The following is a 186,900-nucleotide window of genomic DNA, read 5'->3' on the forward strand; positions in this document are numbered from 1 at the left end:
AACACAAGGAATTTATTCACTTTGGGTTAACCTCACAAGATATTAACAATACAGCGATTCCTTTAAGTATCAAGGAAGCAATGAACGAGGTTTATGTTCCCGAATATTTTACCGTACTTCAAAAACTAAAGGAATTGGTTGAGGAGTGGAAAGATGTTCCTATGTTGGCAAGAACACATGGGCAACCAGCCTCTCCAAGCCGTTTGGGTAAAGAACTAGCGGTATTTGTTACCCGTTTAGAAGAGCAGTTTAATTTATTGAACGATATACCAAGTGCTGCTAAATTTGGTGGTGCTACAGGAAATTTTAACGCACATCATGTAGCATATCCTGATATTGATTGGAAAGCTTTTGGAAAGACTTTTGTTCAAGAAAAGTTAGGGCTTCACCACTCGTTTCCAACAACGCAAATTGAGCACTATGACCATATGGCTGCTTTATTTGATTGTTTAAAACGAATCAACACCATTCTAATTGATTTAGACCGTGATGTTTGGACTTATGTTTCTATGGATTACTTCAAACAAAAAATAAAAAAGGGGGAAGTTGGGAGTTCGGCAATGCCTCATAAAGTGAATCCAATTGATTTTGAAAATAGTGAAGGAAACTTAGGAATTGCCAACGCCATTTTTGAACATCTATCGGCTAAATTACCCATTTCAAGACTACAGCGTGATTTAACAGATAGTACGGTTTTACGTAATGTTGGCGTTCCGTTTGGACATACCATTATAGGATTTAAAGCCACTTTGAAAGGATTAAATAAATTACTTCTGAACGAAACCAAATTTGCTCAAGATTTAGAAAATAATTGGGCCGTTGTGGCTGAAGCCATTCAAACTATTTTACGACGAGAAGGCTACCCTAACCCCTATGAGGCTCTAAAAGGACTAACAAGAACCAATGAAGCTATAAACAAAAATTCCATTTCAAATTTTATTGATACTTTAGAGGTATCTAATACAATAAAAGACGAACTGAAACGTATTACACCTAGTAACTATACAGGAGTTTAATTTATATGCTAACAGACAAACAATCTTTAATACTTTGTGGGTTTATGGTCGTTGGTATTTTTGTTGCTGGAGTACTTGATATCCTAGACAACTTTATAATCTTGACGCTTCTCACCATTACATTTTTAGCAATTATAATAAATTTGGTTGTAGCAAAATCATTTTTTAATAAAGAAGAAGAATTAGAACAATAAAAAAGCTTGTCTGTGATTTAGACAAGCTTCTCCAAATTAATTATTCTTAAAAGTTTCTACTTAAAAAAACTCATAATATCTTGTAATTGGTTTTCATTAACGTTAGCATTTTGTAAACTGTGTATCAAAACTCCCATTTTTTCAGGGTTCATACCATCTCCCAATACTCTAACAATAGCAAATCCCATTTCTTTTGCACTTCCAAATACAATAATTTCTTCGGCCGCTTCATCGGTACCTACATACTTTACGGTCATCTTTCTTCCTCTATCGCTAACATCTATTAAATCATTGTACTTCTCATTACTTAAAATGGTTTTAACTTTAGCTAATTCAGAATTATAAGTTTCCAAATCGTTTTCTGAAGTTTTATAGCCCAAAAAATTTAGCCTTTTCACAGAATTGTAAGCCTCTTCTTGTTCTTTTGTGAAATTAGATTTATCTATTTCTACCATCGATATGGGAATATCTTGAGTTATGAAGTTTTTTGTTTCCTGATTATCTACATAATACCGTTGTAAACTAACACCATCACCACAGCTTACAAATAAAACTGTGGTTAAAATGGTGTATAATATATATTGAATTGTTCGTTGCATGATTGATGATATAAATTTTATTTGTTTTTATCTAGGTGTTCTCCTGCAGGAATGTTCATTTTTTCTGTAAGCTTCGAGATTTCATTCAAATCAATGTCACCAGTAAACGATACAACTACCGTTTCTATTTTTCGTTCTTTCCCATTTATCTGAATTTTGTCATCTATATGTTTATCAATACCATTTACAAAGATCAAAAGTTCCTCTACATGATCAGCATCTCTACCTTCTTTAACATAGAATTTCACTTCACTTCCATCATCTCTAACTTCCATTAATTCTTCTAAAGAACTAGATCGAGATTTTACCCATTTAGAGATATCCGAAGAAATATCTTTATTATCAGTTACTATAGTTTTAAAACTGGTGATACTTTTCACCATATCCATAAATGCCTTAGCTTCAGGATCAGAAGTATCAACACCTACTTTGGCTATCATTTGAAACATTTTAGGCTTAATGTTTACATACGTTACATTAGGATCATCACTATATTTATCAAAAATATTTTTCTGAGCCATTCCCGTAAATGGCACTAACATTATGGCCATTACAAATACTATTAATCTTGCTTTCATTTTTTCTGTATTTAATTTTATTGTATTCATTTTGTTTGTTTTTTGATTGTTACTTTTTGAAAATAATTTTTGTAGTATTCTCAATTTCGTTTAAATATCCCAATGTTGCTGTCCCTTTATCAACTTCATTTAAATATCCAACGGCTTGAGCACCTTTATTAAAATGATTTGAAATCATTGCTAGCTGCTTTGAAACTTCCTCTAAAGCCTCTTCTGGTTCACAGTACGTACCTAAATCATTACAATTGTTATCAATAATAGAGGTAGTAAAATAAAACCCTATCATAAGAACCGCTACTGCTGCAACCGATAACCATTTATAATTAAATCGCTTCTTAGGTTTTAATGGTAGGTCTTTAGTAAACTGTTCTTGTTGATTTCCCAAAAAATACTGAAACATGGGTTTATACATTTCTAAATGTGGCGCTACAATTTTCTGAGAAAAATAGTTTTTTAACTGTGCCTCTTCCTTTAGTGTAGTTTCACCGTTCTCGTACTTTTCAAGTAATTTTTCTATATTATCTAAAACCATAATTATGTGTTTTAATTAATTTTTCTCTTATTGTTTTTCTAGCCCTTGATAAGGTTACACGTACAGCTGTATTATTCATATTAAGCATTTTAGCAATCTCATCATAGTCATACGCTTCTATATCTCTAAGTTGAATTATCATACGCTGTTGTTCTGGCAATTCTTCTATTATTTTCCCCACCCAACTTACACTATCATTTAATTCAACCTGCTTCTGTAAAGGTGTATTCTTTTCTTCGTAATTACTATGAACAATCTTTAAGTTTTGTGCTTGTTTAGATTTTAACTTATCATAACAAAAATTCTTAGTCATAGTCATAGAAAAAGCCTCTACATTTTTGTACTCATGAATTTTGGATTTATTATTCCATAATTTTAACAGAACCTCTTGAGTTGCATCTTCAGCCTCTTCGGTAGATACTAGTAATCGTTTAGCTAAGCGATACACTTTATCTTTAAAAGGCATTACAATATTTAAAAACTCTGTTTGAGTCATTCTTGGTTTGGTTTAGTTAATAGCTTTTTTGGGCTATTTGATATTACGACGAACCACTTTCTAATTTGTTACAAAAATTTTTTATTGTGCAATAATGTAAGTAAATTTAGAGTTTGTTAGACTATCTATAGTACTAAAAATTGCCTTATGAAAAAATTCAAGTACCTTATCCTGTACCTTACAACCTTTTGCTTAACAGGTTGTTTTACTGATAATGATGATAATATTGTCCAAGCTAGTGAGATAAATGACTTCATATATAAGGGTATGAGTATTTTTTACCTATATAAAGATAATGTGGAGGTACTGTCAAATGATAGGTTTTCGAGCGATGCAGAATACGCCGATTACTTGAATGGGTTTTCTGATCCGTTTGATTTATTTGAAAGCCTCATATATGATAGGCAAAATGTAGATAGGTTTAGCTGGTTGGTTGATGACTATTTTGAACTTGAAAGGCAATTTCAAGGAATAACTGGCACCAATGGAATGGAATTCACACTGTTTCCAGAGCCTAACACTACAAATGGTGTTTTTGGAGTGGTTAGATTAGTTTTACCAAATTCTGATGCCGATTTACAGGGTATAAAACGTGGTGATATTTTTTATGCAATTAATGGAGAAGAATTATTCTTTGATGCTGCTTCAGGAAACAACAATTTTAATTTATTTGATTCCCAATCTTACACAATAAACCTAGGTACTTACGATGATAAAGGCACTCCGGATGATAGTGATGACACCGTAGAATCTCTCAATCAAAATGTCTTACTTACAAAATCTGATTACACTGAAAATCCTATTTATGAAACTGGAATTTTTGATGTTGGTGGTGAAAAGGTTGGTTATTTAATGTTTAACGGATTCACACCTGGTTATGATGACGAACTTAATGAGGTATTTGGTAGTTTTAAATCCAATAATGTACAGCATTTAGTTTTAGATTTAAGGTACAACCCTGGCGGACGCGTTTCTATAGAGACTTCTTTAGCCAGTATGATTACAGGACAGTTTACTGGTCAATTATTTACTAGACTTATACGCAACAGTATTCTTGAGAATACCGATTACAATTTTGAAAATAAAATTAGTGATGGTTCTACTATAAATAGTTTAGGTCTTAATAAAGTTTACGTATTAACAACTCAAAGATCTGCATCTGCCAGTGAAGGACTCATAAACGGTTTAAACCCATATATTGATGTTATTCAAATAGGTACAACTACCACAGGTAAAACACAAGCCTCTATCACGCTCTATGATTCCCCTGATTTTTCTCGAGAAGGAGTTAACCCCAATCATACGTATGCTATGCAACCACTTATAGCAGATGGTGTCAATAAAGATGGTATTAAAGTGCCAAATACAGGTTTAATACCAGATATTGAATTTAGAGAAAATGGATTAAACTATGGTGTTATTGGTGATGAAAACGAACCATTTTTAGCAGTAGCACTAGCTGAAATAGCCAATGGCATCACCAAATTTGATTTTACAAAATTTGAATCTCTACCAAGATTAAAACAACCTATTAAAGATAGTAACGATTTCATTACTCATAAAGGTGGTATGATAATGGACTAAATGAACTTTCTTTGAAAAAACACAAAACCTACTTTAACTGGAGTACAGGCAAAGACTCTGCTTTAGCTTTATATTACTTATTGCAAAATCAAGATTATGTAGTTAATGAACTAATTACAACCGTAAATGGTCATTATAATAGGGTTTCTATGCATGGACTTAGAAACGAACTTTTATATGCTCAAACCAAGTCTATAGGTATTACCGCAAGTTTAATTGAATTACCTGAAATGCCAGATATGGAAACTTATGAGCAAGAAATGAATGCAACTGCTTTTAGGTTAAAACACGATGGCTTTACACATGCCGCCTTTGGCGATATTTTTTTAGAAGAATTAAGACAATACAGAGAAAACCAATTAGCAAAACAAGGTTTTGAAGCTGTATTTCCCATTTGGAAACGTGACACCAAAGCATTATTAAATGAATTTTTGGACTTAGGTTTTAAAACCATAATTGTATGTGCCCGTTCACAATACTTTGATAAAGATTTTGTAGGTACCATAATCGACAAAAATTTTATTGACCACCTACCCGAAGGAGTAGATCCCTGTGGAGAAAATGGTGAATTTCACACCTTTTGTTTTGATGGGCCTATCTTCAAGAAGCCCATAGAATTTATTATTGGAGAAAAGATATACAGAGAGTACAACAACCCAAATGCCGATGATTCAGTTTGCAATAATGATACAAACAACTATGGTATTTGGTACTGTGATTTATTTCCTAAATAAAAGTCGCTAGAATTCAAAATTATAGCGACTTTATAATGTGTATAATTCTTTCCCTATAGCTATCGGGTTAGTTTCAGAATTTTATGAGAAACTAAAATAAATTCTGGTTGACAAAAGATATTTTTTACAAATTCAAATTCATACCCAAACTTACATTTCTACCTCTGGTAGTATATCCTAAAATTTCGAAAAAATCTTCATTAAATACATTGGTGACATTAGCAAACACCTTTACTTTATTCTTTAAAAATTTATGACTGAAATACAAATCTACCAAAGAAAAAGCACTTAAATCTTCATTTGTAAAGGTCGAAAAATTAGTATCTGTTCGCTCACCAACATATTGATAGTTTAAAGAAGCAAACGTATTTTCACAAATATCATAACCTACACTCGCATTTGCTTTATGTTTTGGTATTCTTAATCGCACACCATCTTTTAATTCTGTATATGTATAGTTAGTACCTAATGTTAAGTCTTCAACTAAATTTACCTGAGCTTCAATTTCAAAACCATGTACTGTGGCATCGGTTGTGGCATTTTCATAACCTGTGTTGTAGATAATAGTGTTTTCTTCACTTCTATTAAAATACAGTGCATTAACTCGTAAACCTTTTTTGGTATTGAATTCTAAACCACCTTCAACGGTAATATTTTCTTCTGGCTCTAAATCTGGATTAGCTCCAAAAAAGCCAAAAAGCTGTGATAAATTGGGTGCTATAAAAGACGTAGCGTAAGATCCCAAAATCTTGAAATAACCCTCATTTAAATTAAAAATATAGGATGGGTTTAAACTATAAACAAAATGAGAGCCGTATTCGCTATGATTATTTAATCTGCCACCAACATTAAGGTTTAAACCATAATCTGAAACATACACTACGTTTAAATACGGATCGGTATTTGTAAAACTCTCCTCAGCAGCAAAAAGGCTGATATAATCGCCATAATTTATACCAACAATAGTATAAAACTTATTATTAAAACTATATTTATTAAAAGCATCAACCACATAACTTTCTGCTTCGTTTGTTGAACTAAACGCCGAAATCGTTTCTCTATTAATTTCGGTAAAGGCGGCATTTATTTCAAAACTTCCACTCTTATAGGTTAGTTTTGAAGAAACTCCTGCTCTTTTTTGTTTCGATATAAACTCATCATTAGTATCTGCAAACGCAAAGCTTGGAGGTGGAAACCCATCAATATCAGTTTTAAATCTATCTAAGCTCGCATATGCTGATAATTCAAAAGCCTTAGAAAATTCATAACCCAATTTCAAATTCAAGTTATATCTAGAAAAAGGATCTTTTTCAGGTGTTTCAGATTTAGCAGCAGACAATCCATCAACATAATGATTACCAAAACTTGTGGTGTAAGTAAATTTGTTTAGAGTACCGTTAATAGAAACATTGTTTGTAAAACTTGCACCATTATAATTTAAATCATCCTGGGTTTGATTGGTACCCATAACCGACAAAAAATTTCCTGATATCTTTTCTTTTGAAACTTTTTTTGTGGTGATGTTAATAACAGCTGTGGCGGCAGCGTTACCATAAAGTGTACTAGCAGCTCCTTTGATAATCTCAATGGACTCAATAGTATTTAAATCCATTAACCTTAAATCGAATTCGTTATTTACTAATGAAGGATCATTTACTTGTATCCCATCAATCAATATCAACACTTGTCTATTGTTACCGCCTCTGACAAAACTAGAAATGTTTTGTCCCGCAGCACTTCGGCTTCCATTAACCTCAATACCACTTTTAGTATTTATGAGCTCAGAAATACTTCTACCTTGGTTATTTTCAATCTCTTGTCTTGAAATTTTAATAATAGTTTTACCAGAATTTTCACGTTTTAAGGCAAAACGAGAATCTGATATCACAACTTCATCAAGTTGTTCTACTTTGGTTGAATCTGCCAATTGTTCCTGTGCAAATCCAAACATTGATACACCAGCACACAGCATACCAATAACATTTGTTTTTTTCATTTAATAAAAATTAATCGAGAATCGCGTAGATTATCTAACACAAACTTTTATCCCGAAAGTTTAACTTATTTGTTGTGAAAATGGCAGGTCTCCTGACTTGCGTCTTCATGCTGGTCTTCCCAAAGATTTCTCTTCAGTGACAAGAAGTTTAACATGAAGCTTTGTAGCTTACAGTTGCGGGAACAGCTCTGGAATTGATAAAAATCGCACCAGATTCCCTTTTAATCCATTCAGTTAAAATTGAACAGAACCAAATTTCGATGTAAAAGTAATTTTAAAAAAACATTATAGCTAAATAAATTACTTTTTCTTAGTCATTTAAAAATTAAATACTCAAAACCCACCAAAATATTTAGAATTATTATTGCTGTTGCAATATAAGTTTTGGTATTAGACACATCCCTCTTGATTTATTGTTTTAATCAAAATTAAAACCTAATAATGGTTAATACTTACCAACATTACAGAAGTTGTTTTCAGCAATAAAATATCTAATTTGAATTTTATTTTATTGTTCGTTTAATAAGTATTATTTTTGATGCATAATTAAAACCACTGTTATGGATTCATTTCTCAATAAAAAACAATTAGTTCTTATTGCCTTTGTTTTGGTAGTGGCAATTTTTAGATTGTTTCCTCACTTACCTAATGTAACTCCCATAACGGCCATGGCGCTTTTTTCAGGGGCTTACTTTTCAAACAAAGCATTGGCATACATAGTGCCGCTTGCAGCAATGTTTTTATCAGACTTAATTTTGGGGTTTTCTGGTATAACATTATTTGTTTATGCAGCATTTATATTGGTAAGCTTTATTGGTTTTATCTCGAAAAAAACGAATTTAAAAACCATTTTAATAAGCAGTGTTAGTTTTTTTATTATAACAAACTTTGGTGTTTGGTTATTAGGATATCCTAAAACTTTTGATGGTTTAATTGAATGTTACACTTTGGCCATTCCATTTTTTAGAAACTCTTTAATTGGTGATTTCTTTTTTGCAGGAGTATTGTACTACGGATTTAATTTTGTGTCTAGAAAATACTTGCAAACCGTTTAACAACACCTAATAAATACCTTATATAAAAAAACGCTTTTATGGCGTTTTTTTTATATTTTAAAATGTAATTTTATAGTTAATTAACTCCATTTTTAAATGAGCGATAACATTGTACTTATTCTAACCATACTATTTTCTGCTATTATTGGAGGCTATATAGGGATGCTTTTTACAAAGCTTAAAAGTAAAAGTGAAAAAAGTACCTTAGTAGAACGGCAAAACCAGATGCGTTTGACTATTGAAGACTTAAAGCAAAGCTTAAACAAAATAGAAAATGAACGTGAGGATATTAGAAAGGAAAAAGAATTCTTAAACACTGAATTGGTAAAAAAGACATCCGAATATGAAAATCTTCAGAATCAAAACCTAAAACGGGATAAAGAACTAGAAGAACGACAAGAGCAATTGCGTAAGGATTTTGAACTTTTAGCCAATAAAATACTCGAAGAAAAATCAAATAAATTTACCGAACAGAATAAAGAAAACATCAAAAACATTTTAAATCCACTTCAAGAAAAAATTCAAGGTTTTGAAAAAAAGGTAGAAGAAACCCAATTTAAAAGTGTGAAAATGCATTCTGCCTTAGAAGAACAACTTAAAGGCTTGAAAGACCTCAACCAACAAATGACCAAAGAAGCTAACAACCTTACCAGAGCGTTAAAAGGCGATAGTAAAATGCAGGGAAATTGGGGCGAATTGGTTTTAGAACGCGTACTAGAAAAATCTGGACTAGAAAAAGATCGTGAATATTTTGTTCAGCAAAGTTTTACTAGAGATGATAATTCGCGTGTCATGCCCGATGTGGTTTTGCATTTACCAGATGGTAAAAAAATGATTATAGATTCTAAAGTATCACTTACTGATTATGAGCGCATGGTTAATGCCGATGAAGATGATAGACCTCAGTTTTTAAAGGCACATGTAAACTCTGTTAGTAAACACGTTGAGCAACTATCGTCAAAAAACTATCAAGATTTATATGATATAGAATCGCCCGATTTTGTACTCATGTTTATTCCCATAGAACCCGCTTTTGCTGTTGTGGTAAATGAAGATAACAGCATATACAACAAAGCTTTCGAAAAAAACATCGTTATTGTAACTCCTTCTACCTTACTAGCCACGTTGCGTACCATTGATACCATGTGGAATAATGAAAAACAGCAACGTAACGCTATTGAAATTGCTAAACAAGCAGGAGCACTCTACGATCAGTTCGTTAACTTAACCGATGATCTTTTAAAAGTTGGTAATCAACTAAATACGGCTAAAGGAAGTTACGATTCTACAATGAAAAAATTAACAGGTAGAGGCAACTTACTTACAAAAGTTGAAAATCTTAAAAAGCTAGGTATTAAAGCCAACAAGCAGGTAAACGAAAAACTACTCAATAAAGCGAACGAAAATGAATAATTTGCTTTTTCAGTAAAAACATGATATATTTGATTATTCCATAAAAAAGGAATAATTTTAAATATTCCTTAAAAAAGGAATTTAAAAATTTATGCTTTTAATACAGCATACTAATAATTTATATCATGACAAGTGTTATAACAGGTGATATCATTAGATCTAGACAGGAAAATCCTGAAACATGGATAACCAATCTTAAAAGCGCTTTATCTTTTCTTAGCTCAGATAACTCTAGATGGGAAATATATCGCGGCGACAGTTTTCAAATAGAAATAGCCGATATTTCTAAAAGCTTTTTAGCCGCAGTATATCTAAAGGCATGCATTAAAACCATAAAAGGATTGGATGTAAGACTTGCCATAGGAATTGGCAACAAAACCTATGAAGGGAAAGACGTAACAGAGTCCAATGGAGATGCTTTTGTGTTTTCTGGTGAAACCTTAGAATCCTTAAAAAAAGAAAAACAAAATCTTAGAATAAAAACTAATAACCCCGAACTTGATAAAGAACTTAATCTCTACTTTAAATTAGCACTTGTGAGTATGGATCATTGGACTGTAAATTCTGCTGAAGTCATTAAACTTAGCATTGAAAACCCCAAAGCATTACAGCAAGAATTGGCAGAATTAATAGGCACCAAACAAGACGCTATTAGCAAACGTCAAAAACGAGCAGGATTGGAACATATACTAGAATTAAACCAAATGTACCAACAAAAACTAAATGGGTTATGATGCTATTCTTAAAACTATTTTTGGCACATATTATTGGTGATTTCTTTTTACAACCTAACAAATGGGTAAAAGAAAATGAAAAGAAAAAGCTAAAATCGCCAAAACTCTATATCCATGTAATCATTCATATAATACTGTTAGCACTTGTTCTTTGGGATGAGTCGTTATGGCCAATAATAACTATCATAGGTGTTACACATCTAGCTATTGATGCTATTAAACTTTCTTTTCAGAAGAAAAAAACTAAAAGACTTTGGTTCTTTATAGATCAGCTATCTCACATTTTAGTAATAACTGTTTGTTATTTTATTTTTTCAAAAGAAGTTTCAAACATAACCATTGAATTTACTGAAACCTCTATTTTACTCTTAACTTGTTTATTGTTTTTAACAATTCCTGTATCTATAATTATGAAAACAATTTTTTTAAAGTGGAATATTTCAGAACTTACTAAAAATAATGAGTCTCTGGAGGATGCGGGTAAATATATTGGTATTTTAGAGCGCGTTTTAGTGTTCATTTTTATTGTGTTAGGTCATTGGGAAGCCGTTGGATTTTTAATAACCGCTAAATCTGTTTTTCGCTTTGGTGATTTAAGAGAATCTAAAGACCGCCAATTAACCGAATACATTTTGATAGGCACACTATTAAGCTTTGGCATTGCCATTATAACAGGAATACTTTATAATTTATTAGTTTAAAAAAGATGTTTAAAAGTGCAAAAGAATCTCAAGTAACAATTACCGAATTAATGTTACCGGCACATTCTAATTTTAGTGGTAAAATTCACGGTGGTTATATTTTAAATTTAATGGATCAAATAGCATTTGCTTGTGCCTCAAAACACTCTCGCCATTATTGTGTAACCGCATCGGTTAACCGGGTAGATTTTCTTAACCCCATTGATGTTGGCGAATTGGTTACGCTAAAAGCTTCAGTAAATTATACCGGCAGAACCTCTATGGTTATTGGTGTGAGGGTGGAGTCTGAAAATATTCAAACGGGTGAAAAAAAACATTGTAATTCTTCCTATTTCACTATGGTTGCCAAGGATGAAAATGGCAATAACGTTCCAGTGCCCGGATTAATTTTAGATAACGAACAAAGTGTACGCCGTTTTTCTAGGAGTATTGCTAGACAAGAACAGGCAAAACACAGAACTACAAAATTTAAGTCTTCTGAATTTAAAGTTGCTGATCATTTAGATAGCTTAAAAGCACATAATGTAAAAATTGAACTTTAATTTTGTAATTTTAAATTTGTTTTTCCGACATTATGTGAATAAAACTGTGTTATGCGCAAATACATAATCCTTTTAGTATTGTTGATATTAGGCATAATAGGGTATAACTATATCTACCAAGAGCATAGAAATATCTCTACTGAGTCTCCCGAGCACATCTTAACAGCTGATTCACTTTTCAATCAATTCTCTGAAAACCCTTCAGATTCTGAAAAAAATTATTTAAATAAAACTATTGAAGTCTCTGGTGTCATATCTGAAATGGGTGAATCTAATTTAGTTTTAAACAAAAAGATATTTTGCCAGTTTAAAAATCTTAGCAATAGAAACTTGCCAACAAACAAAATAGTTAAAATTAAGGGACGTTTTTTAGGTTATGATGAACTGCTTGAAGAGGTTAAACTGGATCAATGCGTATTTGTAAACCATTAAACCTTTTGCTAAATTTAAAGTCAATTAAAAAACCAAACCTCTATGAAACGAGTCTTACTAGTATTTTTTTTAATTCCGTTTTTTAGTCTCTCACAAGAAGATTTGCTTGCAGAAATTGATAACGATTCTACAGGTATTCAGTATGAATCGGCTACTTTTAAAGGTTTAAAAATTGTAAACTTTGAATCTACCAAGTTAGTTGCTAACAATGAATTTACACTAGTAGTGTCTCATAGGTTTGGAAGTTTAAAAAACGGTGTTGATACTTTCTTTGGATTGGATGATGCTGTTACAAGAATCAATTTTATTTTTGGAATTACTGATGGTCTCAATATTAGTGTTTCTAGAAGCTCTTTCATGAAAATTTATGAAGGTTCTTTAAAATATAGACTTTTTAAACAAGAAAAAAATGGGTTTCCTTTTACCATTGTTGGATATAATTCAATGCTCATAAATACTGCTTTACCGAAAACCAATTATCCCTTAATTGAGTTTAAACACAGAGTAGGTTATACCTCTCAAATACTAATTGCCAGAAAACTAAATACGAGCCTTTCTGTAGAATTAGCACCAACAGTCTTTCATGACAACTTTGTGGTTTTAGATGAACAAGATAACACACAATACGCATTAGGTATTGGAGGGCGTTATAAATTAAGTAAACGTTGGTCATTAAATGCTGACTATGGTTGGCATTTTAATAGAGCAGACAATTCACCGTTTAAAAACCCGTTATCTATAGGAGTGGATCTGGAAACTGGTGGTCATGTTTTCCAAATGCATTTTACAAATGCACAAGGCATGAACACCAACACATTTTTAGGTCAAACTTCTGGTGACTGGGGTGACGGTGATATTTATTTTGGTTTTAATTTAAGTAGACGATTTTAATAATTATTAATATAACAAACACTAAAAACAATTAGCTATGAAAACAAAAAACCTATTGTTTATTCTCTGTTTTTCAATTTTAATTTTTGCTTGCTCCAGTAGTAGTAGCGATGACTTAACAGGTCAAAATCCAGATCCTAACCCAAATCCAGACCCTGATCCTAATCCAACAGCCAAAATAACCTATAAAGATGATATTAAAGCTATAATTGATGGTAATTGTCTTAGCTGTCATGGTAGTCCAACTAATGGTCCATCTAATTCACTTCACACATATAATCTAGTTAAAAATGATGTTGACAAAATTATTGACCGTATAAATAGAACAGGAGCCGGAAAAATGCCGCCTAATGGAACATTATCCAATTCTGCAAAAGCATTAATCCAGCAATGGAAAGATGATGGATTATTAGAATAATAATATGAAACATTTAATCTGCATAGCATTATTATGTTTGAGCACTACTATGTTTGCTCAATCAAAATATTTAACTAAGACAGGAACTGTAGGTTTTGAAGCCTCGGTTCCTTCTTTTGAAGAAGTTAAAGCCACTAATAGTGCTGTTACTGCTGTTATTAATACAGATAATGGTGAGTTTGCTGCTCTGGTATTGGTAAAAGGATTTAGGTTTAAAAATGCCTTAATGGAAGAACATTTTAATGAAAATTATGCTGAATCAGACACTTACCCAAAGGCCTCATTCAAAGGAAAAATTAAAGATTTTGAACTATCCAAATTAACAAATCAAAGTCAAAATTTTAAAATAAGTGGAGCACTCACTTTTCATGGTAAAACAAATCAGTTTAATGATTTAGATGTAAAAATTTCAAAAGACAATGAAATTATAAATATTTCAGGGAATTTTAAAACATTGGCCTCAAACTTCGATATTAAAATTCCAAAAATTGTAAGGAACAAAATAGCGGAAGATGTTTTAGTTACATTTAATTTCAAGCTTATAAAAAAGTAAAAAAAATCCCCTTCCAAATAAATGGAAAGGGACTAACAGAGTCTTTCGAATTACAGAACGTAACCAACCAAATTTTAACCCTAACTTAAAGTTCATCCTGCACTTTTACTTGACTCTCAACCAAATCTTTAATAGGCAATACAAGTTTGCCCTTTTCTGTTTTTAAAGTAATACAAATATTATCGATTGCCTCTACCTCGCCTTTCACACCATTGAACTCAATTACTTTTCCAATTTCATAAGTTCTCCTAGCATAAAACGTTTTTAATAAATCGCCAACAACTCTTTGCGCCCCAAAGCCAAAAGCAAGGGCAAAAGCCAATAAAAAGGCCGCTAAAATCATGGTAATATTACTGGTAATAATCTCTGTATCAACTCCCGCCTGATTCAAAGCAGTAATTGAAGTAAAAACAAGTATGATAAAAAATACGACTTGACTAATAATTTTAGCTCCAGATAAATCCATTGATTCAAAAAAGGAACGAATGCCTTTTTTAACAGCATTTGCTAAGATCAGGCCTATTGTAAATATCACTAGAGCAGCAAACAATTGCGGTAAATACCCTAATAGATTACTTATTTGCTCTGAAATCATGGTTAAATTCAGTATATCTGAAACCATGATTATTAAAATGACATATAACGTCCATTTTACAAAATTCGAAACAATTTTAATGGTGTCGAAGCTTAGTTTTTTACCTTCAACAATCTCAATGTCATTTAATTTATCGTCCAACTTATTGGCTTTCGCAAGCTTAAGCGCCTTTCTAATTATTCTAACCAGTAATTTAGTAAGTAACCAACCTAGTACCAGTATAATAATAGCGCCAATAATACTGGGAAACACTTTGGCTATTTCCAGCCACATGGCACTTAAAGACTCCATAGCAATATCTTTCCATTCTGCTGCTTTTTCCATTTTTTTATTTAGTTAGGGTTATCGTTTGTGTTATTCTTTTCTCTCTGTTTCATAACCGATTCTATAATATCTCCAATATTATAGGAAAATAAAGCGGCCAATTCCATAAGCAACTTCGCTATGGCAATATCGTTCATAACCTTAGACTTAAGCTCTGGCGGCACCTCCTTAAGTGGCTTATTTACGTACTCGAAAGGATTATCCATTATTTAAGGTTATTATACTCGGTTATTAGTTTATCTTTTGCGCGTTTAATTCTCATTTTAACTGCGCTTGGTCCAATATCAAGAACACTTTCTAAATCTTTTATTGAAAGCTGGTCTTGATATTTTAGCAAGAGAATCATTTTTTCGTCTGGCGAAATTTGTTCTAATGCTACTTTTAATTTGTCTACCTTCATACTTAAAAATCCAGCATCATCCGCTTCTCCTTCCGAAAGATTTTCAATATCTTTATAATCCACTGCCTGATTTTGAAACTTTTTAGCAGTATTTCTAGTTACATAATTAACACAGTGGTTGTACGTAAACGCATATAACCATGTGGAGAACTTGGATTTTCCTTTAAAACTTGCCAACTTAACAAAGAGCTTTAAAAAAACATCCTGTGTTAAATCTTTAGCTTCATCCTCGTCTTTGGCAAAACCATAACATTTATTATAAACAAGGCTAGAATACCTATCGTATAGTATTTCGAAAAGCAAGGTGTCGTTAGTTTTTACGATTGCCTTTACTAAATCTTCATCAGACTGTTTATTAATATTTTCTAGGGTTTCCAATTCTAGCTTTTAGCTATTTTGTTGATCTTTCTTTTTAAGACACAAAATTATTTTCAAAGTCACATTTTGAATGTAATTTGTGATAAAAAACTGCATTATACAAATTTATATATGAGAAAGTAGAGTAAAATAGAGGTTAGACATACGTTGATTGATTAATAAAATCAATCAAACCAACTATAAGAAATTAAAGGCATATTTGAATCTACATTATTGATATCACTGAAAAAGCAGTTAATCCTATATTTTGACTAATATCTAAATATGTTAATGGATTATTTGAACAGTCTAAAAAGATTAATGACGTAAAGGCTTCTATTCCTTTTAAGTTTTTAATTTTCTTACCAGATATATCCAAAAAAACTACTTTTAACACATCACTTTTTAGAATTTTTCCATTGACTGTTTGATCGCTGTCAATTTTCAGATCTATTAAAGCTTTTTCAAAATTTTTATCTGGAATTTCAACAGTTTGAGAATAGCTCATAATACTCAAGAAGAAGCTTAATAATAGGAATAAGGGTTTCATGATTAACTGGTTATTAGTTAGTAGTTATCCTTAAGGTAGTGAAAATTTGTTAAATCATCACAAACTACACCTACTAACTCCCTCTTAAAAAACAAAAAAGCCCAACAAAAGTTGAGCTTTTTGTATCAATATGTATACTTCTAAATATGCAAAGCCCTATCATCAGTAGCAGCTAAAGCAGCTTCTTTAATAGCCTCTGTAAATGTTGGGTGTGCATGAGACATTCTTGAGATATCCTCGGCGCTAGCTCTATATTCCATAGCAACAACCGCTTCGGCAATCATATCGGCGGCACGCGCACCAACCATGTGCACGCCTAATATTTCATCTGTAGTTTTATCAGCTAATACTTTTACAAACCCGTCAATATCCATACTAGCTCGACTACGTCCTAAAGCACGCATAGGGAATTGCCCAACTTTGTAATCTATACCAGCATCTTTTAATTGTTCTTCTGTTTTTCCTACTGCAGCTACTTCTGGCCATGTATAAACTACACCCGGAATTAGGTTATAATCTATATGTGGTTTTTGTCCTGCTAAAGTTTCAGCAACAAACACACCTTCTTCTTCTGCTTTATGCGCTAACATAGCTCCTTTCACCACATCGCCTATAGCATAAATATTAGAGGCACTCGTTTGTAAATGGTCGTTCACTTCTACTCGACCTCTGTCATCTAACTTCACACCAGCAGCTTGAGCATTTAAGCCATCAGTGTAAGGACGACGCCCTACAGATACCAAACAGTAATCTCCTTTAAATTCTACTTCCTCTCCTTTTTTATTATCAGCTTTTACAATAACCTCATCTCCTACACGCTCCACAGATTTAACTTTATGAGAAGCATTTATGTTAAACTTTTGTTTCTTTAATACTTTATTAAGTTCTTTTGATAAACCAGCATCCATGGTTGGAATGATTCTATCCATAAATTCAACAACAGATACTTCTGCTCCCAATCGCTTGTAAACCTGACCAAGTTCTAATCCAATAACACCGCCACCGATAACAATTAAATGCCTAGGTATTTCTTTTAATTTCAAAGCTTCCGTTGAAGTTATAACACGCTCTTTATCAATATCAATAAATGGCAAACTTGAAGGTTTACTTCCAGTTGCTATAATTGTATTTTTAGCTTCTATCTCGGTAGTTTCTTCACCAGTTATGGTAATGTGAGTTGCATCTTTAAAACTTCCTAAGCCATGGTAAACATCAATGTTATTCTTTTTCATTAAAAAATCAATACCACCAGTAGTTTGGTCAACAACAGCTTGCTTGCGGGCTATCATCTTCTCTAAGTTCACTTTAATATCACCTGGAATTTCAATGCCGTGTTCCTCAAAATGTTTAACAGCATCTTCATAATGATGAGAAGAATCTAAAAGTGCTTTACTTGGAATACACCCCACATTTAAACAGGTACCCCCAAGCGTAGAATACTTTTCTATTAATGCTGTTTTCATACCTAATTGTGAGCAACGTATGGCTGCCACATATCCCCCTGGACCAGAGCCAATAACGGCTACATCATATGAATTCATATTTTGAATTGAATTTCGTTAATTTTAAGACGGTTTCAAAAATACAAATGTTTTACAGTACAGCAATGAAAAAACATGCATTATGCCTTATATTATAGTTTAATTAAAACTAAGGAGCTAAAATCTTTTTTTATTCAAAAAAAACAGTTTTAAAAAGTAGAGAATGTAAATTTATGTAGTTTTGTGCTCCATGCAAAAAAAGATTAACATACTCAATAAAAAGGCGCGCTTTCAATATGAAATACTAGACAAGTACACAGCGGGTATTGTATTGTCTGGAACCGAAATAAAATCTATTAGAAATAGCAAAGCCTCTATTGCAGAAAGTTTTTGTGAGTTTAATGGCCATGGTGAGCTTTTTGTTGTTAATATGACTATTGAAGAGTACAGCCATGGCACCTACTACAACCATAAACCCAAGGCTACACGAAAGCTTCTTTTAAACCGCAGAGAGCTTAAAAAATTAGAAAAAGAAGTTCAAAACACTGGACTTACCATAATTCCATTACGTTTATTTATAAACGAAAAAGGCTTTGCTAAATTAGACATTGCTCTTGCCAGAGGTAAAAAGTTATTTGACAAACGCGAAACCATTAAAGACCGAGATAATAAACGTAATATAGACAGGATTAAAAAGGACTTCAAATAATTCCCGATGTTATGGGAGTGACAGTTTGATAAGGCATCTATGATTCATCTAAAATTTAAGAAAGACTTAACCGATTAAGTTTTTCAAATTCACTAATTTTCCTTCCTAATATCAATATATCAATCAACTAATATAATGAAGCACCTATTCACCGTATTACTATTATTATCCCTTATTTCGGTTCAAGCTCAAAAAAAATCGAAAGACGACACTCCAAAAGTTTATGCCATTGACAGCACTAAAGTTATCACCTTAGACAAAACCATTAAAACGCTTTACGACGTTATATCAGGTGAAAAAGGCAAAAAACGCAACTGGGGACAATTTAAATTTTTGTTTCATAAGGATGCTAAATTAATACCATCAGGCAAAGGTAAAGAAGGCTATTACAGGGTACGATATATGAGTCCAGATGATTATGTGAAAAGTTCTGGTTCTTGGTTGGTTGAGAACGGTTTTTTTGAAAAAGAAATAAACCGTGAAGTCAGTATTTTTGGAAATATTGCCCATGTGTTTAGTACTTATGAAGCCTTTAAAAGTGAATCTGATGAATCCCCTTTTATGCGAGGTATTAATAGTATTCAGCTTTTACATGATGGAAGACGATGGTGGATTATAAATATTTATTGGACCCAAGAAACCGAAGATAATCCAATTCCAGAAAAGTATTTGCTTAAAAGTTAAAAAGTATGGCTACGTTTTTTAAAGAAGTTACTCCAGAACTAAAGTCCTTTATAGAAAAGCAAAAAGTTTTTTTTGTGGCCACAGCTGCCTCCAATGGTAGAATTAATTTATCACCTAAAGGCTTAGATACTTTTAGAGTTATGAAAGGTGGCAAAAAGTTGTTATGGTTGAACCTAACGGGTAGCGGTAATGAAACTGCAGCACATTTGCTAAAAAATAATAGAATGACCATTATGTTCTGCGCTTTTGAAGGAAAACCACTCATCCTAAGATTGTATGGTCATGCTAAAATTTACCACGAAAGAGACTCGGAATTTCATGAGTATGTTGATTTGTTTCCTGTAATAGCAGGTACTAGACAAATTATTGAAATGACAGTAGACTCTGTTCAAACGTCATGTGGTTATGCTATTCCTTTTATGGATTTTAAAGAAGAGCGGTTACAACTTAATCATTGGGCAGAAAAACAAGGTGAAGAACGCCTGAAAAACTACAGAATAGAGAAAAATTCTAAAAGTATTGATGGTTTTGAAACCAATATCATATAAAACAATGAAGCTATCAACAGTATTAATTCTATTTATTTTTATCTTGTTTTCATGTGAAACAAAAGACAATAAAAAAATGGTTGAAATATGGAAAGAAGAAGTGATAAAAACTGAAACTGAGTTTTGTAATTTATCAAAAAAAGAAGGCATGAATGTGGCTTTTATGAAATATGTTGCAGATGACGGTGTACTTTTAAGAAATAATAGACTGATAAAAGGTAAAAATAGCATTAAACAGTTTATGATAAATAACACCTCTAAGGGTCTTTCATGGAAACCAGATTTTGTAGATGTTTCTCTTTCTGGAGATTTAGCTTACACCTACGGAAAGTACACTTATGTTTATAAAGACTCCTCACATAACACTAAAATTAGCAAAGGTATCTTTCATACTGTATGGAAAAGACAACCTGATAATACTTGGAAATTTGTTTGGGATTAAATTCTAATTCTTATCCTCTAAAAGAGGTACAAACCTAAAATCGCCAAACTCGTGTTTTTCAAACTCCTTTGAACCTTTTCTAATAAAAAGTGTCATAGTTTGCACATCAACTCCAACAGGAATTACTAACCTGCCCCCCTCTTTTAATTGACCCAATAAAGGCTTGGGTACAAATGGTGCTCCAGCGGTTACTATTATGCCATCAAAAGGGGCTTCTTCAGGTAAACCTTTATAGCCATCACCAAAAATTAACTTTTTGGCTCGGTAACCCAATTTTGGCAAGAACTTGCTAGTCTTTTTAAACAATTCTTGCTGGCGTTCTATACTGTAAACCTTTGCTCCCATTTCACATAAAACTGCACATTGGTAGCCACTGCCTGTTCCTATTTCCAATATTTTGTCACCCCTTTTTACTTGTAGCAATTCGGTTTGAAATGCCACTGTAAAAGGTTGTGAAATGGTTTGGTCTGCAGCAATTGGAAAAGCTTTATCTTGGTAGGCATGATCTAGAAAACTTGAATCCATAAATAAGTGTCTTGGTATGTTACCAATGGCCTTTAATACGCTTTCATCTGTAATCCCTTTGGTTTTTATAACATTAACCAACTGCTGGCGTAGCCCTTTGTGTTTAAATGTGTCTTTCAATAGTTCGTGAAGTTTACAGGTCTAAAATTAGTCAAACATTTTAAAGCTTAAAATAATTTATAAGAGAATTTAATTTAAGGAAATTTAAATATGATTCACAGCCTAAAATTTAGTTAGAAATCATTAAATTCATGTATTTTTGTTGAAAACCCTTTTATTATGCTAAATGCTGGTGTTCTTGGTGCTGGCCACCTTGGAAAAATTCACTTAAGACTTCTCAATCAATCCAATAAATACAATCTAATAGGTTTTTATGATGCCGATGAAGAAAACGGAAAACAAGTAGAGACTGAATTTGGTTATAAATTTTTCAATTCTATAGATGACCTTATTGAGGCCGTTGATGTCATTGACATTGTAACACCAACATTATCACACTACGATTGTGCCAAAAAAGCTATCGCTAAAGGAAAACATATTTTTATTGAAAAACCCATCACTAATACTATAGAGGAAGCAGAACATATTAGAGAACTTTTAGCAGAAAATAATTTACGGGGGCAAGTAGGTCATGTAGAACGGTTTAACCCAGCATTTTTAGCTGTTAAGGAGGATATCAAAAATCCAATGTTCATTGAAACACATCGCCTAGCAGAATTTAACCCAAGAGGTACCGATGTGCCTGTAGTTTTAGATTTAATGATTCATGACATTGATATTGTATTAAGCTTAGTAAAAGCTAAAGTAAAACATGTTTCTGCCAGTGGAGTTTCCGTCATTAGCGATACGCCAGACATTGCCAATGCTAGGTTAGAATTTGAAAATGGTTGTGTGGCTAATTTAACAGCAAGCAGAATATCACTCAAAAAAATGCGTAAGGCAAGATTTTTTCAAAAAGACGCCTATATATCAGTAGATTTTTTAGCGAAGAAGTGTGAGGTAGTTAAAATGAAGGATGCTCCAGAAAATCCAGGTGATTTTGATATGATTCTTCAAAATGCCGAAGGGGTTAAAAAACAAATCTATTTTGATAACCCTAGTATAGCAAGCAATAATGCCATACTAGATGAGTTGGAAACTTTTGCCGATGCCATTAATAACAATACAACTCCGGTTGTGACTCTCCATGATGGTACTGAAGCCCTAAGAGTGGCAAATCAAATTATAAATAGCTTTTAATATGAAACAGGTAGCTGTTATTGGTGCAGGTACCATGGGTAATGGAATTGCACACACCTTTGCACAGGCTGGTTTTAAAGTTCAGTTAATTGATATTAATGAAATTTTACTTAAAAATGGTCTTGATAACATTGCAAAGAATCTAGACCGAATGATTTCAAAAGAGAAAATTTTGGAAGTTGATAAATTGAATACGCTTGCAAATATTAAACCCTTTACCGATTTAAAACTAGGTGTTACTAATGCTGATTTAGTTGTTGAGGCAGCCACAGAAAACAGCGATTTAAAACTGAATATTTTTAAACAACTTGATGAATTTTGTTCAAACGAGGCTATACTTGCTACAAACACCTCCTCTATCTCAATAACACAAATTGCAGGGGTAACTTCAAGACCAGATAAAGTAATTGGGATGCATTTTATGAATCCAGTTCCTATTATGCAACTGGTTGAAGTTATTCGCGGCTATAGTACAAGTAATCATGTTACCAATACTATTATGGAACTTTCTAAAACCTTAGGTAAAATTCCAGTTGAGGTCAATGATTATCCAGGGTTTGTTGCCAACCGTATTTTAATGCCCATGCTTAATGAATCTATAGAAACCTTATACAATGGTGTTGCTGGTGTTGAAGAAATTGATACGGTTATGAAACTTGGAATGGCTCACCCTATGGGGCCACTTCAATTAGCCGATTTCATAGGATTAGATGTTTGCTTATCAATACTAAAAGTCATGTACGATGGCTTTAAAAACCCTAAATATGCACCTTGTCCATTGCTAATAAATATGGTACGCGCTGGAAAATTAGGTGTTAAATCTGGTGAAGGCTTTTATGATTACTCTGAAAGCAAAAAAGCAGAAAAAGTGTCTTCACAATTTTTGAAATAATGTCGATAACAGATAACCTACAGAATATAAAATCTTCTATCCCCAAACACGTAACTTTAGTGGCGGTTTCTAAAACCAAACCTGTGAGTGATATCATGGAAGCCTACAATACTGGTCACAAGATTTTTGGTGAAAACAAAATTCAGGACATGGTTGAAAAATATGAGGTTATGCCAAAAGATATTGAATGGCATATGATTGGTCATGTTCAGCGCAATAAGGTAAAATATATGGCCAGTTTTGTGAGTTTAATTCATGGGGTAGACAACTTTAAATTACTTCAAGAAATTAACAAACAAGCCTTGAAGCATGACAGAATTATAAATTGTTTGCTTCAAATAAAAATTGCTTCAGAAGACTCGAAATTTGGAATGCGCCCAAATGAAGCTTCAGAAATAATTCAATCTGAGAAATTTTCAGAATTAAAAAACATTAGGGTTGTCGGGCTTATGGGAATGGCAACTTTTACACAAGATAAGGAACAGGTTGTAAAAGAGTTTAATTTACTTAAGTCGACCTTTGATAGTTTTAAAAAACTTGAAATATTCAACTTTAAACCAAAAACAATTAGTATGGGCATGAGTGGTGATTATAAACTAGCTATTGCATGTGGAAGCACTATGATAAGAGTTGGTAGCAGTATATTTGGAGTTCGAAATTACAACTAAACAAAGAACAACTAAACGAATCAACATTTTTTGTACGCAATACTAGACATAGAAACTACTGGAGGTAGATACAATGAAGAGGGTATAACTGAAATTGCCATTTATAAATATGACGGTCATAAAGTGGTGGATCAGTTTATAAGCTTAGTTAATCCTGAACGAGATATTCAACCATTTGTAGTAAATCTTACAGGTATTAATAATAACATGTTACGTAGTGCCCCTAAGTTTTATGAGGTTGCTAAGCGTATTGTTGAGATTACAACAGACTGTATTATTGTAGCACATAACGCTCAATTTGATTATAGAATATTATGTACCGAGTTTAGGCGCGTTGGTTATGATTACGAAAGAAAATCGCTATGTACTGTTGAATTATCTAAAAATCTTATTCCAGGTCAGCAATCCTATAGTTTAGGTAAATTGGTTAGATCTCTAGGAATTCCAGTTTCCGATAGGCATCGCGCATCTGGTGACGCTCTAGCCACTGTGAAGCTTTTTAAAATGCTTATAGATAAAGATTCTGAAAAAAGCATCATTCAAAATTCAGTACGAGCCAATCCAAAACACCAGTTAGAACCCAGACATATCGACATTATTAATGAACTACCATCAGTTACAGGCGTGTATTACATTCATAAAGCCGATGGTGAAATCATCTATATTGGCAAGAGTAAAAATATTAAGAAACGTATCAACCAACACTTCACCAATACCAACCCCAAGTCAAAAAAAATACAATCACTGGTAAGCACGGTAACTTATGAAGAAACCGGAAGTGAACTGGTTGCGCTTTTAAAGGAAAGTGAGGAAATTAAACGACTCAAACCTATTTTCAATAGAGCCCTAAGAAGAACAATTTTCACTCATGCTTTATATAGTTTTATTGATGAACACAACTACATAAACCTAAAAATTGACATTGCTGATGGACGAAAAAAACCAATAACCACATTTAGCAACAGACAAAGTGGTAAAAGTTTTATTTTAAATGCCATTGAAGAGTATCAATTATGCCAAAAACTGACTGGTTTATATAAAACTAAAACCAGTTGTTTTAATTATGATATAAAAACCTGTGAAGGAGCGTGCATACAGAAAGAACCTCCAGAATTATATAATAAACGAGTAAACGCCCTTATTTCAAAAAACAGCTATTCTAATAAAAACATGGTCATTATTGATAAAGGACGAGATATTGATGAGCGCAGTACTATATTGATTGAAAATGGTATATTTGTAGGTATAGGATTTTTCAACCTAAACTATCAGATAAATAATATAGATATTCTCAAGTCAATCATTACTCCTATGAGCAATAATAGAGATACACAACATATTATTCAATCTTACCTAAGGAAAAACAAAAAAGTAAAACAAATCACATTGTAATGAACTTTAAAAGAATTACTCATTGTTTGCTATTATTACCAACGCTCGTTGTTTTCTCTCAAACATCGTTTCATTCAGAATCTCACCAGGTTACCTTAGCAGATATAAAGACCAATACTTTTGAAAGAGATACTACAGCCAATGCGGTAATTATATATGAACATGGCAAGAGTTGGGTGCATCCAGGTACTTATAAGTTAATGACTAATGAAATACGTAAGATTAAAATACTTAAAAAAGAAGGTTTTGGTCAAGCCACCGTTAAACTATTTTTGCATAAAAAAAGTGGAAACGATTATCAAAAAGTCGAAAATATAGTAGGTACCACCTATAATATGGTGGATGGTAACGTTGTAAAATCTAAACTAAATAAAGAAGACATCTTTGAAGAAGATTACAATGAAAATTATAACCTTGTTACATTCACATTACCTAACCTCAAAGAAGGCTCTGTGATTTCTTATAGTTATACTTTAACAACTCCTCAATATCTCATGTGGAATTACAAAGGGTGGGATTTTCAACATAAAATACCTACACTTTATAGCGAGTACGAAACTAGTATACCCGGTAATTGGGAATACAATATAAAGCTAGTGGGAGGTAAAAAACTTGCGGTTAATACTGTAGATGTGAAAAATGATTGTTTGGAAATACCTGCAGTTGGTAAAGCCAATTGTTTGGAGAGTGTTTATGCCATGAAAGATATTCCAGCCTTTATTGAAGAGGATTATATGACTACAGAAGATAATTATTTGGCAAGAGTGGAATATGAATTGAAGACTTTTAGAGGTTTTGACGGAATAGTTACCAACTATACCAAAGAATGGAGAGATGTTGATAAAGAATTAAAAACAGATCCAAATATTGGGAAACAACTTTCTAAATCTATTAAATTAGAAGATATACTTCCTCTAAACTTAATAAATAGCATAAATTCAAAAGAAAATGCTACTTTAATTTATGAACATATTCAACAAAACTACATATGGAACGAAAAATTAGAGATTTTCAAAAATGTGTCTGTCAAAGACCTGATAAAAGATAAATCTGGTAATGTGGGTTCTATAAACATTTTACTTCATAACACTTTAAATGAAAAAGGTTACAATGTTAAGCCGCTATTAATTTCAACAAGACAAAATGGGCATCCAACAACAATATATCCTATAATTTCAGACTTTAATTATTTAGTAGTCCACCTAAGTATAGATGGTGAAACCTACCTACTTGATGCTACCGATAAATATTTAAGCTTTGATGAAATTCCGTTTAGATGCCTTAACCAATACGGAAGACTTTTAGATTTTAACTCTGGGAGCGACTGGTATGATATTGTACCAAAAAAATCAGATGTTTTATATGAAGCCAAATTACATATTGATAACAATGGAGACATTGTTGGAGATATCGTTTCTAAAAGAACTGGTTACCATGCATACAACCATAGAAAATCATATTTTAGTAATGCATCTGCATACATAGAAAATCTCCATAACAATGCGGCCTTCATCGATATATCTAATCACAATACTATTGAAAGCTCCCCTACCACACCCGTTTTTCAAGAACAATATCATGTAGAGTATCAGGGTGAAGAAACAGGTGATAATATTTATCTAAATCCGTTTTTTGTGAAGTTCTTTTCAGAAAATCCGTTTAAACTACAAGAAAGAAGTTATCCTATTGACTTTGGATACCAAGACTCTTATTATTACACCCTTAAGCTTGATTTAGGTGGTCAATACGAAATTTTAGAAAAACCCAAACCATTAGTTACTAGTTTACCAAATAAAGCAGGAATGCTTTTCTATTCTTCTAGTACGTTTGACAATGAACTTTCCCTTACCTTTAGAATTGACTTTAAAGAAGCTGTTTATGCCCCAGAATACTACCCATACTTAAAAAAATTTATGAATAAAATAGTTGATGCTCAAAACAATTCACTTATTTTATTGAAGAAAAAGTAATCCATCTTTACTATTTTTGGGGTAGTGAGTAGGTATTCAAGAAATAAATGGCGTTTAAAACTTCAAAAAATAATTTATGAGGCAGATACGCCTGCCGGTAAATTATTTGATGTTGTACTACTTATAACCATTTTAGCTAGTATTATCCTAGTCATGTTAGAAAGTGTGAATAGTATTGATCGAAAATTTCATACATTTCTAAACATCTCTGAATGGGTCATAACTATTCTCTTTTCAATAGAATACATCTTAAGAATTATTACGGTAAGAAGGCCTTTAAAATATGTATTTAGTTTTTATGGTGTTATAGATTTACTATCTACCATACCAAAATACATATCACTCATTGTTGGTGGTGTACACGCTTTAGCAGCCTTACGTGCTTTACGCTTACTGAGAGTTTTTAGAATTTTAAAATTAGCAAGGTACTTAGGTGCTTCAAATAATTTAATGAATGCCATTAAAGCTAGTAGAGCTAAAATTGCGGTTTTTTTGTTTGCAGTCATTATCATTTCCATCATACTGGGTACCATTATGTACTTGGTTGAAGGTGAAGCAAACGGCTTTACAAATATTCCAAGAAGTGTATATTGGTGTATTGTAACACTTACTACGGTTGGCTTTGGTGATATTGCCCCACAAACCCCGCTGGGACAACTTATAGCTTCACTTGTTATGATTCTAGGTTATGGCATTATTGCAGTCCCTACGGGTATAGTTTCTGCTGAATACACAGCTCAAAGCAAAAAGACAGAGACTTCAAACAATTCATTACAATCATGTTCTAATTGTCTTGCAGAAAACCACAACGATAAAGCTCAATATTGTCATCATTGTGGAGAACGTTTACACTCATAATTTCAATCTAAAATAAAAACTAAAACAAAATATTTAATTTCAGTGATTGGCCCCACAGCTATAGGAAAGACTAGCCTTAGCTTACAATTGGCACAACATTTTAAAACTGAAATAATTTCGGCAGATTCCCGTCAATTTTTTAAAGAAATGCACATTGGTACAGCGGCCCCATCCAAACAGGAATTAGCTGAAGCAAAACACCATTTTATTCACCATAAATCCATTCATGATCAATACAGTGTTGGCTCTTTTGAAAGAGATGCTCTTCAAAAACTTGATAATCTCTTTAAAACACATGACATCATTATCATGGTTGGGGGTTCTGGTTTATATGTTGATACTGTTACCAAAGGTTTAGATCATTTTCCTGATATTGAACCCAATATAAGAGAAAATTTGAATAAACAATTCAAAGATGAAGGTTTAGAATCCTTGCAAAAGCAATTACAAGATTTAGATGAAACATCGTATAATTCCATAGCTATAGATAATCCACATAGAATTATTAGGGCTTTAGAGATTTGTATTGGTACGGGTAAATCTTATTCTTCTTTTTTGAATAAAAACAAAACTCAAAGGAATTTTGAAACTATAACCGTTGGACTTACCGCCGAAAGAGAAACTATTTATAACCGTATCAACCAGCGTGTTGATATCATGATCAAGGAAGGTTTGCTTAAAGAGGTTGAAACCCTCATTCCCTATAAAAACCTAAATGCCTTAAATACCGTAGGCTATAAAGAAATTTTTAAATATTTTGATGGTGAATGGACCTTAGATTTTGCCATTTCTGAAATCAAAAAAAATACCCGAAGGTTTGCAAAACGTCAACTTACTTGGTTTAACAAAAATGAAGATACTCTTTGGTTCGACTATAAAATCGATATAAATTCAATAATAAATACAATTAATAATAAAATAAACTATGATAAAAGTTAATGAATATTTTGAAGGCAACGTAAAATCTTTAGGTCTTAGTAATTCTCAAGGAAATTTTACGGTAGGGGTTTTGTTAAAAGGTACTTATGAATTTAACACCTCCACCAAAGAATGGATGACGTTAACCTCTGGGAATTGGGAATTAGAACTTCCTGGGGAAGAAATAAAAACTTATGGTATTTGGCAATCTTGTGAAATACCTTCAGGCATTTCTTTTAAAGTTAATGCACTAGAAGATTCCTCGTATTTATGTAGATATGAGTAAGACACAAAGCAGGTGTCTAATGACCGAAGATAAATGACTAAAGTAAAAAAAATGCTTCTATTCTTAACACTTTGGTCTTCTGTCATCGGCCATTGACCAAAAAAAAGTAAATTTAAAGAAGCGGAATAATACTAATTAGTATACCTGACTTAATCAATATCGCGATAAGAGCCATGAAACCCTTCCCAGAAGCGCCTTTAGACAATCCTGTTTGGTCCTCGTTAACCGATGCGCATTATGAGGCGTGTATTGATTATGGCAATGTGAAGTTTTACCATCCTGATTTTACGCCTTTTGGTGCTTTTGTAAATAATGAAGATACTTGTAATGCCATCAAAAAACATGCAAAATTGTTAGACCGTTTCTTCATTGTTGGTAATAAACCAAAAGTCCCAACTGCTTTTAAACTAAAAAAATATGTGGGGCTTCAAATGATTATTTACAATGACATTGAGTACCCAATTTCCGAGAATATAGTTGAACTTAATGAAGTTCACTACGATGATTTAATGGATTTAATTGCATTAGTGTACCCACATTTTTTTAAGACAAAAACCAATTTATTGGGACGCTACTGGGGTATTTATAAACAAAATAAGTTGGTAGCGGTTGCTGGAGAACGTATGCAGACAAAACATTTTACAGAGATAAGTGCCGTAGCAACACACCCAAAATATACTGGAAATGGATATGCAAAACAGCTCATTACACACACTGTTAAAGAAATATTTAAAAAGGATAAAGTGCCTTTTTTACACGTAGATGAAACTAACCTGGGACCAATTAACCTTTACAAGAAATTAGGATTTACACTACGAAAAAAAATGCATTATTGGCTAATTACACCTTGCTAACCTAACCACATCACTAAAACAATGTAACCTGTCCTTCATTGTCTACTCCAAAATCACCTTCATCATCAGTATCAGAATTTGGTTTAGGAACCTTGTTTTCAGATGACACCTCAGTTTCATCTACTACCTCAATTTCACTAGCTGGTGTTTCTTTTGGAGCTTCGTAAGGCAAAGGCTCTAGTAAATTTATCTGATTAATACGTTCTTTTGTCAATTGATTTCCAAGAGCATTAATACCTTTAACAGCAATAAACTCTTCAAGGTTAACTTCTAAATTTTCACGCCTGTCTTTACCGCGTTCTTTAGCAAAAACTACCTCCGCTACAGGCCGCCAATCTGTAGATACAATCTCCAATTGTGAATCTGAATGCTCAGAAATAAATAGTTCTTCCTTATTTTCATTCTCAACAAGGAAACGTTTCACATAGTAACGCTCTTTTTCTCCATCATAATAAATAACCGAAATGGGCTTTTTAGGAATCCACTTCTCTAGAACAATCATATCATTATCAAAATGAGTCGTAAGTTCAGGAATGATTGTTTTTAATCGCCCTGATTGTGTAATAACTAACAAACGGTCTTCTCCTCTAAACTCACCTATAAGTTCCCCTCTACCATCTACATTTAACCTTTGAACAGAATCATCAAACCAAATTTTACGCGGTTTCAACGTTGAAACTCCTTTCTCTTTAAGTTCGATACGCTTAACAGAATATTTTGTGACCAAATTCCCTTTAGACACTCTCCCTTTTATAAGAATATCTGCAAAATCAATATCCCATTTCAACTTTTTAATACTGCCTGCTTGTCTTAAATTTACAGTAACTACTTCGGCTTCTCCATTAGGGTTAGCTGAAAAGTACAGAACAGCTGATTGCTTATTACCATTAGTAAGATCGTATTCTCGGTCTCTGGTAATTGAGGTTACAGCAAAACGTTTTATGTAAGATGGTCCGCCCTTACCATCTCTATAAATCATGTTATATATGGTACGCTTATCTTTTTTCTTAAACACAGCAACATGTATAATATCTTTACCTACAAAGGTTTTACTATCAACTTTTGTGACCATCATTTTACCTGTTTTGGTAAATACTATAATATCATCAATATCACTACAATCACACACGTATTCGTCCCTACGAAGCGACGTTCCAATAAACCCTTCTTCTCTATTCACATAGAGTTTAGTGTTTCTAATAACTACTTTTGTAGCATCAACATCATCAAAAATTCTAATTTCTGTTTTACGCTCTCTACCTTCTCCATAATCATTCTTTAACCTTTTAAAATAGGCTATAGCGTAATCTATTAAATTTGCAAGATGATGCTTTACTTGTGCAATCTGTTCCTCTAAAGCTTCTATTTTTTGTTGCGCTTTATCAATATCAAATTTAGAAATACGTTTAATGCGAATTTCTGTTAAGCGCACAATATCATCTTCTGTTATAGCTCGCTTTAAGTGTTTAATATAAGGCTGAAGCCCCTTATCAATGGCATCAATAACCCCCTGCCAAGTTTCTTCTTCCTCAATATCCCTGTAAATTCTATTTTCAATAAAAATACGCTCTAAAGATGCAAAATGCCATTGCTCTTCTAGTTCTGCCAACTTAATTTCCAGTTCCTGCTTTAAAAGTTGTACGGTATTATCGGTAGAACGACGAAGCATTTCAGAAACTCCAATAAATAGCGGTTTATTTTCTTCAATAACACAACCCAAAGGCGAAATAGACGATTCACAACTCGTAAAGGCATATAAGGCATCAATAGTCTTATCGGGAGATAATCCTGATGGTAAATGGACTAGAATTTCAACCTCAGCAGCTGTATTATCCTCAATCTTTTTAATCTTGATCTTTCCTTTATCGTTAGCCTTTAAAATGGAGTCTATTAGAGATGATGTAGTAGTTCCAAACGGAATTTCAGAAATAACTAGGGTGTTTTTATCAAACTGAGAAATTTTAGCCCGCACTCTAACTTTACCACCTCTGTTACCATCGTTATAATTAGTAAAATCGGCTATTCCTGCTGTTGGAAAGTCAGGTAAAATAGTAAATCGTTTTCCTTGAAGATGTTTTATAGAAGCCTCTATGAGTTCAATAAAGTTGTGCGGTAATATTTTAGTTGAAAGCCCTACGGCTATTCCTTCGCCTCCTTGAGCTAACAGCAAAGGAAACATAACTGGCAGGTTAACAGGTTCTTTTCTACGGCCGTCATAACTAGCCTGCCATTCGGTGATTTTCTGATTGTAAACCACATCTAAAGCAAACTTGGAAAGACGTGCTTCAATATATCTTGAGGCAGCAGCACTATCGCCTGTAAGTATATTTCCCCAGTTACCTTGAGTATCTATAAGCAAATCTTTTTGACCTATTTGTACCATAGCATCTGCTATACTGGCATCACCATGAGGGTGGTACTGCATGGTATGCCCTACAATGTTTGCAACCTTGTTGTAACGCCCATCGTCAAGGTCTTTCATAGAATGCATAATGCGACGTTGCACCGGTTTAAAACCATCTTCAATAGCCGGAACCGCTCTTTCTAAAATAACATATGATGCATAATCCAGGAACCAATCTTTATACATACCCGTAACTCGGGTAATGGTTCCATTAGGTTCATCATTTTGTTGGTTTTCTAAGCTATCATTCTCTTCTATCATTAACTATTGTCTTTTTTTCTATTAATCCTTACCATCTTTCTTAAAGACTGCCTAATATATTTTCTTTTTTTTCTTGATACCAGAGTAACATTAAAATATACATACTTTACCTTACCGTTATTATTCTTGATGCCTAACCTAAGTCCTTTATATATCAAGAAATTACGGAACTTATAAGATACTAATTTGTGTTTTTCAAATTCAACTTTGTACTCTCGATAATTTAGATAGTCTGACAACAAAAGTCCTCTATTAATTACAACTACTTTCATACCGTCACTGTCATACTCGAAATACTTAGATATCCAATGCACAATAAAAAAAAGAGAGACAAAACAAAACAGGAATAAAAAAAATGTTAACATAGGATTACCTGTTATATCCTTAAAAGCACTAAATACCGTAGATAGAATAATAGCTATTACAATCAAGATGAAATAGATTGAAATAATGATATTCCGTACTTTGGCATTGCTAGTCCTCATTAACTCTCCTCTTCAATTAGATCTAATTCAACTTTCAGGTTATCAATAATAAATTCTTGTCTGGTTGGTGTATTTTTTCCCATGTAGAATGACAACAGTTCTTCAATAGACATATTATCATCAAGCATTACTGGGTCTAAGCGCATATCTTCGCCAATAAAATGCTTAAACTCGTCTGGTGAAATCTCACCAAGCCCTTTAAATCTGGTAATTTCAGGTTTTGGTTTTAGTTTTTCAATAGCATTGATACGCTCTTCGTCTGTGTAACAATAAATAGTTTCTTTTTTATTTCTTACTCTAAATAACGGGGTCTGCAAAATATACAAATGCCCTTCCTTTATAACTTCTGGGAAAAACTGTAGAAAGAATGTAATTAACAACAGCCGAATATGCATTCCATCAACATCGGCATCGGTAGCAATTACCACATTATTGTAGCGTAAATCTTCAAGAGATTCTTCAATATTCAATGCTGCTTGTAGGAGATTAAATTCTTCGTTCTCATAAACGATCTTTTTAGTAAGTCCGTAGCAATTCAACGGTTTTCCTTTTAAACTAAAAACCGCTTGAGTATTAACATCGCGTGACTTAGTAATACTACCTGAAGCCGAATCACCCTCCGTAATAAACAGTGTTGTTTCTAAGTTTCGTTCACTTTTAGTATCTCCAAAATGTACACGGCAATCGCGTAATTTTTTATTGTGAAGGCTGGCTTTTTTTGCTCTATCTCGTGCTAGCTTCCTAATACCAGACAATTCCTTGCGCTCACGTTCTGCTTGTAAAATTTTCCTCTGAATCTTTTCGGCAGTATCCGTGTTTTTATGAAGATAATTATCCAGATTTGTTTTTAAAAAATCATTTATATACGTACGAACCGTTGGATAATCGCCTCCCATATCTGTAGATCCCAACTTGGTTTTAGTCTGGCTTTCAAAAACAGGTTCCATGACTTTAATAGCAATAGCGCTTATGATAGATTTTCTAACATCGGAGGCATCATAATTCTTACCATAAAATTCCCGAATCGTTTTCACAACCGCCTCTCTAAAAGCATTTAAATGCGTACCTCCTTGTGTGGTGTTCTGTCCGTTAACAAAGGAATGATACTCTTCACTATATTGGGTTTTACTATGGGTAATAGCTACCTCAATATCATCCCCTCTAAGGTGGATGATGGGGTATAATAAATCAGATTCATTAGTACTCTCAGTGAGTAAATCCTTTAATCCATTTTCACTAAAATACTTTTCACCGTTAAAAACTATGGTTAACCCTGGATTAAGGTACACATAGTTTTTAAGCATTTTTACAATATACTCACTTCTAAACTTGTAATTCTTAAAAATGCTTTCATCTGGAATGAATGATACCTTGGTACCTTTTCTACGGGTGGTATCATCAAGTAACTCTTGATCTGTAAGTTCTCCTTTTTCAAACTCTGCCGATGCCGACTTACCATCTCTTGTAGATTCTACCCTGAAATAATTTGAAAGTGCATTAACTGCCTTGGTACCAACACCGTTTAAACCTACCGATTTTTTAAATGCTTTTGAGTCGTATTTTCCACCGGTATTCATTTTAGAAACCACATCAACCACTTTTCCCAGCGGAATCCCACGACCATAATCCCTAACAATAACCTTATTCCCTTGAACAGAAATCTCGATAGTCTTTCCAGCTCCCATTACAAACTCATCAATAGAGTTATCTATCACCTCTTTTAAAAGAATATAGATACCATCATCAGGTGATGACCCATCACCAAGTTTTCCAATATACATCCCAGGGCGCATTCTAATATGCTCTTTCCAATCAAGTGAACGTATATTTTCTTCGGTATAATTAGATGGTACAGCCATAGAATTGATAAAAATTGAATGATAGAACGCTAATATAACACAACGCCCTAAAAAATGAAATAGCCAAGAAACAAAGTAATTAACAATATAAAAGCCTATTTGTTGAGAACCTAAAAGGTAATTACAGCGTATTAAATAAAACTCAAGTTGTTTTAGAAAAATAACGTAACTTAAAGTGTTTTTATTCAAAAACTAAACCTATGAAAAAGCTAGCAATTATAATTGGCATAATTACCTTTTTTATATTTCTATCTTTCAGCCACCAGAACGGAAAATATGTTGTAAAGTTTTTAGATTCTTTAAACACTAATCAACTAGAAAAAGTAATGTTTCCCTTTAATGATACTTCAAGAGAATCATGGCATTTTTTACCAAATAAATCCTATCCTCGTGAGGGTATTTCATTACAAGAACTGAATAAAGAACAGAAAGCCCTTTTCTTTGATATGCTTCGTTATTTTTTAAGTAAATCTGGTTACAACAAGACCAAAAAAATAATTAGTCTAGAAAATGTTTTGGCAGAATTTGGTGGTGACCCAGCATACAGAAATCCCGAAGCCTATTTTATAGCCATTTATGGCAACCCAAAAAAAGACAATCTTTGGGCTTGGGCTTTCGAGGGGCACCATGTAGCTTTAAACTTTACCGTAGTTAATGATATCATTACGGCTTCTCCCCGGTTTTTTGGTGCTAATCCTGCCATTGTAAAAGGTGGCAGTAGAAAAGGAGAGCGTACTTAACACAGAGAGGAAGCACTAGCCTATGCCCTACCTTAACCGAACAACAACGCAAACAAGCTATTTTCACTAATGCTGCCTATAATGACATTATAACTTATAACCTCTCTAAAGTAGAACCTTTAAAACCTGAAGGTATTCTAGCAAGTGACCTCAATGATGGTCAAAAGAACCAATTAAAAGCTATTATTTATGAATATTTAAGCGCCCTACCAGACTCTTTAGCCCATGTGCGAGAAACTAAAATACATCAGGAAGAATTTAACGATTTACGTTTTGCCTGGGCAGGAAGCACAAAAAAAGGTGAGCCGCATTACTATAGAATACAAGACAAAACATTCTTAATTGAACTGGATAACACCCAAAACAATGCCAACCATATACATTGTGTGTGGCGTGATTTTGATGGTGACTTTGGTAGGGATTTGATTATGGAACATTTCAAGCATTCTAAACATCATCATTAACAAGCTTCATAATTTAAGCTATATCTAAGTAGAATTATATTTATAATTTATTACAAAAATTTGCTGATTTTAATTTGTTAAAAAAGCTAACTATAGCTATCTACAAATATTAATCATTGTAAACGTATCATAACGATAAACACACCGCACCAAAATCACTTCATATACTTCCCCTTCTTACTTCCTTCATACATGACATACTTAACCAAACGCGATTCTAGCTTAGCATTATACAATTGTATTTTTCGTGAAGGGCGTAACCCCACATGTTTTAGGGCGTCAAGGTTTGAAGTAATAAACCAAGCCTCAGTACCCGGATAGTTTTGCTTAAGCGTATCACCAATATTTTTATAAAACATTTCCATATCTACATTTAAACGTTCGCCGTAAGGCGGGTTAAAAACCATATGCAACTTACCGCTTCCTCCCTTTTGGGTCTTAAAAAAGTCTTCATGTTTTACGGTTATAAAATCATCTAACTGCGCATTCTTAATGTTGTCTTTAGCCTTATAGACAGCACTAGGCGCTTTGTCATAACCTATAATTTTGTAATGAAAATCTCGTGTTTTTTTAAGCAGCGATTCTTCTATCTTTTCAAACAACTCTACATCCCAATCTTGCCAGCGTTCAAAAGCAAATTCTTTACGCATTAAATTGGGTGGAATATTACAAGCTATCATGGCAGCTTCAATAAGCATGGTACCCGATCCACACATGGGATCCATAAAATCGCATTGTCCATCCCAACCAGATAGCATGATCATGCCTGCTGCCAACACCTCATTAATGGGCGCAATGTTAGTGGCTGTTTTATAACCACGTTTATGCAACGAATCTCCCGAAGCATCTAATGAAACTGTACATTGATTGCGATCTATATGTATATTTATTTTTAAATCCGGGAATTTTAAATCTACATTGGGTCGCTGCCCAGTATTATCACGAAACCTATCTACAATAGCATCTTTAGTCTTTAAGGCAATGAACAAGGAATGTTTAAACAAATGGGAATAGATAGTGGCATCAACCGCCAAAGAGCCATTAGATTTTAAATAGTTTTCCCATGGCATTTTGTATATGTTGTCATACAAATCTTGTTCATTATGAACTTTAAAAGTATGGATAGGTTTTAGAATTTTAATGGCAGTTCGCAATCCTAAATTTGCTTTATACATAAAACCTTTATCGCCTACAAAACTTACATTACGCACCCCTTTCTTAACATCTTGGGCTCCAAGTTGCGTGAGCTCATTAGCCAATAAATCTTCAAAACCAAACAAGGTTTTGGCTACCATTTTAAAATTGTCCTCCATGTTCTTGTGTATTGCATTGCCTTAAATACGCTGCAAAAATAGGGTAATTTTCCTGGGTAAAAACAGAATTTTTAAATGTTAAAAAAACCTGTACTTTTGCGGTACATTTATATTAGTAGGGTTTGGGTCAAGTAGGGATTGAAGTCCTTTGACTGCTTTCATGATAAACGCAATCTTTTATGTCAGTTCGAGTATCACACCAAAAAATGTGATGAATCTATAACAAGTGTGCTGACTACAAAAAATACAAACCAAATAAAAACAATTAATGATAGCAGATAAGTCTACTTGGTTTTCTTCTTGGTTTGATACACCATATTACCATATTTTATATAAGGATAGAAATGATACCGAGGCACACGCCTTTATGGAAACGCTTACCAATTATTTAAATATTCCTGAAAATGGAACTATTTTAGATTTAGCTTGCGGTCGAGGACGACACGCTAGGTATTTAAACAAGATTGGATATGATGTAACGGGTGTTGACCTGAGTGAAAGTAGTATTGCTTTTGCTAAAAAATTTGAAAATCACCGCCTAAAGTTTGAGGTTCATAATATGAGTGAACCTTACCATAAAAAGTTTGATGCCGTTTTTAATTTATTCACAAGTTTTGGTTATTTTGATGATGATGCCGATAACCTAAAAACTATTAAAGCAATTAAAGCTAATTTAAATGAATTTGGTTTTGGCGTTATTGATTTCATGAATAGTGAATTTGTGATTGATAGTTTAGTACCTGAGGAAGTTAAAACTGTAGATGATATTACCTTTAACTTAAAACGATATGTTGAAGCAGGCTACATTATTAAAGATATTAAGTTCACTATAGAAGGCAATTTATACCATTATCAAGAACGTGTGCGGGCATTTACACTAAATGATTTCGAAGATTTATTTAAAAAAGCCGATGTACATTTGCTTGATGTTTTTGGAGATTATAACTTGCGTAAGTTTAGCAGTAAAACCTCTGAACGCTTAGTAATGATATTCAAATAGGTCGATAATCGACATTATTTCCATTCAAACACCAGTATGAATTTGTATGAGTGATTATCTTTTTCCTTTTTTAGCCGTTGTTTTAGGCGTTATTATAGCTAGATTTACTAAGAGTAGTAAATCTTGGAACACCAAGCTCCTACTCTCTTTTAGTGGAGCTTTTCTATTAGCGCTTACTCTTTTTGAATTACTTCCTGAAGTTTACAATCATTTGGAAGCAAAAAGTACTGGTCTTTTTATTATGGGTGGTATTTTGCTACAAATAATACTCGAGTTGTTTTCTAAAGGTGCAGAACATGGGCATGTACATATTCATAAAAACAGCACTGCTTTTCCTTGGCTACTCTTTATTAGCTTGTGCATTCACAGTTTTTTAGAAGGTTTTTCCATTCATAAACATAATGATATGGTTTATGGCGTATTAGTACACAAAATACCTATTGCTATTATTATTAGTTTATTTTTGTTTAAGGCTAAATATGGTAAATTACAAATAGCCTTGTTCTTATTGGTATTTGCTTGTATGACACCTTTAGGAACCTTGATTTCACATACATGGCAAGTATTGGCACATATAGGCCATATATTAAATGCTATGGTTATTGGTATATTTTTACATATATCTACAACCATACTATTTGAAAGTAGCGATGGACATAAGTTTAACATGTCTAAGTTTATTGCCATTATTTTAGGCGTTAGTGTGGCATTTTTAATTTAAATGTTTAGCAAAGAAGAATCTAGAATATTACGACAAGAATTTTGGACCAGTTTCGGAAAATCGTTTCCCAGAAAGTGGATTCTTTATAATACTAAATTAAAAGGGTTTAGCTTTAAATTTCATTTTGACACCAAGAAAGCTTTGGTGGCATTAGACCTTGAAGACGATTTAGAACACCGTATTAAGTATTGGGAAAAACTTACTACACTGAAATCTATTTTATTGGATGACTATCTTCCAGATGCTATTTTTGATGAAGAATATATTTTAGAGAATTATAAAGAAGTCTCAAGAATATATGTGCGTTTGGAGGAAAAAGTGTCTATTCACAATAAAAAAACATGGCAAACTGTAATGGAGTTTTTCAATGAAAAAATGAGTCTATTCGAGGCCTTTTTTGAGGAGTACAAAGAGCTTATTGAAGCTTAGATTTGGTGGCTTATTAAATCGTTAAATTTAAACTTTAAATTCTAAAAAAATAGTAATAGGTGATTATAAACAATAATTTAACTTATAGACCCTTCTCCATTTCAAAGTCATCCATTACAAAACCATTACCTATATCAATGACTACAGGTCTTACTTTTTTAAAACCTAAACTCTCATAAGCTTTTATTGAGTTGATATTATTAATATTAACGGTAAGTCTAATTTTATTTAGGTCATAAACTTTTGATTTCTCTTCTATAAAAACTAATGCTGCTTTTCCAATCTTCTTTCCTCTGTATTCTCTCAATATATAGAACTTACTTAAAAACAAAGCTTTAGCTTCTTTTTTTATGCAAATGTAGCCTACAGGTACTTTGTTGTATTGAAGCACAAAGTATTCAAAACCATTGGTAACTTGTTCTGCAATAGCATTTACAGATTGAAATTTCTCCAACATATAATTTACTTGTGGCAATCCTATGATAGGGATGTAATGTTCACGCCAAATAATATTGGCAAGAGTAGCAATGTTTTGAAAATCTTCAATAGACTTTACAATGGTAATTGTTAGCATAAAACTAAATTACATAAAAGAATATCATAAAAAAATGAAACATAGCACCTGCCAAAACAAATAAGTGCCAAATAACATGGTTAAAAGGAATTTTTTCAATAACGTAAAAAATAATACCCCCAGTATATGACAACCCACCAGCAAAAAGTAATAAAATAGCATTACTATCTAGAGCTTTAGAAAGATTAGAAAAATCAAAAACAATCAACCAACCCATAACCAAGTATAATAAAGTTGAAAACACTTCAAACTTCCCTATAAAAAACAGCTTCAGAATAACCCCAAAAGCAGCAATTCCCCAAACTACCCAAAACAGCAACCAACCTAAACTATCTGTTAATATAATTAATAAAACAGGTGTGTATGTTCCAGCTATTAGCAGATAAATACTTATATGGTCTACTATCCTAAAATAATGCTTTAACGTTTTATTTCTAATAGCATGATATAAAGAAGAAGCTGTAAATAATATAATTATAGAAATACCATAAACAATAACACTAAATAAACTATAAGCCGTTTTATGAGTGTTAAAAACAATTAGTAGAATTAAAGCAATAATTCCAAAAGCAGCACCAAACCCATGACTTACAGCATTGAGTTTTTCTTCAAAACAAGATTGTTTTCGCATGCTATTTTTCTTGAGAATCAGCGTTTAACCACTTATCGGTTAAATCATAGAAATCAAATTCTAAAGCTGGTTCTTGAGCTTCTAATCGGCCACTTTGAAAATTTCTCTGCAAAATATCTTCAATTAAATAATCTTCCTTCACGTTTTCAGGATCGAACTCGCGCTTTAAAGAAATATCAAACATACTAGCAGTAGTATTATACCAAAAAGCTCTCCAACCACTACGCAACTCTTTTACCAATTCAAAAGCTGTAGTTCCTGTTTGCCTATGTATCAGTTTCACTAAAATCTGACCCTCAGTACGAGTCATTTTTTTTAGTTCTTCAGAAAATTCACCCTCAATATATTTTTGAACACGCTTGGTATAACGCTTTTTATCACGTTTTCGTTTCATACTCGCCATTTGTTTATTCATAGAATCTAAACGTACCGCCGCTAATTTGGCATAAGGGTAAACTTTAATGGTTTTTCGTCTTAAAATTAAATATCTAATGCGGTCTTCTCGGTTATTAAATTTTAGTTTATGTAAGAGTTTAACTTCGGCTAAATCAATACTGGTTCTAGGTACAGAATCACCTTCAATAATTAAATACTCAACAGTTGCTGTAGAATCTATCTCAACATTGTTTACCTGCCCTAGTATAAATGTTGGAAACAGAAAAAATATGTATTTAAACCAGTTCATTAATCTGTGTATTGAGGCCTCTGCTGTCAAAATTACTAATTTACTCTTGTTATAACGATTTTTTGGGGTGGTTATTTTTATGGAATTAGACACACCAATTTCTGTTTATATTATTATTTTAGTGCAAAACTTTTACAAATGGCGAAGAAGCATATTCTCAATAAAAAATCTATTGACTTTCTAGAAAAATATTTAAACAATGCTGCTCCTACTGGTTATGAATGGGACGGACAGAAACTATGGATGGACTATCTTAAACCCTATGTTGATGAGTTTATTACTGACACCTATGGTACTGCCGTGGGCGTGATAAACCCAAAAGCAAAATATAAGGTGGTTATAGAAGGACATGCCGATGAAATATCCTGGTATGTAAACTACATAAGTGATAACGGACTTATTTATGTTATTAGAAATGGGGGTAGTGACCATCAAATTGCCCCCAGTAAAGTTGTTAATATTCATACAAAAAAAGGTATAGTTAAGGGAGTTTTTGGGTGGCCCGCCATCCATACTAGAAATAGAGCCAAAGAAGAACCACCGAAACCAGAAAATATTTTCATTGATTGCGGTTGTGCCAATAAAGAAGAGGTTGAAAAATTAGGGGTTCATGTAGGTTGTGTGATAACCTACCCAGATGAATTTCATATCTTAAATGATGATAAATTTGTTTGTAGAGCTATAGATAACCGCATGGGAGGGTTTATGATTGCTGAAGTGGCGCGTTTACTAAAAGAAAACAAAAAAGAATTGCCATTTGGTTTATACATAACCAATGCAGTACAGGAAGAAATTGGACTTCGTGGTGCCGAAATGATTACTCAAACCATAAAACCCAACGTAGCCATTGTTACAGACGTAACACATGATACAACAACCCCTATGATTGAACAGAAGAAAGAAGGTTATTTAGAAATTGGCAAAGGTCCTGTAGTAGCCTATGCTCCTGCTGTTCAACAAAAATTACGCGATTTAATTATTGAAACCGCGGAAGATAAAAAAATACCTTTTCAGCGCTCAGCACTATCTAGAGCTACAGGAACCGATACGGATGCCTTCGCTTACAGTAATGGCGGGGTGGCATCTGCATTGATATCCTTGCCACTACGTTATATGCATACTACCGTTGAAATGGTTCATAAGGAAGATGTTGAAAACGTCATTAGATTAATTTATGAAACCCTTCTAAACATAAAAGACGGAGACTCATTCAGTTATTTTGAATAAAAAGTTGTTATTCTAAATGAATTAAAATGTAGTATCTCAATAGTTTCAAAGATGAGATGCTTCGCATTGCTATTAATGATAAGTCAACTTTTTGTGTTTTTATTATGGACGAACTTATAGACATTGTTGATGCCAACGGCAACCCTACAGGACAATCAGAATTAAAATCTGTAATCCACCAAAAAGGTCTTTACCATAACACAACACATGTTTGGTTTTATAATAAAGATGGTCATATATTATTATCACAACGGTCTGCAGAAAAAACTATTTGTCCGTTAATGTGGGACGTTTCAGTTGCTGGACATGTAGATTCAGGTGAATCTATTAAACAAGCTGCCGTAAGGGAAACATCGGAAGAAATAAATTTACCAATTTTAGAATCTGATTTAAATAAAATTGGTGTTTTTAAATGTTTCCAAAGTTACGATAGTGGTATAAAAGACTTTGAGTTTCACAATACTTTTATAGCTGAATTACGCAGGCCAATATCTACGTTAACTCCCCAAAAAGGAGAGGTTGAATCACTTAAGTTGGTGTCATTTGAAAAATTCCAGAAACTAATTGCAACCTTAGGCAATAATGGTAATCACTTTGTACCATCAAATAAAAGTTACTATGAGTTTGTACTTAAAAAAATAATGGAAACTATACATTCATGAATTTACTTCTACTTGCCGTTGCTCCCGTTCTTATAGTCATTTTTTATATATATTATAAAGACAAATACGAAAAAGAACCTAAGCGCTTCCTGTTGTCTAATTTTTTACTGGGAGCTATAGTAAGTATAATAGTAACTACTATCATTTACTATATTATTGGTACCCTCTTGGAATTTAATCGAAATAGTGTCTTCCAACAATTCCTATATGCCTTTTTTGTAGTAGGTTTTTCAGAGGAGTTTAGTAAATACATTATTGTTAGGTACTACGCACAACCAAATAAACAGTTTAATGAACCTTTTGATGGTATTATTTATGCTGTTATGGTATCTATGGGGTTTGCAGCCACAGAAAACATTTTTTATGTTTTAGAAGGTGGTTACCAAACCGCTTTATTGAGAGCTTTTACGGCAGTTCCTGCTCACGCTACCTTTGGGGTTTTAATGGGATATTTTATGGGTAAAGCTAAATTCGGTAAAAATAAAGCCCTATTAAATTTAACAGGTTTATTATTGGCTACTGGTTTCCACGGTGCCTACGACTTTTTTCTGTTTATAGATTTTATCCCTGGTATTTGGATAGGTGCTTTTGTTTCTCTGATTGTTGCTATAATCCTTTCTAGAAAAGCCATTAAAAGACACCTAGCCAGCTCTAATTTCAAACCATAAGACAGATTAATATGATGATTTTCATGTTTTTAAATTACTAGTTGAATACGTTTATTGCCTTTTTTGTGTATTACATGTTGTATAATGTCTAATACATAATAACTATATTTACCTAAACCAATTATTCTAAGTATGAATAAGATTTTCAAAACTAAGGTTAACAATACTTTTGATTTTGAAATTGATACCGAGGACGTCACTAAACTTGATGCGGTAGAGGTTTCAAAATCTAAATTTCATATTCTTCAAAACAACAAGTCTTACAATGCTACTATTGTTGAGCACAATTTTAACAATAAAGCCTATAAGATTAAAATAAACAAAAACGTTTATGAAGTAAGCATTTTTAATGATTTAGATTTTCTGATTAAAGCAATGGGGTTTGCTATAGGCTCATCAATTCATATAAATTCGATCAAGGCTCCTATGCCTGGACTAATCCTAGAGATTAATGTAAAAGTAGGGCAAGAAGTAAAAGAGGATGATACATTACTTATTCTTGAGGCTATGAAAATGGAAAATGTAATCTCTTCTCCAAGAGATGGTATCATAAAATCCATAACTACCCAAAAAAATGATGCTGTTGAAAAAAACCAATTGTTAATTGAATTTGAATAGATCATGAAAAAAATATTAGTTGCAAACCGAGGAGAAATTGCCATTAGAGTTATGAGTACAGCACAAAAAATGGGTATTAAAACTGTTGCTGTATATTCTAAAGTAGATAGAAATGCACCTCATGTAAAATTTGCTGATGAGGCTGTTTGTATAGGTGAAGCTCCATCGAGTCAATCGTACTTAAGAGGTGATAAAATTATTGAGGTTGCTAAACAACTCCATGTTGATGGTATTCATCCTGGATACGGATTTTTGAGTGAAAATGCTGATTTTGCTGAATTATGTGAAGCCAATGATATTATTTTTATCGGACCACGGTCTAAAGCTATTAAAATGATGGGCGATAAGTTGGCCGCCAAGGAAGCCGTTAAAGATTACAATATACCAATGGTGCCTGGAGTAGACCATGCCATTACTGACCCAAAAGAGGCCATTGACATTGCTAAAAGAATTGGTTTTCCTATTCTCATAAAAGCTGCAGCTGGTGGCGGAGGTAAAGGTATGCGTATTGTTGAAAAAGAAAAAGACGTTGAGAGTCAGATGAAACGTGCCATTAGTGAGGCAACATCAGCTTTTGGAGACGGTTCTGTATTTATTGAAAAATATGTCACCTCACCAAGGCATATTGAAATACAAGTTATGGCAGATATGCATGGAAACTATCTCCATTTCTTTGAACGAGAATGTTCTGTGCAACGACGCCATCAAAAAGTAGTTGAAGAGGCACCTTCATCTGTTTTATCTCCTCAACTTAGGGATAAGATGGGGCAAGCAGCAATAAATGTTGCTAAATCTTGTGATTATATTGGTGCAGGAACGGTAGAGTTTCTATTAGATGCAGATCATAATTTCTACTTCCTAGAAATGAACACACGCTTGCAAGTTGAACATCCGGTAACTGAATTAATAACTAATGTAGACCTGGTAGAGCTTCAAATTAATGTAGCGCGTGGCGAAGCACTAAAAATTAAACAAGACGATTTAAAAATTCTGGGGCATGCCTTAGAATTAAGAGTTTATGCAGAAGACCCTTTGAACGATTTCCTTCCTAGTGTTGGTAATTTAAGTACTTACAAACTCCCTGTTGGAGACGGCATAAGAGTTGATAATGGTTTTGAAGAAGGTATCGATATTCCTATCTATTATGACCCCATGCTTTCAAAATTAATTACTTACGGAAAAACCAGAGAAGCAGCCATTCAACTCATGATTAAGGCCATAGACAACTATCATATTGAGGGGGTTGTAACCACGTTGCCATTTGGTAAATTTGTTTGCGGACATGAAGCATTCCGTTCTGGTAATTTTGACACTCACTTTGTAAAGAAATATTATGCGCCTGAAGCACTTCAAAGGGATACTGAAAATGAAGCTAAAATTGCCGCTTTATTAGCTTTGAAACAATATTTAGTAGACCAAAAACTTTTAAGGATACCAAACTAAGCACTTATGGATTCAAGAATAAAAAAACTTAATGAACGTATTGCATTAGCTCACTTGGGTGGCGGACAAGAACGTATAGACAAACAACACTCTAAAAAAAAACTAACTGCCAGAGAGCGTATTGACTATTTATTAGATGAGGGCTCTTTTGAAGAAATTGGTGTTTTAGTAACTCACAGAACGACCGATTTTGGTATGGACAAAGAAATATATTTTGGAGATGGAGTAGTAACGGGCTACGGAACTGTTAATGGCAGATTAATTTACGTTTATGCGCAAGATTTCACCGTCTTTGGAGGGGCTTTATCTGAAACCCATGCCGAAAAGATTTGTAAAATCATGGATATGGCTGTTAAGGTAGGCGCACCAATTGTAGGCTTAAATGACTCCGGAGGTGCTAGAATTCAAGAAGGTGTTAAATCTTTAGGTGGGTATGCCGATATTTTTTACAGAAATGTTAGAGCATCGGGTGTTGTTCCTCAAATTTCTGCTATTATGGGACCTTGTGCTGGTGGTGCTGTATATTCTCCGGCTATAACAGATTTTACCCTTATGGTTGAGAATACTAGCTATATGTTTGTAACAGGCCCTAATGTGGTAAAAACAGTCACCAATGAGGAAGTAAGTAGCGAAGAACTTGGTGGAGCCTATACCCACGCTTCTAAATCTGGAGTGGCTCATAAAATTTCTGCTAATGATATTCAATGTTTAGAAGATATCAAAAAACTCTTAAGTTACATACCACAAAACAATAGAGAAACTCCTGAAAAGCTAGTATTCAAACCTAATGACGAAATACGAGAAGTTTTGTCAGATATTGTTCCTGAAAACCCCAACAAACCCTATGATATGCATGAGGTTATTGCAGGTATTATTGATGAAGATTCCTTTTATGAAATTCATAAAGATTATGCCGAAAATATAATTGTAGGTTTTGGCCGTTTAGGAGGTAGAAGTATTGGTATTATAGCCAACCAGCCTATGTTTTTAGCGGGGGTACTTGATGTTAAGAGTTCTAAAAAAGCGGCTAGGTTTACGCGTTTCTGTGATTGTTTTAATATCCCTTTGTTAGTATTAGTAGATGTTCCTGGGTTTTTACCAGGTACCGATCAAGAATGGAATGGCATTATAGTGCATGGAGCAAAACTCCTTTATGCATTAAGTGAAGCTACGGTACCAAGAGTTACGGTAATAACCAGAAAAGCTTATGGCGGCGCTTATGATGTAATGAATTCAAAGCATATTGGAGCAGACTTTAACTATGCATGGCCTGGAGCCGAAATTGCGGTAATGGGTGCCAAAGGGGCTAGTGAAATTATATTTAGGCGTGAAATAGCTGCTGCTGAAAATCCTACAGAAAAGCTTGCTGAAAAAGAAGCAGAATATGCCGAAAAGTTTGCAAACCCATACAGAGCTGCCAGACGTGGGTTTATTGATGAAGTAATTTTACCAAAAAACACTAGAAGAAAATTAATTAAAACATTTTCTATGCTTGAAGGCAAACAAGTGGAGAGTCCTAATCGTAAGCATGGTAATATTCCCCTATAATAGAAAAAGCACCTAAAAAAAAAGGTGCTTTTAAAAATACAAATGTTATGAAGGATTAAAATTCTAAATCTGTAATTAAATCGAATTCATCATAAATTACTTTATCTTGTAAGTTATCGAAAAAACTTGACGAACCATATCTAACATCGTACTTACTTCTATCAATCTTTAAATTAGCCGTAGCTTTACTACCATAAATAGAGATAGTAAATTCTACAGGATTTGTTTTCCCTTTTATAGTCAAGTCTCCTACAACCTTATAAGCATTTTTACCTGAAACCTCAACGTTAGTAAAAACTAAAGTAGCTTCTGGATAAGTAGCAACACCAAAAAAATCATCAGACTTTAAATGTCCATCTAATTTGTCTTTCCAGTTTCCTTCTAAATCAGTAGTATTGATACTAGTCATATCCATAACAAACTCACCCCCTACAAGCTTATCATCTTCGAAAGTTAAAACTCCTGACTTTAAGTTTATAGTACCTTGATGAGATCCTGTCACCTTGTAACCTTTCCATATTACTTTACTACTTTCTACTTTAATTTCTTTTTTTTCGTCTTCAACTGTATTGAAAGCAAACGATAAAAATAATACTGTTGCTAATCCTAATGTTTTCATTATGTTTTTCATGTGTTTAATATTTTTTATTTACAAATATTTTAATGAAAAGCTCTCTAAACAAGTAAACACTCGTTTATTTTGCTTAAGTAATTGTAATACAAATATCTAGAATAATCTCTTAGAAGAAAATAAGGTAGTTTATGAAATAATGTTAAACTAGATTAACTTTTATTCTGAAGCCAACTCGCTTTTAATTTTACTAAGAAACTCCTTGGTGATACCTAAATAAGAAGCTATCATATATTGAGGTATACGCTGTTCTATTTCGGGATATTGTTCCTTAAAATGAAGATATTGCTCTTTAGCAGTTAAACTAAAATTTCTAACAATTCTTTTTTGGGAAGCTACAAAAGCACGCTCTAACATCATTCTAAACAAGCGTTCAAGTTTAGGAACTTTTTTTAGTAGTTCTTCTTGCCCGTAATATGAAAACTGAATCGTTTCGGTTTCTTCTAAGCATTGTACGTTATAATCTGCAGACGATTGCGTTATAAAACTTCCAATATCCGAAGTCCACCAGTCTTCAATAGCAAACATAATGATATGTTCCTGCCCTTTATCATCTACATAAAAAGTTTTGGTGCATCCAGAAAGAATAAAACTACTGTATTTACAAACATCACCTTGTTGTACAATGTATTGTCCTTTTAAATATTTTCTGTATTTAACGCTCGACAATACAATAGTTTCTTCTTCATGAGTCAGGGTTACAAATCTGTTTATGTACTCCAATAAAGGTTGTGCTTTTGCCTGAATCATGTGCCTAATAATCTACAATCATTGTAACTATTCATAACAACAAAAATAAAGAATATTAGGTTACTTTTGCTCCATGCAAAACAGAAACTCTTTTAAAATAGAATTTGTGGCATTGATGGCTTCATTAATGTCTTTAGTAGCGCTTTCTATTGATGCGTTATTACCGGGATTACCAGACATTGGAAATGATTTAGGGGTCTCAAATCCTAATGACAATCAATTACTGATTACCATGATTTTTTTAGGACTTGGTTTTGGTCAATTAATTTTTGGTCCGTTATCCGACAGTTTTGGAAGAAAGCCTCTAGTATATGTTGGTTTTCTTGTTTTTATTGTTGCTAGTATTATTTGCTTGACCACTAAAAGTTTTGAAATGATGATTCTTGGACGTGTTCTTCAAGGTATTGGTTTATCTTCTCCAAGAACCTTGAGTCTTGCCATTATTAGAGATTCTTATAGTGGAAACTATATGGCAAAAATTATGTCTATTGTTGTCATGGTATTTATTTTAGTTCCTGTCATTGCACCCGCTATGGGACAATTAGTTTTAAATTTTTATAGTTGGCATTCCATATTCTACATTAATCTGATTTATGGTTTGCTAATTATGTTGTGGTTCTGGAAACGACAAGACGAAACCTTAGCCAAAGAGCATAGAATTAAATTAACTTCCCATTTATTCATAGATGGTGTTAAAGAATTTGTAAAACATAGAGATGCTGTGGCTTTCACAATTGTCTCTGGATTTATCACTGGATCTTTTATGGTATACTTAAGTACCTCTCAACAAATATTTGAACAACAATACCATTTAGCTGATTTGTTTCCTTATATCTTTGCTTGTCTAGCCATTTCTGTTGGTTTAGCTACTTATCTAAACAGTGTACTTGTAGTTAAACATGGCATGTGGAAAATTGCTCACAGAGCTGCAGCAGCTTATGCGTTTATATCACTTGCATATGTTGCTATGTTTTGGTCTGGACAAAATCCTGATATTAAGGTATTGTTAGGCTTTTTTGCTATACAATTTTTTGCAGTAGGATTTCTTTTTGGAAATTTAAGAGCTTTAGCCATGCAACCGCTTGGGCATATAGCTGGTATTGGAGCTGCAATTAATGGGTTTGTTTCTACCGTTATGGCGGTGCCAATTGCAAACTATATTGGTGGTTTTATAACTGATTCTGTACTACCTCTTTTTATAGGATTTTCTGCTTTTGGAGTACTTTCTTTCCTAACTTTTGTAATCTTAAAAAAGATAGAAAACACTATAGATATTCAACATTAAGCACATTGATTTGATACTGTTTATAATATGTATCATTAAACTTTCTCTTGTGAATTTTCTTTTTTAATTAGATATGGTATTTCTGCATTAGAGATTGAGCGCCTATTGGAGCTCTTTTAAAACAACTAGCGAAAGCCCGACGACTTTCTTTGTGAGAATGAAATGCCAAACTAAAAATGGTTTTAATTGATAATTTCTGCTATAATCTATTTGTCAATTCATTATTTTTACGGCTTCAAATTAACTAAAGTTTAAAAAGAAATACAATGAAAATAATTGGAATTGGAAAGAATTATGTAACTGATAAAAGTGAAATAGCCAATCTAAAAAACGGTGACCAACTCATTTTTTTAAAAGCAGATAGTACATTGGTTACAGGAAACAGAGATGTAGCATATCCGTCTCATATTTCGAATGAAATTGTTTACGAGGTAGAACTTGTTGCTAAAATTGGGAAAGTAGGTAAAAATATTTCTGAGGCCGAAGCATCTTCATACATAAGTGATTTTGCCGTAGGTATTGATTATACGGCTAAAGATTTACTTAATAATAGTAGAGAAAAAAAGTTTCCATGGGCCTTGAGCAAGAGTTTTGATGGAGCATCTCCTATTTCTAATTTCAAGCCAATTTCTGAGTTTCCAGATTTAGAAAATATAAATTTTGACCTGAAGATAAATGGTGAGCAGATTCAAGTTGGAAATACAGCATTTATGATTTACAATTTTTCTGAAATCATAGCTTACGTATCTAAATTCATGACCCTAAATCCGGGAGATTTAATCTTTACTGGAACTCCTGCTGATGGTATTGGTTTAATTAATAAAGGTGACCATTTACAAGCTTCAATTGAGGGAACATTAATGCTGGATTTTAAGATGATTTAAACCTAACGAAAAAACACTTCTAAAGAAGTGTTTTTTCGTATGATACAATTAGTTAGATTCTGTTTCCTCGGGATCTAGATATTTAGCTATGCCATTTTTACCAATATCATTGGTAGGATCTCCATCACCATCAATATCTTCATTGGCTGTTGGAATACCGTCTCCGTCATCATCAGGGTCAAAATAATTTGGAATACCGTCCTCATCAGTATCATCACCATCAATAACACCAATAGCTGAATTAATATTAAAATCACCATCGTCATTTAAGTCTTCTTTATGGGAAGGAATACCATCATTATCATGGTCATTTTCGGTGGTAGCTATTAATTCAAACTTAAAGATTAGTGGTGAATAAGCTGGTATAAGTGATTGGGCATTCTGATAATACCCTAAACCAGAAGGTAAAAACATAACACCAATTCCAGGATTACTAAAACTAATTGTTCCATCACCATTATCAACATAACCTGCAGCCACATTAAACTGTGGAAAAACTCTTCTCCAGCCAGGAATTAACGTTGTTAAATCAAAATAAGTATCAGGATTTACCTTACTATCAAATGCATCGTCTAAATTATTCAAATCTGCATCTAAAGTATACCCCTCATAGGTTGCCAATACATTATCAGCAAAAGTTGGTGACTCAGCTCCTCCTCCATTGTTTAGGTTAAGTATGTAATACTCATAATTAGCATCTGCAAAAACAGTTTTTTTAGAGGTTCCTACAGCATTAATCAATAAAGAATCGGCGTTTTCTGAAATGCTAAGCCCTTGCGTACTTAGAATCTGTAAATCAGTAATTTTCGGGTTGCTATTTCCTTCAAAAGCACTTTTATTATAATAATGGGTTTCTAAAAACTCTACCAAAGAATCGTTATCTATTATTTGTTGTTCATATCTATCTCTAATTTCAACAACAATCACATCGTCACTAGCTTCATCATTTTTATTGCATGATAAAAAACAAAACACCATACATAATGCAAATAGACCTATTTTTTCTAATTTCATTTTAATATTTTTTCGACTTAAATTAAAACACCATCTAACTCTATAAACTGATAACTTCAATTCTGGTTTAAATTCCTAATAATGTTTATTTTTGAGGCGCAAGATACAATTTTAAAGCCATCTTGTACAATAACATTAACGTAGTTTTACAAATAATTATATGCGTATTGATAAGTATTTATGGTGCGTTAGGTATTATAAAACCAGATCATTGGCTACTACTGCTTGCAAAAAAGGACAGGTAAAAGTAAATCAAGATACGGTAAAGCCTGGTAGGGAAATTTTTCCACAAGATGTTATTGAGTTAAGAAAAAATCAAATTAATTATAGATTAACTGTTAATGACATCCCAGATAGTAGAGTTGGCGCTAAGTTGGTTGATATTTATAGAACAGACACCACTCCTAAAGAACAATTTGAAGCTCAAGAACTTTTAAGATACTCTAAGGACTACTACCGAAAAAAAGGCATAGGCAGACCCACAAAAAAAGATAGGCGCGATATTGATAGTTTTACCGATGAAAATGAATAATCCTTTTTGATAAAGACAACATTTTGCCTATCAAAGTTTTGTGTAATTTATTTGAACATATTAAACAACATAGTTAGTTTACAGAAATTTTTTATTTGATTTATAGTGAATCTATAAATGAAAAAAATCCTGTACTTTTATACTTTAATTTTTGAAAAAAAGCATATGACCGTAAAAAATAATGTGATTTTAAATCATACCGAAATCAACCATAAAATAAGACGCATTGCTTTTCAAATATATGAGAGCAATGTAAATGAAGAAGAAGTTATTTTAGCTGGTATTGATAAAAATGGTTACGTGTTTGCAAAAAAATTAAAAACAGCACTTCAAAAAATATCGGATATTGAACCCATTTTATGTAAAGTGAGTATTGATAAAAAAAATCCGCAGTCTGAAATAAAAACTTCAATATCAGAATCAGAATACAAGAACAAATCCTTAGTATTGGTTGATGATGTTTTAAACTCTGGAACCACCCTTATTTATGGGGTTAAACATTTTTTAAATGTACCTTTAAAACAATTTAAAACAGCTGTTTTGGTTAACAGAAATCATAAAAAATATCCTGTAAAGGCAGATTTTAAAGGTATTTCTTTATCTACCTCCTTGCATGAACACGTCAATGTGGTTTTAGAGGGAAAAGTATTTGAAGCTGTTTTAGAGTAGCTTCATAACCTCTTTAGTAATTTTGTCTTTAGACTTATCGTCCGTATTTACAACATATTCTGCTCTATTGTAAAAAGGCATTCGCTCAAATATATGCTTACCAATAAATTCTGCCAAAGCGTCTTCGGTTTGAATATGAGCTATTAAAGGACGTTTTGCTTTCTTTTTAATTAGTTTTTTTGCAAGTTTTGGTATTGAAGATTTTAAATAAATACTTTTAGCATACTTATTACTTAAAATAATGTCCATATTATTTCCAAAACAAGGTGTACCCCCACCCAAAGACAAAATGAGGTTTTTGTCTGTTTCAAGAAGTTGTTTTAAATATTCTGTTTCTTTCTTTCTAAAATAAATTTCGCCTTTTGACTCAAAGATTTCTTTCACACTAGCGTTTTCTTTTTCTTCAATAAAATCATCTAAATCTATTAAATCAAAATCTAATTTCTTAGACAACCTTCTACCTATTGAAGACTTACCAGAACCCATATATCCAATTAAAACAACTACCATTTTTACGCTATAATTTGATTATTAAAAACATACGATTTAGCGTGGCAAAAAAACAAAAATTTATTCAAAAAAAGTATTGTTTTATTAATTAAACATTATATATTTGCACCCGCAAACAAGGAACAACCTTTGTTTTACTTAAGACTAGGTAGCTCAGCTGGTAGAGCATAACACTTTTAATGTTAGGGTCCTGGGTTCGAGCCCCAGCCTGGTCACTTATTAAGATTATTAATAAACCTTACTAACATAAATAGTAAGGTTTTTTTATTTAAAATGAATCTAATAATATTTAGTCAATCTAAATTCACTTGATTAGAAGACTAATTTTTATATTTGCGGTCACAACAGGTTGCAATATAAATTGCACACGTGGCGGAATTGGTAGACGCGCTGCCTTGAGGGGGCAGTGTCCTTAAGGATGTGGAGGTTCGAATCCTCTCGTGTGCACATTCAATAAAAAAGGTTTAGAAATTTATTCTAAACCTTTTTTTAGGATGCAAAAATTTCTCTGGCACTTTTAAAACTTTTAAACTCAATCATATAACCATTAGGGTCCTTTACAAAAAAGGACAAGTGCTCGCCTATTTTATGCTCCATAAAAGACACCTCTGTGGTAACCTCTAAATTACTATCCTGAAAAAGTTTTGTATAAAGTTCTCCCCAATAATCAGTATCTACTATTACACCAAAATGAAAGGAAGGCAATACATGATCTCCTAACCTGTAGTCTTTAAAGTTAAAGTTGAAATCACCCGATTTTGTAAAAGTAATCTGATTTCCATAAAGATTCACATCAAGCCATGTTTCTGTATGCCTACCTAAAGGCATCCCCAAAACTTCTGTATAAAATTTCCTTGTTTCGCTTATATCTTTACAAGGTAGTGCTAAGTGAAATTTTGCATTCATAAGAGATGCTTTATTATTCTATATCTTCTTCTCCGTCTAAGAGTTCTATATCCTCAACGTTAGAGTCATCATTGGAGTCATTATCATCATCAGAATCTAAGTCATCATCTGAAAAATCTTCCATAGCCTTAACAAGTTTGACGCCTACTTTTACCAAATATTTGGTGTCCGCTGTTATGACTTCAACTGCTTCAATAACCTCATTATGTTGATTTCTAAAGGATATTATTTGATCATCATCATAACCATCTGGATATTTTTCTACTAATAAGGCTAATATCTCTGGAGTTAACTTTTTAAAATCTACAATGACACGCTTTAAATTATCGTTTCTATTTTTCATAGGGTTGGTTTTATGATAAGGGTTGTTTTATTTTATAAATATACTATTTATGACTATCCTTTCTAATGACATCATAAAAATCTTTTCGCCTGTCCTTTAAATTTTTTACAGCTCCAAAATAATGAAGCTCTCTTAACAAACTGATATCTACATCAGCCACTAAAATCATTTCTGTATTTGGTGTAGCTTCTGCTTTTATCCCATTGCTAGGAAAAGAGAAATCACATGGTGTAAAAACAGCAGATTGTGCGTATTGAATATCCATATTATTAACGTTTGGTAAATTTCCAACACTACCAGCTATAGCTACATAACATTCGTTTTCTATAGCTCTGGCTTGAGCACATAAACGCACTCTAGAATAGCCATTTTGAGTATCGGTTAAAAACGGAACAAAAAGAATATCCATACCTTCATCTGCCAACAATCTGGACAATTCTGGAAACTCAGAATCATAACAAATCAAAACGCCCACTTTACCACAATCGGTATCAAAAGTTTTTAACTTATTACCCCTTTGCATACCCCATACTTTAGATTCATCAGGCGTAACATGTATTTTTTCATAGCGTTCAACGTTACCGTCTCGCTTGCATAAATAACCCACATTATATAGCTTATCATTTACAACCTCTGGCATACTACCAGAAATAATGTTAATGTTATAACTTATGGATAGCTCCTTTAACTTTTCAACTATTCTATTAGTAAATTTAGCTAATTCTCTAATAGCTTCTGGTTCATGCAAATGATTGAATTCTGCCATTAAAGGTGCATTGAAAAACTCTGGCAATAAAGCAAAATCGCTCCTGTAAGCTGATACACTATCAATAAAATATTCAACCTGTTGCATTAGTGCATCAAAATTTTTGTAACTGCGCATTTGCCATTGGATAAGTCCTAAACGAACCACCGTTTTTGTGGTGCTAACCTTTTTAGTTGGCTTGGTATAATAAATGTTATCCCACTCCATTAATACTGCATATTCATGAGAAGCAGAATCACCTTCTAAATACCCTTTTAATATCCTAACAGGATGAAAATCATTAGAAATTTGAAAGTTTAAAACAGGGTCATTGATTTCTTTACGTTTTACCTTTTCAATATATGCTTTGGGCGATAAATCTTTATGCTTATGATAATTTGGCATTCTACCTCCAAACACAATGCCTTTAAGATTCAGGTTTTCACAAACCTCTTTTCGGTAATCATATAACCTACGTCCCAGCCGTAATCCTCTATATTCTGGTTTTATAAATACATCAATACCATAAAGTACATCGCCATTAGGGTTGTGATTTTTAAAAGAGTCGCCTGCTATAATATCGGCATAGGTATGATTATCATCAATAGAATCATAATCTACAATTAATGATAACGCACATCCTGCTAACTGACCATCAATTTTAATAACAACCTGTCCTTCTGGAAATAGAGTAGTTAAACGTTCAATATGATGTCTTTTCCAATAGGAGTCCAGCACACCACCATAAGCCTCTAAGGTGGCAACTTTTAATTCTTCAAAGTCATCAACTGTTAGAAATTTTAGCTCAATATTTTCTATACCTTCTACGTTCATATTTACCAACCTAAAAGATAAGCAAAAATTAAAGGTGCTACGATGGTGGCATCACTTTCTATGATAAATTTTGGTGTGTCTATATCTAATTTTCCCCATGTAATTTTTTCATTTGGCACTGCACCAGAGTAAGACCCATAACTTGTGGTAGAATCACTTATTTGACAAAAATAGCTCCAAAAAGGTGTGTCTGTGCGTTCCATGTCTTGATACAACATAGGCACCACACATATAGGAAAATCTCCCGCTATACCTCCTCCAATTTGAAAGAATCCGATACCCTTTGCAGAATTGTTTGTATACCAATCTGCCAAAAAGGTCATATACTCAATCCCAGATTTCATGGTACTAGCATGTAATTCACCTTTTAAAACATAGCTTGCAAAAATATTACCCATGGTACTATCTTCCCACCCCGGGCAAACGATTGGTATGTTTTTTTCAGCAGCAGCATACATCCAAGAATCTTTTACATCAATTTCGTAGTATTGCTCTAAAACACCAGACAACAACATTTTATACATATACTCATGTGGCAAATAGCGTTCTCCTTTACTTTCTGCTTCTTTCCAAATATCAAAAATGTGTGCTTGTAGTTTTCTGAAGGCTTCTTCTTCTGGAATACAAGTATCTGTAACCCTGTTAAGCCCTTTTTCCAATAAGTCCCACTCATCTTTTGGTGTTAAATCTCGATAATTGGGTACCCGTTTATAATGTGAGTGCGCCACCAAGTTCATAATATCTTCTTCAAGGTTGGCTCCTGTACATGAAATTATCTGTACTTTATCCTTACGAATCATTTCTGCAAAACTCTTTCCTAGTTCGGCAGTACTCATAGCTCCAGCTAGAGACACGAGCATTTTAGCTCCATTTTGTAATTGAGCCTCATACCCTTTTGCAGCATCAACCAATGCAGCCGCATTGAAATGCAAATAATGAGTTTCTATAAATTTTGAAATTGGTCCTTTAGTATTCATCTTATTCTACAAATTTTGAAAATCCTTTTTTACTGTAGTTTTCTTGGTATGAGTTATCAAAATCGTCGCCCTCATTACTGTCTAAAAATTTATAGCTCAACATTTTGTAAAACAATTTGGCTGCAAGAAAATCTGATGATTTTTCTTTTGAGTTGGGGTAAAGCCCAACAATATCAAACCCTACCACATTTTTTTCTTCAAATACTTGCTTTAAAAAGTCTAATGTTTCATACCACAATAAACCCCCAGGTTCTGGCTTACCTGTACTTGGTAATATAGACGGATCTAGAGCATCTAAATCGAAAGTAATAAAAACATTGTGCGTCATTTGATCTATAGCAGATTCCATCCAAGAATCATCAGTTGCCATATCATGAGCAAAATAGGTTTTATCAAAATCCATCACAGTGGTTTCACTTACATCCATTGAGCGAAGCCCCACCTGAATAAGGTTTGTATTTTGGCTTGCCTCATAAACTGCGCATGCTTGATTACAACTACTACCTTGATAAGATTTAAACAAATTGGCATGGGCATCTATTTGCAGGACTGTTAAGCTTGGAAACATCTCGTTAAATGCTCGAATTGTGCCAATAGAGACAGAATGCTCACCACCAAACACGGTTACAAATTTGTTTTTTTTAATATACTTTTTTGTTATATCGTGAACCGCTTCTACCATAGCTTCAGGTGAACTTTTTTCTGTAATAGTATCTGCTAAAAATACACCTTGTTTATAGACCTCTGTATCGGTTTCTATATCATAAAGCTCCATGTTTTCTGAAGCCTGTAAAAAAGCCTCAGGACCTTTACCTGCTCCTTTTTGCAAAGTACTTGTACCATCATAAGGCACAGGAATTAATACAATTTTTGATTTATCTAATTTTGCGTATTCCTCTGGAATTCTCGCATAAGTTGTAGTTGTCATTTTTTATTTAAAATAAATTTCTGATACTTCTTTTTTTGGTTCTTGCTGTTTTTCTGGTTTAACGTAACCTAGAATATTAAGCAAATCTTCACTTTTTTGTTGTTCGCTAAATACTCTTGTAACTATAGATCCGTTAGCATTCCTATCAATTAGAATGTGTTTAGGCGATGGTATTAAGCAATGTTGTAATCCGCCAAAACCACCAATAGTTTCTTGATAAGCTCCTGTATTAAAAAAACCTAAATACAAAGGTTTTTCCTTGTTGTACTTTGGTAGATAAATAGCGTTCATATGCTGCTCGCTGTTATAATAATCATCACTATCACACGTTAACCCGCCTAACAAAACCCGCTCGTAATTATCTTGCCATCGGTTTAATGGTAATAAGATAAAACGTTTATTTATAGCCCAAGTATCTGGTAATGTGGTTATAAACGATGAGTTTATCATGTTCCATTTTTCACGATCGTTTTGTTGTTTTTGATACAACACTTCATAAACAGCACCACCACTTTCACCAACGGTAAAGCTTCCAAATTCAGTAAAAATATTGGGAACCTCAACATCTTCCTCGTCACATGCTAATTGAATTTGATTCACAATCTCATCAACCATATATTCATAATCAAACTCAAAAACTAATGAGTTTTTAATAGGAAAACCACCACCAATATTTAAGCTATTCAATGACGGACATATCTTTTTTAAACTAATGTACACCTTCAAACACTTTAAAAGCTCATTCCAATAGTAGGCGTTATCTCTAATACCTGTATTAATGAAAAAGTGTAACATTTTAAGCTCTACTTTTTCGTTATTAGCTATCTGGCTTTTGTAAAAAGGTACGATATTTTTATAGCCAATTCCCAAGCGAGAAGTATAAAACTCAAATTTTGGTTCTTCTTCAGAAGCTATTCTAATCCCTACATTAAACTTACCCTTTATTTCTTTAGACAGTAAATCTATTTCCTCGTAGTTATCAATAATAGGAATGGCGTTTTTATGACCGTTATTAATTAACCTAGCAATGTTGGTAATATATTGCGCACGTTTAAACCCATTGCTAATAACATAGGTATCGTCGGTAATTTTACCTTCTTCTTTTAAACTTTCTATAATATCAATATCAAAAGCCGACGAGGTTTCGATATGAATATTATTTTTTAAAGCTTCATCTAAAACATGTTTAAAATGTGAACTTTTGGTACAATAACAATAATTGTAATTGCCCTCATAATTATGCTTTTTTATAGCCTTATCAAACCAACCTTTTGCCCTATTAATATTATTTGAAATTTGCGGCAAATAGGTAAATTTTAATGGTGCTCCGTACTGTTTTGTTAATTGCATTAAATCAATACCGTGAAATTGCAATTCTCCTTTGTCAACTTTAAATTCTTCCTGAGGAAAATCAAAGGTTTGATTGATTAAATCAATATATTTTGTGTTCAATGTATAATGTATTGTTGTTAAAAATTAAATTAAAATGTTAACCAATGGTTAAGTTAATAAAAATTTATTTTTATCAAATACGAAATTCTTTGTTTGTGGTAGGCACAAACGCATAAGGCTGCTGTACAGCATAAATTGGAGATACGGAAGTTAGCTTTAAAATTCGGTTACTTAATCTGTAAGCTGCTTTTGAATATGACTTCCTAATTTTCAAAAGCCCGAACGTAAAAACAGTGTTCAATTGTTCAGCTAAGAGTGCTGCAAATGAAATACAAAAAGTTGAATAAAAAAAATATTTGAAAAAATTTTACATCTTTTTTTAATCATTGAAATTCAGTGAGTTAACATAAAAGGCGAATTGTTTTTTTGTTAAAACATAAGCCTTTTCTATATCGAAACTAAACCTACTGCACCTGCCTTAACTGGTTATACATCCCTACATACTGTTGGTTATTTGGATACAATTGTACTAACTGTTGCGCTATGTTTTTAGCCTTGGCTAGCTGCCCTTGTTTTTGATACAAATAAGCCAACACATATAATAAATCACCATTTTGGGGTGCTAGTTTTAAACCTTTAACCAGCACGTTTTCAGCTTCTTTAAAATTATTGAGTTTGTCATACAAAAGGCTTAAGTTGTAATAAAACCTAGTATTTTCTGGCATGTATTTAATAGCTAACTGCATTTGCTCAATAGCTTCCTCCGTTCTATTCTGCTCTCCCAACAATAAAGCATACGAATAATAGGTTTGTCCAAATTCTGGTTCTTGACTTATAATGGTTTTAAATGCTTCTTCAGCTTCTTTAAACTGACTATTTCGGTAATACAAATTAGCCAAATTAGTTCTAATAATGTTGTTTCGGTTATCAATCTCTAAGGCGCTTTCGAACGATTTTATAGCGTTGTACAGATCACCTTTCTTTAAATAATAACTACCACGTTTGGCACGTCCGCCAGCAAAATCAGAGGTTATACTTAAATGCACCTCAAATTCTTTTTTTACCTTTTTATAAGCCTCATTGTATTCCTCTGGAATTTGCAGTTCATCTAGTGAAGCTACGGCAAAAAATGCCTTAACCCTGACCGTGCGTTTTGGGTCCTTTAATAAAGGTAGGAAGTTATTAACATAGTCTTGACTAGGTATTTCACTTAAAACATCAATAGTAGCCCCTCTTACAATGGGCGATTCATCATTTAAAAATTGTAGCATTTTATCAACCACTTCCTGATTTAAATAATTCGTCATGCTATTTATAGCAGATGCTCTGGCTATTTCTGGGTAAAGGGTATCTTTTGCCATAGTAAACAAACCATGATAACCATTGGCTTCACCAGTAAAGCCTGGTGCTAATAGATCTGAAAAATGTGTATAATCTGGTTCACCATAGTTCTTTTTAAAATGTTCCCAAGCCCATTCATTAGATTTATCGCTATGACATCTAATACAAGCATTGGGGGTTCCGTACTTTATACTTTGATCGGGTCTAGGAATTCTAAAACTATGATCGCGCCTGTAATCATTACCCATATAAACTTTACCATCCATATGGCAATTGATACATTGTGCGCCATCCGAACCTGCCTTGTGAAAATGATGCGAGACTACATCGTATTTTGGTTGCTCATGGCACTGCAAACACAAGGTATTTCCCTCAAACCTGAGTTTAAGTGAATGAGGTTCATGACAGTTAGTACAAGTCACATTGTTTTGATACATTTTACTTTGAAGAAAAGACCCATACACATAAACCTCATCTAAAATTTGCCCATCTGGATAGTACAAATTATTGGTAAGCACTTGCGGAAAATAATGATCCATCATAGTACCTTCAAAATTAAAGCACTCAGAATATTGTTCGCGTCTCATATGACACCTAGCACACTGATCTACTAAGTCTTTGGGTGCCGTATTACTGGTCATCCACATTCCTTTGGTAGATTTGTAATTATCATCTAATTTTTGAACTTCTTCCACATGCTTTTTTCCAGGACCGTGACATGCTTCACAATTCACATTAATTATAGCATATTTAGTATCATAGCTATGGTCTGTTTGATTGTAATTCTTTCTAACATTGGTTGAGTGACAGTCGGCACACATATTGTTCCAATTTAACCCACCTCTAGACCAATGTAACCATTCTGAATGCACTACTTTAAAATCTGGATATAAATCAAACCATTTATTTTTTTTGGTATCCCAAGCGGTTCTCAAACACTGGTAATGTCCGTTAGGAAATTTTACTATATATTGTTGTAACGGAGTTACCCCAAAGGTATATTCAATTTTATAATCATGGTTTTTACCATCAGGCCCCTCGGTATTCACATAATAACCATCTTCTTTTTGAAAGAATTTAGAAACTACGCCCTGACTTGAATAGGTGACATTGTTAAAATTGGCAAGAATAGTTTCTTCAGTTGCTATTTGCATAGCTTTATCATGATGTGATCCAGACCACAGTTCAACTTCTTCTTTATGACATTCAGCACAAGCTTTATCTCCCACGAAGTGATCATCTGGTATTAAATGAGATGACACAAAAACATCGTTCTTGTCCACCTCTATATACTGTTGTTTTTTATTGTTACAAGAAGATAACAATAAAACAAAACATATAAATACCAATGTAATGGCGTAAATTTTTTTTGAAACAAGCTTTAAAGACATAGTGTAACTAATAGGTAAACTAGTGTATATGAAAACATCAAAAATAGCTTATAGTGTTGGCTTTACAAAGAAGTTATTTATTTATATTATTGCCGTACACATTATTTGAAACACGTATGTTTTAAGGTTCAGTTTAGTAAAAAAATGAATAAATATTATAATATTTTTGATTGTATATTACAATTTTAGTAATTTTGTTTAATTATTATTGAATATTCATGAACAATATACAAGTCAACTTTAGTATCAAAGATCTTGAAAACCTTACGGGTATTAAGGCACATACCATTAGAATATGGGAGAAGCGCTATAACCTATTGGAACCTAATAGATCTGACACCAATATAAGAAACTACAGCATCGGTAGTCTTCAAAAACTACTGAACATATCATTTTTAAACAACAATGGATTCAAAATTTCTAAAATAGCAAGTCTAGAAGAAGAAGAAATTCCTATCAAAGTACGAGAAATAGCATCCAGAGCAAAGGTTGAAGATCACGCCATCAATGCTTTTAAAATGGCTATGATTAATTTTGACCAAGTCCTTTTTTACAACACCTACAATAATTTGATAGAAAATAAAACATTCAGTGATATTTTTTACACAGTTTTTTTACCATTACTGAATGAAATAGGGATGCTTTGGCAAACAAATACTATTACGCCCTCACAAGAGCATTTTCTTTCAGTTCATATAAAACAGAAGATTCTTTTAAATATTGAAAGATTACAAAGTTTAGAACCTAAACCCAATTCTAAAACATTTGTACTCTATCTCCCAGACAATGAAATACATGATATTGGGTTATTGTTCATAAATTATCAATTACGCAGTAAAGGTTACCACACCATATTTCTAGGAGAAAGCGTTCCCTTAGATAGCTTAACTAGTGTTTTAGAGTTTTTTAATGAGATCACTTTTATTTCCTATTTCACCGTGAATCCTGAGGTAGAAAAAATTCCCGAATACATTGATGAATTCAATGATTTATTATTAAAGGAAAATAACCACAATCTCATGTTATTAGGTCCAAAACTTGAAAGCATAGATAACCTTAACTTACCCAAAAACGTGATTGTTTATCAATCTATTGAAGATTTGGTGAATAATCTATAATCATTATTTTTTTTTGTTAAACTTTTTTTTATTTTTGTTAAACAAATATGAAAAAAAGTATTATAATAATAGGAGCTGGGTTTTCATCGTTAGCTGCCTCTTGCTATCTAGCACAAGCAGGATACGACGTTACTGTTCTTGAAAAGAACAAAACCATTGGTGGTAGAGCAAGACAATTAAAAAAAGATGGTTTTACATTCGATATTGGTCCAACTTGGTATTGGATGCCTGATGTATTTGAGCGTTTTTTTGCAGATTTCAATAAAAAACCGTCTGATTACTACACATTAGAAAAATTAAACCCGGCCTATAGTGTTTATTTTGACAAAGACGAACAAATTACTATTGAAGATTCATTAGATAAAATTTGTAAAACCTTTGAGGATGTTGAGAAAGGTAGCTCTACAAAGCTTAAAAAATTTATTGAAAAAGCTAGGATTAACTATGATATTGCTATAAAGGACTTGGTTTATAAACCAGGAGTTTCTCCTCTAGAACTCATGTCAACGGCTACTATCATGCGCGTCAATCAATTTTTTAGTAACATAAAAAGAGATGTTAGAAAGTCATTTAAAAACATACGCCTGGCACAAATTTTAGAGTTTCCTGTTTTATTTTTAGGTGCAAAACCTAGTAATACACCTTCGTTTTATAATTTTATGAATTATGCCGATTTTGGACTTGGTACTTTTCATCCCAAAAAAGGAATGTATCAAGTTATCTTAGCCATGGAAACATTGGCTAAAGAACTCGGAGTCAATATAAAAACTGGGGCTTCGGTAAAAGAAATCGAGGTTAAATCTGGAAAAGCTAAAGGGGTTATTTCAAACAATGAATTTCTTGGTGCGGATATTATTTTAAGTGGAGCAGATTACTGGCACACTGAAACACTCTTAGAAAAAAAACACAGACAATACTCGGAATCTTATTGGAGTAAAAAAACCTTTGCACCCGCTGCACTTCTATTCTATATTGGCTTTGATAAGAAATTGAAAAATGTAAATCATCACACCCTATTCTTTGATGTAGATTTTGATAAGCATGCATTTGCAATTTATGACAATCCTGAATGGCCAGAAAACCCATTATTTTATGCAAGTTTCCCAAGCATTACCGATGAAAGCAGTGCACCTCAAGGAAAAGAAGCCGGTATATTTTTGATTCCACTGGCACCTGGGCTGGAGGACACCCCTGAATTGAGGCAACTTTATTTTGAAAAAGTTATTAAAAGATTTGAAGATTTAACTTCACAAGAAGTTTCTAAAAACATTCTTTTTAAAGAAAGTTTTTGCATAAATGATTTCATAAAAGATTACAATTCATATAAAGGAAATGCCTACGGGATGGCTAACACCTTAACCCAAACAGCTTTTTTAAGACCTAAACTTAAAAGTAGTAAAGTAAAAAATTTGTATTTTACAGGACAGCTTACTGTTCCTGGTCCTGGGGTACCCCCTTCTCTTATTTCAGGGAAATTGGTATCAGAATTAATAATTAAACACCATTAACTATGAAACAATTATTTGATACGGTATCTTACGCTAGCAGTAAAATGGTTACCAAAACTTACAGCACTTCTTTTTCTATGGCTACCAAAATGCTGGCAAATTCTATTAGGAGTGATATTTATAACATCTACGGATTTGTAAGATTTGCTGATGAAATAGTTGATTCTTTTCATGATTTTGACAAGAAAGTTTTGTTTGATAGGTTCTCAGCAGACTTAGAATATGCCTTAAAAGATAAAATAAGTCTTAACCCTATACTTAATGCTTTTCAACACACCTATCACAAATGCAACATAGACAAACATATGGTTGATGCCTTTATGAAAAGTATGCGCTTAGATTTGTACAAGAAAAATTATCTCACGGATGAGGAGTATAAAGATTATATTTATGGTTCTGCAGATGTGGTTGGTTTAATGTGTTTAAAGGTGTTTGTTAAAGGAGATAATGCTAAATATGAAGACTTGAAAGATACAGCCATGTCTTTAGGTTCTGCATTTCAAAAAGTAAACTTTTTAAGAGATTTAAAGTCAGACCACGATGTTTTAAATCGGAGTTATTTCCCTAATACGGACCTTAATAACTTAAGTGAATTCTCTAAACAAGAAATCATTGAAGATATTGAAAGTGATTTTGCTAAAGGGCTGAGCGGTATTAAACAACTGCCCATGGAAGCTAGATTTGGAGTTTTTATGGCCTACAGGTATTACCGTCAATTACTTAAAAAACTTAAGAAAACACCGGCTCTAAAAATTAAAAGTACCCGTATAAGAGTATCAAATCCAAAAAAAATTGAACTTTTAATGCGGAGTTATGTAAAATATCAGTTAAATTTAATGTGATTTAAATTACCCCCTTTATGCAAACAATTCTTTGGATAATCATATTTTTAGCTGCCTATTGTACTATGGAATTTATGGCGTGGTTTACGCATAAATATATTATGCATGGTTTTTTATGGAGTTTACACAAAGACCACCATAAAAAAGACCATGACAGTTGGTTTGAACGGAATGATCTCTTCTTTATCTTTTATGCTGTTGTTAGTATTTCTTGTATTTTGCTTTGGAAATACAATGATTTTTGGGCTGGTTTACCAATAGGCCTGGGCATTTTAGCCTATGGTATATCTTACTTTGTTGTGCATGATATATTTATTCACCAACGTTTCAAAATGTTCAGAAACGCAAACAACTGGTATGCTAAGGGTGTTAGACGTGCTCACAAAATACATCATAAAAACATTGGCAAAAAAGACAGTGAATGCTTCGGAATGCTTTTTGTACCGTTCAAATACTTTAAAAAAGCTAAATGAATTACTTATACCTTTTTTTAAATATAGGTTCTATAAGTATTCCTTTTTTATTTAGTTTTCACCCAAAACTCAAATTTTACACCCTATGGAAGCCTTTAGTTTTGGGATTAATTATTTCCATGACTATATTTATTCCTTGGGATATTATCTTCACTGTAAAGGGAATTTGGGGTTTTAATAGTGATTATCTTATTGGGAAGCATCTTTTTAATTTACCTATTGAAGAATGGCTTTTTTTTATTTGTATTCCTTATGCTTGCATATTTACACATTACGCGCTTTTATATTACTTTCCTAATCTAAAAGTTTCAAGTAAAAGAACAAAGCCAATTGGTTACTTTTTGATTTTCATTTTCACTATTCTCATAGTTTACAACTACCATAAATGGTACACATTAGTAAACTTTACACTGGCTGTTATTCTTATTTACATGGTTTTAAAGTGGCAACCAAAATTACTAAGTTCTTTTATGTTGACTTTTTTGGTCATGCTCATCCCCTTTTTTATTGTAAACGGTTTGTTGACGGGAAGCTTTATTAAAGACGAAGTAGTATGGTACAACAATGCTGAAAATTTAAATATCAGATTATTTACTATTCCTGTTGAAGATATAGTATATGCATTTTCCCTAATTATAATAAACCTATTTTTTATAGAAAGTTGGGAAGAACGAAAAACTAAGCATTTACAACATTAACAGGAGTACCATTTAAGTATGCTTCTAAATTATTCTTGGTAATATTTAATAATCGTAATCTGGCTTCTTTAGGTGCCCAAGCTATGTGAGGTGTCATTATACAATTCTTAACTTTAAGTAAAGGGTTACTGGCTTTCATAGGCTCTTCTGAAACTACATCAACCGCAGCACCAGATACTTTACCAGAATTAAGGGCTTTAGCTAAATCCTTCTCAACAATCAAACCTCCTCTGGCCGTATTAATTATTTTAACACCATCTTTCATTTTCTCAATATTAGTGGCATTTATCATGCCTTTGGTGCTTTCAAAAAGCGGACAATGTAAACTTATAAAATCAGATTTATTAAATAATTCATCTAACTCTACAAACTTTAAAGTTTCAGTTTCAAACTCAGGTTTCTTAGTTCTGCTATTTACCAAGATTTTCAATCCGAAAGCTTGAGCAACTTTAGAAACACTTTGTCCTATACTTCCAAAACCAATGAGCCCCAGCGTTTTTCCTTCTAATTCAATTAGAGGTGTATTCCAAAAGCAAAAATCTAGAGCACTCACCCAATCTCCATTATGAACTGCATGACTGTGATCACCTATATGGTGACACATCTCAAGTATTAATGCCATGGTAAATTGAGCTACAGATTGCGTGCTGTAACCAGGTACATTTGTAACAATAATTTTTAATGTTTTAGCAAACTCTACATCAACTACATTATAACCGGTTGCAAGAACTCCAATAAATTTAACCCACGGCACATTTTCAAGTACTTCCTTTGGTAAGGGTGTCTTGTTGGTATAAACTATTTCAGCATCTCCAATGGCTTGAATAATATCTTTAGTATCATGAGACGTTCTGTCATGAACTTCTAAATCGCCATATTCTGCTATAGCATCCCAACTTAAGTCTCCAGGATTTAATGTAAAGCCATCTAAAACAACTATTTTCACTTTCCTCTAATTTTATTGTTTAATTAATTCATCTAAAGTATTCCTAACCGATTCGCTATTCCAATTAGCGGCTCCTGTTTTATCTATGACAATCTTTCCTGTTTTATCTATTAAAAATGTTCTTGGAATACCGGTTACGTTAAAGATATTGTTATAATTTGAAACAGACCGATATACTTTAAAGGTATACTTATTTTTTTCAAGAAAAGGTGTTATATCTTTAAACCATTCATCTGAAACAAATACAAATTTAACTTTATCATGATAATCATTATAAAGCTTTTGAAGACTGGGCATTTCTGCAATACATGGCGGACACCAAGTGGCCCAAAAATTGACTAAAACAACCTGCCCTTTAGCGTCCTCAAAACTAAAAACATCTCCATGAACATCTTTTAGCTTCCAAGTATAAGAGGTAATATTTTCTTGTTTCTCGTCGCTTACTTTAGACGGACTTATAAGTGACAACCCTCTATTAACAAATACTTGAATGGGTTTTCTAGTCTGTGGTATAATTAAAGTAGCTACTAAAACTAAAAATATAACATCAGAGATTTTTGGTTTTTTAAATCGCATTTAGTCTATAAAATAAAGAAGCATGGTTTCTACAAAGTAACCATGCCTCAAATCTAAAAAAAACAATTAACCCTGTTAGTATAATAATTAAATTTATCTAGAAACTACTCCTGTTAAACTTTTCACTGGCCCATCTCCCATCATAATAGCTGTATGAGTCATGGCATCAGTAGGCACCATATGCGCCAACGGTTTTAATGTAAAAGGAGCAGCACTATTATCTGGGTCTGGTTCAACCGAAATTACTATTGTTTTTCCTCTTAAGTCTGTAGGGAATGTTAACCCTGCTGGTGCATTTTGCAAATAGTCTTCTCCCGGATACGCTGGTCCATTACCTGCATCACCTTTAAACATTGAAGTTGCTGCGTTATCATCAGCGGCATTAACTGCTGTAAACGTTCCTGTTGTTATTGGTGTTCCATCAAAAACAACCCAACCTTCATATTTCCAACCAGCGTCAAGTGCTGGTAGGTTTAAACCTGCAACCGGACTTCCACTAGAATTATCTAAAAACCAAACACCGCTCTCCTCATTAGTGTCATCTGTATCGGTCGGGGTGGCTAAAATGTATTTACCATAGGAAGCACTAAAATCTCCTACAATACCATTAGAATTTACATTAGCATCATCTCCTGAAAAATCACCTGCTAAAATCTTTGTTGCTGCAGGCGCTGGATCTGTATCTACAGCAGGCTCAATAGAAAGCACAAAAGTTGTTGCGTTTTGTAATTGTTCTTTGTCAACGGTAAACGTTTGAGGAAAACTTACTGAAGTAAATGTTCCTGTAGAAACAGGACTTCCATCAACTATAATCCAGCCCTCATACACATAGTCTGGACCCAAAGCTTCCAATCCATCAAGATTTAAAGTTAATCTTGAAGTTTTTACTGGGTTATCATCATCACTACATGACACCGTTAAAAATCCTAAAGCTATTACAGCTAAAATTACTTTTCTTATCATCATATTAATTTTTTAATGTTATTTAATAATTCAAAATTATATAGTGATGATTTTATAAAATGTTAGCTACCTAACACTAAGCTATTTTTTTATGGATTCTAATCTCTCTTCTGTTAAATTCTATGACATTTTCTTCTTTAAGTTCATTGAGAAGAATATTTAAGGTAGGTCTGGAAGTACCTATTAACGAAGCAATATCCCTTTGTGTATATGGGTGCTTAATAACTTGATCTCCCGTTTTATCACAATCATATCCATAATCTGCACATAGCTCTTCTAAAAACTCAATTAATCTGGTTTTAGCATCTTTAAATAAAAGAATCTGCAAACGTCTTTCTAACCTTTTTAGCTTGAAGCCAATAAGTTTATATATTTTTAAACTAAACGTTTGATTGTCTCTCATTAAACTGTGCATAGTTTCTACACCTACTGGACAAATACTTGTTGCATTATCAACAGATTGAGCAAACTCTTCGCGTTTAGACTCTCCAAAAATGGCTGTTTCTCCAAAGAGCTCACCTCTTGTTAAAATAGCTTTTATCACTTCAGTGCCATCTTCATTGTAATAACCTATTTTAACTTTTCCTTTTTCAATTAAATAGACCTTATTAGCTGAATCTTCTTCAAAATAGATGTAATCTTTCTTTCTATAAGAATCGAAATCGTGATTAGCTTTGTAGTCTTTAAACTTATGTGGGCACAAAACTTTAAATAGGTTTACATCATCAAAAAACCAAAAGGAATTCATTGCATATATTTTTACTCGTTAGTTGGTAGCTTAGGTCGATAAACCCCAGATAATCTTACAAAAAGACATAAAAAAACCTCCTTAAAAGGAGGTTTATACTTTATTCTTCTTCATCTAATTTCTGAACTTCATCACTGTCATCTAAAAAACTCAACATATCATGTTGATGTAATAAATTATACCATTGAATCACCTTTTTAATATCGCTGACATACACTCTATCTTCATCATAATCAGGTAACACATCAAAGAAATATTCTTCAAGTGTATCTTTATTATCTTTTGCCTTTACAGAGGTTGGTTGGCCATTCTCCTTGACTTTAATCTTCTTAAAAACCTCTTTTAAAGGAATTTCTTCTGTCAAAGTATAAATAGCTATTTCACTGAGCACACTTACGTTGGTTTGAATCCCAACCGAAATTCTTTTTTTATCTAACAAAGATTCTGCCACAAAGCCCCCACGTGTTTGAGCTATTAGCTTGTATAAACCTGGTTTCCCAGAAATTGAAAGTACTTTTTCTAAACTCATATTATTTTTTTGACAGGCGCAAATATCTAGCGATTATTATTGTATTGCAAATATTATCGTTTCTTTTTTAGGTCTGGAAAACGCATTCTGTAGTCAATATTTATCTTACCTTTTGAAATATTATTGAGCTTACCTTTAATTAGTCGTTTTTTGAAACTTGAAAGTTTGTCTGTAAACAAAACACCTTCAATATGATCATATTCATGTTGAATAACACGTGCTATTAATCCGTTATATGTTTCTGTATGCTTTTCAAAATTTTCATCGAAATACTCTATAGTTATTTTAGGTTTTCTAAATACATCTTCTCTAACATCTGGAATACTTAAACAGCCCTCATTGAACGCCCATTCATCACCTTCCTCTTCTAAAATAGTAGCATTAATAAACACACGTTTAAAGTCTTTTAGTTGTGTTTGTTCTTCTACACCTAATTGTTCATCATCTGCAAAAGGCTCAGTATCAACAAGAAATAATCTTATGGGCAAACCTATTTGAGGAGCCGCTAAACCAACACCATAAGCGCCATACATAGTTTCAAACATGTTCTCTAAAAGCTTATCAAGTTTAGGATAATCTTTAGTAATTTCTTTAGATTTCTTTTTTAAAACAGGGTCGCCGTATGCTACAATAGGTAAAATCATGAAAAAAATTTGCTTTTTATATGCAAAAATACAACACTAAAAATATATTTGATTACTAATATTAATAAAAAAACTTCCAATATATTGGAAGTTTTTAAAAGTATCTTATAGTATTGTTTAAAGACTATTTTATTACTGCACGACAGCAATTCTTCTGTTGAATGACACACCTTCTGTTGAAATTCTAATTAAATAAATACCTTCTAATAAATTAGAGGTTTTTATTTCTTTCAAATTGTGTCCGCTTATATGTTGCCGTGATATTAGTTTACCCATAACATTATATATACTAACTTCAGTACCTTCAGGTAATCCAAAAGACAAATTAATGGAATTACCCTTATTTAAAGGATTTGGATAAAGTTTCAGTTTTTTATACAAGAACTCAAAATCTTTAATCGGTAAAGTGCCATTATTATATGAGCAAATAAGCCCTCCTCCAAAATCAACATCAAAAACATCTAAATCGCTTGCCTCAGTACCTCCCATGTCTAACTCATAAATAGCAGAGTTTGTATCACATTGAATTCCTGAATAAGTACTACCCTCAATAGTAATCGTGTTAGGCATTTCAAAACAATTTAAGGAATTAGAAGAATCAACAAAAAAAACTTGATCTCCAACATTCAAAGCGTTGGGAGGACAAGATTGAGCCATTAAAAAATTTATTCCAAAGGCAACAAAAAACAAAAAGTAATTTTTTTTCATTAAAAGATGATTTAATTATTCACAATAAAATTAACAAATTTTTCTTACAGTCGAAATAAAAAACTATATTACTTTGAATACAAATAACTTTGAAGAATAATTGTAGCACTAATTTCATCAATCAAAGCTTTATTCTGTCTATCTTTTTTATTCAAACCACTATCTATCATCGTTTGAAAAGCCATTTTAGAAGTAAAGCGTTCATCGACTCTTTTAATAGGAATATTTGAGATTTCTTTATTTAAAACTTCAAGAAACTTAAGGATATGCACCTCACTCTCAGAAGCTGTATTGTCCATATGCTTTGGCTCTCCAATTAAAAACATCTCAACTTGCTCTTTACTGGTGTAATCTTTTAAAAAATTTATTAACTCTTTAGTATTTACTGTTGTTAGACCAGAAGCAATAATTTGTAGTTCATCAGTTACTGCTAAACCTGTTCTCTTTGTTCCGTAATCTATTGCTAAAATGCGTGCCATTAGATTGTTTTGTGCAAAAATAACCAATTTAAAAAAGGCCGCTATTACTCTAAAAGTAAAGCGGCCTTTTTTGTGTTATTTTATTATTTACTCAAGTACATTTTTCTTCTAGAGTACAAATCGTAAAATTCATCATCTTTTAAACTATCAATGAATAGGATACTTTCTCCTGTACTCTTCATTTCAGGACCTAACGTTTTATCCACGTTAGGAAATTTATTAAATGAGAACACTGGCTGTTTAATAGCATAACCTTCTAATTGAGGATTAAATTTAAAATCTTTCACTTTATTCTCCCCGAGCATCAATTTGGTAGCATAATTCACATAAGGCTCTCCATAGGCCTTAGCAATAAACGGAACCGTTCTGGATGCTCTTGGGTTAGCCTCAATGATATAAACCATATCATCTTTAATTGCAAACTGAATATTTATTAATCCTACAGTGTTGAGTGCTAAGGCTATTTTTTTAGTATGATCTTTGATCTGTTGCATTACAAACTCACCTAAGTTAAAAGGAGGTAATGTTGAGTTACTGTCCCCAGAATGTATTCCACATGGTTCTATATGCTCCATAATACCTATAATATAAACCTCTTCACCGTCACAAATAGCATCAGCTTCAGCTTCAATAGCTCCTTCTAAATAATGGTCTAGTAATAACTTGTTATTAGGGATTTTATTTAAAAGACTCACCACATGTTCTTCCAATTCCTTTTCATTAATTACAATCTTCATACCTTGTCCTCCCAATACGTAGGATGGTCTTACTAGAATTGGGAAATCTAACTCTTTAGCCACAGCTAAGGCTTCATCGGCGGTTTCGGCTGTATCAAATTTTGGATACGGAATTCCATTTTCTTTTAAAAGGGTTGAAAAACTTCCTCTATCTTCGGCTAAATCTAATGATTGAAAACTAGTACCAATAATCTTCACACCATACCTGTCTAGTTTCTCTGCTAGTTTTAAAGCTGTTTGACCTCCTAGCTGAACAATGACACCTTCTGGTTTTTCATGTTTTATAATGTCATAAATATGCTCCCAGAAAACTGGTTCAAAATATAACTTATCGGCCGTATCAAAATCTGTTGAAACCGTTTCTGGATTACAGTTAATCATGATGGTTTCATAACCACATTCTTTAGCAGCATAAACCCCATGTACACAACAATAGTCAAACTCAATACCTTGACCTATTCGGTTAGGACCTGAACCTAAAACAATAACTTTTTTCTTGTCTGTAACAACACTTTCGTTATCTGCATAACGGTTGCCATCAGCCGTTTCCATATCACTTTCAAATGTAGAATAATAATACGGAGTTAAAGCTTTAAACTCTGCAGCACAGGTATCAACCAATTTATAAACGCGGTTAACCCCCATTTCCTCGCGTTTCTTATACACCTGACTTTCTAAACAACCAAGCATATGCGCTATTTGTCTGTCACCATAACCTTTTTGTTTAGCTTCAAGCATCAATGGTTTCTCAATAGTATCAATATTGAAGGTAGAAATTTCCTTTTCTAAGAAGTATAATTCTTCATATTGTTTTAAAAACCACATATCTATCTTGGTGATTTCGTGAATTCTACTTAACGGAATACCCATTTTAATGGCATCGTAAATTGTGAATACACGGTCCCATGACGCATATGTTAATTTTTCTATTACTTTATCGTAATTGGTGTTTTCCTTACCATCGGCACCTAATCCATTACGTTTAATTTCAAGTGATTGAGTAGCTTTATGCAATGCCTCTTGGAATGAACGCCCAATACCCATTACCTCTCCTACTGCTTTCATTTGGAGTCCTAGAGTTCTATCAGAACCTTCAAACTTATCAAAATTCCAACGTGGTATTTTTACAATTACATAGTCTAATGTTGGTTCAAATAATGCAGACGTAGATTTTGTAATTTGGTTACTCAATTCATCTAAGTGATACCCTAAAGCTAATTTAGTAGCAATTTTAGCAATTGGATATCCCGTTGCCTTACTTGCCAATGCCGAAGAACGAGATACACGAGGGTTTATTTCAATTGCAATAATCTCTTCTTTTTCATCTGGGCTTACCGCAAACTGAACGTTACATCCACCGGCAAAATCCCCAATACTACGCATCATATGAATGGCCATATCACGCATTTTTTGGTAGGTTCTATCACTTAAAGTCATTGCCGGAGCCACTGTGATGGAATCTCCAGTATGAATTCCCATGGGATCCATATTTTCAATAGAACAGATAATTACAACATTATCATTAGAATCTCTAAGTAACTCTAGCTCATACTCTTTCCACCCAAGTAAGGCCTTATCAATCATAACCTCATGAATTGGTGATATTTCTAGTCCATGGCGCAGTAACTTATCAAAATCTTTTTCATCATAAACAATGGCTGCACCAGCTCCTCCAAGGGTAAAAGACGAGCGAATACACAATGGAAAACCAAATTCTTGAGCTATTTCTTTTCCTTTTAGAAACGAAGATGCTGTGGCTTGGGGTGCCATTCCTATACCTATCCTTTCCATTAATTCTCTAAACTGTTCTCTATCTTCAGTAATATTAATGGCATCAATATTTACACCTATAAGTTCTACTCCAAAATCTTCCCATATCCCTTTTTCATCGGCTTCAATACAAAGGTTTAATGCTGTTTGTCCGCCCATAGTTGGAAGCACCGCATCAATTTGGGGGTGTTCCTTTAAAATCTTAACAATGGATTTTGTAGTTAAGGGCAATAAATACACATGATCTGCCATTGACGGATCTGTCATAATTGTAGCTGGATTGGAATTAATTAAAATAGTTTCAATTCCATCCTCTCGTAACGATCGTAATGATTGTGACCCAGAATAATCGAACTCACATGCTTGCCCAATTACAATCGGGCCCGAACCAATAATTAGTATAGATTTTAAATTAGGATTTTTTGGCATTTTTTTAGTATTCTAGTGTAAATAAATTAGTTGCAAAAATAGTAATTAGAAAACATAAAAAAAGGCGCTACACTTAAGCAACACCTTTAATTTATAAACAATTGTTAATCATTATTTTTTATGTCTTGTTTCAGATGATACAGACAATTTTTTTCTTCCCTTAGCTCTTCTACGTGCAAGTACTTTTCTTCCATTTGCAGAAGCCATTCTTTCTCTGAAACCGTGTTTGTTTCTTCTCTTTCTTTTTGATGGTTGAAACGTTCTTTTACTCATTGTCTTATATCTTTAAATATCTGAAATGTATTTTTTAATTAATCTTGACCCTTGTTCAAAACTGGGTGCAAATATACAAAGGTTTTTTATTTCACAAACCTATTTTAAAAATATTTTTAAAGAAGTTAAAAGAAAAAATTAGTTTCTTTGCATTTCAAAACAAAAGTGCCTTTTGAGCACTTATTCAGAAACTTTTATTTCAAAAAAAATCAATTAAAATGTATCACAAATTCATAAAACTTATAATAGCAGTGGGAATTATAGCGTATGCCATATATCAATTTACAGTAGGTGAAATAGGAAATGGTATTGCTCTACTTTTTTTATCTAGTGTTTTTATATTTCTTTATTTTAAAAACGAAATTATTTTGTTAGCCTTTTTAAGATTACGAAAACAAGATTTTGTTGGGGCTAAAAAGTGGTTAGATAAAATAAAAAATCCTGAAGGGGCTCTAGTAAAGAAGCAGCAAGGTTATTATAATTACTTGCACGGGCTCATGGTGATGCAAGATAACATGAATGATGCCGAAAAATACTTTAAAAAAGCTGTTAGTTTAGGATTATCTATGAAGCATGATTTAGCTATGGCAAAACTAAATCTTGCGGGTATTGCTTTTTCTAAACGAAGAAAACAAGAAGCCCAAAAGCTACTTACCGAAGCACAACAGTTAGATAAACATGGTATGTTGACTGAGCAAATAAAAATGATGAAGCAAAACATGAAGCGTGCCGTAGGCCCTAACCAACATTACGGCACTGGTGGCTCTTTAAGGTCTCAAAAAAGAAAGAGTAGGTAAATACAATTTTAACTACTATCATTCCGAACTTACTTACACTGAATTTAGTTCAGTGTTTCGGAATCTAAAAATCTACAAGAAAGATACTGAAACGACACTTGCACTGCGCTCAGTGTGACAGTTCAGCATGACAAAACTCCTTTTTACTAACACCTCGAGTTTATTTAAGGGGCTAAAATATTAGTCATTGGTAATACCCTTCCTTAGGTATTTCTATCTCGTATAGTTTTCTAGACTTGTTATTAAGGTGCTTTTCACGTAACCAGGGGTTATGAAGCTTTAATATTTTATAATTGATTCCAAACTTACGAGCAAACTGAGAGAAATCAGTGACTGCTGTATCAACTTCTACTTTAAAGGTTGGAATATTGGTATATAAATCTTTATCTCTAAAATTAAACCCATATTTATTAGGGTTAGATAAAATTTCCTTTAAAGCCACAATTCTAAACAGGTAACGCCCTGTTTCTTCGCCCAATAATAAATCGTAATAATTAGATACATTCTGTTCATTTAACCTACGAGAAACACCCGCTTTACCAGCATTATAAGCAGCTGCAGCTAAGGTCCAAGACCCTAAGCTTTCTTTAGCCTCAAGAAGATATTTACAAGCAACTTCGGTAGCCTTTTCTAGGTGGTAACGTTCATCTACATTATCATTTACTTCTAAGCCATTTTCTCTGCCTGTGGCCTTCATAATTTGCCAAACGCCTCTGGCTCCTGCCGGGGAAACAGCGTTGGTTAAACCACTTTCAATAACCGCGAGGTATTTAAAATCGTCTGGTACCCCATGTTTGGCTAAAATAGGTTCAATTATTGGAAAGTACTTTTTAGACCGCTTAAACATCAATAACCCATTAGACTGCCAATAGGTATTTACAAGCAACTCTCTATCCATACGTTCTAAAATATCGGGGTTCCCTAAAGGCATTGGTTCTCCCGCAAAGTCCAAATCATTTGGAACTTGTAAGGCATAAACGTTATAATCGTTTATTAATTTCCTTTCAAAATTCTCATCGGTAGGTGCGTCTTGGAGGGCATAAATAAATAAAACACATAAACTTAACAATCCCACGCACGCTAAAAGGCGTTCTGCTATCTTCATCATTAAAAGTTTTGCCTAAAATTAACAAAAAAGCCTTAATCTTTTAAAATAATATCGGTTAAATGTTCATTAAACCACTTATACCTATTAATTATCATAATATGGGTTCCTTTGGGAATAATAATACAATCTTGAATGTATTTAATAGGAAAAACGGCATCGTTATCACCGTGAATATGAACAATACCTTTAATTGGCTCTTGTTGTTCCCAACCTACCATATTCCTTATTGCCCAATCTAAATATTGTGTATCATTTACTGATAGAAATTTTTTATATAGTTTTAATCGTTTGGTGAAATTTTTTCCGAATGCATATTTTTCTAAAACATCAATTTTACTGGCTAATTGGGTTGGTAACAATTTATATGCACCAGTAGTATCGGCCAATTGCATATGCATTGGTATTTCATCTCTAGACTTTACGCTAGACACAATAATAAGCTTTTTTATTTTTAAAAACTTACTCATTTCCTGAACCAAAACCCCTCCAAATGAAACTCCTAATAACACAACATTTTCATGACAAATATTTTTGGTCATTCTAAAGGCATACGCACTAAGTAATTCGTTTTGATGAGGAAGTACCCATTCTAAATAATGTAGTTTAAATTTATCTTTAGGTAGTGTAATATTTTCAAAAATTAATGGACTTGCAGCCATTCCTGGCATTAAGTAAACGTGTATTAACTCTTGACTCATAAGGTATTAACTTAAATTTTTCTTTAAACTACCGTTTTTTTTTAGTAAATTTGTCATCTAAAACTAGACAAACCCTGTGTTTGCTTTTTGAATTCTCCGCTTAAATTAAAAAAAATTTACAAATGGTTGATGTTGCTGAATTAACAGATAATGATTTTTTACGTCAATTTGAAATTAAAGTTGATGACCAATTAGCAAAAATTGAATATTCTTTACAAGAGCGTAAGATATTTTTAACTAAACTAATTATCCCCGAAGAAATTAAAGACGAGGATTTTAAAAAAGAATTTATTGCTGCTGTTTTTGAACAAATTGAAGAACGCAATTTGAGTGTGGTTCCTACAAGTCCAGAAATAGCAAGATTTGTTAGAGCTAACCGAAAATACAAGCGCATGTTACCTGTGGGTGTTAGAATCTGACTTTAGAAAAAAATAAAAATCCGAAGTTTTTAGACTTCGTATTTTTATTATCAATAATTTTGAGTATTGTCTGATATCTTACTAAAAGGTTTGTCTTGAAGTATATTTAATACAAGTTCCCCTTTGGAATTTAATAGATAAACATCTTCGTTTACATCATTTTTAATTACACTAATTTCATCCCCCAGTATTTCCCATTTAAATTCAGAAACAGTTGAAGTCATTTCCCCCGTATCAAATGTATTTGAGTTTACACTTAAACCAGAATGATCTGATGCAAAAACCAATTTACTAGAACTATTAAATTCTGGATTGCTATCCATTCTTTCCCAAACTCCCACAAGAGTGTCATTTAGGCTAATTTCATCTTTTGAACAAGAGGTAACCATAACCACTAGTAAAAGAAAATATAATTTATTGAATAAGTTTTTCATGTTTTGGGGCTTAACTTATAACCCAAATGTATCTTAAGTATGCAGTCTACACCTAATAAAATCGTTTAAAATCAAGAAACTGCGTTTTTCAGTGCTTTTTTAGAATCTTCATCTGCACTAATTACTTCTAAAAACTCAAAACGCACCAAACCATCTTTATCTATCTTGGTGAGTTCTACTGTATGTAAAGTATTAACCAATTCTGGATTCCAAGGTGTTTTTACCTTTACATAATTTTCTGTAAATCCATGAATGAAGCCTTCTTTGTTTTCACTTTCAAACAATACTGTTCTAATGCTCCCAACCTGGCTTTCATAAAATGCCCGACGCTTTTTAACCGATAAACCACGTAACATTTTACTACGTTTACTCCTTACATTATGGGGTACAACACCATTCATTTCAATGGCTTCCGTATTATCTCTTTCAGAATAAGTAAACACATGCAAATACGAAATATTCAACTCATTTAAAAAGTTGTATGTTTCTAAAAAGTGTTGGTCTGTTTCGCCTGGAAAACCAACTATAACATCTACTCCAATACAAGCATGAGGCATCACTTCTTTTATTTTAGATACCCTATCAACATAGAGCTCTCTCAAATAACGCCGCTTCATTTTCTTTAGAATCTCATTGCTACCACTTTGTAGGGGTATATGAAAATGAGGCACAAATGCTCTGGATTTTGACACCAAATCAATAGTTTCATTTTTTAATAGATTGGGTTCAATGGAAGAAATACGCAAGCGCTCTATACCCTCAACCTTATCCAGTTCTGTTACCAAATCTAAAAAGGTATGTTCATGCTTTTTGTTACCAAATTCGCCTTTACCGTAATCACCAATATTAACGCCTGTAAGAACTATTTCCTTGATATTTTGAGTCGAAATTTCTCGGGCATTTTTCAATACATTATCCATGGTATCACTTCGTGAAATACCTCTAGCTAAAGGAATGGTACAGTAGGTACATTTGTAATCACAACCATCTTGAACTTTCAAAAAAGCTCTTGTTCTATCTCCTATGGAATAGGAACCTACGTAGAAATCTGCTTCTTCAATTTCACAGGAATGAACTTCACCAACTCCTTTACTCCTCTCAGGATGACTTAATAAATCATTTAAATAGCTTGTAACATTAAATTTTTCGGTAGCCCCTAAAACTAAATCCACCCCATTAACATCTGCCAATTCATAAGGTTTTAATTGCGCATAACATCCAATAGCAATCACAAAAGCATTTTCATTAGCTTTATGAGCTTGCTTAACAATGGTCTTAAAACGCTTGTCGGCATTTTCAGTTACAGAACAAGTGTTAATAACATAGATATCGGCTTTTTCAGAAAAATCCACACGATCAAAGCCTTCACTTTTAAAGCTTCTGGCTATGGTTGAAGTTTCAGAAAAGTTAAGCTTACAGCCTAAGGTATAAAATGCAACTTTTTTGTTCATTATATTTTGTAACTCGTAACTTGTTTCAGGACCTTTTAAAATTTATCTTTACCGTTAAAAGACTGCAAATTTACAACTAATTAGTTATATGATAAAACCTTTAGCAAATCAAATAAAAACTTGTTTATCAATTAGTTGTATTGTTTTTTTAATTTTTTCTTGCAAAAAAAATTCAACCACAGATAAAGACCATCTGGTATTTAGGTACAATGAATACGCCAATATAAATACTCTAGACCCCGCCTTTTCAAGAACACTACAAGACAATTCTATTAACAACCAGCTTTACAATGGCTTGGTTCAATTAGATGATTCTTTGAACATTAAACCATGTATTGCCAAAAGCTGGAGCGTTTCTAACAAGGCTACTACTTATAGTTTCAACTTAAGGAACGATGTGTATTTTCATAAACACGTTTTGTTTGGTCAAGACTCAACGAGAGCCGTTGTAGCTAAAGATTTTGAATACAGTTTAAACAGACTCAGAAATAAAAAATTAGCGGCTCCAGGAAGCTGGGTATTAAACAACGTTAAAAATTTTAAAGCCATAAACGACACTATTTTTCATATTGAATTAAAGCAACCTTTTCCAGCTTTTATTGGTTTGTTAACTATGAAATACTGCTCGGTAGTACCAAAAGAAATTGTTGAGCATTACGGCATTAATTTTAGATCGAACCCCATAGGTACAGGTCCTTTTAAGTTTAAGAGATGGGAAGAGAATGTTAAACTCGTTCTAAGAAAAAATAAAAACTACTTTGAAAAAGATTCTGAAGGCCGTCAATTGCCTTATTTAGAAGCTGTGGCTTTAACATTTTTACCTGATAAACAGAGTGAATTTTTACAATTTGCTCAAGGTAATATTGATTTTTTAAGAAGTTTGGACGCTTCATATAAAGATGAATTATTAACAGCCAATGGGCGTTTACGGGATAAATACGCTAATTCCATCAATATGATTCGTGGTCCTTATTTGAATACAGAGTATCTTGGATTTTATCTGGATTCTGAAACACCAGAAATTCAATCAAAACTTATACGAAAAGCCATAAATTACGGTTTTGATAGAAAAAAAATGATGACATACTTAAGAAATGGGATTGGTAACCCTGCACATGGAGGTTTTATTCCTATGGGGCTTCCAGGGTATAGTGAATCTATTGGCTTTACTTACCAACCCCAAAAAGCCAAACAATTGATAGCACAGTTTAAAAGCGAAAGCGGAATAGTTGATCCTGAAATCACCTTGGTGACTACTAGTAATTACTTAAGTTTTTGTGAGTTCATTCAGCGTGAGCTTGAAAAAGCTGGGTTAACTATTAACGTTGATGTTATGCCAGAAGCCTCATTGCGTAGCGCCCGCTCTAATGGAAAAATAGATATGTTTAGAAGCTCTTGGATAGCCGATTATTTAGACGCCGAAAACTATCTTTCTATTTTCTACAGTAAAAATTTTGCTCCTAATGGCTCTAATTATTTCCATTTTAAAAATGAAACTGTTGATAGTCTTTACAACAAAGCTTTTTCTATTACTGACATTGCTAAACGTAAACGTATTTATAAGACTATCGATTCTTTAGCTATGGACCAAGCCATTATGGTTCCGTTATTTTATGATGAGGTGGTACGTTTTACACAAAAAAATATTAAAGGATTAGGTATAAACCCTATTGATTTATTGGATTTAAGACGTGTACAAAAAAACTAAAGCTCCTCAGGATTCTTACCTATATCTTGAATTTCGTCCTTAACAACGATAACTGATTTTTTCCACTTATTTCTAAAATCACATAGAATCCCCAAACAGCAAGCAATCCTGCAGGAATACCAAGTAAATTCCAGCCAAAGTTATTATCCCAGTCTATTCCCCAGTCAAATATAAAATCTAATAGTCCTAATATAAGTCCTAGTACAAAAGCCGCAGCATAATAAACTATGATACTTAAAATAGCATATAACCATTTATTTTGGTCATATTCAATGGACAAATCATAAAAACGTTTTCCAATAAAATAGATAAGCAGTAATCCTAACATAAGTTAATTTTTAGTAAAATAATAAACATCATCATCCCCTTTTCCTTCTGGTCTTTTAGAAGATAAAAAACCAGATGCTTCAGCATCAAAAGTAATCAATGAAAAATCATCTTTAACACTGTTTAAAGGCTTAGGTAATTTTTCTGCTTTTGCAAATGTACCAGTTTCCTTCATTACACTTTTATAAATATCATATCCGCCATATCCGCTGGGTCTGTTTGATGCAAAATATAATGTATTATCATTGGTTATTACTGGAAACATTTCCCTGCTATATGAGTTCACTTCGCTCCCTAAGTTCTCTGGTTCAGTGTAAGTTTGATTATCTAAAATAGATACTTTAAAAATATCCGAACCTCCTTTAGTAGTTTCTTTACCGCCTCTAAAATTTGCCGTAAAATAAAGTGTTTTCCCATCGCTACTTAATGATGGATGCGCATAAGAATATTTTGGCTTACAAAAAGGTAATACTTTGAAATTAGTCCAACCTAAATCCTCTTTATATTCTCCAACTTCTATATGAAAGTTGTTTATATTAAAATCACCTTTTGGTTTATTCTTATTTGTATATCTAATGGTAATATAAATACGTTTTCCATCAGGAGAAATAGCAGCACTTGTTATGTGAGATTTATTTTGCTTAGAATCAATTTTTATTGGATGGACATTTTGAATATCTCCAGTAGCATCGATAATACCTTTATAAACACCAAATGTAGACTCTCCTTGAAATTGTTGTACCCTTCCTTTTTTATCGAGCAGAAAAGATGTTAAAACAACCTCACCATTAGATGTTGGCATCAATCCAAAGTGCGGAAATTCATTATTTAATTGAATGTTTGTAACAGTATATTCTTCAGATTGTGAAAAAGAGAGAAACCCAAAGAAAAAGATTACGGGGCATAAACGTTTCATAACTTATCCTTATTAGCTCTAAAGTTACTAAAAGCTTTATTCACGTCTAAATTTTTTGGTTTCCTCAAAAACATGCTCCAAAATTTGCTTGTCCTGTTCTGTTAATTCCTCATCACGTCTTGCCATAACAACTTTAGCAACTTCAAAAGCCTTCTTAGTTAAATAGGTTGTAAAACCACCACTGCCACCCCAACAAAAACTTGGCACAAAATTTCTTGGAAAACCACTACTATAAATATTGGCACTAACCCCTACTACTGTTCCAGTATTAAACATGGTATTGATACCAGCTTTACTATGATCTCCCATTATAAGTCCACAAAACTGTAATCCAGTTTTAGCGAACCCCTCTGTATCGTAATTCCACAACCTAACTTCTGCATAATTATTCTTTAAATTAGAGGTATTAGTATCAGCTCCCAAATTACACCATTCCCCTAAAACCGAATTACCTAAAAAGCCATCATGACCTTTACTAGAATACCCAAAAATTACAGAGTTATCAACTTCACCTCCAACTTTACAATAAGGGCCTATAGTTGTTGGTCCATAAATTTTGGCTGCCATTTTTACAATAGCATTTTCACAAAGGGCAAAAGGCCCTCTAATCATGGAACCTTCCATAATTTCGGTGTTTTTACCTATATAAATAGGACCTTTTTCTGCATTTAAGGAGCATAGTGGCAATTTTGCTCCTTCTTCAATAAAAATATTATCAGAGTGAAAGGCTACCGTAGTTTCCGGTATAGGTTGTGATTTTTTATCTTTTGTGATTAAATCAAAATCTTCTTGAATAGCTTCTCCGTTTTTTGAAAAAATATCCCAAGTATTTTCAATTTTTAAACAACCGTCTTCAAATTCAATAGCCTGAAAGGTATTGAAATCAATATCTTCCTGACTCTCTTTTGAATAAAAGGCAATAACATCTTCTCCTTTAAAAATAGCTTGATTTTCTTCTAAGTTTCGTATCATTTCAACCAATTCCAAGTTAGGAAGATAAGATGCATTTATCATGATATTATCATCCATTTCAACCATTGGAAATTTATCAGATAGATAATCTTCGGTTACGGTAGTTGTGGTAGTATCCAAATAAGTTTCCCACTTCTGACGAATGGTTAAAATACCAATTCTAATATCAGCCACTGGGCGCGTGTAAGTTAAAGGCAATAAATTATTTCTTGACGGACCATCAAATAGAATATAATTCATGAGGAAATTTAAGTTCAAAGTTTAAGGCGTTTTTCGTCTATAAACTCTAGTTACAAAACCAAAAGTAGCTTAAATGCAGACAATAAAAAAGCCTTTCTGTATTAGAAAGGCTCAATGGTATTATATAATCGTTTAAGTTTACTTTTTAAACTTAGCGTATTTAGTTTTAAATTTATCAATACGTCCTGCAGTATCTACTAATTTAGATTTACCAGTATAGTATGGGTGCGATGTTCTTGAAATTTCCATTTTAACTAGCGGATACTCGACACCATCAACCTCAATAGTTTCATTAGTTTCGGCTGTAGATTTTGTTAAAAACACATCATCATTAGACATATCTTTAAATGCTACTAATCTATAATTTTCTGGATGTATACCTTTTTTCATCGCTTTACGCTTTAAATCTTTAATTTTTCGAGGTGCAAATTTAAGTATTTTTTATAAATTCACAACACTTTTTACTAATTTTTATTTCAACTTTTTGTGTAACTAATTGGTATCTTTGAATACTTACTTTTCAACTAACATTAAAAATTCTTTTTCATGGAAACGAAGGAACTTACACCAGGTAAATTTGGAGTTAATTTTGGGCTGATTTTAGGGGGAGTTATGCTAATTATATCAATTATTATGTATGCAACCGATATGCCTTTTAAAGGTATTCAGTGGCCAGTTTATTTGTACTATATAGCATTCCCCTTAACTATAATATATACTATAAGTCAGTTTAAAAAACAAAACAATGGGCTTTTAAGTTTAGGAGAAGCAATGAAAACAGGAATTGTAGTTGCTTTAATTAGTGCGCTTGTATATGTTTTATATGTATTCATTTTCAATTATGTAATTGACCCAACATATAATTCAAAAATCATTGATTTTGCTACCGAACAAATCGCTGCATCCGAAGCTCCTGTTGAAACAAAGGAAGCGCAATTAAAAATGATTGAGTTCTTTTCTTCACCAACAATGGGTAGCGTATTTTGGGTTGCAATGAGTTTGTTTTTTGGTCTTTTATATTCTCTAATTGGTGGTTTAGTAATGAAAAGAGCGAATGAATAAATAATTTCCCTACTTTTGAAATCACCAAAAATTTTGAAATATCATAAATGGATATATCTGTAGTTATACCACTACTTAACGAACAAGACTCATTAAAAGAATTACATGATTGGATTGTAAAAGTTATGCAGTCCAATCATTTTTCATATGAAATTATTTTTATTGATGACGGAAGCACCGATGATTCTTGGAAGGTTATTTCTAATCTAGCCACAAAAAACAATAATGTAAAAGGTATTCGGTTTTTAAAAAACTTTGGGAAATCTCAAGCGTTACATGCTGGTTTTGACAAAGCTCAAGGGAATGTTGTTATTACTATGGATGCCGATTTACAAGACAACCCAGATGAAATCCCAGAGCTTTACAATATGATTGTTAATGAAAGATTTGATTTAGTTTCTGGTTGGAAAAAGAAACGCTATGATTCTGTTGTAACAAAAAATATGCCTTCCAAATTATTTAATTGGGCAGCCAGAAAAACTTCGGGGGTTAAACTGCATGATTTCAATTGCGGATTGAAGGCATACCATAGTAATGTTGTTAAAAATATTGACGTTAATGGCGAGATGCATCGCTATATACCTGTGCTTTCTAAAAATGCTGGATTTACAAAAATTGGTGAAAAAATAGTTAAACATCAGGCCAGAAAATATGGTGTTACTAAATTTGGAATGAACCGGTTTTTGCATGGTTTCCTAGATCTAATTACTATTTGGTTTATTTCTAGATTTGGCAAACGTCCCATGCACTTGTTTGGAGCCTTAGGGGTGTTAATGTTTTTAATAGGTCTTGGCTTTGCTTTGTATTTGGGAATTGATAAACTATATTTAAATAAAACCGGGAGGTTAATTACAGAGCGCCCTCAATTTTATATTGCACTCTCTACCATGGTTATTGGCACCCAGTTTTTTGTTGCTGGTTTTTTAGGCGAAATCGTTTTACGCTCCAGGCAAGATAAAAAACGTTACTTAATTAAAGACGAATTGAATCTATAAAAATATACGAAAACTGTTTTTTGTTGAGGAAGTAAAGCATTCAAAACAAAAATTTTTTAACCCAGTTTTTAATCATTTCATTACTTTTGCATTGTAATTTAACGCGCATCATGATTTATATTGAACCAAAAATTTTAGAGAGAATAAACACCTGGTTAACTCCAGCTTTTGATGAAGAAACTCAGCAATTCATAAAAGATAGTATTGCAAATAATCCTAAAGATATTCAAGAGAGTTTTTACAAAGATTTAGAATTTGGAACCGGTGGAATGCGCGGTATAATGGGCATTGGTACTAACAGAATAAACAAATATACTCTAGGAAAAAGCACCCAAGGATTAAGCGATTACTTAAAGCAGTCATTTCCAGGCGAAAACATAAAAACAGTAATTGCCTATGACTGCAGGCACAACAGCAAAACATTGGCAAAAGTCGTTGCAGACGTATTTTCAGCTAACGGTATTGAGGTTTATTTATTTGAAGACTTACGCCCTACTCCAGAATTATCGTTTGCGGTAAGACACTTAAATTGCCATTGTGGTATTGTTTTAACAGCATCTCATAACCCACCTGAGTACAACGGTTATAAGGTTTATTGGCAAGATGGTGGCCAATTGGTACCTCCACAAGATAGTGAGGTAATTGATGCTATAAATGCTTTAAATTATGCCGATATAAAATTTGATGCCAATAACAATCTTATAAATTACATAGGCGAGACTATTGATAACGCATTTATTGATGCCTCTGTAAAAAATGGAAGCCTAGGTTTAAGCCAAGAGGCCAAAGATGATTTAACCATTGTTTTCACGTCCCTACACGGAACTTCAATCACTGCAGTTCCTGAAACTCTTGAAAGAGCTGGTTATAAAAATGTTCACATTGTTGAAGAACAAAGAATACCAAATGGAGATTTTCCAACGGTAGCATCGCCAAATCCAGAAGAACCTGCGGCCTTAAAAATGGCCTTAGAATTAGCTGATGAAGTAGGTGCAGATATTGTTATTGGAACAGATCCTGATTGTGACAGACTTGGGGTTGCTGTTAGAAATTTAAAGGGAGAGTTAACACTTTTAAATGGAAATCAGACTATGGTAATGATGACCGATTTCCTTTTAAACCTTTGGAAGAAAGAAGGTAAGATTAAAGGAAAGGAGTTCATTGCTTCAACCATTGTATCTACTCCAATGCTCACAAAGATGGCGGAAGCTTATGGGGTTGAAAGTAAAATTGTTTTAACTGGCTTTAAATGGATTGCCAAATTAATAAAAGATCATCCTCAATTACAGTTTATAGGTGGTGGTGAAGAGAGTTTTGGTTATATGGTTGGTGATTTTGTTCGTGATAAAGATGCGGTTACCTCTACCCTTTTAGCCATAGAAATTGCAGCTCATGCCAAAGCAAATGGAAGTTCTGTTTATGAAGAGCTTATTAAACTTTATGTTGAGCATGGTTTCTACAAAGAAAAATTGGTATCATTAACTAAAAAAGGTATTGAAGGTGCCGAAGAAATCAAAAAAATGATGGTTGATGCCAGAGAAAATCCTTTAACCGAAGTCAATGGCGCTAAAGTTGTAAAAGTTGAAGATTACCAATTATCAGTTTCAAAAAATATGGTTACTGGTGAAGAAAGTGTTATTGACATACCAAAATCTAATGTACTCATTTATTACACAGAAGATGGTACTCAAGTAGCACTAAGACCAAGCGGCACAGAGCCAAAAATAAAATTCTATGTGAGTTCTAATACCAAACTAGACAATGTAGCAGCTTTTGAAGCTACGGAACAAGAATTGAAAAATAAAATTGATGCTATCCTTAAGGATATGAATCTTATTTAATGAATCAATTTTATAAAATACTATGGTATGCAAAACCATACACGAGTTTTGCCTTAGGACACATTATTTCTAATGTGTTTTTTGCTTTATTTGGCACCCTTTCTTTTGTGGCTCTTATGCCAATGTTGGATGTAATTTTTGAAAAAGAAAAAGTAATTCCTGATTCAAAACCTGTATATGAGGGTATTACAGAAATAGGCCATTTTGCTGAAAACTCTCTGGCTTTCTACATGAATGAGTTTACCGGTGGCGATAAATCTAAAGCACTTATTTTTGTAATCATTCTAATTGTAATCACCTTTTTACTTAAGAATATTTTTGGCTATTTAGCTAATTACTTCATGGTATTTTTAAGAAATGGTGTTATTAGAGATATTAGGAATGAGGTTTATAAAAAGGTTTTGTACCTGCCGCTATCTTATTTTTCAGAAAAACGAAAAGGAGATATCATTGCTAGAGTTACTGGAGATGTAAATGATTTACAATACTCTATGCTCCCAGTACTGGAACTAATTGTTAGAGAACCGCTCACCATAATTTTTACGCTAACAGCAATGCTTATAATAAGCACCAAATTAACTTTATTTGTTTTTGTGTTTATACCCATTATGGGATTCATTATTTCTAAAATTGGTAAAAGCCTAAAACGAAAGTCAGATAGAGTACAAAAAGAGCAAGGGCTATTTTTATCAACTTTAGAAGAAACCCTCTCTGGTCTAAGAATTATTAAAGGTTTTAATGCTGAAGAAAAATTCAACAGGCATTTTAATGAATCTACAGAGAGATACTACAACTTTTCAAATAAACTATTAAACAGACAAAACCTAGCATCTCCAATTAGTGAGTTTTTAGGCATCTGTATGATTTCAATTATTTTATGGTATGGTGGTAATTTAATTATTGGTGAAGGTTCAAATTTGTTTTTAGATGGTAGTAAATTCATTGTTTATATTGGTTTAGCATATAATATTCTTACCCCTGCAAAAGCCATATCTAGAGGTATGGTGAATGTTAAAAAAGGAGGAGCTGCAGCAGAGAGAATTCAGGAAATTCTAGATTCTGAAAATCCGTTAAAAGATACATTTAGTGCTCTAGAAAAAGAAGGTTTCAACTCTAAAATAGAGTTTAAAAATATTTGGTTTAAATACAAAGACGAGTTTGTTTTAAAAGACTTTTCATTAACCATTCCTAAAGGAAAAACAGTAGCATTAGTTGGGCAATCTGGTAGTGGAAAATCAACCATTGCCAACCTTATCACAAGATTTTACGATGTTAATAAAGGACAAATTCTTATTGATGGTGTTGATATTAGAGATTTAACCTCTACATCTTTAAGAGCACAATTAGGGTTGGTGACTCAAGACGCAATACTTTTTAATGAAAGTATTAAAGAAAACCTCCTATTAGGCAATGAAATGGCTACAGACCAAGATATAATAGATGCCTTAAAAATAGCGAATGCTTGGGAGTTTGTTAAAGATTTACCCGAAGGCATTGAAACTAACATTGGTGATTCTGGAAACAAACTTTCTGGTGGACAAAAACAACGTTTAAGTATTGCTAGAGCTGTTCTTAAAAGTCCACCAATAATGGTACTAGACGAAGCTACTTCGGCTTTAGACACCGAAAGCGAACGTTTGGTTCAAGTGGCTTTAGAGAATATGATGAAAAACAGAACCTCTATTGTGATTGCACATCGTCTATCTACCATCCAAAACGCTGATGAAATTGTTGTACTAAACAAAGGTGAAATAGTTGAACAAGGAAAGCACAATGAGCTAATAAATAAAAAAGGTACTTACAAAAAACTGGTTGATATGCAAAGCTTAGAAGTTTAGATTGTATGTAATATCAAACTATATAGAAAAGCAAAAAAGGATAGTGATTTGGGCAACTATCCTTTTTTTTGTTCATTGTTAGATTTGGGGACAACTAACACATAAGTAGGTTTCTGATACAAACATAAAACAAATAAAAATTACTGGCAAGAAAAAAATGTTTTTTATCGATATAAAATGTATTTCATCGATTTTATAATTGTAAAAATCATAATATCAACTAATTAACATTCCCAGAGGATTCTAATTTTTTTCAATTAAACTTTTACTATATTTAGTTAGTCTAAAGACTAAATTTTGTTTGTGTTAAACGAAGAAGAACTTTTACAACAACTTAAATCTGAAATTCATAAAGAACAAGCTTTTAGAGCTCTAATAACGCTTTACAAAGAACGCCTTTATTGGCATATACGTAATATTGTGAAGTCTCATGACGATGCAGACGATGTGTTACAGAACACTTTCATTAAGATTTTTAAAAATATCAATAATTTTAAAGGCGATAGTAAATTGTATTCGTGGATGTACAGAATAGCAACAAATGAATCGATTACATTCATTAACAAAAACGCCAAACGACTCCAAATAAGTACTGAACAGGCTCAAAAGTTGGCTGTAAATAATCTTGCTTCCGATGTTTATTTTGAAGGAAATGAAATTCAATTAAAGCTGCAACAAGCTATTGCAACATTGCCAGATAAACAACAAATGGTTTTTAATATGAAATATTTTCAAGATTTAAAGTACAAAGAAATGGCAGATATTTTAAAAACTAGTGAAGGTGCCTTAAAGGCATCTTATCACATCGCAGTAAAAAAAATTGAAACCTATTTAACTCAAGATTAAACCTTTAAAACATTTATTAGTCTTACAGATAAGATGAAAAAGAATAAATTACATAATATAAAAAATAGCGGTTTTAAAGTGCCCAATGGGTATTTCAATAATATTGAAGACCAAATTACAAATAGGTTCAAATTAGAAGAACGCTCTAACACTACTGGCTTTAAAACTCCAGAGCATTATTTTGATGATCTAGAAGACACCATTTTAGATAAAATTTCTAGAGAAAATGAACCTAAAGTTATTAAATTATTTAACAAGAAAACTATTGTGTATGCATCCAGCATTGCAGCAGCAGTTTTATTACTAATTAGTTTGACACTATTTGATAGTAAGATTACGTTTGATGACTTAGATAATGAAACCGTTGAAAATTACCTCTTATATGAAAATATTGATTCTTATGAAATTGCTTCTTTTTTGGATGAAGAAGATTTAAAAGAAGAAAATTTTGTAGAGTTTAACATCGATGAAGATGCGGTTGAAGATTATATCTTTGATAATTTGGATGTAGAAGATTTATATTAACAGAAAAATTAAATTTAGAGTATGAAGACATATTTACTCCCTTTATTAATATTCGTATTGTCATTAAACCTATCCGCTCAACAATCGGATAGAGAAAAAATTGAAACACTCAAAGTATCCTTTATTACTGAACAATTGGATTTAACCAAAGAAGAAGCCCAGAAGTTTTGGCCTATTTATAATGCGTTCGACAAAAAAAATCATACCATAAGACATCAAGAAATGAGAATTATAAGGAAAGAAATAAAAGATAACCTTAGCTCAATGACTGATGCAAAAGCAGAAGAATTATTGAATAAACTAATCAGTATAGAATCTCGTTTACACAAAAATAGATTAGAGTTTGCTACTAAGATTAAAACTATTTTATCTCCTAAAAAGGTCATTAAACTAAAGGTTGCTGAAGAAGATTTTAAAAGAAAAATGTTCAACCAGTTTAAAAACCGAAGAGGTGGCTAATGAAGAAATGACTCTAAAAGATAAAGAGAAGCTAATAGCTTCTCTTTTTTTATTCTCCTGCTCCATATCAATTACAAAGCTTCCTAAAAAAATAATAATCTAACCAACAAAAGATTAAGATTCTTTCCTCAAAATATCTATATGTCTGTGTAAACGTTCTACATCAACTGGAAGTGTTCCATTATAAACACCGCGAATATGTCCCTCTTTATCAACCAAAATAAAATTTTCTGTATGAATAAAACTGCTCTTATCTTGAGTTTTCACAAAGTCTTCATCAGTAAAGTAACCAGTTCTGGCTATATCATATAAAGCCTCTTTATCTCCTGTTACTAAATGCCATTTTTAACATCTACATTATTATTTTGAGCATACTCCCATAATAATGGCACCGAATCACGCCATGGCATTACTGTAAGAGACAACAGGATAATATCACTGTCCTTTTTGTATGTTTCTTGAATTTTACTCATGTTTTTAGTAAGCTTTGAACAAATACCTGGGCAACTAGTAAAAAAGAAATCAGCTATATAGATTTTCCCTTCAAAAATTTTATTGGTTACTAGTTCGTTATTTTGATTAACAAACTTGAAATCAGGAATTTTATGAATAGCTTTATCCCAATTTGGAGTAAAATCTGCAGAATTAAAATAGGGTAATCTAGATACTTGCTTTGGTTTTTAATCTCCTTTTTACAAGAATAAAGGAATAAAATATATAATAGTATTACAGTGTGTATCATTATTCTGTGTTTGAGTGGTATCCTCTCCACTTGAACAAGCATTGAAAATCAATAATAATAAGACTGGTAATAGTAATAAGTTTTTTGGTAATTCCATATCTTAAGTTTTTATTTAAGACTGAACAACTCAAAAAAGGTTTAAACTAGTTATACCAATCATTTTTATAACATAAAGCATTACCTTTGCTGTCTTATTTTAATAAAATGCGCTTACACAGAAATTTATGCTTTGCGGTTATTGATGGATTGACCGATATTTTTAACGAAGGACAATATGCTGACAAGGTTATTCAACAGCTTTTAAAAAGAGACAAACGCTGGGGAAGTAGAGACAGAGCTTTTGTAGCCGAAACCACTTATGATATTGTACGATGGAAACGTTTATACGCCGAAATTGCAGAAGTAAAAGAACCTTTTAACAGAGATAATCTATGGCGTATGTTTGCTGTTTGGGCTACTTTAAAAGGAATTAGATTACCAGATTGGAAGTATTTTGAAAACACACCTACCAGAAAAATAAAAGGACGATTTGATGAACTTTCTAAAATCAGAAAGTTTAGAGAATCTATCCCTGACTGGATTGACGCTATTGGTATTGAGGAATTAGGTGAAAAAAAATGGACACTGGAAATTGCTGCTCAAAACCAACAAGCCGATGTTATCTTGAGGGTGAATACATTGAAGACCACCAAAGAAAACTTACAAAACATTCTATTCGATCAAAACATTGAAACCGAATTTATTAAAGGTTATCCCTCAGCACTGAAACTAAAAGAACGCTCCAATGTTTTTGTAACCGATGCTTTTAAAAATGGGATGTTTGAAGTACAAGATGCCTCATCTCAATTAGTGGCAGACATCCTTGATGTTAAACCTGGTATGAAGGTAGTAGACACTTGCGCCGGTGCTGGAGGAAAAACATTGCACATTGCTTCTTTAATGGAAAACAAGGGACAAATTGTGGCCATGGATATTTACGAAAGTAAACTTAAAAAGCTTAAAGTTAGAGCGCGACGTAACGGGGTTCACAACATAGATTTAAAAGTCATCGATTCTACTAAGCCTATCAAAAAGCTTTATAATAAAGCAGATCGTGTTTTAATTGATGCCCCTTGTTCTGGTTTAGGCGTTTTAAGAAGAAACCCTGATGCCAAATGGAAATTAGAACCAGAATTTTTAGACCAAATAAGAGGTGTTCAAAAAGACATTTTTCAACAATACTCTAAAATGGTGAAATCTGGTGGTAAATTGGTGTATGCCACTTGTTCTGTGTTACCTTCGGAAAACGAAAATCAAGTTAAGACTTTTTTAACATCAGAATCAGGAAAAGAATTTAACTTTGTGAAAGACAGAAAGGTACTTGCTCATGAATCTGGATATGATGGTTTTTATATGGCACTTTTAGAGAAAAAATAATTTATGAAGTATTTTTACTTTTTATTTTTCTTAAATTTTTCTATGGGATTTTCTCAAATCCCTAGTGGTTATTATGATTCTGCCACTGGTACTGGGACTACTTTAAAAACACAATTATTTAATATTATAAATAATAACACAAATAGTATGTCTACAGCTAACTATGGTGATTTATGGACACTCTACAATCAGTCTGCCTTTAAGGACAATTATTATGATAATGATCAAACAATCATAGATCTATACACAGAAATTCCCTCTGGCTCAGACATCTATAGTTTCACACCTATAACTAACCAATGTGGTAATTATAGTAACGAAGGTGATTGCTATAATAGAGAACATGTAATTCCAAGCTCTTATTTTGGCGGAAAAGATTCATACCCTATGTACTCTGATGCTCATTTTGTATTTCCATCTGACGGATATACAAACGGACAACATGGTAGTTTTCCTTATGGTGTAGTTAACAGTGCAACATTTACCTCTTCTAATGGTACTCAAAAAGGAAACAATTTAAATTCAGGGTATTCTGTTGGTTATACAGGAACCGTGTTTGAACCTATTGATGAGTTTAAGGGTGATGTGGCTAGAGCATATTTTTATTTTATTACTTGTTATGAAGACCAATTGTCAACATTTTACAGTAACTTTTCGGCTAGTGATGTGAGTCCTATGTTTGATGGATTATCCTATCCCGGTCTTAGTTCCACATTCCTAAATATTTTACTAACTTGGAATACTTTAGACCCTGTTAGTACTTACGAACAAAATAAAAATAATGATATTTATGTATTTCAAGGTAATAGAAACCCCTTTATAGACAATAATAATTATGTAAACGAAATCTGGGGCACTCCATTAAGTATAGAATCTTTCTCAAAATTAGAACTTACTATATACCCCAATCCGCTAAATGGAAACCACTTGAATATTGGTACTAAAAAAGCTTTAGAAGTTGAGATCTTTAATGTATTAGGAAAGTCTATCTTAAAGCAATCTATTTCTCCAAAGTTCAACCGAGTAAATGTTGAAGATTTAAGTAATGGCATTTATTTGGTGCGATTATCAAATGAATTTGAAACTATTACTAAGAAGTTAATTAAGAGGTAATTCTTTCTTATTTTTATGCATGCTCAATCATGCGTTTACAAAACATCTTGAAGATATACTTTCTGAAAAAGTGGAAACCGTAAAACCTGTCTCTGGAGGGGATATTTCTAAAGCATACAGAATTGCCACATCCTATTCAAATTATTTTTTAAAGCTGAACGGAGCAGACAAGTTTAATATGTTTAAAACTGAAGCTTACGGTTTAGAACTGATTGCTAAAACCAATACTGTAAAAACTCCCAGAGTTTTAGCTTTTGATGTCTTTGAAAATTCGGCTTTTTTATTGATGGATTTTATAGATTCTAAATCAGCCTTACCAAAAGACTTTATAACATTAGGAGAACAATTGGGGGCTCTTCACCAAAACACTTCTAAATGTTTTGGTTTAGATAAAAACAACTACATTGGAAGCCTAAACCAATCCAATAATAAACATTTGAATTGGGATGATTTTTTTATTGAAGAACGTTTATTACCTCAACTAATACTAGCAAATAGTAAAGGACTATTAAATTCAAAAGAAACCCCATCAATAAACACAATGAAAGGGGCTTTAAAACCTCTATTTGAAAATATCCAACCGTCACTTTTACATGGCGACTTATGGAGTGGTAACTACCTTATTGGTTTAGATGGCACACCTTATCTTATAGATCTAGCCATTTATTACGGACATAACGAAGTTGATATAGCCATGACCAAACTTTTTGGTGGGTTCTCCAATGATTTTTACAAGGCTTACTACAATATTTTACCACCAGATACCCCCACAAATCAAAGAATAGATATTTATCAATTGTATTATTTGTTGGTACATTTGAATTTGTTTGGGAGGAGTTATTATGGTTCTGTGATTTCTGTTTTAAAGAAACACTTTTAACATTCCTGTCATTCCTGCGGAGGCAGGAATCCACAACATTTAACCAAATGGATTTCTCATCAAGTGCGAAATGACAAAAGGCTTGATTTTGTAGAAATTTTCAACTAATATTGTTGTTACTGCTAACTAAGGGCAAGTATTGTATTTAATAAAAAAATTATTCATTTAAACTAAAATCAAAGACATCAAATGGGAAAAAAACTAACGGTATACATGATAGACGGAACAGCATATGGCCCTAGATTAAGTGAGATTGGAAATTGGGTTGGTAAAGCTATCTATTCACCTAGAGCATCTGTTAATAAAATTATGAATCGAGCAGAATTTGATAACCCCGGTATCTATTGCCTAAAAGGCGACCCCACAGACGACGCTTTTGATGAAAAAATCTATATAGGAGAAGCAGAAAATATTAGGTCTCGTTTAAAACAACATTTGAGTGACCCCAACAAAGATTTTAAAGAGCTAATTTTTTTCGTGAGTAAAGATGAGTTACTAACAAAAACCCAAATTAGATACTTAGAATCAAGATTAGTACAGCTTGCTCTTGCCGCAAAAACAGCTCAAATTGATAATGGCAACTCACCGAGTTTGCCTACTCTTCATGAAGCAGACATATCTGATATGGAATACTTCCTTGAACAAATAAAGTTAATACTGCCTGTAATGGGTTTTAAATTCCTTATCTCCTCAACTGTTGACCAAAATCAAGTAGAAACAAAAGAAGAAAGTAAGGTTCATGAATCGTACTTTATAAAAACTAGAACTTTTAAGGCTATCATGACTGAGACTGACCAAGGCTATATAGTAGCTAAAGGAAGTGAGGCAAAAAAGAACCTTTCAAACTCATGCACAGAAACATATAGAAACATGAGAAGAAAGTTAGTTGAAACAAGAATTATGGTAGAAAATGGTGATAAACTTATTTTTGGATACAGTTTTTAATAGCCCAAGCGCAGCATCAAATATGGTACTTGGACGGAACTCAAATGGTTTTACAGAATGGGTAAACAAAAAAGGACTAACATTTAAGGAGGTTCAGGAAAAAATAAACAACTAATTACAACAATAAGCCTTGTGATTTTTGGGCATTTCATCTTTTCTAAACAATGAAAAGGCAAAAGAAAGTCCCAAATAATTCCCCTTAAATCAAAACCTACCTTTGTTAAAAACCCTGTTAACATCACCCTGTCCTTTAAATAAAAAATAGATATTGAATCGTTAAAAAAGTGTATTTTTGCATTTTCATTTTTCATATAAAAATCATAATAATGATTCATTTCTTTGGAAACACCAATAGCAAAGTATTTGCTGTACAATCATCAGAAGAATTATCTGCTGAAACAATCTCAAAATTAACCTGGTTATTTGGCAACCAACCTAAAATAGAGCAAGCATCATTAGATGCTTTTTTTGTTGGTCCCAGAGCTGCTATGATTACCCCTTGGAGTACCAATGCAGTGGAAATTACCCAAAACATGGGGATTTCTGGAATTATTAGAATTGAAGAATTCCAAGCGGTTTCTGAAGATTTCAAAGATTACGACCCTATGATTTCTGAAAAATTCAACGGACTGAATCAAGAATCATTTACCATAAACATCAAGCCAGAGCCTATTTTAGATATTAAGGACATTGCGGCTTACAACATTCAAGAAGGATTATCTTTAAGTGACGAGGAAGTGGCTTATTTAGAAGGTGTTGCAAAAAAAATTGGTCGGCCATTAACCGATTCTGAAGTATTTGGATTTTCACAAGTAAACAGTGAACATTGTCGTCATAAAATATTCAATGGTACGTTTGTGATTGATGGTGAAGAAAAACCAACATCACTATTCAAATTAATCAAGAAAACATCTGAGACAAATCCTAACGACATCGTTTCGGCCTATAAAGACAACGTAGCTTTTATTCAAGGACCTGTAATTGAGCAATTTGCGCCTAAACGTGCTGATATTCCTGATTACTATACCACCCAAGATTTTGAATCGGTAATTTCATTAAAAGCGGAAACGCATAACTTCCCAACCACCGTAGAGCCTTTTAATGGCGCTGCAACGGGTTCTGGTGGAGAAATTAGAGACAGATTAGCAGGTGGAAAAGGTTCTATACCACTAGCGGGAACTGCGGTTTACATGACCTCATATTCGCGTTTGGAAGAAAATCGTCCTTGGGAAAATGCTTTTGAAGAACGTGATTGGTTATACCAAACTCCAATGGATATTTTAATCAAAGCCTCTAATGGTGCTTCAGACTTTGGAAACAAGTTTGGTCAGCCATTGATTTGTGGTTCGGTATTGACTTTTGAGCATGAAGAAGATGCACAAAAATTAGGTTTCGACAAAGTAATTATGTTAGCGGGTGGTATTGGTTATGGTAAAAAAGACCAAGCTTTAAAGGATACCCCAAAAACAGGAGATAAAATTGTCATACTTGGTGGTGAAAACTACCGCATAGGTATGGGGGGCGCAGCGGTTTCAAGTGCAGATACTGGCGAATTTGCCTCTGGTATTGAGTTAAATGCTGTACAACGTTCTAATCCTGAAATGCAAAAACGTGCTGCCAATGCGGTTCGTGGTATGGTAGAAAGTGATGAAAACCTAATTGTTTCTATTCATGACCATGGTGCTGGCGGACACTTAAACTGTTTGTCTGAATTGGTTGAAGATACGGGTGGTAAAATTGATTTAGACGCCCTACCTGTTGGTGACCCTACCCTATCTGATAAAGAAATTATTGGTAACGAATCTCAAGAACGTATGGGATTGGTTATTTCTGAAGAACATATTGATATCCTAAATAAAATAGCCGATAGAGAGCGTTCACCAATGTACACCGTTGGACATGTTACTGGTGATGATAGATTTACCTTCCAATCAAAAACCAAAGGGAATACCCCTATGGATTTAGCCATGGAAGATATGTTTGGAAGCTCACCAAAAACCATCATGACCGACAATACAGTTGAACGTAATTATGCAGATGTTGCCTATAACTCCAATGATTTTTATACCTATCTAGACCAAGTTTTACAATTAGAAGCTGTGGCTTGTAAAGACTGGTTAACAAACAAAGTAGACCGTTGTGTGGGTGGTAAAGTAGCCAAACAACAATGTGTGGGACCATTACAAATCCCATTGAATAACGTAGGTGTTATGGCACTGGATTTTAAAGGGAAGGAAGGTATTGCTACCTCCATTGGGCACTCTCCAGTATCAGCTTTAATTGACCCTGTTGCCGGTAGTAGAAATTCCATTACAGAAGCGTTAACCAACATCATTTGGGCACCATTAAAAGACGGCTTAAAAAATGTGTCGTTATCTGCCAACTGGATGTGGCCTTGTAAAAACGAAGGTGAAGATGCCAGATTATATGAAGCCGTTCAAGCGGTTTCAGAATTCTCTATTGATTTAGGCATCAACATTCCAACAGGAAAGGATTCGCTTTCTATGAAACAGAAATACCCAAATGGTGATGTGATTTCTCCAGGTACCGTAATCATTTCTGCCGGGGCCAACTGTGACGATATTAATAAAGTGGTTGAGCCTGTTTTAAAGAAAAACGGTGGTGATATTTATTATATCAATATTTCTCAAGACGATTTTAAATTAGGAGGTAGTTCCTTTGCTCAAATCGTTAATAAAATTGGAAAGGAAGCGCCAACAGTTAAACATGCAGGTTATCTAAAAACCGTATTCAATACCATTCAGAATTTAATTAGAGACGAACAAATTGTTGCAGGACATGACGTTGCTTCTGGTGGATTAATCACCACACTTTTAGAGTTATGTTTTGCTGATACTAATATTGGTGCAGAATTAGACCTATCAGACTTAAATGAAAAGGATTCATTCAAGTTATTGTTCGCTGAAAATGCAGGTATCGTTATTCAGGCGAAAGACGGTTCTATTGAAAAAGTGCTTTCTGATGCTAATATTGCATTCAACAAAATTGGTTCGGTTACTGAAAGCGACACACTAAGTGTGATTAATAATACTGATGTGTTTACCATGACTATTTCTAGATTAAGAGATGTTTGGTATAAGACGTCTTTCTTATTAGACCAAAAGCAAACGGCTAACAGTCTAGCTGAAGCGCGTTACAACAATTACAAAAACCAACCTTTACAATACACATTCCTTGAAAACTTTACTGGGAAATTACCTATAATAGACTCAAGCAAGCCAAGACCGAAAGCGGCGATTCTTCGTGAAAAAGGAAGTAACTCTGAGCGCGAAATGGCAAACGCTATGTATTTAGCTGGATTCGATGTTAAAGATGTTCATATGACCGACTTAATTTCTGGTCGTGAAACCTTAGAAGACATTCAGTTCCTGGGTGCTGTTGGTGGATTCTCAAATTCAGACGTTTTAGGTTCTGCTAAAGGTTGGGCAGGTGCCATTAAATACAATGAAAAAGCGAGACAAGTCATTAGAAATTTCTTTGACAGGGAGGACACACTTTCTGTTGGAATCTGTAATGGTTGTCAGCTTTGGATGGAATTAGATCTCATTAATCCTGAGCATGAGATTCATGGTAAAATGCACCATAATGATTCTCATAAACACGAAAGTTCATTTACTTCGGTTAAAATCCAGGAGAATAATTCAGTGATGTTATCATCATTGGCTGGAAGTACTTTAGGTGTTTGGATTTCTCATGGTGAAGGTAAGTTCAGTTTACCATATTCTGAAGACCAATATCATATTGTTGCTAAATATGGTTATGAAGGGTATCCTCATAACCCGAATGGATCTGACTTTAACACCGCTATGATGTGTGATAAAACAGGACGTCATTTAGTAACTATGCCACATATTGAACGTTCTACGTTCCAATGGAACTGGGCAAATTACCCAGATGAACGCAAAGATGAAGTTTCTCCTTGGTTGGAAGCCTTTGTTAATGCTAGAAAGTGGGTTGAGAAACACTAATCTTATTTTCTTACTAGTCATACTTAACATAGTAAAAGTGATTTATTGACACCTTTTTGATAATTAGATGCTGAATGAAATAAATTCAGCATGACAAAAATTGAATTGTAACAAGTACAATATGAACCTTACTGCCAGTAGGCATAATGTGGCAGTCTTTTTATTCGAAAAGCATTACTTCGGTCATTCTTTCCTCTAAATGACGAATAATTTTAAAAATAAGAAACCCCGAACTAACATAAGTTACTTCGGGGTTTCAATCAAAAAAAGAAAAACGGAAAACACTATCGAGTTGCTTTAATAGCAGCTTGTGCTGCAGCAACTCTTGCGATAGGAACTCTAAATGGAGAACAACTTACGTAGTTCATCCCTGTATTATAACAAAACTCTACAGAACTTGGTTCACCACCATGTTCACCACATATACCAACTTTTAAGTTTGTTTTGACACTCCTACCTCTTTCGGTTCCAATTTTAACCAACTGCCCTACACCTTCTTGATCAAGAACTTCAAAAGGATCATCTTTTAAAATACCTTTTTCAAGGTAAATAGGCAAGAATTTACTAGCGTCATCACGAGAATAACCAAATGTCATTTGAGTTAAATCATTGGTTCCAAACGAGAAGAAATCAGCTTTTTCAGCAATCAAATCAGCCATTAATGTAGCTCTAGGAATCTCCATCATTGTTCCCACTAAATATTCTATGGAATCATTTCTTTCTTCAAACACTTGGTTAGCAGTTGCTCTAATAACAGCCTCTTGACTTTCAAATTCTGCCATAGTACCAATTAAAGGAATCATTATTTCAGGTTTAGCTTCAATACCTTTTTCCTTAAGATTTAATGCTGCTTCAATAATAGCTCTTGCTTGCATTTCAGTAATCTCAGGATATGTAATTCCTAATCTACAACCTCTGTGACCTAACATAGGGTTAAACTCCTCAAGTTCAGCCACTTTATTTTTAACCTCCTGCAAAGTAATATGCATATCCTCTGCTAAAGCTCTTTGAGTTTCTAATTGATGTGGTACAAACTCATGTAAAGGAGGATCTAATAATCTAATTGTAACCGGAAGGCCTTCCATAGCTTCAAAAATACCTTCAAAGTCTGAGCGCTGCATAGGCAATAATTCTTTTAAAGCTTCTTTCCTACCCTTTACAGTATCTGCAAGAATCATTTCACGCATCGCCTTTATTCTATCTACTTCAAAGAACATATGTTCAGTACGCGTTAACCCAATACCTTGGGCACCAAAGTTGCGTGCCACTTTAGCATCTTTTGGAGTATCGGCATTAGTCCTTACTTGCATCTTAGTAAATTTCTGTGCTAAATCCATAATTTCAGCAAATTCACCACTTAATTCGGGCTCCATTGTAGCGACTTTACCCTCAAAAATATTTCCTGTAGAACCGTTCAAAGAAATCCAGTCTCCTTCCTGATATTTATGCCCGTCAACCGTTAAGGTACGTGTCTTATAGTCAATCCGTAATGCACCCGCTCCAGAAACGCAACATTTACCCATACCACGAGCCACAACGGCAGCATGCGATGTCATACCCCCACGGGCAGTTAAAATACCTCTGGCAATGTTCATTCCTTCTAAATCTTCAGGAGACGTTTCAATTCTAACCAAAATACTGCTCTTGTATTTATCAGCTTCATCAGCAAAAAATACTATTTTACCGGTGGCAGCTCCCGGAGATGCTGGAAGCCCTTGTGCTATTGCATGTGCCTTTTTTAGAGCCTTTGGATCAAAAACTGGGTGTAGTAATTCATCCAATTTATTGGGCTCAATTAACAACAATGCTTCTTTTTCATTAATCATACGTTCTTTCAATAAGTCCATGGCAATTTTCACCATGGCAGCACCAGTACGTTTTCCATTACGTGTTTGCAAAATCCAGAGCTTACCTTGTTGTATGGTAAACTCCATATCTTGCATATCTCGATAATGCTTTTCTAGAATCTCTTGATATTGGTTTAGTTCTTTAAATATTTCTGGCATTAACTCCTCTAAAGAGGGATAGTATTTAATTCTATCATCTTCTTCAACTTGAGCTAATTCTGCCCAACGCTGAGACCCTGTTTTTGTAATTTGCTGAGGCGTTCTAACACCAGCAACCACATCTTCACCTTGGGCATCAATTAAGTACTCTCCATTAAAGGTATTTTCTCCAGTTGCTGCATCTCTTGTAAAGCATACACCTGTACCAGAATCTGATCCCATATTGCCATATACCATGGCTTGTACATTGACAGCAGTTCCCCAATCTGAAGGGTAACCATGCATTTTTCTGTAATAAACAGCTCTATCTCCATTCCAACTATTAAAAACAGCAATGATAGCCCCAGTTAGCTGATCCCATGGGTTTGATGGAAAATTCTTGCCTGTTCGTTTCTTTACGGCTTCTTTAAAGTCATATACTAAATCTTTTAAATCTTGAATGGTAAATTCTGTGTCTAATTCAATATTTCTCTTATGCTTTAATGCTTCCATTATTTCTTCAAATGGATCAATATCCTCTTTAGATTCTGGTTTCATTCCTAAAACAACACCTCCATACATTTGTATAAAACGTCTATAGGAATCCCAAGCAAAACGTTCATTATTTGTTTGTTTGGCTATTCCCAAAACCGCATCATCATTAAGTCCTAAATTTAGAACGGTATCCATCATTCCGGGCATAGAAACTCTAGCGCCAGAACGCACCGAAATAAGCAATGGGTTTTCTTTGTCTCCAAACTTGGTTCCCATAATGCTCTCTATATTAGCTATTGCTGCCTCTATCTCATCTCTTATAAATCCCATGGCAACTTCTTCACCTAATTGATTGTATTCTGTACAAACTTCTGTAGTAATTGTAAATCCAGGAGGAACTGGAATTCCAATAGAGCTCATTTCTGCCAAATTAGCCCCTTTTCCTCCAAGTAAATTTTTCATTTCCCTGTTTCCATCGGCCTTTTTATCACCGAAATTGTAGACCCGTGGTTTTACATTCTCTAGTAATTCCATAATATTTAGTTTTTATTACATTTCACCCTAAAATTTCATATAAATGTACATCTTAACACTTAGGCTTTTTATGACATAAATCATATAAAGTCTTTAAAACCAGTAGTTTTTTCAACTTACATGAAAGCAAAAACCCCAAAGCAACTACAATCTGCCTCGGGGTTTTCAATTAAAAAGAAAAAATGGAAGTTTTCAAAATTTACATTTAAGCAAATTTTAAGCCTTTATTTATTTTTCGGTAAGCCATTGTTACCGTGCGTTTCATAAGTAATGATACTGCTAATGCTACTACAAAGAGTCCTGCAAATACGGCCAATGTGGCATCTAAAGATCCTGTTGCATTCTTAACAACATCATAAATAGTTGGTCCCACAACTCCTGCCAAAGCCCAAGCTGTTAATACCATGCCGTGAATGGCTCCCAATTGCTTTGTTCCAAACAAATCTCCTAGGAATGCTGGTAAAGTAGAAAAACCACCACCATACATAGTTATAACAGTAAACAAAATAACCAAGAATGCTAATTCCACTGAAATTTGAGGTAATAACCAAAATGCTAAAACTTGAAAAGCAAAAAATACGATGTAGGTATTTGCTCTTCCTAAATAATCTGACAATGTAGACCACATAATTCTACCCACACCATTAAACACCCCTATTAAACCAACAATAGCTGCAGCTTCCATAGGTGTATAATTGAGTTTTTCTTGCATCATGGGGCTAGCTGCAGAGATAACTGCAATACCGCAAGCAATATTAATAAACATCATGATCCAGATATAGTAAAAACGAGGCGTTCTTAAAGCTTCATTAGCAGTTATATTAGCCAAATCTGCTTTAATGGTTTTTCCTTCTCCAGGCTTATAACCTTCTGGCATATACCCTTCTGGAGGCCTTTCAATGTATCTAGCTGATGCTAAAATTAATACCATGTAAATAGCACCTAAAATATAAAAGGCATTTGACACACCTACGGCATCAAATAATGATTGCATTACCGGACCAAAAATTAAGGCTGCAAAACCAAAGCCCATAATGGCCATTCCTGTTGCTAAACCGCGTCTATCTGGAAACCATTTTACTAATGTACTTACTGGTGTAATGTATCCTAAACCTAAACCAATACCTCCAATAACACCATAACATAGATAAAACATCCATAGAGATCCTAATTGAACAGCCAGTCCAGACCCTAAGATACCTAGTCCATAAAATATACCCGCTGTAGTACCACTTACTCTTGGACCTACTTTTTCTACCCAACGCCCTAAAAAGGCAGCTGATAATCCTAACAATAAAATGGCTATTTTAAATGCCCATTTAATAACACTTCCGTCTACATCAAAAATTTCCTTTACTGGGTTAGTCATTACTGAATAGGCATAAACCGACCCTATTGAAATATGTATTCCCACAGCCGAAGCTGCTATTAACCAACGATTTTTTAACTTTTGATTGCTCATAATCCTATTTTTATGCTGGCTATAAACCAACTAGTTTACTTTTACTTCTTTAAAATATTGTTCTAAAATTTCTACCGCATCGTTAATCTCCTCTGCTGTATTTTCTCGGGCATCTTTTAATTGATATTCCCAACCTAAACTTTCCCATTTGTGGACACCTAGAGTATGATAGGGTTGTATTTCAATTTTTTCAATAGTTTTATAGTCTTTGAAATACTCGCCCATTTCATGTAATAAGTCTGGCTTATTAGTAATACCTGGAATTAATACATAGCGTAACCACATAGGTTTACCAGAAGCTTCTCTATGCTTAGCAAAGTTGAAAGTGGTTTCCTTGTTTTTCATACCTGTAATCATTTGATAACCATCTTCTCGCATGTGTTTGATGTCTAACATCACTAAATCTGTATATTTATCTAGTAATTCTTCTACAAAGTGATTTAGTAATCTACCGTTAGTATCTATATTGGTATGAATCCCTTCTTCTTTTAGTCTTTGAAAAAAATGAATTAATTCTTTAGATTGTAACAAAGGCTCTCCACCCGATACCGTAACACCACCAAACTCACCAAAGTAAGATTTCATATTAACAGCTCTCTTTACTAAGCTTTCAATGGCATAATCTTCACCACCATGTGTATCAATAGTATCTGGATTGTGGCAATACAAGCATTTTAGCTTGCAGCCCTGTAAAAAAACAACCATCCGTATGCCTGGTCCGTCATGAGTACCAAACGATTCAACCGAATGCACTCTCAATGTGTAATCTGCAGTTTTGATAAGGTTTAGATTTTAAGTTAGAACTTCCGAAAGGTACTAATTTTCGGAAGTTCTTACTTGACTAATTTATATGTTACATTGAATCGTGGAATGACCTAGTAATCACTTCTAATTGCTGCTCTTTTGTTAATCTTATAAAGTTTACAGCGTATCCTGAAACCCTAATAGTTAATTGTGGATATTCTTCAGGATTTTCCATAGCATCTAGTAACGTTTCTTTATTTAAAACATTTACATTTAAATGCTGTGCGTTTCTTGAAAAATAACCATCAAGAGTTGTGGCAAGGTTAGCAATTCTTTCTCCTTCTGTAGCTCCCAAAGATTTTGGAACAATTGAGAATGTATTTGAAATACCATCTTGAGAATCGCAATAATCAATCTTAGCAACAGAGTTTAATGATGCAATAGCACCGTGAGTGTCACGTCCGTGCATTGGGTTAGCTCCTGGTGCAAAAGGAACGCCTTTTGCTCTACCATCTGGAGTTGCACCTGTTTTCTTACCATAAACGACATTGGATGTAATGGTTAAAACAGACATGGTTGGTTCAGCATTCTTGTATACAGGTAAAGCCTTTAATTCGTTATTGAAATCTTTAACAGCATTACGAGCAAAAATATCCACACGGTCATCATCATTTCCATATTTTGGGAAGTCACCTTCAATCTCAAAATCTATAGTTAACCCTTCTTCATTTCTAATAGGCTTCACTTTGGCATATTTAATAGCCGATAAAGAATCTGCAACAATGGATAAACCAGCAACACCATAAGCTATGTTAATAGCTGGATTTGTATCGATTAATGCCATTTGAGCTTTCTCATAATAGTATTTATCGTGCATGTAGTGAATAATATTCATGGAATCGTTATACACGCGAGCTACTTCTTTCATAGCTTTTTTGAAATTAGCCATTACTTTATCGAAATCTAAAATTTCATCCTCCATTGGCTCAATACCTTCAACCATTTGCGTTCCAGTATTTTCACAACGTCCACCGTTTACAGCTAATAATAATGTTTTAGCAAGGTTTGTTCGTGCTCCAAAGAATTGAATTTGCTTACCTAAAGCTTGGTAAGACACACAACAAGCAATTCCGTAGTCATCAGAACCTCTCATTTCTCGCATCATGTCATCATTTTCAAACTGAATTGAAGATGTATCAATAGCTACTTTAGAACAGTAGTTTTTAAAGTTCTTAGGTAAATTGTTAGACCAAAGAATCGTAATATTTGGCTCAGGTGATGGTCCTAAGTTATAAAGTGTGTTTAAGAAACGGAACGATGTTTTTGTTACTTTGGTTCTTCCGTCTGCAAACATGCCTCCAATAGCTTCTGTAACCCAAGTCGGGTCTCCAGCAAAAATCTCATCATATGCTCCCATTCTTAAATGACGAACCATACGTAACTTCATTACAAATTGGTCAATATACTCTTGAGCTTCTACTTCTGTAATAAGTCCTTTAGCAAGGTCGTTTTCAATATATATATCTAAAAAAGAAGACACATTACCTAAAGACATAGCAGCTCCATCTTGCTCTTTTACAGCAGCTAAATAACCCATATAAGTCCATTGAACCGCTTCGCGAGCATTTTCAGCAGGACGTGATAAATCTAGGTTATACTTTTTACCCATTTCTATCATATCCTTCAATGCTTTTATTTGATCAATTACTTCTTCGCGTAAACGAATCACAGCATCTGTCATTGGTCCAGTAATGGCATTATGATCTACCTTTTTAGCTTCAATTAATTTATTAATACCGTATAAAGCTACACGACGGTAATCACCAATAATTCTACCACGGGCATAGTTATCAGGCAAACCAGTTAAAAGCCCTAAAGAACGAAATCTTCTAATCTCCTCATTATAAGCCGAAAACACACCATCATTATGTGATTTAACATATTTTGTAAATAATTCTGATACTGTATCACTAGGAACTAAACCATGTTCCTCAAGTGCTTTTTGTACTACTTTAAAACCTCCAAAAGGTTTCATGGCACGTTTTAGTAATTCATCGGTCTGTAAACCTACAATAACTTCATTTTCTTTATCAATATATCCAGGACCAAAATTACTGACTCCAGAAATAGTTTCTGTATCTACAGAACGTACACCATTGTTTTGACGCTCTTCTTTAGATGCCTCTAAACACACGTCCCAAAGTTTCTTAGTACGCTCACTGGGGCCTACTAAAAACTGATCGTCACCGTAATAAGGTGTCACGTTGTTAACAACAAAATTTCTAACGTCTATTGTTTCAGTCCAAACACCGTTTTTAAATTCTTTTACTTCCATTTTTATAACTTTTATTAGTCAAATTTTATGTTTCAAAGGTACGTTACAACCAAAATTATTAAACTGACTTTTGTCATAAAACCTTGATATAGCTGGGTTTCAATGTAAAATTAATTCACGAAAACGTTTGAGCTATTGTTGGGTTTTAGAGAATTTTTAACTGTTTTAAGATTATGAATTACAAAAACGTAAAGTCTTTATACTTTTTGAATATTATTAGCAATTTTTAACACTTAAAATTATGGTTATCGTAAAAATTAAAAAAAATAAATTGTTATATTGAAAAAAATTCAAACGAAAGAAAAATTGTTAATTTTAAAGTATTCGTGATTTTAAAAAAACTAATTTTTGTGAGTAGTTGAAATTTTGGATTATTAAGACATCGTAAGCTATTTTAAAGTCCTATTAAATTTTATAATTTGCATGAAGTTTTTGAAAAAAATATGACAAAGATTACCAGAATATTTGATTTTCCTAAGTATCAACTTGAAAAATTCCACTTAGAAAAAGCATTTACATCAAAATATGATGGTAAATGGGTGAGTATTTCAACTCAAGATTATATCAATCAAGCCAATAAAGTTAGTAGAGGTTTAATACGTTTAGGTGTTAAGCCTAACGACAAAATTGCTGTAATCTCAACTACCAATCGTACAGAATGGAACGTGCTGGATATAGGTGTTTTGCAGTTGGGTGCTCAAAATGTCCCCATTTACCCTACCATTTCTAAAGAAGAATATGAATATGTTTTAAATCATTCTGAAGCTACATATTGCTTTGTTTCAGACGAAACAATTTTAGAAAAATTAAATTTGATAAAGGGAAACACTAAACTGAAGGGAGTATACACCTTTAATAAAATTGATGGTGAAAAAAACTGGCAGGAAGTTATAGATTTAGGTGAAGATGAAAGTAATCAAAAAGAAGTTGAGGATTTAAAAAATAAAGTTCAACCACAAGATTTAGCCACCTTAATTTACACATCTGGAACTACAGGTACCCCAAAGGGTGTTATGCTTTCTCATAATAATTTAGTGTCAAATGTTATTGATAGTTCATCACGCGTTCCCATGGAGCATGGTAAATCTGCTGCTTTAAGTTTTTTACCAATTTGTCATGTATTTGAGCGTATGATTCTCTATCTATATCAATACTGTGGAATCGAAATATATTTTGCTGAAAGTCTTGAAACCATAAGTGACAACTTAAAAGAGGTTAAACCTCATATAATGACTGCCGTCCCTAGACTTTATGAAAAAGTTTACGATAAAATAATAGCCAAAGGTTCCGATTTAAAAGGCATCAAGAAAATGCTATTCTTTTGGGCTGTTAATTTAGGATTGAAATATGAACCTTATGGTAAAAATGGCTGGTGGTACGAATTTCAGCTTAAGATTGCTAGAAAGCTTATTTTTAGTAAATGGAAAGAAGGCCTAGGCGGTAATATAAATACATTAGTATCAGGAAGTGCTGCTCTGCAACCAAGACTCATAAGAATATTTTCTGCAGCAGAAATGCCAATTTTGGAGGGCTATGGCCTTACTGAAACTTCCCCTGTTATTTCTGTAAACTGTCCATTTAATATGGGGATTAAAATTGGAACTGTGGGCAGAATAATTGATAATGTTGAAGTTAAAATAGCCGATGACGGCGAAATTTTAGTAAAAGGCCCTAACGTTATGATGGGCTATTATAAAGATCCTGAAAGAACTGCCGAGGTCATGACTGGTGATTATTTTCATACTGGAGATATAGGTGAGATATGTGACGATAATTTTCTTAAAATTACAGATCGTAAAAAAGACATGTTTAAAACCTCCGGGGGCAAATATATTGTTCCTGCCATGTTAGAAAACCAATTTAAACAGTCTCGCTTTATTGAGCAAATTATGGTGATAGGTGAAGGACAAAAAATGCCAGCGGCATTAATTCAAATTAATTTTGAATTTGTTAAAGAATGGGCAAGAAGACATGATATTACTTTTAATTCAAAAGAGGATATTATTACTAACCCTAAATTAATAGAACGTATTCAAGAAGAAATAGATGATGCCAATACTAACTTTGGTAAATGGGAACAAATAAAAAAGTTTGAAATTACACCAGATGTTTGGACCGTAGATGATGGTCACCTCACCCCTACTATGAAAATGAAGCGCAAGGTTATTAAAGAAAAATATAAAAGTCTAATAGAAAGAATTTATAACGAATTATAGATTTATTAATTCAAAACACACTTTTTTAATTTTTTTATTTTAGCCATACATTGTAACTTCACCTACAGGTTGCAACTATTGACGTTGGCATAACTGTGAAAATAAGAGCCATCATGGGAGCAGTTATTGGCTTATTAAGTGGAAAGATAAAGTAATGTTGTCTCAATAATTCTAACACACAATACCTTGTAATTATACAAGGTATTTTTTTTATAAGACATTCACATTTTTGGCATTTTGCTATGCGTGCATAGTATTTTTTTTTATATTTGATAACTAACGATCAACCAATGAAAGATAAAACAATTGACTATGTGCTAAGAACCACTTGGCTTACAGTTCAAAAAATGTATAATGAAGAGGCTTCAAAATTTGAAAGTACAATGGCAACTGGATTTACTTTACTGAGTATCGACCCCGAAAAAGGCACACCATCAACCGCTTTAGGTCCTAAAATGGGAATGGAAGCCACTAGCTTATCTAGAATACTTAAAACCATGGAAAAAAGAGGCCTCATAGAAAGACAACCTAATCCTAAAGATGGTAGAAGTGTTTTAATTCATTTAACAGAATTTGGACGAGAAAAAAGAGCCTACTCTAGAGAAAAAGTACTCACCTTCAATGAAGCCGTTAGAAGCAATATTTCAGAGGAAAAAATGAGTCATTTTTATGAAGTAGCAGAGTTAATCATTGACATGGTCTCCAATAAAAAAATTTTCGATAAAAAATAATTTTAGCTTGAACAATTATGAGTAAACGAATCATTAAAAAAGTGGCAGTCATTGGTTCAGGAATCATGGGTAGTGGTATTGCTTGTCATTTTGCTAACATTGGTATTGAAGTACTCCTTTTAGACATTGTTCCAAAAAACTTAAATGATATTGAAAAAGCTAAAGGATTGACTATAGCAGATGGTACTGTAAGAAACAGATTAGTAAATGATTCGCTTCAAAAAGCGCTAAAATCAAAACCCTCACCAATTTATCATGAAAAGTTTGCAAACCAAATTACTACTGGAAACTTAGAAGATGATATTGCTAAAGTAAATGAAGTAGACTGGATTATTGAAGTTGTAGTAGAACGGTTAGATATTAAAAAACAAGTTTTTGAAAATTTAGAAAAACACAGAAAGCCTGGAACCCTCATTACATCAAACACATCTGGAATTCCAATAAAGTTCATGAGCGATGGTAGAAGTGATGACTTCAAAAAGCATTTCTGTGGAACGCATTTCTTTAATCCTGCTAGATATTTAAAGTTATTTGAAATTATTCCAGGTCCAGAAACCTCTCAAGAAGTTCTCGAGTTCCTAAATAATTACGGTGAGCAGTTTCTAGGAAAAACATCTGTTGTTGCTAAAGATACACCCGCTTTTATAGGGAATCGTATCGGAATTTTTGGAATTCAATCCTTATTTCATCAAGTAAAAGAACTAGGATTAACTATTGAAGAGGTAGACAAACTTACAGGCCCCGTTATTGGAAGACCTAAATCTGCTACTTTTAGAACCGTTGATGTGGTTGGTTTAGATACACTTGTGCATGTGGCTAACGGTATTTATGAAAATTGTCCTGATGATGAAGCTCATGAGTTATTTAAATTGCCAGGATTCATCAATACGATGATGGAAAACAAATGGTTGGGCAGTAAAACAGGACAAGGTTTTTATAAAAAGGTAAAAGATGATAATGGTAAAAGTGAAATCCTTTCTCTAGATTTAGATACTTTGGAATACCGAAGTAACAAAAAAGCCAAATTCGCTACTTTAGAACTTACCAAACCTGTAGAAAAGGTTATTGATAGATTTAAAATATTAATATCTGGAAAGGACAAAGCTGGAGCCTTTTATAGAAAGAACTTTGCAGCTATGTTTGCTTATGTATCTAATAGAATTCCTGAAATATCTGATGAACTTTATAAGATAGATGATGCTATGAAAGCTGGTTTTGGATGGGAACACGGACCTTTTCAAATATGGGATGCTATCGGGGTTAAAAAGGGTATAGATATCATGAAATCAGAAGGATTAGAACCCGCATCTTGGGTAAATGATATGTTAGCTTCGGGAAATTTGTCTTTCTACTCTGTACAAAATGGTGCTACTCATTATTATGATATCTCATCTAAATCACAAACAAAAAAACCAGATCAAGATGCCTTCATTATTTTAGATAACATTAGAAAAAGTAATGAAGTGTTTAAAAACTCAGGTGCTGTCATTGAAGATTTAGGCGATGGTATTATTAACTGTGAATTTCAATCTAAAATGAACACTATAGGTGGCGATGTTTTAGCAGGACTGAACAAGGCTATTGATATAGCCGAAAAAGATTTTGATGGACTTATAGTAGGCAATCAAGGTGCTAACTTTTCGGTTGGTGCTAATATAGGCATGATTTTTATGATGGCTGTAGAACAGGAATATGAAGAGTTAAACGGTGCCATAAAATATTTTCAAGATACCATGATGCGCATGCGGTATTCTGCCATACCAACGATATCTGCTCCTCACGGGTTATCACTTGGTGGTGCCTGTGAACTTTCTATGCATGCCGATAAAGTTGTGGCTGCTGCCGAAACCTATATAGGTTTAGTTGAGTTTGGAGTTGGTGTTATCCCAGGTGGAGCTGGTTCGAAAGAAATGGCACTAAGAGCCTCAGATTCCTTTAGAAAAGGGGACGTAGAACTAAATGTACTTCAAGAGTATTTCTTAACTATAGGAATGGCAAAAGTAGCCACCTCTGCTTATGAAGCTTTTGATTTAGGATTACTTCAAAAAGGTAAAGACGTTGTAGTTGTTAATAAAGACCGTCAAATAGCTACTGCTAAAGCACATGCGCGAATAATGGCAGATGCTGGTTATACACAACCTATAAAGCGTAAAGATGTTAAAGTACTAGGAAAACAAGCTTTAGGAATGTTTTTGGTGGGTACAGATTCAATGGAAGCTGCTAATTACATTAGTGAACACGACCAAAAAATTGCCAATAAATTAGCTTATGTTATGGCAGGTGGTGATTTATCTGAACCAACTTTAGTAAGCGAACAATATTTGCTTGATTTAGAAAGAGAGGCATTCCTAAGTCTATGTACAGAACGTAAAACCCTAGAACGTATTCAGCACATGTTAAAAACTGGAAAACCATTACGTAATTAAAATTGCTATTTTATTTGCCTTTAGCCTTTGACTATTGGCTCTTTTAAAAAAAGTTTGATGCTAGAAGCAAACCGCTAATAGCCAAAAGCATAAAAAATATGAAAACCGCCTATATAGTAAAAGCATACAGAACAGCCGTTGGAAAAGCACCCAAAGGATTATTTCGTTTTAAACGAACCGATGAATTGGCAGCTGAGACTATCCAGTATATGATGAATGAGCTACCTCAACTTGATAAAACCAGAATTGATGATGTTATTGTTGGAAACGCTATGCCTGAAGGATCGCAAGGTCTAAATATGGCTCGTTTAATTTCTTTAATGGGATTAGATAGTGTGGAAGTTCCTGGAGTTACAGTTAACAGATTTTGTTCTTCTGGTATTGAAACCATTGCCATAGCAACTGCTAAAATTCAATCTGGCATGGCAGAATGCATCATAGCAGGTGGAGCAGAAAGCATGAGTGCTGTGCCCATGACAGGTTTTAAACCCGAACTTAACTACGATATCGTGAAAGCTGGCCATGAAGATTACTACTGGGGCATGGGTAATACCGCTGAAGCCGTTGCAAATCAATTTAAAGTTTCTCGTGAAGATCAAGATGAATTTGCTTATAACTCTCATATGAAAGCGTTAAAAGCACAAGCTGAAGATCGATTTCAAGATCAAATTGTTCCAATTGAAGTAAATCAAACCTACATAGATTCCAACGGAAAAAAGGCTACCAAAAGTTATACCGTAACTAAAGATGAAGGGCCAAGGAAAGGCACAAGTATAGAAGCGCTTTCAAAATTACGTCCGGTATTTGCTCAAGGAGGCAGCGTAACCGCAGGCAATTCATCTCAAATGAGTGATGGAGCTGCCTTTGTTATGATTATGAGTGAGACTATGGTAAAAGAACTAAACCTTGAACCCATCGCGAGACTTGTTAATTATGCAGCTGCAGGAGTTGAGCCTCGCATTATGGGAATCGGTCCAGTAAAAGCAATTCCTAAAGCTCTGAAATTGGCTGGTTTAAAACAAGATGATTTAGAACTTGTTGAATTAAATGAAGCTTTTGCTTCCCAATCTTTAGCGGTTATTAGAGAATTAAACCTTAACCCAGACATTATTAATGTGAATGGTGGCGCTATTGCTCTGGGGCATCCTTTAGGATGTACCGGAACTAAATTGTCGGTGCAATTATTTTATGAAATGCGAAAACGTAATATGAAAGGAAAATATGGTGCTGTAACCATGTGTGTTGGTACCGGCCAAGGAGCTTGTGGCATATTTGAATTCTTGAACTAAATCAAAAAAAAATCTACTTAATTATGGAAGAAAAAGACATTTTAAGAGGTGGCCAATTTCTTGTAAAAGAAACCAATTGCGAAGACATTTTTACTCCAGAAGACTTCAACGAAGACCAGCTTATGATGAAGGAAGCGGTTACAGAATTTGTTGATCGCGAAATTTGGGCTAAAAAAGCACAATTTGAAAAGAAAGATTATGCGCTAACCGAGTCATGTATGCGTAAAGCTGGTGAATTAGGATTTTTAAGTATTGCGGTCCCTATGGAATATGGTGGTATGGGAATGGGATTTGTTGATACTATGTTGGTGTGCGATTACATTTCGGGTGCTACTGGTTCTTTTAGTACGGCATTTGGGGCGCATACAGGTATAGGTACCATGCCAATTACGCTTTATGGAACAGAGGAACAAAAACAAAAATATGTTCCTAAATTGGCTACAGGTGAATGGTTTGGCTCCTATTGTTTAACCGAGCCTAGCGCTGGTAGTGATGCCAATTCTGGTAAAACCAAAGCGGTACTCTCAGAAGATGGAACCCATTATAAAATCACTGGACAGAAAATGTGGATTTCTAATGCGGGTTTCTGTAGCCTTATGATTGTATTTGCTAGAATTGAAGACGACAAATACATTACAGGATTTATTGTGGAATACGACCCTAAAAATCCCAACGGCATCACTATGGGAGAAGAAGAACACAAGCTGGGAATTCGAGCTTCATCAACCCGTCAAGTATTTTTTAATGACACAGTTGTTCCTATTGAGAATATGCTATCCGTTAGGGGTAATGGTTTTAAAATAGCTATGAACGCTCTCAATGTAGGTAGAATAAAACTTGCGGTAGCTTGTTTAGACGCTCAACGTAGAACCATTACAGAATCTATTAAATATGCCAACGAGCGTATTCAGTTTAAAACACCCATTTCTAGTTTTGGTGCTATTCGTCAAAAAATTGCTGAAATGGCAACCAATTGTTGGGTTGGAGAGGCAGGATGCTACAGAGCTGCTAAAAACATACAAGACCGAATTGAAGTGAGACAAGCTAATGGAAAAGACACACATCAAGAAGCTGAATTGAAAGGTGTTGAAGAATATGCCATTGAATGTTCTATTTTAAAGGTAGCGGTTTCAGAATTTGTGCAACGCTGTACAGATGAGGGTATCCAAATTTTAGGAGGCATGGGATTCTCTGAAGAGACCCCTATGGAATCTGCATGGAGAGATGCTAGAATTTCCAGAATTTATGAAGGCACCAATGAAATTAATCGTATGCTAAGCATAGGTATGCTCATTAAAAAAGCTATGAAAGGACACGTTGATGTTTTAACTCCTGCTATGGCCGTAAAGAATGAGTTAATGGGTATTCCTTCTTTTGAAACACCAGACTTTTCAGAATTGTTTTCAGAAGAAAAAAGCATCATCAAAAATCTAAAAAAATTGTTCCTAATGGTAGCAGGAGCTGCTTTAGAAAAATACGGAGAAAAAATTGAAGAGCAACAACAGTTGATGCTTGCAGCATCCGATATTTTAATTCAAATTTATTTGGCAGAATCTGCTATATTACGTGCAGAGAAAATGGCGAATAAAAACGGTGAAGACAATGCCAAAGAACAAATTGCTATGGCTAAACTAAACCTATTTCATGCTATTGATGTCATAGAAACCGCAGGTAAACACTCCATTATTTCATTCTCCACAGGAGACGAACAACGTATGATGCTTATGGGCTTAAAACGTTACATTAAATACGTGAACATGCCTAACATTATCGAACTGAGAAATATTATTGCCAATAAAGTAACACAAGAAAACAAATATTGCTTTTAAATAAGTAGGTGACTAATTCAAATTTAAAAACGCTTCAATTTTACTTTTGGGGCGTTTTTTATTTTCAGTATTTTAGATAAAAATTTCATCATGAAATCATTACTATCCTTCATTTTCTTTTTTTCATTTTACTTCTTCTATTGTCAAAACAACACACAACTTTACGATATCATAGATTCTATTTCGGCAGAAAGAATTGAAAAAGACATTAGAACACTAGTAAATTTTGGTACCAGAAACACCTTTAGTGATACAATCTCAAATACTCGAGGTATTGGTGCCGCCAGGCGATGGATAAAATCTGAGTTTGAGACTATTTCCAAAGCCTGTAACAATTGCTTAGAAGTGTTTTATCAAAAAGATTTTATTACTAAAGAAGGTAATAGTAGAGTACCTCATGACGCTTGGGTGGTAAATGTTGTAGCCATACAACGAGGTATAAAATACCCAAACAGATATGTGATTATGAGTGGCGACATAGATTCCAGAGCCAGTAATACTATGGATTTTACTATTGATGCTCCAGGAGCTAACGATAATGCCTCTGGAATGGCTGGAACCATAGAAGCTGCACGTGTTCTTAGTAAATACAATTTTGAAAACAGTATTGTTTATGTGGGTCTCTCTGGTGAAGAACAAGGTTTATTTGGTGGCGCGGGATTAGCAAATTATGCCAAGAAAAACAGTTGGAATATCATTGGTGTTTTAAATAACGATATGATAGGTAATATAAAAGGTATTGACGGGGTAATTGATAACAGGACTTTTAGAATATTCTCGGAACCAGTTCCTCCCACCGAAACAGATAAACAAAGACGTCTTAGACGTTTTTATGGTGGTGAAGTTGATGGGATTTCGCGTCAGTTAGCACGTTATATTCATAAAACAACTAAAGCCTACATGCCTGAAATGAACCCTATGATGGTTTACAGACTCGATAGATTTGGTCGAGGCGGACACCACCGACCATTTAACGATTTAGGGTTTGCCGGTATAAGAATTATGGAAGCTCACGAAAATTATAACCAACAACATCAAGATATACGAGAAGAAAACAGGATTAAATATGGTGATGTGATTGAACACGTTAATTTTGAATATGCTAAAAAACTAACAGCAGTAAATGCAATAAATTTAGCAAGTTTAGCATGGGCACCCCCTGCCCCTGAACAAGTAGCTATTGGTGGTATTGTTCAGCCTTCAGCTAAATTTAAATGGGATAAAGTTGATGGCGCTATTGGTTACAAAATCTATTGGCGAGATACCACCTCTCCTACTTGGGATTATAGCAGGTTTGTTGGTGATATTTCAGAATACACCTTAGATGGCATTGTTATTGACAACTACTTTTTTGGAATTTCATCGGTTGGAAAAAACGGGTACGAAAGCATAATTACATTTCCCAACGCGGTATTTCTAGATTAAACATTAAGTAAATATTAACTTTAAAATATTGGTTTTTGGGTACATTTGATAAAATTCATAACATGAGAATACTTTATATTTCTTTTCTTTTAACCTTGTTTTCATTGAGCTTTTCAAATGCACAATTGCTTACAAATAAACACACCTTTACCAGACAAGATACATTAAGAGGTTCTATAACTCCAGAACGTGCATGGTGGGATTTAACGTATTATCACTTAGATATTAAAGTTGAACCTGATAATAAATTCATTTCAGGCAAAAACACCATTCATTATAAAGTTTTAGAGCCATACAATGTCATGCAGATAGATTTACAACCACCTTTAAAACTAATCAAAGCCATTCAAAACGGAGAAGAACTCGCAATAAAACATGATGAGAATGCACACTTTATTACACTCAAACAACCTCAAAATACCAATACTGTAAACACATTAGACGTTTACTATGAAGGTCACCCCAAAGAAGCTATTAGAGCACCTTGGGATGGCGGTATTTCATGGAAAAAAGACAAAAACGGTAAACACTTTATTGCCTCATCATGTCAAGGTTTAGGTGCAAGTGTTTGGTGGCCATGTAAAGACCATATGTACGATGAAGTAGACAGCATGCTTATAAGTGTAAATATACCAGCTAAATTAACAAACGTCTCTAACGGTAGACTACGCTTGGTTGAACGCATTGGAGACACCAAAACATTTCATTGGGTGGTTAAAAACCCAATTAATAATTATGGTGTAAATATTAATATAGGTGATTACGTAAACTTTTCAGAAGTCTACGATGGTATGGCAGGAAATCTTGATATGGATTATTATGTGCTAAGAGATAACCTAGAAAAAGCCAAAGAACATTTTAAGGATGCACCAAAAATGATGGAAGCCTTTGAGTATTGGTTTGGACAATACCCGTTTTATGCAGATAGCTTTAAATTAGTAGAAGTACCTTATTTAGGGATGGAACATCAAAGTAGTGTTACTTATGGAAATCAGTACAAAAAAGGTTATTTAGGTAACGACTTGTCTGGAACAGGATGGGGACTAAAATTTGATTTTATCATCATTCATGAGGCTGGACATGAATGGTTTGCCAATAACATCACCTATAAAGATGTTGCCGATATGTGGATACATGAAGGCTTTACCGCCTATTCTGAAAATTTGTTTTTAGACTATCACTATGGTAAGCAAGCTGCATCTGAATATGTAATTGGCACCAGAAGACTTATCAAAAATGACAGACCTATAATTGGTGAGTACCATGTAAACCATGAAGGCTCTGGAGACATGTATTACAAAGGTTCAAACATGTTGCATACACTACGACAATTAATTGAAGATGATGAAAAATGGAGCAAAATACTAAGAGGTTTAAACACCACCTTTTATCATCAAACAGTTACCACAAAACAAATTGAAGATTATATAAGCGAACAAACTGGATATGACTTAACTGAATTTTTTAATCAATATTTAAGAACTACACTAATTCCAACTTTAGAATATAAAATTGAAGGTAAAAACTTAAAATACCGTTGGACAGACATTGTTGATAATTTTGATATGCCTGTTCAAGTTAAAGTTAACAATACAGAAAAATGGTTATACCCAAAAGGCGATTGGAAAACACATACATCTGAAAGTAAAATCAAGACCTTTGAAATAGATGCAGATTTTTATGTAGCATCAAAAAAGAGTTGAATTGAACGATTTTCCTGAACTTTATTTTGAACGTGACACAGATTGGTATGATTGGCTATTAACTAATCATAAAAAAGAAAAAGGCGTTTATTTAATATTCTATAAGTTAGAATTAAACATTCCTACCATGCGATGGGAAGAGGCTGTGAAAGTTGCATTGTGTTTTGGTTGGATTGATTCTACTGTAAAAAGTTTAGGCAACGGTAAACGCAGACAATATTTCTGTAAACGTAATTATAAAAGTAATTGGAGCGCTCTTAATAAACGTTATATAAAAGAATTAGAAGGCTCAGGATTAATACATGAATCCGGTTATAAATCCATAGAAATTGCTCAACAGAATGGAAGCTGGTCATTTATGGATGATATAGAGAAAGGCTTTATACCTGATGATTTACAAGCTGCCTTCGATAAAAACCCGAAAGCTTTTGAAAACTTCCAAAACTTTTCAAAGAGTTATAGAAAAGGATATCTATCATGGGTTTATAGTGCGAAAAGACCAGAAACCAAGAGAAAGCGAATTTCTGAAGTTATTAAATTATGTCATGCTAATATGAAATCCAGAAACAACTAATAGAGATTTGCAAATTCTTGTATTTCCTCTTGATTAAATTTAGGATTGGCTCCCTTTGATTGCGCAACCATAGCCCCAACAGCACAAGCAAAATCAATTGCCTTTTGTGGATCTTCCCCACTAAGTAATTTGCTAATAAGAGAACCTAAAAACGAGTCTCCTGCGCCAACAGTATCTGCCACTTTAATTTGGTAACCACTGTTATAGTATAATTTATCATTAAATAACAAAACGGCACCATGCTCACCTTTGGTTACACAAATATGCTTAGTTTTTGTTTTTTGAGCGATAAACTTCAAGTTTTGTTCTAATCCATTATACTTAGAGTTGAAATGATTTGAAATCTCATACAACTCTTCATCATTAAGCTTAATAAAATCTGCTTTCTCCATAAGTAATTCAAGCATTGTAAAAGAATAATGTGGTGGACGTAAATTGATGTCAAACACCTTATATGTGGCTAAATCCAGAAGCTTTAAAAGCGTTTCTCTGGAGACTTGATCTCTTGCAATTAAACTACCAAAAACAAATGCTTGAGAGGTTTTAACTTTGTCTATTATGTTATCATTACGTTCAATTTTATCCCAAGCCCTTGGATGCTTTATCTCATATTGAGCTACACCCTTTTTATCTAGTGTTATTTGTACTTCACCAGTAGCAAAATCATTCTTTATTTGGATGTAACTTGTATCCAACCCATTCTCTTTCAAATATTCAAAAAGTTTATTGCCATTATCATCATTACCAATAGCACTAATCATGGTAACTTCATTTTCAAAAGCATTAAAACGTAAAGCTACGTTTAATGGCGCCCCTCCTATTTGCTTTTCCCCATTTGGAAATATGTCCCATAAAACTTCTCCAAAGCATACTACTTTCGTCATTTAAAATAGATTTTAATAAATATTAGACTCCATAGTTTGCTGGTTAATAGAGTTTCTAAACACTTGAAGCATACGCTTGGCTATTCCTGTCCATCCAAAATTACGTCTTGCAAATCGAGCCCCTTCAACGGATAGTTCATTTCGCATTTTTGGGTATAGCAAAGGCATTGCCATCATGGCTCCAAACTCTGTTGGTCTATGCGGATCTGCAAATAATGCTTGATTGCCAAAATCTATCAAATCATATAATCCGCCATGAACAGTAATTATACTAGGTGTACCACAAGCCATAGCCTCAATAGCTACCATTCCAAAAGGCTCATATCTTGATGGCATTGCAAAAATATTTGCAGAGCGGTAAACATTTGCTAAATCTTCATCTGCTATATAACTTTTCCATTGTATTTTCTCCATAACACCTAACTCACTTGCCATTTTCTTTAGTTTTGCAACACCTTCATCGTCCCTATTAGAATTATCACTCCCTATGGCAGCAACCAATCTTGCTTCGGGACAAAGTTCAAAAACAATAGGCAATGCCTTTATTAAAAGGTCATAACCTTTGTTGTGAGCCATTCTCCCTAATGTTAAAATGTCAGTGGGATGAATATCATACTTTACACGAATCTTATCGTTTTCTTTAGAAGGCACTGGAAAAAAACGGTTTTCATCTATTCCCGGTGGAATCATAGTACAGTTTTTTGGCAAAACATCATATTGCTTGGTCAACAAATCTACCTGAGGAATAGTGGTAGCTATGACATGATTACACATTTGATATACAAAATATTCTTTTCTAATACGTTCTTTAAAGCGATATTTTTTTTCCATATCCTTTTCGTCCATATCACTACCCATAGTATGTTGTTTCCACCAACCTACCGAATGCGGTGTATGTACATGGGAAATTCCTAGTTCTTCTGCAATTTTTTGTCCTGCCCAACCGGCATCCCAATAATGAGAATACACTACATCATATTTTTTACCCGCTTTTTTAATAGCGGCTAGCGTGTTGGTTACAAATTTTTTAAGATGATCATGCATATCCTCTTTTCTGATAAACTTTTTACCCCCAAACGGAATTCTCCAAACGCTGTAATTCTCATCGACATGATCATATTCTGGTTGGTCTTCAAATTGTCGTGTAACCAAATCAACTTTTTTACCAAGTCGGCTAAATCGTTCAGCAAGTTCCAAAACATATACAACCTGACCCCCTGTATCTGGTTTTCCTAGTTCTGGGTTTGCTGCTACGTAGCCATGTAAAGAGATCATTAATATAGATTTCATAAGTTTTTATTTAAGTTATTTATCAATTATTTTTAAGTCATGACAGGCCGAAATATACTGAGCCGCAGACCATGCCTGATAAGCTTTACCCATAGGTTTTCCGGTCGTACCATGTGCCCATTCTGTAAACTCCCATTCATTATTTATTCCTTCTTGATTCATTAAGGCAAGCTTATATAATTCTGCTACAGCCATTTCTTTAAAACCTAGTTTATTTACGAATTTTACCCAAAAACCACCAACAAAAGGCCAAATACCTCCGTTGTGATAATGATTTGGTAAATTCAATAGATTCACTGTGTAATAAGGTCTCCAATCTGGATCTCCAGGGCTCACTACAGGATACACATTGGCCACAGGAAATGGATCATTAACACCAACACCAAGCATAAACCTGAATGTTTGACGCGCTTTATCTGCATCTAATGCGCCGTGCAAAAAGGCTAAAACATTGCCCAAAACATCACACCTCCAACTAAAATCAAAAGGGGTTGTTTGAGCTATTAGATAAGAGGTGTCACCTAAGGTAAATTGCTTTTCAGCAAAAGATACAGTCTGGAATAATTGCTGTTGGGTTGTTGGCCAAAAGTTTTGCAGTATTTCCTTCTTCACTACTTGTGACCATCTAATATATTCTCCAGCCTCCTCATACTCTCCTAACATTTCTAACATTCTTCCAAAGCAAACATTAGCCCTGTACCAAAGAATTTCATCGTAAAGAATATTATAACTTCTACCAAACAAGTCTGTCCAGTCACCTGCCTCTGGAATTTCAAGTAATGCATCATTATTACTATCATGAGCTCCTAGCCATCGCATAGTCTCTTTAATATCTTTGATATAGGTCCTTAAAAACTTAATATCTTTTGTAACATTAACATATTCATAGAATGCAATAACTACCCATATACCACTATCTATTGAACAAATCCCTCCTACACCAGAATAATCTGGAACGTTATCTTTTATCCTTACATTAGATGGTATTTGTCCGTTTCTAGAAATATGTTCAAATAAAGTTTCCAATGTTTTACGTTGACATTGGTGTATTTCTTTATCATGCACTAAAGGCAAAGAACCAATAACGGTTATGGCTCCATCCCTAGCCCAGACACTATAATAGTTTTCATCGGTACCATTAGCTTCATTATCTTTTATTGAACAAGCAGAAAAACCTAAGGGTGTAATATTTTTTTTTAGCGCCTCAATAGCTTTTGAGTACCCTTCTTTTATGAGGTTGATTTTCTCATCCTCATTTTGACTATCTAAGGCTAAATGCTCAAGCTCTTGTTTAACAAAAAAATCTTCGCTTTCATCAACATCAGTATCATTTAGAGCCTCTTCTGGTAATATGGAGTAATAAACTAATCCTTCAATGACTCCATCACCAAAGGCTTTCTCAGAATGGTATACTTGTTTATGCTTGGTATGTTTATAAAGTTCTTCATGGGCATTAGAAACTACAATGCCCTTTATGTCTTTAAAATTGAACATAGCAGAGTCATTACCGCTATCTCCTGCTACCAAAGTTTCTTGTGTATTAATATTCAACTGTTTTATTAACCACTGTAAAGCATTACCCTTGTTAGCATATTTTGGAAGTATATCTAAAAACTTTTCTCCAGAGTACACTACACTAACATCCATGTTGGCATTACTAAAGTCTTCCTCAATTCTCATAATATGATCCGGGCTGGCATTATGAAAAAAATAACTTCGTTTATAGGCATGCTGAAATTTTGTGGGCTGCTCACTAATGGGATGACTCATCTTATTAATAATATCTTCAACAGTATTTAGATCCCATCCATCATCAAGTACATGGTTAAATTCTTTTACAACTTTTTTTTCGTTGTAATTATAAATATGTGTACCAACGCCAGATATGATATAATCAGGTTGAGGAATAATGTCTCTTTTTATTAAATCTAGAACATCATCAATAAGCCGTCCTGTGTTATAAGCCAGTAAAACGTCTTTGGGCTTAAAAGTTTCCCAAATGCTTTTAAAGTTGCTTTTATAAGTATGAAATTCTATTAATGTATTATCAATATCGAATGATAATAATCTAATATTTTCTGAAAAATCAACATAGGTTTTACTCATATAAAATTTTTAAAAATTTGCTATTTTTTATCAATTTTGGATAAAATAAGGCTTTAATGAGTTAAAAACAAGTCAAAACAGTCCAATTTTAAGTATTTTTGAAAAGTGATAAATAAAGTGCATCCCAATACGAAATCTTAAACTTTCGTATTGCTATTTTAGAGATTTTACAATATCAAAATCATCAAAATCGGATAAAAAAAGAGCCAATTTGAAATACAAATTGGCTCTTTTTTTTAAGAATTAACAATTTTAGATTCCGCTAATAAAACTGCCATAAGGGTCGTTAAATTGTAAACCTTCAGAAAACCTATGCTTGCTTAACAACTTATATTCTACTAATGCCCAAAGGACAAATTCCTTCATAAAGAAAGTATCTTCAGATTTTAGGTTTGGCTGATATTTACCTAACAAATCATCTAACGGTGTAATATCTTTTAAGAGACTTTGATATTCTTTATCTCTTAAATCATCCAATAATTCAAAGCCATCTTTTTGATTAAAAAACCATGAGACAATATCATCATATGGGGTATTATCATCTTGTCTTTGTAACTTTTCAATCTTTGGAAAATATTCAATAAACAAATTCTTTATAGCTTCTCCTATTAATGTCATTGCTACAAAAGCAGCTCCTTCTTGTTCTCCTTCATAAACCAATTCTACTTTTCCTGTAATAGAGGGAATAACCCCTACAAAATCACTTAATCGTAAAATGGTCCTATCATCCCCGCTTATTAACATCCTTCTTTCGGCAGTACTTAATAGATTTTCATATGCGGTAATACTTAAACGCGCGCTGACACCAGATTTCACATCAATATATTCACTAGTTCTTGCTTCAAAAACAATTTGTTCTAGCAAGTCCTTAGCCAATTCAGGAACGTAAACATCATTTTTTTGGTTATCTACTAAATTTGATTCTTGCTGAGTAATTTGTCGAGCAGTCTTTATATCTTGAGGATAATGCGTTAGTATTTGGGAACCAATCCTATCTTTTAGAGGCGTAACGATGCTACCTCTGTTGGTGTAATCCTCTGGATTAGCTGTAAATACAAACTGCATATCTAAAGGCAACCTCAACTTAAACCCTCTTATTTGTATATCGCCTTCTTGTAATATATTAAATAATGCTACCTGAATTCTGGCCTGTAAATCTGGTAGTTCATTGATAACAAAAATACATCTATTCGCTCTGGGAATCATACCATAATGAATCACACGGTCATCTGCATAACTCAGTTTTAAATTAGCTGCTTTTATAGGGTCAACATCCCCAATAATATCGGCAACAGTTACATCTGGCGTTGCTAATTTTTCAGCAAAACGATCTTTTCTGTGAATCCAAGAAATAGGCGTATCATCACCTTTTTCCTTAATCATTTCCGTGGCATATCTGGAGATAGGATTAAAAGGATCATCATTAATTTCAGAACCTTGAACTATTGGAATGTATTCATCTAATAAATTTAACATCAATCTTGCTAAACGTGTTTTGGCTTGCCCCCTCAAACCAAGCAGGTTAATGTTATGCCTAGAAAGAATGGCTCTTTCCAAATCTGGTATCACAGAATTCTCGTAACCATGAACACCAGAAAAAGTAGTTTCGTTGTTTTTAATTTTTAAAACTAGGTTATCTCGTAATTCATCTTTTATAGATTTGGACTGATAGCCTGCTTTTTTTAAATCTCCTAAAGTCTTAATATTTTCTATTTTCATATTAGCCTCGTATTCTTTTTTTTCTATTAGTTTCGTAATCTTCAAAAATCATCTCACCTAAGCCTTTAATACCCGTATAAAAAGCTTTTCCTTGATTGGCATATGTAAACTCTCTAACAAACTGCATGAGATATTCGTCTTTTGCAATCATAAAAGTTGTGATTGGAATATGCAGTTTTCTTGCCTGTTGTGCCATCATGTAACATTGATTAACAATATCTGTATCTAACCCAAAACTATTTTTATAATATTCTCCGTTTGGCAACCGCAAACAACTTGGTTTACCATCCGTAATTATAAAAACTTGTTTATTGGTATTTCGCTTTCTTCTTAAAATATCCATTGCTAGTTGTAAACCAGCTACCGTATTGGTATGGTATGGACCAACTTTTAAATACGGTAAGTCTTTTATTTCAATACGCCAAGCATCATTTCCAAATACTAATATATCTAGTGTGTCTTTTGGGTATCTTGTTGTGATAAGTTCTGCCAAGGCCATAGCTACTTTTTTGGCTGGGGTAATACGGTCTTCACCATATAAAATCATACTGTGACTGATATCTATCATGAGAACCGTACTCATTTGAGATTTATGAAGTGTTTCTTCAACTACTAAATCATCTTCAGACAGCGTAAAATCAGAAATACCATTATTAATTTGAGCATTTTTCAAACTCTCAGTCATAGATACCTTATCAAGGGCATCTCCAAATTGATATCCTCTAAAATCTCCAGTATGTTCATCTCCTAGTCCTTGAGCTTTGCTTCTGTGATTTCCTTTGCCACTTTTCTTTATCTTACCAAAAATTTGATCTAAAGCCTGCTGTCTTATGGCTCTTTCGGTTTTGGCGGTTATAGCAAGAGAGGGTTCTCCGTTGGGATCAATTTCTTCTTTTAAATAACCTTTCTTTTTTAGGTCTTCAATAAAATCATCAATGGTATAATCTGGAGTTGTAAGTTTGTACTCCTTATCCAATTCACGTAACCAATCTATGGCTTCATCAAAATCTCCAGAGGTATGCGTAATTAACTCCTTGAATATTTCAAAGAGTTTCTCGAAGGGCGATTGGTAAGATGCTTCATATTTCTTAAATAAAAAGCCTTTCCGTAAATTTTTATAAGTATTCATAGCAACATAAAAATACTATATTTTCATGTAACATATTATTATACTTATTGGATTTATCTATAATTTAACAGGAATATCTAATAGGAATTACTCCACTCGCTTGAGGTCTTCGATGTTTTCAATTTTAATGCGTTTCCCAATAGTAGATATCAACCCCTCTTTTTTAAATTGAGATAATACTCTAATTGCAGATTCTGTAGCGGTACCCACTATATTAGCAAAATCTTCTCTAGATAGCAAAACGCTTAAAGTACCATCAGGATTTACACCAAAACTCTCGTGGATATAAATTATTGTTTCAGCTAAACGTTGTCTTACAGATTTTTGTGCCATATTTACTATAACATCATCAGCCTCCTTGAGATCATTAGCCATATCTTTAAGTACGTTAAACGTAAAATCTGGGTTTTTTTGTAAATCTGCTAAAATTTCACTCTTGGGAATAAAACAGACTTCCATATCGTTCAAGGCAGTAGCTTGTAGATTAGATCGCTCCTCACTGACAATGGAGCGCTGACCTAACAAATCGCCTTTCACAACCATTTTTACAATTTGATCTTTTCCGTTTGCACTTAACTTAGTTAGTTTGCAAATACCATCCTTAACGCAATATACGCCATTTAATACCTCACCTTCTTCAAAAATAACCTCACCTTTTTTTATAGTCTTTGATGTTTTACAAGAAGAAATTCTTATCAACTCATCTTTCGTCAATGCTTTTAAGGAATTAAATTGTTTTATGATACATTGTTCACATTTACTCATACCTTTAATTTTCTTGTCGTGTAAAAGTAAATAATTCATGATAAATATCATATTTAATTTTTTACTAACTTTTGACCTTTGCAACGGGTAAAAATGAGCAAATATTTTGAAATGAGTCATCTACAAACTTTGATTCCTTTACTGCATTTTGTTAACGAATTGCATCTGTCAGATTATAAACAAATAAAAATTATCAGATGAAACATAAAACATGTTTCCACTGTGGATTGGATGCAACATCTGCAAACGTAACTTTTGACAACAAACCGTTTTGCTGTATTGGTTGTAAAACAGTTTACGAAATTTTCACTGTAAACGATTTGACTTGCTATTACGATTTGCAAGAGGCTCCTGGTGCCACACCTAAGGAAGTTGCTGGTAAATATAATTTCTTAGAAAATTCAAAAATTGTTGAACAGCTTTTAGAGTTTAACAGTGACGACACACAAATTGTAAATCTTTACATTCCGTATATTCATTGTAGTTCCTGTATCTGGATATTAGAAAACTTAAACAAATTACACCCAGCGGTAAGTGCTTCCATTGTAAACTTTGGAAAAAAAACTGTTAGAGTTACATACAGTGCTCAAAAAATTAGTCTAAAAGAACTGGTTATACTTTTAAGCAGTATTGGTTATGAACCCTATATTAGTTTAGAAGACTATAGTGTTGGCAAAAAGAAAGCAGACCGGTCTCTTATTTACAAACTTGGGGTTGCGGGTTTTGCTTTTGGAAACGTCATGTTTTTATCATTTCCTGAATACTTTGAGGTTGGTGAGTTTTGGTTAGAAAAATACAAGCATCTGTTTAGATGGCTCATGTTTGCTTACAGCTTACCAGTGGTTTTTTACTCGGCGCAAGATTATTTTATTTCTGCATATAAAGGAGTTCGTTCCAAAATTTTAAATATTGATGTTCCTATTGCTTTAGGAGCTGCAGTTTTATTTGTTAGAAGTAGTATTGAAATTATATTAGATACTGGATCAGGCTTTTTTGATAGTTTAACCGGACTCATTTTCTTCTTATTGGTTGGTAAATTTTTCCAGCAAAAAACCTATTCGTTTTTATCCTTTGAACGTGATTATAAATCATATTTCCCAATTGGAATTACAAAAATAACAGATGAAGGCAAGGAGGAATCCATTCAAGTTTATGATATTAAAAAAGGAGATAGACTACTCATTAGAAGCGAAGAACTTATTCCTGTTGATTGTGTTTTAATTAAAGGAAAAGCTCGTCTAGATTATAGTTTTGTTACTGGAGAATCAAAAACAGTATCAAAGATATCTGGTGATAAGTTATTTGCTGGCGGTAAACAAGTAGGCGGTAATATTGAAGTAGATGTGCTAAAATCTATTGAACAAAGTTACCTTACTCAACTTTGGAGTAATGATGTCTTTAAAAAGGACAAAGAATCGTCATTCACAACACTTACCAATCGTATCAGTAAAAATTTCACCATCACCATTTTAGCAATTGCTTTGATAGCCACAGGTTATTGGCTTTTAAATGATTCGTCTAAAGCTATCAATGTATTTACAGCTGTATTGATTATTGCATGCCCTTGTGCCATTGCATTATCGGCTCCTTTTACTTTTGGAAATATTTTACGTATTTTGGGGAAGAGGAAATTCTATTTAAAAAATGCTAACGTCATAGAACAACTAGCTAAAATAAATACCATAATTTTTGACAAAACAGGAACCATAACTTCTAACAAAGATACTTCAATAAGTTATGAAGGAGAAGTTCTTTCTTCTTCTGAAGAAACTTTGTTAAAGAGTACTTTGAGAGGTTCTAATCACCCATTAAGCAGATCTTTATATGAGCTTTTAAGCGAAAATGACATTTTAACTTTAGACAAGTATCAAGAATATATTGGTATAGGTATTGAAGCCCAGTACAACAATGATTATATAAAGGTAGGATCAGCTCCTTTTGTTAAGCATGAACTAGAAAAAGACACTTTAAACACAACGGTACACATTAGTACTAATAATAAATATAAAGGTAAATTTACCTTTTACAATGCCTACCGAAAAGGATTATCACAGTTATTCAACATACTTAAAAAAGATTATGATTTAGTCATTTTATCTGGTGATAATGAAGGTGAAAAAGAAAACTTAACAAAGTTACTACCTCCTAAAACAAAACTATTATTCAACCAAAAACCAGAGGATAAACTGGAGTATATAGAATATCATCAAAGCGAAGGTGCCAATGTTCTCATGGTAGGTGATGGATTAAATGATGCGGGAGCTTTAGCTCAAAGTAATGTTGGTATAGCCATTTCGGAAAATGTAAATGTGTTCTCCCCTGCTTGTGACGCTATTCTTGATGCTTCCAAATTCAATGAATTAGCAAATTATTTAAAAATATCAAAGTCGGCTATAAAAATTATAAAATGGAGTTTTTTACTCTCTTTTATCTATAACATTATTGGGTTGTATTTTGCCATTACAGGACAATTAGCGCCTGTGATTGCTGCTATTTTAATGCCTTTAAGTTCAATAAGTATTGTTGTATTCACAACTATTTGCACCAACATTGTTGGTAGGAAATTAAAATAGAAAAAGACAGAAGACCGAAGACTAAATTAAAATAGTTTTAGCAGATGGATGCGTTAGGGATTGGAGCGAGTTACCATGTATCGTGAAACATTTATGTTTATGAATTCAATATTTAAAATATTAAACCATAAATAAAAGCAATACCCGTTAGGGTAACGCCCAAATTATTAAAACAAAAATGACAATTGTCATGTTTTGTAAAAGTATATGAAAGTATTTTTGAACCGTAACTTCAATTAGGTATGAGTGTTATATATATTTTGCTAGCTATAAGCGTTATTGTAGCTGTAGGTTTCTTTGTAGCCTTTATTTTAGCCGTTAAAAGTGGGCAGTTTGATGATAGCTACACACCTTCGGTACGTATGCTTTTTGAAGACGAACTCATCAAAGAAAAATCTAATAAATCAATACTAACCAAAAAAGATTAACAATTAATTATGGAGATGCAACAATTTCATTACGATAATAAAATCGTTACAAAGTTCATATACGCCACGATAATTTTTGGTGTAGTTGGGATGTTGGTAGGCCTACTACTAGCATTTATGTTTTTATTTCCCAACCTAACCGATGGTATTTCATGGCTAAGTTTTGGTAGATTAAGACCATTACACACCAATGCTGTTATTTTTGCCTTTGTTGGTAATGCTATGTTTGCTGGGGTTTACTACTCGCTTCAGCGTTTGCTAAAAACCCGTATGGCCAGCGACCTTTTGAGCAATATTAACTTTTGGGGGTGGCAGCTCATTATAGTTGCCGCAGCCATCACGCTGCCATTAGGTATTACAACCTCTAAAGAATATGCTGAACTAGAGTGGCCCATAGACATTGCTATTGCTTTAGTTTGGGTGGTATTTGGTGTCAATATGATTTGGACCATTTTAAAACGTAGACAACGTCATTTATACGTTGCAGTTTGGTTCTACATAGCCACCTTTGTTACGGTTGCAGTGCTTCATATTTTCAATAGTTTAGAATTACCAGTAAGCGCCTTAAAAAGTTACTCGGTTTACGCGGGTGTACAAGATGCCTTAGTACAATGGTGGTACGGACATAATGCAGTTGCATTCTTCTTAACAACACCTTTCTTAGGTTTGATGTACTACTTTATTCCAAAAGCAGCCAATAGACCTGTTTACTCTTACAGATTGTCTATTGTACACTTTTGGTCGTTAATCTTCATTTATATTTGGGCTGGTCCTCATCACTTATTATACACAGCCTTACCCGAATGGGCACAAAATTTAGGAGTAACATTCTCAGTCATGTTATTAATGCCTTCATGGGGTGGTATGATAAACGGACTACTAACCTTACGTGGTGCCTGGGATAAAGTGAGAACTGACCCTGTTTTAAAATTCATGGTCGTAGCTATTACCGGTTATGGTATGGCAACCTTTGAAGGGCCAACCTTATCACTTAAAAACGTCAATGCCATTGCCCACTTTACTGACTGGATTATTGCTCACGTTCACGTAGGGGCCTTAGCATGGAACGGTTTCATGGCCTTTGGTATGATTTATTACTTGGTTCCAAGGTTATTTAAAACTAAATTACATTCGTTACCATTGGCTAATCTACATTTTTGGTTAGGAACTTTAGGTATTATTATATACGCATTGCCAATGTATGTTGCTGGTTTTACTCAAGCCAGTATGTGGAAACAGTTTAACCCAGACGGTACTTTGGTTTACGGTAACTTTTTAGAAACAGTTACAGAAATTATTCCTATGTATTGGATGCGTGCCATTGGAGGTTCCATGTATGTAATTGGTCTACTAATATTGGTATACAATGTTTGGATTACTATTAAACAAGGTAGTAAAGTTGAAGATGAATTAGCTGAGGCACCTGCTTTAGAGCGTGTCACTAAAAGACGTACAGCTAATGAAGGTTGGCATACATGGTTAGAAAGAAGACCTGTACAATTAACATTATTAGCTACTGTAGCCATTTTAATTGGTGGTATTATTCAAATTGTACCAACCATTATGGTAAAATCGAATATCCCAACCATTGCTAGTGTTCAACCCTATACACCATTAGAACTTGAAGGAAGAGATATTTATATACGTGAAGGCTGTGTTAGCTGTCACTCGCAAATGATCAGACCTTTTAGAAGTGAGGTAGAGCGCTACGGCGAATACTCAAAAGCTGGAGAATATGTTTATGACCATCCATTCCTTTGGGGTAGTAAGCGCACGGGACCAGACTTACATAGAATTGGCGGAAAGTACAATGACAACTGGCACTTTAACCATATGTACGATCCACAAAGTACCTCATCAGGGTCTATTATGCCACGTTACCCTTGGCTAATTACTGGCTCGTCAAGCACCCTAGATAAATCTCAAACCGAAGCTAAAATGCGTACTATGGTATCATTAGGAGTTCCATATTCTGATGAAGATATAGCCAACGCACAACAAAGTATGTTAGAACAAGGTGCTCAAATTGAAGAGAACCTGAAATCAGACCCAGACTTTGCTAAAAACTATAAAGCAGATAAAGAATATGCTGCTGATAATGGTGAAGAATTCGTGGAAATGAAGAATAGAGAAATTGTAGCACTTATTGCTTATTTACAGCGTTTAGGAACAGATATAAATGTTGAAACAGCGCAGAACTAACCGTCAATAATTGAAACCATGTTAAAATTTGTAAAAAACCATATGGAGAGTATTACAGGTATAGAAATATACCCAATCATCTCCTTACTTATCTTTTTTATCTTTTTTGTAGCGCTTTTTTGGTGGGTGGTTTCCGCTAAAAAGGATTATATAAAAAGGGTTAGTAACATTCCATTAGACAACCAAAACGACGACACATTATGAGAAAATTAGTTCCATCTTGGGTAAGAGTACCCATAGTATTCTTCATCATCTTCGGAGTTGTAGAATTCTTTATAGATTCAGGCGAAAAACCAGCCTTTATAGAATACCCCGTAGTACTACTATTTCTCTTTTTAGTACTTCTCATTTTAATTGCTATTGAAGCCATTATTGGAGCACTTGAAAATGTGATGCTTCATAAGTTAGACGAAGAAGCAAAAGCTAAGTTTTTGGCTGATAAAGAAAAAGCATATCAATTTACTTGGTTCAAGAAAACTTATAACAAGCTTCTTGGGCAAAAACCAATTGAAGAGGAGGGCGAAATTATTTTAGACCACAATTATGATGGCATCAAAGAGCTTGATAATAGCTTACCGCCTTGGTGGTTGTACGGTTTCTATATTACCATTGTTTTTGCTGCAGTTTATCTAGTCAGATTCCACATCTTTGATGGACCAGGTCAATTTGATGAACTAGAGACTGAATTGGCCGATGCAAAAGCCGCCATTGAAGAATATAAGAAAACAGCTAAAGATTTAGTAGATATTAACACCGTAACATTATTGACAGATGCTGCGGATTTAAGCGCAGGAAAAACTGTATTTGAAACCAACTGTGTGGCTTGTCATATGGCTGACGGAGGCGGAGGCATTGGGCCAAATCTTACTGATGACCATTGGATTCTAGGTGGCGGTATCAAAAATGTATTTAAAACAGTTTCTGAAGGTGGTCGTTCTGGTAAAGGTATGATTGCTTGGAAAACACAATTAAAACCATCACAAATAGCACAAGTTGCAAGTTATGTACTTAGTTTACAAGGTACTACACCTGCAAATCCTAAACCACCTGAAGGTGATGTTTGGGTAGACAACAGTACCGAAGCAGCAACTGAATAAAAGAAAAAGTCGACTAAACTAATTAATATTTCTAACAGATTCCCTTTATGATAAAACGTAAAGGGAATCTAAAACTAAAACCACTTGGAAACCCCAGAAAACGAAATATTTAGAGATTCCATAAGCACCATAAATGAAGAAGGGAAACGTGCTTGGGTATATCCTAAAAAACCAAGTGGCAAATATTACGATAAAAGAAAGCTTGTAAGCTATGGTCTACTGGCATTTTTATTGGCTTCGCCATTTATAAAAATAGGTGGGAATCAATTTTTAATGTTTAACGTATTAGAACGACGGTTTAATATTTTCGGGTTTCCGTTTTGGCCACAAGATTTTCACTTGTTCGTAATATCAATGATTATTGGGGTGGTATTTATAACACTGTTTACAGTGGCTTTTGGGCGTATTTTTTGTGGGTGGATATGTCCGCAAACCATTTTTATGGAAATGGTTTTTAGACGTATTGAATATTGGATTGAAGGTGACCGTAACAAACAACGCAAATTAGCACGACAAAAATGGGATGCTGAAAAGATTAGAAAAAAAGGATTAAAACTTTTTATTTTTCTAATTATTTCATTTTTGATAGCCAATGTGTTTTTAGCCTATTTAATTGGCAGTGATAGGTTATTAGAATACATTGCAGAAGGTCCATTAAGTCATATGGGCACGCTCATACCTTTAGTGATTTTTACAGCGGTATTCTACTTTGTGTTCGCCTGGTTTAGGGAACAAGTTTGTGTAATAGCTTGTCCTTATGGAAGATTACAAGGTGTTCTATTAGATACAAAATCTATAGTTGTTGCTTATGATTACAAACGTGGTGAAGGTGAAAACGGAAGAAAGAAATTCAGAAAAGATGAAGACCGTGATGCTCTGGGGCATGGTGATTGTATAGATTGTCTTCAATGCGTACATGTTTGCCCTACAGGTATTGACATTAGAAACGGTACCCAGTTAGAATGTGTAAACTGTACCGCTTGTATTGATGAATGTGACCACATTATGGAAAGTATCAATCTACCCAAAGGATTGATTCGCTATGCCAGTGAAGAAAACATTAAAAATAATGTAAAGTTTAAGCTTACTGCTAGAATGAAAGGCTACATTGCGGTTCTTACCATTCTAATTGGTATTTTAACTGGGATGCTTTTTTTAAGAAATGAAGTTGAAGCTAATGTTTTAAGATTACCAGGGCAATTATATGAACACAAAGAAGACAACATCATCAGTAATGTATTTACTTATAAATTAGTAAATAAAACAACTCGAGACATTCAAGATGTAACTCTAAAACTCATGTCTCACAAAGGAACTTTAAAATTAGTTGCTACAAGCAATAGTTTTATTGTGCCCAAACAGGGTATTGCTGAAGGCTCCTTGTTTATTGAAATAAATAATTCAGCATTGACAGGTGATCGAAATAAAATTAAGATTGGTGTATATGCTGGTGGTAAACTAATAGAAACTTGTACGGCTAATTTTTTAGGTCCTAGAAGTTATAAATAAATAACCTCGGGGTGCAAGCCCAAGAGGTATTTAAATCTCGATCATCGAGTAAATTTTGGATTGTGGCTGTAATGTTATTGCTTGATTAGATTGATAAAATTTTAATCAATAACTTTCACAGCCAAATATAGAAACCAAATGCATCAAGGATTGAGGTACTATTGGAGCTCTCCCGATTGTTATCGGGAAGCGACTACCGAAAGCCTAACCCGATGTTAATAACAAGGGAAATGCTACAGAAATAAAAATATTAACCAAAAATAGATTTCCGCCTTCGGGGGAATTACAAAAAGATGAAACTAAATTGGGGAACAAGCATTGTACTAGCATTTATAGGATTTATTGCATTCATTATGTTCTTTATTGTTAAAATGAATGTTGACGACAAATATGATCATGATTTAGTAACTGAAGATTATTATAAAGAAGAGTTGGCTTACCAGAGAGATATTGACAAATTAAAAAACGCCAAAACTTTAAGCGAAAATATAACTTACAAAAAAACTGAAGAGGGATTAATCATTATATTCCCTAGTAATATAGATTACAAAAAAATAACTGGAAAATTGTTCCTATATAGGCCATCTAACAAACAACTAGATTTTGAAACTACCATTTCATTATCTAATCCACATTTGCTCATACCTGACTCCCGTTTGGTAGATGGCCGTTGGAACATTAAAGTTGATTGGCAATATAATGGATTTTCTTATTTATTTAAAGAATCTTTAGATTATTAACTATGTTAATTTCTGCGTTTGTCTTAGGATTACTGGGTAGTTTTCACTGTATTGGTATGTGTGGCCCTATTGCTTTTATGCTACCAGTAGACAGATCAAGTACAGTTAAAAAAGTTTCTCAAATTACTGCATATCATATTGGTAGACTGCTTGCTTACAGCTTAATTGGATTGATTTTTGGCCTCATAGGAAAAAGTCTATTTATATTTGGATTTCAACAACAATTATCTATAATAATAGGTGTTTTAATGATTAGTTTTGCTTTAATTCCTCAACATAAATTAAACCAAAATAGCCTCTCCAAACCAATATATAAATTAATATCAAAAATTAAATCTGCCTTAGGTGCTGCCCTCAAAAGAAAGTCTGCCGATTCATTCTTAACCATTGGTTTTCTAAATGGATTTTTACCATGTGGATTGGTATATATGGCAGTTTTTGGAGCTGTAAGTGCTGGCAATGCTTTATATGGAAGTTTTTATATGACCCTATTTGGTTTAGGAACTATACCCTTAATGACTACTGCTATTTATGCAAGTCATGTTTTAAAAGGAACAGTCAGACAGAAAATTCAAAAGGCTATTCCGGTTTTTGTGGTTATTATAGGTGCCCTATTTATTCTTCGCGGTTTAGGTTTAGGTATTCCTTATGTTTCACCTTCACCTGTTCAAGAACTAGTTACAAGCGGTATCAATTGCCATTAGTTTTATAGTTTTTTTACAAAAAACTTTTCTACGCTTAATTTATTTAAAAATTAACCAATTGTTTTTCAGGTTTTTAAAACTCAAAACCCTTTAAGTATAAGAAAAATCTATTAGTAATATTAACAATATTAATAGTTAAATTCGTATTAATAATAGCAATACTATTACATTTGCAATTATTTTTATTAAATATGGATTCATTACTTTCAAATTTAAAAATTTCAGTTCCTGAAAAAATATATGTAAAAGATCCAGAGTCTTCAGATTTAGGAAAACGCATTGTGGAACATAGCATATTATTAATAGATGACATTGGCTTTGATAGTTTCACCTTTAAAAAACTAGGAGCTCGCATTGGATCAAACGAAAGCTCTATATATCGTTATTTTGAAAGTAAACATAAATTGCTTTTGTATTTATCGTCTTGGTATTGGGCTTGGATTGAATATCAATTGGTTTTTGAAACTCATGCTCTTGAACCAAATAACAAGTTGGAAAAAGCTATAGAGGTAGTAACAAGAGCCATTATTGAAGATTCTAATTTTTCTCATATTAACGAAGTAGCGCTCAATAGGATAATCATTAATGAAAATTCTAAATCATTCCTAACCAAAGAAGTAGATCAAGAAAACAAAGATGGATACTTTGTTGTATACAAACGTATTGTTTATAGACTAAGAGACATGGTTAAGGCTATGAAACCTAAATATAAATTTGCTTCAAGTTTAGCTAGCACCATTATGGAAGCTAGTTTACATCAGCATTTTTTAAAAGTACATTTCACTTCTATTACAGATTGCAATAACGAAATAACCCCTACAGATTTCTTAAAAAATTTAGTGCTTAATACCTTGAAAAATTAATTATGGAACAAACTAAAATGACACCATGGCGCAGACTTGTAGGTCTACTACAATTAGAAAAAAGAGATATTCTGCAAGTATTTTACTATGCTATTTTTGCTGGTGTGGTTGCTTTATCCTTACCTCTAGGTATACAAGCTATTATAAACCTAATTCAAGGTGCGCAGATTTCAACATCATGGATTATACTGGTGATAATAGTAACCTTAGGAGTAGCATTTCAAGGCTCACTACAACTCATGCAATTACGTATAATTGAGACAATTCAACAACGTATTTTTATGAGATCTTCATTTGAATTAGCGTATAGGTTTCCAAAAATAAAAATGGCAGAGTTAAGACAGTACTATCCGCCAGAGCTGGCTAATCGTTTTTTTGATACATTAACTATACAAAAAAGTCTATCAAAAATATTAATTGATGTACCAACAGCAGTACTACAAATAGTATTTGCTTTAGTTTTACTGTCTTTTTATCATCCATTTTTTATCATTTTTGGTCTTTTACTACTAATTCTTGTTTTTGTAGTATTTAAGTTTACAGCAATAAAAGGTCTGGAAACCAGCTTAAAAGAATCAAAAAACAAATATAAAGTTGCGCACTGGATTCAAGAAATTGCTAGATCTGTAATAAGCTTCAAGCTATCTGGAAGTACAAGTTTGGGAATTAATAAAAATGATTTATTAGTAGATGGATACTTAAAAGCCAGAGAAAGTCATTTTAGGGTTTTAATGCTACAATTTATCCAAATGATAAGCTTTAAAGTTATTGTAACGGCAAGTTTACTTTTAATTGGAGGTGCATTGGTATTAAATCAAGAAATGAATATTGGTCAGTTTGTTGCTGCTGAAATCATCATTATATTGGTTATTGCATCTGTTGAAAAGCTAATACTTGGTCTGGAATCGTTTTATGATACATTAACCTCTTTAGAGAAGATAGGACAAATAGTTGATAAAACCTTAGAAAGTCAATCTGGTGAAGAAATTCAACTAACTAAAGATTTAAAAATTGAATTAGAAAATGTGTCATATGAGGTAGATAATAGAGACAAACATATACTAAGAGGCATTTCGCTTGAAGTAAATTCTAAAAGTAGAATATTAGTTAAAGGTGAAAGTGGTGCAGGAAAATCTACACTGTTGCGATTGCTATCTGGAGTTATTGAGTCCACCAGTGGAAACGTTTATGTAAATGATATGTCTATTAATAGTTTACATTTAAATTTTTTCAGGTCTCAATTAGGTCTATCACTGTCTGATGAAAGTCCTTTTGAGGGCACTCTAAGAGAAAATCTTACTTTTTCTAACCCTAACATTACAGATGATAAAATTCACAAAATACTCAACATAGTAGGCTTAAGAGAGTTTCTTAAGGAACAACCTGATGGTCTAAACACCATCTTATATCCTGATGGTAAAAGGTTGTCTTACACCATTTCTAAAAAATTAGTTTTAGCGCGCGCTATTTTAAAAGAACCAAAAATTTTAATTTTAGAAGACGCTTTAGACAGATTTAATGAAAATGAAACAACCGCTATTATCGATTACCTAACCGATAAAAACCAACCTTGGGGGCTTGTAGTTGTGAGCAGCAGTAGTGTATGGATAAACAAATGCACTGAGATAATTACATTAGAAAAAGGTTCCATAAAAAAATAAAAACACTTAGTTATGCTAAACATCACTCATAACCAGTTAAACAAAAAAATAGACTTATCAGAGTACAAATCTGGCAAGGATATTATGAACAAAAAATACTACAAATATTTTAATAGGTTTCTTTTAGGAGCTGCATTACTAATTTTAATTGTTTTGTTTTTACCATGGACACAAAATATTACTGGAGATGGTTTGGTAACAACATTGAAACCAAACCAAAGACCACAAACCATTCAATCACAAATTCCTGGACGCATTGAAGAGTGGTTTGTACAAGAAGGTGACTTTGTACAGGCCGGTGATACCATTTTACGAATCTCTGAAATAAAAAGCGACTATTTTGATGACAGGCTGGTAGAGCGCACTAATGAACAAATTCAAGCTAAATCTTCTTCAGTTAATGCCTATGGAGGTAAAGTAGAAGCTCTAAAAACACAAATTTCAGCTAAAGAAAAAGAACGTGAGTTAAAACTAGAACAAACCGAAAATAAATTGCTTCAAGCCAAACTTAAAGTACAAAGTGATAGTATAGACCTAGAGGCAGCTGTAACAAACCTTAAAATTGCTGAAACCCAATTTAATCGTGAAAAAACGTTACAAGACGAAGGTTTAAAAGCAGTTAAAGATGTAGAGGAAAAACGATTAAAACTTCAAGAAACACAAGCTAAATTTATTTCACAGCAAAATAAATACCTAGCAAGTAAAAACGAAGTAATCAATGCTGAAATTGAGCTCTCAAGAATACAAGCAGAGTATACCGATAAAATTTCTAAGGCTCAAAGCGATATGTTTACGGCGCAATCTAGCCAACTAGACACACAAGCTCAGGTTACCAAATTAGAAAATACGTACACCAATTACAAAAAAAGAAGTAGCCTATTGTATGTTACAGCTCCTCAAAGTGGATTTATTAATAAAGCCATTATTGGTGGTGTTGGTGTTACCTTTAAAGAAGGTCAAGAGTTAGTTGGTATTATGCCTGGGCAGTATGATTTAGCGGTTGAAACTTTTGTAAGACCTATTGATTTACCATTAATACATATTGGTGAAAAAGTAAGAGTTCAATTTGATGGGTGGCCGGTTATTGTATTTAGTGGATGGCCTAATGTATCTTATGGTACTTACGGCGCTAAAGTAGTTGCTATAGAAAGATTTATTAGTGACAACGGAAAATATAGAATTCTGCTAGCACCTGATGAAGAAGACCATGCGTGGCCAGACGCCATTAGAGTAGGTTCGGGAGCCAAAACTATTGCTTTGTTAGATGATGTTCCAATTTGGTTTGAGTTATGGCGTCAAATTAACAGTTTCCCACCAAACTACTATGAGCCACAAAATAGTAAAGGTGATTCTAAAAAAGATAAAAAATGAGAATAGCCCTATTTATTTTCATACTGTGCTGTAATGGTATCATTTGGGCGCAAGAGGATACATCTATCATGTCGCTTTCAGAATACCTAGGTTATGTGAAATCATATCACCCAATAGTAAAACAAGCTAACTTAGTGATAAACGAAAGTGAAGCAAAACTCATGAAGGCTCGAGGTGCTTTTGACCCCAAGCTAGAAGTTGATTATGACCGTAAAAAATTTAAAAACACAGAGTATTTTGATCGTTTAAATGCCACTTTTAAAATCCCTACCTGGTTTGGTATTGAATTTAAAGGAAACTTTGAAGATAATACAGGTGACTTTTTAGACCCTCAGGCAATTGTTCCAGAAGATGGACTTTATAGTGCGGGTGTATCTATTCCTGTAGCAAGAGGTTTGTTAACCAATGAGCGTATGGCCATGTTAAGGCAATCTAGATTATTTATAAAACAAGCACAGGCCGATAGACAATTACTTGTAAATAACATTCTATACGAAGCCACAGTAACCTATTTTAATTGGTTAAGACGTTATAACGAAAAAAGAGTGTATGAAGAATTCTTGACAAACGTAAAGATTCGTTTTGAGGGTATAAAGAAGAGTTACGAAGTAGGTGATAAACCGGCTATTGACACATTAGAAGCAAGAATTGCATTAAATAATAGACGGTTAAACTTAGAAAAAGCTAGAATTAAGTTTATAAAATCTAGTTTAGAATTATCAAATTTTTTATGGTTGAATGACAATACCCCTATTGAGATTAGAGATAATATAATTCCTGACATTTCAACTTTTGAAAATATTGACATAACTCTTAACACATCAGGATTAGAAGTTGAAAGTTTTGATATTGAAAGTCATCCAAAGTTACAATCATTAGATTTTAAAATTCAAAGTTTAACGATTGAAAAACGCTTGAAACAGAATAATTTGTTACCACAAATAGATCTTGAATATAATTTCCTAACTGAAACACCTGATGTGGTTCGGTCTTTCAGTACTGCAGCCTATAAAAGTGGCATCAATGTAAATTTCCCATTGTTTTTAAGAAAAGAACGTGGTGATTTAAAACTTGCTAAAATTAAATTACAAGACACAGAATTTGAAGTTCAAAATACAAGAATTAGTCTAATAAATAAGATTGATGCCATTAATCAAGAATTAGATTCTTATGTAACCCAAAATAATTTTACCAATGTCATTGTTGATGATTACACTAAAATGCTAACCGCGGAAGAACGCAAATTTTTCCTAGGTGAAAGTTCATTATTCTTAGTAAACTCTCGGGAATCAAAACTAATAGACGCAAAACTAAAAGCCATAGAGATTGAAAACGACTTCTTAAAAACTAAAGCGGCTTTGTTTAATGTATTAGCATTGGGTGGTGTTGAGATGGAATAGAACTTAAAAAGAAAAGCGTTGAAATCTAATAATTTTCAACGCCTTTCTATGAAACTAATTAACCAAAAATTCAAATTATTCTATATTTTAAAAGTCATAACTGGCAATGCTGCATGGTTAGCAACATCCTCTCCTACACTACCTTGAAAGAAATGTGCTAACCCTTTTCTCCCATGAGTTGGCACTACAATTAAGTCGGCTCCTAGTTTGTTTGCCGCATTTAAAATACCATCTTCAACAGTATAGTCTGATATATAATGAACATCACTCATTTTATCCAAATTCCCATCTGCTTTGGTGAAGAAATTCACAGCATCTATTTCAATTTCATCAGAACTTTGAAATCTATCGTTTGGTAGGTTTACATGAACTAAATACATTTTAGCATTCATTCTGTTAAATACACTAGAAGCTTTAAGGTAAGCCTCTATAGAATCTTCACCAAACCCACATGCAAATGCTATAATATCAAAATTAATTTTAGCTATGTCATTCTTTACTACTAACACAGGTATTTCGGCATTTCTAACCACACGCTCTGTATTAGACCCAACAAAAAACTCCTTTGCACCACTAGCGCCGTGAGACCCCATGACTATTAAATCTGCCTCATACTTTTTAGCTATCTCATTAACCTCACTAAACACCTTAAAGTGTTTTACTATGGGTGTTATGGTCAGGCCTTCTAAATACTCCTTCTTTAGAAAATCTTCAAACCGTTGTTCTGCTAACTTTAAAAAGTAAATTACTTTTTGCGGTTGCTCTCCGGCACCAGTTAACATTATATCAGACATTTCCAACATATGTAATGCCAGTAATTCTGAATTGTTCTTTTTAGCCAACTTAGCGGCTACTTTTAAAGCATACTCTGAATACTCTGAAAAATCTATGGGTACAATAATCTTTTTCATTTTTCTTTTTTTTAGGTTAAACGGTCATTGAAAACAACTGCGTATCTGGTTGCCTTCGTTGTAATAGCAAATCGAAAGCCATACAAATATTTCTAACAAATGGTTGGCCTTTTTTTGTAACCTCAATACTATTTGAGTTAATATTAAGTAATCCGTCTATTTCCATTTCTTTGAGCCTCATTAGGGTTTCTGGAAGCTCATCAAAATAAAGGTTATCTTGATTATAACTCCATTCGGTTTTAAAACTGCACATTAAATTAAGAATATGCTTTCTAATAATCAAATCTTCTTCATTTAAAATATGTCCTCGGTAAACTGGAATTACATCTTGATTTAAAAGATTATAATAATCTTCAATTTGTTTAACATTCTGAGAAAAACCATACCAACTATCGCTAATTGATGACACGCCTAACCCTATCATAGCCTGGGTTTTTGAAGCAGTATAACCCATGAAATTCCTATGTAAACTACCCTTTTCCATAGACTTATAAAGGGAATCTGTTTTTAGCGCAAAATGATCCATTCCTATTTCATGGTAACCAACTTCTGCCAACAATTCTTTTCCTAATTCATATTGTGTACGCTTTAATTCTGCTGATGGCAAATCTGCATCACTAAACCCGCGTTGACCGTTACCTTTTATCCATGGTACATGTGCATAACTGTAAAACGCTAATCTATCTGGAAGCAATTCCTTTGTTTTGAGAATAGTTTCCTTAACATGATCTAAATTTTGAAATGGTAACCCAAAAATAATATCATGGCCAACAGAGGTATAACCAATTTCCCTAGCTAATTCGGTGGCGTGTTTCACATTCTCAAAAGGCTGTACTCTATGAATGGCTTTTTGAACCGTTTCATTATAATCTTGAACACCAAAACTAACACGCTTAAAACCTAAGTTATATAAAGTTTGCAGATGCTCTCTTGTGGTGTTATTGGGATGCCCCTCAAAACTAAACTCATAATTTTCAGCAAGCACAGCATCATTAAGAATACCGTTTATTAGTAAACTCAAATTTTCTGGACTAAAAAAAGTAGGTGTACCACCACCCAAGTGCAGTTCTTTAATAATTGGTTTTTCATCAAACAATTCCAAATATAAATGCCATTCCTTTAAAACCGCTTTAATATAAGGTGATTCTACACTGTGCTGCTTTGTAATACGTTTATTACAACCGCAAAACGTACATAAACTTTCGCAAAATGGTAAATGGATATAAAGACTAATACCTTCTTTTAAATTACTCTCTTTAAAAGACCTTACTAATGTATCCTTCCATTGTTCTAATGAAAATGTACTTTTATCCCAATAGGGAACCGTTGGATAACTCGTATAGCGAGGACCCGCGATATTATATTTATTAATTAACGCTCTAGACATACCTGACATTTGTAACACAAAATTAAAACCATTCCTTATTTAAAAACATGATATATATCATACCTTTATTTGTATTTATATTAATATTCATTACTTTTAAACTTATTAAAAAAAAAGAAAAATGAAAAAAATTAGTGTTTTAATATTAGCTTTATCACTAAGTATTATTGCTTGTAAAAATGAAAAAAAAGAAACTAAACCTTCTGAAACAGAAACTGCTACATCCGAAAAGTTTGTAGTAAAACCCGAAGCAACCTCTGTAAAATGGACAGCCTACAAAACAACCGATAAAGTTGGTGTTGGCGGTGAATTTACCTCTTCAAATTTTGAAGCTAAATCTGGCTCATCTCCTCAAGAAGCTTTAAATAACTTGAGTTTCTCCATTCCAATCAGTAGCCTATTTACCAATGATGCTACTAATACCAGGGATGCCAAAATAAAAGCCTCCTTTTTTGGAGCTATGTTAGATACCGAATTTTTAAAAGGCACCCTTAGTTACGTTGATGATTCCTGTTCTGCATCACTCACTATGAATGGTATTACGCACAGTATACCGCTTGACGTTAAAATTGAAGAAGAAAGACGCGTTACTTTAACAGGTGTTATGAACCTTAAAGATTGGAATGCTCTAGACGCTTTAGCTTCATTAAATAAAGTATGTTTTGATTTACACAAAGGTCCTGATGGGGTAAGTAAAACCTGGGAAGATGTAGCTATAGAAGTTAGCACTTACTTGAGAAAGAATTAGTTGTTCTTAAAAATATTAGCCCTATAAATGACTGTCCAGGATATACTTGCAAAACTGGTTTCATTTCCTGTTTTTGGAGGTGAAAATAACTTAAACATTATAAATTGGATAAATGACTACATTGAAAACTTTGGTGTTGAAACCTCTTTAGTGTATAACGAAACCAAAACTAAAGCCTCTTTACATTGCAGAATTGGTCCCAGTGTAGATGGTGGAGTCATCCTTTCAGGCCATACAGACGTGGTACCTGTTAAAGAGCAACCTTGGGATACCAATCCTTTTGAGCTTGTAGAGAAACCTGATGATAATTTATATGCCCGTGGTAGTTGTGATATGAAAGGCTTTTTGGCCTGTTGTTTATCTGTATTACCCATAATGGTTAAAGCTAAACTAAAAAAGCCCATTTATTTTGCTTTTACTTACGATGAAGAGGTAGGTTGTTTAGCAGCTCCTTCACTTATAGATCATATCAAAAAAACATATTCTGAAAAACCCAGATATGCTATCATAGGAGAAGCTTCTATGCTACAACCTATTATTGCACAAAAAAGTATTCATATAATTGACATCACTGTGAATGGTTCACAGGGTCATAGTAGCAGAATAAAGCAAGAGGTTAGTGCAATACATGAAGCAGCAAGACTTGTTTTGTGGGCTGAAGAAAAAATGAATGCTTTGATAAATTCTGGCAGTATTGACCCCCGCTTTAATCCTCCACATTCATCACTTCATACAGGAATTATTAATGGTGGCATTGCGCCTAACATTATAGCCAATAAAGCATTTCTATCATTAGATATTCGGTGTTTACCTCAAGATGACGCCAGCCAAATGTATCAAGACTTAAAAGACTACTGTAAATCTAGAGAAGAAACTCTAAAATCTATTTTTGAAGGCTTTAGAATTGATGTCGCTGAAAATCATCCCATCGTACCATCCCTTAATACTAGTGAAAACTCTGATGTTATTGACCTCATTGGTAATATAACAGGAAATTATGAGTGGTCTACGGTATCTTATGCCTCTGAAGCAGGGCATTATTCTAATGCAGGTTTTGAAAGTATTATTTGTGGTCCTGGCTCTATTGCCCAAGCCCATAGAGCTAATGAATACATTTCAAAAGACCAATTAATAAAAGGTTTAGAAATGATTGAAAATTTGGTTAAACATTTAGAAATATCAATTTAATACAAGTTCTTTTTTGTATTTACAAATAAGATGTAATTTTATCACAAACAATGTTTTTATGAACCCTTCTGCACAAGGTTGGATTAAAAAATTACTTAGGGATATTTCTAAAAACAATGCTTTTTTAAATTTCAATGAAGCAGATTTTTACGATGCCCTTAGAGGATGTGGCTTCATTTATGGCAGTAATTTAGATGTTGTTTTAACTATTTTACCAAAAAATGATCTTACAGAAGAAGAACTCTCAAAAACCAACTTGCTCCTAGCTCTTTATTACACACATCATCAGTCTAACACAAATATTCCATTTGTTGAAAATGTTATTAATTTTTACACAGAAATAAACGAGTTAAAAACATCATTCTTTAAAGAACTCTTAAATGGAAAAAAATCGAGTGAGCAATTAGAGAAGATTATTCACAAACGTATTCAGATTGATGCCAATGTTCTTACTAAAAACTTTAAATACTTCATTATTAATGCGCTTCTGTATATTGATGTTCTTGCTTATTCTGAATTTTTAAAAAAACAATCGGTTTCAATTGATTATCTAAAAAATTTAGAAGCCTCTATTGAAGCTATAATCATGGATGTACTAAACTCAAAGCTATCCAAAAACCAATACGATGAAAGTTTAATAAAACTATTTGAATCATCCTTACGTTATCATAACAATACGCACTTGGATTATCAAAATGCTGTCAATATACTAAAGTCTAAACAAGAGAAGAACTACATTTTAGACCTAGCCTGTATGGCAACATGGACAGATAAAAAAATTGACCAAAACGAACAACGTTTTCTAATAAAATTAGGCACCGACCTAAAAATTTCCAAAAAAAGAATTAAAGAATCAATAACTTCGATAAATCTATTTTACTCGGTTAATAAAACGAACATTGCACTTTTAAGTTCAAAAAATATAGTGCAGAGTTTTTATAATAATTCCAGCAAAATGGTTACTAAATTGATTTCTAGAAATAGAAAACGTTTATATCAGGAATTAAAAGACAGTAAAGAACTCATGGTACTGTTGTCGCAATCTACCAAACGTAACTTGAGTGATGACGAGCATAAAAAAGTAAATGAACAACTACTTGATATCTTTAAATCCATACCAAGTTTAGCTATTTTTATGTTACCAGGTGGTGCATTATTATTACCATTGGTAATTAAATTTATTCCTAAACTTTTACCTTCTGCCTTTGATGAAAACAGGGTTGAAGATTAATTGACTCTAGAACTTTACTTCTTAGAGCAGACTATCAATTTAAATATTCAACCAAACGTACAATAAACTTTTTTGTAAAGACAAAGGACATTTATATAAATGTCCTTTTGTTATAAATTTGTATTCATTTTTGTCGGGATGACAGGATTTGAACCTGCGACCACACGGCCCCCAGCCGTGTACGCTAACCGGACTGCGCCACATCCCGAATTTTTAATTTACGCTAAATTTAGCAACTAACTTGTGGTTTCTCGAAAATACTAGGTTATAACTGTGGTGCAGTTTATCCTGAGCGAAGTCGAAGGACCACATGCCGCTTCAAAAATAGTTCTCAAAGAAAACATATTTTTTAAAAATAGCAAAGGCCAAAGCAATTAAAACTTTGTTCCATTACTTTGCATAATCTTAATTATATGTGGAGGTTGAAACTTCAAAAGAAGCATCTTTCGCCGCTAAGTATCGCTCGGCATCTAAAGCTGCCATACAACCTGTTCCAGCAGCTGTTACTGCTTGCCTATAAACATGATCGGCTGCATCTCCTGAAACGAAAACACCTTCTACATTGGTTTTTGAAGAACCTGGCACGTTAATTATATACCCTGTTTCATCTAAATCTAAAAAGTCTTTAAAAATATCGGTATTGGGTTTGTGCCCAATAGCTACAAAAAATCCAGTAGCAGGAATTTCATGTTTTTCGCCTGTTTTATTGTTGATCACACGAACTCCAGTTACCACTTGTCCGTCCCCCAAAACCTCGTCGGTTTCAGTATTATGAAGAATTTCAATATTTTCTGTATTCCTAACTCGAGCTTCCATTATTTTAGAGGCTCTAAATTCATCTCTTCTTACAATCATGGTTACCTTCTTACACAATTTAGATAGGTAATGTGCCTCCTCACAAGCAGAATCTCCAGCACCTACAATAACAACTTCTTGATTTCTATAAAAGAATCCATCGCAAACAGCACAAGCTGAAACACCACCCCCCAATTTTAAATACTTTTGTTCTGATTCTAAACCTAAATACTTTGCTGAAGCACCGGTAGAAATTATAACAGTATCACAATGAATCTCTTTGGTATCATTAACCCATATCTTGTGGATATCTCCAGAAAAATCAACTTTTGTTACCCAACCATCGCGTACATCAGTCTCAAAACGTTGTGCTTGAGCTTGTAATTGCATCATCATTTCAGGACCTGTTACTCCATCTGGATATCCAGGAAAATTTTCTACTTCATTCGTAGTTGTTAATTGACCCCCTGGTTGTGTTCCTTGATATAAAACCGGTTTCATATTAGCTCTTGCTGCGTAAATAGCAGCAGTGTATCCCGCAGGTCCAGACCCTATAATTAAACACTTAACTCGTTCTATTGTATCAGACATAATTCTTACTCTTAATTTAGTGAAACAAAAGTAGAGTTTTTAACAGAAAACTTACATAGAAGTTATTAACACTTTACTATAAAGACATATTTAAAATCTATAGTATTAAGCTACTAAACTATTTTTTTGTAACTTTAAGTAACTAACTAAATACAGAATGATGAAAAAATATCCTTACCTTACGTTTATACTACTTATTGTATTTGCTAGCTGCAACACCAACAACAAAAAAACAGACACTCCAATAGAAGTAGAAAAAATGGAAGAGTATCCTCTACAGGGTGTTTGGGAAATACATAGCTATGTAAATTATAGAGGGGATACTACCGATACCATTTGGCCATCAAACGAACGTAAACAAAGAAAAATGTTTTCGAAGTCTAAGGTTATGTGGAGCAAATTGCGCACTTTCGACTCTCTTGATTGGTTTGGAGTTGGAGACTACACTTTAAAAGACGGGATTTTTACAGAAGAACTAGATTATGGTTCTAAACCTGTAAATAAAATAATTGAAACCAGTAACAAATGGACTTTTAACGCGGTAGTGACAGAAGATAGTTTCTCTCAAATTACCGTTGATAGCTCTGGAAATTATATCTATGCCGAGAACTATATTAGAGTAGATTAATTTATTATTTAAACATTTCAATGACATTTTCTCCAGAGGATTTTTTATAACCTCTAAACATACCTTTGGTGTTGAAATCCCAAAATATGTTTCCCGATTTATCTAATAAAATCATACCGCCTTTTCCACCTAAAGTTTTAATTTGATTGTTAAGTACTTCGTGCAAAGCCTCAGGAGGACTCAATTGTTTATATTGAATTAAACTCGATACTTCATGAGCAGCAACTGTTCTAATGAAAATTTCTCCCGTTCCGGTTGCTGAAATTCCGCAGGTTAAGTTATTGGCATATGTACCTGCTCCAACAATAGGTGAATCTCCAATTCTCCCATATTTCTTATTACTAATACCTCCAGTTGACGTTCCTGCAGCAATATTCCCTTCTTTATCAATTGCAACAGCCCCAACTGTTCCATATTTTTTGCTATCCCCCACTGAAATATTATTCGACATTAAATTTCTTATGATCTTTTTTTTAGCTATAGATTTAATTTGCTCTAATTGATCCCTCTTGTTTTGAACAAAGAAATAGGTACTATCAACCATATCCAATCCAAATTGTTCCATAGCCTGTTCAGCTCCTTTCCCAGAAAGCATGACATGTTCGGTGCTATCCATTACCATTCTTGCTGCCATAATAGGATTTTTAACATGATTAATGCCTGCTACTGCTCCGCTATTTAATGTTTTACCATCCATAATAGAAGCATCCATTTCTTGGTTACCTTCACTGTTATAAACAGCTCCTCTCCCAGCATTGAACAATGGCGAGTTTTCCAAAATTGAAATAGCACCTTGAACAGCATCTAATGATGACCCACCATTTTCAAGAATTTTGTATCCAGAATCTAAGGCTTCTTGTAGTTTGTTTGAATATAGCTTTTGTCTGTTTTCATTAAAATATTCTTTTATTAGACCATCACCAGCACCACCATGAATAACGATGGCGAAAGAATTTGCTTTTACTTGCGGAGTTTCACTTTTTTCGTTTACCCTATATTTACAAGATATTGCAACAATGAAAAATAAAATTAATGGCAGTATTTTTCTCAAGTTTTTGAATATTACTTAACTGGATAATTGTCATCCCAATTTTTAATATGAGGCTCTCCCAACTTACCTAAGGATTTCGCAATTACTGTAGAAACCGTTGCATCACCAGTTACATTTACTGTAGTCCTACACATATCTAAAGGTCTATCTACTGCAAAAATCAATGCTAAAGCAATTGGCAACAAATCCGATGGAAATCCTATAGCTTCTAAAACTATCACCAACATTACCATACCGGCACCAGGTACTGCTGCACTGCCAATAGATGCCAATAACGCAGTTAAAATAATCATTAATTGGTTACTAAATACCAAACCCTCTGGCCATAATACCTGCATAATAAAAACAGCTGCTACGCCTTGATATAAACTGGTTCCATCCATATTAATAGTGGCACCAACAGGTAATACAAAACTTGTTACTTCCTTATCTACTCCTACATGCTCTTCAACCCGCTCCATTGTTACTGGTAATGCCGCAGCACTACTACTTGTAGAAAATGCTAGTAATTGCGCTGGACTTATCCTATTTATAAACCAAAAAGGTGATTTTTTAGCATAAACGGATATTAAAATCATATAAAAGCATATCATTAAAAATAAACCAAGTACAACTACTCCCGCATATTTTAATAAAGCCAAAAGAATATCTGGATCGTCAGCAGAAACAACAACACTGGCTAATAATGCAAAAACAGCATAAGGTGCAAAAAGCATAATTATATCTACCATTTTTAAAACAACCTCATTTAAAGAATCAAAGAAGTCCTTTAAGGGTTTAGCTTTTTCTTCTGGTACTAATAGCAAACATAAGCCTAGTAAAATAGCAAATACAATAACTTGTAACATAAATTTATTATTGCCCATGGCATAAATTGCATTATCAGGAACCATATCTACCAAGAACTGAAGTGGACCTGCCTCTTTTTGCTGTTTTGCATTTATAAGTATGGTTTGTGCTTGATCACTTGTTGAGTACTTATCCTTAAGCATACTAACCGTTTCTTTAGTAATACCTTTACCTGGTTTTAAAGTATTTACAAGCCCTAAACCAATTGTTATTGCAATAACTGTTGTAATTATATAAAGAACTATAGTACGCAACCCCATATTCTTGAATTTGGATATATCCTTTAAATCGGAAATACCTTTTATTAAAGAAGCTAAAATGAGAGGTACTGCAATAAGTTTTAAAAGCTTAACAAATATTTTCCCAAATGGGTCTACCCATTTCATCACAAAATCCTGTCCATTAACAGATGCCATTATAAATCCAAAAATGACACCTAATAACATGCCTATTAATATTTGCCAATGTAATGCTAGTTTCTTCATAAGAACTATTTAAAATTAATTTGATATAAACTTACGGAATTTGTAAGAACTATTTTTAATCAAAAAAAGTAATGCTTTGAACAAAGAATTTAAAGCACAAAAAAAAGCCTTTCATTTCTGAAAGGCTTTTCAATTATATTTTCACTTAACTTAAAGAGCAGCAACGTGCTTTGCCAAACCAGATTTCAAGTTGGCAGCTTTGTTAGCGTGAATTATATTTTTCTTAGCTAATTTATCTAACATTGAAACTACTTGAGGAAACAAAGCCTCAGCTTCTTTCTTATCTGTAAGCTCACGTAATTTCTTGATAGCATTACGAGTAGTTTTGTGTTGATACCTATTTACCACACGCTTAGCTTCGTTACTTCTAATTCTTTTTAGTGCTGACTTATGATTTGCCATTTTGTTTTTTCTTATTAAAAATTGTAGCCCGTAGGGGAATCGAACCCCTCTTACCAGGATGAAAACCTGGCGTCCTAGCCGATAGACGAACGGGCCATTTTAGTTACTTCATTATTTAATGAGCATGCAATTCGTGATTGCGGATGCAAAAATACAACTATTTTTAAATGATACAATACTTATCTAAATTTTTTTGAAAAAATTTTAGACTAGTATGCTTTTGCAAATAAAACTCTTCTTTTTGAAGGTTTTCCAGAGTAAACACACACCCCTTCCTCTTCCTTTGAATCTATAGGAATACATCTAATTGTAGCCTTTGTTAACTCTTTTATTTTTTCTTCAGTTTCATTGGTACCATCCCAATGTGCAGAAAGAAAACCACCTTTAGTTTCTAATACGTGCTTAAACTCATCAAAAGTTTCCACATTGGTAATATGTTGATTTCTGAAATCTAATGCCTTATTGAAAAGATTCTCTTGAATTTCCTCCAACAAATCTTCTACTACGATAGCAATTCTATCCAAAATAACTGTTTGTTTACTTAGTGTATCTCTTCTAGCTAGTTCAACGGTTTCATTATCTAAATCCTTCGGACCAATAGCAATACGCAACGGTACTCCCTGTAATTCATGTTGTGCAAATTTAGCTCCAGGACGTAACGTATCGCGTTTGTCAAACTTAACCGAAATCCCTCTATCATTTAAATCACTAATAATTTCTTCAGCCACTTTACTTATGGCATCAAACTGTTCGTCATTCTTATAAATAGGAACAATAACTACTTGATAAGGTGCCAAATTTGGGGGTAATACTAGTCCGTTATCATCACTATGTGTCATAATAAGAGCCCCCATCAATCTGGTAGACACACCCCAAGATGTTGCCCATACATAATCTTGCTTACCTTCCTTAGTAGCATATTTTACATCAAACGCCCTAGCGAAATTTTGACCTAAAAAATGAGAAGTTCCAGCTTGTAATGCTTTTCCATCTTGCATCAAAGCTTCAATACAGTAGGTATCCTCTGCCCCAGCAAAACGCTCACTCTCAGTTTTAACACCCTGAATAACAGGTATAGCCATAAAGTTCTCAACAAATTTAGCATAAACCCCATTCATCAATTTAGTTTCTTCAATAGCTTCATCTTTGGTAGCATGAGCTGTATGGCCTTCTTGCCATAAAAATTCTGCGGTACGTAAAAATAATCTAGTACGCATTTCCCAACGCACTACGTTAGCCCATTGATTTATTAAAATTGGTAAATCTCTGTAAGATTGAATCCAATTTCTGTAGGTGTTCCAAATAATGGCCTCACTGGTTGGTCTTACTACCAACTCTTCCTCCAATCTTGCTTCAGGGTCTACTCTTAACTTACCAGGTTTATCAGGGTCATTCTGTAGTCTGTAATGCGTTACAACAGCACACTCTTTTGCAAAGCCTTCGGCATTTTTCTCCTCAGCTTCAAACAAACTTTTAGGCACAAAAAGTGGAAAATAAGCATTTTGATGCCCTGTTTCTTTAAACATTTTATCCAATTCTGCCTGCATTTTTTCCCAAATTGCAAATCCGTAAGGCTTAATTACCATACATCCTCTAACAGCCGAATTCTCCGCTAGGTCGGCCTTAACAACCAATTCATTATACCATTTGGAATAATCTTCTGCTCTACTGGTAAGTTTTTTACTCATATCAATCTTTTGGCACAAATATTGTGTCTATGTTAAATAAAAAATAGTTTCGCAAAACTAACTATTTTTGTTATGTTCAACAATAAAATTCTAGAGATATGCGCTTAAATAACTACTCCAAAAGAAAAGTGTCACTCATTGCCATGATTGGACTAATGTTTGGCCTAGTATCATGTGGTTCTTATCAGTATGTAGGAGTTAATGATGATGGGATATATAGTGACTCACAAATTACTGTAGTTAATACGCCTACAGAAACAGTTGTTAACGTACCCAATGAATCTAATAGTAACTACTATAAAAATTACTTTAGAAGCAAATCTTTAGAATCTGAGTTAGCTTTAGAAAATGATGAAATCTTTACAGATATTGATGCCTATGAATCTGATAATTACATGGTAAATGATACCATTTACAATGATTATCAGGGGCATGCTGGTTGGGGACAACAAAGCAACAATGTAACCATCAATTATATTGATAACGGTTGGAACAACTGGGGTTGGAATGCTGGATTTGGTTGGGGCTGGAACAACTGGGGTTGGAATAATTGGGGGTGGGGCTGGAACCCTTGGAATAGATGGAATAGATGGGGCTGGAATGATTGGGCTTGGAATGGCTGGGGTTGGAACAACTGGGGCTGGAATGGCTGGGGTTGGAACGCTGGATTTGGTTGGGGCTGGAATAACTGGGGTTGGAATAACTGGGGATTTGGTAACAGATTTTATAATCCAAGAAATATAGCTTATAGTTCTAGCAGAAGAGGCAGTTATTATTCTGGTAGCTCGAGAAACAATTTAAGTAACAGAAGTGATATTTCGAGAAGAAGTAGCGTTTCTAGTGTAAATAGAAATACCACATCAAAATATAATACAGCTCGCAGAAGTAGCGTAAACAGTACTACTAGTAGAGCAACTACGTACAATAGAAGAGGAACAACTGTTTCAAATAATAACGGAACTACATCTCGCATTAGCAGTGTGAATAGAAACGCTTCTAACTATAATAATGCTAGACGTTCTTCTGGAACAGGTACAGTAAGTAGATACAGTAATTCTCAAGGAAGAACGACCACCATATCACGTACACCTTCTTCTAACTCAACGAGTAGGTCTTCATCGGCAAGCAGAAGCTCAAGTACTTACAAACAACCTAGTAGCAACTATAGTGGCTCTTCTAGAAGATCCTCATATTCAAATTATTCTTCACCATCTTCTTCCAGAAGTTCGTATGGTTCTTCAAGCAGCAGAAGCTCAAGCTCTGGCTCTGTATCCAGATCTTCTAGCGGAAGTAGTAGAGGCTCCTCATCAGGTGGAGGAAGACGTCGATAATCTTTTAAAAAAATAAATAAGTCTTTTGAAACCAAAATAATCAAGATCATTATTAAATATTCATAGAAATAGTAATTTTGAATATCACGAGGTTATATGTTACTATTAAAAAACTATAAATAAAACCGTATGAAAAAGTTAAGTTTACTATGCATAGGTTTACTATCTATGTCCTTTATTTACGCTCAGGATTTAACTGATGCCTTAAGATATTCTCAAGATAATATACAAGGAACGGCCAGATTTAGGGCTTTAAGTGGTGCCTTTGGAGCCTTAGGAGGCGACATGAGTGCAGTAAGTTTAAACCCCGCAAGCTCTGCAGTTTTTACAAGAAGTCACGCTTCATTCTCGGGCTCAAATATCGATGTTGAAAATATATCCAATTATTTTGGCGGACTAGGTTCTACAAACGAATCTAATTTCGACTTAAACCAAGCGGGAGTAGCTTTTGTTTTTGCTGCCAACAACAATTCACCTTGGAGAAAGTTTTCGCTAGCAGTGGCTTACGAAAGAACCAATAATTTTGATGACAGCTGGTTTGCTGCTGGAACTAATACCACCAATGACCCTGATTTTAGCAACTCTATTGCTAGTTATTTTTATGATTTTGCAGACGGTAAAAGACTTGATGAAATTTCAACATTACCGGGGGAGTCTGTAGCAGATGCATATCGAGACATCGGTAATGTATATGGCTTTTCACACCAACAGGCCTTTTTAGGTTTTGAATCTTTTATTTTAGAGCCAGATGATATTAATAATGATGCCAATACAACCTATACATCTAACATTGCATCAGGCAATTTTCTTCATGATTATACGTATGCAGCCACGGGTTATAATGGTAAAGTATCCTTTAACCTAGCAACTCAATACGAAGATAATTTATACTTAGGTGTGAACCTAAATACTCATTTCATAGATTACCAACGTTCAACTTTGTTGCTTGAGGAAAACAATAATGGTGGATCTATCGATTATGTAGAATTTGAAAACAATTTAACTACCCGAGGAAATGGATTTTCATTTCAAATTGGTGGTATCATGAAATTAAGCCAAGAATTTAGAGTAGGAATAACTTATGACTCGCCCATTTGGTATACTATTGAAGAGGAAACATCACAATACTTAGGAACAGATGGAGCCAACGGATTTATAGAAATCTTTCCTCAGGTAGTTAATGTTTATCCTAGTTATAGACTTCAAACTCCAGCCAGATTTACAGGAAGTTTGGCTTATGTTTTTGGAACTCAAGGTTTAATTAGTTTTGATTACTCTAGAAAGGATTATGGTAGTACTAAGTTTAAACCAGAAAACGATAGCTACTACCAAGATTTAAATGCCAATATAAGTGATGTATTTACACAAGCGGCAACTTATAGACTTGGTGGCGAATATAAACATAAACAATTTAGTTTTAGAGGTGGCTATCGCTTTGAAGAAAGTCCATATGCTGATGGTATAACTGTAGGAGATTTAAATGGGTACTCATTAGGTTTGGGTTACAACTTTGGAAATACCAAGCTAGACATAACTTATGACAAAGCCGAAAGATCATTTAACAATAATCTTTACAATTTAGATTTTGGTACTCCACCTCAAGCTATGGTAGATAGAACAAACTCAAACATAACAATATCATTAAGTTTTAATATTTAAAAAGAAAACAGTCCTAAATTTGAGAGCTTGAATATTATGTATTCAAGCTTTTATTTTTTGTGTAATTATTACTTACAAACTCAGACTAATATGAAAGTATTAATTATTTGCTAACATCAAGTATTACAAAAGTATAATGCTTATCTTTGCAAACTAAATTTTCACATAGTTACCGATGAAATTTGATAAAGATTTTGAAGATTTTGACGCTTTAGGAAATGAGCATATTGGCACATCTCAAGATACTCCTATGCGCAGTGACGCCTTTAAATTAAGTAATGAAGAAAAGATTGACATCATTAAAGATGATGTCCGTCATATCATGGAAACTCTGGGCTTAGATCTTAATGACGATAGCCTAAAAGGTACACCTAACCGTGTAGCCAAAATGTTTGTAAAAGAAATTTTTGGAGGCTTAGACCCTGAAAAAAAACCTAGTGCGTCTACCTTTGATAATAAATACAAGTATGGCGAAATGCTAGTTGAAAAAAACATTACAGTTTATTCAACCTGTGAACACCATTTATTACCAATAGTAGGAAAAGCGCATATTGCTTATATATCAAATGGCACAGTGGTTGGCTTATCTAAAATGAACCGAATTGTTGATTATTATGCTAAACGTCCTCAAGTTCAAGAGCGATTAACCATTCAAATTGTTAAAGAACTTCAAGAAGTTTTAGACACAAAAGATGTTGCCTGTGTAATTGATGCTAAGCATTTATGTGTTAACTCAAGAGGCATAAGAGATATTGAAAGTAGTACTGTGACCTCTGAATTTGGTGGAAGATTTAAGGACAAAGCAACTCGTAGAGAATTTCTAGATTATATTAAATTAGATACCAAGTTCTAAAAAAATAATTCCCAATTTTATTCTAACTAACCAAGCATGCAACTTTATAAAAGTCAGGAATTAAAAATATACAATTCACTTACCGGAGAGAAAGAAATTTTTAAACCTATAAATGAGGGTCATATAGGGATGTACGTTTGTGGCCCTACGGTTTACAGCAATGTACATTTAGGTAATGTAAGAACTTTCATGTCTTTTGATGTTATTTTCAGATACCTAAAGCACTTAGGTTACAAAGTTCGTTATGTTAGAAATATTACAGATGCTGGCCATTTAGAAAATGATGCCGATGTAGGCGAAGATAAAATCACAAAAAAAGCTCGTTTAGAACAAATTGAACCCATGGAAGTGGTTCAACGCTACACTGTAGATTTTCATAACATCTTAAACACACTAAATTTTTTACCACCCAGTATTGAGCCAACAGCAACCGGTCATATTATAGAACAAATTGAACTCATAAATACCATAATTGAAAACGGTTTTGCCTATGTAGTAAATGGTTCGGTATATTTTGATGTACATAAATTTAATGAAACCAATAACTACGGAAAGTTAAGCAAACGAAAGTTAGACGATTTAATTCATAACACCCGAGAATTAGATGGTCAAAGTGATAAAAAGAATCCGCAAGATTTTGCCCTTTGGAAAAAAGCAGAGCCACAGCACATTATGCGTTGGCCCTCACCTTGGGGTGATGGGTTCCCTGGTTGGCACCTAGAGTGTACTGCCATGAGTACCAAATATTTGGGTGAAACTTTTGATATTCATGGTGGGGGTATGGATTTAAAATTCCCGCATCATGAATGCGAAATAGCCCAAAATGAAGCTGCTTTAGGCAAATCTCCGGTGAATTATTGGATGCATGCCAATATGCTAGAAATGAACGGACAACGTATGTCTAAATCTACTGGTAATATTATTAACCCAAACGAATTGTTATCTGGTAACAACGACAAGATGAGTAAAGCCTATTCACCTAGCGTTATTCGTTTCTTTATGGCACAATCCTCATACAGAAGTGTTCTGGATTTAACCGATGCTGGTCTATTAGCTAGCGAAAAAGGCTATAACCGCTTAATGGAAGCTATATCAATGCTTCCTAAATTAAAAGCATCCAGTACCTCATCTATAAATATTGGTAACTGGCAACAAAAGTGTTATGATGCCATGAATGATGATTTTAATACTCCTATTTTAATTGCTAATTTATTTGAAGGTGCCAAATATATCAATCAAGTTAAGGAAGGTAGTGCTAAACTAACGGTCGATGATTTAGAACTATTACAAAATAGTTTAAACACCTTTATTTTTGATGTTTTAGGACTTTTAAAAGATGAAGAAACGCAATCGGGTAGTGATAAATTATCAGGTGCTGTAGATGTTCTCATAAAACTTAGACATGAAGCCAGAGCCAATAAAGATTTTGCACTATCTGATAAAATTAGAGATGAACTAGCAGAAGTTGGCATTGTTCTAAAAGACGGTAAAGACGGTACTACATTTACTGTGAATTAATTTGACCTGTCTTTCTTGTGAAGGCAGGAATACACAATAAAGAATGATGTTTTTAAATAATTTGATTCCCGCCTTCGCGGGAATTACAAAACTGTGATAAAGAAACTACTCATAGCACCATTTTTATTTTTGATAAAAATCTATCAGATTTTTATATCTCCAATAACACCTGCCACTTGCAGATATACCCCAACCTGTTCTCATTACAGCATAGAAGCTTTAAAAAAATATGGGCCATTTAAGGGTGGTTGGCTGGCTTTAAAACGAATTTTTTCATGCCATCCTTGGGGAGGATCTGGGTATGATCCCATACCTTAAGGTCATTGAGAACGCATTGAAGCAATCTCTTTGAATTAAGCCTTGACTTTTAATTGGTTTTGTAATAATTTTCATCTACCTTCGTTTACCGCCGATTATATGCTATTAAAAAAACGCATATTCAACTGTTGGCTGTAATTAAGAAAACCTATAAGTACTTTGAATTTTTTAAAAGCTTTTTTACTAACAATATTCCTTACTGTTGTTTATTATATTCCTCAATCGATATTAGTACTTCTTTATAAGCATTCGAATCTGAACGTGAACTTATTCAATCCAAATTTTGAATTAGTTTGGAGTTTATCATCTATAATCGCATACTTTTTAGTTTTTCATTTCTTTTGGAAACCTAAACCTGATTACTCTACAATTTTAGAAATAAAAGGTTTGAATTTAGATTTAATTCCATATTTAATACTTGTTGTAATTGGCTATGGATTTGTTGGACAACCATTTTGGGATTGTAACCGATTAATTGAATATTATCAAAACTCAAACATTGAACCTTACACTGGAGGTTTAAGGAAACTGAACCTCCAATATGCATATTCACTGATAAGAGCATTAGTGATTGCTCCCATATTAGAAGAAGTCTTTTTTAGAAAATTCCTGTTTTTAAAACTTTTAGAAAAATATAAACTATTCGTCGCGATTATTATATCAAGCATTTGTTTTTCAGCAATACATTTTGAAACACCAAATAACTTAATACCTAGCTTAATTTTTGGTGTAATAAGCTGTCTCATTTTCTTCAAAACAAAAAATATTAGCTATTCCATATTACTACACTTCTTAAATAATTTATGCATAACCCTATTTAATATGTTTGGGGAATCATATTTTAACTGGTTAGATAACTTGAAGTTTAATTTTGTCTATTGGACTTTATTTGTTTTGGGGATTTTGACAATAATATTAGGTATGAAAAAAATAACTACAACCAACAAGGTGAAAAAGTAATTACTTGGTTCTAGCCTACTCCTGAATACCAAAAACTATCGGGACTCGCGGATTTTCGACTAGTCAGTTCAATTTTTGTTTATTTAGTTGCTTTAACATACAACCATCCTTACACAAACCGATAAACAAACTCTCCTTGAACAAACTTATTCCTCAGGTATATGCTTTAAAATCTCCAACACAAACTTCCAATATTTTTGAACTGACGAGATTTGAGCCCGTTCATCTGGAGAGTGTGCCCCTTTAATATTCGGGCCAAAACTAATCATATCCATATCAGGGTAATGAGTTCCTAAAATACCACACTCTAAACCAGCATGACAAGCCGCTACATGGGGTTTTTCTCCATTTAAATCTTCATATAACTCAGTCATTACTTTTAAAATACGAGAATCCATATTGGGTGTCCAACCCGGGTAATCTCCAGAGAACTCAACTTCGCAACCCGTTAGCTCAAAAGTAGCGCGTAATGTATTAGCCAAATCCATTTTAGCACTTTCCACTGAAGACCTCGTTAAACAAGCTATTTTAATATCCCCATTTTTTATAAAAACACGCGCTAAATTATTCGAAGTTTCAACTAAATTTGGAATATCAGCACTCATTCTGTATACCCCGTTTTGAGCTGCATACAAAGCTCTAGTCACCCCTTCCTGAACACCTAAATCCATAATGCTTTTGGGAGTTTCACATTTAGTAACCACCACCTCTAAATCTGGCTCGGTTGTCTTTAATTCCTTTTTAATAGTATCAGTAATCAAAGTTATTTCTGATACAAAAGTAGCTTCATGTATAGCATCAATGGCCACTATGGCTCTACTCTCACGTGGTATAGCATTGCGTAAGCCACCACCATCAATTTCAGAAATACGTAAACCATAATTTTCAAATCCATCAAACAGTAAACGATTCATGATTTTATTGGCATTTCCCAAACCCTCGTGAATTTGCATCCCAGAATGACCACCTTGCAAACCTTTAACTTCAATGGTAAAACCTATTTTAAATTCAGGCGTATCTTCTTCATTATAGGTTCTGATAGCAGTCACATCAATACCCCCTGCACATCCAACACCTATTTCATCATCTTCTTCGGTATCTAAATTCAGCAAAATACCTCCTTTTAACAAGCCACCCTTGAGTCCCATGGCGCCTGTCATACCCGTTTCTTCATCAATTGTAAACAAGGCTTCAATGGCTGGATGTGGTATATCAGAACTTTCTAATATAGCCATAATGGTGGCAACACCCAAACCATTATCGGCTCCAAGGGTGGTTCCTTTAGCTTTTACCCAATCACCATCTACATACATATCAATACCTTGAGTATCAAAATTAAAAACGGTGTCATTATTTTTTTGATGCACAATATCTAAATGCGATTGCATTACCACCGTGGTTCTATTTTCCATCCCTTTGGTAGCTGGTTTTTTAATGATGACATTACCCACTGCATCTACCAAAGTTTCTAATCCTAAGTTTTCTCCAAACGCTTTCATAAATGCTACAACTCGCTCTTCTTTTTTCGAAGCTCTTGGTACTGCATTTAAATCGGCAAATTTATTCCATAGTACTTGCGGCTGTAGTTGTCTTATTTCGGTACTCATAATTACAAAATCTAGTTGCACAAAGATACGTTTTACCAGTGAGCATTAGCAACATTTATGTACTTTTGAAGTATGCTAAAAAACAAAAAACTCATTCTAGCGCTTAGTTTGGTACCTCAGTATTTACTAATACTATGGCTTTCAAAAAAACCTGATTTTGCAGAATCTTTTTACAGCAATGGTTTGTACGTTTACATTTCAAAATTATTTAGATATACTCTGGGTTGGCTACCATTTTCTTTTGGTGATTTTGTTTATGGTTTTGGTGTTATTTACGCCTTGAGATGGTTCTTTATAAACCGAAAACGTATCCTAAAAGATACCAGAAATTGGGTTATTGATGTAGCATCTGCTTTAGCGGTTTTGTATTTTGCTTTTCACTTATTTTGGGGATTTAACTACTACCGGTTACCACTTCATAAAAGTCTAAATTTAAATAACGATTACAATACTGAACAGTTAGTGAATGTGACAAAAAAACTGATTGAAAAGTCGAATGCGCTTCACTCTGAAATAACTGGAAATGATACTATTAAGATTAAGCTTCCTTATTCTAAAAAAGAGATTTTTAGGATGACGCCTGACGGGTATAATAATTTAAAAAGAGAATTTCCACATTTAGAATATCATCCCAAAAGCATTAAAAAATCTTTGTTTAGCTACCCGTTAACCTATATGGGTTTTAGTGGCTATTTAAATCCTTTAACTAACGAAGCGCAGGTTGATGGCATTATGCCTGCGATAAAGTTTCCAACAACCTCAGCCCATGAAATGGCTCATCAATTAGGATATGCTGCTGAAAATGAAGCTAATTTTATTGGTTTTTTGGCATCAATCCATAATGACGATATATATTTTAAATACTGTGGTTATACTTTCGGGTTACGCTATTGTTTAAATGAAATTTACCGACGAGACGAAGCTTTATTTGAAACTACAGTAGAAACCGTAAATAAGGGTATTTTAAAAAATTACGAAGAAGTCCGTTTGTTTTGGGAAGCCCATGAAAATCCTTTGGAGCCTTTTTTTAAACTTTTTTACAACAGTTATTTAAAAGCAAATAATCAATCTAAGGGTATGGAAAGCTACAGTTATGTGGTAGCACTTTTAGTTAATTATTTTAAGACTAAAGACATATATTAGCATTTTTCATAAATATGAAAATAATTAGAAGTACTCATAACACCTTTATTAAGCAACTCATTCAACTAAAAGATAAATCTCGCGAACGCAAAAAAAAGGGTTTATTTTTAGTTGAAGGTGCACGTGAAATTTCTTTGGCAATAAAGGGAGGCTATCAGTTAGAAACCGTTTTGTTTTACCCAGAATTATTTTCTAATGAACAGTTAAACGAGTTAACAAATCAACAAATCAATACCATAGAAATTTCTAAAGAGGTATATCAAAAGTTAGCATATCGAGATACAACTGAAGGTGTTATAGCCGTTGCAAAAACTAAAAATCATTCGTTAGATGATTTACATTTCAATACTGAAAAACCACTTTTGTTAGTAGTTGAAGCTCCTGAAAAACCAGGAAATATTGGAGCTCTTTTACGTACTGCTGATGCCGCCAATGTAGATGCTGTTATTATTGCCAATCCTAAAACAGACCTTTATAACCCAAATATCATACGTTCTAGTGTAGGTTGTGTGTTTACAAAACAAATAGCCATGGGAACTACCCCTGAGGTTATTTCATTTTTAAAAGAAAAGCACTTCAATATTTATTGTGCAGCACTACAAGCCTCAGTAGAATACACTACTCAAGATTTCACCAAATCTTCAGCTATAGTAGTTGGAACTGAGGCAACAGGACTCAGCGATGAATGGTTGAATAATGCCAATCAGAACATCATTATTCCCATGCAAGGAGAAATAGATTCTATGAATGTGTCTGTTGCGGCAGGAATTCTTATTTTTGAAGCCAAGAGACAACGAAATTTAAAATAATTTGTCATTCTGAACGTAGTGAAAAATCTCTATCTATAAGATTGTCAAGTCGCTAAGCGCTCCTCACAATGACATCACAACATGCTTATGACTGCAATAACCCTTTTTTACATCATTATAACAATCGTAATAATAAATTTTATTATAGACAAGATTTTAGATGCTTTAAATGCGAAACACTTCAAAGATGAATTACCCAAAGAACTACAAGATGTTTATGATGAAAATGACTATGAAAAGTCTCAAAATTATAAAGCTACTAAATACAAGTTTAGCCTTTTAACCTCTACCTTTTCAATAATGTTAACTTTAGGGTTTTTACTTTTTGATGGTTTTGAATTTGTTGATAATATAGCTAGAAGTTATAGTTCCAATCCCATTGTTATAGCTCTTATTTTCTTTGGAATTATTATGTTAGCTAGTGACATTTTAACCACACCGTTTTCTTACTACAGCACATTTGTAATTGAAGAAAAATTTGGTTTCAATAAAACCACTAAAAAAACTTTTGTTGTAGATAAAATTAAAGGCTGGATAATGTTGGCTATTATTGGCGGTGGTATTTTGGCTTTAATTGTTTGGTTTTATCAAGTTACAGGCAAACACTTTTGGCTTTGGGCTTGGGGCTTAATGACGGCTTTTACAGTGTTTATGAATATGTTTTATTCAAAATTAATTGTGCCTTTATTTAATAAACAAACACCTTTAGAGGAAGGCACTTTAAGAGATAAAATTTCTACCTACGCCAAAACTGTAGGTTTTAAACTGAATAAGATTTTTATTATTGATGGCTCTAAACGAAGCACTAAGGCCAATGCCTATTTCTCTGGTTTTGGAAGTGAAAAACGCGTTACACTCTACGATACATTGGTTAAAGATTTAGAAGACGAAGAAATTGTGGCAGTACTAGCCCATGAAATTGGCCACTATAAAAAGAAGCACATTATTTTCAATTTAATTGCCTCTGTTCTATTAACTGGTTTAACACTTTATATTTTGTCGCTGTTTATTTCAAATCCATTGTTATCTAATGCATTAGGAGTGGAAAACGCTAGTTTTCATGTGGGACTCATTGCCTTTATGTTACTCTACTCTCCTATTTCTGAAGTTACCGGGTTAATCATGAACATTTTCTCTAGAAAATTTGAATATCAAGCCGATGATTATGCCAAAAGTACTTATAAAGCTGAACCCCTTATAACCAGTTTAAAAAAACTATCTAAAAATAGCCTGAGTAATTTAACACCACACCCAGCGTATGTATTTATGCATTACTCACATCCTACGCTATTGCAACGCATAAAAAATTTAAGGAATTAATTGTATAGTTTCAAGTCTCATCTATCTTGATTTTCTAATAATTTTTAACTTTTAAAATACTTTCAGCTTCCAACTCCTAACTTTTATGTATCTTCGCCGCTTAAATTCCTCAGGGTGAGGATGTGTTACGAGAAGTTTTAGGTTTAAGTATGTCGATTCGCTTCTTTATGTAACACTACATAACAAATCGCATACATATACAGAATGAACACATTCCAAGATTTAGGTTTGCAAGACAACCTATTACAAGCTACTAATGACTTAGGGTTTAGTAAACCCAGCGAAGTTCAAGACAAAGCTATTCCTATTTTGCTACAAGAAGAAACCGATTTGGTAGCTTTAGCACAAACAGGCACAGGAAAAACCGCTGCTTTTGGTTTTCCAATGCTTCAAAAAATCAATGTCGACAGTAGAACTACGCAAGGACTTATTTTATCTCCCACACGCGAACTCTGTTTACAAATTACCAATGAATTAAAACTTTACGGAAAATACTGTAAAGGCTTAAATGTGGTGGCCATTTATGGAGGTGCTAGCATCACCGAACAAGCTAAAGATGTTAAAAGAGGTGCACAAATTATTGTGGCAACTCCAGGACGTATGAAAGACATGATTAGCAGACGTTTGGTAGATATATCAAAAATTGAATATGCGGTTTTAGACGAAGCCGATGAAATGCTAAACATGGGCTTTAAGGAAGATATCACTTCTATTTTATCCCACACACCTAAAGATAAAAACACGTGGTTATTTTCTGCAACAATGCCCCAAGAAGTAGCGGCTATTGCTAAACACTTTATGTATAACCCCCAAGAAATTACAGTAGGACGCAAAAATGAAAGTACAAGCCAAGTATCTCATGAATATTATTTGGTTAATGCAAGAGACCGTTACCAAACATTAAAACGCTTGGCAGATGCAAATCCTGATATCTTTTCTGTGATTTTCTGTAGAACAAAACGTGATACTCAAAAAGTAGCAGAACGTTTAATTGAAGATGGTTATAGTGCTGGGGCTTTACATGGCGATTTGAGTCAGAACCAACGTGACTTGGTAATGAAATCTTTTAGAAATAACCAAATACAGATGTTAGTAGCTACAGATGTTGCTGCTCGGGGTATTGATGTTGATGATATAACCCATGTGATTAACTACCAATTACCTGATGAAATTGAAACCTATACCCACCGTTCTGGAAGAACTGGTCGCGCTGGAAAAACTGGGGTTTCTATGGTGATTGTTTCTAAAAGTGAAGTACGCAAGATTAAAAGTATTGAGCGTATTATTAAGAAACAATTTGAAAAGAAGAATATTCCGAATGGTATGGAGATTTGCGAAGTGCAATTAATGTCTCTTGCAAAAAAAGTGCACAATACGGAAGTTAATCATGATATAGATACGTATTTAGGTGATATTAATACTTTATTTGAAGACACCAGTAAAGATGAATTAATAAAGAAATTCTTTTCTGTAGAATTTTCACGTTTTTATAACTACTATCAGAAAGCTTTAGATTTAAATATATCTGAATCTAATGATGAGGATAAAGATTCTGGTAATTCTGTGCGTTATTTCATAAATGTTGGAAAAAAAGATGGTTTTGATTGGATGAATTTAAAAGACTTCTTAAAAGAAGTTTTAGAACTTGGTCAAGACGATGTGTTTAAGGTTGAAGCTAAGGATACGTTTTCATTTTTTAACACAGAACCAGAACACCAGCAAAAAATTTTAGAATTTTTTACCGACTTTAAATACAACGGACGTTATGTAAATGTTGAAATATCAGAAAACAGAGGAAGAAAGCGTGACAGAAAGCGGGGTGGTAATCGTGATGGTAAAAGAAATATTTCTAATAACAGAAATGATAGAAAGTATTCTGACAAAAAAGTAAAACGTTCTAAATCTGAGAGTTTTGGATCTTCAAGACCTAGGCGCTCCAGACGTTAATTAAAAAGTTGTGTTAATTTTTAGTCAAAATATCGAACAAAACTAACCGTTACTGTTTAGTTTACTATTTTTATAGCATATAAATAGAGTTGTATTTAGTTTATGAAACGCTACCTTCTTTTAATTTGTATTCTTTTATCATCTGTGTCTTTAATGGCACAAGATGAGAATACAGCTATAGGGGTAGTTGTTAATGCTGCTAATAGAAAACCTTTGGAAGGTGTAAATATTGTCAATTTAAATTCTGTTAAAGGAACTACAACAAACAATGAAGGTGAATTTAAAATTACTGCTAAAGTAAATGACACCCTTCATTTTTCATATCTAGGTTTTAAATCTATCAAGGTTAGGGTTACTAATGACTGGTTGAAATTTGGAAGTGCAGAAATTACACTTACCGTTCTACACGAAGCTTTAGAGGAAGTTGTTGTTAATCAACTTAGGCTCACAGGGTACCTTGAAGTTGATATTGCACAAGTTCCGTTGCCAAATGATAATTACCGTTATAGTATATCTGGGCTTTCTAGAGGTTATGAGGCCTCAAAACCTTCTGGTATAAATAAAATCATTGGTTCTATTTTTAATCCAGCAGATTTTTTACACAGAATGTTTGGCAAAAAGCCCAATGAATTGCGAAAGCTGAAACAGATGAAAGAAGATGATGAAATTAGAAATCTATTGGCTTCAAGATTTGACCGGGAAATGCTCACGGCTTTACTAAAAGTTGAACGTGTTGATTTAGATGAAATTGTAAGTCAGTGTAACTATTCAAAAGGCTTTATTCAATCTGCTAACGATTTACAAATTCTTGATGCCATTAGTGAGTGCTACGAAGAATACAAGCTATTGAGTAGAGGTAGAAATGATAGACTTTAACATGTTTCGATTTCTATCACTTCAACGCTTTTGAAAAGGTTACTATTGATGATTAAACCTATCTACAATTTCATCATAACTCTTGATAGTTTTAGATATCCAATTTAGTTTTTTTTCTTGAATTTCGGTTTCTGTGAGTTGCCAATCTAAATTGCTTTGTTTCATTTTGGTGGTTACATGTTCTAGTATAATGGCTGCAGAAACAGAAATATTCAAACTCTCTGTAAAACCAACCATAGGGATTTTTAAAAAACAATCTGCTTGTTGTAAAACTTCATCTGATAAACCCTCGGTTTCTCTACCAAAGAAAAAGCAAGATTTTTTGGTAACATCAAAATTATGCAACTCACAATCTTGGGCATGTGGCGTGGTTGCCACAATTTGATAACCTTTTTGTTTTAAATCAGCAATACAATCTTTAACCGAGTTGTATCTATTTAAATCTACCCATTTTTGGGCTCCCATGGCTATCTCTCTATCAATACGTTTGGTATTAATTTCTTCAATAATGTTTAGCTCCTGTATTCCAAACGCGTCACAACTTCTAATAACAGCACTAGTATTGTGCAGCTGGTAAACATCTTCGATGGCCACTGTAAAATGCTTGGTACGTTGTTGTAAAATATTATTAAAACGTTGCTTTCTGTTTTCGGTTAGATAGGTTTCTAAATATTGTAGTAAATTTAAGTCAATCATTAAATTAGTATTATATTTAAGCTGTATAAATATACAAATACCATGAGCTTACATACCCGCTTTAAACTATTTATAATAATCATTTTTTTACTAGTTTCTACAATCTCTTTTCCTCAAGACAATTACAGCACACAAAATGCTAACAATAGTTCTATTCCATTATTGGAAATAGAAGACACTGAAGCTAATGATGAAAAAGTTTTGGACTTAGGTTATAAAATTCGGGACGCTATATTAGAGGAGGATGTTGAAAAATTCATGTTACATATTGATTATGATTCCTTTGGAAAGTTAGTTACAAAAGATATTGATGAGGATGGTGATACAAAAGCATTTAAAAATGGGTTCCTTAAAGGCCTAAAATCTGGAATTAAATCACTACCACAAAAAATAATTAAAGAGGTTAATGCAGGAGGTTATTATGATTTTGTGAATTTTTATTACAGTGAATCAAATAAAACCTATTTCATGTTATTTAGATTTTATTCACCCATTACAGGAATAAATTATCACGATTATGAAGTGTCAATATCAAATAACACGTTTACTTTTAAAGATATCTATATTTATTTATCTGGCGAAGACCTTAGTCAAACTTTTAGACGATTCTATATGTATAATCTTCCCAAAAAGAGTTTACTTAATTTTTTTGGAGAGGATAATGCAAAAGAGTTTGATAAAGTAGTTAATGCTGTATATTTATACAACAGAGGTGATTTTTTAGAAGCATACAATAAGTTTAAGGAAATTAAAGGCCATTTAAGTACCGACAAATTTATTTTAATCATTAAAGCTGCTTGTGCATCAAACATTAATGATGAAGAGTACAAAATAGCGATGGAAACTATTGCTAAAAAGTATCCTGATGATTCCTCTATTTATTTGACTCAACTGGATTATCATTTACTTAATGCAAATTATGAAACAGCTCTAAAACTGGTTGACAGGTTACAGGTAGATACATCAGATGATTTTCTAAACTTACTAAAAGGTAATATTGAATACAATAAATTAAATTATGATAAGGCCCTAGAACATTTTAAATATATATCTGATAACTATCCTGATTTTTTTGAAGGACATTCATCTTATTTAACAATGTTAGCATTAAAAGAGGAATTTGAAAACTGCATAACATTTTTAACTTTTTTAGTTGATGAAGGCTATAATAAAACCGATTTAATAGAATTTATTGAAGAACCTGATGAAAATGGTGAAAACAATTTGAATAATCTTGCGGAGTCTGAGCTTTATAAGAAATGGAAAAATACATAAAAAGACCATTTGGATTTAAAATGACAATAACTTAGAAACAAGTATAAATTACACACAATAGAAAACACCTTAAAAAGAATAAAAACTTTTAACTTATAACTTTTAACTTATAACTTTTTATGTATATTTGCACCCAATTTCGGGTTAACCTCTGGCGAGAATCGTGAATGTTGTTTCGAATTAACCATTTGTAAAATATAAAAAGATGGAATCTTTAGTAAAATTTGTTCAAGACGAATTTGTAACAAAAAAAGAACTACCAGAATTTGGAGCTGGTGATACTATTACCGTTTATTACGAGATTAAGGAAGGAAACAAAACCAGAACTCAGTTTTTTAGAGGTGTTGTGATACAACGCAGAGGATCTGGAACTTCTGAAACATTCACTATTAGAAAAATGTCAGGATCTATTGGAGTAGAGCGTATATTCCCGTTAAACTTGCCTGCTTTACAAAAAATAGAAGTGAACAAACGTGGTAAAGTACGTAGAGCACGTATTTATTACTTTAGAGGTCTTACTGGTAAAAAAGCTAGAATTAAAGAGCGTAGAAGCTAGTAAACGATAAAAACTAAACAATAATGAAAAGCCTTGATATAAATCAAGGCTTTTTTTATTAACAAAAGTTAATAACTATGGTTTACAAACGGTTGATATCTAATAGCTTAAAAAATTTGTTTTTTAAAATCTCAGCACTATATTAGCATTAAGAATAACACCAAGTCTTAAAGGAATTGTTTTCATTTTAAAAAAGTGAATTTGTGTCATTCTAACAATAAGGTAACGTTCTTTATTTTATTGATTGTTTTTTGAGGTTTTGAAGAACCAGGTGTATGCGTGGAAAACAAAAAAACCATGAAGCCGTAAAAAGTCCTGTATATTTAAGTAGACAGCAACTAATGCGGTTGAAAGCTTTAAAAAGCAGCAAAACGAAAGTAAAGCTGTAAATAAGAGCAATGCTTTAAACAAACCCTACGTTAAAATGAAAGGTGAGATTAACAGCATCAAGAAAAACAATTAAACTGAAACATTCTAGTAATAGGTCAATACATTTTGAAAATTACGTTAAATGTTTCACTTGAAATGACAGTACTGAGATTGAAAAGATTTGATGAAAATTTAAATCGATTTAGTAGAAATACTAAATAGATATCAGTCACGTGATTTCAAAAAAAGCCATATCAAGGGAGATTTAGTTCTGCAATGATATGGCTTTTGTTTTTTATAACTTCAATGGTTAATTTTTATCAATTTCGTATTGATGAATCACTATTTTGTAATTCTAATAAATTTAACGGGTTTAATTAGCTTTCAATTAAAAATTAGGTAGCAATAAATGTCTATTTTCGTATATTCGCATCGCTAAAAAAGAATCTTCTACCATTAACCAGTTTTTTAGCACCCTAATAATTAATAAAAACGACGGGAATGTCTAAAATTATTTACACAAAAACTGATGAAGCTCCGGCTCTAGCCACACGCTCATTTTTACCAATTATTCAAACATTTGCAAAGTCTGCAGGAATTGATATTGAATCAAAAGATATCTCTTTAGCCTCTAGAATCCTTGCAACATTTCCAGATTATTTAAATGATAATCAACAAGTTCCTGATGATTTAGCGTTTCTTGGAGAACTGGTTAAAAAACCAGAAGCAAACATTATAAAATTACCAAACATAAGTGCCTCTGTTCCTCAGTTAGAAGAAGCTATTGAAGAATTACAAGCTAAAGGTTTTGCTGTTCCGGATTACCCTAGTGAACCAAAAAATGATATTGAAAAAGACATAAAAGAACGTTACAATAAAATTAAAGGTAGTGCTGTAAATCCTGTTTTGAGAGAGGGAAATTCAGATAGACGTGCGCCAAAAGCGGTTTCTCATTATGCAAAAAAGAATCCACATTCCATGGGTAAATGGGAAAAAGACTCAAAAACTCACGTGGCTTCTATGGAAGCACATGACTTTTATGGCTCTGAAAAATCTATTACACTCGCTAATGCAACAGAATTTAAAATCACTTTTAACGGTCAGGATCTAAAAGGTTATGCTCCCTTATTAGCCGGAGAAATCATTGATACTTCTGTGATGAGCATAAGTGCCCTTAAAGAATATGCAAAGAAGGAAATTGCAGATGCCAAAGCTAATGGTGTATTGCTATCATTACACATGAAAGCAACCATGATGAAAGTTTCAGACCCCATTATTTTCGGTGCTATTGTTGAAGTTTTTTATAAAGATGTATTTGAAAAATATTCAGAATTGTTTGATGAATTAGGCATTACCGCTACTAATGGTATTGGTGATGTTTATGATAAAATAGAAGGGCATCCAAAAGAAAAAGAAGTGATAGCAGCTATAGAAGCTGTATACGAAGATGCTCCAGCTGTTGCTATGGTAGATTCTGATAAAGGAATTACCAATTTGCATGTGCCTTCTGATGTTATTGTTGATGCATCAATGCCAGCAATGATTCGTACAGGAGGACAAATGTGGAATGCCAAAGGGCAACAACAAGACACCAAAGCATTAATACCTGACAGGTCTTATGCGGGTGTATTCCAAGCCACTATCGATTTTTGTAGAGAGAACGGTGCTTTTGACCCCGTAAAAATGGGAACAACACCTAACGTTGGTCTTATGGCTCAAAAAGCCGAAGAATATGGGTCTCATGATAAAACGTTCCAATTAAGCGAAGCTGGTACTGTTGAAGTTGTAGATAAAAACGGTGATGTTCTTTTATCTCAAAAAGTTGAGGCAGGTGACATTTTTAGAATGTGTCAAACTAAGGATGCTCCTATTCAAAACTGGGTTAAACTAGCAGTTGACAGAGCAAGAGCAACCGGTTGGCCTGCAGTTTTCTGGTTAGACGAAAACAGAGCCCATGATGTAGAACTTATTAAAAAAGTAAATACTTATTTACCAAATCACGATACATCAGGATTAGAAATTTATATTAAATCTCCTATTGAAGCTACTTTATATACTTTAGATAGAGTAAAAGTTAACTTAGATACTATCTCTGTAACTGGTAATGTATTACGTGATTATTTAACAGATTTGTTTCCCATTTTAGAGTTAGGAACTTCTGCGAAAATGTTATCAATTGTGCCTTTAATGAATGGTGGCGGATTATTTGAAACTGGCGCAGGTGGTTCTGCGCCTAAACATGTTGACCAATTATTAGCAGAAAATCATTTACGTTGGGATTCTTTAGGTGAATTTTTAGCATTAGCCGTTTCTTTAGAACATTACGCTGATGTTAACAACAACCCAAAAGCTAAAATTCTCAGTGAAACTTTAGATAAGGCCACAGAAAAACTTCTTGACAACAAAAAAAGTCCTTCAAGAAAAGTAGGTGAATTAGATAACAGAGGAAGCCATTTCTATTTAGCAATGTATTGGGCACAAGAATTAGCAAATCAAAGTATGGATACAGAACTTAAAAATGAATTTAAAATCATTGCAGAGAAGTTACAAGAAAATGAAGACGCTATCGTAAAGGAATTGAATGATATTCAAGGTCAACCAACAGATATTGATGGATACTATATCCCAAATGAAGCATTAGCTAATGCTGTTATGAGACCATGTAAAACCCTCAATGACATTTTAAGTTAAATAAAAACATAACAACTTGTTAAAAGCTCCTAATTGGGAGCTTTTTTTTATACATTTATAAAAAATTGTTATTAGATGAAGCACCCTCTTTTGTGGTTTCTTTTTTTATCCTTTTTTGTTTGTAAAAGTATAGCTCAGGAAAAATTTACCTTAAGTGGTGTCATTACAGAGGAAACAAGTAATGAAACCCTCATTGGTGTTAATATTATTTTTCCAGAAATTAAAGCTGGAACTACCACCAATGAGTATGGTTTTTATTCTATTACACTCCCCAAAGGAAACTATACTATTACCATTAGTTATTTAGGCTACTCAACAGTTTCAGAAACTCTTAATCTCGATAGAAACTACACTAAAAATTTTAGTTTACAAAACGCTCTGGAAAATTTAGATGCAGTTGTGATTACAGAAGATATTGAAAAACTTAGTATAAAAAAACCTCAAATGAGTGTCAACAAACTCACTTCTACTACCATAAAAGAAATACCTGTTGTACTTGGTGAATCAGATATTGTTAAAGCCATTACACTTTTACCCGGTGTAACTACTGTAGGGGAAGGCGCTTCAGGATTTAATGTAAGAGGAGGTGCTGCAGACCAGAATTTAATTCTTTTAGACGAAGCTATCATTTACAATTCGTCTCATTTGTTCGGTCTGTTCTCAGTTTTTAATCCTGATGCCATAAAAGATTTAAGATTATACAAAGGTGGTATTCCTGCTCGCTATGGTGGACGTGTTTCTTCCGTTTTAGATATTTATCAAAAAGAAGGAAACAGTAAACAATTCCATGCGAACGGCGGTATAGGTGCGGTTTCAAGTAGATTGCTAGTAGAAGGGCCATTAAAGAAAGACTCAGGCTCATTTTTATTTGGAGGGAGATCTAGTTATGCCCATTTATTCCTACCACTTTTTGATATAGAGAACGTTGCTTATTTCTACGACCTGAATACCAAGCTAAGTTACAAGATAAACGACAGGAATAATATTTACTTATCTGGATATTTTGGAAGAGATGTGTTCAGTATTGAAGATAGTTTTGAAAATATATATGGAAATACGGTTTTAAACTTTAGATGGAATCATTTATTTTCAGATAAATTATTCTCAAATCTATCCTTAATTTATTCTGATTATTACTACGATTTAAAACTGAGTTTTGTCGGATTTGAATGGGTTTCTGGTATAAGAAACTTCAATTTTAAATATGACTTTAAACATTATCTATCCAATAAACTAAAACTTCAATACGGCTTAAATAGCATTTATTACAAGTTTAACCCAGGAGATATAAAACCTACTTCAGAAACATCGGGTATAAACCCTTTTAAACTTACTGATAAATATGCTTTTGAAAATGCATTATACCTTGATGCGGAGCATAAACTTTCAAACAATCTTTCTGTATCATACGGTTTAAGACTTAGTTCCTTTTTAAGACTGGGACAAGACGAACTCAATGTCTATGACAATAATGAAGCCGTAGTTTTTAATGATAATCTTCAAATCTATGAAGCAGCAAACCCTATTGCTACAGAAACATTTGAAAGAAGTGATGTCATTGAGAATTTCCTCAACTTTGAGCCAAGGTTTTCAATGGCTTTACAACTAAACACAAATAGTTCGGTAAAGGCAAGTTACAATAAAATGTATCAATACCTGCATTTGTTGTCAAACACTAACGCTCCTACCCCACTTGATATTTGGACACCCAGCGGTAAATACATTAAACCGCAATCGTTACATCAATATGCCATAGGATACTTTAAAAACTTCAAAAACAATCTATATTCACTGGAGATAGAAAGTTTTTATAAAACCATTGACAATAGAATTGATTACATTGATGGAGCTGACTTAATTGCTAACAATGCCATAGAACAGGTTATATTAAATGGACAAGCTCGAGCTTATGGGCTAGAATTTTTAATTAGAAAGAATGAAGGGAAATTTAAAGGCTGGCTGGCTTACACTCTATCAAAATCTGAACAACAAACTAAAGGACGTACACCAACCGAAATAGGAATTAACAATGGTGAATGGTACAGAACACCATTTGATAAAACTCATGATATTTCGTTAACTACAAGTTACAATTGGAGTGACAGATTAAAATTAAATGCTAATTTTTTATTACAAACAGGACAACCAGTAACTTTTCCAAATGGCCAATATGAGTATAACGGTATTAACATTCCAAATTTTGGTCTTAGAAATGAAAACCGACTACCATCTTACAATCGATTAGATCTTTCAGTTACCTATGAACCAAAACAGAAAAAGAAAAAGAACTGGAAAAGCCAATGGGTATTAAGTGTTTACAATGTCTACAATCGAAAAAATGCAGCCTCCATTACATTTGGGCAAAACTTTGATACAGGTTTAAATGAAGCTACAAGACTAGCACTTTTTGGAGTTGTACCATCAATATCATATAATTTTAAGCTATAAAATGAATAGATTAATTTACATAATTGTTCTTAGTTTACTAATCATTTCATGTGAAGATGTTATTGATGTAGATTTGACTACTGTCGAAACTAGATTGGTAATTGATGCTTCATTAAGTTGGCAAAAAGGTACACAAGGTAATAATCAGGAAATAAAGTTATCACTTACTGCTCCCTATTTTAGCACTACCATTCCTGCTGCAACAGGCGCAACGGTTGTTGTAACAGACACAAATAATAATACGTTCAATTTTATAGAACAAGGGACTTCAGGAATTTACCAAAATAATACTTTTATTCCTGAAATTAATGGTGATTACACACTCATAATCAATTATAATAACGAAACTTATACGGCCACAGAATCACTAAAATCTGTGGTTCCAATTGACTTTGTTGAGCAAAATAATAACGGAGGTTTTTCTGGTGAAGATATTGAAATAAAAGCTTTCTACACAGATCCTATAGACCAAGAAAACTACTACTTATTTCAGTTTCAAAACAATCAAAATGTACCTATGTTAGAGGTATATGATGATGAGTTTACCAATGGCAATCAAATTTTTGGCTTCTTTTCAGATGATGAAATGAAAGCCAATGATAATCTAGACATTAAAATCTTAGGAATATCCAAACGTCATTACGAATACCTTTTTATTTTACTCCAACAAACTGACGATGAATCTGGAGACCCTTTTGAAACTCAACCTGCTACAGTTCGTGGGAATTGCATAAACCAAACTAATCCTAAAAATTATCCGTTAGGTTACTTTAGAGTTTCAGAAACAGATGTTTTTAATTACACGGTGCAATAATTAATTAAGCCTTAGTTTATCTATTTAAACTATATATAGAAGTACGATTACAGCGTTCTTAATTAAAACGGTGTGATTTTTGATGTTTTATATTATTCATGAAAGAAAATTAGCATAACATTAACATCATTTAAAAAGATTATACCCTTACTTTAACCAATCAAACAAACCAAGAATGAACAAAAAACGAGTAGCCTATATTATAGGTATTTTAGCCCTACTAATAATTGCTTATTACTATTTCAGTTCTAACGATGATGAAAATATCGCTTTAACAACTAAAGTAATAAAAGGTACTTTTTTAAATGAAGTCTATATTTCTGGTGAAGCTCAATCTACAAGTTCAAAAGAAATTAATGGCCCTACCAATGCTAGGCGCTATGGAATTTATAACATTAAAATACAGGACCTTGTGCCAGAAGGAACCGTTGTGAAAAAGGGAGACTATATTGGTAAACTCGATGTATCTGAACTAAATGGTAAAATTCTAGATGCTCAATTAAATCTTGATAAAGCACTATCCAGATACACCCAACAAGAACTTGACACAACTTTAACACTAAAACAAGAACGAAATGCTATTAAGGACCTGTCGTTTAGTATTGAAGAAGATAAGTTAGAACTAGAACGTTCTGTTTATGAACCCCCTGCAACCATTAGGTCTTTAGAAATTAAAATTGAGAAAACAGAAAGAGACTTAAAAGAAAAAGAAGCTGATTATTCTATTAAAAAAAGACAAGCCGATGCTAAAATGATAGAAGTTGGAACAGAGGTGTCTAAAATAAAAAAACTAATAGAAGAATTATTAGAATTACAGAAACAGTTTACCATACACTCTGAAGATGATGGTATGATAACATACATTAAAGAATGGAATGGCACCAAAAAGAAAGTAGGCTCTACAATATCCCCTTGGCAACCTGCGATAGCCAGTTTACCAGATTTATCAAAAATGGAATCTAAAACCTATAGCAACGAAGTAGATATACGTAAAATTAAAAAGGGTTTGAAAGCAAAAATAGGTTTTGATGCATTTCCTGACATTGAATTAGATGGTGTTGTTACTGATGTTGCCAATGTGGGAGAAACTAAAGCTGGGTCTGATATTAAACTCTTCCAAGTTTTAATTAAGCTGAATGAAACCAATAAAAACATACGACCCGGAATGACCACATCCAATAAAATACTTACCCATCAAGAAGACAATGTATTAATAATGCCGCTAGAAGCCGTATTTTCTAAAGACTCCATTAGCTATTCTTATGTAAAATCTGGGTACACAATAAATAAACAAGAGGTGAAATTAGGGTTCTCAAATAATGAAGTTGTTATTATAGAAAATGGACTTAAAGAAGGTGATATTGTTTACTTGAATAAACCAGACGGTTTGGAGGAAAAAAGTATAACACTGTTAAAATAATGATGGTAGATAAAATACTTTTAGAAAAGCTAAAGTCTAACTTCACAGAAGCTTTTTGGTTTATTAAAACAAATAAAATCAGATCTTTTCTAACTGCTTTAGGTATTATATTTGGAGTAGCCTCTGTAATAACCATGCTGGCAATAGGTAATGGTGCAGAAAAAGAAATATTATCACAATTAGAATTGGTGGGAGTTAATAATATTGTTGTCACCCCAATTCCAGATGAAAAAGAAGATGATGAAAATGATAATAAAGAGGAAAGTGAAAAATCTGAAACGAAGCGTTTTACAAAAGGACTTGATATTTTAGATGCTGAAAGTGTAAAGAATTATATCCCAAGTGTTAAAATGGTTAGTCCAGAAATTATATTAGAAACCTATGTGATAAATAATGGCAAACAAAATCCTGTTAGACTCATTGGAATTTCTAATACATTCTTTCAAACATCAAATATAAATTTAGAGAATGGCAAAAGCTTTTCAGATTACCAAACAAAAAATGCCTTACCTGTTTGTATTATTGGGAAAAAAGTTGAAAAAAAACTTTTTACAGGTGAAAGTGCCTTAGGTAAACAAATTAAAGTTAAAGATGTTTGGCTTCAAGTGATTGGTATCATTGAAGAAAAATTCATTTCAAATAAAGCTCAAGAAAATTTAGGTATCAGAGATTTAAACGAAGATGTATATATCCCTATTAATACCTTTTTGGTAAGATATAAAGACCGCAAGATAATAAGTAATAATGTTACGTCCTTTGGCGGTGGTGGTAATTTTATAGTGGTTGGTGGCAACCAAAATGGTCCTAAACAAAGAATTCCTCGTGGCAACTATCACCAAATTGATAAATTAACAGTTCAAGTTTCTAATTCTAATGAATTAAAGGCCACTGCCGAGGTTCTAAGTAAAATGCTGAGGCGTAGGCATAATGATGTCTTAGATTTTGAAATAACAATACCTATTCAACTTTTAAAACAGCAACAAAAAACAAAGCAAATATTCAATATTGTTTTAAGTATTATCGCAGGCATATCCTTATTAATTGGTGGTATTGGTATTATGAATATTATGCTAGCCTCTGTTCTTGAAAGAACTAAGGAAATAGGCATTATTCGTGCTATTGGTGCAACTGAAGAAGATGTTGTCTTGCAATTTCTATCAGAGTCTGTGTTAATAAGTGTAGGGGGTGGTATTATAGGGATTTTTGTTGGGATAATAGGAGCTTATATCATTGAAATAGTTTCGGGAATAGAAACTATTTTATCCATAAATTCCATAACTATATCGTTTTTAATAGCTGTAATTGTTGGGCTTGTTTTTGGAATATTTCCAGCAAAGGCAGCAGCTAAAAAAAGACCAATTGAAGCTTTAAGATCTGAATAATATAAATATGAAAAAAATACTTCTACTACTTATTGTTATTATTCCAACAATAGTTTTTTCTCAGTCCAAAAAAATAACACTAAACCAAGCCATAGATATTGCTCAAAAAAGTTCTCCAGAATATAAAATCAATTTAAATATCAATCAATCAAGCTACTGGAGGTTCAGAAGATATAAAGCTAGTTTTTTACCACAACTAAACTTAAATGCCACTTTACCAGAATATACTAATGCTATTATACGTCAAACAAATGATGCTGGACAAGATATTTTTGTAAATCAAAATCAACTTTTAATTTCAGGAGGCCTATCTTTATCACAAAGTGTACCCTATACGGGTGGTATATTATCGGTTTTTTCTAACTTAGAAAGAGTGGAACTTTTTGGATTATCAGATAATATTCAATACTCTGTAATTCCTTTTAGCTTAAGTTACTTTCAAAGCTCACTTTTTTACAATGAATTTAAATGGGACAAGAAAATTGAACCGCTCATTTATGAAGAATCAAGGAGAGAATTTGTTGAAAGTATGGAACGAATATCTGTAAATACGTCCAGAAGATATTTTGAGCTACTTAAAGCACAAATGCAGTTGGAAATTGAAAAGATAAATCTATCAAACCAAGACACGCTGTATCAAATTGCTAAGGGACGATACAAAATGGGTAAAATTGCTGAAAATGAATTACTTCAAATGGAATTAACCCTTTTAAATTCTAAAAATAGGGTAACAGCTAATACTTTGGAAGTAAAAAGAACATCCCAAAACTTAGCCAGATATTTGGAGTTAGGCACCGAAAACATTACGTTGGATATCCCCGAGGAATTACCTCTATTTGATGTTGATGTAAATAAAGCCTTAGCAGAGGCTAAATCTAATAGAAAAGCAGTCATTGAATTTAGAAGAAAACGATTAGAAGCCGAAAAAGAAGTGAATTTTCAAAAGGGAAATAACAGATTACGCCTAGGAGTTAGAGCTAATTTAGGCGTTTCTCAAAATGGTAATGATTTTAATAATCTGTTTAATAACTTTAATAGACAGCAAAATGTCTCGGTCTCCATAGGAATGCCAATATTTGATTGGGGTGTATCTAAATCAAGAAGAAAAATGGCGGAAGCTAATTTAAATTTAACAAACAATAATATTAAACAAGACAAGCAAGAATTTGAACAAGAAATCTACCTTCATGTATTAAATTGGTCTAACCAAAGAGATTTTCTGTATACATCTCAAAAAGCAAAAGAGGTTGCAACAAAACGATATGAAATTTCTAAAAAGAGATACATTTTGGGTAAAATATCTATAACAGACTTAAATATTGCATTGCGCGAAAGAGATGATGCTTTAATTAAATATCTCAATTCTTTAGAAGCATTTTGGAGAGACTATTTTACATTGAGACAACTAACACTTTATGACTTTATTGATAATAAAAAAATTGAAGTAGAAGACATTCTGTATGATTAATATCTATATTTAATTCATACTTTTGAATAATGAGCTTTCAAAAAACTACAGAACAAGATTCCTATTATAATCATCTTGAAAAGATGAGTGTAAAAGAGCTTCTTTTCAATATTAATAAAGAAGATCGAACTGTTCCACTTGCAGTTGAAAAAGCACTTCCTGAAATTGAAACATTAGTCCATCAAATAGTAATAAAGCTAAAAACTGGCGGACGGTTATTTTATATTGGTGCCGGTACAAGTGGTCGTTTAGGTATTGTTGATGCTTCTGAATGTCCACCTACCTTTGGAGTATCCCACGAGTTGGTTGTAGGGCTTATTGCAGGTGGAGACTCTGCTATTAGAAAAGCTGTTGAATTTGCCGAAGACTCTACAACTCAAGGATGGAAAGACCTTCAGGCTCATAATATTTCTAAAAATGATGTTGTAGTTGGAATCGCTGCTTCAGGTACTACACCCTATGTTATTGATGCCTTAAAAACGTGTAATGAAAATAATATTATTACCGGTTGTATAACTTGCAATCATAAGAGTCCTTTAGCTCAAACAGCACAATTTCCTATTGAAGTCATTGTAGGACCTGAATTTGTTACAGGCAGCTCAAGAATGAAAGCGGGTACTGCACAAAAACTAGTTCTCAATATGATTACTACTTCTACCATGATTAAATTGGGTCATATTAAAGGCAACAAAATGGTTGATATGCAATTGAGCAACAACAAGCTTGTTGACCGCGGTACTAAAATGATTGCAAATGAATTACAAATACTTGAAGATGAAGCCAAAAAACTTTTAGATGAATTTGGAAGTGTACGAGTAGCAATCAAAAATTACCATGACAGAAACAAAAAGAACAGATAAGGAGGTTCTAGTAAAAGGGCTTAAATTTATGGGCGGATCTTTAGTCTGTATGTTTATTGGGCCTACGCTTATCTATATTTCTCAAACAAAAGTAAAAAGTCCTATTGATACAATATTACTTATTATAGCAATTCTAATATGCGGATTTGCTATTTATTTAGCCTTTAGAGGTATCAATATTATTTTAGATAGCATGTTTAAAAAGAAAAATTCCTAGTATTATGTGGTAGCTTTTGGTGTAGTAGGATTATATCCAAAATCAGTATCTTCAAAATTAATATTTAAACCTTTCAAAATATAGTTTATAATAGCATAGTGATGGATAGTATGGCTGTTAGCCTGTGAAAAAAGTGAAGCCATAGTGTATTGCATTTCAATTTTTCCTAATCCTAAGTCATCTATTACAATAACTGTGTCACTCATATTAAATTCAGCAGTTTTTAACTTTTCTTCAATAAAACTCAAATAGGATAAGGCTGTGCAACATTTAGTTTCTACGGCCCTATTTCTACTTCGGGCAGTTAAATCAATAAGATTATCTGAATTTTTATTGAAAATACAATCATAAAAATCTAAAATATGTCTAACATGAGAACCTATACTTGAATGGTAAGGTGAAATAGAAGTATTACAGAGTTCTTTATCGGAAATTTTTTCTAAAAGGGATCTAGATTTCTTAAGAGTTTTAAGGGTAGATTCAATGATTATATCCATACAAACTAAAGTAACTAAATAATTTGAAAATAAAAATTTTAGATTTAGTCTTTAAAACCCCACATCCTTACAGTCTTTTTAAATTATTAGCTTAGTAATAATTACCTACATTCATCAATACTTTATGAAGACCCTCATAAAAACAAAAATATCCATTTTTATGCTTCATCAATACTTTTTATTTCAGATGTTTATAACAAAGAGTCAAAGTTTAATACAAATAATACTCAAAATAAGATTTATAAAACTAATCCCCTTGTCTCAATATTATTAAACAATAGATTTATGTATCCCAAAAGACCATAAATTAGATAGAGAAACTATTTTGAAAGCCGTTGTAATTAGCTTTTTAAAGCATTAAGTTAATAACCCTAAAAAAAAATTAGATTAATTCATTAATATTCATTACTTTAAGTTTACAAACCAAACCTGTTTACATATGAAAATGCGCAAACTAACTTTTCTAATCTTCATACTCACAACATTGTTTTTTTTAAATTGTAAAAACGAAAAAAAATCAGAAATAGTTGAAGAAGAAATTGTGGAAGTTGAAAAAATTCAATTTCCAACTAACACCATAGATATTATAACTCGTAGTATGGAATTTCAAAGTGTAGACACCATCGCTTCTGGTTGGAACACATTTAAATATAAAAACCTATCCAACGAAACACACTTCTTTTTATTGGATAAATATCCCGAAGGAAAAACAGTTGACAATGCTATTACCGATATAGCACCTGTTTTCGAGGAAGGTATGGATTTAATTAATGAAGGTAAAGCAGAAGCTGGTTTTGCAGCCTTTGGCAAATTACCAGAGTGGTTTGGAGATATTGTATTTTCGGGAGGTTCTGGGCTTATTGCACCCAAGCATTCAGCAATTACCACAGTAAAATTAGAACCAGGTTATTATATCATGGAATGTTATGTAAAAATGCCTAACGGAAAATTCCATACGCTTATGGGAATGGCTAAACCATTAGTTGTTACCGAAGCAGCTAGCGGCAATACACCACCAAAAGCGACAGTTAATATTACTTTATCTGGAGAGGAAGGTATTAGTTATGATAAAGCAATAACTAAAGGCAGACATATATTTTCAGTATTTGTTAAAGATCAAAAACCACATGAAAACTTTATTTGGCATGACTTAAATCTTGTTAAACTAGATACTAATGCAAATGAAGAAGCTCTAGAAGCTTGGATGGATTGGTCAGACCCTAAAGGTTTAATTACCCCTGTACCAAACGGCGTAACCTTTTTGGGTGGTGTAAATGATATGCCAGCAGGAAGAACAGGATATTTTTACGTAGACTTAAAACCAGGTAAATATGCTTTTATATCAGAAGTGCCAAATAGTAAAGCCAAAGGTATGCTTAAAATATTTACTGTAGAATAAAGTCAAAAAAAAATCCCGATCCTAAAATAATTAGAATCGGGATTCAAAAAAGGCAACGACCTACTCTCCCACAAATGTAGTACCATCGGCGCTAATGGGCTTAACTTCTCTGTTCGGAATGGTAAGAGGTGAGCCCCA

176 protein-coding genes, 4 tRNA genes, 1 rRNA gene, 1 pseudogene and 1 riboswitch (1 of these 183 cut by a window edge) are annotated in these 186,900 nt (G+C 33.2%); of the genes and pseudogenes, 110 read left to right on the forward strand and 72 right to left on the reverse strand.

Features of this window, described 5'->3' with window-relative positions:
* On the forward strand, positions 1-1,016 hold the 3' portion of the coding sequence (gene purB / locus DFQ02_RS11920) for an adenylosuccinate lyase (RefSeq protein ID WP_116524669.1). Its footprint begins 328 nt before the window's first position; only the last 1,016 of its 1,344 coding nucleotides appear in the window; its start codon lies beyond the left edge, outside the window; it ends in the stop codon at positions 1,014-1,016.
* A 5-nt stretch (positions 1,017-1,021) separates the two neighbouring features.
* Entirely contained in the window at positions 1,022-1,210 is a 189-nt protein-coding gene (locus DFQ02_RS15060) for a hypothetical protein (RefSeq protein ID WP_147297771.1), read from the forward strand.
* 56 nt (positions 1,211-1,266) lie between these two features.
* On the opposite strand, the gene DFQ02_RS11925 is transcribed toward DFQ02_RS15060, so the two are convergent.
* From DFQ02_RS11925 to DFQ02_RS11940, 4 genes are read right to left on the reverse strand one after another with little or no spacing between them, the layout of a single operon-like run.
* Positions 1,267-1,809: a DUF4252 domain-containing protein gene (locus DFQ02_RS11925; protein ID WP_116524670.1), complete on the reverse strand. Its 543-nt coding sequence runs from the start codon at positions 1,807-1,809 to the stop codon at positions 1,267-1,269.
* Between the two features lie 17 nt (positions 1,810-1,826).
* Complete coding sequence (locus tag DFQ02_RS11930; RefSeq protein WP_245940261.1) at positions 1,827-2,417, reverse strand: DUF4252 domain-containing protein; 591 nt, start codon at positions 2,415-2,417, stop codon at positions 1,827-1,829.
* Positions 2,418-2,436: 19 nt separating this feature from the next.
* Positions 2,437-2,919, reverse strand: coding sequence for a hypothetical protein (locus DFQ02_RS11935; RefSeq protein ID WP_116524671.1), 483 nt, complete (start codon positions 2,917-2,919; stop codon positions 2,437-2,439).
* Complete coding sequence (locus tag DFQ02_RS11940) at positions 2,906-3,415, reverse strand: RNA polymerase sigma factor (RefSeq protein ID WP_116524672.1); 510 nt, start codon at positions 3,413-3,415, stop codon at positions 2,906-2,908. The genes DFQ02_RS11935 and DFQ02_RS11940 overlap by 14 nt, the downstream gene beginning before the upstream one ends.
* Positions 3,416-3,562: 147 nt before the next feature.
* Here DFQ02_RS11940 and DFQ02_RS11945 point away from each other — a divergent pair, with 147 nt between their 5' ends.
* Together DFQ02_RS11945 and DFQ02_RS11950 are read left to right on the forward strand one after the other, a co-directional pair.
* A complete protein-coding gene (locus DFQ02_RS11945; RefSeq protein WP_116524673.1) occupies positions 3,563-4,999 on the forward strand; it encodes a S41 family peptidase in 1,437 nt (478 codons plus the stop codon).
* An 11-nt stretch (positions 5,000-5,010) separates the two neighbouring features.
* Positions 5,011-5,733: a Dph6-related ATP pyrophosphatase gene (locus tag DFQ02_RS11950; protein WP_116524674.1), complete on the forward strand. Its 723-nt coding sequence runs from the start codon at positions 5,011-5,013 to the stop codon at positions 5,731-5,733.
* A 124-nt stretch (positions 5,734-5,857) separates the two neighbouring features.
* Here DFQ02_RS11950 and DFQ02_RS11955 read toward each other — a convergent pair whose 3' ends face one another.
* The gene (locus DFQ02_RS11955) at positions 5,858-7,729 is read right to left on the reverse strand and encodes a TonB-dependent receptor plug domain-containing protein (RefSeq protein ID WP_116524675.1); all 1,872 of its coding nucleotides are present in this window, start codon (positions 7,727-7,729) and stop codon (positions 5,858-5,860) included.
* 65 nt (positions 7,730-7,794) lie between these two features.
* Positions 7,795-7,999: riboswitch (cobalamin riboswitch) on the reverse strand.
* Positions 8,000-8,289: 290 nt separating this feature from the next.
* On the opposite strand from DFQ02_RS11955, the gene DFQ02_RS11960 reads away from it, so the two are divergent.
* The 9 genes from DFQ02_RS11960 (at position 8,290) to DFQ02_RS12000 (ending at position 14,468) form a co-directional block, all read left to right on the forward strand.
* Complete coding sequence (locus DFQ02_RS11960) at positions 8,290-8,784, forward strand: DUF6580 family putative transport protein (RefSeq protein ID WP_116524676.1); 495 nt, start codon at positions 8,290-8,292, stop codon at positions 8,782-8,784.
* A gap of 96 nt (positions 8,785-8,880) precedes the next feature.
* Positions 8,881-10,197 (forward strand): DNA recombination protein RmuC, encoded by a 1,317-nt coding sequence (gene rmuC, locus DFQ02_RS11965; RefSeq protein ID WP_116524677.1) that lies wholly within the window; start codon positions 8,881-8,883, stop codon positions 10,195-10,197.
* 125 nt (positions 10,198-10,322) lie between these two features.
* On the forward strand, positions 10,323-10,931 hold the full coding sequence (locus tag DFQ02_RS11970) for a transcriptional regulator (protein ID WP_116524678.1): 609 nt from the start codon (positions 10,323-10,325) through the stop codon (positions 10,929-10,931).
* The gene (locus tag DFQ02_RS11975) at positions 10,928-11,632 is read left to right on the forward strand and encodes a DUF3307 domain-containing protein (protein ID WP_116524679.1); all 705 of its coding nucleotides are present in this window, start codon (positions 10,928-10,930) and stop codon (positions 11,630-11,632) included. Before DFQ02_RS11970 ends, DFQ02_RS11975 begins: the two co-directional genes overlap by 4 nt.
* A gap of 5 nt (positions 11,633-11,637) precedes the next feature.
* On the forward strand, positions 11,638-12,174 hold the full coding sequence (locus DFQ02_RS11980; protein WP_116524680.1) for an acyl-CoA thioesterase: 537 nt from the start codon (positions 11,638-11,640) through the stop codon (positions 12,172-12,174).
* 51 nt (positions 12,175-12,225) lie between these two features.
* Positions 12,226-12,606: an OB-fold protein gene (locus DFQ02_RS11985; protein WP_116524681.1), complete on the forward strand. Its 381-nt coding sequence runs from the start codon at positions 12,226-12,228 to the stop codon at positions 12,604-12,606.
* 42 nt (positions 12,607-12,648) lie between these two features.
* Positions 12,649-13,497, forward strand: a complete 849-nt coding sequence (locus DFQ02_RS11990) for a DUF5777 family beta-barrel protein (protein WP_116524682.1) — start codon at positions 12,649-12,651, stop codon at positions 13,495-13,497.
* Positions 13,498-13,534: 37 nt separating this feature from the next.
* The gene (locus tag DFQ02_RS11995; protein WP_116524683.1) at positions 13,535-13,915 is read left to right on the forward strand and encodes a c-type cytochrome; all 381 of its coding nucleotides are present in this window, start codon (positions 13,535-13,537) and stop codon (positions 13,913-13,915) included.
* Between the two features lie 4 nt (positions 13,916-13,919).
* The gene (locus DFQ02_RS12000) at positions 13,920-14,468 is read left to right on the forward strand and encodes a YceI family protein (RefSeq protein WP_116524684.1); all 549 of its coding nucleotides are present in this window, start codon (positions 13,920-13,922) and stop codon (positions 14,466-14,468) included.
* An 85-nt stretch (positions 14,469-14,553) separates the two neighbouring features.
* Here DFQ02_RS12000 and DFQ02_RS12005 read toward each other — a convergent pair whose 3' ends face one another.
* The 5 genes from DFQ02_RS12005 to lpdA form a co-directional block, all read right to left on the reverse strand.
* Positions 14,554-15,387 carry a mechanosensitive ion channel family protein gene (locus DFQ02_RS12005; protein ID WP_116524685.1) on the reverse strand — a complete coding sequence of 278 codons (834 nt, stop codon included), beginning with the start codon at positions 15,385-15,387 and terminating at the stop codon, positions 14,554-14,556.
* An 8-nt stretch (positions 15,388-15,395) separates the two neighbouring features.
* Positions 15,396-15,593 (reverse strand): hypothetical protein, encoded by a 198-nt coding sequence (locus tag DFQ02_RS12010; RefSeq protein WP_116524686.1) that lies wholly within the window; start codon positions 15,591-15,593, stop codon positions 15,396-15,398.
* A complete protein-coding gene (locus DFQ02_RS12015) occupies positions 15,593-16,165 on the reverse strand; it encodes an RNA polymerase sigma factor (RefSeq protein WP_116524687.1) in 573 nt (190 codons plus the stop codon). Before DFQ02_RS12015 ends, DFQ02_RS12010 begins: the two co-directional genes overlap by 1 nt.
* 205 nt (positions 16,166-16,370) lie before the next feature.
* Positions 16,371-16,694 carry a hypothetical protein gene (locus DFQ02_RS12020; protein ID WP_147297772.1) on the reverse strand — a complete coding sequence of 108 codons (324 nt, stop codon included), beginning with the start codon at positions 16,692-16,694 and terminating at the stop codon, positions 16,371-16,373.
* 140 nt (positions 16,695-16,834) lie between these two features.
* The gene (gene lpdA, locus DFQ02_RS12025) at positions 16,835-18,235 is read right to left on the reverse strand and encodes a dihydrolipoyl dehydrogenase (protein ID WP_116524689.1); all 1,401 of its coding nucleotides are present in this window, start codon (positions 18,233-18,235) and stop codon (positions 16,835-16,837) included.
* 190 nt (positions 18,236-18,425) lie between these two features.
* On the opposite strand from lpdA, the gene smpB reads away from it, so the two are divergent.
* The 4 genes from smpB to DFQ02_RS12045 all read left to right on the forward strand — a co-directional run bounded on the left by smpB (position 18,426) and on the right by DFQ02_RS12045 (position 20,558).
* Positions 18,426-18,884, forward strand: a complete 459-nt coding sequence (gene smpB, locus DFQ02_RS12030) for an SsrA-binding protein SmpB (protein WP_116524690.1) — start codon at positions 18,426-18,428, stop codon at positions 18,882-18,884.
* A gap of 135 nt (positions 18,885-19,019) precedes the next feature.
* The gene (locus tag DFQ02_RS12035) at positions 19,020-19,568 is read left to right on the forward strand and encodes a hypothetical protein (protein WP_116524691.1); all 549 of its coding nucleotides are present in this window, start codon (positions 19,020-19,022) and stop codon (positions 19,566-19,568) included.
* A 5-nt stretch (positions 19,569-19,573) separates the two neighbouring features.
* Positions 19,574-20,116, forward strand: a complete 543-nt coding sequence (locus DFQ02_RS12040) for a pyridoxamine 5'-phosphate oxidase family protein (protein WP_116524692.1) — start codon at positions 19,574-19,576, stop codon at positions 20,114-20,116.
* Positions 20,117-20,120: 4 nt separating this feature from the next.
* On the forward strand, positions 20,121-20,558 hold the full coding sequence (locus DFQ02_RS12045) for a YybH family protein (RefSeq protein ID WP_181896412.1): 438 nt from the start codon (positions 20,121-20,123) through the stop codon (positions 20,556-20,558).
* Positions 20,559-20,561: 3 nt separating this feature from the next.
* Here DFQ02_RS12045 and DFQ02_RS12050 read toward each other — a convergent pair whose 3' ends face one another.
* Positions 20,562-21,203, reverse strand: a complete 642-nt coding sequence (locus tag DFQ02_RS12050) for a protein-L-isoaspartate(D-aspartate) O-methyltransferase (protein WP_116524694.1) — start codon at positions 21,201-21,203, stop codon at positions 20,562-20,564.
* Positions 21,204-21,362: 159 nt separating this feature from the next.
* On the opposite strand from DFQ02_RS12050, the gene DFQ02_RS12055 reads away from it, so the two are divergent.
* The 9 genes from DFQ02_RS12055 to DFQ02_RS12095 all read left to right on the forward strand — a co-directional run bounded on the left by DFQ02_RS12055 (position 21,363) and on the right by DFQ02_RS12095 (position 30,160).
* Positions 21,363-22,322 (forward strand): Gfo/Idh/MocA family protein, encoded by a 960-nt coding sequence (locus tag DFQ02_RS12055; RefSeq protein WP_116524695.1) that lies wholly within the window; start codon positions 21,363-21,365, stop codon positions 22,320-22,322.
* A 1-nt stretch (position 22,323) separates the two neighbouring features.
* Positions 22,324-23,214 (forward strand): 3-hydroxyacyl-CoA dehydrogenase family protein, encoded by an 891-nt coding sequence (locus tag DFQ02_RS12060; protein ID WP_116524696.1) that lies wholly within the window; start codon positions 22,324-22,326, stop codon positions 23,212-23,214.
* Positions 23,214-23,882 carry a YggS family pyridoxal phosphate-dependent enzyme gene (locus DFQ02_RS12065; protein WP_116524697.1) on the forward strand — a complete coding sequence of 223 codons (669 nt, stop codon included), beginning with the start codon at positions 23,214-23,216 and terminating at the stop codon, positions 23,880-23,882. The genes DFQ02_RS12060 and DFQ02_RS12065 overlap by 1 nt, the downstream gene beginning before the upstream one ends.
* A gap of 30 nt (positions 23,883-23,912) precedes the next feature.
* The gene (locus tag DFQ02_RS12070; protein WP_116524698.1) at positions 23,913-25,274 is read left to right on the forward strand and encodes an exonuclease domain-containing protein; all 1,362 of its coding nucleotides are present in this window, start codon (positions 23,913-23,915) and stop codon (positions 25,272-25,274) included.
* Complete coding sequence (locus DFQ02_RS12075; protein ID WP_116524699.1) at positions 25,274-27,244, forward strand: DUF3857 domain-containing protein; 1,971 nt, start codon at positions 25,274-25,276, stop codon at positions 27,242-27,244. The genes DFQ02_RS12070 and DFQ02_RS12075 overlap by 1 nt, the downstream gene beginning before the upstream one ends.
* A gap of 24 nt (positions 27,245-27,268) precedes the next feature.
* Positions 27,269-28,102, forward strand: coding sequence for an ion transporter (locus DFQ02_RS12080; RefSeq protein WP_116524700.1), 834 nt, complete (start codon positions 27,269-27,271; stop codon positions 28,100-28,102).
* Between the two features lie 42 nt (positions 28,103-28,144).
* Positions 28,145-29,041, forward strand: a complete 897-nt coding sequence (miaA, locus tag DFQ02_RS12085) for a tRNA (adenosine(37)-N6)-dimethylallyltransferase MiaA (RefSeq protein WP_245940262.1) — start codon at positions 28,145-28,147, stop codon at positions 29,039-29,041.
* Entirely contained in the window at positions 29,028-29,306 is a 279-nt protein-coding gene (locus DFQ02_RS12090) for a pyrimidine/purine nucleoside phosphorylase (protein ID WP_116524702.1), read from the forward strand. Before miaA ends, DFQ02_RS12090 begins: the two co-directional genes overlap by 14 nt.
* A gap of 173 nt (positions 29,307-29,479) precedes the next feature.
* Positions 29,480-30,160, forward strand: a complete 681-nt coding sequence (locus DFQ02_RS12095; RefSeq protein WP_116524703.1) for a GNAT family N-acetyltransferase — start codon at positions 29,480-29,482, stop codon at positions 30,158-30,160.
* Positions 30,161-30,173: 13 nt separating this feature from the next.
* On the opposite strand, the gene DFQ02_RS12100 is transcribed toward DFQ02_RS12095, so the two are convergent.
* Genes DFQ02_RS12100 through DFQ02_RS12110 form a run of 3 tightly spaced genes read right to left on the reverse strand, consistent with a single transcriptional unit; the run spans position 30,174 to position 35,169 of the window.
* A complete protein-coding gene (locus tag DFQ02_RS12100; protein WP_116524704.1) occupies positions 30,174-32,825 on the reverse strand; it encodes a DNA gyrase/topoisomerase IV subunit A in 2,652 nt (883 codons plus the stop codon).
* The gene (locus DFQ02_RS12105; RefSeq protein WP_116524705.1) at positions 32,825-33,310 is read right to left on the reverse strand and encodes a hypothetical protein; all 486 of its coding nucleotides are present in this window, start codon (positions 33,308-33,310) and stop codon (positions 32,825-32,827) included. Before DFQ02_RS12105 ends, DFQ02_RS12100 begins: the two co-directional genes overlap by 1 nt.
* Positions 33,310-35,169, reverse strand: coding sequence for a DNA topoisomerase IV subunit B (locus tag DFQ02_RS12110; RefSeq protein WP_116524835.1), 1,860 nt, complete (start codon positions 35,167-35,169; stop codon positions 33,310-33,312). Before DFQ02_RS12110 ends, DFQ02_RS12105 begins: the two co-directional genes overlap by 1 nt.
* Positions 35,170-35,369: 200 nt before the next feature.
* Here DFQ02_RS12110 and DFQ02_RS15400 point away from each other — a divergent pair, with 200 nt between their 5' ends.
* Together DFQ02_RS15400 and DFQ02_RS15405 are read left to right on the forward strand one after the other, a co-directional pair.
* The gene (locus DFQ02_RS15400; protein ID WP_116524706.1) at positions 35,370-35,909 is read left to right on the forward strand and encodes a DUF3500 domain-containing protein; all 540 of its coding nucleotides are present in this window, start codon (positions 35,370-35,372) and stop codon (positions 35,907-35,909) included.
* 26 nt (positions 35,910-35,935) lie between these two features.
* Positions 35,936-36,373: pseudogene (locus DFQ02_RS15405) on the forward strand (DUF3500 domain-containing protein); the annotation flags it as partial.
* Between the two features lie 155 nt (positions 36,374-36,528).
* Here the strand turns inward: DFQ02_RS15405 and DFQ02_RS12125 are convergent.
* Complete coding sequence (locus tag DFQ02_RS12125; protein ID WP_116524708.1) at positions 36,529-37,686, reverse strand: THUMP domain-containing class I SAM-dependent RNA methyltransferase; 1,158 nt, start codon at positions 37,684-37,686, stop codon at positions 36,529-36,531.
* Between the two features lie 268 nt (positions 37,687-37,954).
* Here DFQ02_RS12125 and DFQ02_RS12130 point away from each other — a divergent pair, with 268 nt between their 5' ends.
* From DFQ02_RS12130 to DFQ02_RS12140, 3 genes are read left to right on the forward strand one after another with little or no spacing between them, the layout of a single operon-like run.
* Complete coding sequence (locus DFQ02_RS12130) at positions 37,955-38,686, forward strand: class I SAM-dependent methyltransferase (protein WP_116524709.1); 732 nt, start codon at positions 37,955-37,957, stop codon at positions 38,684-38,686.
* Positions 38,687-38,732: 46 nt separating this feature from the next.
* Positions 38,733-39,407, forward strand: coding sequence for a ZIP family metal transporter (locus tag DFQ02_RS12135; RefSeq protein ID WP_116524710.1), 675 nt, complete (start codon positions 38,733-38,735; stop codon positions 39,405-39,407).
* Complete coding sequence (locus tag DFQ02_RS12140) at positions 39,408-39,836, forward strand: DUF4268 domain-containing protein (protein WP_116524711.1); 429 nt, start codon at positions 39,408-39,410, stop codon at positions 39,834-39,836.
* 82 nt (positions 39,837-39,918) lie between these two features.
* Here DFQ02_RS12140 and DFQ02_RS12145 read toward each other — a convergent pair whose 3' ends face one another.
* The 3 genes from DFQ02_RS12145 to DFQ02_RS12155 are packed head-to-tail and all read right to left on the reverse strand — an operon-like array spanning position 39,919 to position 41,726.
* Positions 39,919-40,410, reverse strand: a complete 492-nt coding sequence (locus DFQ02_RS12145) for a GNAT family N-acetyltransferase (RefSeq protein ID WP_116524712.1) — start codon at positions 40,408-40,410, stop codon at positions 39,919-39,921.
* A gap of 4 nt (positions 40,411-40,414) precedes the next feature.
* A complete protein-coding gene (trhA, locus tag DFQ02_RS12150) occupies positions 40,415-41,041 on the reverse strand; it encodes a PAQR family membrane homeostasis protein TrhA (protein WP_116524713.1) in 627 nt (208 codons plus the stop codon).
* Position 41,042: 1 nt separating this feature from the next.
* Positions 41,043-41,726, reverse strand: coding sequence for a DUF4294 domain-containing protein (locus tag DFQ02_RS12155; RefSeq protein WP_116524836.1), 684 nt, complete (start codon positions 41,724-41,726; stop codon positions 41,043-41,045).
* Positions 41,727-41,864: 138 nt separating this feature from the next.
* Here DFQ02_RS12155 and DFQ02_RS12160 point away from each other — a divergent pair, with 138 nt between their 5' ends.
* From DFQ02_RS12160 to DFQ02_RS12185, 6 genes are all read left to right on the forward strand, one after another.
* Positions 41,865-42,953 (forward strand): M42 family metallopeptidase, encoded by a 1,089-nt coding sequence (locus DFQ02_RS12160; RefSeq protein ID WP_116524714.1) that lies wholly within the window; start codon positions 41,865-41,867, stop codon positions 42,951-42,953.
* A gap of 104 nt (positions 42,954-43,057) precedes the next feature.
* Complete coding sequence (locus DFQ02_RS12165; RefSeq protein ID WP_116524715.1) at positions 43,058-43,615, forward strand: NUDIX hydrolase; 558 nt, start codon at positions 43,058-43,060, stop codon at positions 43,613-43,615.
* Positions 43,612-44,283: a PrsW family intramembrane metalloprotease gene (locus tag DFQ02_RS12170; protein ID WP_116524716.1), complete on the forward strand. Its 672-nt coding sequence runs from the start codon at positions 43,612-43,614 to the stop codon at positions 44,281-44,283. Before DFQ02_RS12165 ends, DFQ02_RS12170 begins: the two co-directional genes overlap by 4 nt.
* 132 nt (positions 44,284-44,415) lie before the next feature.
* Positions 44,416-44,901 carry an acetyl-CoA carboxylase biotin carboxyl carrier protein subunit gene (locus DFQ02_RS12175; RefSeq protein WP_116524717.1) on the forward strand — a complete coding sequence of 162 codons (486 nt, stop codon included), beginning with the start codon at positions 44,416-44,418 and terminating at the stop codon, positions 44,899-44,901.
* A gap of 3 nt (positions 44,902-44,904) precedes the next feature.
* Positions 44,905-46,344, forward strand: coding sequence for an acetyl-CoA carboxylase biotin carboxylase subunit (locus tag DFQ02_RS12180; RefSeq protein WP_116524718.1), 1,440 nt, complete (start codon positions 44,905-44,907; stop codon positions 46,342-46,344).
* 6 nt (positions 46,345-46,350) lie between these two features.
* On the forward strand, positions 46,351-47,892 hold the full coding sequence (locus tag DFQ02_RS12185) for an acyl-CoA carboxylase subunit beta (protein ID WP_116524719.1): 1,542 nt from the start codon (positions 46,351-46,353) through the stop codon (positions 47,890-47,892).
* A gap of 55 nt (positions 47,893-47,947) precedes the next feature.
* On the opposite strand, the gene DFQ02_RS12190 is transcribed toward DFQ02_RS12185, so the two are convergent.
* On the reverse strand, positions 47,948-48,523 hold the full coding sequence (locus tag DFQ02_RS12190; RefSeq protein WP_116524720.1) for a YceI family protein: 576 nt from the start codon (positions 48,521-48,523) through the stop codon (positions 47,948-47,950).
* A gap of 159 nt (positions 48,524-48,682) precedes the next feature.
* Positions 48,683-49,273 carry a Crp/Fnr family transcriptional regulator gene (locus DFQ02_RS12195; RefSeq protein ID WP_116524721.1) on the reverse strand — a complete coding sequence of 197 codons (591 nt, stop codon included), beginning with the start codon at positions 49,271-49,273 and terminating at the stop codon, positions 48,683-48,685.
* A gap of 73 nt (positions 49,274-49,346) precedes the next feature.
* Between DFQ02_RS12195 and DFQ02_RS12200 the strand changes: the two genes are divergently transcribed.
* Both DFQ02_RS12200 and DFQ02_RS12205 read left to right on the forward strand, forming a co-directional pair.
* Positions 49,347-50,558: a multidrug effflux MFS transporter gene (locus tag DFQ02_RS12200; RefSeq protein ID WP_245940263.1), complete on the forward strand. Its 1,212-nt coding sequence runs from the start codon at positions 49,347-49,349 to the stop codon at positions 50,556-50,558.
* A 266-nt stretch (positions 50,559-50,824) separates the two neighbouring features.
* Positions 50,825-51,442, forward strand: coding sequence for a fumarylacetoacetate hydrolase family protein (locus DFQ02_RS12205; RefSeq protein ID WP_116524722.1), 618 nt, complete (start codon positions 50,825-50,827; stop codon positions 51,440-51,442).
* A gap of 48 nt (positions 51,443-51,490) precedes the next feature.
* Here DFQ02_RS12205 and DFQ02_RS12210 read toward each other — a convergent pair whose 3' ends face one another.
* The gene (locus DFQ02_RS12210; RefSeq protein WP_116524723.1) at positions 51,491-52,456 is read right to left on the reverse strand and encodes an FKBP-type peptidyl-prolyl cis-trans isomerase; all 966 of its coding nucleotides are present in this window, start codon (positions 52,454-52,456) and stop codon (positions 51,491-51,493) included.
* 160 nt (positions 52,457-52,616) lie between these two features.
* On the opposite strand from DFQ02_RS12210, the gene DFQ02_RS12215 reads away from it, so the two are divergent.
* The gene (locus DFQ02_RS12215; protein ID WP_116524724.1) at positions 52,617-52,988 is read left to right on the forward strand and encodes an RNA-binding S4 domain-containing protein; all 372 of its coding nucleotides are present in this window, start codon (positions 52,617-52,619) and stop codon (positions 52,986-52,988) included.
* A 165-nt stretch (positions 52,989-53,153) separates the two neighbouring features.
* On the forward strand, positions 53,154-53,657 hold the full coding sequence (locus tag DFQ02_RS12220) for a phosphoribosyltransferase domain-containing protein (RefSeq protein WP_116524838.1): 504 nt from the start codon (positions 53,154-53,156) through the stop codon (positions 53,655-53,657).
* On the opposite strand, the gene DFQ02_RS12225 is transcribed toward DFQ02_RS12220, so the two are convergent.
* A complete protein-coding gene (locus tag DFQ02_RS12225; protein WP_116524725.1) occupies positions 53,649-54,167 on the reverse strand; it encodes a shikimate kinase in 519 nt (172 codons plus the stop codon). The two genes, DFQ02_RS12220 and DFQ02_RS12225, sit on opposite strands and share 9 nt — an antisense overlap.
* A gap of 142 nt (positions 54,168-54,309) precedes the next feature.
* On the opposite strand from DFQ02_RS12225, the gene DFQ02_RS12230 reads away from it, so the two are divergent.
* Both DFQ02_RS12230 and DFQ02_RS12235 read left to right on the forward strand, forming a co-directional pair.
* Positions 54,310-54,382 (forward strand) — tRNA-Lys (locus DFQ02_RS12230).
* 148 nt (positions 54,383-54,530) lie between these two features.
* A tRNA-Leu gene (locus DFQ02_RS12235) sits at positions 54,531-54,614 on the forward strand.
* Positions 54,615-54,656: 42 nt separating this feature from the next.
* Here DFQ02_RS12235 and DFQ02_RS12240 read toward each other — a convergent pair.
* The 7 genes from DFQ02_RS12240 to DFQ02_RS12270 form a co-directional block, all read right to left on the reverse strand.
* A complete protein-coding gene (locus DFQ02_RS12240) occupies positions 54,657-55,073 on the reverse strand; it encodes a VOC family protein (protein WP_116524726.1) in 417 nt (138 codons plus the stop codon).
* A 13-nt stretch (positions 55,074-55,086) separates the two neighbouring features.
* Positions 55,087-55,416, reverse strand: coding sequence for a hypothetical protein (locus tag DFQ02_RS12245; RefSeq protein WP_116524727.1), 330 nt, complete (start codon positions 55,414-55,416; stop codon positions 55,087-55,089).
* 43 nt (positions 55,417-55,459) lie between these two features.
* A complete protein-coding gene (locus tag DFQ02_RS12250; protein ID WP_116524728.1) occupies positions 55,460-56,995 on the reverse strand; it encodes a carbon-nitrogen hydrolase family protein in 1,536 nt (511 codons plus the stop codon).
* A 2-nt stretch (positions 56,996-56,997) separates the two neighbouring features.
* On the reverse strand, positions 56,998-57,972 hold the full coding sequence (locus tag DFQ02_RS12255; protein WP_116524729.1) for a deoxyhypusine synthase family protein: 975 nt from the start codon (positions 57,970-57,972) through the stop codon (positions 56,998-57,000).
* 1 nt (position 57,973) lies between these two features.
* On the reverse strand, positions 57,974-58,900 hold the full coding sequence (speB, locus tag DFQ02_RS12260) for an agmatinase (RefSeq protein WP_116524730.1): 927 nt from the start codon (positions 58,898-58,900) through the stop codon (positions 57,974-57,976).
* Positions 58,901-58,903: 3 nt separating this feature from the next.
* Complete coding sequence (locus tag DFQ02_RS12265) at positions 58,904-60,352, reverse strand: arginine decarboxylase (RefSeq protein ID WP_116524731.1); 1,449 nt, start codon at positions 60,350-60,352, stop codon at positions 58,904-58,906.
* Positions 60,353-60,756: 404 nt separating this feature from the next.
* Positions 60,757-63,024 carry a tetratricopeptide repeat protein gene (locus tag DFQ02_RS12270; protein WP_116524732.1) on the reverse strand — a complete coding sequence of 756 codons (2,268 nt, stop codon included), beginning with the start codon at positions 63,022-63,024 and terminating at the stop codon, positions 60,757-60,759.
* Positions 63,025-63,242: 218 nt separating this feature from the next.
* Between DFQ02_RS12270 and DFQ02_RS12275 the strand changes: the two genes are divergently transcribed.
* The 5 genes from DFQ02_RS12275 to DFQ02_RS12295 are packed head-to-tail and all read left to right on the forward strand — an operon-like array spanning position 63,243 to position 67,663.
* Entirely contained in the window at positions 63,243-64,142 is a 900-nt protein-coding gene (locus DFQ02_RS12275; protein WP_116524733.1) for a MerR family transcriptional regulator, read from the forward strand.
* 47 nt (positions 64,143-64,189) lie between these two features.
* Positions 64,190-65,650 carry a phytoene desaturase family protein gene (locus DFQ02_RS12280; RefSeq protein WP_116524734.1) on the forward strand — a complete coding sequence of 487 codons (1,461 nt, stop codon included), beginning with the start codon at positions 64,190-64,192 and terminating at the stop codon, positions 65,648-65,650.
* Positions 65,651-65,652: 2 nt separating this feature from the next.
* Positions 65,653-66,492 carry a phytoene/squalene synthase family protein gene (locus DFQ02_RS12285; protein WP_116524735.1) on the forward strand — a complete coding sequence of 280 codons (840 nt, stop codon included), beginning with the start codon at positions 65,653-65,655 and terminating at the stop codon, positions 66,490-66,492.
* A gap of 17 nt (positions 66,493-66,509) precedes the next feature.
* Positions 66,510-66,965: a sterol desaturase family protein gene (locus DFQ02_RS12290; RefSeq protein WP_116524736.1), complete on the forward strand. Its 456-nt coding sequence runs from the start codon at positions 66,510-66,512 to the stop codon at positions 66,963-66,965.
* Complete coding sequence (locus DFQ02_RS12295; protein WP_116524737.1) at positions 66,962-67,663, forward strand: lycopene cyclase domain-containing protein; 702 nt, start codon at positions 66,962-66,964, stop codon at positions 67,661-67,663. The genes DFQ02_RS12290 and DFQ02_RS12295 overlap by 4 nt, the downstream gene beginning before the upstream one ends.
* Here the strand turns inward: DFQ02_RS12295 and DFQ02_RS12300 are convergent.
* From DFQ02_RS12300 to rpmH, 10 genes are all read right to left on the reverse strand, one after another.
* Positions 67,644-68,609, reverse strand: a complete 966-nt coding sequence (locus DFQ02_RS12300; RefSeq protein ID WP_116524738.1) for a D-2-hydroxyacid dehydrogenase — start codon at positions 68,607-68,609, stop codon at positions 67,644-67,646. The genes DFQ02_RS12295 and DFQ02_RS12300 overlap by 20 nt on opposite strands.
* Before the next feature lie 12 nt (positions 68,610-68,621).
* Positions 68,622-69,185 (reverse strand): TlpA family protein disulfide reductase, encoded by a 564-nt coding sequence (locus tag DFQ02_RS12305; protein ID WP_116524739.1) that lies wholly within the window; start codon positions 69,183-69,185, stop codon positions 68,622-68,624.
* Positions 69,186-69,278: 93 nt separating this feature from the next.
* A complete protein-coding gene (locus DFQ02_RS12310; protein ID WP_220340281.1) occupies positions 69,279-70,151 on the reverse strand; it encodes an anti-sigma factor in 873 nt (290 codons plus the stop codon).
* 73 nt (positions 70,152-70,224) lie between these two features.
* Positions 70,225-70,896, reverse strand: a complete 672-nt coding sequence (locus DFQ02_RS12315) for a Crp/Fnr family transcriptional regulator (protein WP_116524741.1) — start codon at positions 70,894-70,896, stop codon at positions 70,225-70,227.
* A 100-nt stretch (positions 70,897-70,996) separates the two neighbouring features.
* Positions 70,997-71,425, reverse strand: coding sequence for a DUF5606 family protein (locus DFQ02_RS12320; RefSeq protein WP_116524742.1), 429 nt, complete (start codon positions 71,423-71,425; stop codon positions 70,997-70,999).
* 53 nt (positions 71,426-71,478) lie between these two features.
* Positions 71,479-72,069, reverse strand: a complete 591-nt coding sequence (gene def / locus DFQ02_RS12325; RefSeq protein WP_116524743.1) for a peptide deformylase — start codon at positions 72,067-72,069, stop codon at positions 71,479-71,481.
* A 132-nt stretch (positions 72,070-72,201) separates the two neighbouring features.
* On the reverse strand, positions 72,202-72,777 hold the full coding sequence (locus tag DFQ02_RS12330; RefSeq protein ID WP_116524744.1) for a T9SS type A sorting domain-containing protein: 576 nt from the start codon (positions 72,775-72,777) through the stop codon (positions 72,202-72,204).
* Between the two features lie 68 nt (positions 72,778-72,845).
* A complete protein-coding gene (gene ruvX / locus DFQ02_RS12335) occupies positions 72,846-73,256 on the reverse strand; it encodes a Holliday junction resolvase RuvX (protein WP_116524745.1) in 411 nt (136 codons plus the stop codon).
* Positions 73,257-73,339: 83 nt separating this feature from the next.
* Entirely contained in the window at positions 73,340-76,192 is a 2,853-nt protein-coding gene (carB, locus tag DFQ02_RS12340; RefSeq protein ID WP_116524746.1) for a carbamoyl-phosphate synthase large subunit, read from the reverse strand.
* Positions 76,193-76,303: 111 nt separating this feature from the next.
* Positions 76,304-76,465 carry a 50S ribosomal protein L34 gene (gene rpmH / locus DFQ02_RS12345; protein ID WP_027878648.1) on the reverse strand — a complete coding sequence of 54 codons (162 nt, stop codon included), beginning with the start codon at positions 76,463-76,465 and terminating at the stop codon, positions 76,304-76,306.
* Positions 76,466-76,683: 218 nt separating this feature from the next.
* Here rpmH and DFQ02_RS12350 point away from each other — a divergent pair, with 218 nt between their 5' ends.
* A complete protein-coding gene (locus DFQ02_RS12350) occupies positions 76,684-77,262 on the forward strand; it encodes a tetratricopeptide repeat protein (protein ID WP_116524747.1) in 579 nt (192 codons plus the stop codon).
* A 184-nt stretch (positions 77,263-77,446) separates the two neighbouring features.
* Here DFQ02_RS12350 and DFQ02_RS12355 read toward each other — a convergent pair whose 3' ends face one another.
* Complete coding sequence (locus tag DFQ02_RS12355; RefSeq protein ID WP_116524748.1) at positions 77,447-78,367, reverse strand: lytic transglycosylase domain-containing protein; 921 nt, start codon at positions 78,365-78,367, stop codon at positions 77,447-77,449.
* 35 nt (positions 78,368-78,402) lie between these two features.
* Positions 78,403-79,068, reverse strand: coding sequence for an alpha/beta hydrolase (locus DFQ02_RS12360; protein WP_116524749.1), 666 nt, complete (start codon positions 79,066-79,068; stop codon positions 78,403-78,405).
* Between the two features lie 122 nt (positions 79,069-79,190).
* On the opposite strand from DFQ02_RS12360, the gene DFQ02_RS12365 reads away from it, so the two are divergent.
* Positions 79,191-79,487 (forward strand): N-acetyltransferase, encoded by a 297-nt coding sequence (locus DFQ02_RS12365; protein ID WP_116524750.1) that lies wholly within the window; start codon positions 79,191-79,193, stop codon positions 79,485-79,487.
* A gap of 50 nt (positions 79,488-79,537) precedes the next feature.
* On the opposite strand, the gene DFQ02_RS12370 is transcribed toward DFQ02_RS12365, so the two are convergent.
* Together DFQ02_RS12370 and mtaB are read right to left on the reverse strand one after the other, a co-directional pair.
* Positions 79,538-79,921 carry a hypothetical protein gene (locus DFQ02_RS12370; RefSeq protein WP_116524751.1) on the reverse strand — a complete coding sequence of 128 codons (384 nt, stop codon included), beginning with the start codon at positions 79,919-79,921 and terminating at the stop codon, positions 79,538-79,540.
* A gap of 71 nt (positions 79,922-79,992) precedes the next feature.
* Positions 79,993-81,372, reverse strand: coding sequence for a tRNA (N(6)-L-threonylcarbamoyladenosine(37)-C(2))-methylthiotransferase MtaB (gene mtaB, locus DFQ02_RS12375; protein WP_116524752.1), 1,380 nt, complete (start codon positions 81,370-81,372; stop codon positions 79,993-79,995).
* Between the two features lie 88 nt (positions 81,373-81,460).
* Between mtaB and DFQ02_RS12380 the strand changes: the two genes are divergently transcribed.
* The gene (locus DFQ02_RS12380; protein WP_116524753.1) at positions 81,461-83,080 is read left to right on the forward strand and encodes an ABC transporter substrate-binding protein; all 1,620 of its coding nucleotides are present in this window, start codon (positions 81,461-81,463) and stop codon (positions 83,078-83,080) included.
* A 19-nt stretch (positions 83,081-83,099) separates the two neighbouring features.
* Here the strand turns inward: DFQ02_RS12380 and DFQ02_RS12385 are convergent, their stop codons facing one another.
* The 4 genes from DFQ02_RS12385 to DFQ02_RS12400 form a co-directional block, all read right to left on the reverse strand.
* On the reverse strand, positions 83,100-83,408 hold the full coding sequence (locus tag DFQ02_RS12385; RefSeq protein WP_116524754.1) for a hypothetical protein: 309 nt from the start codon (positions 83,406-83,408) through the stop codon (positions 83,100-83,102).
* Between the two features lie 3 nt (positions 83,409-83,411).
* Positions 83,412-84,323: a TolB family protein gene (locus DFQ02_RS12390; RefSeq protein ID WP_116524755.1), complete on the reverse strand. Its 912-nt coding sequence runs from the start codon at positions 84,321-84,323 to the stop codon at positions 83,412-83,414.
* Between the two features lie 36 nt (positions 84,324-84,359).
* On the reverse strand, positions 84,360-85,535 hold the full coding sequence (locus DFQ02_RS12395; protein WP_116524756.1) for a GlmU family protein: 1,176 nt from the start codon (positions 85,533-85,535) through the stop codon (positions 84,360-84,362).
* Positions 85,536-85,673: 138 nt separating this feature from the next.
* Entirely contained in the window at positions 85,674-85,925 is a 252-nt protein-coding gene (locus tag DFQ02_RS12400; RefSeq protein WP_116524757.1) for a type B 50S ribosomal protein L31, read from the reverse strand.
* A 156-nt stretch (positions 85,926-86,081) separates the two neighbouring features.
* Between DFQ02_RS12400 and DFQ02_RS12405 the strand changes: the two genes are divergently transcribed.
* The 7 genes from DFQ02_RS12405 (at position 86,082) to DFQ02_RS12435 (ending at position 93,101) form a co-directional block, all read left to right on the forward strand.
* Complete coding sequence (locus DFQ02_RS12405) at positions 86,082-86,597, forward strand: DUF4199 domain-containing protein (protein ID WP_116524758.1); 516 nt, start codon at positions 86,082-86,084, stop codon at positions 86,595-86,597.
* Positions 86,598-86,644: 47 nt separating this feature from the next.
* Positions 86,645-87,592, forward strand: coding sequence for a glycosyltransferase family 2 protein (locus DFQ02_RS12410; RefSeq protein WP_116524759.1), 948 nt, complete (start codon positions 86,645-86,647; stop codon positions 87,590-87,592).
* Between the two features lie 110 nt (positions 87,593-87,702).
* The gene (locus DFQ02_RS12415; RefSeq protein ID WP_181896413.1) at positions 87,703-89,433 is read left to right on the forward strand and encodes a phospho-sugar mutase; all 1,731 of its coding nucleotides are present in this window, start codon (positions 87,703-87,705) and stop codon (positions 89,431-89,433) included.
* Entirely contained in the window at positions 89,433-91,271 is a 1,839-nt protein-coding gene (locus DFQ02_RS12420) for an ABC transporter ATP-binding protein (RefSeq protein ID WP_116524760.1), read from the forward strand. The genes DFQ02_RS12415 and DFQ02_RS12420 overlap by 1 nt, the downstream gene beginning before the upstream one ends.
* 303 nt (positions 91,272-91,574) lie before the next feature.
* Positions 91,575-92,117: an RNA polymerase sigma factor gene (locus DFQ02_RS12425; RefSeq protein ID WP_116524840.1), complete on the forward strand. Its 543-nt coding sequence runs from the start codon at positions 91,575-91,577 to the stop codon at positions 92,115-92,117.
* A gap of 33 nt (positions 92,118-92,150) precedes the next feature.
* Positions 92,151-92,642: a hypothetical protein gene (locus DFQ02_RS12430; protein ID WP_116524761.1), complete on the forward strand. Its 492-nt coding sequence runs from the start codon at positions 92,151-92,153 to the stop codon at positions 92,640-92,642.
* A gap of 21 nt (positions 92,643-92,663) precedes the next feature.
* Positions 92,664-93,101, forward strand: a complete 438-nt coding sequence (locus DFQ02_RS12435; RefSeq protein WP_147297773.1) for a Spy/CpxP family protein refolding chaperone — start codon at positions 92,664-92,666, stop codon at positions 93,099-93,101.
* 114 nt (positions 93,102-93,215) lie between these two features.
* Here DFQ02_RS12435 and DFQ02_RS15345 read toward each other — a convergent pair whose 3' ends face one another.
* Both DFQ02_RS15345 and DFQ02_RS15350 read right to left on the reverse strand, forming a co-directional pair.
* Entirely contained in the window at positions 93,216-93,368 is a 153-nt protein-coding gene (locus tag DFQ02_RS15345; protein ID WP_245940264.1) for a hypothetical protein, read from the reverse strand.
* Between the two features lie 65 nt (positions 93,369-93,433).
* Positions 93,434-93,712, reverse strand: coding sequence for an SCO family protein (locus DFQ02_RS15350; RefSeq protein ID WP_317124700.1), 279 nt, complete (start codon positions 93,710-93,712; stop codon positions 93,434-93,436).
* Between the two features lie 335 nt (positions 93,713-94,047).
* Here DFQ02_RS15350 and DFQ02_RS12445 point away from each other — a divergent pair, with 335 nt between their 5' ends.
* From DFQ02_RS12445 to purL, 6 genes are all read left to right on the forward strand, one after another.
* The gene (locus DFQ02_RS12445; protein WP_116524763.1) at positions 94,048-95,259 is read left to right on the forward strand and encodes an RsmB/NOP family class I SAM-dependent RNA methyltransferase; all 1,212 of its coding nucleotides are present in this window, start codon (positions 94,048-94,050) and stop codon (positions 95,257-95,259) included.
* Between the two features lie 3 nt (positions 95,260-95,262).
* Complete coding sequence (locus tag DFQ02_RS12450) at positions 95,263-96,372, forward strand: endonuclease (RefSeq protein ID WP_116524764.1); 1,110 nt, start codon at positions 95,263-95,265, stop codon at positions 96,370-96,372.
* 19 nt (positions 96,373-96,391) lie between these two features.
* Positions 96,392-97,252 (forward strand): fructosamine kinase family protein, encoded by an 861-nt coding sequence (locus DFQ02_RS12455; RefSeq protein WP_116524765.1) that lies wholly within the window; start codon positions 96,392-96,394, stop codon positions 97,250-97,252.
* 189 nt (positions 97,253-97,441) lie between these two features.
* A complete protein-coding gene (locus DFQ02_RS12460) occupies positions 97,442-98,197 on the forward strand; it encodes a GIY-YIG nuclease family protein (RefSeq protein ID WP_220340283.1) in 756 nt (251 codons plus the stop codon).
* Between the two features lie 22 nt (positions 98,198-98,219).
* Complete coding sequence (locus tag DFQ02_RS15450; RefSeq protein WP_394343014.1) at positions 98,220-98,312, forward strand: hypothetical protein; 93 nt, start codon at positions 98,220-98,222, stop codon at positions 98,310-98,312.
* Between the two features lie 211 nt (positions 98,313-98,523).
* The gene (gene purL / locus DFQ02_RS12470) at positions 98,524-102,186 is read left to right on the forward strand and encodes a phosphoribosylformylglycinamidine synthase (RefSeq protein ID WP_116524767.1); all 3,663 of its coding nucleotides are present in this window, start codon (positions 98,524-98,526) and stop codon (positions 102,184-102,186) included.
* A gap of 284 nt (positions 102,187-102,470) precedes the next feature.
* Here purL and ppdK read toward each other — a convergent pair whose 3' ends face one another.
* The 4 genes from ppdK to pflB form a co-directional block, all read right to left on the reverse strand.
* On the reverse strand, positions 102,471-105,200 hold the full coding sequence (ppdK, locus tag DFQ02_RS12475) for a pyruvate, phosphate dikinase (RefSeq protein ID WP_116524768.1): 2,730 nt from the start codon (positions 105,198-105,200) through the stop codon (positions 102,471-102,473).
* 205 nt (positions 105,201-105,405) lie between these two features.
* Positions 105,406-106,662 carry an L-lactate MFS transporter gene (locus DFQ02_RS12480; protein ID WP_116524841.1) on the reverse strand — a complete coding sequence of 419 codons (1,257 nt, stop codon included), beginning with the start codon at positions 106,660-106,662 and terminating at the stop codon, positions 105,406-105,408.
* Positions 106,663-106,692: 30 nt separating this feature from the next.
* Positions 106,693-107,415 (reverse strand): pyruvate formate-lyase-activating protein, encoded by a 723-nt coding sequence (pflA, locus tag DFQ02_RS12485; protein WP_245940267.1) that lies wholly within the window; start codon positions 107,413-107,415, stop codon positions 106,693-106,695.
* Between the two features lie 100 nt (positions 107,416-107,515).
* Entirely contained in the window at positions 107,516-109,741 is a 2,226-nt protein-coding gene (gene pflB / locus DFQ02_RS12490) for a formate C-acetyltransferase (protein WP_116524770.1), read from the reverse strand.
* Positions 109,742-110,184: 443 nt separating this feature from the next.
* On the opposite strand from pflB, the gene DFQ02_RS12495 reads away from it, so the two are divergent.
* From DFQ02_RS12495 to DFQ02_RS12530, 8 genes are all read left to right on the forward strand, one after another.
* Positions 110,185-111,957, forward strand: a complete 1,773-nt coding sequence (locus DFQ02_RS12495) for an AMP-dependent synthetase/ligase (RefSeq protein ID WP_116524771.1) — start codon at positions 110,185-110,187, stop codon at positions 111,955-111,957.
* A gap of 290 nt (positions 111,958-112,247) precedes the next feature.
* Positions 112,248-112,688 carry a MarR family winged helix-turn-helix transcriptional regulator gene (locus tag DFQ02_RS12500; RefSeq protein WP_116524842.1) on the forward strand — a complete coding sequence of 147 codons (441 nt, stop codon included), beginning with the start codon at positions 112,248-112,250 and terminating at the stop codon, positions 112,686-112,688.
* Between the two features lie 17 nt (positions 112,689-112,705).
* Positions 112,706-115,114: a 3-hydroxyacyl-CoA dehydrogenase/enoyl-CoA hydratase family protein gene (locus tag DFQ02_RS12505; RefSeq protein WP_116524772.1), complete on the forward strand. Its 2,409-nt coding sequence runs from the start codon at positions 112,706-112,708 to the stop codon at positions 115,112-115,114.
* Between the two features lie 98 nt (positions 115,115-115,212).
* Positions 115,213-116,403 carry an acetyl-CoA C-acyltransferase gene (locus DFQ02_RS12510; RefSeq protein ID WP_116524773.1) on the forward strand — a complete coding sequence of 397 codons (1,191 nt, stop codon included), beginning with the start codon at positions 115,213-115,215 and terminating at the stop codon, positions 116,401-116,403.
* 23 nt (positions 116,404-116,426) lie between these two features.
* Complete coding sequence (locus DFQ02_RS12515; RefSeq protein ID WP_116524774.1) at positions 116,427-118,232, forward strand: acyl-CoA dehydrogenase family protein; 1,806 nt, start codon at positions 116,427-116,429, stop codon at positions 118,230-118,232.
* A 90-nt stretch (positions 118,233-118,322) separates the two neighbouring features.
* Positions 118,323-119,657, forward strand: a complete 1,335-nt coding sequence (locus tag DFQ02_RS12520; RefSeq protein WP_116524775.1) for a M28 family peptidase — start codon at positions 118,323-118,325, stop codon at positions 119,655-119,657.
* A gap of 62 nt (positions 119,658-119,719) precedes the next feature.
* Complete coding sequence (locus tag DFQ02_RS12525) at positions 119,720-121,360, forward strand: M1 family metallopeptidase (RefSeq protein ID WP_116524776.1); 1,641 nt, start codon at positions 119,720-119,722, stop codon at positions 121,358-121,360.
* Between the two features lies 1 nt (position 121,361).
* On the forward strand, positions 121,362-121,934 hold the full coding sequence (locus DFQ02_RS12530) for a YdeI/OmpD-associated family protein (protein WP_116524777.1): 573 nt from the start codon (positions 121,362-121,364) through the stop codon (positions 121,932-121,934).
* Here the strand turns inward: DFQ02_RS12530 and DFQ02_RS12535 are convergent.
* From DFQ02_RS12535 to DFQ02_RS12560, 6 genes are all read right to left on the reverse strand, one after another.
* Entirely contained in the window at positions 121,931-122,818 is an 888-nt protein-coding gene (locus tag DFQ02_RS12535) for a carbohydrate kinase family protein (RefSeq protein ID WP_116524778.1), read from the reverse strand. The two genes, DFQ02_RS12530 and DFQ02_RS12535, sit on opposite strands and share 4 nt — an antisense overlap.
* A gap of 12 nt (positions 122,819-122,830) precedes the next feature.
* On the reverse strand, positions 122,831-124,108 hold the full coding sequence (locus tag DFQ02_RS12540) for a glycosyltransferase (protein ID WP_116524779.1): 1,278 nt from the start codon (positions 124,106-124,108) through the stop codon (positions 122,831-122,833).
* 15 nt (positions 124,109-124,123) lie between these two features.
* Positions 124,124-126,214 (reverse strand): HAD-IIB family hydrolase, encoded by a 2,091-nt coding sequence (locus DFQ02_RS12545; RefSeq protein WP_116524780.1) that lies wholly within the window; start codon positions 126,212-126,214, stop codon positions 124,124-124,126.
* 252 nt (positions 126,215-126,466) lie between these two features.
* Positions 126,467-127,933 (reverse strand): MoxR family ATPase, encoded by a 1,467-nt coding sequence (locus DFQ02_RS12550; RefSeq protein ID WP_116524843.1) that lies wholly within the window; start codon positions 127,931-127,933, stop codon positions 126,467-126,469.
* Between the two features lies 1 nt (position 127,934).
* Entirely contained in the window at positions 127,935-129,062 is a 1,128-nt protein-coding gene (locus DFQ02_RS12555; RefSeq protein ID WP_116524781.1) for a vWA domain-containing protein, read from the reverse strand.
* An 87-nt stretch (positions 129,063-129,149) separates the two neighbouring features.
* Positions 129,150-129,827 carry a Crp/Fnr family transcriptional regulator gene (locus DFQ02_RS12560; RefSeq protein WP_116524844.1) on the reverse strand — a complete coding sequence of 226 codons (678 nt, stop codon included), beginning with the start codon at positions 129,825-129,827 and terminating at the stop codon, positions 129,150-129,152.
* A gap of 197 nt (positions 129,828-130,024) precedes the next feature.
* Here DFQ02_RS12560 and DFQ02_RS12565 point away from each other — a divergent pair, with 197 nt between their 5' ends.
* From DFQ02_RS12565 to DFQ02_RS12620, 12 genes are all read left to right on the forward strand, one after another.
* Positions 130,025-132,400, forward strand: coding sequence for a heavy metal translocating P-type ATPase (locus DFQ02_RS12565; protein ID WP_116524782.1), 2,376 nt, complete (start codon positions 130,025-130,027; stop codon positions 132,398-132,400).
* Positions 132,401-132,642: 242 nt separating this feature from the next.
* The gene (gene ccoS, locus DFQ02_RS12570) at positions 132,643-132,828 is read left to right on the forward strand and encodes a cbb3-type cytochrome oxidase assembly protein CcoS (protein WP_116524783.1); all 186 of its coding nucleotides are present in this window, start codon (positions 132,643-132,645) and stop codon (positions 132,826-132,828) included.
* Positions 132,829-132,837: 9 nt separating this feature from the next.
* Positions 132,838-135,030: a cytochrome-c oxidase, cbb3-type subunit I gene (gene ccoN / locus DFQ02_RS12575; protein ID WP_116524784.1), complete on the forward strand. Its 2,193-nt coding sequence runs from the start codon at positions 132,838-132,840 to the stop codon at positions 135,028-135,030.
* A gap of 18 nt (positions 135,031-135,048) precedes the next feature.
* Positions 135,049-135,234, forward strand: coding sequence for a CcoQ/FixQ family Cbb3-type cytochrome c oxidase assembly chaperone (locus DFQ02_RS15355; RefSeq protein ID WP_116524785.1), 186 nt, complete (start codon positions 135,049-135,051; stop codon positions 135,232-135,234).
* Entirely contained in the window at positions 135,231-136,127 is an 897-nt protein-coding gene (locus tag DFQ02_RS12585; RefSeq protein ID WP_116524786.1) for a cbb3-type cytochrome c oxidase N-terminal domain-containing protein, read from the forward strand. The genes DFQ02_RS15355 and DFQ02_RS12585 overlap by 4 nt, the downstream gene beginning before the upstream one ends.
* 84 nt (positions 136,128-136,211) lie before the next feature.
* A complete protein-coding gene (gene ccoG / locus DFQ02_RS12590) occupies positions 136,212-137,636 on the forward strand; it encodes a cytochrome c oxidase accessory protein CcoG (RefSeq protein WP_116524787.1) in 1,425 nt (474 codons plus the stop codon).
* Positions 137,637-137,929: 293 nt separating this feature from the next.
* On the forward strand, positions 137,930-138,376 hold the full coding sequence (locus DFQ02_RS12595; protein WP_116524788.1) for a FixH family protein: 447 nt from the start codon (positions 137,930-137,932) through the stop codon (positions 138,374-138,376).
* 2 nt (positions 138,377-138,378) lie between these two features.
* On the forward strand, positions 138,379-139,080 hold the full coding sequence (locus tag DFQ02_RS12600; protein WP_116524789.1) for a sulfite exporter TauE/SafE family protein: 702 nt from the start codon (positions 138,379-138,381) through the stop codon (positions 139,078-139,080).
* A 191-nt stretch (positions 139,081-139,271) separates the two neighbouring features.
* Positions 139,272-139,943 carry a TetR/AcrR family transcriptional regulator gene (locus DFQ02_RS12605; protein ID WP_116524790.1) on the forward strand — a complete coding sequence of 224 codons (672 nt, stop codon included), beginning with the start codon at positions 139,272-139,274 and terminating at the stop codon, positions 139,941-139,943.
* Positions 139,944-139,945: 2 nt separating this feature from the next.
* On the forward strand, positions 139,946-141,604 hold the full coding sequence (locus DFQ02_RS12610; protein ID WP_116524791.1) for a peptidase domain-containing ABC transporter: 1,659 nt from the start codon (positions 139,946-139,948) through the stop codon (positions 141,602-141,604).
* Positions 141,605-141,616: 12 nt separating this feature from the next.
* Entirely contained in the window at positions 141,617-142,975 is a 1,359-nt protein-coding gene (locus DFQ02_RS12615; protein WP_116524792.1) for an HlyD family secretion protein, read from the forward strand.
* On the forward strand, positions 142,972-144,375 hold the full coding sequence (locus tag DFQ02_RS12620) for a TolC family protein (protein WP_181896414.1): 1,404 nt from the start codon (positions 142,972-142,974) through the stop codon (positions 144,373-144,375). Before DFQ02_RS12615 ends, DFQ02_RS12620 begins: the two co-directional genes overlap by 4 nt.
* Positions 144,376-144,455: 80 nt before the next feature.
* Here DFQ02_RS12620 and DFQ02_RS12625 read toward each other — a convergent pair whose 3' ends face one another.
* Both DFQ02_RS12625 and hemN read right to left on the reverse strand, forming a co-directional pair.
* Positions 144,456-145,286 (reverse strand): universal stress protein, encoded by an 831-nt coding sequence (locus DFQ02_RS12625; RefSeq protein ID WP_116524794.1) that lies wholly within the window; start codon positions 145,284-145,286, stop codon positions 144,456-144,458.
* A 16-nt stretch (positions 145,287-145,302) separates the two neighbouring features.
* A complete protein-coding gene (hemN, locus tag DFQ02_RS12630; protein ID WP_116524845.1) occupies positions 145,303-146,673 on the reverse strand; it encodes an oxygen-independent coproporphyrinogen III oxidase in 1,371 nt (456 codons plus the stop codon).
* A 121-nt stretch (positions 146,674-146,794) separates the two neighbouring features.
* Here hemN and DFQ02_RS12635 point away from each other — a divergent pair, with 121 nt between their 5' ends.
* Genes DFQ02_RS12635 through DFQ02_RS12645 form a run of 3 tightly spaced genes read left to right on the forward strand, consistent with a single transcriptional unit; the run spans position 146,795 to position 149,840 of the window.
* Positions 146,795-147,421 (forward strand): YceI family protein, encoded by a 627-nt coding sequence (locus DFQ02_RS12635; protein ID WP_116524795.1) that lies wholly within the window; start codon positions 146,795-146,797, stop codon positions 147,419-147,421.
* 27 nt (positions 147,422-147,448) lie between these two features.
* A complete protein-coding gene (gene argE / locus DFQ02_RS12640; RefSeq protein WP_116524796.1) occupies positions 147,449-148,609 on the forward strand; it encodes an acetylornithine deacetylase in 1,161 nt (386 codons plus the stop codon).
* Between the two features lie 58 nt (positions 148,610-148,667).
* Positions 148,668-149,840 (forward strand): LETM1-related biofilm-associated protein, encoded by a 1,173-nt coding sequence (locus DFQ02_RS12645; protein ID WP_116524797.1) that lies wholly within the window; start codon positions 148,668-148,670, stop codon positions 149,838-149,840.
* Positions 149,841-149,973: 133 nt separating this feature from the next.
* Here DFQ02_RS12645 and DFQ02_RS12650 read toward each other — a convergent pair.
* Positions 149,974-150,048, reverse strand: a tRNA-Pro gene (locus DFQ02_RS12650).
* Positions 150,049-150,245: 197 nt separating this feature from the next.
* On the reverse strand, positions 150,246-151,226 hold the full coding sequence (gene trxB, locus DFQ02_RS12655; RefSeq protein WP_116524798.1) for a thioredoxin-disulfide reductase: 981 nt from the start codon (positions 151,224-151,226) through the stop codon (positions 150,246-150,248).
* Between the two features lie 157 nt (positions 151,227-151,383).
* Between trxB and DFQ02_RS12660 the strand changes: the two genes are divergently transcribed.
* On the forward strand, positions 151,384-151,854 hold the full coding sequence (locus DFQ02_RS12660) for a hypothetical protein (RefSeq protein ID WP_147297774.1): 471 nt from the start codon (positions 151,384-151,386) through the stop codon (positions 151,852-151,854).
* Between the two features lie 4 nt (positions 151,855-151,858).
* Here the strand turns inward: DFQ02_RS12660 and DFQ02_RS12665 are convergent, their stop codons facing one another.
* The 5 genes from DFQ02_RS12665 to proS all read right to left on the reverse strand — a co-directional run bounded on the left by DFQ02_RS12665 (position 151,859) and on the right by proS (position 156,329).
* On the reverse strand, positions 151,859-152,905 hold the full coding sequence (locus DFQ02_RS12665; RefSeq protein WP_116524800.1) for an isoaspartyl peptidase/L-asparaginase family protein: 1,047 nt from the start codon (positions 152,903-152,905) through the stop codon (positions 151,859-151,861).
* A gap of 11 nt (positions 152,906-152,916) precedes the next feature.
* Entirely contained in the window at positions 152,917-154,239 is a 1,323-nt protein-coding gene (locus DFQ02_RS12670) for a dicarboxylate/amino acid:cation symporter (protein WP_116524801.1), read from the reverse strand.
* 150 nt (positions 154,240-154,389) lie between these two features.
* The gene (gene rpsT / locus DFQ02_RS12675) at positions 154,390-154,641 is read right to left on the reverse strand and encodes a 30S ribosomal protein S20 (RefSeq protein ID WP_116524802.1); all 252 of its coding nucleotides are present in this window, start codon (positions 154,639-154,641) and stop codon (positions 154,390-154,392) included.
* A 24-nt stretch (positions 154,642-154,665) separates the two neighbouring features.
* A tRNA-Glu gene (locus DFQ02_RS12680) sits at positions 154,666-154,737 on the reverse strand.
* A gap of 113 nt (positions 154,738-154,850) precedes the next feature.
* Entirely contained in the window at positions 154,851-156,329 is a 1,479-nt protein-coding gene (proS, locus tag DFQ02_RS12685) for a proline--tRNA ligase (RefSeq protein ID WP_116524803.1), read from the reverse strand.
* A gap of 98 nt (positions 156,330-156,427) precedes the next feature.
* Between proS and DFQ02_RS15225 the strand changes: the two genes are divergently transcribed.
* From DFQ02_RS15225 to DFQ02_RS15455, 6 genes are all read left to right on the forward strand, one after another.
* Complete coding sequence (locus DFQ02_RS15225; RefSeq protein ID WP_181896415.1) at positions 156,428-157,660, forward strand: hypothetical protein; 1,233 nt, start codon at positions 156,428-156,430, stop codon at positions 157,658-157,660.
* A 129-nt stretch (positions 157,661-157,789) separates the two neighbouring features.
* Positions 157,790-159,319: an OmpP1/FadL family transporter gene (locus DFQ02_RS12700; RefSeq protein WP_181896416.1), complete on the forward strand. Its 1,530-nt coding sequence runs from the start codon at positions 157,790-157,792 to the stop codon at positions 159,317-159,319.
* Between the two features lie 175 nt (positions 159,320-159,494).
* Positions 159,495-160,172 (forward strand): GTP cyclohydrolase I FolE, encoded by a 678-nt coding sequence (gene folE, locus DFQ02_RS12705; RefSeq protein WP_116524807.1) that lies wholly within the window; start codon positions 159,495-159,497, stop codon positions 160,170-160,172.
* A 36-nt stretch (positions 160,173-160,208) separates the two neighbouring features.
* On the forward strand, positions 160,209-161,690 hold the full coding sequence (cysS, locus tag DFQ02_RS12710) for a cysteine--tRNA ligase (protein ID WP_116524808.1): 1,482 nt from the start codon (positions 160,209-160,211) through the stop codon (positions 161,688-161,690).
* 93 nt (positions 161,691-161,783) lie between these two features.
* The gene (gene yidD, locus DFQ02_RS12715) at positions 161,784-162,008 is read left to right on the forward strand and encodes a membrane protein insertion efficiency factor YidD (protein ID WP_394343013.1); all 225 of its coding nucleotides are present in this window, start codon (positions 161,784-161,786) and stop codon (positions 162,006-162,008) included.
* A 261-nt stretch (positions 162,009-162,269) separates the two neighbouring features.
* Complete coding sequence (locus DFQ02_RS15455) at positions 162,270-162,968, forward strand: CPBP family intramembrane glutamic endopeptidase (RefSeq protein WP_181896417.1); 699 nt, start codon at positions 162,270-162,272, stop codon at positions 162,966-162,968.
* Positions 162,969-163,114: 146 nt separating this feature from the next.
* On the opposite strand, the gene DFQ02_RS12725 is transcribed toward DFQ02_RS15455, so the two are convergent.
* On the reverse strand, positions 163,115-164,575 hold the full coding sequence (locus tag DFQ02_RS12725) for an aminoacyl-histidine dipeptidase (protein ID WP_116524810.1): 1,461 nt from the start codon (positions 164,573-164,575) through the stop codon (positions 163,115-163,117).
* Positions 164,576-164,647: 72 nt separating this feature from the next.
* On the opposite strand from DFQ02_RS12725, the gene DFQ02_RS12730 reads away from it, so the two are divergent.
* From DFQ02_RS12730 to DFQ02_RS12750, 5 genes are all read left to right on the forward strand, one after another.
* On the forward strand, positions 164,648-165,718 hold the full coding sequence (locus DFQ02_RS12730) for a DUF3810 domain-containing protein (protein WP_116524811.1): 1,071 nt from the start codon (positions 164,648-164,650) through the stop codon (positions 165,716-165,718).
* A 14-nt stretch (positions 165,719-165,732) separates the two neighbouring features.
* Entirely contained in the window at positions 165,733-166,527 is a 795-nt protein-coding gene (locus tag DFQ02_RS12735) for a TrmH family RNA methyltransferase (protein WP_116524812.1), read from the forward strand.
* Positions 166,528-166,614: 87 nt separating this feature from the next.
* Entirely contained in the window at positions 166,615-167,847 is a 1,233-nt protein-coding gene (locus DFQ02_RS12740) for a M48 family metallopeptidase (RefSeq protein ID WP_116524813.1), read from the forward strand.
* A 204-nt stretch (positions 167,848-168,051) separates the two neighbouring features.
* Positions 168,052-169,794 (forward strand): DEAD/DEAH box helicase, encoded by a 1,743-nt coding sequence (locus DFQ02_RS12745; protein WP_116524814.1) that lies wholly within the window; start codon positions 168,052-168,054, stop codon positions 169,792-169,794.
* 102 nt (positions 169,795-169,896) lie between these two features.
* Positions 169,897-170,670: a carboxypeptidase-like regulatory domain-containing protein gene (locus tag DFQ02_RS12750; protein WP_116524815.1), complete on the forward strand. Its 774-nt coding sequence runs from the start codon at positions 169,897-169,899 to the stop codon at positions 170,668-170,670.
* Between the two features lie 42 nt (positions 170,671-170,712).
* Here the strand turns inward: DFQ02_RS12750 and DFQ02_RS12755 are convergent, their stop codons facing one another.
* On the reverse strand, positions 170,713-171,366 hold the full coding sequence (locus tag DFQ02_RS12755) for a TrmH family RNA methyltransferase (protein WP_116524816.1): 654 nt from the start codon (positions 171,364-171,366) through the stop codon (positions 170,713-170,715).
* A gap of 42 nt (positions 171,367-171,408) precedes the next feature.
* Between DFQ02_RS12755 and DFQ02_RS12760 the strand changes: the two genes are divergently transcribed.
* The 10 genes from DFQ02_RS12760 (at position 171,409) to DFQ02_RS12805 (ending at position 184,866) form a co-directional block, all read left to right on the forward strand.
* Complete coding sequence (locus DFQ02_RS12760; RefSeq protein WP_116524817.1) at positions 171,409-172,641, forward strand: tetratricopeptide repeat protein; 1,233 nt, start codon at positions 171,409-171,411, stop codon at positions 172,639-172,641.
* Positions 172,642-172,846: 205 nt separating this feature from the next.
* The gene (gene rplS / locus DFQ02_RS12765) at positions 172,847-173,197 is read left to right on the forward strand and encodes a 50S ribosomal protein L19 (protein WP_116524818.1); all 351 of its coding nucleotides are present in this window, start codon (positions 172,847-172,849) and stop codon (positions 173,195-173,197) included.
* Between the two features lie 870 nt (positions 173,198-174,067).
* Positions 174,068-176,257: an NADP-dependent isocitrate dehydrogenase gene (locus tag DFQ02_RS12770; RefSeq protein WP_116524819.1), complete on the forward strand. Its 2,190-nt coding sequence runs from the start codon at positions 174,068-174,070 to the stop codon at positions 176,255-176,257.
* Positions 176,258-176,332: 75 nt separating this feature from the next.
* Positions 176,333-178,705, forward strand: a complete 2,373-nt coding sequence (locus DFQ02_RS12775) for a TonB-dependent receptor (protein ID WP_116524820.1) — start codon at positions 176,333-176,335, stop codon at positions 178,703-178,705.
* Position 178,706: 1 nt separating this feature from the next.
* Positions 178,707-179,519 carry a DUF4249 family protein gene (locus tag DFQ02_RS12780; protein ID WP_116524847.1) on the forward strand — a complete coding sequence of 271 codons (813 nt, stop codon included), beginning with the start codon at positions 178,707-178,709 and terminating at the stop codon, positions 179,517-179,519.
* 175 nt (positions 179,520-179,694) lie between these two features.
* Complete coding sequence (locus DFQ02_RS12785) at positions 179,695-180,939, forward strand: efflux RND transporter periplasmic adaptor subunit (RefSeq protein ID WP_116524821.1); 1,245 nt, start codon at positions 179,695-179,697, stop codon at positions 180,937-180,939.
* 2 nt (positions 180,940-180,941) lie between these two features.
* Positions 180,942-182,321: an ABC transporter permease gene (locus DFQ02_RS12790; protein WP_116524848.1), complete on the forward strand. Its 1,380-nt coding sequence runs from the start codon at positions 180,942-180,944 to the stop codon at positions 182,319-182,321.
* A gap of 7 nt (positions 182,322-182,328) precedes the next feature.
* Positions 182,329-183,789: a TolC family protein gene (locus DFQ02_RS12795; RefSeq protein ID WP_116524822.1), complete on the forward strand. Its 1,461-nt coding sequence runs from the start codon at positions 182,329-182,331 to the stop codon at positions 183,787-183,789.
* Between the two features lie 29 nt (positions 183,790-183,818).
* On the forward strand, positions 183,819-184,649 hold the full coding sequence (murQ, locus tag DFQ02_RS12800; RefSeq protein WP_116524823.1) for an N-acetylmuramic acid 6-phosphate etherase: 831 nt from the start codon (positions 183,819-183,821) through the stop codon (positions 184,647-184,649).
* A complete protein-coding gene (locus DFQ02_RS12805; RefSeq protein WP_116524824.1) occupies positions 184,624-184,866 on the forward strand; it encodes a DUF6095 family protein in 243 nt (80 codons plus the stop codon). Before murQ ends, DFQ02_RS12805 begins: the two co-directional genes overlap by 26 nt.
* A gap of 2 nt (positions 184,867-184,868) precedes the next feature.
* Here DFQ02_RS12805 and DFQ02_RS12810 read toward each other — a convergent pair whose 3' ends face one another.
* On the reverse strand, positions 184,869-185,363 hold the full coding sequence (locus tag DFQ02_RS12810; protein WP_116524825.1) for a hypothetical protein: 495 nt from the start codon (positions 185,361-185,363) through the stop codon (positions 184,869-184,871).
* 445 nt (positions 185,364-185,808) lie between these two features.
* Here DFQ02_RS12810 and DFQ02_RS12815 point away from each other — a divergent pair, with 445 nt between their 5' ends.
* Complete coding sequence (locus tag DFQ02_RS12815) at positions 185,809-186,762, forward strand: hypothetical protein (RefSeq protein ID WP_181896418.1); 954 nt, start codon at positions 185,809-185,811, stop codon at positions 186,760-186,762.
* A 47-nt stretch (positions 186,763-186,809) separates the two neighbouring features.
* Here the strand turns inward: DFQ02_RS12815 and rrf are convergent.
* Positions 186,810-186,900: ribosomal RNA gene (rrf, locus tag DFQ02_RS12820) — 5S ribosomal RNA — on the reverse strand; the annotation flags it as partial.

Source organism: Seonamhaeicola aphaedonensis (genome assembly GCF_003386195.1).
In the GTDB taxonomy this organism is placed as follows: Bacteria; Bacteroidota; Bacteroidia; order Flavobacteriales; family Flavobacteriaceae; genus Seonamhaeicola; species Seonamhaeicola aphaedonensis.

Coding starts and splice junctions, on each gene's coding strand:
- DFQ02_RS12010 (WP_116524686.1), bottom strand. CDS start 15,593: ATGGATAATCCTTTCGAGTACGTAAATAAGCCACTTAAGGAGGTGCCG.
- DFQ02_RS12360 (WP_116524749.1), bottom strand. CDS start 79,068: ATGAGTCAAGAGTTAATACACGTTTACTTAATGCCAGGAATGGCTGCA.
- DFQ02_RS12550 (WP_116524843.1), bottom strand. CDS start 127,933: ATGAAAATAGAAAATATTAAGACTTTAGGAGATTTAAAAAAAGCAGGC.
- rmuC (WP_116524677.1), top strand. CDS start 8,881: ATGAGCGATAACATTGTACTTATTCTAACCATACTATTTTCTGCTATT.
- DFQ02_RS12505 (WP_116524772.1), top strand. CDS start 112,706: ATGAGTAAACGAATCATTAAAAAAGTGGCAGTCATTGGTTCAGGAATC.
- DFQ02_RS11970 (WP_116524678.1), top strand. CDS start 10,323: ATGACAAGTGTTATAACAGGTGATATCATTAGATCTAGACAGGAAAAT.
- DFQ02_RS12035 (WP_116524691.1), top strand. CDS start 19,020: ATGAAGCACCTATTCACCGTATTACTATTATTATCCCTTATTTCGGTT.
- DFQ02_RS11975 (WP_116524679.1), top strand. CDS start 10,928: ATGATGCTATTCTTAAAACTATTTTTGGCACATATTATTGGTGATTTC.
- DFQ02_RS12285 (WP_116524735.1), top strand. CDS start 65,653: ATGAAACAATTATTTGATACGGTATCTTACGCTAGCAGTAAAATGGTT.
- DFQ02_RS15060 (WP_147297771.1), top strand. CDS start 1,022: ATGCTAACAGACAAACAATCTTTAATACTTTGTGGGTTTATGGTCGTT.
- DFQ02_RS12595 (WP_116524788.1), top strand. CDS start 137,930: ATGAAACTAAATTGGGGAACAAGCATTGTACTAGCATTTATAGGATTT.
- DFQ02_RS12455 (WP_116524765.1), top strand. CDS start 96,392: ATGCTCAATCATGCGTTTACAAAACATCTTGAAGATATACTTTCTGAA.
- DFQ02_RS11990 (WP_116524682.1), top strand. CDS start 12,649: ATGAAACGAGTCTTACTAGTATTTTTTTTAATTCCGTTTTTTAGTCTC.
- DFQ02_RS12065 (WP_116524697.1), top strand. CDS start 23,214: ATGTCGATAACAGATAACCTACAGAATATAAAATCTTCTATCCCCAAA.
- DFQ02_RS12385 (WP_116524754.1), bottom strand. CDS start 83,408: ATGTTAGGATTACTGCTTATCTATTTTATTGGAAAACGTTTTTATGAT.
- DFQ02_RS12225 (WP_116524725.1), bottom strand. CDS start 54,167: ATGGTAGTTGTTTTAATTGGATATATGGGTTCTGGTAAGTCTTCAATA.
- DFQ02_RS12095 (WP_116524703.1), top strand. CDS start 29,480: ATGAAACCCTTCCCAGAAGCGCCTTTAGACAATCCTGTTTGGTCCTCG.
- DFQ02_RS11945 (WP_116524673.1), top strand. CDS start 3,563: ATGAAAAAATTCAAGTACCTTATCCTGTACCTTACAACCTTTTGCTTA.
- DFQ02_RS12290 (WP_116524736.1), top strand. CDS start 66,510: ATGCAAACAATTCTTTGGATAATCATATTTTTAGCTGCCTATTGTACT.
- DFQ02_RS12220 (WP_116524838.1), top strand. CDS start 53,154: ATGACCGTAAAAAATAATGTGATTTTAAATCATACCGAAATCAACCAT.
- DFQ02_RS12145 (WP_116524712.1), bottom strand. CDS start 40,410: ATGCTAACAATTACCATTGTAAAGTCTATTGAAGATTTTCAAAACATT.
- DFQ02_RS12175 (WP_116524717.1), top strand. CDS start 44,416: ATGAATAAGATTTTCAAAACTAAGGTTAACAATACTTTTGATTTTGAA.
- DFQ02_RS12200 (WP_245940263.1), top strand. CDS start 49,347: ATGCAAAACAGAAACTCTTTTAAAATAGAATTTGTGGCATTGATGGCT.
- DFQ02_RS12815 (WP_181896418.1), top strand. CDS start 185,809: ATGCGCAAACTAACTTTTCTAATCTTCATACTCACAACATTGTTTTTT.
- DFQ02_RS12130 (WP_116524709.1), top strand. CDS start 37,955: ATGATAGCAGATAAGTCTACTTGGTTTTCTTCTTGGTTTGATACACCA.
- DFQ02_RS12560 (WP_116524844.1), bottom strand. CDS start 129,827: ATGAGTAAATGTGAACAATGTATCATAAAACAATTTAATTCCTTAAAA.
- DFQ02_RS12645 (WP_116524797.1), top strand. CDS start 148,668: ATGAACCCTTCTGCACAAGGTTGGATTAAAAAATTACTTAGGGATATT.
- DFQ02_RS12605 (WP_116524790.1), top strand. CDS start 139,272: ATGGATTCATTACTTTCAAATTTAAAAATTTCAGTTCCTGAAAAAATA.
- DFQ02_RS12370 (WP_116524751.1), bottom strand. CDS start 79,921: ATGAAAAACTTATTCAATAAATTATATTTTCTTTTACTAGTGGTTATG.
- DFQ02_RS12350 (WP_116524747.1), top strand. CDS start 76,684: ATGTATCACAAATTCATAAAACTTATAATAGCAGTGGGAATTATAGCG.
- DFQ02_RS12210 (WP_116524723.1), bottom strand. CDS start 52,456: ATGAAATTAGAAAAAATAGGTCTATTTGCATTATGTATGGTGTTTTGT.
- DFQ02_RS12775 (WP_116524820.1), top strand. CDS start 176,333: ATGAAGCACCCTCTTTTGTGGTTTCTTTTTTTATCCTTTTTTGTTTGT.
- DFQ02_RS12420 (WP_116524760.1), top strand. CDS start 89,433: ATGAATCAATTTTATAAAATACTATGGTATGCAAAACCATACACGAGT.
- trhA (WP_116524713.1), bottom strand. CDS start 41,041: ATGCGAAAACAATCTTGTTTTGAAGAAAAACTCAATGCTGTAAGTCAT.
- DFQ02_RS12240 (WP_116524726.1), bottom strand. CDS start 55,073: ATGAATGCAAAATTTCACTTAGCACTACCTTGTAAAGATATAAGCGAA.
- DFQ02_RS12480 (WP_116524841.1), bottom strand. CDS start 106,662: ATGAGCAATCAAAAGTTAAAAAATCGTTGGTTAATAGCAGCTTCGGCT.
- DFQ02_RS12450 (WP_116524764.1), top strand. CDS start 95,263: ATGAAGTATTTTTACTTTTTATTTTTCTTAAATTTTTCTATGGGATTT.
- DFQ02_RS12500 (WP_116524842.1), top strand. CDS start 112,248: ATGAAAGATAAAACAATTGACTATGTGCTAAGAACCACTTGGCTTACA.
- DFQ02_RS12740 (WP_116524813.1), top strand. CDS start 166,615: ATGACTGCAATAACCCTTTTTTACATCATTATAACAATCGTAATAATA.
- DFQ02_RS12460 (WP_220340283.1), top strand. CDS start 97,442: ATGGGAAAAAAACTAACGGTATACATGATAGACGGAACAGCATATGGC.
- DFQ02_RS12310 (WP_220340281.1), bottom strand. CDS start 70,151: ATGATGATAAGAAAAGTAATTTTAGCTGTAATAGCTTTAGGATTTTTA.
- DFQ02_RS11960 (WP_116524676.1), top strand. CDS start 8,290: ATGGATTCATTTCTCAATAAAAAACAATTAGTTCTTATTGCCTTTGTT.
- DFQ02_RS12255 (WP_116524729.1), bottom strand. CDS start 57,972: ATGAATACTAAAGGACCAATTTCAAAATTTATAGAAACTCATTATTTG.
- DFQ02_RS12615 (WP_116524792.1), top strand. CDS start 141,617: ATGCTAAACATCACTCATAACCAGTTAAACAAAAAAATAGACTTATCA.
- DFQ02_RS11930 (WP_245940261.1), bottom strand. CDS start 2,417: ATGAATACAATAAAATTAAATACAGAAAAAATGAAAGCAAGATTAATA.
- DFQ02_RS12170 (WP_116524716.1), top strand. CDS start 43,612: ATGAATTTACTTCTACTTGCCGTTGCTCCCGTTCTTATAGTCATTTTT.
- DFQ02_RS12535 (WP_116524778.1), bottom strand. CDS start 122,818: ATGACGAAAGTAGTATGCTTTGGAGAAGTTTTATGGGACATATTTCCA.
- hemN (WP_116524845.1), bottom strand. CDS start 146,673: ATGTCTAGAGCGTTAATTAATAAATATAATATCGCGGGTCCTCGCTAT.
- DFQ02_RS12105 (WP_116524705.1), bottom strand. CDS start 33,310: ATGAGGACTAGCAATGCCAAAGTACGGAATATCATTATTTCAATCTAT.
- ccoS (WP_116524783.1), top strand. CDS start 132,643: ATGAGTGTTATATATATTTTGCTAGCTATAAGCGTTATTGTAGCTGTA.
- DFQ02_RS12805 (WP_116524824.1), top strand. CDS start 184,624: ATGACAGAAACAAAAAGAACAGATAAGGAGGTTCTAGTAAAAGGGCTT.
- DFQ02_RS12365 (WP_116524750.1), top strand. CDS start 79,191: ATGGTTGATGTTGCTGAATTAACAGATAATGATTTTTTACGTCAATTT.
- DFQ02_RS15400 (WP_116524706.1), top strand. CDS start 35,370: ATGAAAAAGCTAGCAATTATAATTGGCATAATTACCTTTTTTATATTT.
- DFQ02_RS12180 (WP_116524718.1), top strand. CDS start 44,905: ATGAAAAAAATATTAGTTGCAAACCGAGGAGAAATTGCCATTAGAGTT.
- DFQ02_RS12700 (WP_181896416.1), top strand. CDS start 157,790: ATGAAAAAGTTAAGTTTACTATGCATAGGTTTACTATCTATGTCCTTT.
- DFQ02_RS12725 (WP_116524810.1), bottom strand. CDS start 164,575: ATGAGTACCGAAATAAGACAACTACAGCCGCAAGTACTATGGAATAAA.
- DFQ02_RS12395 (WP_116524756.1), bottom strand. CDS start 85,535: ATGAATTATATTCTATTTGATGGTCCGTCAAGAAATAATTTATTGCCT.
- rpmH (WP_027878648.1), bottom strand. CDS start 76,465: ATGAGTAAAAGAACGTTTCAACCATCAAAAAGAAAGAGAAGAAACAAA.
- DFQ02_RS12515 (WP_116524774.1), top strand. CDS start 116,427: ATGGAAGAAAAAGACATTTTAAGAGGTGGCCAATTTCTTGTAAAAGAA.
- smpB (WP_116524690.1), top strand. CDS start 18,426: ATGCAAAAAAAGATTAACATACTCAATAAAAAGGCGCGCTTTCAATAT.
- DFQ02_RS12060 (WP_116524696.1), top strand. CDS start 22,324: ATGAAACAGGTAGCTGTTATTGGTGCAGGTACCATGGGTAATGGAATT.
- rpsT (WP_116524802.1), bottom strand. CDS start 154,641: ATGGCAAATCATAAGTCAGCACTAAAAAGAATTAGAAGTAACGAAGCT.
- DFQ02_RS12755 (WP_116524816.1), bottom strand. CDS start 171,366: ATGATTGACTTAAATTTACTACAATATTTAGAAACCTATCTAACCGAA.
- lpdA (WP_116524689.1), bottom strand. CDS start 18,235: ATGAATTCATATGATGTAGCCGTTATTGGCTCTGGTCCAGGGGGATAT.
- speB (WP_116524730.1), bottom strand. CDS start 58,900: ATGACAACTACAACTTATGCGAGAATTCCAGAGGAATACGCAAAATTA.
- DFQ02_RS12750 (WP_116524815.1), top strand. CDS start 169,897: ATGAAACGCTACCTTCTTTTAATTTGTATTCTTTTATCATCTGTGTCT.
- DFQ02_RS12245 (WP_116524727.1), bottom strand. CDS start 55,416: ATGAAAAATAGAAACGATAATTTAAAGCGTGTCATTGTAGATTTTAAA.
- DFQ02_RS12160 (WP_116524714.1), top strand. CDS start 41,865: ATGGCGAAGAAGCATATTCTCAATAAAAAATCTATTGACTTTCTAGAA.
- DFQ02_RS12110 (WP_116524835.1), bottom strand. CDS start 35,169: ATGGCTGTACCATCTAATTATACCGAAGAAAATATACGTTCACTTGAT.
- DFQ02_RS12005 (WP_116524685.1), bottom strand. CDS start 15,387: ATGGAAAAAGCAGCAGAATGGAAAGATATTGCTATGGAGTCTTTAAGT.
- DFQ02_RS12400 (WP_116524757.1), bottom strand. CDS start 85,925: ATGAAAAAAGGTATACATCCAGAAAATTATAGATTAGTAGCATTTAAA.
- DFQ02_RS11925 (WP_116524670.1), bottom strand. CDS start 1,809: ATGCAACGAACAATTCAATATATATTATACACCATTTTAACCACAGTT.
- DFQ02_RS12275 (WP_116524733.1), top strand. CDS start 63,243: ATGAACAATATACAAGTCAACTTTAGTATCAAAGATCTTGAAAACCTT.
- ccoN (WP_116524784.1), top strand. CDS start 132,838: ATGGAGATGCAACAATTTCATTACGATAATAAAATCGTTACAAAGTTC.
- DFQ02_RS12380 (WP_116524753.1), top strand. CDS start 81,461: ATGATAAAACCTTTAGCAAATCAAATAAAAACTTGTTTATCAATTAGT.
- DFQ02_RS12165 (WP_116524715.1), top strand. CDS start 43,058: ATGGACGAACTTATAGACATTGTTGATGCCAACGGCAACCCTACAGGA.
- DFQ02_RS12780 (WP_116524847.1), top strand. CDS start 178,707: ATGAATAGATTAATTTACATAATTGTTCTTAGTTTACTAATCATTTCA.
- trxB (WP_116524798.1), bottom strand. CDS start 151,226: ATGTCTGATACAATAGAACGAGTTAAGTGTTTAATTATAGGGTCTGGA.
- DFQ02_RS11935 (WP_116524671.1), bottom strand. CDS start 2,919: ATGGTTTTAGATAATATAGAAAAATTACTTGAAAAGTACGAGAACGGT.
- DFQ02_RS12040 (WP_116524692.1), top strand. CDS start 19,574: ATGGCTACGTTTTTTAAAGAAGTTACTCCAGAACTAAAGTCCTTTATA.
- DFQ02_RS12045 (WP_181896412.1), top strand. CDS start 20,121: ATGAAGCTATCAACAGTATTAATTCTATTTATTTTTATCTTGTTTTCA.
- mtaB (WP_116524752.1), bottom strand. CDS start 81,372: ATGAACAAAAAAGTTGCATTTTATACCTTAGGCTGTAAGCTTAACTTT.
- purL (WP_116524767.1), top strand. CDS start 98,524: ATGATTCATTTCTTTGGAAACACCAATAGCAAAGTATTTGCTGTACAA.
- DFQ02_RS12510 (WP_116524773.1), top strand. CDS start 115,213: ATGAAAACCGCCTATATAGTAAAAGCATACAGAACAGCCGTTGGAAAA.
- DFQ02_RS12555 (WP_116524781.1), bottom strand. CDS start 129,062: ATGAATACTTATAAAAATTTACGGAAAGGCTTTTTATTTAAGAAATAT.
- DFQ02_RS12785 (WP_116524821.1), top strand. CDS start 179,695: ATGAACAAAAAACGAGTAGCCTATATTATAGGTATTTTAGCCCTACTA.
- DFQ02_RS12410 (WP_116524759.1), top strand. CDS start 86,645: ATGGATATATCTGTAGTTATACCACTACTTAACGAACAAGACTCATTA.
- DFQ02_RS12730 (WP_116524811.1), top strand. CDS start 164,648: ATGCTAAAAAACAAAAAACTCATTCTAGCGCTTAGTTTGGTACCTCAG.
- DFQ02_RS12055 (WP_116524695.1), top strand. CDS start 21,363: ATGCTAAATGCTGGTGTTCTTGGTGCTGGCCACCTTGGAAAAATTCAC.
- DFQ02_RS15355 (WP_116524785.1), top strand. CDS start 135,049: ATGTTAAAATTTGTAAAAAACCATATGGAGAGTATTACAGGTATAGAA.
- DFQ02_RS12135 (WP_116524710.1), top strand. CDS start 38,733: ATGAGTGATTATCTTTTTCCTTTTTTAGCCGTTGTTTTAGGCGTTATT.
- DFQ02_RS12020 (WP_147297772.1), bottom strand. CDS start 16,694: ATGAAACCCTTATTCCTATTATTAAGCTTCTTCTTGAGTATTATGAGC.
- DFQ02_RS12415 (WP_181896413.1), top strand. CDS start 87,703: ATGATTTATATTGAACCAAAAATTTTAGAGAGAATAAACACCTGGTTA.
- DFQ02_RS12525 (WP_116524776.1), top strand. CDS start 119,720: ATGAGAATACTTTATATTTCTTTTCTTTTAACCTTGTTTTCATTGAGC.
- DFQ02_RS12600 (WP_116524789.1), top strand. CDS start 138,379: ATGTTAATTTCTGCGTTTGTCTTAGGATTACTGGGTAGTTTTCACTGT.
- DFQ02_RS12155 (WP_116524836.1), bottom strand. CDS start 41,726: ATGAACTGGTTTAAATACATATTTTTTCTGTTTCCAACATTTATACTA.
- DFQ02_RS12635 (WP_116524795.1), top strand. CDS start 146,795: ATGAAAAAAATTAGTGTTTTAATATTAGCTTTATCACTAAGTATTATT.
- DFQ02_RS12445 (WP_116524763.1), top strand. CDS start 94,048: ATGCGCTTACACAGAAATTTATGCTTTGCGGTTATTGATGGATTGACC.
- folE (WP_116524807.1), top strand. CDS start 159,495: ATGAAATTTGATAAAGATTTTGAAGATTTTGACGCTTTAGGAAATGAG.
- DFQ02_RS12295 (WP_116524737.1), top strand. CDS start 66,962: ATGAATTACTTATACCTTTTTTTAAATATAGGTTCTATAAGTATTCCT.
- DFQ02_RS12435 (WP_147297773.1), top strand. CDS start 92,664: ATGAAGACATATTTACTCCCTTTATTAATATTCGTATTGTCATTAAAC.
- DFQ02_RS12790 (WP_116524848.1), top strand. CDS start 180,942: ATGGTAGATAAAATACTTTTAGAAAAGCTAAAGTCTAACTTCACAGAA.
- DFQ02_RS12610 (WP_116524791.1), top strand. CDS start 139,946: ATGGAACAAACTAAAATGACACCATGGCGCAGACTTGTAGGTCTACTA.
- ppdK (WP_116524768.1), bottom strand. CDS start 105,200: ATGGAATTACTAGAGAATGTAAAACCACGGGTCTACAATTTCGGTGAT.
- murQ (WP_116524823.1), top strand. CDS start 183,819: ATGAGCTTTCAAAAAACTACAGAACAAGATTCCTATTATAATCATCTT.
- DFQ02_RS12195 (WP_116524721.1), bottom strand. CDS start 49,273: ATGATTCAGGCAAAAGCACAACCTTTATTGGAGTACATAAACAGATTT.
- DFQ02_RS12810 (WP_116524825.1), bottom strand. CDS start 185,363: ATGGATATAATCATTGAATCTACCCTTAAAACTCTTAAGAAATCTAGA.
- DFQ02_RS11980 (WP_116524680.1), top strand. CDS start 11,638: ATGTTTAAAAGTGCAAAAGAATCTCAAGTAACAATTACCGAATTAATG.
- pflB (WP_116524770.1), bottom strand. CDS start 109,741: ATGGAAGTAAAAGAATTTAAAAACGGTGTTTGGACTGAAACAATAGAC.
- cysS (WP_116524808.1), top strand. CDS start 160,209: ATGCAACTTTATAAAAGTCAGGAATTAAAAATATACAATTCACTTACC.
- ruvX (WP_116524745.1), bottom strand. CDS start 73,256: ATGGCACGCATTTTAGCAATAGATTACGGAACAAAGAGAACAGGTTTA.
- DFQ02_RS12520 (WP_116524775.1), top strand. CDS start 118,323: ATGAAATCATTACTATCCTTCATTTTCTTTTTTTCATTTTACTTCTTC.
- DFQ02_RS12565 (WP_116524782.1), top strand. CDS start 130,025: ATGAAACATAAAACATGTTTCCACTGTGGATTGGATGCAACATCTGCA.
- DFQ02_RS12280 (WP_116524734.1), top strand. CDS start 64,190: ATGAAAAAAAGTATTATAATAATAGGAGCTGGGTTTTCATCGTTAGCT.
- DFQ02_RS12205 (WP_116524722.1), top strand. CDS start 50,825: ATGAAAATAATTGGAATTGGAAAGAATTATGTAACTGATAAAAGTGAA.
- DFQ02_RS12760 (WP_116524817.1), top strand. CDS start 171,409: ATGAGCTTACATACCCGCTTTAAACTATTTATAATAATCATTTTTTTA.
- DFQ02_RS12185 (WP_116524719.1), top strand. CDS start 46,351: ATGGATTCAAGAATAAAAAAACTTAATGAACGTATTGCATTAGCTCAC.
- DFQ02_RS12330 (WP_116524744.1), bottom strand. CDS start 72,777: ATGAAAAAAAATTACTTTTTGTTTTTTGTTGCCTTTGGAATAAATTTT.
- DFQ02_RS11940 (WP_116524672.1), bottom strand. CDS start 3,415: ATGACTCAAACAGAGTTTTTAAATATTGTAATGCCTTTTAAAGATAAA.
- DFQ02_RS12320 (WP_116524742.1), bottom strand. CDS start 71,425: ATGAGTTTAGAAAAAGTACTTTCAATTTCTGGGAAACCAGGTTTATAC.
- carB (WP_116524746.1), bottom strand. CDS start 76,192: ATGCCAAAAAATCCTAATTTAAAATCTATACTAATTATTGGTTCGGGC.
- DFQ02_RS12305 (WP_116524739.1), bottom strand. CDS start 69,185: ATGCGATTTAAAAAACCAAAAATCTCTGATGTTATATTTTTAGTTTTA.
- DFQ02_RS12390 (WP_116524755.1), bottom strand. CDS start 84,323: ATGAAACGTTTATGCCCCGTAATCTTTTTCTTTGGGTTTCTCTCTTTT.
- argE (WP_116524796.1), top strand. CDS start 147,449: ATGACTGTCCAGGATATACTTGCAAAACTGGTTTCATTTCCTGTTTTT.
- proS (WP_116524803.1), bottom strand. CDS start 156,329: ATGAGTAAAAAACTTACCAGTAGAGCAGAAGATTATTCCAAATGGTAT.
- def (WP_116524743.1), bottom strand. CDS start 72,069: ATGATTTTACCTATTGTAGCATACGGCGACCCTGTTTTAAAAAAGAAA.
- DFQ02_RS12250 (WP_116524728.1), bottom strand. CDS start 56,995: ATGAACGTAGAAGGTATAGAAAATATTGAGCTAAAATTTCTAACAGTT.
- DFQ02_RS12315 (WP_116524741.1), bottom strand. CDS start 70,896: ATGAATTCCTTTTGGTTTTTTGATGATGTAAACCTATTTAAAGTTTTG.
- DFQ02_RS11955 (WP_116524675.1), bottom strand. CDS start 7,729: ATGAAAAAAACAAATGTTATTGGTATGCTGTGTGCTGGTGTATCAATG.
- DFQ02_RS12190 (WP_116524720.1), bottom strand. CDS start 48,523: ATGAAAAACATAATGAAAACATTAGGATTAGCAACAGTATTATTTTTA.
- DFQ02_RS12405 (WP_116524758.1), top strand. CDS start 86,082: ATGGAAACGAAGGAACTTACACCAGGTAAATTTGGAGTTAATTTTGGG.
- DFQ02_RS15450 (WP_394343014.1), top strand. CDS start 98,220: ATGGTACTTGGACGGAACTCAAATGGTTTTACAGAATGGGTAAACAAA.
- DFQ02_RS12545 (WP_116524780.1), bottom strand. CDS start 126,214: ATGAGTAAAACCTATGTTGATTTTTCAGAAAATATTAGATTATTATCA.
- DFQ02_RS12540 (WP_116524779.1), bottom strand. CDS start 124,108: ATGAAATCTATATTAATGATCTCTTTACATGGCTACGTAGCAGCAAAC.
- DFQ02_RS15225 (WP_181896415.1), top strand. CDS start 156,428: ATGCGCTTAAATAACTACTCCAAAAGAAAAGTGTCACTCATTGCCATG.
- DFQ02_RS12125 (WP_116524708.1), bottom strand. CDS start 37,686: ATGGAGGACAATTTTAAAATGGTAGCCAAAACCTTGTTTGGTTTTGAA.
- DFQ02_RS12770 (WP_116524819.1), top strand. CDS start 174,068: ATGTCTAAAATTATTTACACAAAAACTGATGAAGCTCCGGCTCTAGCC.
- DFQ02_RS12270 (WP_116524732.1), bottom strand. CDS start 63,024: ATGTCTTTAAAGCTTGTTTCAAAAAAAATTTACGCCATTACATTGGTA.
- DFQ02_RS12100 (WP_116524704.1), bottom strand. CDS start 32,825: ATGATAGAAGAGAATGATAGCTTAGAAAACCAACAAAATGATGAACCT.
- DFQ02_RS12585 (WP_116524786.1), top strand. CDS start 135,231: ATGAGAAAATTAGTTCCATCTTGGGTAAGAGTACCCATAGTATTCTTC.
- DFQ02_RS12670 (WP_116524801.1), bottom strand. CDS start 154,239: ATGAAGAAACTAGCATTACATTGGCAAATATTAATAGGCATGTTATTA.
- DFQ02_RS12355 (WP_116524748.1), bottom strand. CDS start 78,367: ATGAAGATAGCAGAACGCCTTTTAGCGTGCGTGGGATTGTTAAGTTTA.
- DFQ02_RS12090 (WP_116524702.1), top strand. CDS start 29,028: ATGATAAAAGTTAATGAATATTTTGAAGGCAACGTAAAATCTTTAGGT.
- DFQ02_RS12735 (WP_116524812.1), top strand. CDS start 165,733: ATGAAAATAATTAGAAGTACTCATAACACCTTTATTAAGCAACTCATT.
- DFQ02_RS12000 (WP_116524684.1), top strand. CDS start 13,920: ATGAAACATTTAATCTGCATAGCATTATTATGTTTGAGCACTACTATG.
- DFQ02_RS11995 (WP_116524683.1), top strand. CDS start 13,535: ATGAAAACAAAAAACCTATTGTTTATTCTCTGTTTTTCAATTTTAATT.
- DFQ02_RS12795 (WP_116524822.1), top strand. CDS start 182,329: ATGAAAAAAATACTTCTACTACTTATTGTTATTATTCCAACAATAGTT.
- DFQ02_RS12140 (WP_116524711.1), top strand. CDS start 39,408: ATGTTTAGCAAAGAAGAATCTAGAATATTACGACAAGAATTTTGGACC.
- DFQ02_RS12625 (WP_116524794.1), bottom strand. CDS start 145,286: ATGAAAAAGATTATTGTACCCATAGATTTTTCAGAGTATTCAGAGTAT.
- DFQ02_RS12745 (WP_116524814.1), top strand. CDS start 168,052: ATGAACACATTCCAAGATTTAGGTTTGCAAGACAACCTATTACAAGCT.
- DFQ02_RS12495 (WP_116524771.1), top strand. CDS start 110,185: ATGACAAAGATTACCAGAATATTTGATTTTCCTAAGTATCAACTTGAA.
- DFQ02_RS12430 (WP_116524761.1), top strand. CDS start 92,151: ATGAAAAAGAATAAATTACATAATATAAAAAATAGCGGTTTTAAAGTG.
- DFQ02_RS12620 (WP_181896414.1), top strand. CDS start 142,972: ATGAGAATAGCCCTATTTATTTTCATACTGTGCTGTAATGGTATCATT.
- rplS (WP_116524818.1), top strand. CDS start 172,847: ATGGAATCTTTAGTAAAATTTGTTCAAGACGAATTTGTAACAAAAAAA.
- DFQ02_RS12215 (WP_116524724.1), top strand. CDS start 52,617: ATGCGTATTGATAAGTATTTATGGTGCGTTAGGTATTATAAAACCAGA.
- DFQ02_RS12075 (WP_116524699.1), top strand. CDS start 25,274: ATGAACTTTAAAAGAATTACTCATTGTTTGCTATTATTACCAACGCTC.
- DFQ02_RS11985 (WP_116524681.1), top strand. CDS start 12,226: ATGCGCAAATACATAATCCTTTTAGTATTGTTGATATTAGGCATAATA.
- DFQ02_RS12660 (WP_147297774.1), top strand. CDS start 151,384: ATGATGAAAAAATATCCTTACCTTACGTTTATACTACTTATTGTATTT.